General features: G+C 70.9%; 190 protein-coding genes and 5 tRNA genes (1 of these 195 only partly in view). 90 read left to right on the top strand and 105 right to left on the bottom strand.

The genetic code is table 11. From position 1 onward, the window contains the following. Positions 1–38 precede the first annotated feature (38 nt). Complete coding sequence (locus EXE48_RS18985) at positions 39–413, top strand: PIN domain-containing protein (protein ID WP_241991934.1); 375 nt, start codon at positions 39–41, stop codon at positions 411–413. Between the two features lie 54 nt (positions 414–467). Here EXE48_RS18985 and EXE48_RS02640 read toward each other — a convergent pair whose 3' ends face one another. The 7 genes from EXE48_RS02640 to EXE48_RS02605 form a co-directional block, all read right to left on the bottom strand. After that, the gene (locus EXE48_RS02640; protein WP_053772210.1) at positions 468–920 is read right to left on the bottom strand and encodes a DUF6653 family protein; all 453 of its coding nucleotides are present in this window, start codon (positions 918–920) and stop codon (positions 468–470) included. A 354-nt stretch (positions 921–1,274) separates the two neighbouring features. Next, the gene (locus EXE48_RS02630; protein ID WP_053772211.1) at positions 1,275–1,475 is read right to left on the bottom strand and encodes a hypothetical protein; all 201 of its coding nucleotides are present in this window, start codon (positions 1,473–1,475) and stop codon (positions 1,275–1,277) included. A gap of 59 nt (positions 1,476–1,534) precedes the next feature. After that, positions 1,535–1,747, bottom strand: coding sequence for a type II toxin-antitoxin system RelB family anti-toxin (gene relB / locus EXE48_RS02625; RefSeq protein ID WP_053772212.1), 213 nt, complete (start codon positions 1,745–1,747; stop codon positions 1,535–1,537). 2 nt (positions 1,748–1,749) lie between these two features. Then, positions 1,750–2,175, bottom strand: coding sequence for a DUF2178 domain-containing protein (locus EXE48_RS02620; RefSeq protein ID WP_233561587.1), 426 nt, complete (start codon positions 2,173–2,175; stop codon positions 1,750–1,752). Positions 2,176–2,356: 181 nt separating this feature from the next. Further along, positions 2,357–2,554 (bottom strand): DUF5800 family protein, encoded by a 198-nt coding sequence (locus tag EXE48_RS02615; RefSeq protein ID WP_004598428.1) that lies wholly within the window; start codon positions 2,552–2,554, stop codon positions 2,357–2,359. 100 nt (positions 2,555–2,654) lie between these two features. Further along, complete coding sequence (locus EXE48_RS02610; protein ID WP_053772214.1) at positions 2,655–2,891, bottom strand: hypothetical protein; 237 nt, start codon at positions 2,889–2,891, stop codon at positions 2,655–2,657. 118 nt (positions 2,892–3,009) lie between these two features. Then, on the bottom strand, positions 3,010–3,186 hold the full coding sequence (locus EXE48_RS02605) for a DUF5786 family protein (protein WP_053772215.1): 177 nt from the start codon (positions 3,184–3,186) through the stop codon (positions 3,010–3,012). 143 nt (positions 3,187–3,329) lie between these two features. On the opposite strand from EXE48_RS02605, the gene EXE48_RS02600 reads away from it, so the two are divergent. Both EXE48_RS02600 and EXE48_RS02595 read left to right on the top strand, forming a co-directional pair. Next, on the top strand, positions 3,330–4,319 hold the full coding sequence (locus EXE48_RS02600) for a polymer-forming cytoskeletal protein (RefSeq protein ID WP_137710696.1): 990 nt from the start codon (positions 3,330–3,332) through the stop codon (positions 4,317–4,319). A gap of 289 nt (positions 4,320–4,608) precedes the next feature. After that, on the top strand, positions 4,609–5,490 hold the full coding sequence (locus tag EXE48_RS02595) for a beta propeller repeat protein (protein ID WP_199236334.1): 882 nt from the start codon (positions 4,609–4,611) through the stop codon (positions 5,488–5,490). A 110-nt stretch (positions 5,491–5,600) separates the two neighbouring features. Here EXE48_RS02595 and EXE48_RS02590 read toward each other — a convergent pair whose 3' ends face one another. Continuing rightward, on the bottom strand, positions 5,601–6,371 hold the full coding sequence (locus EXE48_RS02590; RefSeq protein ID WP_137710694.1) for a ribonuclease H-like domain-containing protein: 771 nt from the start codon (positions 6,369–6,371) through the stop codon (positions 5,601–5,603). 146 nt (positions 6,372–6,517) lie between these two features. Here EXE48_RS02590 and EXE48_RS02585 point away from each other — a divergent pair, with 146 nt between their 5' ends. Together EXE48_RS02585 and EXE48_RS02580 are read left to right on the top strand one after the other, a co-directional pair. After that, positions 6,518–7,231: a glycerophosphodiester phosphodiesterase gene (locus tag EXE48_RS02585; protein ID WP_137704098.1), complete on the top strand. Its 714-nt coding sequence runs from the start codon at positions 6,518–6,520 to the stop codon at positions 7,229–7,231. Between the two features lie 24 nt (positions 7,232–7,255). Then, positions 7,256–7,975, top strand: a complete 720-nt coding sequence (locus EXE48_RS02580) for an SOS response-associated peptidase (protein ID WP_137710693.1) — start codon at positions 7,256–7,258, stop codon at positions 7,973–7,975. 72 nt (positions 7,976–8,047) lie between these two features. Here EXE48_RS02580 and EXE48_RS02575 read toward each other — a convergent pair whose 3' ends face one another. From EXE48_RS02575 to EXE48_RS02555, 5 genes are all read right to left on the bottom strand, one after another. After that, positions 8,048–8,902: a ZIP family metal transporter gene (locus EXE48_RS02575; protein ID WP_053772221.1), complete on the bottom strand. Its 855-nt coding sequence runs from the start codon at positions 8,900–8,902 to the stop codon at positions 8,048–8,050. A 104-nt stretch (positions 8,903–9,006) separates the two neighbouring features. Further along, positions 9,007–10,464, bottom strand: a complete 1,458-nt coding sequence (locus EXE48_RS02570; protein WP_137710692.1) for a small ribosomal subunit Rsm22 family protein — start codon at positions 10,462–10,464, stop codon at positions 9,007–9,009. Positions 10,465–10,484: 20 nt separating this feature from the next. Then, positions 10,485–11,258 carry a prephenate dehydrogenase gene (locus EXE48_RS02565; protein WP_053772223.1) on the bottom strand — a complete coding sequence of 258 codons (774 nt, stop codon included), beginning with the start codon at positions 11,256–11,258 and terminating at the stop codon, positions 10,485–10,487. Between the two features lie 79 nt (positions 11,259–11,337). Then, positions 11,338–12,657, bottom strand: a complete 1,320-nt coding sequence (locus tag EXE48_RS02560) for an MFS transporter (protein WP_137710691.1) — start codon at positions 12,655–12,657, stop codon at positions 11,338–11,340. A gap of 93 nt (positions 12,658–12,750) precedes the next feature. Continuing rightward, entirely contained in the window at positions 12,751–13,416 is a 666-nt protein-coding gene (locus tag EXE48_RS02555; RefSeq protein WP_137710690.1) for a DsbA family protein, read from the bottom strand. A 114-nt stretch (positions 13,417–13,530) separates the two neighbouring features. Here EXE48_RS02555 and EXE48_RS02550 point away from each other — a divergent pair, with 114 nt between their 5' ends. Beyond that, entirely contained in the window at positions 13,531–13,926 is a 396-nt protein-coding gene (locus EXE48_RS02550; RefSeq protein ID WP_053772226.1) for a DUF5779 family protein, read from the top strand. Between the two features lie 38 nt (positions 13,927–13,964). Here EXE48_RS02550 and EXE48_RS02545 read toward each other — a convergent pair whose 3' ends face one another. Beyond that, positions 13,965–15,581, bottom strand: a complete 1,617-nt coding sequence (locus EXE48_RS02545; protein WP_137710689.1) for a long-chain-fatty-acid--CoA ligase — start codon at positions 15,579–15,581, stop codon at positions 13,965–13,967. A gap of 99 nt (positions 15,582–15,680) precedes the next feature. Here EXE48_RS02545 and EXE48_RS02540 point away from each other — a divergent pair, with 99 nt between their 5' ends. The 4 genes from EXE48_RS02540 to EXE48_RS02525 all read left to right on the top strand — a co-directional run bounded on the left by EXE48_RS02540 (position 15,681) and on the right by EXE48_RS02525 (position 18,276). Continuing rightward, the gene (locus EXE48_RS02540; protein WP_053772228.1) at positions 15,681–15,917 is read left to right on the top strand and encodes a hypothetical protein; all 237 of its coding nucleotides are present in this window, start codon (positions 15,681–15,683) and stop codon (positions 15,915–15,917) included. Positions 15,918–16,097: 180 nt separating this feature from the next. After that, positions 16,098–16,172, top strand: a tRNA-Met gene (locus tag EXE48_RS02535). Between the two features lie 224 nt (positions 16,173–16,396). After that, complete coding sequence (locus tag EXE48_RS02530; RefSeq protein WP_053772229.1) at positions 16,397–17,008, top strand: translation initiation factor IF-2 subunit beta; 612 nt, start codon at positions 16,397–16,399, stop codon at positions 17,006–17,008. A 92-nt stretch (positions 17,009–17,100) separates the two neighbouring features. Next, positions 17,101–18,276 carry a M24 family metallopeptidase gene (locus EXE48_RS02525; protein WP_137710688.1) on the top strand — a complete coding sequence of 392 codons (1,176 nt, stop codon included), beginning with the start codon at positions 17,101–17,103 and terminating at the stop codon, positions 18,274–18,276. 10 nt (positions 18,277–18,286) lie between these two features. Here the strand turns inward: EXE48_RS02525 and EXE48_RS18635 are convergent, their stop codons facing one another. From EXE48_RS18635 to EXE48_RS02515, 3 genes are all read right to left on the bottom strand, one after another. Then, positions 18,287–18,439, bottom strand: coding sequence for a hypothetical protein (locus tag EXE48_RS18635; protein ID WP_167551912.1), 153 nt, complete (start codon positions 18,437–18,439; stop codon positions 18,287–18,289). Positions 18,440–18,526: 87 nt separating this feature from the next. Beyond that, the gene (locus EXE48_RS02520; RefSeq protein ID WP_137704092.1) at positions 18,527–20,893 is read right to left on the bottom strand and encodes an ATP-dependent DNA helicase; all 2,367 of its coding nucleotides are present in this window, start codon (positions 20,891–20,893) and stop codon (positions 18,527–18,529) included. Between the two features lie 109 nt (positions 20,894–21,002). Next, a complete protein-coding gene (locus EXE48_RS02515; RefSeq protein WP_053772232.1) occupies positions 21,003–21,659 on the bottom strand; it encodes an HAD family hydrolase in 657 nt (218 codons plus the stop codon). A 138-nt stretch (positions 21,660–21,797) separates the two neighbouring features. Here EXE48_RS02515 and EXE48_RS02510 point away from each other — a divergent pair, with 138 nt between their 5' ends. From EXE48_RS02510 to EXE48_RS02500, 3 genes are all read left to right on the top strand, one after another. Then, on the top strand, positions 21,798–22,247 hold the full coding sequence (locus EXE48_RS02510) for a TIGR00725 family protein (protein WP_053772233.1): 450 nt from the start codon (positions 21,798–21,800) through the stop codon (positions 22,245–22,247). Positions 22,248–22,511: 264 nt separating this feature from the next. After that, entirely contained in the window at positions 22,512–22,712 is a 201-nt protein-coding gene (locus EXE48_RS02505) for a hypothetical protein (protein WP_053772234.1), read from the top strand. Further along, positions 22,709–22,924 carry a DUF8015 family protein gene (locus EXE48_RS02500; RefSeq protein ID WP_053772235.1) on the top strand — a complete coding sequence of 72 codons (216 nt, stop codon included), beginning with the start codon at positions 22,709–22,711 and terminating at the stop codon, positions 22,922–22,924. Before EXE48_RS02505 ends, EXE48_RS02500 begins: the two co-directional genes overlap by 4 nt. Before the next feature lie 41 nt (positions 22,925–22,965). Here the strand turns inward: EXE48_RS02500 and dph2 are convergent, their stop codons facing one another. Both dph2 and EXE48_RS02490 read right to left on the bottom strand, forming a co-directional pair. Further along, positions 22,966–24,009 (bottom strand): diphthamide biosynthesis enzyme Dph2, encoded by a 1,044-nt coding sequence (gene dph2, locus EXE48_RS02495; RefSeq protein ID WP_053772236.1) that lies wholly within the window; start codon positions 24,007–24,009, stop codon positions 22,966–22,968. A gap of 93 nt (positions 24,010–24,102) precedes the next feature. Beyond that, the gene (locus tag EXE48_RS02490) at positions 24,103–24,804 is read right to left on the bottom strand and encodes a hypothetical protein (RefSeq protein ID WP_137710687.1); all 702 of its coding nucleotides are present in this window, start codon (positions 24,802–24,804) and stop codon (positions 24,103–24,105) included. Positions 24,805–24,909: 105 nt separating this feature from the next. Here EXE48_RS02490 and EXE48_RS02485 point away from each other — a divergent pair, with 105 nt between their 5' ends. From EXE48_RS02485 to EXE48_RS02470, 4 genes are all read left to right on the top strand, one after another. Continuing rightward, on the top strand, positions 24,910–25,569 hold the full coding sequence (locus tag EXE48_RS02485; protein ID WP_053772238.1) for an alpha/beta hydrolase: 660 nt from the start codon (positions 24,910–24,912) through the stop codon (positions 25,567–25,569). Positions 25,570–25,638: 69 nt separating this feature from the next. Next, complete coding sequence (locus EXE48_RS02480; protein WP_053772239.1) at positions 25,639–26,013, top strand: YlbF/YmcA family competence regulator; 375 nt, start codon at positions 25,639–25,641, stop codon at positions 26,011–26,013. A gap of 99 nt (positions 26,014–26,112) precedes the next feature. Beyond that, on the top strand, positions 26,113–26,811 hold the full coding sequence (locus tag EXE48_RS02475; RefSeq protein WP_137704090.1) for a nucleotide-binding protein: 699 nt from the start codon (positions 26,113–26,115) through the stop codon (positions 26,809–26,811). Positions 26,812–26,915: 104 nt separating this feature from the next. Further along, a complete protein-coding gene (locus EXE48_RS02470) occupies positions 26,916–27,536 on the top strand; it encodes an RAD55 family ATPase (RefSeq protein ID WP_137710686.1) in 621 nt (206 codons plus the stop codon). A 24-nt stretch (positions 27,537–27,560) separates the two neighbouring features. Here the strand turns inward: EXE48_RS02470 and EXE48_RS02465 are convergent, their stop codons facing one another. Together EXE48_RS02465 and EXE48_RS02460 are read right to left on the bottom strand one after the other, a co-directional pair. Further along, positions 27,561–27,821, bottom strand: coding sequence for a DUF8049 family protein (locus EXE48_RS02465; protein ID WP_053772242.1), 261 nt, complete (start codon positions 27,819–27,821; stop codon positions 27,561–27,563). Positions 27,822–27,960: 139 nt separating this feature from the next. Continuing rightward, positions 27,961–28,896, bottom strand: a complete 936-nt coding sequence (locus EXE48_RS02460; RefSeq protein ID WP_137710685.1) for an FKBP-type peptidyl-prolyl cis-trans isomerase — start codon at positions 28,894–28,896, stop codon at positions 27,961–27,963. A 175-nt stretch (positions 28,897–29,071) separates the two neighbouring features. On the opposite strand from EXE48_RS02460, the gene cyaB reads away from it, so the two are divergent. Next, positions 29,072–29,638 carry a class IV adenylate cyclase gene (cyaB, locus tag EXE48_RS02455; RefSeq protein WP_053772244.1) on the top strand — a complete coding sequence of 189 codons (567 nt, stop codon included), beginning with the start codon at positions 29,072–29,074 and terminating at the stop codon, positions 29,636–29,638. A gap of 15 nt (positions 29,639–29,653) precedes the next feature. On the opposite strand, the gene EXE48_RS02450 is transcribed toward cyaB, so the two are convergent. Then, on the bottom strand, positions 29,654–30,139 hold the full coding sequence (locus tag EXE48_RS02450) for a MaoC family dehydratase (protein ID WP_137710684.1): 486 nt from the start codon (positions 30,137–30,139) through the stop codon (positions 29,654–29,656). 87 nt (positions 30,140–30,226) lie between these two features. Between EXE48_RS02450 and EXE48_RS02445 the strand changes: the two genes are divergently transcribed. Further along, positions 30,227–31,102, top strand: coding sequence for an HpcH/HpaI aldolase/citrate lyase family protein (locus EXE48_RS02445; RefSeq protein WP_137710683.1), 876 nt, complete (start codon positions 30,227–30,229; stop codon positions 31,100–31,102). A gap of 70 nt (positions 31,103–31,172) precedes the next feature. Beyond that, positions 31,173–32,426, top strand: coding sequence for a Glu/Leu/Phe/Val family dehydrogenase (locus EXE48_RS02440; protein ID WP_053772247.1), 1,254 nt, complete (start codon positions 31,173–31,175; stop codon positions 32,424–32,426). Between the two features lie 19 nt (positions 32,427–32,445). Here the strand turns inward: EXE48_RS02440 and EXE48_RS02435 are convergent, their stop codons facing one another. The 5 genes from EXE48_RS02435 to EXE48_RS02415 all read right to left on the bottom strand — a co-directional run bounded on the left by EXE48_RS02435 (position 32,446) and on the right by EXE48_RS02415 (position 36,130). After that, entirely contained in the window at positions 32,446–33,159 is a 714-nt protein-coding gene (locus EXE48_RS02435; protein ID WP_137704087.1) for a diphthine--ammonia ligase, read from the bottom strand. 95 nt (positions 33,160–33,254) lie between these two features. After that, positions 33,255–33,824 carry a DUF7110 family protein gene (locus EXE48_RS02430; RefSeq protein ID WP_053772249.1) on the bottom strand — a complete coding sequence of 190 codons (570 nt, stop codon included), beginning with the start codon at positions 33,822–33,824 and terminating at the stop codon, positions 33,255–33,257. Between the two features lie 198 nt (positions 33,825–34,022). Continuing rightward, positions 34,023–34,367 (bottom strand): glutaredoxin family protein, encoded by a 345-nt coding sequence (locus tag EXE48_RS02425; protein WP_053772250.1) that lies wholly within the window; start codon positions 34,365–34,367, stop codon positions 34,023–34,025. 73 nt (positions 34,368–34,440) lie between these two features. Then, on the bottom strand, positions 34,441–35,073 hold the full coding sequence (gfcR, locus tag EXE48_RS02420; protein ID WP_053772251.1) for a transcriptional regulator GfcR: 633 nt from the start codon (positions 35,071–35,073) through the stop codon (positions 34,441–34,443). Beyond that, on the bottom strand, positions 35,060–36,130 hold the full coding sequence (locus EXE48_RS02415) for a glucose 1-dehydrogenase (RefSeq protein WP_053772252.1): 1,071 nt from the start codon (positions 36,128–36,130) through the stop codon (positions 35,060–35,062). The genes gfcR and EXE48_RS02415 overlap by 14 nt, the downstream gene beginning before the upstream one ends. A 107-nt stretch (positions 36,131–36,237) precedes the next feature. Here EXE48_RS02415 and EXE48_RS02410 point away from each other — a divergent pair, with 107 nt between their 5' ends. The 3 genes from EXE48_RS02410 to EXE48_RS02400 all read left to right on the top strand — a co-directional run bounded on the left by EXE48_RS02410 (position 36,238) and on the right by EXE48_RS02400 (position 37,958). After that, positions 36,238–37,071, top strand: a complete 834-nt coding sequence (locus tag EXE48_RS02410) for an NRDE family protein (protein ID WP_137710682.1) — start codon at positions 36,238–36,240, stop codon at positions 37,069–37,071. Between the two features lie 74 nt (positions 37,072–37,145). Then, positions 37,146–37,499, top strand: coding sequence for a helix-turn-helix transcriptional regulator (locus tag EXE48_RS02405; protein WP_004598213.1), 354 nt, complete (start codon positions 37,146–37,148; stop codon positions 37,497–37,499). 99 nt (positions 37,500–37,598) lie between these two features. Beyond that, positions 37,599–37,958 (top strand): hypothetical protein, encoded by a 360-nt coding sequence (locus EXE48_RS02400; RefSeq protein WP_053772254.1) that lies wholly within the window; start codon positions 37,599–37,601, stop codon positions 37,956–37,958. Between the two features lie 24 nt (positions 37,959–37,982). Here EXE48_RS02400 and EXE48_RS02395 read toward each other — a convergent pair whose 3' ends face one another. From EXE48_RS02395 to EXE48_RS02330, 13 genes are all read right to left on the bottom strand, one after another. Beyond that, entirely contained in the window at positions 37,983–39,782 is a 1,800-nt protein-coding gene (locus tag EXE48_RS02395; protein ID WP_053772255.1) for a Na(+)/H(+) antiporter subunit D, read from the bottom strand. Next, a complete protein-coding gene (locus EXE48_RS02390; RefSeq protein WP_137710681.1) occupies positions 39,779–41,941 on the bottom strand; it encodes a proton-conducting transporter transmembrane domain-containing protein in 2,163 nt (720 codons plus the stop codon). Before EXE48_RS02390 ends, EXE48_RS02395 begins: the two co-directional genes overlap by 4 nt. Continuing rightward, a complete protein-coding gene (locus tag EXE48_RS02385; protein WP_137710680.1) occupies positions 41,938–43,566 on the bottom strand; it encodes a proton-conducting transporter transmembrane domain-containing protein in 1,629 nt (542 codons plus the stop codon). Before EXE48_RS02385 ends, EXE48_RS02390 begins: the two co-directional genes overlap by 4 nt. After that, a complete protein-coding gene (locus EXE48_RS02380) occupies positions 43,559–44,071 on the bottom strand; it encodes a cation:proton antiporter subunit C (RefSeq protein ID WP_053772258.1) in 513 nt (170 codons plus the stop codon). The genes EXE48_RS02385 and EXE48_RS02380 overlap by 8 nt, the downstream gene beginning before the upstream one ends. After that, a complete protein-coding gene (locus tag EXE48_RS02375) occupies positions 44,071–44,781 on the bottom strand; it encodes an MnhB domain-containing protein (protein ID WP_137710679.1) in 711 nt (236 codons plus the stop codon). The genes EXE48_RS02380 and EXE48_RS02375 overlap by 1 nt, the downstream gene beginning before the upstream one ends. Continuing rightward, the gene (locus EXE48_RS02370) at positions 44,778–45,368 is read right to left on the bottom strand and encodes a DUF4040 domain-containing protein (RefSeq protein WP_137710678.1); all 591 of its coding nucleotides are present in this window, start codon (positions 45,366–45,368) and stop codon (positions 44,778–44,780) included. The genes EXE48_RS02375 and EXE48_RS02370 overlap by 4 nt, the downstream gene beginning before the upstream one ends. Further along, entirely contained in the window at positions 45,365–45,697 is a 333-nt protein-coding gene (mnhG, locus tag EXE48_RS02365) for a monovalent cation/H(+) antiporter subunit G (RefSeq protein WP_121562015.1), read from the bottom strand. The genes EXE48_RS02370 and mnhG overlap by 4 nt, the downstream gene beginning before the upstream one ends. After that, on the bottom strand, positions 45,694–45,999 hold the full coding sequence (locus EXE48_RS02360; RefSeq protein WP_053772262.1) for a cation:proton antiporter: 306 nt from the start codon (positions 45,997–45,999) through the stop codon (positions 45,694–45,696). The genes mnhG and EXE48_RS02360 overlap by 4 nt, the downstream gene beginning before the upstream one ends. Further along, the gene (locus tag EXE48_RS02355) at positions 45,996–47,249 is read right to left on the bottom strand and encodes a monovalent cation/H+ antiporter subunit E (RefSeq protein ID WP_137710677.1); all 1,254 of its coding nucleotides are present in this window, start codon (positions 47,247–47,249) and stop codon (positions 45,996–45,998) included. The genes EXE48_RS02360 and EXE48_RS02355 overlap by 4 nt, the downstream gene beginning before the upstream one ends. A 196-nt stretch (positions 47,250–47,445) precedes the next feature. Further along, positions 47,446–48,615: a bifunctional phosphopantothenoylcysteine decarboxylase/phosphopantothenate--cysteine ligase CoaBC gene (coaBC, locus tag EXE48_RS02350; protein ID WP_137710676.1), complete on the bottom strand. Its 1,170-nt coding sequence runs from the start codon at positions 48,613–48,615 to the stop codon at positions 47,446–47,448. Between the two features lie 589 nt (positions 48,616–49,204). Next, positions 49,205–50,359 carry a DUF63 family protein gene (locus tag EXE48_RS02340; protein ID WP_137710674.1) on the bottom strand — a complete coding sequence of 385 codons (1,155 nt, stop codon included), beginning with the start codon at positions 50,357–50,359 and terminating at the stop codon, positions 49,205–49,207. Positions 50,360–50,449: 90 nt separating this feature from the next. Further along, positions 50,450–50,899, bottom strand: coding sequence for an Lrp/AsnC family transcriptional regulator (locus tag EXE48_RS02335; protein WP_053772268.1), 450 nt, complete (start codon positions 50,897–50,899; stop codon positions 50,450–50,452). A 55-nt stretch (positions 50,900–50,954) separates the two neighbouring features. After that, the gene (locus EXE48_RS02330) at positions 50,955–51,719 is read right to left on the bottom strand and encodes a 4-phosphopantoate--beta-alanine ligase (protein ID WP_137710673.1); all 765 of its coding nucleotides are present in this window, start codon (positions 51,717–51,719) and stop codon (positions 50,955–50,957) included. A 151-nt stretch (positions 51,720–51,870) separates the two neighbouring features. On the opposite strand from EXE48_RS02330, the gene EXE48_RS02325 reads away from it, so the two are divergent. Continuing rightward, the gene (locus EXE48_RS02325; RefSeq protein ID WP_053772270.1) at positions 51,871–52,107 is read left to right on the top strand and encodes a DUF7999 family protein; all 237 of its coding nucleotides are present in this window, start codon (positions 51,871–51,873) and stop codon (positions 52,105–52,107) included. A 62-nt stretch (positions 52,108–52,169) separates the two neighbouring features. On the opposite strand, the gene EXE48_RS02320 is transcribed toward EXE48_RS02325, so the two are convergent. The 16 genes from EXE48_RS02320 to ribH all read right to left on the bottom strand — a co-directional run bounded on the left by EXE48_RS02320 (position 52,170) and on the right by ribH (position 66,745). Next, positions 52,170–53,870 carry an acyl-CoA mutase large subunit family protein gene (locus tag EXE48_RS02320; RefSeq protein ID WP_053772271.1) on the bottom strand — a complete coding sequence of 567 codons (1,701 nt, stop codon included), beginning with the start codon at positions 53,868–53,870 and terminating at the stop codon, positions 52,170–52,172. Between the two features lie 93 nt (positions 53,871–53,963). Then, positions 53,964–54,836: a universal stress protein gene (locus tag EXE48_RS02315; RefSeq protein ID WP_241991933.1), complete on the bottom strand. Its 873-nt coding sequence runs from the start codon at positions 54,834–54,836 to the stop codon at positions 53,964–53,966. 57 nt (positions 54,837–54,893) lie between these two features. Next, a complete protein-coding gene (locus EXE48_RS02310; RefSeq protein ID WP_121599050.1) occupies positions 54,894–55,334 on the bottom strand; it encodes a universal stress protein in 441 nt (146 codons plus the stop codon). Positions 55,335–55,508: 174 nt separating this feature from the next. Continuing rightward, the gene (locus EXE48_RS02305; RefSeq protein ID WP_053772273.1) at positions 55,509–57,044 is read right to left on the bottom strand and encodes a TrkH family potassium uptake protein; all 1,536 of its coding nucleotides are present in this window, start codon (positions 57,042–57,044) and stop codon (positions 55,509–55,511) included. Between the two features lie 114 nt (positions 57,045–57,158). Continuing rightward, on the bottom strand, positions 57,159–58,661 hold the full coding sequence (locus tag EXE48_RS02300) for a TrkH family potassium uptake protein (RefSeq protein WP_137710672.1): 1,503 nt from the start codon (positions 58,659–58,661) through the stop codon (positions 57,159–57,161). A gap of 5 nt (positions 58,662–58,666) precedes the next feature. Next, positions 58,667–60,004: a Trk system potassium transporter TrkA gene (gene trkA / locus EXE48_RS02295; RefSeq protein WP_053772275.1), complete on the bottom strand. Its 1,338-nt coding sequence runs from the start codon at positions 60,002–60,004 to the stop codon at positions 58,667–58,669. Positions 60,005–60,069: 65 nt separating this feature from the next. Next, on the bottom strand, positions 60,070–60,738 hold the full coding sequence (locus EXE48_RS02290; protein ID WP_394348030.1) for a mechanosensitive ion channel family protein: 669 nt from the start codon (positions 60,736–60,738) through the stop codon (positions 60,070–60,072). 208 nt (positions 60,739–60,946) lie between these two features. Beyond that, positions 60,947–61,192, bottom strand: coding sequence for a YhbY family RNA-binding protein (locus EXE48_RS02285; RefSeq protein WP_053772372.1), 246 nt, complete (start codon positions 61,190–61,192; stop codon positions 60,947–60,949). A gap of 95 nt (positions 61,193–61,287) precedes the next feature. Then, positions 61,288–61,734, bottom strand: coding sequence for an SHOCT domain-containing protein (locus EXE48_RS02280; protein WP_137710671.1), 447 nt, complete (start codon positions 61,732–61,734; stop codon positions 61,288–61,290). A gap of 77 nt (positions 61,735–61,811) precedes the next feature. After that, positions 61,812–62,318 carry a DUF5797 family protein gene (locus EXE48_RS02275; protein WP_137710670.1) on the bottom strand — a complete coding sequence of 169 codons (507 nt, stop codon included), beginning with the start codon at positions 62,316–62,318 and terminating at the stop codon, positions 61,812–61,814. Further along, positions 62,315–63,619: an Asp-tRNA(Asn)/Glu-tRNA(Gln) amidotransferase subunit GatA gene (gene gatA, locus EXE48_RS02270; protein ID WP_137710669.1), complete on the bottom strand. Its 1,305-nt coding sequence runs from the start codon at positions 63,617–63,619 to the stop codon at positions 62,315–62,317. Before gatA ends, EXE48_RS02275 begins: the two co-directional genes overlap by 4 nt. Further along, positions 63,619–63,921 carry an Asp-tRNA(Asn)/Glu-tRNA(Gln) amidotransferase subunit GatC gene (gene gatC, locus EXE48_RS02265; RefSeq protein ID WP_053772279.1) on the bottom strand — a complete coding sequence of 101 codons (303 nt, stop codon included), beginning with the start codon at positions 63,919–63,921 and terminating at the stop codon, positions 63,619–63,621. Before gatC ends, gatA begins: the two co-directional genes overlap by 1 nt. 78 nt (positions 63,922–63,999) lie before the next feature. Further along, positions 64,000–64,428 carry a DUF5788 family protein gene (locus EXE48_RS02260; protein ID WP_121599055.1) on the bottom strand — a complete coding sequence of 143 codons (429 nt, stop codon included), beginning with the start codon at positions 64,426–64,428 and terminating at the stop codon, positions 64,000–64,002. Positions 64,429–64,526: 98 nt separating this feature from the next. Next, positions 64,527–65,030, bottom strand: coding sequence for a universal stress protein (locus tag EXE48_RS02255; protein WP_121599056.1), 504 nt, complete (start codon positions 65,028–65,030; stop codon positions 64,527–64,529). Positions 65,031–65,160: 130 nt separating this feature from the next. Next, positions 65,161–66,315 (bottom strand): pyridoxal phosphate-dependent aminotransferase, encoded by a 1,155-nt coding sequence (locus EXE48_RS02250; protein ID WP_137710668.1) that lies wholly within the window; start codon positions 66,313–66,315, stop codon positions 65,161–65,163. A 25-nt stretch (positions 66,316–66,340) separates the two neighbouring features. Beyond that, positions 66,341–66,745, bottom strand: a complete 405-nt coding sequence (gene ribH, locus EXE48_RS02245) for a 6,7-dimethyl-8-ribityllumazine synthase (RefSeq protein ID WP_053772283.1) — start codon at positions 66,743–66,745, stop codon at positions 66,341–66,343. Positions 66,746–67,204: 459 nt separating this feature from the next. Here ribH and msrA point away from each other — a divergent pair, with 459 nt between their 5' ends. Next, entirely contained in the window at positions 67,205–67,744 is a 540-nt protein-coding gene (msrA, locus tag EXE48_RS02240; protein WP_053772284.1) for a peptide-methionine (S)-S-oxide reductase MsrA, read from the top strand. A 390-nt stretch (positions 67,745–68,134) separates the two neighbouring features. Continuing rightward, entirely contained in the window at positions 68,135–68,815 is a 681-nt protein-coding gene (locus EXE48_RS02235; RefSeq protein WP_137710667.1) for a metallophosphoesterase family protein, read from the top strand. 1 nt (position 68,816) lies between these two features. Here EXE48_RS02235 and EXE48_RS02230 read toward each other — a convergent pair whose 3' ends face one another. Continuing rightward, the gene (locus EXE48_RS02230; protein ID WP_137710666.1) at positions 68,817–70,973 is read right to left on the bottom strand and encodes a prolyl oligopeptidase family serine peptidase; all 2,157 of its coding nucleotides are present in this window, start codon (positions 70,971–70,973) and stop codon (positions 68,817–68,819) included. Positions 70,974–71,091: 118 nt separating this feature from the next. Next, the gene (locus EXE48_RS02225; protein ID WP_121561992.1) at positions 71,092–71,409 is read right to left on the bottom strand and encodes a hypothetical protein; all 318 of its coding nucleotides are present in this window, start codon (positions 71,407–71,409) and stop codon (positions 71,092–71,094) included. Between the two features lie 161 nt (positions 71,410–71,570). Here EXE48_RS02225 and EXE48_RS02220 point away from each other — a divergent pair, with 161 nt between their 5' ends. Then, the gene (locus EXE48_RS02220; protein ID WP_053772288.1) at positions 71,571–72,644 is read left to right on the top strand and encodes an NAD(P)/FAD-dependent oxidoreductase; all 1,074 of its coding nucleotides are present in this window, start codon (positions 71,571–71,573) and stop codon (positions 72,642–72,644) included. A gap of 573 nt (positions 72,645–73,217) precedes the next feature. On the opposite strand, the gene EXE48_RS02215 is transcribed toward EXE48_RS02220, so the two are convergent. Continuing rightward, a tRNA-Gly gene (locus EXE48_RS02215) sits at positions 73,218–73,288 on the bottom strand. 218 nt (positions 73,289–73,506) lie between these two features. Here EXE48_RS02215 and EXE48_RS02210 point away from each other — a divergent pair. Together EXE48_RS02210 and EXE48_RS02205 are read left to right on the top strand one after the other, a co-directional pair. Then, a complete protein-coding gene (locus tag EXE48_RS02210) occupies positions 73,507–74,031 on the top strand; it encodes a DoxX family protein (protein WP_053772373.1) in 525 nt (174 codons plus the stop codon). A 14-nt stretch (positions 74,032–74,045) separates the two neighbouring features. Further along, positions 74,046–74,330, top strand: a complete 285-nt coding sequence (locus EXE48_RS02205; RefSeq protein ID WP_053772289.1) for a hypothetical protein — start codon at positions 74,046–74,048, stop codon at positions 74,328–74,330. A gap of 62 nt (positions 74,331–74,392) precedes the next feature. Here EXE48_RS02205 and EXE48_RS02200 read toward each other — a convergent pair whose 3' ends face one another. The 4 genes from EXE48_RS02200 to EXE48_RS02185 form a co-directional block, all read right to left on the bottom strand. Further along, complete coding sequence (locus tag EXE48_RS02200) at positions 74,393–76,843, bottom strand: methyl-accepting chemotaxis protein (protein WP_137710665.1); 2,451 nt, start codon at positions 76,841–76,843, stop codon at positions 74,393–74,395. A gap of 60 nt (positions 76,844–76,903) precedes the next feature. Continuing rightward, positions 76,904–77,572, bottom strand: coding sequence for a class I SAM-dependent methyltransferase (locus tag EXE48_RS02195; protein WP_137710664.1), 669 nt, complete (start codon positions 77,570–77,572; stop codon positions 76,904–76,906). Positions 77,573–77,673: 101 nt separating this feature from the next. Further along, complete coding sequence (locus EXE48_RS02190) at positions 77,674–79,875, bottom strand: type II secretion system F family protein (RefSeq protein WP_137710663.1); 2,202 nt, start codon at positions 79,873–79,875, stop codon at positions 77,674–77,676. Beyond that, positions 79,872–81,569: a type II/IV secretion system ATPase subunit gene (locus EXE48_RS02185; RefSeq protein WP_053772293.1), complete on the bottom strand. Its 1,698-nt coding sequence runs from the start codon at positions 81,567–81,569 to the stop codon at positions 79,872–79,874. Before EXE48_RS02185 ends, EXE48_RS02190 begins: the two co-directional genes overlap by 4 nt. 171 nt (positions 81,570–81,740) lie before the next feature. Between EXE48_RS02185 and EXE48_RS02180 the strand changes: the two genes are divergently transcribed. Then, the gene (locus EXE48_RS02180) at positions 81,741–82,220 is read left to right on the top strand and encodes a DUF5793 family protein (RefSeq protein WP_137704066.1); all 480 of its coding nucleotides are present in this window, start codon (positions 81,741–81,743) and stop codon (positions 82,218–82,220) included. A 39-nt stretch (positions 82,221–82,259) separates the two neighbouring features. Here EXE48_RS02180 and EXE48_RS02175 read toward each other — a convergent pair whose 3' ends face one another. Continuing rightward, on the bottom strand, positions 82,260–83,093 hold the full coding sequence (locus tag EXE48_RS02175) for an SAM hydrolase/SAM-dependent halogenase family protein (RefSeq protein ID WP_053772295.1): 834 nt from the start codon (positions 83,091–83,093) through the stop codon (positions 82,260–82,262). 107 nt (positions 83,094–83,200) lie between these two features. Further along, a complete protein-coding gene (locus EXE48_RS02170) occupies positions 83,201–83,731 on the bottom strand; it encodes a nicotinamide-nucleotide adenylyltransferase (RefSeq protein WP_053772296.1) in 531 nt (176 codons plus the stop codon). A gap of 170 nt (positions 83,732–83,901) precedes the next feature. Here EXE48_RS02170 and lonB point away from each other — a divergent pair, with 170 nt between their 5' ends. The 4 genes from lonB (at position 83,902) to feoB (ending at position 89,690) form a co-directional block, all read left to right on the top strand. Further along, a complete protein-coding gene (lonB, locus tag EXE48_RS02165) occupies positions 83,902–86,178 on the top strand; it encodes an ATP-dependent protease LonB (RefSeq protein WP_053772297.1) in 2,277 nt (758 codons plus the stop codon). Between the two features lie 351 nt (positions 86,179–86,529). Beyond that, entirely contained in the window at positions 86,530–87,450 is a 921-nt protein-coding gene (locus EXE48_RS02160; RefSeq protein WP_053772298.1) for an NAD(P)/FAD-dependent oxidoreductase, read from the top strand. Between the two features lie 105 nt (positions 87,451–87,555). Beyond that, positions 87,556–87,798: a FeoA domain-containing protein gene (locus tag EXE48_RS02155; RefSeq protein ID WP_053772299.1), complete on the top strand. Its 243-nt coding sequence runs from the start codon at positions 87,556–87,558 to the stop codon at positions 87,796–87,798. After that, positions 87,795–89,690: a ferrous iron transport protein B gene (gene feoB / locus EXE48_RS02150; protein WP_053772300.1), complete on the top strand. Its 1,896-nt coding sequence runs from the start codon at positions 87,795–87,797 to the stop codon at positions 89,688–89,690. The genes EXE48_RS02155 and feoB overlap by 4 nt, the downstream gene beginning before the upstream one ends. Positions 89,691–90,009: 319 nt before the next feature. On the opposite strand, the gene EXE48_RS02140 is transcribed toward feoB, so the two are convergent. Continuing rightward, a complete protein-coding gene (locus EXE48_RS02140) occupies positions 90,010–90,189 on the bottom strand; it encodes a DUF8073 family membrane protein (protein ID WP_053772302.1) in 180 nt (59 codons plus the stop codon). A gap of 225 nt (positions 90,190–90,414) precedes the next feature. On the opposite strand from EXE48_RS02140, the gene EXE48_RS02135 reads away from it, so the two are divergent. Genes EXE48_RS02135 through EXE48_RS02125 form a run of 3 tightly spaced genes read left to right on the top strand, consistent with a single transcriptional unit; the run spans position 90,415 to position 93,083 of the window. Continuing rightward, a complete protein-coding gene (locus EXE48_RS02135; protein ID WP_053772374.1) occupies positions 90,415–91,839 on the top strand; it encodes a cytochrome ubiquinol oxidase subunit I in 1,425 nt (474 codons plus the stop codon). Next, positions 91,832–92,836 carry a cytochrome d ubiquinol oxidase subunit II gene (gene cydB, locus EXE48_RS02130; RefSeq protein ID WP_137710662.1) on the top strand — a complete coding sequence of 335 codons (1,005 nt, stop codon included), beginning with the start codon at positions 91,832–91,834 and terminating at the stop codon, positions 92,834–92,836. The genes EXE48_RS02135 and cydB overlap by 8 nt, the downstream gene beginning before the upstream one ends. Position 92,837: 1 nt before the next feature. Further along, positions 92,838–93,083, top strand: a complete 246-nt coding sequence (locus EXE48_RS02125) for a hypothetical protein (protein WP_053772304.1) — start codon at positions 92,838–92,840, stop codon at positions 93,081–93,083. Positions 93,084–93,103: 20 nt separating this feature from the next. On the opposite strand, the gene EXE48_RS02120 is transcribed toward EXE48_RS02125, so the two are convergent. After that, a complete protein-coding gene (locus EXE48_RS02120; RefSeq protein ID WP_053772305.1) occupies positions 93,104–93,343 on the bottom strand; it encodes a hypothetical protein in 240 nt (79 codons plus the stop codon). 177 nt (positions 93,344–93,520) lie between these two features. Between EXE48_RS02120 and EXE48_RS02115 the strand changes: the two genes are divergently transcribed. The 7 genes from EXE48_RS02115 to EXE48_RS02085 all read left to right on the top strand — a co-directional run bounded on the left by EXE48_RS02115 (position 93,521) and on the right by EXE48_RS02085 (position 98,510). After that, positions 93,521–94,240 (top strand): helix-turn-helix domain-containing protein, encoded by a 720-nt coding sequence (locus EXE48_RS02115; RefSeq protein ID WP_053772375.1) that lies wholly within the window; start codon positions 93,521–93,523, stop codon positions 94,238–94,240. Further along, entirely contained in the window at positions 94,237–95,169 is a 933-nt protein-coding gene (locus EXE48_RS02110; RefSeq protein WP_137710661.1) for a sulfurtransferase, read from the top strand. The genes EXE48_RS02115 and EXE48_RS02110 overlap by 4 nt, the downstream gene beginning before the upstream one ends. Positions 95,170–95,392: 223 nt before the next feature. After that, positions 95,393–95,758: a winged helix-turn-helix domain-containing protein gene (locus EXE48_RS02105; RefSeq protein ID WP_053772307.1), complete on the top strand. Its 366-nt coding sequence runs from the start codon at positions 95,393–95,395 to the stop codon at positions 95,756–95,758. Positions 95,759–95,828: 70 nt separating this feature from the next. After that, positions 95,829–96,611, top strand: a complete 783-nt coding sequence (locus EXE48_RS02100; RefSeq protein ID WP_121599070.1) for a CBS domain-containing protein — start codon at positions 95,829–95,831, stop codon at positions 96,609–96,611. 57 nt (positions 96,612–96,668) lie between these two features. After that, positions 96,669–96,911: a hypothetical protein gene (locus EXE48_RS02095; RefSeq protein ID WP_137704061.1), complete on the top strand. Its 243-nt coding sequence runs from the start codon at positions 96,669–96,671 to the stop codon at positions 96,909–96,911. 65 nt (positions 96,912–96,976) lie between these two features. Next, positions 96,977–97,879: an NOP5/NOP56 family protein gene (locus EXE48_RS02090; RefSeq protein ID WP_137704060.1), complete on the top strand. Its 903-nt coding sequence runs from the start codon at positions 96,977–96,979 to the stop codon at positions 97,877–97,879. Next, the gene (locus tag EXE48_RS02085; protein WP_137710660.1) at positions 97,872–98,510 is read left to right on the top strand and encodes a fibrillarin-like rRNA/tRNA 2'-O-methyltransferase; all 639 of its coding nucleotides are present in this window, start codon (positions 97,872–97,874) and stop codon (positions 98,508–98,510) included. Before EXE48_RS02090 ends, EXE48_RS02085 begins: the two co-directional genes overlap by 8 nt. Before the next feature lie 18 nt (positions 98,511–98,528). Here the strand turns inward: EXE48_RS02085 and EXE48_RS02080 are convergent, their stop codons facing one another. The 3 genes from EXE48_RS02080 to EXE48_RS02070 all read right to left on the bottom strand — a co-directional run bounded on the left by EXE48_RS02080 (position 98,529) and on the right by EXE48_RS02070 (position 99,588). After that, positions 98,529–98,723 carry a helix-turn-helix transcriptional regulator gene (locus tag EXE48_RS02080; protein ID WP_053772312.1) on the bottom strand — a complete coding sequence of 65 codons (195 nt, stop codon included), beginning with the start codon at positions 98,721–98,723 and terminating at the stop codon, positions 98,529–98,531. Continuing rightward, positions 98,720–99,136, bottom strand: a complete 417-nt coding sequence (locus EXE48_RS02075; RefSeq protein WP_053772313.1) for a DUF2178 domain-containing protein — start codon at positions 99,134–99,136, stop codon at positions 98,720–98,722. The genes EXE48_RS02080 and EXE48_RS02075 overlap by 4 nt, the downstream gene beginning before the upstream one ends. A 143-nt stretch (positions 99,137–99,279) precedes the next feature. Next, the gene (locus EXE48_RS02070) at positions 99,280–99,588 is read right to left on the bottom strand and encodes a hypothetical protein (protein WP_053772314.1); all 309 of its coding nucleotides are present in this window, start codon (positions 99,586–99,588) and stop codon (positions 99,280–99,282) included. A 123-nt stretch (positions 99,589–99,711) separates the two neighbouring features. Here EXE48_RS02070 and EXE48_RS02065 point away from each other — a divergent pair, with 123 nt between their 5' ends. From EXE48_RS02065 to EXE48_RS02055, 3 genes are all read left to right on the top strand, one after another. Next, positions 99,712–100,410: an endonuclease III domain-containing protein gene (locus tag EXE48_RS02065; protein ID WP_053772315.1), complete on the top strand. Its 699-nt coding sequence runs from the start codon at positions 99,712–99,714 to the stop codon at positions 100,408–100,410. Positions 100,411–100,684: 274 nt separating this feature from the next. After that, a tRNA-Leu gene (locus EXE48_RS02060) sits at positions 100,685–100,769 on the top strand. 547 nt (positions 100,770–101,316) lie between these two features. Then, positions 101,317–101,853, top strand: coding sequence for a PAS domain-containing protein (locus EXE48_RS02055; protein WP_137710659.1), 537 nt, complete (start codon positions 101,317–101,319; stop codon positions 101,851–101,853). Between the two features lie 21 nt (positions 101,854–101,874). On the opposite strand, the gene crtID is transcribed toward EXE48_RS02055, so the two are convergent. The 6 genes from crtID to purB form a co-directional block, all read right to left on the bottom strand. Then, a complete protein-coding gene (gene crtID / locus EXE48_RS02050; protein WP_137710658.1) occupies positions 101,875–103,464 on the bottom strand; it encodes a bifunctional phytoene desaturase/3,4-desaturase in 1,590 nt (529 codons plus the stop codon). 85 nt (positions 103,465–103,549) lie between these two features. After that, on the bottom strand, positions 103,550–104,227 hold the full coding sequence (locus tag EXE48_RS02045; protein WP_053772318.1) for a metal-dependent hydrolase: 678 nt from the start codon (positions 104,225–104,227) through the stop codon (positions 103,550–103,552). Next, the gene (locus EXE48_RS02040; protein ID WP_137710657.1) at positions 104,228–104,905 is read right to left on the bottom strand and encodes a hypothetical protein; all 678 of its coding nucleotides are present in this window, start codon (positions 104,903–104,905) and stop codon (positions 104,228–104,230) included. A gap of 42 nt (positions 104,906–104,947) precedes the next feature. Next, positions 104,948–105,781, bottom strand: coding sequence for a sensor domain-containing protein (locus tag EXE48_RS02035; RefSeq protein ID WP_137710656.1), 834 nt, complete (start codon positions 105,779–105,781; stop codon positions 104,948–104,950). 70 nt (positions 105,782–105,851) lie between these two features. After that, the gene (locus tag EXE48_RS02030) at positions 105,852–106,187 is read right to left on the bottom strand and encodes a zinc ribbon domain-containing protein (RefSeq protein ID WP_137710655.1); all 336 of its coding nucleotides are present in this window, start codon (positions 106,185–106,187) and stop codon (positions 105,852–105,854) included. Positions 106,188–106,231: 44 nt separating this feature from the next. Further along, positions 106,232–107,704 (bottom strand): adenylosuccinate lyase, encoded by a 1,473-nt coding sequence (purB, locus tag EXE48_RS02025; protein ID WP_121599082.1) that lies wholly within the window; start codon positions 107,702–107,704, stop codon positions 106,232–106,234. Between the two features lie 167 nt (positions 107,705–107,871). On the opposite strand from purB, the gene purN reads away from it, so the two are divergent. Next, on the top strand, positions 107,872–109,476 hold the full coding sequence (purN, locus tag EXE48_RS02020; protein WP_137710654.1) for a phosphoribosylglycinamide formyltransferase: 1,605 nt from the start codon (positions 107,872–107,874) through the stop codon (positions 109,474–109,476). 22 nt (positions 109,477–109,498) lie between these two features. On the opposite strand, the gene EXE48_RS02015 is transcribed toward purN, so the two are convergent. Then, on the bottom strand, positions 109,499–110,560 hold the full coding sequence (locus tag EXE48_RS02015; RefSeq protein ID WP_137710653.1) for a hypothetical protein: 1,062 nt from the start codon (positions 110,558–110,560) through the stop codon (positions 109,499–109,501). A 47-nt stretch (positions 110,561–110,607) separates the two neighbouring features. Then, a complete protein-coding gene (locus EXE48_RS02010; protein ID WP_137710652.1) occupies positions 110,608–111,492 on the bottom strand; it encodes an ABC transporter substrate-binding protein in 885 nt (294 codons plus the stop codon). Between the two features lie 185 nt (positions 111,493–111,677). Here EXE48_RS02010 and EXE48_RS02005 point away from each other — a divergent pair, with 185 nt between their 5' ends. Then, complete coding sequence (locus tag EXE48_RS02005) at positions 111,678–112,979, top strand: MFS transporter (RefSeq protein WP_137710701.1); 1,302 nt, start codon at positions 111,678–111,680, stop codon at positions 112,977–112,979. Between the two features lie 27 nt (positions 112,980–113,006). Here EXE48_RS02005 and EXE48_RS02000 read toward each other — a convergent pair whose 3' ends face one another. Next, the gene (locus EXE48_RS02000) at positions 113,007–114,065 is read right to left on the bottom strand and encodes a M42 family metallopeptidase (RefSeq protein WP_137710651.1); all 1,059 of its coding nucleotides are present in this window, start codon (positions 114,063–114,065) and stop codon (positions 113,007–113,009) included. A gap of 139 nt (positions 114,066–114,204) precedes the next feature. Here EXE48_RS02000 and EXE48_RS01995 point away from each other — a divergent pair, with 139 nt between their 5' ends. From EXE48_RS01995 to EXE48_RS01970, 6 genes are all read left to right on the top strand, one after another. Further along, the gene (locus EXE48_RS01995; protein WP_053772327.1) at positions 114,205–114,462 is read left to right on the top strand and encodes an MTH865 family protein; all 258 of its coding nucleotides are present in this window, start codon (positions 114,205–114,207) and stop codon (positions 114,460–114,462) included. 101 nt (positions 114,463–114,563) lie between these two features. Continuing rightward, entirely contained in the window at positions 114,564–115,295 is a 732-nt protein-coding gene (locus EXE48_RS01990) for a J domain-containing protein (RefSeq protein WP_053772328.1), read from the top strand. After that, complete coding sequence (locus EXE48_RS01985) at positions 115,292–116,089, top strand: metallophosphoesterase (protein ID WP_137710650.1); 798 nt, start codon at positions 115,292–115,294, stop codon at positions 116,087–116,089. Before EXE48_RS01990 ends, EXE48_RS01985 begins: the two co-directional genes overlap by 4 nt. A gap of 91 nt (positions 116,090–116,180) precedes the next feature. After that, positions 116,181–117,221: an NAD(P)-dependent alcohol dehydrogenase gene (locus tag EXE48_RS01980; RefSeq protein WP_137710649.1), complete on the top strand. Its 1,041-nt coding sequence runs from the start codon at positions 116,181–116,183 to the stop codon at positions 117,219–117,221. A gap of 170 nt (positions 117,222–117,391) precedes the next feature. Next, on the top strand, positions 117,392–118,546 hold the full coding sequence (locus tag EXE48_RS01975; protein ID WP_137704046.1) for a thiamine pyrophosphate-dependent dehydrogenase E1 component subunit alpha: 1,155 nt from the start codon (positions 117,392–117,394) through the stop codon (positions 118,544–118,546). Between the two features lie 100 nt (positions 118,547–118,646). After that, positions 118,647–118,829 carry a hypothetical protein gene (locus tag EXE48_RS01970; protein WP_137704045.1) on the top strand — a complete coding sequence of 61 codons (183 nt, stop codon included), beginning with the start codon at positions 118,647–118,649 and terminating at the stop codon, positions 118,827–118,829. A 22-nt stretch (positions 118,830–118,851) separates the two neighbouring features. On the opposite strand, the gene EXE48_RS01965 is transcribed toward EXE48_RS01970, so the two are convergent. Continuing rightward, complete coding sequence (locus EXE48_RS01965) at positions 118,852–120,174, bottom strand: NAD(P)/FAD-dependent oxidoreductase (RefSeq protein ID WP_137710648.1); 1,323 nt, start codon at positions 120,172–120,174, stop codon at positions 118,852–118,854. Between the two features lie 99 nt (positions 120,175–120,273). Here EXE48_RS01965 and EXE48_RS01960 point away from each other — a divergent pair, with 99 nt between their 5' ends. After that, positions 120,274–120,834, top strand: coding sequence for a DUF8100 family protein (locus tag EXE48_RS01960; protein ID WP_053772334.1), 561 nt, complete (start codon positions 120,274–120,276; stop codon positions 120,832–120,834). A gap of 419 nt (positions 120,835–121,253) precedes the next feature. Continuing rightward, the gene (locus EXE48_RS01955; RefSeq protein WP_053772335.1) at positions 121,254–122,501 is read left to right on the top strand and encodes a pyridoxal-phosphate dependent enzyme; all 1,248 of its coding nucleotides are present in this window, start codon (positions 121,254–121,256) and stop codon (positions 122,499–122,501) included. A 48-nt stretch (positions 122,502–122,549) separates the two neighbouring features. Here the strand turns inward: EXE48_RS01955 and EXE48_RS01950 are convergent, their stop codons facing one another. Then, a complete protein-coding gene (locus tag EXE48_RS01950) occupies positions 122,550–123,779 on the bottom strand; it encodes a PGF-CTERM-anchored ABC transporter substrate-binding protein (RefSeq protein ID WP_137710647.1) in 1,230 nt (409 codons plus the stop codon). A gap of 62 nt (positions 123,780–123,841) precedes the next feature. On the opposite strand from EXE48_RS01950, the gene btuC reads away from it, so the two are divergent. The 7 genes from btuC to EXE48_RS01915 all read left to right on the top strand — a co-directional run bounded on the left by btuC (position 123,842) and on the right by EXE48_RS01915 (position 129,131). Then, a complete protein-coding gene (gene btuC / locus EXE48_RS01945; RefSeq protein ID WP_137704042.1) occupies positions 123,842–125,008 on the top strand; it encodes a vitamin B12 ABC transporter permease BtuC in 1,167 nt (388 codons plus the stop codon). Between the two features lie 155 nt (positions 125,009–125,163). Next, the gene (locus EXE48_RS01940; RefSeq protein WP_369333731.1) at positions 125,164–126,333 is read left to right on the top strand and encodes an ATP-binding cassette domain-containing protein; all 1,170 of its coding nucleotides are present in this window, start codon (positions 125,164–125,166) and stop codon (positions 126,331–126,333) included. A 50-nt stretch (positions 126,334–126,383) separates the two neighbouring features. Next, the gene (locus tag EXE48_RS01935; protein ID WP_137704040.1) at positions 126,384–127,379 is read left to right on the top strand and encodes a class I SAM-dependent methyltransferase; all 996 of its coding nucleotides are present in this window, start codon (positions 126,384–126,386) and stop codon (positions 127,377–127,379) included. A gap of 87 nt (positions 127,380–127,466) precedes the next feature. Then, on the top strand, positions 127,467–127,688 hold the full coding sequence (locus EXE48_RS01930) for a hypothetical protein (RefSeq protein ID WP_053772339.1): 222 nt from the start codon (positions 127,467–127,469) through the stop codon (positions 127,686–127,688). After that, the gene (locus EXE48_RS01925) at positions 127,675–128,064 is read left to right on the top strand and encodes a peptide ABC transporter ATP-binding protein (RefSeq protein ID WP_137704039.1); all 390 of its coding nucleotides are present in this window, start codon (positions 127,675–127,677) and stop codon (positions 128,062–128,064) included. Before EXE48_RS01930 ends, EXE48_RS01925 begins: the two co-directional genes overlap by 14 nt. 581 nt (positions 128,065–128,645) lie before the next feature. Further along, positions 128,646–128,718: transfer RNA gene (locus EXE48_RS01920), tRNA-Thr, on the top strand. Positions 128,719–128,999: 281 nt separating this feature from the next. Further along, complete coding sequence (locus EXE48_RS01915; RefSeq protein ID WP_137704038.1) at positions 129,000–129,131, top strand: rubrerythrin-like domain-containing protein; 132 nt, start codon at positions 129,000–129,002, stop codon at positions 129,129–129,131. Between the two features lie 42 nt (positions 129,132–129,173). On the opposite strand, the gene EXE48_RS01910 is transcribed toward EXE48_RS01915, so the two are convergent. From EXE48_RS01910 to proS, 3 genes are all read right to left on the bottom strand, one after another. After that, complete coding sequence (locus EXE48_RS01910; RefSeq protein WP_137710646.1) at positions 129,174–130,385, bottom strand: helix-turn-helix transcriptional regulator; 1,212 nt, start codon at positions 130,383–130,385, stop codon at positions 129,174–129,176. Positions 130,386–130,481: 96 nt separating this feature from the next. Beyond that, positions 130,482–131,552 carry a hypothetical protein gene (locus EXE48_RS01905; RefSeq protein ID WP_137704036.1) on the bottom strand — a complete coding sequence of 357 codons (1,071 nt, stop codon included), beginning with the start codon at positions 131,550–131,552 and terminating at the stop codon, positions 130,482–130,484. A gap of 209 nt (positions 131,553–131,761) precedes the next feature. Next, the gene (gene proS / locus EXE48_RS01900) at positions 131,762–133,237 is read right to left on the bottom strand and encodes a proline--tRNA ligase (RefSeq protein WP_121599102.1); all 1,476 of its coding nucleotides are present in this window, start codon (positions 133,235–133,237) and stop codon (positions 131,762–131,764) included. Between the two features lie 369 nt (positions 133,238–133,606). On the opposite strand from proS, the gene EXE48_RS01895 reads away from it, so the two are divergent. Next, a complete protein-coding gene (locus EXE48_RS01895) occupies positions 133,607–134,206 on the top strand; it encodes an NUDIX hydrolase (RefSeq protein WP_053772344.1) in 600 nt (199 codons plus the stop codon). A 54-nt stretch (positions 134,207–134,260) separates the two neighbouring features. After that, positions 134,261–134,608 carry a DUF7522 family protein gene (locus EXE48_RS01890; protein WP_053772345.1) on the top strand — a complete coding sequence of 116 codons (348 nt, stop codon included), beginning with the start codon at positions 134,261–134,263 and terminating at the stop codon, positions 134,606–134,608. Between the two features lie 31 nt (positions 134,609–134,639). On the opposite strand, the gene EXE48_RS01885 is transcribed toward EXE48_RS01890, so the two are convergent. After that, positions 134,640–135,167, bottom strand: a complete 528-nt coding sequence (locus EXE48_RS01885) for a DUF371 domain-containing protein (protein WP_137704035.1) — start codon at positions 135,165–135,167, stop codon at positions 134,640–134,642. An 85-nt stretch (positions 135,168–135,252) separates the two neighbouring features. Then, positions 135,253–136,083 carry an amidohydrolase family protein gene (locus EXE48_RS01880; protein ID WP_137704034.1) on the bottom strand — a complete coding sequence of 277 codons (831 nt, stop codon included), beginning with the start codon at positions 136,081–136,083 and terminating at the stop codon, positions 135,253–135,255. Between the two features lie 139 nt (positions 136,084–136,222). On the opposite strand from EXE48_RS01880, the gene EXE48_RS01875 reads away from it, so the two are divergent. Beyond that, the gene (locus EXE48_RS01875; protein ID WP_053772348.1) at positions 136,223–136,690 is read left to right on the top strand and encodes a GNAT family N-acetyltransferase; all 468 of its coding nucleotides are present in this window, start codon (positions 136,223–136,225) and stop codon (positions 136,688–136,690) included. A 43-nt stretch (positions 136,691–136,733) separates the two neighbouring features. On the opposite strand, the gene EXE48_RS01870 is transcribed toward EXE48_RS01875, so the two are convergent. Both EXE48_RS01870 and EXE48_RS01865 read right to left on the bottom strand, forming a co-directional pair. Next, a complete protein-coding gene (locus EXE48_RS01870) occupies positions 136,734–137,921 on the bottom strand; it encodes a redox-regulated ATPase YchF (protein WP_053772349.1) in 1,188 nt (395 codons plus the stop codon). A gap of 60 nt (positions 137,922–137,981) precedes the next feature. Then, a complete protein-coding gene (locus EXE48_RS01865; RefSeq protein ID WP_053772350.1) occupies positions 137,982–139,091 on the bottom strand; it encodes an OBG GTPase family GTP-binding protein in 1,110 nt (369 codons plus the stop codon). Positions 139,092–139,270: 179 nt separating this feature from the next. On the opposite strand from EXE48_RS01865, the gene EXE48_RS01860 reads away from it, so the two are divergent. The 3 genes from EXE48_RS01860 to EXE48_RS01850 all read left to right on the top strand — a co-directional run bounded on the left by EXE48_RS01860 (position 139,271) and on the right by EXE48_RS01850 (position 141,652). Beyond that, a complete protein-coding gene (locus EXE48_RS01860) occupies positions 139,271–139,471 on the top strand; it encodes a VNG_1110C family protein (protein WP_053772351.1) in 201 nt (66 codons plus the stop codon). 144 nt (positions 139,472–139,615) lie between these two features. Beyond that, the gene (locus EXE48_RS01855; protein WP_137710645.1) at positions 139,616–140,635 is read left to right on the top strand and encodes an NADP-dependent oxidoreductase; all 1,020 of its coding nucleotides are present in this window, start codon (positions 139,616–139,618) and stop codon (positions 140,633–140,635) included. 114 nt (positions 140,636–140,749) lie between these two features. Further along, positions 140,750–141,652, top strand: coding sequence for a hypothetical protein (locus EXE48_RS01850; RefSeq protein WP_137704031.1), 903 nt, complete (start codon positions 140,750–140,752; stop codon positions 141,650–141,652). Between the two features lie 323 nt (positions 141,653–141,975). On the opposite strand, the gene EXE48_RS01845 is transcribed toward EXE48_RS01850, so the two are convergent. Then, a tRNA-Ala gene (locus EXE48_RS01845) sits at positions 141,976–142,047 on the bottom strand. An 81-nt stretch (positions 142,048–142,128) separates the two neighbouring features. After that, positions 142,129–142,689 carry an SRPBCC family protein gene (locus EXE48_RS01840; protein ID WP_053772354.1) on the bottom strand — a complete coding sequence of 187 codons (561 nt, stop codon included), beginning with the start codon at positions 142,687–142,689 and terminating at the stop codon, positions 142,129–142,131. Between the two features lie 533 nt (positions 142,690–143,222). Between EXE48_RS01840 and EXE48_RS01835 the strand changes: the two genes are divergently transcribed. Then, positions 143,223–145,307 (top strand): ABC transporter ATP-binding protein, encoded by a 2,085-nt coding sequence (locus tag EXE48_RS01835; protein WP_137710644.1) that lies wholly within the window; start codon positions 143,223–143,225, stop codon positions 145,305–145,307. A gap of 22 nt (positions 145,308–145,329) precedes the next feature. On the opposite strand, the gene gltB is transcribed toward EXE48_RS01835, so the two are convergent. The 4 genes from gltB to EXE48_RS01820 form a co-directional block, all read right to left on the bottom strand. Beyond that, on the bottom strand, positions 145,330–150,030 hold the full coding sequence (gene gltB / locus EXE48_RS01830; protein WP_137710643.1) for a glutamate synthase large subunit: 4,701 nt from the start codon (positions 150,028–150,030) through the stop codon (positions 145,330–145,332). Between the two features lie 233 nt (positions 150,031–150,263). Further along, on the bottom strand, positions 150,264–150,431 hold the full coding sequence (locus EXE48_RS18630; protein ID WP_167551913.1) for an HEWD family protein: 168 nt from the start codon (positions 150,429–150,431) through the stop codon (positions 150,264–150,266). Positions 150,432–150,539: 108 nt separating this feature from the next. Continuing rightward, entirely contained in the window at positions 150,540–152,072 is a 1,533-nt protein-coding gene (locus EXE48_RS01825) for a hypothetical protein (protein WP_241991931.1), read from the bottom strand. Between the two features lie 1,960 nt (positions 152,073–154,032). Continuing rightward, complete coding sequence (locus EXE48_RS01820; RefSeq protein ID WP_053771510.1) at positions 154,033–154,716, bottom strand: DUF6517 family protein; 684 nt, start codon at positions 154,714–154,716, stop codon at positions 154,033–154,035. A gap of 140 nt (positions 154,717–154,856) precedes the next feature. On the opposite strand from EXE48_RS01820, the gene EXE48_RS01815 reads away from it, so the two are divergent. Beyond that, on the top strand, positions 154,857–155,597 hold the full coding sequence (locus tag EXE48_RS01815) for a hypothetical protein (RefSeq protein WP_053771511.1): 741 nt from the start codon (positions 154,857–154,859) through the stop codon (positions 155,595–155,597). Between the two features lie 66 nt (positions 155,598–155,663). Here EXE48_RS01815 and EXE48_RS01810 read toward each other — a convergent pair whose 3' ends face one another. Together EXE48_RS01810 and EXE48_RS01805 are read right to left on the bottom strand one after the other, a co-directional pair. Then, entirely contained in the window at positions 155,664–156,173 is a 510-nt protein-coding gene (locus tag EXE48_RS01810) for a DUF7097 family protein (RefSeq protein ID WP_137710642.1), read from the bottom strand. A 92-nt stretch (positions 156,174–156,265) separates the two neighbouring features. Beyond that, positions 156,266–157,612 carry an alkaline phosphatase family protein gene (locus tag EXE48_RS01805; protein ID WP_137710641.1) on the bottom strand — a complete coding sequence of 449 codons (1,347 nt, stop codon included), beginning with the start codon at positions 157,610–157,612 and terminating at the stop codon, positions 156,266–156,268. 178 nt (positions 157,613–157,790) lie between these two features. Here EXE48_RS01805 and EXE48_RS01800 point away from each other — a divergent pair, with 178 nt between their 5' ends. The 9 genes from EXE48_RS01800 to EXE48_RS01760 all read left to right on the top strand — a co-directional run bounded on the left by EXE48_RS01800 (position 157,791) and on the right by EXE48_RS01760 (position 166,109). Next, on the top strand, positions 157,791–158,699 hold the full coding sequence (locus EXE48_RS01800) for a PhzF family protein (protein ID WP_137710640.1): 909 nt from the start codon (positions 157,791–157,793) through the stop codon (positions 158,697–158,699). Positions 158,700–158,760: 61 nt separating this feature from the next. Further along, on the top strand, positions 158,761–158,955 hold the full coding sequence (locus tag EXE48_RS01795) for a DUF7333 family protein (protein ID WP_053771515.1): 195 nt from the start codon (positions 158,761–158,763) through the stop codon (positions 158,953–158,955). Positions 158,956–159,051: 96 nt separating this feature from the next. Continuing rightward, the gene (locus EXE48_RS01790) at positions 159,052–160,002 is read left to right on the top strand and encodes a calcium/sodium antiporter (RefSeq protein ID WP_121599115.1); all 951 of its coding nucleotides are present in this window, start codon (positions 159,052–159,054) and stop codon (positions 160,000–160,002) included. A 96-nt stretch (positions 160,003–160,098) separates the two neighbouring features. After that, positions 160,099–161,556, top strand: coding sequence for a D-aminoacyl-tRNA deacylase (locus EXE48_RS01785; protein WP_053771517.1), 1,458 nt, complete (start codon positions 160,099–160,101; stop codon positions 161,554–161,556). A gap of 146 nt (positions 161,557–161,702) precedes the next feature. Continuing rightward, positions 161,703–162,860 (top strand): cell division protein FtsZ, encoded by a 1,158-nt coding sequence (gene ftsZ, locus EXE48_RS01780; protein WP_053771518.1) that lies wholly within the window; start codon positions 161,703–161,705, stop codon positions 162,858–162,860. A gap of 107 nt (positions 162,861–162,967) precedes the next feature. After that, positions 162,968–163,144 (top strand): protein translocase SEC61 complex subunit gamma, encoded by a 177-nt coding sequence (locus EXE48_RS01775; protein WP_006628863.1) that lies wholly within the window; start codon positions 162,968–162,970, stop codon positions 163,142–163,144. Beyond that, positions 163,144–163,596 (top strand): transcription elongation factor Spt5, encoded by a 453-nt coding sequence (locus tag EXE48_RS01770; RefSeq protein ID WP_004598345.1) that lies wholly within the window; start codon positions 163,144–163,146, stop codon positions 163,594–163,596. Before EXE48_RS01775 ends, EXE48_RS01770 begins: the two co-directional genes overlap by 1 nt. 121 nt (positions 163,597–163,717) lie before the next feature. Next, the gene (gene artA / locus EXE48_RS01765) at positions 163,718–164,680 is read left to right on the top strand and encodes an archaeosortase A (protein WP_053771519.1); all 963 of its coding nucleotides are present in this window, start codon (positions 163,718–163,720) and stop codon (positions 164,678–164,680) included. Positions 164,681–164,861: 181 nt separating this feature from the next. Beyond that, the gene (locus tag EXE48_RS01760) at positions 164,862–166,109 is read left to right on the top strand and encodes an MgtC/SapB family protein (RefSeq protein WP_053771520.1); all 1,248 of its coding nucleotides are present in this window, start codon (positions 164,862–164,864) and stop codon (positions 166,107–166,109) included. A 42-nt stretch (positions 166,110–166,151) separates the two neighbouring features. On the opposite strand, the gene EXE48_RS01755 is transcribed toward EXE48_RS01760, so the two are convergent. The 3 genes from EXE48_RS01755 to dph5 all read right to left on the bottom strand — a co-directional run bounded on the left by EXE48_RS01755 (position 166,152) and on the right by dph5 (position 167,942). Further along, positions 166,152–166,526, bottom strand: a complete 375-nt coding sequence (locus EXE48_RS01755) for a CBS domain-containing protein (protein WP_053771521.1) — start codon at positions 166,524–166,526, stop codon at positions 166,152–166,154. Positions 166,527–166,641: 115 nt separating this feature from the next. Further along, entirely contained in the window at positions 166,642–167,028 is a 387-nt protein-coding gene (locus EXE48_RS01750; RefSeq protein WP_053771522.1) for a CBS domain-containing protein, read from the bottom strand. Between the two features lie 116 nt (positions 167,029–167,144). After that, positions 167,145–167,942 (bottom strand): diphthine synthase, encoded by a 798-nt coding sequence (gene dph5, locus EXE48_RS01745; RefSeq protein ID WP_121599117.1) that lies wholly within the window; start codon positions 167,940–167,942, stop codon positions 167,145–167,147. Between the two features lie 215 nt (positions 167,943–168,157). On the opposite strand from dph5, the gene EXE48_RS01740 reads away from it, so the two are divergent. From EXE48_RS01740 to lrpA1, 3 genes are all read left to right on the top strand, one after another. Further along, complete coding sequence (locus tag EXE48_RS01740; protein WP_053771524.1) at positions 168,158–170,053, top strand: 2-oxoacid:acceptor oxidoreductase subunit alpha; 1,896 nt, start codon at positions 168,158–168,160, stop codon at positions 170,051–170,053. Positions 170,054–170,056: 3 nt separating this feature from the next. Next, positions 170,057–170,995 (top strand): thiamine pyrophosphate-dependent enzyme, encoded by a 939-nt coding sequence (locus EXE48_RS01735; protein ID WP_121599118.1) that lies wholly within the window; start codon positions 170,057–170,059, stop codon positions 170,993–170,995. Between the two features lie 83 nt (positions 170,996–171,078). After that, positions 171,079–171,507, top strand: coding sequence for an HTH-type transcriptional regulator LrpA1 (lrpA1, locus tag EXE48_RS01730; protein WP_053771526.1), 429 nt, complete (start codon positions 171,079–171,081; stop codon positions 171,505–171,507). Between the two features lie 10 nt (positions 171,508–171,517). On the opposite strand, the gene EXE48_RS01725 is transcribed toward lrpA1, so the two are convergent. Next, a complete protein-coding gene (locus EXE48_RS01725) occupies positions 171,518–171,991 on the bottom strand; it encodes a GNAT family N-acetyltransferase (protein ID WP_053771527.1) in 474 nt (157 codons plus the stop codon). Positions 171,992–172,177: 186 nt separating this feature from the next. Continuing rightward, positions 172,178–175,330, bottom strand: a complete 3,153-nt coding sequence (gene ileS, locus EXE48_RS01720; protein WP_137710639.1) for an isoleucine--tRNA ligase — start codon at positions 175,328–175,330, stop codon at positions 172,178–172,180. Positions 175,331–175,437: 107 nt separating this feature from the next. On the opposite strand from ileS, the gene EXE48_RS01715 reads away from it, so the two are divergent. Next, the gene (locus EXE48_RS01715; RefSeq protein ID WP_137704020.1) at positions 175,438–175,734 is read left to right on the top strand and encodes a hypothetical protein; all 297 of its coding nucleotides are present in this window, start codon (positions 175,438–175,440) and stop codon (positions 175,732–175,734) included. 115 nt (positions 175,735–175,849) lie between these two features. Then, positions 175,850–177,109 (top strand): carboxypeptidase regulatory-like domain-containing protein, encoded by a 1,260-nt coding sequence (locus tag EXE48_RS01710; RefSeq protein ID WP_053771530.1) that lies wholly within the window; start codon positions 175,850–175,852, stop codon positions 177,107–177,109. A gap of 63 nt (positions 177,110–177,172) precedes the next feature. Here EXE48_RS01710 and EXE48_RS01705 read toward each other — a convergent pair whose 3' ends face one another. Next, entirely contained in the window at positions 177,173–178,294 is a 1,122-nt protein-coding gene (locus tag EXE48_RS01705) for a pyridoxal phosphate-dependent aminotransferase (protein ID WP_137710638.1), read from the bottom strand. Between the two features lie 131 nt (positions 178,295–178,425). On the opposite strand from EXE48_RS01705, the gene EXE48_RS01700 reads away from it, so the two are divergent. After that, complete coding sequence (locus tag EXE48_RS01700) at positions 178,426–178,926, top strand: metal-dependent hydrolase (protein ID WP_053771532.1); 501 nt, start codon at positions 178,426–178,428, stop codon at positions 178,924–178,926. Between the two features lie 10 nt (positions 178,927–178,936). Here EXE48_RS01700 and EXE48_RS01695 read toward each other — a convergent pair whose 3' ends face one another. After that, on the bottom strand, positions 178,937–179,728 hold the full coding sequence (locus EXE48_RS01695) for a PHP domain-containing protein (RefSeq protein ID WP_053771533.1): 792 nt from the start codon (positions 179,726–179,728) through the stop codon (positions 178,937–178,939). Positions 179,729–179,848: 120 nt separating this feature from the next. Between EXE48_RS01695 and EXE48_RS01690 the strand changes: the two genes are divergently transcribed. After that, positions 179,849–180,148 carry a DUF7565 family protein gene (locus tag EXE48_RS01690; RefSeq protein ID WP_053771534.1) on the top strand — a complete coding sequence of 100 codons (300 nt, stop codon included), beginning with the start codon at positions 179,849–179,851 and terminating at the stop codon, positions 180,146–180,148. Between the two features lie 21 nt (positions 180,149–180,169). Here EXE48_RS01690 and rocF read toward each other — a convergent pair whose 3' ends face one another. Further along, on the bottom strand, positions 180,170–181,075 hold the full coding sequence (gene rocF, locus EXE48_RS01685) for an arginase (RefSeq protein ID WP_121599123.1): 906 nt from the start codon (positions 181,073–181,075) through the stop codon (positions 180,170–180,172). A 133-nt stretch (positions 181,076–181,208) separates the two neighbouring features. Here rocF and EXE48_RS01680 point away from each other — a divergent pair, with 133 nt between their 5' ends. Continuing rightward, positions 181,209–181,427, top strand: a complete 219-nt coding sequence (locus EXE48_RS01680) for a hypothetical protein (RefSeq protein WP_053771957.1) — start codon at positions 181,209–181,211, stop codon at positions 181,425–181,427. A 108-nt stretch (positions 181,428–181,535) separates the two neighbouring features. Next, the gene (locus EXE48_RS01675; RefSeq protein ID WP_053771536.1) at positions 181,536–182,069 is read left to right on the top strand and encodes an Rrf2 family transcriptional regulator; all 534 of its coding nucleotides are present in this window, start codon (positions 181,536–181,538) and stop codon (positions 182,067–182,069) included. Between the two features lie 82 nt (positions 182,070–182,151). Here the strand turns inward: EXE48_RS01675 and EXE48_RS01670 are convergent, their stop codons facing one another. Further along, positions 182,152–183,080, bottom strand: partial view of an NAD(P)/FAD-dependent oxidoreductase gene (locus EXE48_RS01670; protein WP_137710637.1) — the 3' portion only. The gene runs 253 nt beyond the window's last position; the window shows 929 of its 1,182 coding nt (coding positions 254–1,182); its start codon lies off the right edge, out of view; its stop codon occupies positions 182,152–182,154.

Raw genomic sequence — 183,080 nt, 5'->3', positions numbered from 1 at the left:
GACGAGGAGAGCGGCGACCACGACGACGAAACTCAATCATGAACACGATAGCGAAAACCGACGTCTCGGCGTACCGACACACCACTGATTCTGAGTTGCGCGACTCCCTCCGGCCCCATAGCGGTCTCCACTTTAACGTATCACTTCTTAGTAACAGGTATTCGAGGAAAAACAGGTCCGTAGCCGGGGAGGAGAGCACGCGCCTCCACGTCGAATCGCTGACGGCGGACGCGTTCGCGACCGCGAAGGACATCTTCCGGCAGCACGAGCGATCCTCGTTCGTCGACGCCTGTATCGTCGCGTACATGCAGGTCGAGGGGCTGGGCTACCGCTACGCGTTCGACGGCGACTTCGACGCCGCCGAGGACGTGTACCGCCTCGACGTCGCGGCCGACCCGTACCGGCAGGAGTGACCGAGGGGCAGCAGATGCTACTCGCTCGCGGTCGTCGACGCTGACCAACGACCGCTATCGCTCCTCCGGTCGGTCACGGGCGTCGTACCGCCGGACCAGCGCGCCAACATACCATAACTTCAGCGCCATCGAGAGCGCGCCGGCGAGGCCGGCCCGGAAGGGGCGCCGGCGGTACGCGGCGACGAACGCGTACACCGAGACGGGGACGTTGAGCAGGTTGAGCCAGTTCGGGTACGTGATGTCGAAGACGCCCGCCTTCTGTTCGCGCGTCCACCAACGTTCGGCTAACACCACGCGGGTCATCCACGCGTCGTCGTCGTCCGGCGGCGGGAAGAGGATCGGATTCGCCACAGTGAACAGGAGTGCGGCGCCCGCGAGTCGCCACTTTCGGTGATAGACAGCGAAGAGGAGCGCCGGCAGCAGGACCGTTCGACTCCAGCCGCTCTTCGGATTGGAGTGACGACGCCAGAACCGTTCTTCAAAATCGTCCGGCAGAGTGGGGGCCATGGTCGGGATTTCTCTCCGAGCGATCAAATAGTTTCCTTCGAGGCAGAGGGCGTCTTACCACATCCGGACGGGGTCGCTCACGTGGCACTGCGACCGCGGGCTCCCGATCGGCGTGGTCAGCGAGCGCGCCGACGCGGACCCGGACACGTTCAAGCGCTACTACCACAAGGCGGACCGGCACCGGAAGTCGCAGAACGTAGAGAGGAGTACACCGCGGACCTCGATATCGCCGGGACCGGCGAGGAGGACGCCGACTCATGACGACGACCGCGGTTCAGGTCCCTGTGGCCCCAAACTCTGCTGCCGCGTCCGGCGAGGCGACCGACACCGACGACGAAAGCGAGTCGACCCGGGTCAGCGACGCGCCACGATCCGCCCGGCCATGAGGCCGACGAGCCCGATCATACCCGCCATCGCGAGGTAGAGTCCCAGCCCGATCAGTTCGCCGTTCGCGCCGTTCACGCCCGCGAGGCCCAGGAACACGACGGCGATGACGGCGTGGAGCGCGAACACGCCGGACGGGACGTTCACTCCGAGATCGAATCCGATGTCCATGTCGTTTGCTTCGGCGGGCGTCGGAAAAAGTCGTCCGGTCGGACCGCGCGACGGCGGCGCTACGATCGCGGCTCGTCGGGCAGGTCGAACACGTCTTCCACGCGCGCGTCGAACTCACGTGCGATGCGCCAGGCCAGCTCCAGCGAGGGGTTGTACTCGCCCTTCTCGACGTAGAGGACCGTCTGCCGAGTCACGTCGACGCGGTCGGCCAGCTCGGCCTGCGTCAGGCCGGCCTCCTCGCGGAGCTCGCGGACGCGGGTGTCGAACTCCACGGTTACGCCTCCACGCCCCGCCGCCGCACCCAGGCCCGTGTCCCGTGAGCGACGGAGGAGACGCAGATCGCGACGGCGGCCCAGACGACCACGACGCGGGCCTGCGCGTAGGCGGTCTGTGCGATACCGTCGAGCCCGCCCGTCGCCTGTAGCGCGGACCCGACGAGGAAGACGGCGAGCGAGGCCCCGAACAGCAGCATCGCGGCGCGGCTCGCGGCGGTCCGCGTGATCGCTCGGGTGCGCTCGTCGGTCGGCGTGTACCCGACGCGGTCGGCGACCGTCCGGCTCACCGGGAAGAACGCGACGAACAGCACCGCGCCGCTGGCGATGATCGGAGCAGATTCCCGGGCCAGTCCGAGGTTGAGCGTCAGCACCGTGACGAGCATGTGAACGGCCCGTCCGATGCGGTACTTCGTGCGAGGTCGCATTCGGTTGTCACCTCTATGTGTTAGTTCGATCTAACGTTATATATTTCTTACTCCGATCGGCGAGACTGGCACCGTCGCTCGCGAGGGGCAGGTCAGATCACACAACGAGAGCGGATTCGACGAAGCGGTACCGACTCGGTGTCGTCAGAGGAAGGCCCGGCGAACGAGCAGCCGGCCTCCGCTACAGCACGTCGCCGATCCGGACCGGCTCGCCGTCCAGGTCCGGATCCTCGGCGACGATCGTCAGCACCTCGTGGTCCGTGACGTCGCGGTACGACTTCCCGGTCGCCTCCTCGATCAGCGTCTTCTCTAACTCGAACTCGGTGCCCTCGTAGACGACGTCGACCCCGCGGTCCGTGAACGTCAGGTCCGTGCTCATCGGTTCAGAGTACTCCGCGCGAGGTGATAAGGAACGCGCACCGCCGGAGGCGGTCGTCGCACGTCGGGGACACCGGTATCGACCGCGCGCCGCGCGGATCTCAGGTGGCGTCGCAGGCTGCGTCGTGGCCTGCCTCGCAGAGTCGTTCGAGCATCTCACACGCCTGTCCGTTCCCGCTCGCGCAGAGTCGACGCGCGAGCGCGACCGTCGCGGTGGAGGCCTCGTCGCCGTGGTCGGTGTCGGCAGTCTCGGACCGGTCCCCGCGTCGCCGTCGGTTCCGGCGACCGCGGCGCGTCCGGCGGCCGACCCGACCCACTCGGTTGCGGTTCCGTGCCATATGGTACCGAAGCAGCTGGAGGATCATAAATCCGAACTGGGCGTGCGAACGACACGCACACCCGCGACGACGACTCGCGCCCGCGGCCCAAGGAGCGCAGCTGAGGAGAGGTGGGGACTCAGTCGTCGTCGTCGCGCATCTCGGAGAGGCGGCCGACGAGGTCGTCGGTGTCGGCGTCGCCCTCGATGGTGACGTCGCCGTCGTGGTCGTTCTCGTGGACGTTCACCGCGTCGTCCTCGTCGGTGTCGACGTCCTGATCCGTCTGTTCGCTCTCGTCGTACGATCCGAATCCCATGGGCGAGATACCGACGGCGCACTGAAAAGCGCGGCGACAGGGGGCCGCCGCGGGAGGCGTTCACATTCCGCGCGGCGCTCGCGTCGTCCGACGCGTGTCCGACGCCCCGCACCGTTTATACGCTCGGGGCGACTGCTCCCGGTGTGTCGCTGCGAGGAGACGGCCCGATCGAGGAGCTCGCGATCCCCTCGGAGACGACCGTCGAGGAGCACGACGTCGTCGTCGACGGCGACGTGCTCGTGGGCGGGCAGTCGACCGTCGAGCTCGGCGTCCGCGGCCGCAACGTCGCGATCGGCGAGCGCGTGCGCGTGGGCGACGACATCGAGGCCGAGGGCGACTGCCGGCTCGACACTTGGTGTTCCGTCGACGGCAACGTGCTCGTCGGCGAGGACGCGTACCTCGGCGAGCGGGTCACCGTCACCGGCCGGTTGATGGTGTCGGGCGACCTCGACATCGGCGACGACGTGACGGTCGAGGAGGGGTTCGAGGCCAACGGCTGGATCGTCATCCGCAACCCGGTGCCGACGATCGTCTTCTACTTCATCGTCCTCTCGCAGCTGCTGCGCGTCGGCGAGACCGACGCCGCCGACGAACTGGCGGAGGCGCTCGCCGACGGCGACGACGTGCGGGATCCGCTGTTGGTCCCGCGGAACGCCGAGATATCCGACGACGCGTGGCGCGTGTCGACGCCGGCCACCGTCGGCGACGACTGCCGCCTCCACGGCAACCTCCGCGCGGCGTCGATCCGCGTCGGCGAGCGCAACGAGGTGTTCGGCTCGCTGCGCGCCCGCGAGGACGTCACCGTCGGCGCCGACACGATCATCCACGGCGACGTGACGACCCGCGGCGGGACCGTGACCGTCGAGAGCGGCGCGCGCGTCCTCGGTGACGTCTCCGCGGGCGATCTCGTGGTGTACGACGGCGCGGAGATCCAGGGCACCCTCCGGGCGCGCGGCGAAATGAAGCTGATCCAAGAAGCGGAGCGGGCGAGCGAAGACGACGGGGTCGAGTCCGATGTACCGGACGAGGCGGCCGCCGAAGCCCAGACCGACGCCGCGGACGCCGAGGAGGCCGCGACGGTGACCACCGACGCCGGCGCGGCGCCCGGGACGGTCGAGTCAGACGACTCCTGACCCGTTGCGCCGGACGTGTTTTACCCGCCGGGGACGCAATTCAGAATGCGGTTCTTAGCGACGAAAGCGGCGCTTTTCCCGCAGGTATTTTCGGACAGTTTATGCCGGAACCCCCGCGGCGATCGACGTTTAACGCGGTTTTATCCGATTTAATTTCACGCCAGTTCTAAACTGACACAAAACACTTACAACAGGCACCGAAAGCCCCGGGTGCGTCATGAGCCGACCTCTGACGGCGACCCGCCGCGCGACGCTGGCGGGACTGGGTACGATCGTCGCATCGGGAAGCGTGACGGGTGTCGCCGCGGCCGCGGAGAGCGACTGGACCGTCGAGGCGACCGAGACCGACAGCACGCTCCACGACGTGGTGTCGGCGAGCGCCGGCCGCTTCGCGGTCGGCGGCGGCGGCGTCCTCACCGCGCCGGCGGCCGAGGGCTGGCGGACGCTTCGCGCCGGCGGCCCGACCGGGAACGGCAGCAACCTCTACGGGGCCGCCGTCACCGACGACGGCGAGCGCGTCTGGTTCGTCGGCGCGAGCGGCGCCATCGGCGAGTACATCCCCGCGACGGACACCCTCGTGGACCACTCGGCGCCGATGGACAACACGAACAACTACAACGCCGTCGCCGTCACCGGGCGGGCCGGCGAGGCGAACGTCTACGTCGCCGGCGACTCCGGGAAGATCTACTACAGCTTCGAGAACGGCGCGGCGGGGACCTGGGACTACGTCACGCCGGGCAGCGGCTCCGCGCTCCCCGCGATCGACTTCCACGGCCCCCGAAGCGGGCACGCGGTCGACACGAACGGCCGCGTGTTCGTCACCGACGACGGCGTCACCTGGAACGCCATCGGGATCGAGGACGCCGACGTGACGTTCTACGGCCTCGACAGCGACGCGCCCGACGACGTCGCCGTCTCCGGCGGTAACGGCGCCGTGCTGACGTACGACGGCGCGAACTGGACGCCCGACGCGCTCGGCGACGCCGATCTCGTCGACGTCGAGACGGACGGCGAGGTCGGCTACGTCGTCGGGAGCGGCGGCGTCGTCCAGGAGCTCACCGCCGACGATCGGTTCGCGCTCGACACGCCGACCGGCGAGAACCTGAACGCGGTCGACGTGGACGGCGACGCCGTCGTCGTCGGCAACGGCGGGATCGTCCTGCGCCGGTAACCGCTTCGGCGGCTCCGACCGCGTCGGCGTCGACCCCGCCGGCGTCGACCGAGGCGGCGGCTCCCATCGCGACGGTCCATACCCGCCGTTCGCGACCTATCGGGTCCCTCTCAGTCGCCGTCTCCGTCCGGGGCGGTGACGAACACCTCGTCGTCCAGGCGGTCGCAGACCGTGTCGGCGAGCGTCCGAAGGTTCACGGTGTCCTCGCGGTTGTACGAGACGAGCGTCTCCAGCGCCTGGTCGCTCCCCCGCTCGTACTCGCGCCAGAGCCGGACCGCGTCCCGGCCGGAGATGTCCGGGCGGTCGCGGTCGATCCCGATCTCCCTCTCGATGGGCTTCAGCCCGCCCGAGAGGCCGATCCGCTTCGCGGGGTACATCAGGTCGAGGTGGGGGGTGTCGATCTCGATGTCGAAGGAGGTCTCCAGGAAGGGCACGTCGAAGCGCGCGCCGTTGAACGTCGCGAGCAGGCTGGCGTCCGCGAACTGCTCGCGGAGGCGCCGCGCGGTGAGGTCCTCGCCCGCGACGAGCGTCGTCGTCTCGCCGCCCTGATGGAAGCTGACGGTCGTCACGCGGTCGCGCCGCTCGTCGAGCCCGGTCGTCTCGATGTCGAAGAAGCAGGTCTCCTCGCGGAAGTTCTCGTAGAGCCGCCAGCGCTCGCCCGAGGGGAACGCCCGGTCGAAGTAGGCGGCGTCCCCGTCGTCGAGCCGCGCGAGCGCCTCCGCGATGAACGACTCGATCCGGTCGGCGGTCGTCGCGCCCACGCCCGCCACGTCGACGGCGGGGTCGAACGACTCCCACGTCGTGACCCCTCGCTCCCAGAGGCGCCGTTCGGTCGTCTCGCCCACCCCCTCGACGGGGATGAAGCTGTTCTCGATGCGCATGTCCGTCCCCGAGCGGCGCGCGGGCAAAAAGCCGACGGGAGCGGCCGCGCGGCCGACCGCGAGCGAAGAGCTAACACGCCGCGGTACCGATGCGAGCCCGTGAACGACCGATCGAACGAGGCGACCGATACGCCGAGGGGGGCCCGATGAAGCGGGCGGGCCCCGACGGCGTCGCGCTGATCGGCCACCGTGGCTGCGCCGGCCAGTACCCGGAGAACACGGTCGCGGCCGCCGAGCGCGCGGCGCCGCACGTCGACGCCGTCGAGGTCGACGTGCGCCGGTGCGCCAGCGGCGAGCTCGTCGTCTTCCACGACGCGGACCTCGACCGGCTGACCGGCGCGTCCGGGCGCGTCGCGGACACGGACTGGAAGGCGCTGCGCGAACTGACGGTGCTCGACTCCGGCGAACCGATCCCGCGGCTCGGCGAGGCGCTCGCGGCCGTCCCCGAGGGGATTGGCGTCAACGTCGAAATCAAGGAGCCGGAGACCGCGCTCGACGCGCTCGCCCTCGCGCGGCGGACCGACACCGAGGTGCTGTTCTCGTCGTTTCGCCCGGAGGCGCTGGCGTCGCTGCGCGACCGCGACCCGGCGACGGACCGCGCGCTGCTCGTCGCGGACGCGGCCCCCGAGCGCGCGGTCGAGCGGGCGACGGAACTCGGGTGCGTCGCGGTCCACCCGCCGATCGACCTCGCGACCGAACCGGGCTTCGTCGAGAGGGCGCACGAGGCGGAGCTGGCCGTGAACGGGTGGACCGCGGCCGATCGGGTGGACGCCGAGCGACTGGTCGCGGCCGGCGTCGACGGGGTCATCGCCGACCGGTGGGACCTGCTGCCGGAGGCCGACCGGTCGTCGCGGAATTAAGTGGTCTCGCGGCAAGCGATCCGTATGTGCGGCCGCTACACCCTCTTCACCCCCGCCGCCGACCTCGAAGACAGGTTCGGCGCGGCGTTCGGCGACCACGAACCCAGCTACAACTGCGCGCCCGGGCAGTCGCTCCCCGTCATCCCTGACGCGGACCCGTCGGCGGCGACGCGGATGGAGTGGGGGCTGACGCCCTCGTGGGCCGACGAGTCGTTCGACCTCATCAACGCCCGCGCGGAGACGGTGCGGGAGAAGCGGAGCTTCACGGACGCCTTCGAGCGCCGGCGCTGCCTCGTCCCCGCGGACGGCTTCTACGAGTGGGTCGGCGGCGACCGCGGGTCGGGCAAGACCCCCTACCGCGTCGCCTTCGAGGACGACCGGCCGTTCGCGATGGCCGGCATCTACGAGCGGTGGGAGCCGCCGAACGCGCCGAGCCCGGTCTGGGTCGTCTCCGGCGTCGGCGGGGGGTCGGGCGGAGGGGAGAACGAGAAGAGCGACGACGGACCGATTGAGACGTTCGCGATCGTGACGACGGAGCCGAACGACCTCGTCGCCGACCTCCACCACCGGATGGCGGTGATGCTGGAGCCGGGCGAGGAGGAGGCGTGGCTCCGGGGGGATCCGGACGAGGCCGCCGCCCTGCTCGACCCCTACCCGAGCGACGAACTGACCGCGCACCCGGTGTCGACGCGGGTGAACTCCCCCGCGGTCGACGCGCCGGAGTTGATCGAGCCGGTCGGGTGAGTCGCGTCCGCCGGAGTCGGTCCGTCGGGTACGGACGCGCCGTCCGGGGGGACGGCCTCAACGGAGGCGCGGTCAGGCCGCCAACGAGATGTCCAGGTACAACATGGTGATGACGCCGACCATGAGTCCGAGGGTCGCCACGCGCTCGTGGCCGCTTCGGTGCGTCTCGGGGATGATCTCGTCGGAGATGACGAACAGCATCGCCCCCGCGGCGAACCCCATCGCGTACGGCAACAGGGGCGCGACCGCCGCGACGGCGACGGCTCCGAGCACCGCCAGCGGAATCTCGACGACACCGGCGCGTATCCCCGCGAACGCGGCGTAGATTCGGCGGTCGAGGCCGGCGTTAATCGCCGCGACGGAGACGGCCAGCCCCTCGGGGATGTTCTGGATACCGATCGCGAGCATCAGCGACAGCGCGCTCCCGAGTTGCGCCGGATCGCCGGCGGCCGCGCCGAACCCGACGCCGACCGCGAGCCCCTCGGGCATGTTGTGTAGCGTGATGGCCAGGACGAACAGGACCACCCCGGTTACCCGGTCGTCGCTGACCGGTAGCGTCTCTCCGGGGTTCGCCGCGTCCATGCGACGAGAACCGGTCAGCAGGAAGTGGGCGTGGGGAATCAGCGCGTCCGCCCGATCCAGAAACAGAGCGCCGACCCCGACGCCGATAAGCGTCGGGATCGGGTTACCGCCGGAGTACTCCTCGACGCCGGGGATGATCAGGCTGGTGAACGCGGCGGCGAGCATGACGCCGGCGGCGAAGCCGAGCATCCCGTTGAGGGCTCGCTCGGACGGGCTCCGCCAGACGAGGACCAGCGACGCTCCGGCGAGGTTCAGCAGCGCGATGATGACGCCGCCGACGAACGCCTGTGCTACCGAGGAGGTACCGGCGATACGGACGAACGCCTCGGTGATTTCGACCGCCATCTGACAGCGATAACACGGGGGGGTTGATAAGTCTACACCGGAGACGGTCGCCCGTGGCGCCCGGTGACGAAGCTGCGCGCCCGTTCCCCACGCCCTCCGCCGGCTCAGCGGGCGACCAGGTCCACGACCGTCTCGTCGTCGACGACGACGTTGTACGCGCCCTCGTCCTCGTTCCAGAGGACGAGCCCGTTCTCGACGAAGACGACGGACCCGTAGCCGGCCTCGCGGAGGTCGCGGTTCAGCGCGGTCTCGCGGGTACAGACGAGGTAGTGGTCGGTCGCCTGGGAGCCGTCGCCGACGCGGTAGACGGCGTTGTCTCCCTCGCTCAGGTCGTGGCTGAGCTTCACCGCGAGCAGGTTCACCCGGTCGGTGACGTGCCGCTCCGACTCGGCCATGCGCGCGCACCGGTCCGCGCTCGCCTCGACGTCGACGCGCCGACGGCCGTCGGGGCGGAGGATCGAGTAAGCGAACTGTACGTCGACGTTGACGAACTCGCCCGGCTCGTCGGTCTCGCCGCGCGCCGCCGCCTCGTCGAGCCGGCGCTGGAACGGCGGGACCGCGAGGTCGGGGGCCACGTCGAACGACCAGCCCGGGTCGGTCGGGACCGCGTCGGGCCACAGGCGGAGCGCCGGCGAGTATATCTCGGCGTCCCGACCGGGGTGGCCGCCGGACGCGACGACCTCGCGCTCGACCCGGCGGAGCCCGGTCGCGGTGTTCCGGTCGGCCGGCGCGAACGCGACGACGCTGCCCTCAGGCGCGAGCGCGTCGACCGCGGCGCCCGCGACCGCAGCGGGGTCGGCGAGCTCCGAGAGGACGTTGCCGAACAGCACGAGGTCGAACGGTTCGTCGGTCGCCGGGGCGGGCTCTTCGCCCCCCTCGAGCCCGAGGAACGCCTCGGCGGTCGTCTCGTGGACCGTCGCGCGGAAGTTCCGGCCGGTCTCCTCCAGCAGCCGGTCGAGGACCTCCGTCGCCGCGCTCGGCTCGACCGCGTGGTAGTCGACGACGGCGTCGTCCGGGAGGTAGTCGTGGAGCCCGAGCGCGGGCCCGCCGACGCCGGCGCCCACGTCGAGGACGCGGAGCGCGCGGTCGAGCAGGCCGTTCTCGGTCAGGTCGTCGAGGACGTACCCGACCGTCGCGTAGTACGCCGGGAGGTGGTAAACGGCGTAGCCGAGCGCCGCGACGCGGTCGTACTCGACCTCGTTCTCGTAGAGGTAGTCCGTCTTCATCCGGCGGACGCGCTCGCGGAGCTCGGCGCCCGACTCCCCGCGGTGCCAGTTCGCGCCGTACTCGCGGACCAGCAGGTCCTCCAAGGCGAACGAGTACTCGTCCGGGAGCGATTCGGGCGCCCAGCCCGGCGGGTCGACGGGCGCCTCCTCGACGGGGACGAACGCCCCGTCCTCGCGCTCGCGGAGCCGGAGGTCGAACGCCTCCTCGCGGAGCGTCTCGCGGACGACCGCCGGGTGCGGCGTCCCCTCGATGTACTCCGCGATCTCCTCGGGGTCGATCGGTCTGACGTTGCGCAGGTAGTTCGCGTTGTTCCGGACCGCGGTTCTGTCGATCATTGGTGTCTCGTCGCGTCGTCTCACTCCAGCCGCTCTCTCCCCTCGCGGTCGCCGCGGGCGCGCTCGTACAGGGCGGCGAACGCCTCGTCGTCCGCGTCCGCGATCGCCGCCGCCGCGTCGGCCACGTCCTCGGCGCCGTCGAAGGCGCGCTGTATCTCGGCGTACACCGCGGGCGACCCCTCGGTGACGGTGTCGGCCACGTCGTCGAGCGCGGCCGACACTGGGGTGTGGAACTCCTCGCGGACCGGCTCCGCGGCGAGCCGCCACGCGAGCACCGCCGCGTGCGCGCCCGCCTGAACGGTCTCCATCGCGCCGTCGTGCTCCGCGGCGGTCGTCTCGAAGACCTCGTTGCCGCCGGCCTCGATCGACGCGGTGAACGCCTCGACCGCCGGGCCGGCCTCGTCGACGGCGACCGCGACGTTGCCCGGGACGCGCGGCGGCGCGAACAGCGGGTGGTAGCTCGCGCGTTCGAGGCCGGGAGCGTGCTCGCGCATCGCCGCGAGCGCGTCGGTCATCTCGCCGGAGACGTCGACGATCGCCCGCTCGGCGCGCGGCGCGTACGCCTCGACCGCCGCCGGCACCGCCGACATCGGCACCGCGAGGCAGACGGCGTCGTGGACGGAGTCCCCGTCGGCCTCGACCGTCCGGGCGTCGCGCCCGGCCGCGGCGTCGGCCGCGACGGTCGGGTCGCGGTCGGCGAACGCGACGCTCGCGTCGACGGGCGCGGCGTCGGCCGCGACGGTGTCGGCCGCCCAGCGCCCGATCTCACCGGCGCCGACGACGAGGAGGTCCATCGGTTACGAACATGCAGGCGGCGAGTCGGTTAAAAGGACTCGGCTCGCCGCGGCGAGGGCGCGGCCCCTCGGTCGTCGCTCACCCCTCCGCGCCGACGCGCCCGAGGGCTCCGGCGCCGGGCGCGATCGACCGGACGGCCGGGAGCAGCGCGAGCGCGATCAGGAGTTCGAGGCCGCCGACGGCCAGGAACGCGGGGGTGTACCCGAACGCGTCGGTCGCGCTCCCGCCGATCAAAAAGCCCGCGAGGAACCCGAGGGACCCGAAGACGTTGAACAGGCCCATGGCGGCGCCGCGGACCTCCGGCTCGACGAGGTCCGTGACGAGCGCCATCGTCGCCGGCGCCATCAGCGCCCCGCAGACGCCGACGAGGACCATCAGCGCGGCCGCGGCCGGGTAAACCGGAGCGACGCCGACGCCGACGGTGACGACGCCGTACGCGAGCGACCCGGCTACCACGGGTAGGAACCGTCCGATCCGGTCGGAGAGCGCGCCGAACGGCGACTGTAGCAGGGCGAACGGCACGAAAAAGAGCGCGAGCGTCGCGCCCGCGCCGGTCGCCGACAGGCCGAACGTCGCCGGGTCCTGGAAGTAGTACACGCCGACGAGCGCGAAGAACCCGGCCGTGAGCCGGTCGACGAACCCGAACGCGAGGGGGACGAGGAGCCCCGGGGTCCGGCGAGCGCGCGCGAGCACGTCGGCGAAGCCCGCCGTATCCCCGCCGTCGCCGGCCGCGCCCGCGTCGCTGCCGCGGCCGGTCGGGGCCCGGTCGTCGACCGTCGCCGACAGCAGCCCCGCCGCGGCCAGCACGGCCCCGCCGGCGTACACCGGGTAGAGCGCGCCGAGGTCGGCGAGCCAACCGCCGACGACCGAGCCGACCGCCGCGCCGAGGCCGATCGCGAGCCCGGCGGCGCCCATGTTGCGCCCGTTGCCGCCCCGTAAGTCCATCAGGAGGGTGATAGACAGCGAGAACGCCCCGATCGTCAGGGCCCCTCCGACGACGCGGACGAGGAGCGCGGCACCGAAGCCGAGCCCCAGGGCCGGCAGCGACGCGAGCGCGACGTACGACCCCGCGCCGCCGAGCGCCCCGACGACGATCAGCGGGACCCGCCGCCCGAGCGCGTCCGAGAGCGCGCCCCAGACGACCGCGAACGACACGAACGCGCCGCACTCGGCGACCAGGAACCACATCCCGGCGTCGATGCCGGCGGGCGCCCCGAGCGCGACGACGAGGTCGGGCACGCCCGGGTAGAGGAGGACCTGCGAGATCAGCACCGCGAGGACGACCGCGCCGAGCCGCCGGCGGTCGGCGGCGTCCGCGTCGCCCCCGACGGCGTCCGCGTCGACCGAGCGGTCGCCGGCGGCGGCCTCGGTCGCGGGGGAGGGTTCGGGGTCGCTCATCTACGTATAAAACGGGTCGAACTGGCAAAAGATCGACGCTCCAAGTGCCGCGTTCGCCGTTCGCCGGTGCGGCCGAACAGACCAAACGGGTGGTCAGAGCGCGTCGTCTATCGCCGCGGCAACCGTCTCGGCGGCGTACCCGCCCTGTACGGGTTCCCCATTCACGAAGATCGTCGGCGTCCCGGAGACGCCCATTGACTCGCCCTCGGATTTGTCGCTCTGGGCGGCCTCCTCGTATGCGGTGAACTCCGCGTCGGAGAGGACCGCGCAGGGGTCGGCGCCGCCCGGCATGGTGTCTACGCTGTTGCCAGCACCGTAGGCTCCCTGCGACTCGTAAGCGGCCGAGGCGAACTCGAAGAATGCCTCGTCGCCGTGACGGTCCCCCACGCCTCGGGCCGCGCTGGCGATCGGAACCGCCCACTGCTCGTCAACGGGGAGCGGGAAGTCCCAGTGCTCGTAGTGGATGTCGCCGGGCTCGATGTACTCTTCGCGGATCGTCGGGAAGTGTTCGAGCTTGTACGTCGCGCAGTGGCCGCAGGTGAAGTCCTCGAACGCCTGAACCGTCACGTCGGCGTCGGGATTCCCGAGAGTCGGTCGGTAGTCGAGGTCCGAGTTGCTCGGTTCCGTCAGGTCACAGTCGTATGCGCCGGCGTCGAAGCTCAGTCCCCCACCGCCGTCGTCACCGCCGAGACACCCCGCCGCGCCGACGACGCCGACCGACGCCGCGCTCGCGAGCAGGGACCGCCGCGTGCGTTTCATATCGTTTGCTGGGATCGGCGCGCACTTAACCGCTCCGCGACCGGGCGGCGGTCGGTGTGGGGCGAGGCCGCCCCGCTCCCGAACGCTTTTGCCGCCGCCTGTCGACCCCCACGTATGAGCGACTGGGACCTCGACCTGCGGGACGCCGAGGCGAAGATGGACGAGGCGTTCGCGGCGGCGGGCGACGTCGTCCTCGGCGTCTTGGACGGCACGACCGACCCGGAGGAATGGGTCCGCAGCGTCGACTACGGGAACACCCTGGTGTTGTCGATAGACGGCGACCTCAACGAGCTCGCCGCCCCCTTCGCGCGCGACGTGAAGGACATGGACGGGGAGCTGATGCACTTCCGGGGCTTCCTCGTCGTCACGCCGCCGGGCGTGAGCATCGACACCGACCGCCTGAGCGACTCCGGCGGCGAGGAGGCGAGCGGAGCGGACGACGCCGAGGCGAGCGGAGCGGACGACGCCGAGGCGGGCGACACGGACGAAATCGACGAAGGCGAGGACTGAGTCCGGGCCGAACGCCTCCCGACCGCGGCGAGCGACCGCTACCCCTCGCCGACCATCCGCTCCTCCTCGTCCCACTCGCGCTCGCGCAGCTCGTACTTCTGGATCTTCCCGGTCGCGGTCGTCGGGAGCTCCGCGACGAACTCCACCTCGCCGGGCGTCTTGTAGTCCGCGACGCGCTCGCGGACGAACGCCTTGAGCGCCTCGGGCGTCGCGGCCGCGTCGTTCGGGTCGCCGCCCTCCGGGACGACGAACGCCTTCGGGGTCTCGCCCCAGCGCTCGTCCGGGGCGGGGATGACGGCCACGTCGGAGACGACGTCGTGTTCGAAGAGGGTGTCCTCCAACTCGATCGAGGAGATGTTCTCCCCGCCGGAGATGATGATGTCCTTCTTGCGGTCCTGGATCGAGACGAACCCGTCCTCGTCGACGACGGCGAGGTCGCCCATGTGGTAGTACCCCTCTAACCGCTCGGAGAACGCCTGCTCGGTGGCCTCGGGCTTGTTCCAGTAGCGGTCCATCACCTGGTTACCGCGGACGACGATCTCGCCGATCGTCTCGCCGTCGGCGGCGACGTCCTCGCCGTCCTCGTCGACGACGCGCACGTCCGTGCCGAGGTAGCCGATCCCCTGGGTCTTCTTCACCGCGAAGCGGTCGTCGGCGCCCTCGTCGAAGTGGCGCTTCGCGTCGGAGGTGGTGATGAGCGGGCCCGTCTCGGTGGCGCCGTACACGTGTTTGAGATCCCACCCGAACTCCTCTTCGACGGTACGGATCGTCGCCTCCGGCGGCGCCGCGCCCGCGGTGGCGACCCGCACGTCGTTGTCGCCGGTCGTCTCGCCGCCGTGTTCGGCGTAGTGGTCGCCGAGCATGTTGAGGACGGTCGGCGCGGCACAGAAGTACGACACGTCCTCCTCGCGGATCCGCTCGAACGTCTTCGCGACGTCGACGCCGCGGGTACAGACGTGCCGGGCGCCCATCCCCGTGATCGCGTAGATGTGGCCCCAGCCGTTGACGTGGAACATCGGCAGCGTCCAGAGGTAGACGTCGTCGTCGGTGATCTCCTGGTGGATCGAGATGAGGTACGCGTGGAGCGTCTCGGCGCGGTGCGTGCGACAGACGCCCTTCGGGTCGCCGGTGGTCCCCGAGGTGTAGTTGATCGTGATCACGTCGTCCTCGTCCATCTCCGGGCGGTCGTAGGCGCCGGGGTCGGCGTCGTCGAGCGCCGCGTCGAACGACTCCCAGTCGCCCTCGACCGCGTCGGCGTCGTTCGTGAGGAACGTCTCGGTCGGCACCTCGTCGCGGATCGCCTCGACGTTCGCGGCGTACTCGGCGTCGGCGTAGATGGCGTCGACGCCCGCGTCCGAGAGCATGTACGAGAAGTCGCCCGGCGTGAGGCGGTAGTTCAGCGGCGCGTGGATCGCGCCGACCTGCATCGCGCCGTAGGCGGCCTCCAGGTGGTAGTGCGTGTTCGGGTCCAGCACGGCGACCCGGTCGCCCTTCTCGATGCCGCGAGCCTGAAGCGCGGCGGAGAATCGGTCGGCGCGGTCGCCGAGCTCCGCGTACGTGTACCGCGTCCCGTCGACCGCCAGGATCGCTTCCTCGTCGGCGTAGTGGCGGCGCGCCCGGTCTAAGAAGTCCGTCGTCAACAGCGGCTTGTTCATCGTCTATCACTATCGATGATGTGTAAAATCATTTGCGGCCGCCGCAAGGGAGCGACGGTCGCGGGAGGCTTTTCACGGTCGGCCGCGCAGCGTGTGGAGATGACCGACGAGACCGGCGGATCGCCGCTCGGCGAAGGGTACGTGATTCCGATCGCCGGGCTGCTGGCGTTCGCGTTCGCGCTGATGGCGGGGCTCACCGCGCAGCGGGCGCTCTCGGGCGACCCCGCCGACGTCGGGGTGACCGTCGGCCTGGCGCTCGTCGCGGTCCTCGCGCTCCGGATCCGCACGAAGGCCGTCGCGGCGCGGGAGGGCGACGCGGAGGAGACCGAGGCGTGACGGGCGGGAGATGAGTGAAACAAGCAGGGCAAGCGTGGGACAGGGGCGGGACAGGAGCGGGGATGGGCATCGATCACGGCGGCCGGCGCGAGGGCGCGCGACCGCCGTGGACGCGTGGACGAATCGCACACCGGCGGCGGGATCAGAACCCTTAACAGTCGCACGCGATTTTGCTACGGTAGCGGGATGGGATAGCCAGGAGATTCCGCCGGGCTCATAACCCGGAGATCGGTAGTTCAAATCTACCTCCCGCTATTTTCTGTCGACGACCGTGAACGCCGAGCGTAGCGAGGCGCGAGCGCCGTCGTCGACGAGATAGCCTCGGAGAAGGCTTGAACCAGGGAACGGAGTGGCCGTGGTTCAAATCTACCTCCCGTTACTTCTGGCCGACTGTCGGCATCCTACTGCTGGCTCCGCCCTTCGGAGTCGCGGCCACCGAACCCGGAAGCGATTTCCGTCGCGCTGCCGTTTTCACGCGTATGGATTACGAATCGAGCCTCGACCGCGCGATGGATGAGGTACCGGATCTGGGCGGCTCCGACGAGCGGCTGTCGGTTCCGGACCCGGAATGGCAGAAGGACGGGGCGTTCACCCGCCTGACGAACCTCTCCGCGATCGCCGACGCGCTGAGCCGCGAGCCCGAGCACGTCCACTCGAAGATCCAGCAGGAGCTGGGCACCGCCGGACAGTACGAGGACGGCCGCGCCCGCTACAGCGGGAACTTCCGCGAGCGCGACTTCCAGGCCGCGATCGACTCGTACATCGAGTCGTTCGTCACCTGCTCGGAGTGCGGCCTCCCGGACACGCGACTGGAGACCGAGAACCGGACGCCGATGCTCCGCTGTGAGGCCTGCGGGGCCTTCCGGCCGGTGGCGAAGCAGAACACCTCCAACACCCAGCGGCAGGAGGACGCCGTCGAGTCGGGCAACACGTACGAGCTCGAGATCGTCGGCACCGGCCGCAAGGGCGACGGCGTCGCCGAGCGCGGGGAGTACACCATCTTCGTCCCCGGCGCGCAGGAGGGCGAGACCGTGACCGCCTACATCAAGAACGTCTCCGGCAACCTCGCGTTCGCCCGCCGCGAGGACTGAACCGCCGGCTCGGCCGCCGCACCGGGGGCGTCCCCGCGGGGCCGCCGTTCCGCTACCCGACCGTTTATCGGCCCGTTCGCACATCTTGAGGCATGGCCACGAAACTCCCCGAGTCGGCCTTCGACGACCGGCTCGCCGCGGTCCGAGACCGCCTCGCGGCGACCGACGCCGACGCCGCGACGTGGGTGGGCGCGACGGCGATCGAGTACCTCACCGGCTTCCACCACATCCAGACGGAGCGGCCGGTGGTCCTCGCGGTCACCGACGACCGCGTCGAGATCACCGTGCCGCGGCTGGAGGTCGAGCGCGTCGAGCCCAACCCGCGGATCGACGCCGTCCATCACTACTTCGATTACCCCGGCGGCGAACCGGTCTCGGTCGCCGTCGAGATGCTGGACGGGCTGGGCGCGGACGCCGTCGCCGCGGACGCGGACGGGCCGCCGGGCGTGATGGGGTACGAGGGCCCCGCCTTCTCCGAGTCGCTCGACGTCGAGACGCAGTCGTGGGTCGACCGGATGCGCTGGGCGAAGTCCGACGCCGAGGTCGACCTGATCCGCGAGTCCGCGAAGTGGGCGAACCTCGGCCACCGCTACCTCGCCGACTACTCCGAGCCGGGCGCGCACCCGGCGACCGTCTCGCAGCGGGCGTCGACCGACGCCTCGCGCGCCATGCTCGACGCGCTCGGGGACAACTACGCCGTCCGCGTCCGCGGCGACGGCCCGGTCCACGCCGGCTACATCTCCGGCGAGGAGACCGCGCTCCCGCACGGCCACACGCCGAACGAGCGGCTCGCCGAGGGGGACGTGCTCGTCACCGGCGCGACGGCGAACGTCGACGGCTACCGCTCCGAGCTGGAGCGGACGATGTTCGTCGGCGACTACGACGACGAGCAGGAGCACTACTTCGAGCTGATGTTGGAGGCGCAGACGCTCGCCATCGACGCGCTGGGCCCGGGCGTGCCGGTCGCCGAGGTCGACCGGGTCGTCCGGGAGTACTTCGAGGAGCAGGGCGTGACCGACCTCGTGCAGCACCACGTCGGCCACAACATCGGCCTCGGCGCCCACGAGCCGCCGTACATCGACCGCGGCTGGGGCGAGCGGTACGACGGCGACGACGCGGTGATGGCGCCCGGACACGTCTACACCATCGAGCCCGGGCTCTACACGGACGAGTACGGCTACCGGCACTCGGACACGGTCGCGATCACCGAGTCGGGAACGGAGCGGCTCACCAACTACCCGCGCGACATCGACTCGAACGTCGTCTGAGCGCGGGCGCTCAGGCGATCCGCTCGACGGCGACCCGGTGGCCGGTGTCGGCGACGTGGTCCCGACCGAGCGCCTCCGCGTCCGTCGAGGCGTCACAGAGGCGTTCGAGGGGACACTCGCGGCAGACGACGTGGTAGCGCTCGGCTTCGAACGGGGAGTACATACCCTATATACTCTCCCCCGGAGCATAGTTACGAGCAGCGTACCACCCCGATAGCAAGTCCCTACCACGCGGCGAGGGGCGCCCGCGTCACTCGGGCGTCGCCGAGGAACGCGACTCGAACCGGTCGAGGGCGACCTCCAGCATGTCCGGGCTGACGGGCTGATACTCCTCGCGCTCGTGTTCCGGGAGGAACTCCCTGACGCCGTTCCACGAGTCGCGGGCGTAGCGCGCGTCGAGCAGGACGCGGACGCCCCGCTCGTCGGGCCCGCGGATGACGCGACCGACAGCTTGCCGGGCCTTCCGGACGGCGGGGACCGTGAGCGCCGTCTCGAACCCGGACTCGAACCGGCGGTCGTAGGCGGTGATGACCGCTCGCGTCTGCGGCCGCGCCGTGTTGATGATCGGGACGCCGCAGACGACGGCGGCCGCGAGGCGGTCGCCGCGGTAGTCGACGCCCTCGGTGAGCGTGCCGCGGAGGCTCGTCACCAGCACCTTCCCCTCGCCGGCGAAGAAGTCGTCCTTCAGCGACTCCGTCTCGCGGTCGCCGGAGGACTCGTCGAGCAGGACCGGCTTGTCGAGCCGCGCCGAGAGCGACTCGGCCATCCACGTCGCCTCGGCGTAGCTCGGGGTGCCCACGAGGACGTTCCCGTCGCGGCGCGCGACCGCGGCCGTCGCGTCGAGGTGGGCGAGCCGCGTCGGGTTCTCCTCGCCCGGCGCGCCGCGGTTCTGGTGGGTGAACTTCGGCGCGTCGACCGCGAGGCTCGCGCGGTTCTCCGCGGGGAACGAGAGGCCGTACGTCCGCTCGACGACCGGGCGACCGCGCTCCGCGAGATGGTCGAGCCCGGTCACCTCCCGGAAGAGGTCCATCGGCTCCAGCGTCGCGCTCATGAGGACGCCGCCGCCGAACTCCGCGAGGCGGTCGCCGATCGGCTCGCTCGGCAGGCAGTTGTGGAGCGCGAGCCGCGCGTTGTACGCCCGGCGCCACGAGTCGGGCGGCTCCGTCTCGTCGAACGTCCGTTCGAGCTCGATAGCCCGGAAGAAGTCGGTGTGGCCCTCGCGGTACCAGGCGTTGAGGGTGCGGCCGACGCCCGGGGCCGCGCGCTGCTTGTCCTCCTCCTCCAGCGAGTCGAGGACGCGCTTGACGACAGCCCCCACCTGCTCGGCGCGCGCCCAGACCTGCTCGCCGTACCCCTCGCGGTCCGCCCACGCCGTGATCTCGTCTTCGCCCGGCTCCTCGGGGTCGCGGAGCGGGATCGCCTCGTCGTCGAGGTCGCGCATCGACGCCCGCCAGTCCGGGCGCTCGCGGTCGAGGTGCGCGGTCACGCGGCGGTCGAGTTCGCCGCGGAGGTCGGCGTAGAACTCGCGGACGGCCTCGATCTCCTCGACGGTCACGTCCGCGTCCGCCAGTTCCCCTCGGACGAGCGCCGCGTCCTCGGACTCCGCGCCCGCCGACTCGAACGAGAGCGGCTGGACGACGCGGGTGAGCTCGTTCTCGGCGTCGCGGAGGCTCGCGTCCGCGACGGCGTCGCTGACGAGGTCGCGGACGCGCGGTTCGAGCATGTGGGCCTCGTCGCAGACGACGAAGGTGGAGTCGTCGAGGAGCGCGCCGGTGAACGTCCCGGTGGTCACGGGGTCGAACGCGTGGTAGTAGTTGCCTATCACGACCTCGACCTCCGGGACGAGCGCGCCCATCACCGAGTGGGGACAGGAGCCGTGTCCCGCGGCGAGCCGGACCAGCTCGTCGGCGTCGACGTGGCCGAGCTCGGTGACGTCGAACGGGACCGCCTCGGCGGGGTCGCCGTCGTCGGGGAGGTCCTCGAGGAAGCCGGCGTAGAACGGACAGAACTCGACGTCGTCGTACTCCTCGGTGTCCGGACGGTACGGGGTGGGCTCGCCGTCGACGGAGAGGTAGTCGGCGGCGGGCCCGTCGGCGGGCGAGCCGGCGTCGGCCCCCGAGTCCACGAGCCCGACCTGCTGGCTGCGCGCCTCGCTCACGAGGTTCGAGGTCGTCGTCGCGCCGCCGTCGCCGACGAGGTTGCGGGTTCGCTCGCGGAGCCCCTCGCAGCGCTCGTAGACGTTCTCCCGGTCGATCCCGCCGCGGTTCTCTCTCGCGTACGGGCAGACGTCCGCCTTGCCGACGAGGGTGAGCCCGGAGACCGGGTCGTACCCGTCGGGGAGGTCGTCGTTTATCGTCCGCAGGTCCGTCTCGAACTGGCGCAGCTGCTGTTTGACGCTGGTGAGGACGAAGACGCGCTCGAAGTCGGAGTCCGGGTCGCGGACGCGGTCGAGGCCCGCGGTGAGCGCGAGCATCGTCTTCCCCGTCCCGCAGGCGCCCTCGAGGGCGAGGAAGCCGCCGTCGGCGGCGGCCTCGACGGCGGCGTCGATGCCGTCTGCCTGTTCGGGGTACGGTTCGGAGTGGCCGAAGAGGTCGGCCCACGGGGGCGAATCGGTCACGAGGGCGAGTTACGCGCCATCCGAGTTAAACGCTTCATCGGCGGCACGGCGCGCGCGGTCCGCGACGCGTCGCTGTCGAGGGTGAGGGTGGCGCGGGGGCGGGGCGGCCTCACTCCACGATGTCGTGGAGGTCGGAGAGCCGCTCTATCTCCCAGGTCGGCCAGACGTTCAGCTCCCAGTCGCGGCGGTGGGGACGGCGGATGAACGCCGAGTCGATGCCGGCGTTCTCGGCGGCGCGCACGTCCGACTCGTTGTCGCCGACGAACAGGGCGTTGTCGGCGTCGAGGTCGCCGAGCGCCTGGTCGATGTAGTGGGGATTCGGCTTGCGGAGTTGGAGCGAGTGGATCGTCGGCTCGCGGCCGTACGCGGCCCCCATGCGGTCGAAGCCGTCGAAGTGGTCGACGAGGAAGTCGACGGTCGCCTGCTGGTTCGACGAGACGATCCCCATCTGGACGTCGAGGTCCTGGAGCTCGTCGAGGTCGTCGTACGGGGTCTTGCGCCCCTCGCGGGCCTCCTGCTGTTGGGCCCGCGACACCACGTCGTCGCGCGTCCGCCAGAACGACCCCGGATCGAGGTCGTACGTCTGACAGACGGTGCCGACGCTACCGGGGGTCGCACCGATGGTCATCTGCTCTACGTCGTCCGGATCGGGCTCCTCGACGCCGCACTCTTCGAACGCGTCCCGGGTCGCGTCCCGGAGCACGTCGAAGCGCGTGCGGCCCACGAGGACACCGTCGTTGTCGAACACGACGGTATCGTACGTCATAGCACCCATTCACGGTGAGGCGGGATAAGGGTTTCAGTGGCGGTCTCACCGGCGAGAATCGACGCGAGGCGGTCGCTCTGCGCCGATCGAACGGGTCCTCCGGTCGGTTTTACCCGATCGCGGAGCGTGGGTCCCCGCATGCGCGTCAGCGTCATCGGCGGGAGCTCGGTCGGTCCGGAGACCGCGGCGGTCGCGGAGGCCCTCGGCGAACGGCTCGCGGAGCGCGGCCACGTCGTCGTCTGCGGCGGGCTGGGCGGCGTCATGGAGGCGGTCTGCCGCGGGGCCCGCGCGGCCGGCGGCGAGACGATCGGGATCCTCCCGACGGACGACCGCGCGGACGCGAACCGGCACGTCACGACCCCGATCGCGACGGGGATGGGCCACGCTCGCAACGCGCTCGTCGTAATGAACGGCGACGCCGCGGTCGCGGTCGACGGCGCGGGCGGCACGCTCTCCGAGATCGGGCTCGCGCTCGCGCAGGGGCGCCCCGTGGCCGGGCTCGACACGCACGCGGTCGACGGGGTCGAAGCCGTCGACTCGCCCGCGGCGGCGGTCGAGTACGTCGAGCGGGCCGCGCGGACGGACTGACGGGGTAGGGTCGACGCCTGACCGCCGGTCGGGTGTGTTATCAGAGACGTCCGGGGCGGAACCGCGGTGTACAGCTCCGGCACCGCCGGTGGCTCCGACCGAACCGCTCGCAGTTCGCCACGCCTCGACGAGCGCACCGGCGCTCGGCGACGTCGGACCCGTCTCAGCCGTCACCGAACGTGGCTGCGGAGTCGACTCCGGGCACGTACTCTCGTAATTAGATGTAATTAAGATTTATCAGGCCGCGGCGAAACGGATCCGGCAATGAGCGACTACACCACGATCTCGCTGCGGAAGGAGTTCGTCGCGGACGTGGAGGCGTACATCGAGGACGAGCCGTTCGGCTCGGTCAAGGAGTTCGTGAAACACGTCGTCGTCCAGGAGATGGAGTCCGACGAGGGCGTCTCCGAGGCGGAGGCGAAACAGATCGCGCAAAAGCTCCGCGAGCTGGGGTACATGGAATGAGCGGGCGGCACCGGTCGGCCGGGTCGAGCGCTCTCGACGAAATCGAGCGCGCCGACCTCCTCCTGCTCGCCATCCCGCTCGCGTTCTGCGCCGCGTACGCGGCCGCGTCGCTCGTCGCCCGCGGGTACACGGTCCCCGTCGCCGGCGGCTCGCTCGCGGCCGGCGCCCTCGTGGTCGACGGGCTCTTCGTGAACCCGCCGGACGAGGCGTAGTCCGGGCTGCCAAAAAGGCCGAAAGACGCTTGCGAGCCGGCCTACCAGGTGTCGTGGAACGTGTCGAACTCGATCGAGTCGAGCGGCTTCTCGCCGATGGCGGCCTCGTACTCGCCGGGCGTCAGCATCGGCTTGTGGAAGCGCGGGCCGTCGTCCGTCGTGATCCGCGGACAGCCGGTGTTGACGAACGCGTCCATGTCGAAGTTGCGCAGGCGGTCCGGCGTCACCTCGTCCATGGTGATCAGGTAGGCGTTCTCGTTGTTGTCGACGATCTCTTGGGCCTTCTCCCAGCGGCCCTGGCCGATCTTCGTACAGAAGATGACGCCCCACTTCTCGGCGTCCATCGCCTTGTGGACCGCGGCGTATCGCTGCTTGAGGAACTGGTCGTGCTCGGCGATCGACACCGCGTTGTTGACGGGGTCGGCGATGATCACGCGCTTGTCCGGGTGCTCCATCGCGAGCCCGACCGGGTGGAACTTCCCGCCGCCGACGTACAGCACCTGCTCGGCGTCGATGTCCGCGGAGGCGTAGTTACAGCCGAGCACCTGCCCCTCCTTGGTGAGGCGGTCGTCGCCCCGGCGGGTGTGGACCTCGTAGCCGCGCTCCTCTAACCAGTCGGTCATCTCCTCGAAGCGGTTCATGTGCTGGGCCGTCGTGACGAGCCCCACGTCGGCGTCCTCCTCCGGCGGCGCCAGCTCCTCGGCCAGCGCGTCCTCCATGATCGGGAACGGGTCGACGTTCGAGAAGAGGGGGACGTAAACGATGCTGTCGGACTCCTTCATCGGCGTGTGGCCGAAGTGGACGAACACGTCCGTCCGCCGCATCAGGTACGTGTCGAGGTCGCAGGCGCCGTAGCAGGGCTGCCCGGAGAGCATGAACGTCACGTCGTCGGGCGCGACCTCGCGGAGGTCGTCGGCGACCTTCGGGCCGCGGCGCTTCAGTCCCTCGGGGAACTGTAGCCCGACCTTCGAGGCGTCGCGTTCCTCGATGGCCTCGAGGATCCGGTCGAGTTCGTAGTCCCACTCGCGGTCGTGTTTGAGGGCCATCCCCGTCTTCGTCAGGTCGCCCTCCGTGGAGCCGCTCATGTCGAGCGAATTGTGCGGCAGGACGGTTAAACGGCGCGTTCGACCCCGAGCGTCGTTCCGGGCGGTCGCGACCGTCGCTGCCCCGCCGGGAGTTCAGGGGCCGTCGCCGGCGAGCAGTCGGGCGATCCACGCCCTCGGGCCGGGGAGGACCGCGCCCGCCTCGACCGCGACCGGATCCCGGTCGACATCGAACGGCGCCCGCCCGGCGTCGTCGCGTGCGGCGTCCCGAGGGGACCAGACTAACTCGGTGTCGGACTCGCGCTCGGGCGCGTCGCCGCGGACCGTCCACCCGGGCTCGCCGCGGACGGTGAGGCGGTCGGCGGCGAGGTACCGCGCGCCCTCGCCGCCCACGACGAACGGAGTCGAGGGCGAGGCGGGCGTCAAGGGGGTGAAGACCGTGACGCCGAGGTGTCGCTCCGTCGCGTTCGGGTCGCGGTAGTCGACGACGAGCGTCTCGCCGTCGAGCCGGGCGCTGAGGTCCCTCGGCTCCGCGACGCCGTCACGGGCCGCCTCGGCCGCGACCGCGCGACGGAGGCTGTCGTTCGCCGCGAGCGCGTCCGCGCCGGCCGCGAGGTCGGCGCGCGCCCGCCAGGTGGTCGAGCCGTTCGCGTGAATCGTGACGGTCAGTTCGCTCTCGCCGGCGACCACGCGCTCGCCGCTCGGCGCGGTCCGGTCGAGGTCGCAGACGCCGCACACCGGCGTCGGCGGGGCGCGGGCGTCGACGGCCGGGACGGCGACCGCCGCGGTCGCGCACAGGAGCAGTGCGACCAGCAGTGGGAGGGCGCGGGGACGCATGCGACCGGAGCTACTCCGGGAGCCGGCAAGTATCCTGTGGCGCCCGAGGGGGCCGCGCTGCCGCGGCCGACGGACCTAACCGCCGCCCTCGCCAACCGCGCACCGATGACCGACGTTCCGCTCGAACACGTTCACGTCGCGCCGGACGGCGAGGCCGACGGCGAGCCCGCGCCCGCCGTCTTCGTCCTCCACGGCCGCGGCGCCGACGAGGAAGACTTGCTCCCCGTCGCCGCCGAGCTGCCGGGCGACCGCCACGTCGTCAGCCTCCGCGCGCCCGACCCGCTCCAGGGCGGGTACACGTGGTACGAGCTCGACCTCTCGGCGGGCGGCCTGGAGTCGAGCCAGCCGGACGCAGAGGACTTCCGCCGGAGCCTCGATCTGATCGTCGAGAGCGTCGAGGGCGCCGTGGACGCGTACGGGCTCGACGCCGACCGGATCGGCCTGGTCGGGTTCAGCCAAGGCGCGATCACGAGCCTCTCGCTCCTCCTCGAAGCGCCCGACCGCTACGCCTGGGTCGTCGCGCTCCACGGCTACCTCGCGGAGTCGCACGCCGACCTCGATCCGGCGGGGATCGACGGCAAGCCGGTCTTCGTCGGCGCGGGCGCCGGCGACCGCGTGATCCCCGAGTCGCGGACGCAGGCGGCGGTCGACCGGCTCGAAGCCGTCGGCGCCGACGTCGCTCACGGGAGCTTCCCGGGCGGGCACGGCATCGGCCCGCAGGAGCTCGAAGCGGTCGTCGAGTTCGTCGGGTCGCAGACGGCGTAGGGCACGCGGGAAACCGACTCGGAGCCCCGGCTCCGGCAGGTTCAAACCGCTCGCCCACGACGTTCCGGTATGAGCGTCGAACAGGTCTCCATCGAGGACCTCGGCCGAGAGCTCGGCGAGCGGATCGCCGAAACTCCGGAGTACGAGCGCTTCGAAGAGGCGAGAGCCGCGGTCCAGCGCGACGAGGAGGTCCAGCAGCGAATCGACGAGTTCGAGCAGCTCCGCGCGGAGTTCATGCAGGCCCGGCAGACCGGGCAGGCGACGAACGCCGAGCTCCAGCGCGTCCAGGAGGCGCAAGACGAGCTCCACTCGATGCCGGTGATGAGCGAGTACCTCGACGCGCAGGACGACCTGGAGGACACGCTGGAAGCGGTCAACGAGGCCATCTCGGAACCGCTCGCGGTCGACTTCGGCGGCGAGGCCGGCGGCTGCTGTCAGGACTGACACGCGGATCGATCCCGTCGGCGACTGCGGCGGAGAACTCACCGCACCGCGGCGCGTCGCCGACCGACTCCTTATCCCGGATCCCGACCCACAATCGCCGTGATAGCCGTCGCCGGCGGGAAGGGCGGAAGCGGAAAGACGACAACTACCCTCGGGCTCGCCCGCGCGCTCTCGCGGCGCGGCGCGCCGGTGGTCGCGGCCGACGCCGACTGGGACCTGCCGAACCTCGCGCGGTTGGCCGCGGAGACCGGCACGGAGTCGCCGGCGGCCGACGCCGGCGGCCACGTCGACGGGACGGGGGCACGGACCGTTCTCGGCGCGGTCCGCGACGCGGCTCCGCTCCGTCCGGACCGCTCGGGCCCGACAGTCCTCGCGGCGCCGGACGCGCCGCGGTCGGTCGACGCCGGCGCGACGTTCGACGCCCTCGCGGGGGCGACGCCCGACGGGGCGCCGGTACTGCTCGACAGTCCCGCGGGCGCGTCGCCGGACGTGGCCGCGCCCCTGCGGGCGGCGGACCGCGCGCTGATCGCGACGCCGCTCAGGCGCGCCGCGCTCCGCGACGCCGCGAAGACGGCGGCGATCGCCCGGCGGCTCGGCTGCCCGGCGGTCGGCGCGGTCGTGATCGGGGAGGCGAGCGTGCCCGACCGAGTGGCGAGCCTGCTCGGCTGTCCCGTCCTCGGGACGGTCCCGGACGGCGGCGGCGCCCCGCTGTCCGACCCGGCCGTCCGGAGCGCGTACGACGACCTCGCCTCGCGGCTCTGCGAGACCGCGGCGGCGAGCGGATGGCAGGTCGCGTGAGGATCGCGCCCACCGGCGACGCCGGAACGGCGGACGACGGGGTCGCGACCGGCCGAGAGGGCCGCCATCGACAGACCCAAGCCTCCACGGGCGGCAGCGATCGTATGGAGACGCTTCCGACTGGGATCTCGGTGCTGGACCGACAGTTCGGCGGGGGGCTCCCGAGCGGTAGCGTCGTTTTGTTGAAGGCGAACCCGGACAGCCAGTCCGAGCTCATCTTGGACCGGTTCGCCAGGGTCCGCCGGTGCCGCTACCTGACCACCGTCCGCTCCGCCGACGCGGTGGAGGCGTCGCTGAGCGGCGACGGCGACGAGGAGACGACCGTCGAGGCCCCGACGGAGGCCGGCGACCTCGACGAGGCCGCGGCGCTGACCGGCGACCTCCCCGAGGCCGGCACGCTGATCGTCGACTCCGTGGAGCCGCTGGAGGACGGCGCGGCGCCGGCGGCGTACGCCGAGTTCCTCGGCGACCTGCGGTCCCGGGTCGACGACGCCGGCGGTGTCGCGCTGCTCCACGCGCTCCGCGGCGGCGAGGACCCGCGGACGCGGCGGGTCACGGAGCAGGTCGCGGACGTGGTGTTCGACCTGCGCACGACCGTCGCCGGGACCGAGATCGCGAACCGCCTCGTCGTCCCCAAGTTCCGGGGCGGCGCGGCCCTCGAAGAGCCGCTGAAACTGAAGCTCACGGACACGGTCGCGGTCGACACGAGCCGCGACATCGCCTGACGCGCTCGGCCGCCCCGACGCGGATTACGGCGCCGCGGACGCGAGGACCACGAGGACGCCCGCGAGGGCCGCCGCGACCGCCCAGTTCCGCGCGGTGTCGAACGCGCCGTACGGCCCGCCCTTCCGCGAGAAGAGGTACAGCGCGTAGACGGCGAGCGGCGCCAGCGTCGGCAGCGTCGCCACGGAGACGACGCCGGTGAAACTCGACAGCAGCGCGACCGCGACCGTCGCCGCGCCCGCGACCCCGGCGACGACCGCGTCCTCGCGCGCCCGTTCGATCTCCATACTCGGTGTGGACGCGGCGGCGGCCAAAAGGGATCCGTTCGCCGGACGCCCGCTCTCCGCCGGGTCGTGCGACTCGTGCGCGCCGGGGCCGCGGCTCGGCGAGAGAAAAAACGGCCGAACCGAGGCCGGCAGAAGCGCGTTACTCCTCGTCGATCTCGTCGACGATCTCGTCGGCGTCGACGTCGACGTCCTCGAGCGCCTCCTCGATGTCGACGTCGCCGGCGCCGGCGCCGCCCATGCCGCCCATCATGCCGCCGAGACCGCCCATGCCGCCGCCCTCGATGACCTCCTCGATGACCACGCGGTCGAGGTCGAGGCGGTCCATGAGGTCCTGCGCGATCTGCTGTTTCTGGAACATCCACTGCTGGTTCATCTGCATCGCCTGCGTCGCCGTGACGTAGAGGACGTCCTTCTCGACCTCCTCGGTCTCGACGGTCTCCTCGCCGTCGTCGTCCTCGGTGACGGTCTCCTCCTCCTCGGTCTCCGCCTCGATGCGGACCTCGGGCGCCTCCTGGAGGTACATGCCGAGCATGCCGGACGCCTGCTCCTCGCGGTCGTCGATAACTTCGATGATCTCGTACTCGTACTCGAGGTCCTCGCCGGCCAGCGGGTGGTTGAAGTCGACGCGGGCGCGGCCGCCGATGATCGTCTCGAGGTGGCCCTGCTGGTTGTCGATCTGGACCTGCGCGCCGGGGTAGCGACTGTCCTCCGGGATCTTGTCGGCCTTGACCGTCTCGACCTCGTCGGGGTCGTACTCGCCGAAGGCGTCCTCGGCGGGGACGTCGACCGTGCCTTCGTCGCCGACGGTGCCGCCGATGAACGCCTCCTCGACGGAGGGGAACACGTGGCCGGCGCCGAGCGCGATGATGCGGGGCTCGAACTCGTACTCGTCGACGTCGATCTCGGCGTCCTCGGCCGTCTCCTTGTCGGTCGTGTCGATGACGCGGTCGTCGTCGGCCGTGCGGATCGTGTACGCGACGCGGACGAAGTCGCCGTCTTCGAGTCCGTCGGCGTCAGTCTCGGTCTCGGTCTCCTCGGCCTCCTCGGCCGCGTCCGCTTGCTCCTGATCGCTCATACCTGAAGGTCACCTGTTACACCCTTAAGAAGCACGGTTCGGCCCGAAGCCCGCCGGCGAACGGGAGACAGCGGCGGGTCGGCGGACGACGCGCCCCCCCAACGGCCGGCGGTGCCGTCCCGGACCGCCGCGGAGTCCCGCGCCGCTTATGAACGCCCCGGCCGCACCCTCGAGCATGTACGAGGTCGAGATCAAGGTCCCGGCCGACCTGGACGCGACGCGGGAGCGCCTCCGGGAGGCCGGCGCCGAGCGCGTCGACGCCCGCCGGCAGCGGGACACCTACTACGACGCGCCGCACCGCGAGTTCGCCGAGACCGACGAGGCGCTCCGGATCCGCCGCGAGGTCCCGCTCTCGGACGGCGCGGCGACCGACGAGGAGACGGCGACGGTCACCTACAAGGGGCCGCTCCTCGACGACGCCTCGAAGACGCGCGCCGAACACGAGACCGGCGTCGACGACGGCGAGGCCCTCGACGCGGTCCTCTCGGGGGTCGGGTTCGAGCCGGCGGCGACCGTCGAGAAGCGGCGCGAGTTCTGGTCGTACGACGGCTTCACCGTGACGCTCGACGCCGTGACGGGCCTCGACGAGTACGTCGAGATCGAGCGGGCAGTAGAGACGGAGGCCGAGGTCGACGCGGCGCGCGAGGCGGCGGTCGCGGCGCTCGACCGGCTCGGCCTCGACGCGGCCGAGCAGGTCCGGACCTCGTACCTCGGGCTGCTGTTGGCCGCGGCGGACGACTGAGGCCGAAGGACCGCGTCAGTCGTCCCCGTTTCTCCCGTCGTCCGCCGGCCGCTTCTCCGAGAGGACGGTCCGCTCGAACTCGCAGACGAGGACGTCGTCGTCCCCGTCGACGACCTTGAACGCCTCCACGCGCATCGTGACGACGCCGCGCTCGCCGTCGCTCGTCTCCCGCTTGTCGGTGACCGTCGACCGCGCGCGGATCGTGTCGCCGTGGAAGACGGGGTTCGGGTGTTCCACCTCGTTGTACGACAGGTTCGCGACGATGGTCCCGTCGGTCGTCTCCGGGATGGAGAGGCCGACCGCGAGCGACATGGTGTACAGGCCGTTCACCAGGCGCTCGCCGAACTGCGTCTCGGCGGCGAAGTCGGCGTCGAGGTGGAGCGGCTGCTGGTTCATCGTCATGTCGCAAAAGCGCTGGTTGTCCGCCTCGCTGATGGTCCGCCGCTTCGCGTGGTCTATCGTCTCGCCGACCGCGAACTCCTCGTAGTACAGTCCGGGCATGGCCGCCCGCTCGGCCGGCGCCGTGAAATCGGTACCGCTCTCGGCGCGGCCGGCGGCTTTTAGCCGTGCGCCCACGGACCTCCGCACATGCCACGCCGAAGCCTGCTGTTCTCGCCCGGCGACAGCCCCGACCTCATGCGGAAGGCGCCCGGGGCCGGCGCCGACGTGATCTGCTTCGACCTCGAAGACGCCGTCGCTCCCGGTCGGAAGGACGAGGCGAGGGCGGCGGTCCGCGACGTGCTCGCGGACCCCGCGTTCGACCCGGACGCCGAGGTCTGCGTCCGGCTGACCGCCGAGTCGCCCGCGGCCGACCTCGACGGGGTGCTGGGGACCGGCGAGGGCGAGTCGAGGGAGAGCGGACCGGACGGCGTCCGCCTCGACGCGGTGATGCTCCCGAAGGTCGAGGCCGCCGACCGGGTCGAACGCGTCGCCGCGCTGTGCGCCGAGCGCGGGCGCGACCCCGCCGTGTTCGCGCTCGTCGAGACCGCCGGCGGCGTGCTCTCGGCGCAGTCGGTCGCGGCCGCGAACGCGACCGACGCGCTCGTCTTCGGCGCCGAGGACCTCGCCGCAGACGTAGGCGCGACCCGGACCGACGAGGGGACCGAGGTGTTGTACGCCCGGGAACACGTCGTCCTCGCCGCGAGCGCGGCGGGCGTCGACGCGCTCGACACGGTGTTCACGGACTTCTCCGACGAGGCGGGGCTCCGCGAGGACGCGGCGTTCGCGCGGCGACTCGGCTACGACGGGAAGCTCGCCATCCATCCCGCGCAGGTGGGCCCGATCACCGAGGCGTTCACCCCGGACCCCGAGGACGTGGAGTGGGCCGAACGGGTCCTCGACGCGCGCGACGAGGCGGAGCGGGAGGGGAGGGCCGTCTTCCAGGTCGACGGCGAGATGATCGACGCGCCGCTCGTCGCGCAGGCGGAGCGGATCCTGGACCGCGCGCCCGACGCCGACCGGTAGCGTCCGCCCGCTGCGGGGATTTTCCGGGCCGTCCGTCACAATTAACCCCCGTCCATCAGCACGTACAGGTATGTCTTCTGAGGCGAACCCGTTCGAGAGTCTGCGAGAGCAGGTGGACGACGCCGCGGCGGTCGTCGACGCCGCCCCGGGCGTCATCGAGCGCCTGAAGAATCCGGAGCGAGTGCTGGAGACGAACCTCACGTTCGAGCGCGACGACGGCTCGCTGGAGACGGTTCGCGCCTACCGCTCGCAGTTCAACGGCGACCGCGGCCCGTACAAGGGCGGCATCCGCTATCACCCGGGCGTCACCCGCGACGAGGTGAAGGCGCTGTCCGGCTGGATGGCGTACAAGTGCGCGGTCGTCGACGTGCCCTACGGCGGCGGGAAGGGCGGGATCGCCATCGATCCGGCCGACTACTCCGAAGGGGAGTTAGAGCGCATCACCCGGGCGTTCGCGACCGAGCTGCGCCCCCTGATCGGCGAGGACCGCGACATCCCGGCGCCGGACGTCAACACCGGCCAGCGGGAGATGAACTGGATCAAAGACACCTACGAGACCTTAGAGAACACCACCGCGCCCGGCGTCATCACCGGGAAGGCGCTCGACTCCGGCGGCAGCGAGGGCCGCGTCGAGGCGACCGGCCGCTCCGTCGCGCTGTCGGTCCGCGAGGCGTTCGACTGGCTCGGTCGGGACCTCGACGGCGCGACCGTCGCCGTTCAGGGGTACGGCAACGCCGGCTCCGTCGCCGCCGCGCTGATCGACGACCTCGGCGCGAGCGTGGTCGCGGTCTCCGACTCCTCGGGCGCGGTCTCCGATCCCGACGGGTTCGACCCCCGCGACGTGAAGGCGCACAAGTCGGAGACCGGGTCGGTCACCGGCTACCCGGGTACCGACGCGCTCACGAACGACGAGCTGCTCACGCTCGACGTCGACTGCCTCGTCCCGGCCGCGCTGGAGAACGCGGTCGACGAGGACCTCGCGACGGACGTCGCCGCCGACCTGATCGTCGAGGCGGCGAACGGGCCGCTCACGCCCGGGGCCGACGACGTGCTCGCCGGGCGCGACGTCCACGTCGTCCCCGACATCCTCGCGAACGCGGGCGGCGTCACCGTCTCTTACTTCGAGTGGGTCCAGAACCGACAGCGGTTCAGCTGGACCGAGGAGCGCGTCAACGACGAGCTCGAACGAGTGATCACGGACGCCTTCGACACGTTGGTCGACACCTACGAGTCGAACGAGGTCGACACCCTCCGCACCGCGGCGTACGTCGTCGGCATCGGTCGGATCGTGGACGCGTACGACCAGGCCGGTAACTGGCCGTAGCGGTCGCCGCCCCCCGCCCTCACTCCAGCGACGCGTCCCGGATCTCGACGTGCCCCCGGTCGCCCTCCCACACCGCGTCGTAGGTGAGGGCGATGCGCCGGTCCATGTGCGGGCCGTCGACGACGTACGTCTCGAACTCGCCGCCCTCGCCCAGCGGGTGGACCCCGTACTCCTCGCGGAGCGCGAGCAGGTCGTCGAGCGCGTCCGCGTCGAAGCGCCGCCCGAGCCACGACTCGTCGAGCCCGTACGCCGCCACCTGAACGATCCGAATCTCGAAGCCGGCGTCGAACATCGCCTCCGCGAGCTCGACCGGGTCCCGCTGCCACAGCGGCGCGAACAGGTCGATCCCGAGCCGGTCGCACATCGCCTGAATCCGGTTCGTCTGGAACTCGCTCTCGACCGCGCCCGCGGTGACGCCCGCGAGGTCGATGTCGTCGTCGGCCGCGAACTCGCGGAGCGCCGCCTCCATCGGCTCCAGCTCGGCGTCGCCTTGCGCGCCCGCGTCATCAACGTCGTCCGCGCCGAAGTCGTCGGGTGACACCTCGACGAGGTCGATCCCGACGCTCTCGGCCGCGAGCGCCGCGAGCTCCGTCGCCGGCGTGTGGTACATGTACGAGTCGCCGGCGGGGTGGACGGTCAGCAGCCGCGAGACGTCGAGTCCCTCCTCCAGCGCGCGGTACAGCGCCCACGAGGAGTCCTTCCCGCCGGAGAAGAGGCTCACCCAGTTGCTCATGACTCCGGGAGGGAGTCGCGCGGATAAAGGGTCGGCGGTCGGTCCGCGCTGGGACGCGCCGCCGCGAGGCCGCGTCTCGCGGGTCTGACGCGCCGTCAGTCCGAGATGAACTCGTTGTCGCGCCAGTTGACGCCGCCGTCCCCCTCGCCGGTGCCCTGCGGGCTCTCGACGACCTCAATGCTGGCGGGGCGCGGCTCGCCCTCGACGATCCGCGTCGCCTCCAGGTCGCCGTCCTCTTCGGTGATCGCGGTCAGCGTTCCCTTCTCTGAGAGGGTCGCGATCTTGCGGAGCACGAGGAACATCGGGTACTGGAGCGCGGAGTTCTGGAGGACGGTCTCGCGGTCGCCCTTGAAGCAGGCGAACTCGACGAGCTCGGAGGGGATCTCCTCTTCCTCGTCGTCCATCCACTGCGGGCCGCCGGCGCGGGGCGGCTCCTCCTCCCAGACGCGGGTCTCCGTGACCGACGCCTTCAGCTGCGCCGTGGGGGTGTACTTGCTGATCGACTCGTCGTCGGACAGGGCCTTGATGATGAGTGTGTTGTTTCGACGCGTGATGTCGATGTCGTCGATCTCCTCCGGCAGATCGGGGTCTTCGTCGAAGTACGTCTCTACGTCTTCGAGGGGCAGTTCGAGCGTCGAATGAAGTCGGAACACGCGGCCTGTCATTGTTTGTGGGATGCAGTGGGGTCGAACCGGTGGTCACGGCGGCAGCGGCAACGGCTGCACCTGCCCTATGTAGGCACCGTAGGTTTATATGGACTGCCCTTCGAGATGTGCGGATCGGCGCGGCGATCGGACGGGGTCACCGCGACGGGCCCACCGGTATCGCCGCGGGACCGAGTCGAATGTTACGCGGAACCCGGCTCACTCGGCGCCCAGCTCCGCGGCGAGCTCGCCGCGCTCGTCCAGCTCGGCGAGCACGTCGCTCCCGCCGACGAACTCGCCGTCGACGAACGTCTGCGGGATCGTCTCCCAGCCGCTGTGGGACTCGAGCGCCTCGCGGTACTGCGGCAGCGCGGGCAGCACGTCGACGGTCTCGAACTCCTCGACGTGCTGGGAGATCAGTTCGACGGCGCGCTGCGAGTAGCCGCACTGCGGCATCAGGCGGTTCCCCTTCATGAAAAGCACAACGTCGTTGTCGGCGATGGTCGCCTCGACGCGCTCCTCGATCGCTTCCGGGTCGGCGTCCGTTCCGGGGCTGAAGGTCATGATATCTCGTACGCGTCGGCGAGTCAAATGGGTTCCGCACGGGGCGTCCGCGCGCGGGCCGCGGGCGGCGCGCCTACTCGTCGCGGTCGACGCGGACCACGTCGACGAGCGAGTACACGGGGACGCCGTCTATCTCGTCGTACCCCATCTTGTCGACCAAGACGACGCACGCGACGGGCTCGCCGCCCTGCTCGCGGATCGCGTCGATCGACTCCCGCATCGTCGTCCCCGAGGTGATGATGTCGTCGACGACGTAGCAGTCGCGGTTCCGGATCGCGGCGAAGTTCCGCGAGAAGCCGCCGCCGTGCTCGTCGATGTCCCCCTCCTCCCACTGGTGTTTCGCGGGGGCGTACGTGCCGAGGTCGGTGTCGAGCCGGTCCGCGACCGCGGTGGCGAGCGGCGCGCCCGCCTTCTCGATGCCGACCGTCAGGTCGACCGCCTCGCCCTGCTTGACGAGGAGGTCCGCCATCGCGCTCGCCGCGTAGCCGAGGCGGGTCGAGTCGCGCCCGAGCGCCGACCAGTCGACGTGGATGTCGGCGGAGGCGGTCGCGTCGGCCGCTTCCGCGCTCTCGGCGCCGCCGCCGCGCTCGACGAGCCAGCTCGCCGTCTCGCGGGAGACGTTCAGCTCGTCAGCGATCTCGCCCTTCGAGAGCCCCCGCTCCGCGAGCTCGGCCGCGCTGTCTATCAGGTCGTCAACGTTCTTCATACGCGGCGAATTCGACCGCCGTTTTAATAGTCGTGTCGTCATCCGCGAACGCGGCCTCGAAGTCGTCGAGCCCGTGGACGCCGGTCACGAGATCGCCCAAGAACTCGTCCGAGAGGTCCGAGAGCGACTCGACGGCGGACTCGAAGTGACCGTATCCGGAGTTGACGCTGCCGACCAGCGCCTTGTTGTGGAGGACGAACTCGCGGTGGAGCCGCCCGCCGTCGATCTCGAACTCCCAGTCGCCAGGGACGCCGAGCAGCGCGCCGACGCCGTTTGGCGCGAGCGCCTCGATGGTCTCGAACGCGTGCGGGGCGTACCCCGTCGCCTCGAAGACGAGGTCCATGGGCTCGTACGCGCCGGGCACCTCGGGGATCGGCGTCTCGTTGGAGTTCACATACGTCGCCCCCAGCGACTCGATGATATCGATCGTCGGGTCCGGGCGCTCGCGCCGCCCGAGGCAGTAGATCCGCTCGAACTCCTCGTCGAGGGTCGCGACGGTCAGGAGGCCGAGCGACCCGTTGCCGAGGACGAGCGCGGACTCGGGCTCCCAGCGGAACGCCGACCGGCTGGCGTACGCGTGGTCGATCGCCTTCTCCGCGATCGAGACCGGCTCGACGAGGAACCCCCACTCGGCGAGCGCGGGCGGGATCTCGACTAAGAACTCCGCGGGGCTGGTGAAGTACTCGGCCATGAACCCGTGCGCGCCGACGATGCCGCGCTCGTGGTACTCACCCTCCGGCGCCATGTCCGGCTCGCCGCGCGCGAAGTACTCGTTGGCGCCGTTCGGCGGCCGGCGGACCGTCGGAACGACCACGTCTCCGACCTCGAACGGGGTGTCGTTGGGGTCCTCGACCACGCCGACGGCCTCGTGGCCCAGCACGAGGTGGTCCTCGCCCGCGGGCGCCCCGCCGTGCCCGCCGGCGATGACCTCGTGGTCCGTCCCGTCGACGCCGACCCGCAGGGTCCGGACGAGCGCCTCACCGGGCGCGGGCTCCGGTCGCGGCTTCTCTGTCACGACCGGTTCGTCGGCTCCCTCGTAGACGGCTATCGCGTTCATGTCACGACCAAGGCGGTCAGCCACCAAAAGATTTCTTTTGTTGCGAGTAAACCTGCGCTCCGAGTCCCCCCGAGAGAGTTTTCACTCGGTCCGGCGTACGGATCGCCGTGTGTACCCTGACCCTGGCGTGGCGGACGTTCGGCGACGCCCCCGTCGCGCTCGCCGCCACCCGCGACGAGACGCTCGGTCGCCCGAGCGAGCCCCCCGCGGTTCGCGGCCGAACGAGCGGTGACGGCGGCCAGGCGGGCGACGGCGGCCGCGGAACGAACGGCGACGCCGACGGGCGCGTCCGGTACGTCGCTCCGCGCGACGCGGAGGCCGGCGGGACGTGGATCGGGGTCTCCGAGGGCGGCCTCGTCGTCGCCGTCACGAATCGGTGGCTCGACGCCGACCGCGAGGGCGACCGCTCGCGCGGGCTGCTCGTCCGCGACTGCCTGACGGCCCCCTCGGCCGAGGCGGCGGTGCGAGCGGTCGAGCGCGAGCTCGACGAGCGCGACTACGACGGCTTCAACCTCGTCCTCGCGGACGAGCGGGCGGCGTTCCTGCTGGCGTACGACGGCGCCCTCGCGGTGACCAGACTCGATCCGGGCGTCCACCTCGTCGGCAACGTCGGCGGCGTGGTCAACGGCGCGGAGCGGTTCGCGGTCCCCGAGCGGCGGCGGGCGTTCGGCGAGGAGCGCGCCGACAGCGCGAGACGGATCGCGGCCGCCCTGGTCCCGGAGCCGGGCGAGGCGGGCGCGTCGTGGCTCGACCGCGCGAGCGGCGTCCTCGCCGACCACGAGTACGGCGCCTGCCTCCACGGCGACGGGTTCGGCACTCGGTCGTTCACCCGGATCCGGACCGGCGACGAACCCGAGATGGCGTACGCCGACGGACCGCCCTGCGAGACGGCAGCGGAACCGGTGCCGCTCCCGGCCGACTTCGCGACCGGCCGCCGGTGAGACGGCCCCTGTGCGGCCGCGGGACGTGACGATCGGAAAGCCAGTTTTAAGCGATTCGGGGGGCGTGAGAGAGTATGAGCGCGTCCGAAATCGAGTCCGACCTGTCGGCGGACGAGCGCGCCGGCCTCGAACTCATCCGCGAGACCGGCGGCATCCACCAGAGCGACTTCTGGAAGGAGCTCGACGTCTCCTCGCGGAAGGGGAGCCGCATCGCCGAGTCCTTGGAGGAGGCCGGGGTCATCCAGCGAGAAGACACCGTCTACGACGGCCACAACACCTACTACTTAGAGCCCGCGCCGCGCGACCTCGACTTTTCGCTACTGATGGCCGACGACATGCTCTCCCCGTTCATCGGCGAGGAGGAGGTCGACGCGCAGGCCGACGCCTTCTCGCAGTGGATGATGAACCTCGCGTACGAGGAGTACTGAGGCCGACTCCCGGCGCGTCGTTCGCCGCGCCGCGGCCCCCTTCTCTCTGTCTCTCCGCTGCGCCGACCTTTTTAATGTCCCGCGTTAACCGGTCACTCGATGAGACGCGCCCTCCTCCCTGCGCTCGTCGTCGGCCTCCTGGTCGGGGCCGGCGTGTACCAGATCGCGCCCGACGTCGCCGCGTCGCTCGCGACCGCGGCGGTCTACGCCGGCGCCGCCTACTTCTACGTCGCGTTCGACCTCTCGCTGCTCGCGGCCGCGCCGCGGTTCGACGACCGCGCGGACCGAGCGGGGTACGGCCTCGGCCTCTTCGGCCTGAGCGCCAGTCCGATCCTTTTCAGTCACTACGCCGGCGGCGACGACGCCGCGGTCGTCGGACTCGTCGTCGCGTTCCTCGGCGCGGTCGCCTTCCTCACGCTCAGCGAGCAGGCGCGGCGGCTCGACGACGAGGCGACGTGAGCGGCCGGGGCGGCGCGCCCCGGCTCAGCCCAGCAGGAAGGCGAACAGCGCGATTCCGGCCGCGAGCGTCAGGAACAGCACGCTCCGACCGATGCCGGAGCGGATCTCGGTGTCGATCCCGGCCCGCGCGAGCGTCTCCCGCGGGCGTGTCGCGGTCCGCATCGTCGCGCCCGCGAGCGCCATCGTCGCGCGGTCGACGGCGGCCCACAGCTCGGTGACGCCCCACACCGAGCCGCGCCCGACGTAGAACGCCGCCGGGAACAGCACGCGGTCGACGTCCGGCATCCGGTGGGCCAGCCAGCCGAGCGGGCGCTTCAGCGCGAAGAAGCCGACGAACCCGGCGACCAGCAGCGCCGCGCTCTCGGTCAGGTGGCTCCGACTGTACGGCTTGAAGTACACCTCGTCGCTGAGGATGAGGTCGGTGAACGGCATCACCTCGATCAGCTGGGTGTAGAAGACGCCGAAGAAGACGCACGCCCCGGCGGCAAGCACCATGCCGACCGTCTGGAACGGCGTGGCGTCGTCGGGGGTCAGCGTCGCCGAGCCGTGGAAGAACACGTAGTAGCCCAGCTTGATGAACGACATGAACGTCCCCACGCCGCCGAGGACGAGCAGCCACCAGAGCAGCCCGCTGTCTAAGAGCAGGACGTACTCGTGGACCTCGTGGGCGGAGTCGAGCACCATCCCCTTCGAGATGAAGCCGTTGAACCCCGGCACCGCCGTAATCGAGGCGGCGCCGACGAGGTAGACGACGAAGGTGACGGGCATCACCCGCCAGAGCCCGCCCATCTCGCGGATGTCCTCGACCCCGGTCCGGTACACCACGACGCCGACCGCCATGAACAGGAGGCTCTTGTAGAGGACGTTGTTGAACAGGTGCGCGAAGCCGCCGACGACCGCGAACTCGCCGACGGCGGTCGCGAGCCCGAAGCCGGCGAGCATGTACCCGAGCTGCGCCTGAATGTGGTACGACAGCAGGCGGCGCGGGTCGTACTGGAGCAGCGCGAAGAACGCGCCGTAGACGGCCATGAACCCGCCGAGGTAGGCGAGCCACATGCCGCCCTCAGGGAACGCGCGGTACATCACGTAGGCGGCGGTCTTGGTCGTGAACACCGAGAGGAACACCGACGCCGCGACGTGCGGGCGCGGGTAGGTGTCCGGCAGCCAGCTGTGGAGGAAGATGAACCCGCAGTTGATCCCGATGCCGACCGCGGCGAGCACCGTCGCGGCCGGGTGGATCCCGGCCGTCGCCGAGAACAGGAAGATCTCACCGGCCGGCACGCTCCCGAGCATCGACACGCCGTGAACCACCACCGCCGCGAGCAGGATCGTCCCGCCGGTCCCGTGGAACAGCGCGTAGCGGTAGCCGGCCCGCACCGCCTTCCCGCCGTGCTGCCAGACGAGCAGCGTCGAGGTGACGGCCATCAGCTCCCAGAAGAAGATGAGCGTGAGCCAGTCGCCGGCGTAGATCGTCCCCACCGTCGAGGCGACGTACGTCAGCGCGAACGCGGTCACCCACGTCGGCGCCTCGCTGCCGTAGGCGTACAGCACCGCCGCCGTCGCGAGGAAGCCGACGACGACGCCCATCAGCAGCGAGAACTGGTCGACGTTGAAGAACACGACCTCGAAGCCGAGGAACTGCGTCGCGAGGTGCGCGCCGGTGCCGCCGTCGCCCAGCAGCACCGCCTGGACGAAGGTGAACGCCGTCGCCAGCGCCGCGACCGCGTGCCCCGCCCGCCGCGGCAGCGCCAGCACCGCGAGCGCCGCGAACGCGACGAGGACGTACGGCGGAATCGAGGTCAGGAGGCCGACGGGCGCGGTCACGGGCGGACCACCCCCTCGGGGAGCCGCGCGTCGACGATGAGCTCGATCAGCTCCAGGAAGCCCATCTCGTAGGGGATCACGCCGAGCAGCACCGCGAGCGTCATCGCGGCGAGGATCGGCCCGAGCGTGAACCACGTCGACTCGCGTCCGCGGAGCGCGTCGAGCCCCGCGATGTGCTCCCAGCCGCCCGGCGGCGGCCCGCCGTGGTGGCCGTCGTCGTGCGTGTCGGCGTCGTGCCCGCCGTGCGGCTCGTCGTCGTGGTCGCCGTGCGGGTCGTCGGGGTCGCGCCCCTCGTCGTTGACCCCGTCCGCGTCACCGACGTCCGCCACGTCCGCGTCCGCCGGGCTCGCGTCGCCCCGACCGGGACCGAACGGCACGTCGGCGTCGGACGGCCGCTGGTCGACCGCGTAGTCGCCGGTGTCGACGCGCTCGGCCGGCTCCGAGAAGTCGCGCTCGGTCGCCGCGAAGTCCGGCCGGACGACCCCGTCCTCGTCGGTCGGGAGGTCGTCGAGGTCGGCGTCCGGAACCTCGGAGTCGTCGACGCCGTCGGGCGCGGACGAGGGTTCGTCTGCGTCCTCCGGCGCCGGTCCCCCGGCGTCCGCGACGATGTCGTCCACGTCGCCGGCGGGCTCCGCGTCGTCGTGCTCCTCGTCCGCCTCGTCGCTTCCATCGTCCGCGTCGTCACCCGCGCGGCCGCCGTCCGTCGCCGCGACGATCGACCGCGACTCGCCGCCGAGCGGGAAGTCCACGAGGGGCTTCGCGTCGTGGGCGCCCTCCGCCTCGAAGAAGGCGGTGTAGATCACGGGCCAGAAGTACGCGACGTTGAGCACGCCGGAGAGCAGCAGCGCGCCGGCGAGGTAGTACGCGACCGGGGTGAAGTTCATCCCCATCCGCACCCCGCCGATGAGCATGTAGTACTTGCTGACGAAGCCGGCGAGCAGCGGGATCCCCGCCATCCCGAGCGAGGCAACCGTGAACGCCCCCATCGTCAGGGGCATCCGCTTGCCGATCCCAGCCATCTGCGAGATGTAGTCCGTGTGGGTGGACACGTGGATGTTGCCCGCACAGAAGAACAGGGTGAGCTTCATGAACGCGTGCGCCGGGATGTGGAGGAGCGCGCCCACGAGCCCGTACCACCCGAAGAGGCCGAGCCCGAGGATGATGTAGCTCAGCTGGCTGATAGTCGAGTAGGCGAGCCGGCGCTTCAGGTGGTCCTTGCGTAAGGCGATCAGCGAGGCCGCGGTGAGCGTGATCGCGCCGATAGTCGAGAGCACGAGGCCGGCCGTGAAGCCGAGCGGCAGCGAGAGGTCGAAGACGAGCTCCGGGCCGAACACGTCGAGGACGACGCGCGAGACGCCGAACGCGCCGGACTTGACGACCGCGACCGCGTGGAGGAGCCCGGAGACGGGCGTCGGCGCCACCATCGCCTCGGGGAGCCACTGGTGGAGCGGCATGATCCCGGCCTTCACGCCGAACCCGATCGCGAGCAGGAAGAAGGCGAGCATCGCCAGCCCGGGGTCGGCGTTCGCGAGCTCCGCGATGCCGCCCGCGGTGAAGTCGACGCTGCCCGCGAGCAGGTAGACGAGCGCGGTCCCGGCTAAGACGAGCACGCCGCCGCCGAACATCGTGTACGCGAGGTACTTGCGGCCGGCCGAGCGCGCCTCGGCCGTCTCGTCGTGCGCGACGAGCGGGTACGTCGCGATCGACAGCAGCTCGTAGAAGACGAATATCGTCACGAGGTTGCCCGCGAACGCGATGCCCATCGTCGCGGCGAGCGACACCGCGAACGCCGCGAAGTACCGGGTCTGGTTCGGCTCGTCGAGGCCGCGCATGTAGCCGATGCTATAGAAGGAGGTGATTATCCACAGCCCGCTGGCGAGGAACGCGAACAGCATGCCGAGCGCGTCCGCCCGGAGGGCGAACTCGATCGGCGCACCGACGCCGGGCAGGAACGCGCCGGCCGACCACTCGAAGGTCCGACCGTCGAGGACCGCCGGCAGCATCGAGGCGACGATGCCGAACTTCGCGAGCGACGCGACGAGCGTCCACCCCTCGCGGACGTTCGGCGAGCGGTGCGACGCGACGATGAGGAACGCCGCGACGAACGAGACGAGAACCGCCAGCAGGGGTCGTGGGTCCTGAAGTACAACGTCAGTCATGCGAACACCTCCGTGATGAACGGGCCGAACCACTCCGCGAGCGAGAAGCCGCCGAAGCCGAGGCCGACCGCCGCCACGACCGCCAGCGCGAGCGCGAGCAGCGGCGCCGTCGGCACCCGGTCGGGGACGAGCGACGACCGCGGCGCGCCCTCGACGGGCGCCGGGAGGCCGTCGGCGGTCTTCGCGACGGAGCCCTCGCCGCCGTCTGTCGCGGCGGAGTCGCCCGCGCGGCCACCGCCGGCGGCCGCGCCGTCACCGGGCACCTCGCCGTGGTCGCCCGGGAGGCCGGCGCCGGCGAAGTAGAACCGTTCGAGCAGCCGCGCGACGTACGACAGCGTGAACAGCGTGCTGACGAATATCGCCGCCGCGACCGCGATCCCGACCGCGCCGCCGCCGGCGAGGCCGGCGTCGACCGCACCAACGCCGATGTACCACTTGCCGAGGAAGCCGATCGACGGCGGGATGCCGACGAGCGCGAGGCCGAGCACGGCGAGCGCGCCGGACGTGTACGGGGCGGCGCGCGCGGCGCTCGCGAGGTCCTCGATCCGCCGGGTGCCGTAGCCGAGCGCGAGCAGCCCGATCCCGAGGAACAGGCCGAACTTCATGATCGCGTGGCCGATCAGGTGGACGATCCCGCCGAGCAGCGCCGTCTCGTTCGCCAGCGCCACCGCCGCGCCGATCATGCCGAACTGCGCGACCGAGGAGTACGCGAACATCCGCTTGAGGTTCGACTGCATCGCGGCGAGCGCGGAGCCCGCGACGATCGAGACCGTCGAGACGACGAGCAGCGCGGTCGCGATACCCCGGTTGGCCGCGAGGAAGTCGACCGTGAACACGGTGTATGTCACGCGGATGAGCGCGTACGCGCTCGTCGTCGAGACCAGCGCGGCGACAATCGTCGTGACCGAGTCCGGCGCCCGCTGGTAGGCGTCCGGCTGCCAGGAGTGGACCGGGAAGATGGCGATCTTCAGCGCCAGCCCCGTGGCGATGAACGCGTAGCTCGCGCGGACCAGCGGGTCGCCGTAGCCGGCCTGCGCGACGATCTGCGTCTGGACGTCGAGCATGTTGAGCGTCCCCGTCGCGAGGAAGACGTAGCCGACGCCGAGCAGGTACAGCGAGGCGCCGACGGTGCCGACGACGAGGTACTTCAGCGAGGCGTACGCGCTCGCCCCCGTGCGGTCGGAGGCGATGAGCGCGTACGTCGTCAGCCCGGTGATCTCCAGGAAGACGAACAGGTTGAACAGGTCCCCGGTGAGCGTCATCCCGGCGAGGCCCCCGACCAGCAGGAGGTAGGCGCTGTAGAAGGGGTTCCCGTGGGGGCCGGCGGCCCGCGCGAACGCGAGCGTCGCGACGGAGACCGCGGCCACGAGCAGCAGCACCGCGACCGACAGCCGGTCGGCGACGAGCTCGATCCCGACCGGCGGGAGGAAGCCGCCGAGCGCGTGGTCGAACGGACCGTTCAGCACCACTTCCGCGGCGATCGCGGCCGAGATTCCCGCCACGGCGGTCGTCCCGACCGCGGCGACCGGCCAGCCGACGCGGTCGTACCGCAGGCCGAGCGCCAGCGGCAGCGTCGCCGCCACGATGGGGACGACGATCGCGAGCGGGAGGAGGACGTCAGTCATCCGTCTCACCCCCCGTCTCGGGCGACTCGACCGCGCCGTCCGCCCCCGACGCACCGGGCGACCGCCGCGACGGGATCGACCCCTCCTCGCGGAGCAGTCCGCGGAGCGTGTCGGTCCGCAGCGTCCCGTACTCGTCGTAGATCCGGATACACAGCGCGAGCCCGACGGCGGTGAGGCTCACGCCCACGACGATGGCGGTGAGCACGAGGACGTGCGGGAGCGGGCTGACGTAGAGGCCGCCCTCCGGCCCGCCGGTCGGGACGATCGGGATCGACCCGCCGTCGACGTACGCCGAGGCGATGAACAGCAGGAAGATCGCCGTTTGGAACAGGTTGAGACCGATGATCTTCTTCACCAGGTTCGGGTTCGCGATCATCATGTAGAGCCCGATACACAGCAGCACCGCGAACGCGACGTACGCGTGTCTCGTCGCGAGCACCTCGACCGCGCCGGTTGCCGAGGCGAGCGTCGAGGCGGCAGCGCCGGCGCCGAGCGGGGGCGACACTAGCGCTCACCCCCGTCGGTCACGGCCGACCCCGGGGCGCCCGGGTCCGACCCCCCGTCGTCTGTCGGGGCGGTCAAGCCGGGGCTCTCGCCCTCCGCGTCGGGCGACGCCTCGGCCGCCGCGTCGCCGCCGACCTCGTCGTCGAAGGCGTCCGCGTCGGCGAACCCGCCGGCGTCGCTGAACCCCTTCGCGAGGACGAAGAACAGGCCCATGAGGACGCCGGCGACGATGGTGCCGATCCCGAGGATCTCGACGCCCTCCATCCCGTACTTGACCGGGTCCGGGATCGGGAGCAGCTCGTACTGGAGGAACGCGCCGCCGAGCGCGACCGGGACCAGCCCGATGCCGGCGAACACGAGCGCGCCGCCGACCGCGAGCGCGACGACGACGGTGTTCGCGAGCCACTGCCGGGTGGCCTCGATGCCGAACGCGAACGCGATCATGAACACGACGGCGGCCACGATGGCGCCGCCCTGGAACCCGCCGCCGGGCGAGCCGGCGCCGTGGAAGGTGACGAACAGGCCGTAGGTGAACGCGAACGGCGCGACGATCTTCACCGTCGGCATGATCACCTGGCTCTCCGTGTACGGGGTGCCCTGCCGGCTGTCCGAGTCGAGGCGGCCGTCCTCTCGGGGCGGGCGGTCGCGGCCGAACCCGCCGTCGGAGTCGGTCTCGGCGTCCCCGTCGGGACCCGCGTCTGTGCCGCTCATGCGAACACCTCCCGGTGGAGGACGATGAGGGCGGCGATCCCGGCCGCGAACACGACGACGGCCTCGCCGAACGTGTCGAAGCCGCGGAACGCCGCCAGCACGGCCATCACCGTGTTCTCGACGCCCGTCTCCGCGTACGTCTCCGCGATGTACCACTGGGTCACGTCCGGGTTCGACCAGATCGGCGCGTCCGCGGACCCGACCGCCGGGATGTCGGCCATCGTGAGCATCAGCCCGGCGAACAGCAGGCCGGCCGCGCCGGCCGCGGGCAGGTTCACGGACTCGAAGGCCGCCTCGTGGTCGATTCGGGTGGTCTTCGCCAGCGTGAGCAGCAGCAGCACGGTCGTGACGCCGGCGGAGATGGCGGCCTCCGTCATCGCCACGTCGGGGGCGCGGTAGAACGTGTACAGCGCGGCCATCCCGAGGCTGTACGCGCCGAAGATGATCACCGCCGCGAGCACGTCGCGCGCCAGCGCGGTGAACAGCGCGGTCAACACGACGAAGGCGAACAGGCTCGCCTCGACGGCGGTGACCTGCGCGACGACGGGCGCGCCGAGGGGACCGGCCGCCGCGAGCGCCCCCGTCATCGGCGGTCGTCCCCCTCGATCCACGGCACGATTCCCTCCTCGAAGGCGGCCCGGGCGATGGCGTGGGCCGCCGTCGGGTTCGTCACGAAAATGAAGAACAGCAGGAGCACCGACTTGAAGCCGGCCCCCGCCAGCCCGACGGTGAGCGCGACGGCCGCGAGCCCGAAGCCCGCGCCCAGGGTGTCGGCCTGCGAGGCGGTGTGCGCCCGCGAGTAGACGTCCGGCAGCCGGAGCACGCCCACCATCGAGACGAACGAGAAGAACAGCCCGAGCAGGGTGAGGGCCACGACCAGCCAGACGCGGGCCGTCTCCAGCGTCGCGGCGGTCACAGCACACCACCCCGCTCGACGGTGAACTTCGAGATGGCGATGGCCATCAGGAAGTTGAGCAGCGCGTACACTAAGGCGATGTCGAGGAACGTCGGCTCGCCGAGCGCCGCGCCGAGGATGGCGAGGATGACGACGGTGTTCGTCCCGAGGACGTTCACCGCCAGCACCCGGTCTTGCATCGTCGGCCCGACGACCGCGCGGTAGAGCATGCCGACCGCGAGGACGGCGAAGCCGGCGGCCGCGACGAGCAGGAAGTCGCCGAGCGTGTAGCCGGCCGCGAGCGGCGCGTCGACGAGGCTCATCGGTCGATCACCCCGTCGGCGTCGGTCGCGTCGGCCGGCGACTCGGCCTCACCGCTCGCCTCGGTCGCCTCGACCGCGCCGCCGTCCGCGGCGGCGATAGGCAGCTCCTCGGTCGCCTCGTCGCCCTGGAGGATCGCCACGTCGTCGCGCTCGCGCGGGGTCGGCAGCCGCGCCGACCGGCGCCCGTAGTAGACGAACCGGGTCCACCGTTCGAGGGAGCCGTCGAACAGCCCCTCGCGGGCCCACGGGAGGAGCGAGTGGACGTAGAGGTCGCTGTCGCGGGCCCGGACGGTGAGCGTCCCGGGCGTCAGCGTGATCGAGTTCGCGAGCGTCATCAGCGGGAGCCCGCTCCCGACGATCACGCGCATCCGGTTGAGCGTCGGGTCGATCGGGAGCCGCGGGTCGAGGATGACCCGGGCGACGACGAGGTTCGCCTTGACGATCTCGAACAGCAGCACGGGGACGTAGATCACCCCGCGGACGATCCGCATCGGCGTCCGGGGGATCGCCGGGTTCGAGTCGAGGCTCACCCGCGAGAGGGTGATCGAGACGACCGCGGCGGTGGCGACGCCGGTCACCAGGTCGAACCAGTAGGTGGGGTCTCCGAGGAGGAGGTAAAACGCCAGCGACAGGCCGAACAGCGCCACGAACCGCCCGGTCGTGGCCTCGGTCCGGAACCGCTCGCGGCGCGTCGGCCGGTCGACCGGCGCGGTCTCGACCGACAGCGGGGTGTTCGAGAGCGCGAACTCCAGCGGCTGGAGCAGCGTCGTGTTCCCGACCGGGGTGTACTCGGGGTCCAGGACGACGCGGTCGGCCCCGTTGGCCTCGGCGTACTCCGCGAGGACGCGGACGTAGTCGTCGGCGCCGAACAGGTAGTCGTCGGCGCCGAGCACCGCCGAGACGACGTCGACCTCCGAGGCGGCCTCCGCCTCCGAGTCGTCGAGGTCGGCGGTCGCCCACGACGTGACCCGTTCGAGCACGCGCTCGGCCGCGGCGGCGCGCTCGTCGCTCTCCGGGTCGCCGTTTCGCCACGAGGCGATCTCGACGAAGTGGATCGCCGAGGCGCCGTCGGCCGCGGCCGCCTCCGCGACGTGAGCGACCGTCGAGCGGAGCGTGGAACTCGGCTCGACCGGAACGATGACCGCGCCGGCCGACGCCGACTCCGCCGTCGCGTCCGCCGCCGTGGCCGCGGCGTCCGCCGGCGCGTCGCCGTCGGTGACCTGGCCGGTCGGAGGGTCGCCGTCAGCCACCCACCACACCTCCCACGGAGCCGTGCGTGACCGTCTCGTTACACATGGGTTACTCTATCCGTGTGGTTACCCTACCGCCCCAAAACAGTTTGTATCCGCGGGGACCCTGCCGGAGGCGGGCGATACGGTTCGCACGACCCGCGGCCCGCGCGAGGGCGTCGCGAGCGTTCACGCGAGCGACCGGGTCGGCCGACGTTCACGCCGACGCGTCGAGCGTCGCCGCGAGCCGGTCGGCGATGCGCCCGGCGACCGCGTCCTTCGACCCGGTCGCCTCCGCGGGCTCGGTGCCCGCCTCGCCGACGAGCAGGACGCGCGTCTCGTCGTCGCCCATCACGCTCGCGTCGTTCGCGACAACGAACGCCAGCCCGACGCGGTCGCGGATGCGCTCGGCCTCCGCGACCATCGCCGCGTCGTCGCCCGACGTCTCGGCCTTGAACCCGACGATGGGGAGGTCCGGGTACGCCTCGCGCACCGAGTCGATGAGCTTCGGCGTGGGCTCTAGGTCCAGCGACAGCGGCGACCCGGACCGGATCTTCTCGCCGACCGCGTCGGCGGTGAAGTCGGAGATGGCGGCCGCGGAGATCAGCGCGTCCGCGGTCGCCGCGGTCCGCCGACAGGCGGCCATCATCTCGTCGGCCGTCTCGACCGCGACCACGTCGGCGTACGGGACCTCGGGCCCGTCCTGGACGAGCGTCACCCGCGCGCCGCGGACGTACAGCGCCCGCGCGACCGCCCGGCCGGTCTTCCCGGACGCGCGGTTCGTCAGGATGCGGATCGGGTCGATCCGCTCCTTCGTCGCGCCCGCGGTGACGACGACGTGCGTCCCGGCGAGCGTCTGCGGCGTCGTCGCCCGCGCGACCTCGGTGACGATGTCGCCCTCGGCCGCGATCTTCGCCTTCCCCTCCTCGATCCGCGGGTCGGCGAAGCGAACGTCCCACGACTCCAGACGGTCTAAGGCGTCCAACACCCCGGGGTGGTCGTACATCGGCTCGTGCATCGCGGGCGCCATCACGACCGGCACGTCCGCGCCGAGCGCGGTCGTCGCGCACGTCGTTACGGGCGTGTCGTCGACCGCGGCCGCGACCTTCCCCGCGGTGTTGGCGGTCGCGGGCGCAAGCAGCAGCACATCGGCCCACCCCTCGCGGCCGCACAGCTCGACGTGTTCCACGTCGCCGGTGATCTCGGTGACGACGGGCTCGTCGGTGGCGAAGTCGACCGCCCACGGGTGGACGATGTCCGTCGCCGCCGGGGACATGACGGCGCGGACGCTCGCGCCGTGTCGGCGCAGTTCGTGCGCGAGTTCGACGACCTTCACCGCCGCGATGCTCCCCGAGACGCCGAGCGCGACGTTGACCCCGTCCAGCATTACCGAGACCGTTCCCCCCGCGACGGCTTATATGATGCCGTTGCGGAGCGGCGTCGAACGACCAACCCCGGCGCGTTCTCCTGAAAACTGTTAATAAACGGTCGGCGGTGGCGCGTGCCGACGAGCGCCCGCAGGGCGCGAGTCGCACGCGCGAGGGACGCGGCGAGCGAGGGCGACCGAAGGGAGCCCCGAGCGAGCCGCGAGGCTGGGGAGGCGTGAGGCTGCGGTGCGGGGCGGGACTCAAAGGGGCAGCCGGGAGGCGGGCGCAGGCGAAGTAAGCACCGCAAGGAGCGAGCAGCGCGAGCGACTGAGGAGCACAGCGAGCGTGCGCCCGCCTCCCGGCTGGGGCTTTAGAGGTGTTCGCCGCCGCTCCGTGGTCGACTATTTATAACCAAGCGGCAGGGGTTCTGGAAGTGTTCGCTATCGCTCCGTGGTCAACTGTTTATAAGCGAGCAGTCGGGGCTTTGGAGGTGTTCGCTGGCGCTCCACAGTCACCTACTTATAAACAAGCGACTGCGGCTTCGGACGTGTTCGCAACGCCACCCACGAGAATCCCTTATAAATAACAAACCGAAGCCGAATCGGTTACTTAAACGCCGAACGTCGCGCGCAGCATGTCCCGGGTGCCGGGGCCGAGCCCGACGGCCAGCACCGTGATGAGCAGCAGCAGCGTGTACCGCGGCGACTCCTCGTACATCTCGCCGTTGAACACCCAGACGACGAACGTCGCGGCGACGAGCTTCACGAGGAGGAACGGCCACGCGTCGCCGGTGACGGAGACGATCGACTCCGGCAGCAGCCGCCCGGTCCAGTCGACGATCAGGGCGTTGACGACGTGCTTCGGGACGAGGTTCGCGGTGCCAGTGAGCGCCGGCATCCAGTTGAGACCGATCACGTTCGCGACGCCGTCGATCGCGTGCCCCCAGATGATCACGATCCCCGCCGCGCCGGTGCCCTGGCGGATCGTCGCGATCCGACGCGTCGCCAGCGCCCACGTCACCGCGGTCGCGACCGTGGCGATGACGAGCGTGGGCACGAGCACCTGCGGGTAGAAGGTGACGTAGCCGGTCGTGGCCGCCAGGTACGCGAGGTAGCCGACCGCGAGCGTGAGCCCCGCAGTCCCCAGCGCGAACAGCGGCCGCGCGTAGTCGTCGACGACGCCGCGGCGTTCGAGGCTGTACGCCGTCAGCACGCACGCGAGCGTGAACAGGAACACCGTGAAGTAGATGAACGGGCTGATCAGCACCGCGCTCGCCGGGAACGCGATCAGCGGGTCGACGCCGGCGGCGGTCGCGGCGACGCCCGCGTCCTCGACCGTTCGCATCGCCCCGCCGAACAGCATGAACGGGAACAGCGCGTAGAAGAAGCGGAGCTCCGTCGCGATGTCGAGCCGGCGGAGGAGGAAGACGACGCCGATCAGCATCGCCAGCAGGATCACCACGTAGCTCACCGTCGAGAAGGTCGTGTACCCCGGCGCCGCGACGACTTCGCCGGCGCTCCGCGCCGCCTCGCACGCCGCAGTGCTGTCGAGCAGTTCCGTGCCGCCGGCGTCGCGGACCGCGCACTGCGCGCCCTCGCCGTCCGCGACCACCGGCCCCCAGAAGTAGCGCCAGAGGAACCGGTCGTAGACGACGCGGGGGAAGACGACGGATCCGACCGCCAACAGCGCCGTGACGCCGCCGACGACCGCCGCCCACGCGCGCTCCGGCGACGGGTCGAACCCGTCCGCGAGGCCTGTGCTCATGGTCACCGTTGGGGGAGGTCCCGAGTTGAGGGTTCCGGTCGCGGGCGACGCGGTCGAGCGGTCGCCCCGCGGTGCCCCCGCCGCGCCGGTCTACAGCGGCGGCCCGGCCCGCTCGTAGTCGGTGCCGAGGATGACCATCGTCTGCGAGCGCGAGAACCCCTCGGTCTCCGCGATCCGCTCGAACATCAGCTCCCGGAGCCGGTCGGTGTCGGCCGCGACGACGCGGAGGATGACGTCCCATTCGCCGGTGGTGAGGTGGATCTCGCGGACGCCGTCGATACCGCGGAGGCGTTCGAGCGCGTCCTCCTCGCGGCCCTGCTCGACGCGCAGGCCGACGAACGCGCCGACGCCGTACCCGACCGCCTTCGGGTCGATGTCGGCGTGGTACCCGCGGATGACGCCCGCCTCCTCGAGGCGGCTGACCCGGTCGTGGACGGTCGCGCTCGACATGTCGATCCGCCGCGCGACCTCCGAGAACGGGGTCCGCGCGTCCTCCTGGAGGATTCGCAGGATCGCCCGGTCCGTCTCGTCGAGTTCCATACGGGAACGTACGGGGGGCGGAGGCTTTTGCTTTCCGGCGGGAGGAACGCGCCGCCTACGAGCCGTCCGCGTCCGCGAACGACCCCTCGCGGATCGCCGCCTCCGCCGCGTCGAGCGCGGCGGCGGCGTCGAACTCGTCGACGATCCCGCGGAGCGCCTCGGGCGTCGCGTCCGCGAGGTCGCGCGCGTGTGCCGCGACGTTCGGCACGGCCCGAATCAGGTTGTCGATTATCGGCACGTCGGCCGTGCGCGGCGAGCGGCTTCCGGGGTTGAGGTCGATCACGATCTCCGTCTTCCCCATCGCGTCGAGCGCGGCGGCGCGGTCGCCGTCCTCCAAGGGCACCACGACGACGTCGGCCGCCTCGATCCCGTCGGCGTCGACGACGCCGCGAGCGTGGTCGAGCCCGGGGATCTCGCCGTCGCCGGCGAGCCCCTTCACCTCGTCGGCGCTGTGCTCGCGCAGGTGGTCGGCGATGCGCCGGACCCGCTCGTCGGTGTGATTGAACAGGTTCACCTCGAGGTCGGCGTCGACCGCCGCGGCCAGGTCGACCGTCTCGCTCGGCGCGAGGGCGGCGACGTTGCCGTTCACCGAGATCACGGGACGCTCGGCGAGCAGGAGCGTCGCGGCCGCGGCGCGCGCCGCGGCGTCGGCGCTCGGGAGCGTGCGCTCGCCGAGGAGGTAGTCGAACGCCTCGCCGCGCCCCTGCGCGATCAGCCCCTGCTTCGAGGTGATCCCCTCCTCGACGCCCGCTTCGATCCGGTGGCGCGTCACGAGCGACGCGTACCGCGGGTGGTCCTCGGGGACCTCCGTCTCCGTCATACCCGAGGGAGGCGACGGGTCGATTAAAATGGACCGTTCGCGGTCGACGCCGCCGGGCCGCTGCTACTCGCCCGCTCGCCGGCCTCGCTCGCCCCCGCCGCGCCGAACGGATGGCACAACTAAGTTTCTGGAAACCGAAACGCCGCGCGTGATGAATCGGACTGGGAAGTACACGGTCGTCAGAGCGTGTAACGACCACGGGGCGATCACGCTCCGTGAATACCCGCGCAACGGGACGCTGTACGTCGTCGAGTACGACGACCCCGACGTGGAGGCCGAGCTGTCGTCGCTCGACGCCGGCTCGGTCGTCGAGCTCGACCTCCGACGGGCGGGGCGCCGAGGGAACGCGTGGTGCGCGGAGTCCGCGCGTCCGGTCGAAACGGCGTAGTTCGCAGTTCGCGGAGCCGCGCGGCCGACCGACCCGTCCGGTTTCGTTCTCCAGTTCCGCCGTCAGGCGACGCCGATCCGCTCGCGGTACGCGCCGTGTTCCGCCTCGAACACCTCCATGATCTCGCCCATCGTCGCGTACGCCTTGACGGCCGTGACGATCTCGGGCATGACGTTCTCGCCGGCCGCGACCGCGTCGCGGAGGTCGTCGAGCGAGGCCGCGACCGCGTCGTCGTCGCGCTCGGCCTTCACCGACTCCAGCCGGTCGAGCTGCCGCTCGCGGGTCGTCTCGTCGACCTTCAGCAGGTCCGGGCGAGTGTCCTCGTCGATCTCGTAGGCGTTGACGCCGACGACCGTCTCCTCGCCGTCGTCGACGCGCTCCTGGTACTCGTAGGCCGACTCCTGGATCTCGCGGTGGAAGTACCCCTGATCGATGCCGCGGAGGACGCCGTCGCGCACGGAGCCGTCGCCCATCTCCCGGATCTCCTCGATGTAAGCCATCGCCTCAGCTTCCGTCTCGTCGGTGAGGCTCTCGACCGCGAAGGAGCCGCCGAGCGGGTCGACGATGTCGGCCGCGCCGGACTCCTCGGCGATGATCTGCTGGGTCCGGAGCGCGACGCGGACCGCCTGCTCGGAGGGGAGCGCGAGCGCCTCGTCGAAGGAGTTGGTGTGGAGGCTCTGGGTGCCGCCCAGCACGCCCGCCAGCGCCTGAATCGTGACGCGCGCGACGTTGTTCAGCGGCTGCTGGGCCGTCAGCGACTGCCCCGCGGTCTGGGTGTGGAACTTCAGCTGCTTCGAGGCGTCCGCCTCCGCGCCGTACCACTCGTCCATCACGGTCGCGTAGATGCGGCGCGCGGCGCGGAACTTCGCGACCTCCTCGAACAGCGAGTTGTGCGAATTGAAGAAGAAGGAGAGCTGCGGGGCGAACTGGTCGACGTCGAGCCCGCGGTCGAGGCACGCCTCGACGTACGCGAACCCGTCGGCGAGCGTGAACGCCAGCTCCTGGACCGCCGTCGACCCCGCCTCGCGGATGTGGTAGCCCGACACGGAGATGGGCTTGAACTTTGGCGTCTCCGCGACCGCGAACTCGATGGTGTCGGTCACCAGGTCGAGGGAGGGCTCCGGCGGGATCACCCACTCCTTCTGCGCGATGAACTCCTTGAGCATGTCGTTCTGGAGGGTCCCGCGGAGCTCCTCGCGCGGGACGCCGCGGCGGTCGGCGAGCGCGACGTACATCGCGTAGATCACCGGCGCGCTCGGGTTGATCGTGAACGAGGTCGACACCTCCGCGAGGTCGATGCCGTCGAACAGCACCTCCATGTCGCGGAGCGTGTCGACCGCGACGCCCTCCTTGCCGACCTCGCCGAGCGACATCTTGTCGTCCGAGTCGATCCCCATCAGCGAGGGCATGTCGAACGCGGTCGAGAGGCCGGTCTGCCCCTCGTCGATCAGGTAGCGGAACCGCTCGTTCGTCTCCTCGGCGGTGCCGAACCCCGCGAACTGGCGCATCGTCCACGTGCGGCCGCGGTACATCGTCGGGTAGACCCCGCGGGTGTACGGCTCCTCGCCCGGGAACCCGAGGTCCTCGTCGTAGTCGAGGTCGGCGACGTCCTCTGGGGTGTACAGGCGGTCGACCTCGCGGTTCGAGACGGTCGCGAACCGCGACTTCCGCTCCCCGTGGCGGTCGAGGGTGGGGTCGAGCGTTGCCGCCTCCCACGACTCCTTCGCCTCGCGGATCGCGGAGAGCTCCTCGTCGTCGTACATACCGCCCGTTACCCGCCGGTCGGGTATAAATATTCATTATATTTTGGAGGGCCGGCGGCGCGAGCGACCCCGGAGACGACTGCCTCACCGCGCTCAGCGACCCCCGAACAGCCGGTCGCGGAGCGACCGCGGCGTGGGACGCTCCGCGAGCAGCACCGGCACCTCGAGGGCCTCGACGGCCGCGAACGCGAGCGACCCGCGGACGATCCGGGAGAGGAGGCCGCGCTCCGTGGCGCCGACGATCACGAGGTCGTACCCCTCGCCGACGCGGCCGATCGCCGCCTCCACGTCGCCGGTCTCGACGCGCAGGTCGGCGTCCCCGAGGCCGTGCCCCTCGGCCCAGCCGGCGAGGAACTCGCGGCCCGCCGCCTCGTCGCCCTCCTCGACGACGTGTAACAGCGAGACCTCGGCGCCGACCGCCGCCCGGAGCGCGAGCGCGACCTCGGCGGAGAGGTCCGACGACGGGCCGCCGGCGGTCGGCACGAGCACGTCGGCGGGGTCGAGTCGCCGCCCGTCGAAGACGAGGAAGTCGCAGGGGAGGTCGCGGGCCAGCTCGTCCAGCGAGCCCTCGACGCGCCCGCCCGCCAACCGCGCCCCGCCGTAGCCCATCACTACGGCGTCGGCGCCGGTCGCCCGCGCGGCGTCGAACACCTCCTCGATCCCGCGGTGCGAGAGGATCGTCTTCGTCTCGACCGGCGCGTCGAACGGCGCCGCGTCGGCGACGGCCGCCGAGAGCAGCTCGGCGGAGGACCGGTCGAGCCGCTCCCGGTTCGCGGCCGCGTTCTCCAGCGAGGTCTGGTCGGGGACGGTGACGACGTGGACCGCGAGGAGGCGGGCGTCCCGGCGGTCGGCCACGGCGCCGGCGAGCGCGACGAGCGCCGCCTCGGTGCGCGGGTTCGAGAGGGCGACCATGACGACGGGGCGGTCGTCGCCGCTCCCCGTCGGCCGGTCGTCGCTGTGCGGCATCGGTCGATCCACCGCGTCAGCGCGCCGACGACCCGCTCTCGCGGGCGCGACGGCGGCTCATTCGTCCGCGTCGGCGCGGGGGAGCGCGATCACGGGCACCGGCGCGTCGGTCGCGATCTCGGCCGACAGGTCCCCGGAGAGGAGCTGGACCAAGCGGTTCCCCCCGCGCGGCTGGTAGGCGATCGCGCTCGCGTCCACCTCGTCCGCGGCGTCGAAGATCGCCTCGACCACGTCCCGGGCGTAGGCCGTGTGCTCGGCGGCGTCGGGGAACACCGTTCTGACCGCCGCGTACGACTCGGCCGCGAGCTCCTCCGACTGCTCGACGGGGGTCTTGTCCGGGACGCCGTCCCCCTTCTCGACGACGTGAAGCGCCGTCACCCGCGCGGGGTCGTAGGGGTCGAGCGCCCGCGCCGTTCGCAGCGCGTCCTCCTCGTTCGCGACCGGGAGGAGCACGTGCCCGAGCAGGTCCTGGCCGCCGGTGTCGTCGGGTCCGTCCATGCGAGGTAGTACGGCCGGCGGCGCTTAAGAAGGTGACCTCGCGTCCTCGGGCGTCGCGTCGTGCGGCTCGCCGGTGACGCACCGCGCACCCATGGAGGCGCGCCGGGGACCGCAGCGCGGTTCACGAGGTACGCCGGCTACACACCGCGCGGTCCACCCGGACGCCCCGAGAGTCTACTGCTCGTCGACGCCGGCGACGAACAGCGCGAGCACGGGGACGATCTCCAGCCGCCCGATCCACATCAGCCCGATCATCAGCAGCTTCGTCGTGTTCGGCAGGAACTCGTAGCTCCCGAACGGACCGAGCGGGCCGAGCCCCGGCCCGATGTTGCCGATCGTCGCGAGCGACGCCGCGAGCGCCTCCGTGCCGGTGAGCCGCTCGCCGATCCGCGCCGTGTCGAGCTCGATGAAGACGGCCGAGAGCGCGAACACGAGGAAGTACAGCAGGGTGAACACGAGGATCCCGCGGATCACGTCCTCGTCGACGACCTCGCCGCCGAGCCGGACCGGCCGGACCACGTCCGGGTTCGCCGTCGTGTACAGCTCGCGACGGAGCGTCTTCAGCAGGATGAGCCAGCGGATCACCTTGATCCCGCCGCCGGTCGACCCGGCGGAGCCGCCGATGAACATCGCGAACAGCAGGAGGAACTGGGTCTGGGTGTCCCACTCCGCGAAGTCCGCGGTCGCGAAGCCGGTCGAGTTCATCAGCGACGCGACCTGGAACACCCCCTGCCGGAGCGCGTTCTCCGGGACACCCTCCGTGACGCCGCCGATGTCGGTGGCCGGCGCGCCGCCGTAGAACAGCCCGACCGCGAGCACGGCCGCGAACGCGGTCACCAGCCCGAGGTAGATCCGGAACTCCGTGTTCTCGAACATCTCCCGCGGGTCGTCCCTGAGCACGTACCAGAACAGCGCGAAGTTCACCCCGGCGATCACCATGAACGGGACGAACGCCCACTGCACCACCGGCGAGAACGCGCCGATGCTCTCCGCCTCCGGCGAGAACCCGCCGGTCGGGAGCGTGGAGAACCCGTGGGCGAATGCGTTGTACAGGTCCATCTCCGGCGCGTACCCGGTGCGACCGAGCAGCGCCAGTATCGCGATCAGCGCCACGGTGAACGCGAGGTAGATGAGCCAGAGCGCGCGGGCCGTCTCGACGATCCGGGGGGTGAGCTTCTGGAGCCCCGGCCCCGGCGCCTCCGACTCCATCAGCTGGGCGCCGTTGACCGCCAGCTGCGGCAGGATCGCGATCATCAGCACGATGATCCCCATCCCGCCGAGCCACTGTGTGAGCTGCCGCCACATCAGCACCGCGTGGGAGTGCCGCTCGAAGCTGATCTCCGCCGTCGCGGTCGCGCCCGTCGTCGTGAAGCCGCTCATCGACTCGAACAGCGCGTTCACGGGGTGCGCGAGCGCGGAGGGGGTCCCGTAGCCGGCGATCACGTACGGGATCGCGCCGACGACCGCGGCAGTGAGCCACGCGAGCGAGACGACCGCCAGCGCGTCCCGGGGGCCGAGCTCCGGCTCGTCGTCGAGCCGTTCGAGCCCGGCCCCGACCGCGACAGCGACCGTCATCGACGCCGCGAACGCGAGCGCGTCCTCGCCGTAGATCAGCGCGACGACGAGGGGGACGGCCATGGACGCCGAGAGGAGCTTCACGATGCTCCCGGTGTAGCTGAGCGTCGCCCGCGCGTCGATGGTCCGTGTCACGAGTGTTCCTCGGGGGTTCCGATACCCGTCGTAGCAGGCCGGCGCGACAAGAAGCCGTCGATGGGCGGACCCGCCGCGGGCGGCGAACGGCGGACCGCAGCGGGTCAGCGCCGGTCAGGAGGTCCAGAACGCCTTCGTGAACAGCACGAGGACGGGGATGATCTCGATCCGGCCGATCCACATCAGCACGACCATCACGGCCCGCGTGCTCAGCGGGAACGTCGCGAAGGTGCCGTACGGCCCCGCGTCGCCGAACGCCGGCCCGATGTTGAGGAACGTCGTCGCCGCGGCGCTGAGCGCCTCGAACTCGGTGACTCGGACGTTTCCTCGCTCGGCGTCGACGACGATGACCACGGCGAGCAGGAAGAACAGCACGATACTGAGGAGGAGGTACGCGTAGATGTCGCGGATCGCGGCCTCGTCGATCGCCTTCCCCGAGATCCGGACCGGCCGGACGGACTCGGGATGGATCGCGGTGTAGAGGTTCCGCCGGAACGACTTCAGCGCCACCAGCCATCGCAGCGACTTGATCGAACACGTCGTCGATCCGACCATGCCGCCGATGAACATCCCCATGAACAGCATGTGCTTCGCCGCGGGCGCCCACTGCACGTAGTCGGTGCTGGCGTACCCCGTCGTCGTCACGATGGAGGCGACGTTGAAGACGGCGTGGCGTATCGTCGCCTCGGCGCCGAACGTGGTGCCAGGATCGAGGAACAGACCCACGGCGACGATCGACGCGAGCGTGCCCATCGCGCCGATGTAGAAGTGGAACTCCTCGTTGCGGAGGAGGCGCATCGGCTCGCCGTTGATTGCGAAGTAGATGAGGACGAAGCTCGTCGAGCCGATCACCATGAACGGGACCACCGCCCACTGGATCAGCGGGTGAAACGCCCCGACCGAGAGCGGCTCCGGCGAGAAGCCGGCCGTCGCGACCGAGGTGAACGCGTGCGCGACGGCGTTGTACAGGTCCATCTGCGGATCGACGGCGAGGCCGAGCAGGAAGTAGACGACGATCGCCAGCCCCGTGAGCCCGAAGTAGATCCCCCAGATCAGCTGCGCCGTCCGAGAGATCTTCGGCGTGAGCTTGTTGACGTCCTGGGTCTGTGACTCCGACTCCATCAGCTGGGCCCCGCCGACGCCGATCTCCGAGAGCACCGCGGTCGCGAGGATGAGGATGCCGAGCCCCCCGAGCCACTGGATCACCTGCCGCCACATCATGACGGACCGCGAGTGGAGTGAGAAGTCGCGCAGCACGGTCGCGCCCGTCGTCGTCAGCCCGCTCATCGACTCGAACATGGCGTTGACCGGGTGCGCGACCGTGCCGACCCCGGCCACGACGAATGGGATCGCGCCGACCGCGGCGACGAGGAACCAGATCAGCGCCACCGCGAGGAACGCCTCCCGCGGCCCGAGGTCCGCCGCCGGGTCCCGCGTCGACCGGAACGCCGCGCCGAGCGCGAGCGAGACCGCGATCGCCGCGAGGAACGGGACGGGCGACTCGCCGTAGTAGAACGCGAGGAGGAGGGGGAACGCGAGCGGGACGGGGAGGGCGGCGAGGACGTCGCCGGTGAGTCCCACGCTGGCCCGCCACCCGACGCGGATGCTGGTGCTCACGGGACTCAGGCCATCGAGGCGATGTCGCTCACGGAGTCGGCCTCCACGAGGAGGATGACGTGGTCGCCGGCCTGAAGCACCGTGTCACCGCGGGGCGTGACCAGCCGGCGGTCCCGGGTGATCGCGCCGATGACGAACCGCGCGTCGCTGTCGGCGACGATCTCCGAGATCGGCCGGCCGACGAGCCCGCACCCCTCGGTGAGTTCGAGTTCGAGGACCTCCGCCTGGTCGTTCTCCAGCACGGCGATGTTCTCCGCGACGCTCTCGTAGGTGAACCGCGTGATCTCCTCGGCGGTCACCGTGCGGGGGTTGACGGCGATGTCGATGCCGATCTCCTCGAAGACGGTGACGTAATCGGGGCTGTCGACGACGGCGATCACGCGGTCGACGCCGAGGCGCTTGGCGAGCACGGAGATGAGCAGGTTCTTCTCGTCCGAGCGGAGCGCCGTGACGACGATGTCGGCCTCGTCGACGTGCTCGCGGGTGAGGAACTCCGTGTCCGTCGCGTCGTGCTCCATGACGACGGTTTCCGGGAGGTTCTCCGCGAGCCACCGCGCGCGGTCGGGGTCCTGCTCTATCAGCCGCGGGCTGAAGTCGCGCTCCTCCAAGAGCCGGGCGGTCTGGTAGCCGATCTCGCTGCCGCCGACGACCACGATCTCGTCGGCGCGGTCGGGCGTCGCCTCCGGCGCCACGTCGGTCGCGAACGACTGGACGCTCTCGGGGCTCCCGATCACCACCGCGCGGTCGCCGACGGCGATGTCGGTGTCCCCGCGGGGGATGACCATGTCGCCGTTCCGGAACAGGCCGACGAACGTGAGCGACTCGAAGCGGTCCGCCTCCGAGACGGTCTGTCCGGCGACGGGGCTCCCCTCGGCGATCTCGAACTCGGCCATCTGGACGAGGCCGCCGGCGAACGGGTCGACGTCGACGGCCGCCGGGAGCCCGATGACGCGGACGATGTTCTCCGCGGTCAGCAGGTCTGTACACACCATGAAGTCGACGCCGAACGCCCCCTCGCTGCCCTCCCACGTGCGGAGGAAGTCGGTGCTCTTGACGCGGGCGATCGTGAACCCGTCCCCGAGCGTCTTGGCGGTGCCGCAGGCGACGAGGTTCGTCTGGTCGTCGTCGGTACAGGCGATGACCATGTCCGCGCGGTGGACCTCGGCGGTCGACTGGATCTCCGAGGACGTGCCGTCGCCCGCGATGGTGAGGACGTCGAGTTCGTACTTGAGCTGTTCCGCGCGGTCCGGGTCGACGTCCACGACGACCACCTCGTGGTCCGACGCGAGACTCGCGGCGATGCTCGTCCCGACCTCGCCGGCCCCGATGACGACCACGTACATGGGCACACCCAGTTACCGGACCCTCAAGTTCGTTACTATCGGCCCCGCCGGGCGCGGCCGCTTCCTCAGTCGTCCCCGCCGAACGACGCGGGGTCCGTCCACTCGTTGCGCCCAGAGACGGTCCGCTGCGGGAAGGGGATCGAGATCCCCTCCTCGTCGGAGCGCGCCTTGACGACCTTCACGTAGTCGGCGCGCGCCTTGACGAAGTCCGCCCGCGAGGGGTCCTCGATCCAGGTCCGCGACTGGAGCCCGACGTAGGAGTCGGCCAGCTCGGTGAGCCGGACCGACGGCGCCGGGTCTTCGAGGATGGCGCCGCTCTCCTCGGCCTCCTCGACGACGATGTCGGTCGCCTTCTCGACGTCGTCCTCGTGGACGATCCCGAAGACGCACTTCAGGCGGAGCGCCTTCTTCGCGACCGGGTTCTTCACCACGTCGCTCGTCAGGGCGTGGTTCGGCACCGTGAGCAGCTCCTTGTCGAACGTGCGGACGCGGGCGACGCGGAAGGATATGTCCTCGACGACGCCCGAGTTGCCGTTCCGCTCGGTCCGGTCGCCGATGCGGAACGGCTTGTCGGTGTAGCTGAACACGCCAGCGACGACGTTCTTGATCACGTCCCGGAGCGCGAAGCCGATCGCGAGCGTGACGCCGGCGAACAACACGAGGAACGCCAGGATCTTCTGGAGCGGGCGCCTGGCGTGCTCGTCGAGCCCCCGCCTGTCGAAGACCCGCTTCACGGGGGGGTGACGGCCGCCTCCTAGAGCAGGTACGTCGCGACGACGACGAGGAAGATGGCGGCGTCGACGACGAGTTCCGTCACCGGTCCGAGGTACGGTCGGAGCGTCCCCGCGACCGCGACGACGCCGGAGCGTCCCCGCGACCGCGACGACGCCGGAGCGTCCCCGCGACCGCAACGACGCCGGAGCGTCCCCGCGGCGGCGCTCGTCAGTGGAGCACCGCCGTGTTCCCGCGCGTCTCGATCAGGTCGGCGCCGACCGCGTCGGCGAGCTCCTCGGCGAGCTCGTCGGTCGTGGTACCCCCGCGGGCCGCGCGGAGGAACTTCACCTTCACCAGCTTCCGGTCGTCCAGCTGGTCGGCCAGCTCGTCGACGACCGAGTCGATGCCGTGCTTCCCGACCCAGACGGTGACGTCGAGGTCGTGCGCCTCCTTCCGCAGTTCCTGGTCGCTCATACGCGGTCGAGTCGGTCGCGCGCATTGAAGCTTGAGGTTCGGTCGCGCCGGGCTCGCCGCCGCGACGCCGCCCGCCGCGACGCCGTCGCCCCGCGTCACCGCTCGCGTTCGACGTCGCGCTCCCGGTCGGCGGCCCGGTTCCGCTCGGCCCACTCGGCGGCGTCTTCGGGGGTCTCGGTCTCTAACAGCCGGTCGAGCTTGCGCTCGAACTGCTCGTCGGTGAGGTCGCCGTTCGCGTAGCGGGTCCGCAGGCGCTCTAAGGCGTCAGCGGTGTCGGCGGGCTCGTCGTCGCTCTCCGCCGTCTCCCCGTGTCTGCCCCACAGCGGATCGGGGTCGTACTCCTCGAACTCGGACTCCTCGGCCTCCTCGTCGAACAGCATCGAGACGACCGGAACGATCACGATGTAGCCGAACAGCATGAACCCGAGCCACCAGTCGAACCCGAGCAGGAGGGCGGCGAGCCACGTCCCGGTGACCGTCGTGGCGGCGATGCCGCTCGCGTTGCGGCGGAGCCGGTCGCGGAGGGTCTCGTCGTCGGCCATCGCCGTGACGGTCTCCGTCGCGGTACAAAGTCGTATCGCCGACCGGCGACGACCGGACCGCCTGGGGGACGGGACGCCTACGACTCGATTTCGACGGTTATCCCGTCGCGGTCGACCGCCAGCCGGAACGTCGGCACGGTGCGGTAGACGACCTCGACGACGTTCTTGCGTTCGAGGCTGCGGAGCGCGCGCCGCACCGCGTCGACCTCGGGGTCGGCGTCGTACGCCTCCCGGAGCGCGTTGAGCACGCTGACGACGGACTGCGAGCGCTCGTCCGGGCCGGCGAGCACGTCGACCACCCGCGACTCCAGCTCGGGGACGCGGATCGTCTCCGGCACGCCGCCGCGCGCGACCGCGTCGGGCTCGACGCCGGGCTCGACATCGACGAGGTCGTTGGCCTCCGCCGTGGCGCGGATCAGGCTGTCGTCGTCGCGGTAGTAGTACTCCTTCAGGTGGGTCTCCAGGTAGCCGTGGACCTCGCTGCCGCTCTCCATCTCCCACGCGTCCTGGAGCTCGCCGTTCTTCGTCGGCTGGAGGCGGACCACGTCGGCGAGCCGGTCGCGTTCCTCGTCGGTGAGGCTCATCGCACCTCGACCGCGCTCGCGGCGCGGACGATGGCCTCCTCGCCGAACTTCGGGCCGACGAGTTGGAGCCCGACCGGGAGCCCGTCCGCCTCGCCCGCGGGCACGGAGATCGCGGGGAGGTTCGCGAGGTTGACCGGCGTCGTGTTCGCGTCCGCGAGGTACATCCGCAGCGGGTCGTCGAGGCTCTCGCCCAGCTCGAAGGGGAGGACCGGCATCGTCGGCGACGCGATCACGTCGACGTCGTCGAAGGCGTCCTCGAAGTCCCGACGGACCCACGCGCGGGCGTCCTGCGCCTTCTCGTAGTACTTGTCGTGGTAGCCGGCCGAGAGCGCGTACGTGCCGAGCAGGATCCGCCGCTTGACCTCCGCGCCGAACCCCTCCTCGCGGGTCTCCGCGAACGACTCGTTCCAGTTGCCGTCGGCGTCGCTCCGGTGGCCGTACCGGACGCCGTCGAAGCGCGCGAGGTTCGAGGAGGCCTCCGCCATCGCGATCACGTAGTAGGCCTGGACCGCGTGCTCGACGGAGGGGAGCGAGATCTCGGTCGTCTCCGCGCCCTGCGCCTCCAGGTCGTCGATCGCGGCCTCGACCGTCTCGACGACGCGCTCGTCGGCGCCCTCGAACAGCTCCGTGGGCACGCCGACCGTCAGGCCCGCCACGTCGCCGTCCGCGGCCGCGGCGTAGCTCGCGTCGGGGTCGGCGCCCTCGACCTCGCGCAGGTCGCGGGTCGTCCCGTCGTTGGGGTCGTCGCCCGCGATGACGTCGAGCGCGGCGGCCGCCTCCTCGACGGTGTCCGCGATCGGGCCGATCTGTTCGAGGGAGTTCGCGTACGCGATCAGGCCGTACCGGGAGACGAGCCCGTAGGTGGGCTTGATCCCGACGACGCCGCAGAAGGCGGCCGGACAGCGCACCGAGCCGCCGGTGTCGGAGCCGAGGGCCACGTCGGCCTCGCCCGCCGCGACCGCGGCCGCCGAGCCGCCGGAGGAGCCGCCCGGGACGCGGTCGGTGTCCACCGGGTTCCGAGTGGGGCCGAACGCGGAGGTCTCGGTCGTCGTCCCCATCCCGAACTCGTCCATGTTCGTCTTGCCGACGACCGTCGCGCCCGCCTCGGTCAGGCGGTCGACGACGGTCGCGGAGTAGGGCGGGACGTAGTCCGCCAGCATCTCCGAGCCGCAGGTCGTCCGGATCCCTTCGGTGGAGATGTTGTCCTTCACGGCGACGGTTTTGCCCGCCAGCGGGCCGTCGGCGTCCGCGTCGCCCTCGATCGTCGCCTCCGTGACGAAGGCGTTGATATCGGCCGCCATTACGACACCTTCGGGCCGACGAAGAAGCCGTCCTCCGTCTCCTCGGCGTTCGCGAGCGCCTCCTCCTGGGAGAGCCCCTCGCGGACCTCGTCCGGGCGCATCACGTTGACGAGCTCCTCCTCGCGCTCCGTCTCCGGGACCTCGTCGAGCGCGGCGAAGTACTCCAAGATGTCGCCGAACTGCGCCGCGAACTCGTCGACCTCCTCGTCGGCGAGCCGCACCCGCGCGAGATCGGCGACGTGTCTGACCTCCTCGGCGTCGACGGCGGCCTCGCCGTCGTCCGACGCTGCGGTGTCGCTCATACCCGAACGTACCACGCGGGCGGCGAGTAAGGGTTTCGGAAGGGGGCCGGCGACGCCGGGTCGGGGCGGGACCCGGAATCACCGGACCTGATCGACGAACGCGAGCCAGCGCTCGTGGCCCGCCAGCGTGTCGGCGTGGTGCTCGTCGGCGAACCCCGGCCGGCGGATGCCCTCCAAGGCGTTGAGCGCGCGGTCGATGCCGACGACCTCGTCGGCGAGCGCCTCGGCGGTCTCGCGGCCGAGGGGGTCGCTCTCCAGCCGCTCGACGCGCCGCGCCCGCTCGGCCCTGAGCGACTCGCGCGCCGCAGTCACCTTCCGGTCGAGCGCGGGCGGGACCGCGTCGACCTTCCGGGTCTCGACGATGAACGCCGACAGGTCGACGGCGCTCCCGTCTATCTCGACCTCGTCGGGCACGCTCGCGCCGACGGTCGCGCTGGGGCTGTTCACGCGGTCGAGGAGGGCCTCGCGAACGCCGTCGTCGATCGCCGTTCGCTCCGGGTCGCTCATGGGTCCGCGTGGGCGACGGAGCCGGGAAAAATCATCGGCCGCCGGTCGGATCGGTCCGCCGGCGTCCCGCGTCCGCTTCGGTCGTCCGGTCCGCCGCCTCACTCGTCCTCGTCCGCCCGCACCGTCATCACCGGCACGTCCGAGAGCCGGACGACCTTCTCCGCGACGCTGCCGAGCAGGTACCGCTCGACGCCGGTCCGGCCGTGCGTCCCCATCACCACGAGGTCGGCGTCGGCCTCGTCGGCGTAGCGCAGTATCACCGAGTGGGGCGTCCCCGACTCGACCGCAGTCGTCAGGTCGACCTCGCCGGTCGAGGCCTGGATGAGCGCCTCGGCGTGGTCGGTGAGCCCGGCCTCGACCTCCTCGGGGTCGGGCCCGTCCCCGTGCCGCCCGATGTAGCCCTCGTCGGGCGACCGCCCGCTCATCGCCTGCGGGTCGTCGTCGAGGAACGCCCCGCTCAGGCCAAGCCCGCCCTCGCGGGTGTCGATCACGTGTAACACGTCCACGCTCGCGCCGAACTGCGACGCGAGCGCCCCCACGTGCGCCGCCGCCGCCTCCGATCCGGCGCTCCCGTCGGTCGGGTACAGTATCCTGTCGTACATCGTACCACCAAGTTGAAACTTCGAGGAGCGGGGTGAAAAACGCATCGCAGCCCCCGTTCGCGGCCGATCCGCGAGTTCGTCTGGTCGGCAAGCGGGTGAGACCGCGGCGTCCGCGGGCGGGCTGGCGGGGTTACAGCAGGTCGTTCGAGACGAGGCGGTCGACCGCCTCGCGCAGTCGCTCCTCGCTCGCGGCGTAAGAGATGCGGGCGTAGCCGGGGGCGTTGAACGCGCTTCCGGGGACGCAGGCGACGGCCGCCTGCTCGATCGCCGCCTCGCACCACGCCTGGTCGTCGTCCGCGACGGGGATCATCATGTAGAACGCGCCGTCGCCGACGTCGACGTCGACGCCGTGCTCGTCGAACAGGTCCACGAGGAGGTCCCGGCGGTCGGCGAAGGCGTCGCGCATCTCTTCGACCGACGCCTCGGTGTTCTCCAAGGCCTCGATCCCCGCGCGCTGGACGAAGTTCGTGGCACAGGAGACGGAGTGGGAGTGGAGCTTCCCCGCCTCGCCGACGAACTCGTCGGTGGCGTGGAGGTAGCCGAGCCGCCAGCCGGTCATCGAGTACGCCTTCGAGAAGCCGTTGATCGTCACCGTGCGGTCGGCCATCCCGTCGAGGCTCGCGAGCGAGACGTGGTCGGCGTCGTAGACGATGCGCTCGTAGATCTCGTCCGAGATGACGGCCACGTCGTGCTCCACGGCGAGGTCGCGGACGCCCTCCAGGGCCGCCTCCGAGAACACCGCGCCCGTGGGGTTCGACGGGGTGTTGACGACGAGCAGCTCGGTGTCGTCCGAGACGGTCTCGGCGAGCTCGTCGAGGGCGGGCTCCAGCTGGAAGCCGTGCGGCGCGAGGTCGACGCGCGAGAGGTCGGCGCCGGCGAGCTTCGCCATCGCCTCGTAGGAGACCCACGCCGGGTCGAGCAGGACGACCTCGTCGCCCTCGTCGATCAGCGTCTGGAACGTCTCGTACAGCGCCTGCTTGCCGCCGGGGGTGACGATCACCTCGTCGGCGTCGGCCTCGATCCCGTTGCCGCGGAGCTTCTCCGCGATCGCCGCCTTCAGCTCGGGCACGCCGTTCGAGGAGGTGTACCCCGTGTGGCCCGCGTCGAGGGCCGCCTTCCCGGCCGCGACGACGTTCGCCGGGGTGTCGAAGTCGGGCTCGCCGACCGAGAGGTCGACGATGTCCGCGCCCTCGGCCTCCTTCTCCGCCGCCAGGTTCGATATCGCCAGCGTCGCGCTGGGCTCTACGCGTCCGATCCGCTCCGAGAAGTCGTATGCGTCGCTCATGTGTCGTGTGTGATCGTCGTGTCCGTCAGTCGAGTTCCGTCGCGAGGTCGATCGCGGCCGCGGCCGCGTCCGCCCCCTTGTCGATCCGCTCGCGCGCCTCCGCGCCGGACATCCCCGGGCCGCTCACGCCGAAGGTGACCGGCGTGTCCCGGTCGAGGCTCACGTCGGTGAGCTTCTCGGCGGTCGCGTTCGCGATGACGCGGTCGTGGTCCGTGTCGCCGGTGACGATGGCGCCGACGACCGCGACGGCGTCGACGTCGTCTCGGCGCGCCAGCCGGTCGGCGGCCAGCGGGCTGTCGTACGCGCCCGGCACGCTCAGTTCGTCGACGACGACGGCGTCGCGGTCGGCGGCCGCCTCGCGGGCGGCCTCGGCCATCGGCTCCGTGACGGAGTCGTTGAACCGCGCCACCACCAGTCCCAGCGAGACCATACGCGACGTGGAGCGGGCGACGGCAAAGGTCTACCGTTCGACCGCAGGGTTGCCGGGCGAACGCGTTCGGGACGGACTGGGGCGGTCGACTGATCGGTCATGAATCGACCTGCGGTGGCGCGTGCCTGCGAGGTCGCACCGCGGCCGAGCAGCACGCGCGAGGGAGTCGGCCGACCGCAGGGAGGCCGACGAGGCTGGGGAGGTGTGAGGTGCGGTTGCGGTGCGGTCGGGTGGGGCTCGAAGGGGCAGTCGGGAGGCGGGCGCAGGCGACGCAAGCACCACAGGGAGCGAACAGAGTGAGCGACCGAGGAGCGCAGCGAGCGTGCGTCCGCCTCCCGACTGCCCCTTCGAGGTGTTCCCCGACGAGTTAGCAGCGATCGGTTATGAATAAACGAACGAGTCGAGTCTCGGCTTTCCGGCCACGCGCCATTAATACGTCTCCGACGCCAACACGAGTCCATGACCGACACCGAGACCGCGACGGTCGGCGGCGGCTGCTTCTGGTGCGTCGAGGCGGCGTTCAAGGAACTCGACGGCGTCGAGCGCGTCACCTCCGGCTACGCCGGCGGCCACGTCGAGGACCCGAGCTATCGCGAGGTGTGTACCGGCAACACCGGCCACGCCGAGGTCGTTCAGGTCGAGTACGACCCCGAGGCGCTCTCTTACGAGGAGATCCTCGAGATCTTCTTCACCGTCCACGACCCGACCCAGCTGAACCGACAGGGGCCGGACGTGGGGAGCCAGTACCGGTCGATCGTGTTGTATCACGACGACGAGCAGCGCCGGCTCGCCGAGGAGTACATCGCGGCGCTCGACGAGGAGGGCGGCTACGACGACGACGTCGTCACCGAACTCGAGCGGCTGGAGACGTTCTACCGCGCCGAGGAGAAACACCAGGACTACTTCGAGAAGAACCCGGCCGACGCCTACTGTACGATGCACGCGCAGCCGAAGGTAGAGAAGGTCCGCGAGCGCTTCCGCGAGAAGGTGAAGGCGTAAGTGACGGGACGGAACACCGCCGAAGATCCAGTCGCTCACTTATAAATAGCTGAACGCGGACCGCCGGTGAACACCGCCGAAGCCCCAGTCGCGAGGACTCGCGCGGCTCGTTGCGCGCTTCACTCGGTCGCTCACTGCGTTCGCTCCCTCGTTCAGTGCTTACGTCGCCGTGCTTCGCCCTCGCGACTGCCCCTTCGAGTCCCACCCCGCACCGCGACCGCACCTCACGCCTCCCCAGCCTCGTCGGCCTCCCTGCGGTCGGCCGACTCCCTCGCGCGTGCTCCTCGCGGCCGCCTTCGGCGGCCACTCGCAGGCACGCGCCGGGATCCCAGTACAAGTCCTCGCGTCGCGCCACAACCTATTCCCTCTCGCCGGCCGAACCCATCTCCGATGAAGGTCGGCCTCATCTCGGACGTTCACGCGAACCTCCCGGCGCTGGAGACGGTCCTCGACGACATGCCCGCCGTCGACCGGATCTACTGCGCGGGCGACGTGGTCAGCTACAACCCGTGGCCGGCCGAGTGCGTCGAGCGCGTGCGCGAGGTCGCGGCCGCGACGGTCCGGGGGAACCACGACCGCACCGTCGAGAGCCCGCACCGGTACAGCGCCAACCGGATGGCCGAGGCCGGCCTCGAGCACGCGAAGGCGTCGCTGTCGGCCGACCAGCGCGAGTGGATCGACGCCCTCCCGCGGACGGAGACGTTCGCCGGCGACCGGTACCTGCTCGTCCACTCGCACCCCGCCGCCGAGCGCGAGGACGCCTACGTCTACCCGGAGGAGTTCCCGAACCTCGACCGGCACATGGGCGAGTACGACGGGATCGTCCTCGGCCACACCCACGTTCAGGGGTGCCGCGACGTGGCCGGCGGCTTCGTGTGCAATCCGGGCAGCGTCGGCCAGCCGCGCGACGGCGACCCGCGGGCGGGCTACGCCGTCCTCGATGCGACGGCCGACGGGAGCGACGCAGTCGAGACGCACCGCGTCGAGTACGACGTGGACCGCGTCGCGGCCGCGGTCCGGGAGGCCGGCCTCCCCGAGACGACGGCGGAGCGGCTCTACGAGGGCAGGTAGGTCAGTCCCGGTCGGCGGTCGCCGCGGCGTCCGGGCTCACGCCCAGTTGCTCGTAGCAGAACGCCCACGAGTCCGTCTGCTCGTCGACGATCATCGAGGCGGGCTTGCCGACGCCGTGCCCGGTGGCCGACTTCGTCCGCAGCAGGAACGGCCCGCCCGCGGCCTCGTTCTGGAGCCGCGCGGTCATCTTCCGCGCGTGCGAGGGGTGGACGCGCGTGTCGCTCGCGGCCGTGGTGAAGTAGACAGGCGGATACGACTCGTCGGCGTCGACGTTGTGGTACGGCGAGTACGCGCGGAGGTACTCGAACGCCTCCGGGTCCTCCGGGTGGCCGTACTCCGTCGTCCACGACTCCCCGAGCAGGAAGCGGTGGAACCGGAGCATGTCCAGCAGGGGGACCGCACACTGCGCGGCGGCCCACAGGTCCGGGCGCTGGGTGACCACCGCGCCCACCGAGAGCCCGCCGTTCGACCCGCCGGCGACCGCCAGGTGGTCAGTGTCGGTCAGCCCGGACGCGCAGAGCGCCTCCCCGGCCGCGACGAAGTCGTCGAAGGTGTGCTGTTTCTCCGCGAGCATCCCGGCCTCGTGCCACGGCTCGCCGTACTCGTACCCGCCGCGGGCGCACACCGCCGCGAACGCGCCACCGTCCGCGAGGAACGGCAGCCGGAACCGGCCGAACGACGGGGTGATACTGTTCCGGAAGCCGCCGTAGCCGTACAGCAGCGTCGGGCGCGGGCCGTCGACGGCGGCGTCCTCGCGGTAGCAGACGAACACCGGCACCTCGGCGCCGTCCGTCGAGTCGACGAACCGCTGTTCGACGACGAGGTCGTCAGGGACGGGGAGGTCGACGGAGTCGACCTCCGTCGACGCCAGTTCGTCCTTCGCGTCCGCCCCGCCGTCGAGGTCGAGCGCCCGGACCGCCGGCGGCCGGTCGAAGCCGGTGAGCCCGAAGAACGCCTCGGGCGCGTCGCGGTTCCCGGAGACCCACGTGACGGAGCAGTACGACGGCAGCGACACGTCGCGCAGGTGCGTCCCGTCGCGGTCGTGGACGGAGAGCCGCGAGTGGGCGTCGCGCTGGCGGTGGACGAGGAGGCGCTCGGGAGTCGGCGCCACCGACTGGATGATCCCCTCGCCGCCGGGGAGCAGCTCGCGGCACTCCTCGAAGGAGAGGTCGCCCTCGCGGAAGCGGTCGACCGAGCAGGCGAGCACCCGCCGCCGGGGCGCGCCGTGGTCGGTCGAGACGAACGCCGTCCCGTCGTGGAACTGGACCGACGTCTCGGCGTCGGTGTCGGTCAGGACGGGGCGGAGGTCGCCGTCGACGTGGACGTACCACTCGGTTCCCCCCACCATCTCGGAGAAGGCGACCGCGAGCAGCCCGGAGTCGGGGTCGACCGTGACCCGCGGCCAGACGTGCTGGTCGTCGTGTTCGAGCAGGAGTTCCTCCGCCTCGGGACCGTCCGCGAGCCGGAACCGGCGGATCTCCTTGTCCATCTGCGCGCCGTCGGCCGCGCCGCCGGTCGCGACGTAGACGACCCCCTCGCCGTCGGCCGTCCAGGCGAGGCCCCCCGCGTTGACGCGGCCGCGCTCGGGGAGGACCGCGACCTCCTCGACGCCCGCACCGTAGCCTCCCGAGCCCTCGGATGCCGGCGATTCAGTCGGGTCGGGCACCGACAGGACTCGCACGTCGTAGTTCTCGTCGCCGCCCTCGGTGACGCCGACCGCGACGCGCTCGCCGTCGTGCGACGGGACGTACCACGCCATCGACCGCGGCGGACGCCCCTCGTCGCGGTTCGCGGCCCAAGCGTTCGGGTCGACGAGGAGGCGGCCGTCGCCGTCGGGAGCGTCGCGGACGACGAGGCGGGCGTGGTCGGCCCCGGGCTCGCGGACCGTCGCGAAGTAGCGCCCCTCGCGGACGGCGATAGGGCCGTAGTCGGCCACCTCGACGAGGTCCTCGAAGCGCGGGCGGAGCCGGTCCCGGAGCGCGTCGTCCAGCGTCTCGTCGACGTGGGCGTTCTGGGCGTCGACCCACTGGTCGACCGCCTCGCCGTCGCCTTCGAGCCATCGGTACGGGTCGTCGACGTCGACCCCGTGGAGCGTCTCCGTGACGACCTCGCGGCGCGTCTCCGGCGGAGAGCGGGCCGGAGCGGATTCGCGTGGCATACGGATCGGTGTCGCCGGCGACGCAAAACCGCTGGGGTCGCGGCGGCCGAGGCCGCCGATCCGCTCGCGTCGCGGGGTCCGAGGCAGACGCGTCACGGCCGAGCCACGGCCGGGTCCCTCACGGCCACAGGCCCGCGACGAACAGCAGGTTCCGCGCGGCGACGGCCAGCGAGAGCGCGCCGACGCCGCCGCACATCAGGGTGGCGACGAACCGTCGCGTGCCGCCGGCGACCGCGACCGGGAGCCCGATGACGGCCATGCCGACGACCTTCGTGAGGAGCATCCCGCCGAGGAGGCCGAACCGGGAGATGAACAGGCGGCCGACTGGCGACCCCTCGACGTACTCGCTGCCCGAGAGCGCGACGTAGGTCGTGCCCACATCGGCGGCGATGCCGACGAGGAGGAGGCACACGGCGAGGGCGAGACGAGTGACCACTGACCGAGCGAACGCGGTACGCACCAATAAACCTCCGGACGGGGGGCGGAAGCCGTCACGGTCGGGCGTCGATCCACCTTCCGGCGCGGAGCGAACGGGGTTGGCCGCGGGACGCGCACAACAAGACGGTATTTAACCCGGTGGGTCGCCTACGAGCGGTAATGAGTTCGTCCGACGACGAGTACGAGATCGCGGTGGTCGGCGGCGGGCCGGCCGGGCTGACGACGGCGCTGTACGGGGCCCGACTGGGCCACGAGACGGTGCTGATCGACCGCGGCGGCGGCCGCGCGGCGATGATGGCCGACACGCACAACGTGATCGGCGTCACCGAGGACGTTTCCGGCAACGAGTTCCTCGCCACCGGGCGCGAACAGGTGGAGTCGTACGGCGGCACCTTCGAGCGCGGCTTCGTCACCGAGGTCGAGCGCACCGACGACGACCGGTTCCGACTGGAGACGAACGACGCCGAACTGGTGGCGGACCGCGTCGTCCTCGCGACCGGGTTCTCCGACGAGCGCCCGGACCCGCCGCTCCCGCGGACGGGCAAGGGGCTCCACTACTGCCTCCACTGCGACGCCTACATGTTCGCCGACGAACCGGTGTACGTGATGGGCCACGGCGAGGCCGCCGCCCACGTCGCGATGATCATGCTCAACGTCACCGACGACGTGGACGTGCTGACCCGCGGCGAGGAGCCGACGTGGAGCGAGGAGACCGCCGCGCAGCTGGAGGCGCACCCCGTCGACGTCGTCACCGAGGAGGTCGAGGGCGTCGAGAACGACCCCGACACCGGCTGGCTGGAGGCGCTGGAGTTCGCGGACGGCACGCGCCGCGAGTACCGCGGCGGCTTCGCGATGTACGGCTCCGACTACAACACCGTCCTCGCCGAGGGGCTGGGCTGCGACCTCAACGACGACGGCACCATCGCCGTCGACGACCACGGCCGCACCAGCGAGGACGGCGTGTTCGCGGTCGGCGACATCACGCCGGGCCACAACCAGGTGCCGGTCGCGATGGGCCAGGGGGCGAAGGCCGGCCTCGCGATCCACAAGGAGATCCGGGAGTTCCCGCGCTCGACCGAGGAGATCGCGCGCGACGGCCCCGTCGGCGAGGACGAGGTGCCCGCCATCCCGCCCCACCTCATGGCGACCGCCGTCGCCCACGAGGGGCACGCGGGCGGGCCGCGCGAGTCCGCCGAGGCCGAGGGGGCCGAGGCGCCGGCCACCGACGACTGATCGCCGCCGACTTTTCAGCGGAACTCGTCGAGAGAGACTCCGGACCTCTCGCAGAGCGCACTGCGCGCGGCCGATGGGATCCAAATCCCACGGAGGCGTCTCTCGGTTTGTCCGAGAGCTGCGCCGGCCGTGGCTCTCGCGGGCGGTGCGAGGTGCGAGGGACGCGAGCACCCCGATTGCGAGCGAGAGGTCGGGGGGCGCACTCACTCCTTCGTACGCCAGTCGGGATTTGAACCGGAACCAGACGTGCTCGCTCGCTGCGCGCGACTGATACGGTTCAAATCCCGCGGCAGTTTCTCTCACTACGTTCGAGAGATGCGCCGGCCGGGACTCCCGCGAGCGAGTGGGAGTACGGGCGGCGCACGAACGAAGTGAGTGCGCCGGCCGGGATTTGAACCACGGTCGCTCGCTCCGCTCGCTCTCTGATTCAAATCCCTCTGCGCATCCTGACGCACGGACTCACTCGTCGCAGTCGTTTCCGGTTCGTTGTGTCCGAGAACTGCGCCGGCCGGGACTCCCGCGAGCGAGCGAAGCGAGCGAGTGGGAGTACGGGCGGCGCACGAACGAAGTGAGTGCGCCGGCCGGGATTTGAACCCGGGCCATGAGCTTGGAAGGCTCAGGTCCTACCACTAGACCACCGGCGCTCGCGTCGGTCGATGGCGCACCTACACGTAGGCGGAACGGCTTTCATAAGCGTTCCGTGTTCTGACGGGACGAGCCGCGACCGTGACTGGCAGTAGTACTTAAAGGCCCCTGATACTGTGGACCCCTCCCAGCGCGTTAGAACGCTTTTCAGCGGCTTAGAAATCTGTTCGGCACCTATGTGGGTAGCCACCCAACGTACACCCGTGAGGTGACACCGATGTCATACCAATCGAGCAATCCGCTGGTCGGCGAGGTCGAGTTCGCGCTGGAGGGACCCTGGGCGACGTACTGGATCGCGTTCCTCCGCGTCGTCACCGGCTGGTGGTTCTTCCACGCCGGCGTGACGAAGATCATCACAGACGGGTTCGCGTACAGCTACGGCCCGGCGTACATGCAACAGATGAGCGGGACGGTCCTCGGCGGCATCCCGGTCTGGATGGGGAACAACCTCGCGTGGCTCATCGAGCCCGGTGTGCCCCTCTTCGAGACGCTCATCGGCCTCGCGCTGATGGCCGGGGCGCTCACCCGCTTCGCCGCCTTCGGCGGGGTCATCTTCATGATCCTGTTCTGGGTCGGCAACGCCGGGTTCGGCCACGGCGTCGTCAACAGCGACCTGATGGGCCTGCTGCTGTTCATGACGGTGATCGTGCTCGCGGCCGGTCGGTACTACGGCCTCGACGCGATCATCGAGGACACGGAGCTCGTCAAACAGAACCCCAAGCTGCGGTACCTGCTCGGCTAACGAGGTGACCGAAAATGACAGACATCATCGACAAGGCGGCACGGGCGTTGAGCGCGGGACTGATGCTGTTCGGCATCGCGGTCCTCGGACTGGTCGAGACGCTGGCCGGGCAGCCGTTCGCCCCGGTCCCGATGAAGAACGAGGCGGGCGACGTGGTCGCGACGCCGCTGATCGCGCCGGAGATCCGCACCGGCTTCGTGCTGGCCGGCATCGCGGTGCTCGGCCTCTACGCGGCGTACCGGCTCGTGGCGCCGCTCCCGGACGACCGAGGCGTCAGCCACGAGTCGATGGCGGACTGAATCGCGCGGGAACCGCCGACCGCGACGACACCGGCGGAACGCGCCGTCGCGGACGACGACGGTCACTCTTCTGTTGAACGCGCGCGCTCGTCGAGCGACTGCTCCGATCCGGCTCCAGTCTCTGTCTCCGAGCCGCTCGCGTCGGTGTCGGTGCCGCCGTCCGTGCTCGCGGCCGCGGCGTCCGACGCCTCCTCGTCGGCGCCGAACGAGAACGCGGTGTCGGCGTCGAGCGCCACGGCCCCGGCGTCGGCTGACGCCGCCGCGTCGCCGGCGGCGGCCTCGTCGGCGTCGACTTCGAAGTCCTCGGTCATCTCCCGCAGGTCGCGGGCGCGCTCGTGGAGGTCGTGCGCCTGCTCGGAGACCTCGCCGAGCGTGGCCGCCTGCTCCTCGGCGGCGGACGCGACGGTGGTCGCCTCGGCGGTGGTCTGCTCGCTCACGCCCGCGAGCTCGTCGACCGCGCCGGTCACCTCGTTGACCGACGCCGCCTGCGCGTCCATCGCCCCGGAGATCTCCTGGACGCCGTCGTCGGCCTCGCTCACCCGTTCGGAGACCTCTTCGAGCGCGTCCTCGGCGTCCTCGACGACGCCGACCCCGTCGTCGACCCCGTCGCGGATCGCGGCCATCTCGTCGACGCTCTCGTCGGTGCGCTCGCGGAGGCTCTCGATCAGGGCCTCGACCTCGGCGGCGGACTCCTGGGTCTCCTCGGCGAGCGACTTCACCTCCTCGGCGACGACCGCGAAGCCGGAGCCGGCCTCGCCCGCGCGGGCCGCCTCGATCGAGGCGTTGAGCGCGAGCAGGTTCGTCTGGTCGGCGATCTCCGAGATCGTCTCGACGATCTCGTCGACCTCCGCCATCTCGGACTCGAGCCGCTCGATCGTCTCCGCGGCCGACTCCGAGCGCGCCTCGATGCCGTGGAGCTCCTCGACCGCGTCGGCCGCCGCCTCGCGGCCCTCCTCGGTGAGCGCGTCGGCCTGCCGGGAGGTGGTCGCCACCTCGTCGGCGGAGGCCGCGACCTCCTCGACGGTCGCCGACATGTCCTCCATCTCGCTGGCCACCTCGGCCAGCCGCCGACTCTGCCGCTCCGCGCCGGCGGATATCTCGTCGACCGCGTCGCTCGTCTCCCGGCCGGCGGCCGCGGCCTCGTCGGTGCCGTCGGTCACCGCCTCGCTGCGGTCGGCCACCTCGACGGCGAAGGCGTCGACCTCCGCGATCGCGGCCTCCAGTTCGTCCATCGCGTCGTTGAACTCCGCGGCGATGTCGCGGAGGGCCTCGGGGTCCTCGGGGTCGGCCTCCAGCCGCGCGGTGAGGTCGCCGTCCGCGCAGGCGGCCATCGTCTCGCCGAAGTCCCCGGCGCGCGACTCCAGCCGCTCCGCGAACGCCTCGCTCTCCGCCTTCGCCGCCTCGGCGCGCTCCCGCTGCGTCTCCGCCGACTGGATCTGGTCGCGCAGCGAGTCGCGCATGGTGGCGAACGCCGCGGAGAGGTCGCCGAACTCGTCGCGCCGCTCCGTGTGGAAGTCGACGTCGAGGTCGCCGTCGGCCAGCGCCGTCGCCCGCACCCGGAGCTGGTTCAGCTCTGCGACGGTGCCGCGGCCGAGCGTCAGGCCGAGCAGCCCGAGCCCGACGATCGCGACGCCGACGATGAGGAGCAGGTTCCGACCGATCATCCCCGAGAGGGCGTACGCCTCGGAGAGCGGGACGTGGACCGCGACGTACCATTCCTCGGTCTCCAAGGGCGCGTACGCGACGAGGTACTCGCCGCCGTCGGCGAAGCTGAACGTGGCCGACGGGAGGAACCCGACGGCCCGCGTGTCGTCGAGCATCGCCGAGCGAACGTCGGTGTCGTAGCGGATCCCGGAGACGTAGTCGGCGTTGCTCGCCGCGATCCGGCCGTCGGGCTGGACGATGGTCGTGAACGCGCTCTCGGTGGGCTGACGGAAGTCCTCGGTGACGGGGGCGAGCGAGATCTCCATCACGAGGTACTCCCGCAGCGGGGTCGACGCGACGTACGCGATCCGGCGCTCGCCGTCGACCATGTAGGTGGGGCTCGTGAACACGTCGTCCGCGAACAGGAGGTCGTCGTCGAACCACGCCTGCGAGGTGACCGACTCGCCGGCCTCTCGGTCGGTGCTGGCGAGGACGGCGCTCTCGTCGCGGTCGACGAAGTGGAGGGCGGTGACCGACTCGGCGGTCCGCGAGAGGTGCGAGGAGAGGTAGCTGTCGACTTGGGCGGGGTCCTGGGAGAACGCGTGGTTGTCGGCGATCTCCGTGAGCACCGAGCGGCGGTCGCTCGCCCAGCCGTCGAGCTCCGTGGCGCTCAGCTCCGCGACGGCCGTGTAGTCCCCCTGCGCGTTCGATTCGAGCTGGTCCGTCGTCTCGGCGTACGTGACGGCCCCGACGGCCCCGATGGCGAGGACGACGACGACGAGGGCGACGAGGAACTTCGCGAGGTAACTCCGGGCGACCGCGTCGGGCGCGACCCGACGCAGGACCCGTTCGAGGAAAGTGTCAGCCATTACCATCAGGCGGTCGACAGGGACTCTTTAATCCACCCCCTGCGGTATCTCTCGTGATAATCAGCGGTCCGGCGGCGACGCCTCCGCGTAGCAGTTCCCGCTCGAAACCGTCACGTGGTGCGGTTCGAGGTCGCTTTCCGCGAGGTCGGACTCGAACTCGGACGGCGAGTAGATGTGATAGTACCGGGGGACCGTCTCGCCGCCCGGCAGCGTCCAGTCGACGGTCGTGTCGAACCCCTCCTCGCGGTCGAAGCGGTCGTGCGCCGTGCTCCACGCGCTGACGAGCGCGGTCCCGCCCGGCGCGAGGACCCGGGCCAGTTCGTTCAGGCTCTCGACGCGGGCGGCCCGGGGCGAGAGGTGGTGGAGCGTGGCGACGTAGACCGCGAGGTCGACCGCGCCGTCGCGGACCGGCAGCGCGGCCGCGTCCCCATGGACGAACGCAGTCGCGTCCAAGTACCCCCGCTCGCGGGCGCGGGCGACCGCCTCGTCGAGCAGCCCGCGGCTGAGGTCGACGCCGACGGCGGCCTCGGCGCGCGCCGCGAGCGCCTCCGTGTGCCGCCCGTTCCCGCAGCCGACGTCGAGCGCGACCGCCCCCGACCGGCCGTCGAGGAACGACTCGACCTCAGGCCAGGCGTACTCCCGCGTCTTCGAGAAGTGCGCCGCGATGCGGTCGTACGTCGCCCGCGGGTCGCCCGTCGACCCCGCGTCGCCCCCCGGATCGGAGTCCATACGTTCCCGTCGACCGCGACCGGTTTAGCTCGTGCGGCCGCGGCCGAGTCCGTCCGGAGCGACGGCGCGTCGGCGCGACCGGCCCGACCGGGACCGCCGCGTCACGCCACGCCGATCGCGGCGAACGCGACGAGCGTGAGCGCGAGCAGCACCACGACGTGTTTCACGCCGTCGCGGACCGACCCCTCCCCGAGCTGGCCGGCGACAAGCCCGGAGCAGACCGCCTGGATCGACGCGGCGTGGAAGAACAGCTGCTCGTAGACCGCCACGTCGATGTCGCCGATCCCGTCCGTGATCCCGCCCGGGCCGCTCGGCACCCCGGTCCCGGCGTCCGGGAGGCCGCCGGTCCCCGGGACGCCCGCCGCCTCGATGGCGGGGATGAACGACACCGAAAGCGCCGCGATGATGCCGAGGAACACGAGGAAGGAGATGTAGATGACGATGAGGTAGGTGAGCATCACCTGCCGGCGCTCGCGGCGGAGCGACCAGGTCGCGCGCGACTCGTCGGCGGCGATCCGGAGGACGGGTCCGACGTCGCCGCTCGCCCGGATCGCGTTGGTGACGAGCGCGACCGCCCGGGAGGTCATCGGGGACCGGACCCGGCGCTCCAGCCGGCGCAGCGCGGTCGAGACGTCCGCCCCCCAGTCGATGTCGCGGCGGGTCCGGCGCAGGTCCTCGGTCAGCGCCTCCAGGTTCGAGTCGGCGACGCGGCGGACGCTGCCGACCACGGCGGTCCCCGCCTCGTTGACGCTGGCGAGGCGGTCGAGGAAGTCCGGCACCGCGGACTCGACGCGCCGGACCCGGCGCTTGCCGGACTCGTAGGCCACCGCGTACGCCGCGAGGACGAGCGCCGTCGCGACGACGGTCGGCCCGTCGATCTGGTCGACCATCTCCACGGGGGTCCCGAGCGTGACCGGGAACGCGAAGACGAGCAGGCCGACCACCGCGACCGGGACCGCGGCGAGCGGCACCGTCCGCGGCGAGTCCAGCACCGTCTCGACCGGCGAGGCGGCCAGCCGCCGCACCCAGCGGAGTCGGTCGTAGACCCGGAGCCGCTCGCGGTTCTCGGCCCGGCGGCCGGCGCCCGCGCCGGTCGCGCTCGGCCCGTCGCCCGGGGCGCTCGCCTCCCGGCCGGCCGCCGCGCCGCCGTCGAACCGCGGGGAGCCGCCGCGGTCGCCCGGTTCGTCCGTCGCGTGGCGCACCCCGGTGACCGACGGGGTGTCGGGGTCGTCGAGCGACGACGCCGCGACGGTCTCGGTGCCGCCGACGCCCTGCGTCACGCTGTCGACGTAGACGACGAAGCCGAAGGTGGCGAGCGGCACGCCGAAGTAGACGACGACGCGGAGGAGCGGGAGCGTGTCCTGCAAGACCAGCCCGATGACGACGAGGATGGTGATGAAAAAGAGCGGGCCGGCGACGAGCGCGGTCACGTACGCCTCGGCGAACGTCGAGAGCAGCTCCAGGTACTGTTCCTGTTTGGCCTCCGCCTCCGCCTGGTAGCGCTCGTACTGGTCGTCGAGGAACGACGACACCGACTGCCCGGTGCCGAGGACGGAGGCGAGGTTCTCCGAGAAGTCCGCCAGGTCGTCGCTGGGCGTCCGCCGCGAGATGCGCTGGAGCGCGGTGAGCGCGTCGGTCCCGAAGGCGTTCATGTCGCGCACCGCGACCGACAGCTCCGTGGCGGCCTCGCCGTACACCGCCTCGTTCTGCGCCAGCGTGTCCATCACCCGCGGGAACGCCATCCCCGAGCGCGAGAGCGCGTACATGAACGCGACCGTCCGCGGCAGGGTGGCGTCTATCTCGGCGGCGCGCGCCGCGGCCCGCTGGTCGAGCAGCTGCCACCGGGCGACGTACGCGCCGAGCGCGAGCCCGGACCCCACCGTCGCGGAGACGACCGCGAGCAGGACGAACAGCCGCCCGAGCCCGAGGTCGGCGAGGCGCGCGACGACGGCGACGAACTCGACCGCGGCCGGGAGCGCCTCGCGGATCGCCGCCTCGCCGACGTCGAGCGCGGCGAGCAGCCCCGCGGCCGCGTACACCCCGATCACGCTGCCGGCGACCCCGAGGACGGCGGCGTACAACAGGGTCCGCGAGGCGTAGACGCGGTGGGTCGTGCCGGCGACGTGGGCCGCGCGCATCCGGTCGCGTTGGGCCCGCCGCCGCGCCTCGTTCTCGCCGACGTAGTCGCCGAACGCCGTCAGCGCGACGCGGGTGACGAACAGGTCCGCCCGGTCGTCGACGAGCGGGAGCGCGAGCGCGAGACAGGCCGCGACCGCGGCGGCCAGGGGGAGGTACGCGATCATCCGTCCGCGGGGTCCGCCGTCGGGTCGCCGGCGGCGCGACCCTCCTCGGCCGCGAGGTCGTCGGCGTCGACGCCGTCGGCCGCGGCGGCGCGATCGTCGAGCCGCTCCATCACGCGGTCGGGGTCGGCGTAGTACTCGTTGACGAGGGCGGTGAACGTCCGGTAGTCGTCGATGCCGAGCGCGGAGAGCAGTTCGAGGAAGCGCTCGCGCCGCCGGACCTCGCGCAGCAGCTCCGAGCGCGACCAGCCGCGCTCGTCGGCGATCTCCTCTAACAGCGAGGAGTCGTTCCGGCGGAACGTGTCGGCGTCGGGCACCCACTCGAACGCCGAGGAGTAGTCCAGCTCGCCCGTCCGCTGGTCGATGCCGCCGATCTCGCCGATCGTCTTCGCGCGGCGCACGCGCTCGTCGTCGGAGCGCGTGAGCGTCTGGACCGAGAGCATGTCGAGCGACTGGACCATCGCCCGCGGGACGTTGATCGGCTCGTTCTCCAGCCGGTTGATCACCGTCTCGATCGAGTCGGCGTGCATCGTCGAGAACGTGGTGTGGCCGGTGTTCATCGCCTGGAACAGCGTGATCGCCTCCTCGCCGCGGACCTCGCCGACGACGATGTACTCGGGGCGGTGACGCAGCGCCGAGCGCAGCAGGTCGTACATGTCGATGTCGGTCCCCTCGTACCGGCGCTCGCGGGTGACCGCCGAGAGCCAGTTGTCGTGGTACAGGGAGAGCTCTCGGGTGTCCTCGATGGTGAGCACCTTCGCGCGCGGGGGGACGAACATCGACACCGCGTTCATCGAGGTGGTCTTCCCGGATGCCGTGCCGCCCGCGAAGATGAGGCTCTTGTTGTGCTCGATACAGAGCCAGAAGTACGCCATCTGCTCGATCGAGAAGGTCCCGTACTCCACGAGGTCGACGGGCGTGAACGGGTCCTCCGCGTACTGGCGGATGGTGAACGCCGACCCCCGCGGCGTCACCTCCTCGCCGAGCGCGAGCTCCGCCCGCGACCCGTCGGGCAGCGTCGTCTCGACGATGGGGTCGCCGACGGAGACGTGGCGCCCCGACTGCTGGGCGAGCCGGATCACGTAGCTGTCGAGCGCCTCCTGGCCGAACGAGACGTTCGTCTCGACGTCCGTGTACTCGTCGTGGTAGACGAAGATGGGGAGGTCGTACCCGTCACAGGAGACGTCCTCGATGTGGCGGTCGTTGAGGAGGGGGTCGACCTTCCCGTAGCCGCGGAAGTCGCGGTAGAGGTAGTACGCGAGCGCGTGGAAGGAGTCCATCCCCACCTCGACCCCGTACCCCTCAAGGAGCGCCTCCAGCTCGGATTTAAGCGTCTCCTCGTCGGTCTTGCCGGTCCCCTCGCGGTAGAGGAGCGGGTCGCGGATGTCGTCGACGACGCGGTCGAGCAGGTCGCGCTCGAAGGCGTCGAGTTCGGGCTCGACCGCGTAGTAGCGGTGTTCGCTCTCCGCCTCGTCGTAGGTGATCACGACGTACGCGTAGGGGGCGTTCACCCAGTACCGGTCGACCTCGCGCTCGTCCTCGGGGACGACGAACGAGGCGAGCGGGCCGTCCTCGCCCGGGCGGAACGGGCGGACGTCGAGCGTCGACCCCTGGAGCAGTTCCCACGCGTGCGAGAGGCGCCGCTGGAGGTCCTCGATCCGGTCGCCGAGGTCGCTCCCGCCGGCGTCACTCGCCATGGATACGGGGCCATAGAGTCGGGGGGAAGTTAAACTACCCCCGACAATTATCACGACCGACATCGGGGGCGCGGCCCCGGGTCGGCTCCGGATTCCGGCGGCGCCGGGGCTCGGGGCCGCCCGGCCGCCCGTTACGTTGATACGGCCGGACCGCAAAGCAACCAATAGGAAATGCGGCGTGACTACTTCGATCTGACCGTCGAGGGCGTCGACGGCGGCGCCGGCTCTCGGTCGCCCCCGCTGGTGCGGATCGACTTCCACGGGCCGGAGGAACTGCTCCGCGAGCGGCTCTCCGGCGGCGAGAGCGGGGACGCCGCCGACGGCGACCTGCTCACGGCCGACCAGATCGATGTCGCCTTCCGGCTCCGCGAGCCGCTGGGCGAGGCGGACGACCCGGAGGGCGTCGTCGGCGTCACCAACCGGTACACCGGCGACTTCATCCTCGAACTCAACGAGACGGCGACGGACGTCCTCCCGTTCATCCACGCCGCGCGCGACGCGACGGACGACGGCGACGCCCGGTACCGCGTCGAGATCGACGTGGACGGCAATCGGCTCGTCGCCTACGACAAGGACACCTTCCTCGTGTACGACCCTGACGGGAACCTGCTCCGCAGCGAGAGCCTGATCCCCTCGGGCGTCGAACTGTAGCGGCCGCGACCGGCCGACGCCGGGCGAGTCACCCGGCGCTCACAGGCTGACGCTGTCCGGGACGAACCGCACCGAGTCCCCCGGCCGGAGGTCGAACGCGCCGTCGCCGCGGCCGTCGTTGACGTCGCACTCCGCGTAGCCGTGGCTCCCGACCGTGACGAGGCGCTCGCCGGGCTCGACGGCGCCGAACGTCTCCGCGACCGGCGTGAGGTCGCCGTCGACGCGGATCCAGTCGCGGCCGCGGACCAGGTCGCCGGGGACGTTGGTGATCACGTTGCCGAACCGGTCGATCGCGAGCACCTCGCCGTCGACGGCGGTCACGTCGCCTCCCTCGTCGCGCTCGACCGTCGGCTCCGGGAAGCGGATGTCCGCGGGGTCGCTCGCGGGCGACAGGTCGTCCATGCCCGCCAGCGTCTCCCCGACCGCGTCGGCGTCGGTCGACTCGCCGTCCGCCGCCTGGTCGAGCGCCGCCCGGATCCGCGCCGCGGTCGGGGCGAACACGTCGCGGCCGTGGAACGTCTCGCTCGCGGGGTCGTCGACCGCGACCGTCCACGCCTCGACGTCGGACTCGTCGGCCGCCAGCGCCCGGGCCGGCGGCATCGCCAGCCCGTTGTCCGGGGCCACGAGGACGTGCGCGCCGGCGCGGACGACGAGGGCGTCGCGGTCGGTGCCGACCCCGGGGTCGACCACGGCGCAGTGGACCGCCGGCGGGAACTCCGGGAGGACGAACCGGAGCCAGAAGGCCGCGGCGCGCGGGTCCCCGCGCGGCAGGTCGTGGGCCACGTCGATCAGTTCCGCGGCCGTGTGCCGGCGGATCACTCCCTTCATCGCGGCGGGGTACGGTGAGCCGAAGTCCGAGGTGAGCGTGATCATACCGGAGACCGCGTGCGGCGGGCGGTTAAAAGGAACGGGCGCCGGTCTCGACGGGCGCACGTCGCGGCCGGTCGAACGCCGGCGAGCCGGAGCCGCCGTCTCCCCGGCTACTGGTCCGAGGGCTCGTCGCCGTTGGAGTCGGTCTCGGCGATCCGCCGGATGCGGTCGACGCCGTCCACCTCGCGGATCACGTCGACGACGGCGTCGGGGACCAGGTCTTCCCAGTCGCGGCCGCGGATCATGCGTTCGCGGAGCTCGGTCCCCTCCAGGACGTCGCGCCGGAACATGGGGGACTGGCGCACCTCGACGCCGGCCTCCTCGAACAGGCGGACCACGAGCGGGTTGTTCGAGTACGCGACGTCGAACCGGGGTGTCATGCTCTGGACGTGGCTCACCCACACGGAGTTCCGGTCGAGGTCCTCGATGGGGACGACGTAGGTGGTGGCGTCCAGTTCCTCGACCGCCTTCGTCACCATCATCACGCGCTCGCCGGCGGTGAAGGGGTTCCGAGTGGTGTGGGAGTCGCCGGCGGAGCCGATACCCAAGACGAGTTCGTCGACCTCCTCCGCGATCTCTTCCACCATGTGCTGGTGGCCGTCGTGGAACGGCTGATACCGGCCGATGTAGAACCCCCGCATGAATCTACGTACCGTCGGCGTCATTTATAAACCCCGTGGGAACGGTCGAGCCCCCAGATCGGGAGATATACGGCTTCAAAGCGGGGTTTATTGCCCCCGGGGCGACACGGCCGGGGGGAGAAAGTATATCAGTAGCCGCCCCTTCGTTTTCGGTAGCGTTACCCGATTCTATGAGCAACGAGAAGGACACGAACGACCCGACGGCCGACGACCCCGACGAACCGCCTCGCGGCGGCGTCGACGACTCGAGTCCGGCGGGGAACGGCGAGGACGCCACGCGCGGCGACCCCGAGCCCGACGACGGTCCGGCGAACGAGCCCGGCGTCGACGAGGCCGCGGACTCCGACGGCGAGTCGGCCGCGGGCCCCGACGGCGAGGACCCCTGGGACGACGGGGTCGTCGTCGACGACGACGGGTTCGAGGGGACCGACGTCGTCGGGGAGGGTCCCGACGGCGGCCGGAACGGCGACGCCGCGGAGCCGGCCGACGACGGCGACATCGACGAGCTCGGTAGCACCGTCGAGGTCGAGGGCGCCGAGATCGAGGACGACCCGGACGAGGACGACCTCCTCGGCGGGCTCAAGATCGACACGACGGCCGAGATCGAGATCCCCGACCGGCTCGTCGACCAGGTCATCGGGCAGGAGCACGCCCGCGACGTGATCATCAAGGCGGCGAAGCAGCGCCGCCACGTGATGATGATCGGCTCGCCCGGGACCGGGAAGTCGATGCTCGCGAAGGCGATGTCCGAACTCCTCCCGAAGGAGGAGCTTCAGGACGTTTTGGTGTATCACAACCCCGACGACGGCAACAAGCCGAAGGTCCGGACGGTGCCGGCCGGCAAGGGCGACCAGATCGTCGAGGCGCACCGCGAGGAGGCGCGCAAGCGCAACCAGATGCGGTCGCTGCTGATGTGGATCATCATCGCCGTCGTGCTGGGCTACGCGCTCATCATCGTCGGCCAGATCCTCGTCGGCATCATCGCGGCCGGCGTGGTGTACCTCGTCTTCCGCTACCTCAACCGCGGGTCGGACGCGATGATCCCGAACCTGCTGGTGAACAACGGCGACACGAAGACCGCGCCGTTCCGCGACGCGACCGGCGCGCACGCCGGTGCGCTGCTCGGCGACGTGCGGCACGACCCGTTCCAGTCCGGCGGGATGGAGACGCCCAGCCACGACCGCGTCGAGGCGGGGGCCATCCACAAGGCGAACAAGGGCGTGCTGTTCATCGACGAGATCAACACGCTCGACATCCGCAGCCAGCAGCACCTCATGACGGCGATCCAGGAGGGCGAGTTCTCGATCACGGGCCAGTCCGAGCGCTCCTCGGGCGCGATGGTCCAGACCGAGCCCGTCCCGACGGACTTCGTCATGATCGCGGCCGGGAACCTCGACGCGATGGAGAACATGCACCCGGCGCTGCGCAGCCGTATCAAGGGGTACGGCTACGAGGTGTACATGGAGGACACCATCGAGGACACCCCGGAGATGCGCCGCAAGTACGTGCGGTTCATCGCCCAGGAGGTCGCGAAGGACGGCCGCCTGCCGGAGTTCTCCGCGGAGGCCGTCGAGGAGATCATCCTCGAGGCCAAGCGCCGCTCCGGCCGGAAGGGTCACCTCACGCTGAAGATGCGGAACCTCGGCGGGATGGTCCGCGTCGCGGGCGACATCGCCCGGGGCGAGGACGCCGACTACACGACCCGCGACCACGTGCTCCAGGCGAAGGGGCGCTCGCGGTCCATCGAACAGCAGCTCGCCGACGACTACATCGAGCGCCGGAAGGACTACGAGCTCCAGGTCTCCGACGGCTACGTCACCGGGCGCGTCAACGGCCTCGCCGTGATGGGCGAGGACTCCGGGATCATGCTCCCGGTGATGGCCGAGGTGACCCCGACCCAGAGCGGCGGGCAGGTGATCGCCACCGGCCAGCTCAAGGAGATGGCCGAGGAGTCGGTCCAGAACGTCTCGGCGATCATCAAGAAGTTCTCCGACGAGAACATCTCCGAGAAGGACATCCACATCCAGTTCATCCAGACGGGCCAGCAGGGCGTCGACGGCGACTCCGCGTCCATCACGGTCGCGACCGCCGTCATCTCCGCGCTGGAGGACGTCGGCGTCGACCAGTCGCTCGCGATGACCGGCTCGCTGTCGGTCCGCGGCGACGTGCTCCCCGTCGGCGGGGTCACACACAAGATCGAGGCGGCCGCGAAGGCCGGCTGCGACCGAGTGATCATCCCCGCGGCCAACGAGCAGGACGTGATGATCGAAGACGAGTACGAGGAGATGATCGAGGTCATCCCGGTCTCGCACATCAGCGAGGTCCTCGACATCGCGCTGGAGGGCGAGGCCGAGAAGGACTCGCTCGTCTCCCGGCTGAAGTCGATCACGGGCTCCGCGCTGAAGGACGGCAACGTCTCCGGGCCCTCGAACCCGAGCCCGCAGTAGACGGACTCGGGCCTCGCGGTCCGACCGCTTTCGTTCTCGTTCCGTCGAACTGCCGTACCGCGGGCGTCGCCCGCAGTTCCCCGGGCGTCGTCTCCTCGGGTCCGGTCTCGATCGCTCGCCGAGCGACGCCGTACTCGCGAGAGTATTTCGCTATTAACGCATAACTAATGCGCCCGATACAACTGAGACCTCGCAAGCGCGCGGAAACGTGCGTGCGCCAGTAACTGCGTATTCTCGATTTAGAGGCCCGAAATCACTCATCGTTGTCAGCGTCGCGGATGAGAACGAACCGCTCGACCGACGCCAAGTGCGGAACTCATAAGTTAGTATAGTGCGTACTGAACAATACAGATGTCAGGGGTAGCGATCATCGGCGGCGGACCGACCGGACTGAACGCCGCCATCTACACGGCCCGGGCGGACAGGCGAACGCTCGTGTTCGACGACGGGGGCGGGACGACCCGGGACGTGGACACGATGGAGAACGTCTACGGGTTCCCGGACGGGGTCACGGGGCCGGAACTCGTCGACCTGGGACGGGAACACGCGCGGAAGTACGGGGCCGAAATCGTCGAGGAGGAGGTCGTTCGGATCGAGCCTGACGGCGACCGGTACCGCGTCGAGACGACGGTCGACGAGTACGTCGTCGACGGGGTCATCATCGCGACGGGCGCGGACTACGAGCGGCCGGCCGTCGCGGACGTCGAGGCGTACGAGGGCCACGGCGTCTCCTACTGCGTCGAGTGCGACGCCTACTTCTACCGCGACAGCCCCGTCGCGGTCGTCGGCACCGACAACTACGCCGCGACCGAGGCGCTCATGCTGCTCGACTACACCGACGACGTCCGGATCCTCACCAACGGGTCGGCGTTCGAGGCCGACGAGGAGCTGAGAGAGCGGGTCGACGACGCCGGGATCCGGGTGGTCACCGACGATCTCGATCGGCTCGCCGGCGAGGAGGTCCTCGAAGCCGTCGTCACCCGAGAGGGCGACGAGATACCGGTCGACGGGTTGTTCGTCGCGCTCGGTACCGCCGGCGGAACCGACCTCGCGGAGATGCTCGGCGTGCCCGTCGAGGGCGACGACATCGTCACCGACCCCGACCAGTCGACGCCGGTCGACCGGGTGTACGCCGCGGGCGACGTCACCGGCGGCCACCAGCAGATCGCGACCTCCGTCGGCGAGGGCGCCCGCGCGGCCATCAACCTACTCGAAGAGCTCCGCGGGGCGGACTACATCGATTACAAGAAGCTGGACTCGCAGCCGGCCTGACCGGTCCGCCCGTCGACTCGGCTCGCGGCGGACGCGGAGGGTATTATATAAGACTACATAATGAGCAGTGCCGCCCAACACGCCCGTTGTTTTAGGTAAGCCTAAATGGTAGTCGCGCTGGCCGACGTTCCATCGGGGGAGTGGGTCGAACTGGTCGACGTGCCGGACGGCGAGCGCCGCGCTCGTTTGCTGCGGCTCGGCCTCCTAGACGGTCGCGTCGAGTGTCGCCGCCGGATCCGCAACGGCCCCGTCGTCGTTCGACGTCGCGGGACGGAGGTGGCGCTCGGGCGGTCACTGGCCCGGGAGATCACCGTAGAGCGGGCGGAGCCCGACGACGCACCGCGATGACGGCGAGCGGGGACGCGGCCCGCGGGCCCACGGCGGGCGACGTCGAGACGTCCACGGCGCTGGTCGGCGCACCCAACACGGGCAAGAGCGTGCTGTTCGGGCGTCTCACACCCGAGTACGTCGAGGTCTCGAACTATCCCGGCACCACGGTCGAGACGACCGCGGCGCCCCTCGGCTCGACCCGCCTGATCGACACGCCCGGGGTCCACGGAATCTCGTCGTTCTCAGAGGAGGAGCGGGTCACGAGGCGGATCGTCCTCCGTGCCGACGCGGTCGTGAACGTCGTCGACGCCACGCAGCTCGACCGAGACCTGTTCGTGACACTACAGCTGTTGGACATGGGGGTCCCGACCGTCGTCGCGCTGAACATGATGGACGAGGTCGAGGCCGAGGGCCTCGAGATCGACGCCGACGCGCTGGAGCGGTCCCTCGGCGTGCCCGTCGTCCCGACCGTCGCCGTCACGGGCGCGGGCGTCGACGAACTGCGCGATCGACTCCCCGAGGCGTCCGCCCCGGAGTCGACGCCGGTCGCCTCGTACTACGGCGCGCTCCCCGACGGGATCGACGCCAGTCGGGCGGAGAAGACCCTCCTCGTCGAGGGCGACGAACCGACGGCTCGCCGCGTCGGGGCTCGCGACCTCGCGGCCGACGGCGGCGCCGCACCGCTCGCCGCCGTCGGAGAACGGGAGGCGGTGTACCGCGAGCGCCGGACGCGCGTCAGGTCCATCGTCGAGACGGTCGAACGGGGTTCTCGGCGTCGTCTCGGGGAACGGCTCGGAGGCCTGTTGATGCGGCCGGTGACGGGGGTCCCGATCGCGCTCGCGCTCCTTTTCGCTGTGTTCTACGTCATGGGGGTGCTCGTCGCGCAGCGGGTCGTGGACTACGCGGAGACTGTGTTATTCGGGCGGTACTACGCCCCGGCGGTCGAGGCGGCCGTCGCGGACCTGCTCCCGGCGAGCGGGTGGGCCCGACCCGTCGAGTTCCTGCTGGTCAACGACAGCCTCGGGCTGTTGACGGTCACCGTCCGGTACACGCTCGGCGTCCTGCTCCCGCTCGTGGTCGCGTTCTACCTCGTGATCGGAACGCTCGAAGACGCCGGCGTCCTCCCGCGACTTGCCGTGGTGACGGACAGGGGACTCGACCGGATCGGGCTCAACGGCCGCGCGGTCGTCCCGCTGATCGTCGGCGTGGGGTGCGTGACGATGGCGGTCGTCTCCACCCGAGTGGTCGGGTCGCGCCGAGAGCGGCTCATCACGACGGCGCTTCTGGGGCTCGCGATTCCCTGTTCGGCACAGATCGGCGTCGTCGCGGGGTTGCTCGCCGAACTCGGGCCCGTCTGGTGGATCGGTTACCTGACGCTGCTGCTCGGGGTCCTCGGGACCGTCGGCGTCGTTCTCGACCGAACGCTGCCCGGTCGACAGGACGCGCTGATCGAGCAGCTACCGCGGCTGCGCGTCCCCCGCCCGACGAACGTCGCCCGGAAGACGGCGAACCGGGCCGGCGCGTTCCTCCGGGAGGCGGCCCCGCTGTTTGGGGTCACCGCGGCGGCGGTATCGACGCTCGATTACCTCGGCGCGCTCGACGCGATAGTCGGTGCGCTCCGGCCGCTGACTGCGGCTCTGGGCCTTCCCGCGTCGTTCGGAGAGGTGCTCGTGTTGGGGCTGATCCGCCGCGACTTCGCCGCCGCCGGGATGACGGATCTACAGCTGACGGCGTCACAGACCTTCGTCGGGCTGGTGGTCGTCACGCTGTTCGTCCCGTGTATCCTCACGATGGCGATGGTCCTCAGAGAGCGCGACGCGCGGAGCGCGATCCTCGTATGGGTCGGCTCCTGGGTCACCGCGTTCGTCGTCGGAGGCGCTGTCTCGGCCGCCTTGGGGGTGATCACGTGATCTGCCCGCGCTGCGGGTACGAGTTCGAACCGGCGAACGGGCTCTCGTGTCCGCGCTGTGGCGCCCCCGCCTCCTGCGCGGGTGTCTCGTGTGCCGAGTGCGGCGCGTGTTCGTCGCCCTTCGAGCGCCTCCGGCGACAGGTCGCGGAGCGGCTAGCCGACGCGCGGCGATCCGACGACGGTTCCGCCGGCGACGAGCCCGCGAACGAGTCCTGACGAGGGTCGGTGCGAGGCGGCGCGGGTGGCGGCCGGGCGCTCCGGGGGCCGCCGTCGACCGCGCCGGACGCTCTGCCGCCCCCGTCGCGGAGCGGGCCGCCGAGTCAGCCGACCGACTCCCAGCTCCGGTACAGCGCCACGCCGAACGCGAAGACGATCCCGCCGACCCCGACCTGTCTGCCGACCGTCCCGAAGTCGCCGTCCAGGCCGGCGACGACCGCTCTGACGGTCATCACCAACGTGACGAGGGCGACGAGTGCCAGCACCGCGTGCCGTGTCTTCATGCCTAAGCGCAGTCGCCTCGCCACCCAAAGCGATGGCTTGGCGCAGGACAACTTTCGGACCCGCGGGCGGGCCCCGCGTCGCAGCCGAGGGCGCGGCGGCGGGCGCTCCGCGGTCGGTTGTCCTGTGCCAACTCCGGGGTTATGGAGGCGGAGCGATCAGTGTCACACGGAGAGACCGACCGCGGCGCGCGTCGGAGCGACCCTCCAATCCGTATCCACTACGACATGATCGACCCAGTACTCGCAAGCCGATTCCAGTTCGCCCTGACGACGATCGTCCACATCATCTTCCCGGTGATGAGCATGGGACTGGCGCCGTTCCTGATATACTTCACCTGGAAGGACGTTCGGGGCGGCGACCCGGTGTACGAGCAGTTGCGTCGCTTCTGGACGAAGATATTCGCCATCTCGTTCGTCGTCGGGACGGTCACTGGGATCGTCTTGGAGTTCGAGTTCGGGACCAACTTCGCGGCGTTCTCGACGACAGCGGGCGAGCTGTTCGGCGGCCCGCTCGCCGTCGAGGGGATGATGGCGTTCATGCTGGAGGCGACGTTCCTCGGCATCTTCGTGTTCGGTCGCGAGCGGGTCTCCGACCGGTTGTACCTGGTGTCCAGCCTCGCCGTCGGCGTCGGCACGTGGCTGTCCGCGGTCTGGATCCTCATCGCGAACTCGTGGATGCAGATGCCGCGCGGCTACGAGCTCGTGACCGAGAACGGGCGGGAGGTCGTCCACCTCGTCGACCCGCTCGCGGCGTACCTGACTCCGCGGTTCGGCTACATGTACGTCCACATGCAAAACGCCGCCGTCGAGTCGGTCGCGCTGTTCATGGCCGGCGTCTCCGCGTACTACGTCTATCGACACCACGTCTGGGGAACGAAGTCGGAACACATCGAATTCTGGCACAAGACGCTCAAGATCGCGCTGGTCGCGCTACTAATCACGGCCCCGCTACAGGTGCTTCAGGGCGACCTGTACGCGAGGCACGTCTATGAGACGCAGCCGCAGAAGTTCGCTGCCATGGAGGCGGTCTGGGACACCGAGGCGTACGTCCCGGAGTATATCTTCGCGATCCCGACTGACCTGAGCCAGTTCACGGATCCGCGCGCGAAGGAGCTGTTCGGCCTCGGCATTCCGGGCGGGGCGTCGTGGCTCGCCAGCGGAGGCGACGCGACTGCGGAGATACGCGGGCTGAACACGTTCGAGACGGAGGCGCCCCCCGTCGCGATCGTGTTCTGGTCGTTCCGCGCGATGGTCGGGATGGGCTTCTGGTTCATCCTGCTGGCGTTCTGGGGCGGCTACCGGTGGTTCACCGGCGAACTGTTCGAAGACGGACTGCTCCATAAGGCGCTGATGGCGTCCAGCCTGCTCGGCATCGTCGCGGTCGAACTCGGGTGGGTCGTCACGGAGGTCGGCCGCCAGCCGTGGGTGATCCAGGGCGTGTTGAAGACGAGCGAGGGGGTGTCGCCCGGTCTTACCGGCGGGGAGGCGCTGCTCACGCTCGTGGGGTTCGTCGGGGTCTACACCGGCATCCTCGCGCTGTACACGTACGTCGTCGCGGGGGTTATCCGCGACGGACCACCGAGCGCGCGCGAACTGCGGTCCACCGCGGAGCGCGACGCGGGGACCGCGGAGGTGCCCGGTGATGACTAGCGCCGTCGACGCGCTCGCGGGGGGCCCGGTGTTCGGCCTGCCGCTCCCGGAGCTGTGGTTCTCGCTCGTGTTCGCCCTGCTCGGGACGTTCCTGTTCCTCGACGGCTTCGACTTCGGCGCCGGCGCGATCTTCGCGACGCTCTCCGACGACGAGGCTCGCGAGGCGGTGCTGTCGGCGATCGGGCCGTTCTGGGACGGTAACGAGGTGTGGCTTGTCGTGTTCGGCGGCGCGCTGTTCGCCGCCTTTCCGTCGGTGTACGCGGGGCTTTTCAGCCGCCACTACCTGCTGATGTTCGGCATCCTCGGCGCTCTCATCTTTCGGGGACTGGCGCCGGAGATGTACGAGCAACGCCACGACGCGCGGTGGCGGCGGTGGTGGGGGCGGTCGTTCGTCGCCGGCAGCGTCCTCGCGCCGTTCCTCCTCGGCGCGTTCGCGGGGAACTGGCTCGTCGGAACCCCCCGGTCGCTCACGCTCATCGGCGTCGTCACCGGGGTCGCCGTCACGGCGCTGACCGTCGTCTCCGGCGCCGCGTTCCTCCGGCTGAAAGCGCGAAACGCGCTGCCCGAGAGGGTTACAGATATCGGCGTCGGGGCCGTCGCGACGTACCTCATCGCGGTCGTCGCGACCCTCGGCGTCTTGGCGACTCGGCTCCCGGCCGGCGTCGACGCGGTGCTGTCGCCGCCGGTGGTCGCGCTGGTCGTCGCCTCCGTCGCACTCGGCGTCGGCTACGGCGTCGCCCTTCGGCGCGGGGCGAACCTCGCCGCGCTCGCGGCGGCCGCGGGACTGACGTACGGACTGATCGCGGTGGTCGCGGTCCTCATGTATCCGCGCATCGACCCGGCGACCGGGGCGACGGTCGGGGACGCCGTCGTCTCGACGTTACCGCTGAACCTCATGTCGATCGGCGCGGCCCTGCTGTTGCCGCTGGTCGCCGCGTACTTCGTCGTCCTGTACTCGGCGTTCAGCGGCCCGATCACGGCCGAGGAGGCGTACTGAGATGAGCGACGGATCGGAGGCGCCCGCGACGACACGTCGCTCGCCTGTCGGAACGCTACTGCTCTCGCGCGTGCTCATCACGTGGGCGGAGCTCCTCGTCGTCGGGTTCGGCGGGGCCGTCGCGGGCGGCGCCGCGTCCGGCCCGCCGCAGCTCGTCGTCTACTTCGCGACGGTCCTCGCCGCAGTCGCCGTGGTCATGTTCAACGTCGACAGGCTCGTTGCGGCTCGCGTCCGGGAGGCGACGTGATCGGACCGCCGCGTCCGACCTCAGTCCGACCGACGGTTCGACCGCCTGAGCGGTCCGACGCCGTGACGCTTGGCGACGATGCCGAACAGCAGCGCGGCGCTGGGGAGGAAGAGCAGTGCGCCCAGCGCAGTGACGGTGTCGTCGTGGGTCAGTCCGAGACCGAACCCGCCGATCCCGGCGACGAGCGCGACGAGGGCCGGGATCAGGAGACGGTTCCGGAGCGCGGTCGGCGTCTCGCGACCCGAGGGTGACTGCGCCATACGAGACAACGTAAGTACGTCGAGCCCATATCACACGCGTTGTCGAGGGACAACTCCCCGCCGAGGCGCGGGCGCTCGCTGACCGGCGACCGCGATACCGCCGGCCGTGAGACCCTCGACGACCGCAAGACCGTCGCCGCGAACCGCGCCCGCACGACCGGACCAGTTCACCGACAGATGCACGACTTCAGCTTCGAAATAACGTACGAGCCCGGCGCCGACGAGTACGTCGACCTGTTCATCGACCGCGGCTCCCTCCAGTCGAAGGCGACCTACTCGTGTCTCGACCCCGCGGAGCTGTGGAAGCTCGAATCGGTGACCGGCGAAGCGGCCGACCTCGCCGCCGTCGACGAACTGCTCTTGGACGAGTCCGTCGACCGCGAGTCGATCAGCGGTCGGGCGTGTCGCTCGACCCGTGCGACGAGCCTGCTGACCGAAGAGCAGCGGCGGCGTGTGGCGTACACGTACGTCTCCGACGTGGACTACTGCGAGTCCGTTCCCCTCATCACGGCGAAGTACGTCGACGGGGGCGTCCTCTTCGAGCAGACGCGGTCCGGCGACACGGTCCGTTGGCGCGTGCTGGTCCAGGACGACTCGAATATCGGGCTGTTGTACGACACGCTGTCCGCGAAGCTCGGCGACGGGCTGTCGTTCTCGTTCGAACACCTGACCGAGGTCGACCACTGGGAGAGCGAACTGCTCTCTCGGCCCGATATCGCGGCCGAACAGCGCGAGACCCTGCTGCTCGCCGTCGAACGCGGGTACTTCGAGACGCCGCGAGACGTGACGCTCGACGAGCTCGCGGCGGAGCTCGACGAGCCGCGTTCGACGGTGTCGTACCGGCTTCGACGCGCGACCGCGGAGCTGGCAAAGCGGTTCGCCGACCAACAGTCATGACCGCAGACACCCCACCCGACGACGATCAGCGGAGACCGGCAGCCGCGTCGCTAGAGGGCCGGTACCCGACGGACGTGCTCGTCAGCCCCGACTGGGTCGACGCCCGGATCGACCGGTTCGCCGCGGCCGACCCCGACCTGCGGCTGCTCGAAGTCGACGTCAACGCCTCGTTCTACGGGGAGGGACACGCGCCCGGCGCCGTCGGCGTCGACTGGCGCACCGAGCTCCGGTCGGCGACGGCGCACGACATCCTCTCCCCGGCAGAGATGACCGCCTTCCTCGAATCGAACGGGATCGACGAGGAGACGACCGTCGTCATTTACGGCGACAACCGGAACTGGTTCGCGGCCCACCTGTACTGGCAGCTCACCTACTACGGCCACCCGGATGTCCGGATCATGGACGGCGGCCGCGAGTACTGGACGGAACACGGCTACCCGACCACGACGGAGCCGGCCGACCCGCCCGCCGTGACGTACGGCGACGCCCCCGAAGCGCCGGCCAGACCGGGGGTGCGTGCCACGCGAACGGACGTGCGGGCAGCGCTCGACACCGACACGGAGTTCGTCGACGTGCGACTACCCGAGGAGTTTCGGGGGGAAATCACGAAGCCGCCCGGCAGCAACGAGGGGGCGATGCGGGGCGGCCACATCCCCGGGGCGACGAACGTGTTCTGGGCCGAGAACGTCCGCCCAGACGGCCTGTTCAAGTCTCGCGAGCGGCTTTCGGACGTGTACGAATCCCGGGGGATCTTCCCCGACGACGACGTCATCGTCTACTGTCGGATCGGGGAGCGATCGTCGGTGACGTGGTTCGTGCTCGAGGAACTGCTCGGCTACGAACGCGTGCGGCACTACGACGGGTCGTGGACCGAGTGGGGAAACATGATCGGCGTCCCGATAGACATCGGCGAACCGGACGACGGTTAGCCGGCTCCCCGTCCTCGGCGGCCGTCAGCCGCCGCCACCGGGGCGCGGCAAGTCACCGCCCCCGGCCGAGGAGAGAGGCCGTTGTCCTACGACAAACGGACACATTAGCTCCTGTACACACAATCTTCGGCGATGACTGGTTCTCACGCCGAACCGATGGCGAGGCGCACAGGAAGCCGGTGGGGCGGCCGGCGAAGCGAACTCGTACCGCCGGTCGGTCACGATGAGTGACGCCGGCTCGAAGCGCGACGAGTCGGGGACCGTCCGGCGGCTCCTGGACGCACTGAGCGAGGAGACGAACCGGACGATCCTGTCGGAACTCGACGAGCCGACCTCGGTCGCCGAACTCGTCGACGCGTGCGACATCCCGATGTCGACGGTGTACCGGCGCTTGGATACGCTCGAGGAGATGGACCTAGTGACCGAGCACGTCGCGATCGACGCCGAGAAGGGGCGATATCGACTGTACGAGCGCAACGTACGCCGCGTCACGATCACCGTCGACGACGACGGACGGCTCGGGACGCGGGTCGAGCGCCCGGCGGGGAACCCCGACGAGACGGTGACGTGGCGGCCGGACGGAGAGTGACGGACGTACGGCGACGGCCGGGGGACCGTCGCCCCGCCCTCTTTTATTCCGGGAGCGCCTACGGCGGACGATGAGCGGGAAACCGACGGTCGGGGAGTACATGACCCGCGAGGTGGAGACGGTGAGCCCGGACGAGACGGTGGCGACCGTCGCGCGTCGCATGGCCGACAGCGACGGCCACAACGGGTTCCCGGTCACCCAGGGCCGCACCGTGGAGGGGTTCGTCTCGGCCGGGGACCTGCTGCTCGCCGACGACGACGCCCCCGTGTTCACGGTGATGACGGAGGACCTGATCGTCGCGCACCCGGACATGAAGGTGACCGACGCCGCGCGGGTGATCCTTCGCTCGGGGATCCAGCGGCTCCCCGTCGTCGACGATGCCGACAACCTCGTCGGAATCATCTCGAACACCGACGTGGTCCGCTCGCAGATCGAGCGCGCCACGCCCGGCAAGGTCGGGAAGCTGATGCGGACCCTCTCGCAGATCCACGGCGTCGAGCTCGACGAGGAGCGCCGCGAGGTTGCGATCGCCGACCTGACGCCGACGCAGGCGCGCGTGTACGCCGACGAGTTAGAGGGCCGACAGTACGAGCTCGAACACGGGCTCGCGGAGCCGCTCGTCGTCATCGACAACGGCGGCACGCTCTACCTCGCCGACGGCCACCACCGGGCCATGGCCGCCCGCGAGGGCGGCATCGAGGCGATGGACGCGTACGTGATCGTCCCGCGGACGACGATCGACCTCGGAATGGCGAAGACGGCGGAGAAGGAGGGGCTCCGGGTCGTCGACGACATCGAGGTCGTCGACTACGCGCGCCACCCCCTCGTGGAGACGACGAAGCGGCTCCAGTGAGGCGCCGCGCGGAACCCCGTCCGTAGGCTTTTGTAAGTTGACGTAGACGTTCCGCGCATGGGATCACGCATTCGACGCGCACTCTCTCGGGCGGCGTTCGCCGCGGTCGGCGCGGCCGCCGGCGCCGCGGTCGGCGGACTGATCAGCAGACAGGCGGCCTCCAGCGGCGGCGCCCTCGGCGCGCTCGCGGGCGCGACGATCGCGGACGTGCGCTCGGACCCGGGCGGCTTCTTCGACGCGCTCCGCTCCGACGAGGACGAGGCGCTCGACGACGCAGACGGCGCGGCGACCGCCGGCTGAGTCGCTCTCCGCCGCGCGTCGGCGTTCGGGAACGCCTATACGACGGGAACGAGTAGCGACGGCCGATGACCGACACCGACGCCGACGCGGGGTGGTTCTCGCGGTCCGACGCGGGCGACGCGGCCGACGCCGCCCGCGACCGGCTCGCGAACGGCGAGGCCGACCGGCCCCGGGACTGGCCGGCCCTCGCCGTCGAGTCCGGGTTCGCCGACTCGACCGACGACTATTACGACCGGCTCCACGAGGCGAGCGTCGCGGCGGCCCGCGAGGCGGTCCGCGAGCGGGAGCGCGCCGACGACGCGCAGCTGATCCACGCGGTCCGGGCGATGGACGACGCGGAGCGCGTGGCCAACGAGCTCGCCGAACGCGCCGTCGAGTGGGCCGGGAGCCTCTTCGACGACGTGGGGTCCGGCGTCGAGGGCGCCCGAGCGATCGCGGCCCGCGAGCCGGAGAGCGAGGTCGAGCGGCGGGCGGTGTCGCTCGCGGCGCGCGCCGCCGACCTGGACGACGAGCGGGCCGAACTCGCGGCGACGATCGGCCGGATCGCGCCCGCGGTCGCGCCGAACCTCACCGAGATGGCCGGGCCGGAGCTCGCCGCGCGGCTGATCGCGCTCGCGGGCGGGCTGGAGTCGCTCGCGAAGAAGCCGTCGGGGACGGTCCAGGTGCTCGGCGCCGAGGACGCGCTGTTCGCGCACCTCTCGGGGCGGGCCCCGTCGCCGAAACACGGGATCATCTACACGCACGAGTTCGTCCGCGGCACGCGCCCGGCGGACCGCGGCTCGGCGGCGCGCGCGCTCGCCGGGAAGCTGTCGCTCGCGGCGCGGGCCGACCACTACGCCGGCGAGCGACGGGCGCAGCTTCACGAGGACCTCCGAGAGCGCATGGCGACGATCCGAGCCCGGGCAGACGAGGGCGCCGAGAGCGACGGCGACGGAGCGGCGAGCGAGGGGGAGGCCGACCATGAGTGAGCCGTCTCTTCCCGACGGCGTCGAGCGCCGCGAGATAGCCGGCGAGGAGCGGCTCGCGACCCGCGGCGAGCCGGTGTACGGCGAGCCGACGACGGACGGCTGGCGCGCGTGGGAGCCCGAGCGGTCGAAGCTCGGCGGGATGCTGGAGTTGGGACTTGAGACCGGGCTCGCGGGCGGGGAGACGGTCCTCTACCTCGGCGCCGCGAGCGGGACGACCGTCAGCCACGTCGCCGACTTCGCCGGGCCGACGTACGCGGTCGAGTTCGCACCGCGGCCGGCGCGGGACCTGCTCGACGCCGCCGAACCGCGCGACCGACTCTTCCCGCTGCTCAAGGACGCCCGGCGGCCCGAGACGTACGCGCACGTGGTCGAGGCCGACGTCGACGCGGTCGTCCAGGACGTTGCCACGCGCGGGCAGGCCGACGTGGCCGTCCGCAACGCGCGGTTCCTCGCCGACGACGGCCGGCTGCTGCTCGCGGTCAAGGCGCGCAGCGAGGACGTGACCGCGGCGCCGGAGGAGGTGTTCGAGGGCGCGCTCGACCGCCTTCGGGACGCGTACGAGGTCCTGGAGACGCGGCGGCTCGACCGGTTCCACGAGGACCACCTCGGCGTGGTGGCGACGCCGAAGTAGCCGCGCCGCGGCGGTCGGTCACTCCGCCGGTTCGAAGATGTCCTCGATCCGACAGCCGAAGTGGTCGGCGAGCTCGAAGGCGAGCTCCAGCGACGGGTCGTAGCGCTCGCGTTCGATGGCGTTGATCGTCTGGCGAGTGACGTCGACGGCGGCGGCTAGGTCGGCCTGGCTCTCGCCGGTCTCCTCGCGCCGCTCGGGGATGTCGTTTCTCATGCGGTCCGCTTGTAGTAGAAGATAGACACGCCGAACACGACGTACACTCCAAAGAGCGTCAGCATCGCGCCGTAGAACTCGCCCGGGAGCGTGACGACGCCGCTCTCGTGTAAGGCGAGTCCGCCCGGCGCGCCGAGGACGAAGAGGTACGCGAAGACGTTCAGCGTGTTCTGGCTGGCTTTGCGCTCGATAGCGTTGTCGCGCTCGTCGTACAGTTCGACCGGGCTGAACCGCTGGACCAGCCCCATACCGAGGCCGCCGGCCCAGTACAGAGCGACGCCGAGGACGAAGCGGTCGGCCGCGATGCCGATCCACAGGGCGAGAATACCGGCGCCGAGCAGTCCGTAGGCGATGCGCTTGTACCGTTTTCTGGTGGAGGGCCGAGTCGTCGCGGAGGCGGTGTGTTCGCTCATGGTGGGAGTAAAGCGAGCGAGAACCGCATGTAAAACTCGCTTTACAGTAAAAGACACTTTACGTTTGCTAATAAAACTGTCGCCGGTGAAGGTTCTGATAGGAAACGCGTCGAGGGGGTTCTAAACCGCAATTCACCGCCGTTTCACCACGACGGAGGCGAGAAGCCGGCGTCTTCGAGGATGGGCTTCCAGCGCTTCTGGACCGAGAGCCGGGAGACGTCCATCGCGTCGGCGACCGCCGACTGCGAGCGCTCCTCGCCGCGGATCAGTCCGGCGGCGTAGAGGCTGGCGGCGGCCGCGACGCGCTTCCCGCGGTCGTCGTCGGGGGCGCGCGAGAGGAACAGGTCGACCGCGGTCGAGCGCGTCTCGTCGTCGAGGTCGAGCGAGGCGCACGCCTCGTCGAGCAGTTCGATCCACGCCTCGTTGTCGACTCGGTCGCTCGCCCGGTACACGCGGCGAGGTAGTCGAGGGAGGGATATAAACGTCCGCGTCGGCGCCCCGGAGTCGCCCGCGGTCGCCGCCGTTGAGTTCCCCGCGGTCGCCGGTCTCAAGTCGCACGCGCACGTAACGCGCGTATGTCGACGCAGACGTGGGACGAGACGCGGGTCCGCGCGCTTCACGACGACCTCGTCGAGCTGTACGACCCGGTCGACCGAGTCGCCGAACACGGCGCGGACCCGACCGCGGAGCCGGGCGAGGGCGTCCGGCAACTGGTGACGACGATCCTCTCGCAGAACGTCGCCGACGAGAACACGCGACGGGCCGCCGAGGCGCTGTTCGAGCGGTACGACGACTTCGCGGCGATCGAGGCCGCCGACCACGAGGAGCTGCGCGAGACGATCCGAGTGGCCGGGCTGCCGGACCAGAAGGCCGCGCGCATCCAGCGCGCGCTGACCGCGATCCGCGAGGAGACCGGCGGCGCGTACTCGCTCGCGTTCCTCGACGCGATGGCGACCGACGACGCGAAGGCGTGGCTGACGGAGATCAAAGGCGTCGGGCCGAAGACCGCCAGCGTCGTGTTGAACTTCCACTTCGGGAAGCCGACGATGGCGGTCGACACCCACGTCGAGCGCGTCTCGAAGCGGTTCGGGCTCGTCTCGGAGTCGGCGTCGAACGAGCGCGCCCACGAGGAACTGGACGCGCAGGTGCCCGACGAGCTGATCTACCCGCTTCACGTGTTGTTGATTCGGCACGGTCGCGAGCACTGTTCGGCTCGGGGCGCGGACTGCGACAACCCGGTGTGTGAAGTCTACTGCGACTGCGAGTACTGCTGATACGTCGAGTAGGGAGCGATTCGTGACCGGTTCGAAGTGAATTCTGCTGGTCGCTCGGCGGCGACCGCTTCCCGAAGCACCGCACAGCGGCCCCACGCCTTCCCAGCCTCGTCGCTGGCTCCGGCGGCGCCAGCGACTCCCCCGCGCGTGCTCCTCGCGGCCTCCGCTTCGCTCCGGCCGCTCGCGGACACGCGCCGCCGCACGATATTGACGAATCGTATCGCCGCTGTCGGTTCGTCAGGTTCTTGACTCGGTTCCGCGTACGCTGGTTTGCGCGCGGGTTGCCGAGCCAGGCCAAAGGCGTAGCGCTTAGGACGCTATCCCGTAGGGGTCCGCCGGTTCAAATCCGGTCCCGCGCACTGAGCGAAGGAGCAAGAGCGGATTTGTAACCCAGAGGACGAGCGAAGGGAGTCCTCGCGGTTCGAATCCGGTCCCGCGCATACTGCCTCGAACGAACGTGAGAGGCATTTCGGCGCAGGTTCGGACTCCTTCGCTGTCTGAATCCGTGTTAGTAAGGTCGGTACGTCTACTTGACCGCGGCGCTCGAAGCGCGCTATCGGGAGTAGCTCGCCGCTCGGAGGCTATGCCGGCCACGTCCTCCAACCGCACCTCCTGTTGCCCGTAGTACTCGCCGTCGACCGTACAGGACCCGCCGCCGTCGGCGAAGCAGACCTCGCCGCGCTCGTCGTGACCGAGCGACGCGGGCGCGGCGACGAGTGCGGCGCTGGCGTGACGCATCGTTACTGGACCTCCGAACCGGAGACACATAACCGTCGTTTCAGCCGGCGACCAGATGAGCGGTCGGACGGGCTCGCCTCGCCGCGGCGCACCCCGACGTGGATTCCGCGTGCGGGCCGCTCGTCGCCGAAACGACACCGCCTTGTCGATCGGTCGCGAACCGGATCCGTGACGCTCCGACGCGACGTGCTCGCGGCGGTCGACGCCGACCGCGGCTCGTTCCGGCCCGCGCTCGCGGCGCTTCTCGACGAGTACGAACTCGCGCTCGGGAGGGCCCCGACGCCGGTCGATCACCCCGACGACCGGACGGAGCGCGAGGCGCGCTTCGTCGACCGACTCCGGGCGCTCGACGACGCGCCGATCGGACTCACGCTCACCGGTCCGGCGTACCGCGACACCCCGATCGTCTACGTCAACCGCTGGTTTCGCGAGTGGACCGGGTACCCGCTCAACGAGCTCCGCGGCCGGAACCCACGACTGTTTCAGGGCCCCGACGCCGACGAGGGCGCCCGCGCGGACTTCCGCGAGGCGCTGTCGACGTGGTCGGCGGTCACCGTCGAGCTCCGCAACCGCCGCCGGGACGGCGCCCCGTTCGCGAACCGGGTCGCGCTGCGGCCGCTGTTCGGCGACGCGGGAACCGTCACGCACTGGGTCGCCGCGCAGGAGCCGCGGCCGATCGAGGGGGCGGACGCGGGCGTCGAGTGAGCGAGCGCTCGTCCTCGCCGCTCACCGCAGCGTCGACGTGGGGACGACCGACGGGAACGCGCCGCTCCCGGTCGCGTCCTCGACGACCGCCTCGGCGACGTGTTCGCCGCTGAGCAGGCACATCGGCATCCCGATACCGGGGTTCGTGTACGCGCCGACGTAGTAGAGGCCGTCGACGCCGGGCGCGCGGTGCGCCGGCCGGAGCGGGCCGGTCTGGCCGAGCGTGTGCGACAGCGCCAGCGCGGTGCCACGGGGCGCGTTGAACCGCCGCCGGAAGTCGGAGACGCAGGCCGTCTCCTCGAAGACGATCCGGTCGCGGAAGTCGACGCCGGCGTGCTCGGCGAGGTCGTCGAACACCAGGTCGCGGAACCGCTCGCGCGTCTCCGGGCCGTCCTCCAGCCCGGCGGCCAGCGGCACGAGCAGGAAGACGGCCTCGTGGCCCTCGGGCGCCGCCTCCGGGTCCGTCTTCGACGGGACGTGGACGTAGTACGCGGGGTCGTCGGGCCACGCCGGGTCGTCGAAGATGGCGTCGAAGTGCGGGCGCCAGTCGGTCGGGAACACGAGCGTGTGGTGGTCTAAGTCCACCTCGCCCTCGACGCCGATGTACGAGAGGTACGCCGAGGGCGCGTACGTCCGCGACTCCCAGTACGACTCGCGGTCGACGGTCCCGGCGGGGAGGAGCTCGCGCTCGACGTGGGGCGGGGCGGCGTTCGCCACGACGCGGTCGAAGCGGGCCGAGCGGAGCGACGCGCCCGACTCGCGGGGCGCCGACTCCACGGTGAACTTCGGGACCGACGCCGGGACCGACGGCTCGATCGCGGTCACCGGCTCGCTCGTCCGGATCGAGACGCCGAGCTCCCCGGCGAGGTCGGCCATCGCGTCCACGACGCTCGCGATCCCCCCGACCGGGTGGTAGACGCCGAGGTTCATGTCGACGTGGCTCATCAGCGTGTAGATCGCCGGCGTGTTGTACGGCGAGCCGCCGAGGAAGACGAGCTTGTACTCCGCGATCTGGCGGAGCTTCTCGCTGTCGAAGTAGTCGCCGACGTAGTCGTCCATCCCCCGGAGCTTCGGGAGCGCGCGGCCGGACCGGAGCACGTCGGCGTCGACCATGTCGCGGAGCCGCGAGCGGCTCGGGTAGACGAACCGGTCCATGCCCAGCTCGTACGCCTCCGCCGCGTCCGCGAGGTAGTCGTCCAGGACCTCCCCCGCGCCCGACTCGTAGGACTCGAACAGCGCCTTCTGCCCCTCGCGGTCGGCGGGCATCGACGCGCGGTCGCCGTCCTTCCAGATCACCTCGTACAGCGGATCGAGTTCGATCAGTTCGTAGTAGTCGTCGGTCGAGCGCCCGAAGTGCTCGAAGAAGCGGTCGAACACCTCCGGCATGAGGTACCACGAGGGCCCGGTGTCGATCCGGAACCCGTCGCGCTCGATCCGCCCGGCGTACCCGCCGGGGTGGTCGTTCCGCTCGAAGAGCGTCACGTCCGCACCCGCGTCGGCGAGGTGGCTGGCCGCGGCGAGCCCGCCGAAGCCGGCGCCGACGACCGCGATCGACTCCCCGGCGAGCGGCTCGCCCGCGTCCGACCGCCCCGCGTCCGGTTGGGGTGACATTACGTCGTGATAGGCGGCCGACCACGTTTACCCTGCGGTCATACCATGTTAGGGGCGTCGCCGTCGGTCGGATTTCGCGCGTCCGTCAGGGGTCGTCGCCGACGCCGTCGCCCTGGAGGCGCCGGGCGCCGAGCGCGAACAGGCCCAGCCCGATCAGGTAGAGCCGCCACCCGCTGTTCGCGACCGGGAACCGGCGGTCGACCGGCTCCGCGACGTCGAGGTCGGGGTCGCGCGGCTGGACCGGGTTGTCGACGTGGACCGACTCGCTGGTGCCGCCCGCGCCCGCGTCGACGGTCCGGCTCCCCGTCTCCGGGTCGATCCGCACGTCGACGAACGTCTGGACGACCCCGTCGGCCGTCGAGTAGAGGATCTGGCCGTCCAGCTGGAAGAAGCGGTCGCGGAGCGGCCAGAGGGCGTTGACCCCGTCGAGGTGGGTCCAGTCGATCGCGACGTGCGCGAAGACGTGGACGAAGAGGGCGACCCACGCGACGGCGACCCACCGCGGCGAGAGCCGCTCGCGAACCAGCGACCGCTCTCGGACGCGCGTGTCGTAGTACAGCGCCAGTGCGCCGACGCCGGGGAGGACGAAGTTGTGCCCGACGGTGCGGTGCGCGCCCTCCATGACGACGCCGAGGAAGCTGTCCGCCTCCGGGAGGACGAGGACGACCAGCAGGACCGCGAGCGCCCGCCGGTCGTAGTACGCGCCGAGCAGCCCGGCCGCGAGCAGCAGCGCGAACCCGGCGTGGACGACCGTCGAGGGCATTCAGCGGGGCACCTCCGGGGCGTCCGTCGCCTCGCCGCCACGCCGGAAGCGGACCGCGAGCGTCGCGGCCGCCGCGGCGGCGACGACCAGCTGCCACCCGCCGTCGACGAACCGGAACTCGCGGTCCGCGGCCGGGTCGAGGCCGGGGCGCCCGTCGGGGTTGACCCACGAGGCGACCGGGTCCGCGACCGCGCCGCCGGCGGTCCGGAGCGGCAGGACGCCGGACCCGTCGCCGCAGAGCGCGAGGAACGTCTGGACGACTCCCTCCTGCGTCGAGAACACGAGCCGCCCGCGGACGACGTATCGCGCGTCCTCCAGCGGGTACAGGAGCGCCGCCCCCTCGCCGGCGAACAGCGCGGACCCGATGCCGGCGACGACGAGCGACGCGAGCGCGACCCACGCGACACGCACGCCGCGGCGACCGAACCGGTCGCGGAGCGCCGACGCCGGGCGCAGCGACGCGTCCCAGTAGACCGCGGCGCCGACGAGCAGCGGCGCCCAGACGGCGTGGAGGAGGGCGTTCGTCGCGCCCGGGACGACGAGGCTCGCGGCCGCGTCGAGGGAGGGGACGAGCGCGGCCGCGACGACGACCGCGACCGTCCGCCGGTCGAACGCGCCGCCCAGCAGCGCGGCCGCGAGCAGCGCCCCGACGGCCGCGCTCACGAGCGTCGGAGCCATACCCGTCCTGACGCTCGGAGGCGAATAAGCGCTCCGGGCGGGTCAGCCGCGGTCGTCCGGGTCCGGGTCGGGGTCGGCCGGGTCGGCGTCGAACTGGAAGCCGTCGGCGTCCGGCTCGCCGTCGCTGTCGGCGCCGCGGTCGTCGCTCCCGTCGGGGTCGTCAGCCACCTCGCGGTCGCCGTCGCGCTCGACCGTGACCCGGTCGCCGTCGTCCCCGCCGTCCGACTCGTCGCTCTCCCCGAGCAGCGCGACGGCCATCAGCCGGGCGCCGCCCGCGATCAGGTTCGTCAGGTGGAGGCCGACGAGCAGGCCGACGACCCCGACGCCCGTCGCGAGGGCGGCCTCCGGGGCCGTGTCGATCGCCCACACCGCCGGCTCGCCGTTCACCTCGCCGAACTGCGGCGCGTAGGGGTATCGAACCGGGGCGCCGACGAGCGCGAGCGACCGCGCGAGGACGACGAGCGGCGCGAGCGCCAGCACCGTGACCCAGAACTTCAGCGAGACGAACCCGAGCCCCCGCCAGGTCGACGGCGCCGACAGGTACGCCCCGACGGTCGCGACCGCACCGGCGGAGCCGTCGGTCGCCGGGGCCTGGAGGTCGTCCGGCGCGACCAGGTCGGTTCCGAGCAGGCGGTTCGCCAGCCACCGTTCGAGCCCGGCGGCGATCCGCGAGGCGACGACGGCCCCGATCAGGACGCCGACCCCGACGAGGACGACAGAGAAGACGAGCCCGAACGCGAGCGCGAACGTGACGAACCCCGAGTAGACGACCCAGAGCGGGACCGCGATCAGCAGGTACAGCAGGCGGCGATACGTGCGGCCGTCGGCGACGACGCCGACGACCGGGAGGGCTGCCAGCGGTCGGAGGGAGACCATATCCCGACTGGTTCGCCGCCCGACAAAAATCGATCGCTCGACGGCGGTCGGCCCGCCGCGGGGAGCCGGCTCAGCCGAGGAAGAAGTCGATCGCGTTGCCGGACGACTGGCCCTTGTACAGCTCGGAGTAGCCGCACTCCGCGCAGGAGACGACCACGAACCGTCGGTTCTGGACGTCGAACATCTTGGTGAGTCCCGTGCCGCTGGTGGCTATCTCGTCCGTCTCGGTCTCGGTGCCGCCGCACTTCGGGCAGCCGTCCTCGCCGCCGCCGAGTGACTGCGGCCGGTCGTCGGTCGCCGCCTCGCCGCGGCCGGCGGGCGACCCGCCGTCATCGCGCTCGCTCTCGTCCGTCGATTCGTTGCCGCCGAAGACGGAGTACTCCGTGTTGTCGGTTTCGGAGGGCATCGGTCCCTCCTGCTCGGCCGAGGAGTAAACGTCTTGTGCCGTCGCTAAGCGGACCCGTCGTCATCGTCCTCTCCGTCGCCGAGTTCGTCCGCGAGCGCGTCGGCGACGCCCGTGTAGCCGGCCGGCGTGAGCGCGTTCAGCTCCGCGCGGACCGACTCGTCGACGTCGAGGTCGTCGAACAGCTCGCGGAAGTCGTCGAGCGTCACCGACCGGCCGCGCGAGAGCGCCTTCACGCGCTCGTAGGCCTCGGTGTCGCCCTCGCGGCGGAGGATCGTCTGGACCGCCTCGCCGATCACTTCGGGGGTCGCGTCCAGTTCCTCGCGCATCACAGCCTCGTTCGGGACGACCTTCCCGAGCCCGTCGGCCGCCTTCGAGTAGCCGATCAGGCAGTGCGCGAGCGCGGCGCCGACGTTGCGCTTGACGGTGGAGTCGGAGAGGTCGCGCTGGAGCCGGGAGGCGGTCACGTAGTCGGCGAGGAAGGTGAGGTCCGAGTTCGCCTTCGAGAGGTTCCCCTCGCTGTTCTCGAAGTCGATCGGGTTCACCTTGTGCGGCATCGTCGACGAGCCCGTCTCGCCCTCGACGGCCTCCTGGCCGAGGTAGCGGTCGGAGACGTACAGCCAGGCGTCGAGGTCTAAATCGAGGAGGACGTTGTTGACGCCACGGAGCGCGTCGAACAGCGCCGCGAGGTCGTCGCAGGGGTTCACCTGCGTCGCGAGCGCGGTGTGCTCCAAGTCGAGCCCGCGCACGAACGACGCGGAGAACGCCCGCCAGTCGACGTCGGGGTAGGCGGCGTCGTGGGCCGCGAAGGTGCCCGAGGCGCCGGCGAGCTTCCCCGAGAGGTCGCCGTTCGCGACGACGACCCGCCCGAGCGCGCGGCCCAGCCGCGCCGCGTACACGGCCATCTCCTTGCCGAAGGTGGTCGGCGTCGCGGGCTGGCCGTGGGTGCGCGCCAGCATCGGGGTGTCGCGGTGCTCGCGGGCCAGTTCGGCGAGGGCGTCGCGCACCTCGCGGACGGCGGGGACGATCACCTCGCTCACCGCGTCCTCGACGAGGAGCCGGTGCGCGAGGTTGTTCACGTCCTCGCTGGTGAGCCCGAAGTGGATCCACGGGTACAGCGGCTCGGCGTCGTCGAGGGGCGCGTCGGGGGCCTCCGCGACCTCGGCCAGCCGGACGCGGAGGAAGTACTCGACCGCCTTCACGTCGTGGTTGGTCGCGTCGTACCCCTCGGCGCCCTCGGTCTCTAGGGCCTTGATCAGGCGCGCGTCCTCCGCCGAAAACCCCTCGTACAGCTCCCGGAGCGCCGCCTCGGTCGCCTCGTCGAAGCCGATCGGCGTCGCCGAGAGCGCGCCCAGCGCGACCAGGTACTCGACCTCGACGCGGGTCCGGGCGCGCATCAGCGCGGCCTCGCTCGCGTACGGAGACAGCGGCGCCGTTCGGCCGGCGTAGCGGCCGTCGAGCGGCGAGACGGCCGCGAGCGGGTCCGACCGTGACAGCCCCGAGATGGCATCGTCGGTCATGCCCGCGACTGCCCCCGGAGCCAGCAAAAGCGTGTCGATAGGGTGTCGCACAGACGTGGATCCGAATCCGCCTCGAACCGCCCCAAAACCACTCTCCGATCCCCGATCGTGTACACACACGCGGCGCGGACCGCAATCGATATACCCGATCGGTCGGACGTTCGCGTATGAAGATCGCGGGACTCGCGAGCAACCGGGGACGGAACCTCAGACACATCGCCGACGCCGCGCCCGGCGGGGCGGAGCTGTCGGTCGTCCTGACGAACCGCGAGCAGGCGCCCGTGTTGGGCGCCGCGACCGAGCGCCGGATCCCGACCGAGGTCGTCGAGCGCGAGGAGGGGGAGTCGCGCGCATCACACGAGCGCCGGATCGTCGAGCGGCTCTCGGACTACGACGTGGACCTCGTCTGCCTGGACGGCTACATGCGCGTGCTCACCGACGAGTTCCTCGACGCCCTCCCGACGACGCTGAACGTTCACCCGTCGCTGCTCCCGTCGTTCCCCGGGACGGACGCCCACGAGCAGGTCCTCGACGCCGGCGTCCGGACGACCGGCTGTACGGTCCACATCGTCACCGAGGAGGTCGACGCCGGCCCCGTCGTCACTCAGGAGCCGATCCCGGTGTACGAGGACGACGACGCCGACTCGCTGAAGGCGCGCGTCCTCCGCGAGGCCGAGTTCACGGCGTACCCGCGGGCGGTCCGCTGGTTCGCCGAGGACCGCGTGACCGTCGAGCGGGACGCCGACGGCGAGCCGGTCGGCGTCGCGGTCGACGGCGACGTGGGCGGCGACTTCCCGGAGCGGCGGTTCGTCTCCGAGGAGCGGTCCGCGTCGCTGCGCTACGGCGAGAACCCGCACCAGGACGCCGCCCTCTACGTCGACGACGGCTGCGAGGAGGCGAGCGTCGTCGAGGCCGACCAGCTGAACCCCGGCGCGAAGGGGATGGGGTACAACAACTACAACGACGCCGACGCCGCGCTCGACCTCGTCAAGGAGTTCGCCGACCCCGCGGCCGCGGTGATCAAGCACACGAACCCCGCGGGCTGTGCGGTCGGCTCGGACCTCGCCGACGCCTACGACCGCGCGCTGCGCACCGACGCGAAGTCGGCGTTCGGCGGCATCGTCGCGCTGAACCGCGAGTGCGACGCCGACACCGCGACCGCCGCCGCCGACTCGTTCAAGGAGGTCGTCGTCGCGCCCGGCTACACCGACAGCGCGCTCGACGTGCTCCGCGACAAGAAGAACCTCCGCGTGCTCGACGTGGGGCCCCTCGGCGAGGGCGACGAGCGCTTCTCCGAGCGGTTCACGGAGAAGCCCATCGTCGGCGGGCGCCTCGTCCAGGAGCGCGACCGACAGTCGCCGACCGCCGACGACCTGGAGGTCGTCACCGAGCGCGAGCCGACCGACGAGCAGGTCGAGACGATGCTGTTCGCGTGGAAGACGCTGAAACACGTGAAGTCGAACGGCATCCTCTTCGCGACCGGCACGGAGACGGTCGGCGTCGGCATGGGGCAGGTCTCCCGCGTCGACGCCGTGACGCTCGCGGCGATGAAGGCCGAGAAGGACGCCGAGGGCAAGTCCGCCGAGGGGGCCGTGATGGCCTCGGACGCCTTCTTCCCGTTCCCGGACGCTATCGAGGAGGCGGCCGACGCGGGCATCGAGGCCGTCATCCAGCCCGGCGGCTCGGTCAACGACGAGGACGTGATCGCCGCGGCCGACGAGCGCGACATGGCGATGGCGTTCACCGGCTCGCGCTGCTTCCGGCACGATTAGCCTTCGCCGACGCCGAGCCGGCTTAGCTCCGTGGACCGCCGTCGGGGTACCAAACGGCCTGCCCCGGCGTGTGGTGGTGCCAGTAGTCGTCCTCGCGAACCAGTCGCGCGTCGCGCCACCGGAACCGAGCGTTTGCGACGTACGAGAACGGGTCGGGCGTCTCGACCGGAGTCAGAAGCGAGCGCTGACAGGCGGTGAAGCCGCGGCGCGTGCGGTCGCTGGTGGACTCGAACCCGTGGTCGACCGCGTCGTCGCCCCGGTCCTCCTCGCGTCGAACGGTCAGTCCGTCGGTCTCGCCCGTCGGCGGCGCGGTCGCGTGCAACGGCTCGTCGAACGACGCCGCGATCCGGACCCCGTCGGCGGCGTAGCGGTCGTCGCCGCCGTCGACGGCGCTCCCGCCGCGGATCGTCGCCCGGATCGTCACCGCCACGCGCGCACGGTCGGGGCCGGGAGCGACGCGGACCGCGTCTCGACGCGTGAACCGGGCGACGCCGTTGCGGCCGTGGACGTAGGCGGGGGCCAGCGCGCGCCCCCGCTCGCCGAAGCCGTCGGGGTACCCCGGCAGCTCCGCGTCGACGTCGCAGCCGGGCCGGGGCGGGTTCAGGACGGCGTCGAGCGCGTCGCCGAGCCCGGCCGGCACGTCGACGCCCTCGAACAGGTGCGTGGCGAGGGCGTCCCCGAACGGGACCGCGGCGGCCACGCGCGTGGTCGGGCCCCAGCTCTCGCTGGCGAGGCCGTACGGTCGCCCGTCGCGGGCGCAGACGTCGGCGAGCGTCGCCTGGGCGTCCCGGCCGACGACCGCGACCGGCGTGGCGCCGCGGAGCGCGGCGAGCGCCGCGTCCGCGTTCGCGTCCGCCGCGGGGAAGACCGCGACGCGGCCGCCGGTCGGGTCCTCGACCGTGAGCGGGTCCGATCCGTCCGGCAGCCGCACGCCGTCGCCGACGTACAGCGGGCCGACGTCGTCGAGGTCGGTCCGTGTCGGCGGCGAAGGCGAGCCGCCGAAACGGGCGTTACAGCCGGCGACGCCGCCGGCGAGTCCGGTCGCGACCGTCGCGAGGAGGGAGCGACGCGAGCGGGGAGGCATGCGCGCTCGTGTACTCCGCCGTGGCACCTCAATCCTCTGGCTCCACGCTACTCCGACCAGTCGCTCGGCACGTACTGGTCGAACTCGGGGTCGGCCGAGCGGGCGAGCGGGCGGAACGCCCGCTCGCCGTCGACCCGGAAATCCTCGATCCGCGACTGTCCGGGCCCGGTGAGGTAGCCGACGTAGGACATGGCGAGCGCGTACGCCGCGTCGTGTCGCGCGGGGTTGACCGGGATGACGGCGTACTCGTTCCGGAGGAGCGGCGGCGGGTCGTCGATGCCGCGGTCGACGTGCCGCGCCAGGGCGCCGTCGCCGCTCACGGCGAGGAAGGTGCCGCGGTCGACGAGCGTGTACGCGCCCGACTGCCGGGCGGCGATCAGCGTGTCGCCCATCCCCTGACCGGTTTCGAGGTACCACTCGCCGCCGGGGTCGACGCCCGCCTCGTCCCAGATCCGTCGCTCGCGGATGTGGGTCCCCGAGCGGTCGCCGCGCGAGAGGAACGTCGCTCCCGCGTCGGCGACGGCCTCGAACGCCGCCACCGGATCGCCTCCCGCGGCGCCCGCGGGGTCGTCGGGCGGCCCGACGACCAGGAAGTCGTTGACCATCACCCGCCGTCGGTTGATCCCGTGTCCCCCCCGGAGGAACTCGTCTTCCAGCGGGCGGGCGTGGACGAGCACGGCGTCGCAGTCGCCGTCCCGGGCGGTCCGCAGCGATGCGCCCGTCCCGCGCACGACCGACTCCACCCGCGCCCCGAACCGGTCGGCGTACCCCCGGTTCAGGACGGGGAGCAGCCCGCTGTCGTACGCCGTCGTGGCGGCCGCGAGCGTCACCGTGCCGCGGTCGGCGGGGCGCTCCTCGGCCCGGGTCGTACAGCCGGCCAGCGAGGCGGCACCGCCGAGGCCGAGCGCCCGCAGGTACTGTCGACGGCGCATGCGTAATGTAGTCGGAATCGTACACACTTCGGTAAGAAGTAATCGGTCGTTGTTTCTATTCGGGAACGCGGTTCGCCCAGATGCGGTCGACCTCCGTCGTCCCGTCGAACCGACAACCCCACGCGGACCGCCGGATCGACGGCGCTTTTTTCTCGGGATCCCCTTGGCTCGGATCGGAGACGACCGTGGCGAACTTCGGCAACTCGGTACGGCTGCTCGGGGACCGCGAGTTCGCGGCGCTCGCCGGGACCGCGTTCGCGCGCAGTCAGGCGTACTCGACGATCCTCATCGCCCTCGCTCTGTACGCCGACCTCTTCGGGACCACCGGGTTCATCGAGGGGCTGTTCGGGACCGCGTTCGCGATCGTTCAGCTGGTCATCGTCCTCCCGCTGGGGCGGAAGGTCGACACCGGGAACGCGAAGCGGTGGCTGCTCGGGGGCTTCCTGATCAACGTCGCCGTCTTCGTCGGCTTCGCGCTGGTCGACAGCTCCGTCCACATCGTCCTCGTGCGGATGGTCCAGGGCCTCGGCGCGAGCGTCCTCTGGATCACGGGCGCGACGGTGATCGGCGAGATCAGCCCGGACGACGAGCAGGGGCGGTGGCTGGGCTCGTACAACCAGTTCGCCTCCTTCTCGTCGCTCGCGGGCGACCTCGTCGGCGGCTACCTCCTGTACGCCTACGGGTTCTCCGAGACGTACCTCGTCTTGACGCTCGTCACGCTCGCGGCGTTCGCCCTGGTGTTCGCGTTCCTGCGCGACAACCCCGGCGGGCGGAAGGATCCCGAGGACGCGGGCGGGATCGAGACGTTCCGGTCGCTGCTCGGGCTCCCGATGCTGCGCGCCTTGGTCTTCTTCCGGTTCACGTTCAGCGTCGGGAAGATGGCGGTGATCATCTTCCTCCCAATCTACGCGCGGACGACGTTCGGCATCTCGGCGTTCGCCATCGGCTGGATCATGGCGGGCGGGAAGCTGACGAAGGCGCTCACGCAGGGGTTCGTCGGCGACCTCACCGACCGCTACGAGCGCACGTACCTGTTCGTCGCCGTCGGCGCGCTCCTGTACGGCGTCGGCACCGCGACCATCCCGCTCGCGGCGTACTTCGAGGGGACCCTCTCGCCCGTCACCGTCTCGTACCTCGGCGACTCGCAGACGCTCGGCGGGGCCTTCTTCGCGCTGTTCGGCGCCTACTCGCTCCTCGGGATCGCCGACTCGATACGCCTCCCGGCCAGCATGTCGCTGTTCGTCAGCGAGGGCGAGGCGTACGACTCCGTCGCCAGCGCGATGAGCCTCCGGTCCGTCTCGTGGAAGGTCGGCCAGGTCGTCGGGCCGGTGCTGGTCGGCGTCACGATGGACGGGACGAGCACGGAAGCCGGGTTCCTCCTCGCGGCCGGGTTCATCGCGTTCGCGACGGTCGGCTTCGCGTGGCAGGCGCGGGGCGCCCACCGCGCGGCCAGCGACCCGGGCCCGGCCGTCCCGAGCGACGACTGACCCGCGCCGGCGCGGCGCACGACGCGCTTACAGCGTGTAGTCGTGTTCGCCGGTCTCGGTCTCTAAGAAAGCCGTCAGCAGGTCTATCGTCGCCTCGACGTCGCCGCCGTCCGCGGTCTCGGTGACGGTGTGGAGGTACCGCGTCGGGATCGAGAGGGCCCCGACGGGCTTCGCGCCCGCCGTGTTCTGGAACCCCGCGGTGTCGGTGCCGCCCGCGGGCAGCACCTCGTGCTGGTGGTCGATCCCCTCGCCTTCGGCCACCTCGGTGAGCCGGGCGTGGACCTTCGGGCTGGTGATCACCGAGGAGTCCTTCAGCTTCACCGCCGTCCCCTCGCCGAGTTCCGTGACGGCGTCAGCGGGGTCGCCGACCTGCGGCACGTCGTTGGCGACGGTCACGTCCAGGGCGACCGCGAGGTCCGGGTCGATGTCGACGCCGAGCGCCCGCGCCCCCCGGAGGCCGACCTCCTCCTGGACCGTCGCCGCGAAGTGGATCGTCACGTCGGGGTCCTCGATGCGCCGGGCGGCCTCCAGCATCGCGAACACACAGATCCGGTCGTCGAGCGCCTTCCCCGTGACCCGGTCGCCCATCCGCGTCGTGGTCTGGTCGAGGGTGACGAGGTCGCCGACGCTCACCGCTTCCTCCACCGCCTCGGCCTCGCGCCCGAGGTCGATGAACACGTCCTTCACTTCGTCGTCCTTCCCCTTCTGCTCCTCCGTGAGCGTGTGCGGTGGGACCGAGCCGATGACGCCCGTCAGGTCCTCGTCGCCGTGGACGGTGACGCGCTGCGCGCGCAGGACGCGGGCGTCGAACCCGCCGAGCGGGTCCACCTGGACGAACCCCTCGTCGGTGACGTGGCGGACCATGAACCCGATCTCGTCCATGTGGGCGGCGACGGCGACCGAGTAGTCCGAGTCGCCCTCGACCGTGCCGACGACGTTGCCCATCGCGTCCGTCCGGACGCGGTCGACGCTCTCGGCGAACTCGCGGCGGACGACCTCGCGGACGTCGTCCTCGTAGCCGGGGACGCCGCGGGCCTCGGTCAGCTCTCGGAGCAGGTCGAAGTCGAAGTCGAACTCGCGTGGCATGTCGGCACGTGGCCGCGCCAGCGACAAAGGTCCGCAGGATCCGGCACGACCGTCGCCCTTCGGGGGCGAGTATTCAACCGTAAATATGTTTATCGTTGTTCCGCAACCCTTTTGCGGGCGCTCGCGGGATTGGACGTGTATGAGCGACGTGAAAGCGGAACTCCGCGAACAGTTCTTAGAGGCCTTCGGCGGCGCCGACTTCCCCGTCCAGAACCAGATGGACCTCGTCCCGGCGCTGCCGGACGGCCCGGCGACGAAGTTCGAGGCCGGCGACGTGAGCTTCACCGCGATGGAGATGGCCGCGAAGCTCGGCAGCGAACAGGAGTTCCCCTACGACACCGCCGAGGAGCTCGTCGACGACATCCTCGACGGGCTCGAGTCGAAGGGGATGATCTGAGTCGGCCGGTCCCGCGAAACGCCTCTTCTCGCCGCACCGCTCCCGTCCCGTAGCCCCCGCTCCGGCGGGAGGTTGATTACCGCGGAGCCGCTACGGCGGGTGTGTTCGCCGATCTCACGACGCTGGTGCCGCGGTGGGTCCTCTGGGGGGTCGGCCTCGGGGCCGTCGCCACCGCGCTCGTCGCGCTCGCGTTCTACCTCGGGGACCGGTTCGTGCCGGCCCCGGCCGCGGCGACGGGTCGCCGCGGCGCCGCGGGCGACGAGCGCCGCCGCCGCGAGATCCGGACGTACCTGGAGGCGGCGGGCGAGCGCTTCGCCGAGGATCACGCGATCGACGAGGTGACGGTCCCCTTCTACCTCCCCGAGCGCGGCGTCGCCATCACCTTCGACGCGCACGACTACTTCCGGCTGGAGGGCGAGGGCGTCTACACAGTCCTCTGCGAGCACGAGATGCCGGGCCGCGGGCTCGGTCGCCGGCTCCCGTTCGACGTCGACGAGCCCGACTGGGCGACCGGCGAGTCCGCCGGGTCAAGCGCGGGGCACGCCGGGCGCTTCGGCGGCGACCGGTTCGGTCCCGCGACCGGGACCGCCGGCCGGCCCGACCCCGTCGGCGACGCCTTCGACGAGCTGGGCCTCGACCGCGACGCCGACCTCGACGCGGTGAAGGGCGCCTACCGCGAGCGCGTCAAGGAGACCCATCCCGACCAGGGCGGCGACGAGGAGTCGTTCCGCCGCGTCCGCGAGGCGTACGCGACCGCCCGCAACCACGCCGACGGCGGGCCGGCGGACCGCGGCGGCGCGCGCCGCGAGCCCTCGGCCGGGTACGGCCGGTGACCGACCGCCGCCCCGACGCCGCGGGCCCGACCGCGTTCGCCGACGCCGCGTTCGCGGAGCGAGCGGTCTACCTCCGCGCCCACGACGCGCTCGTCCTCGCCGACCTCCACGTCGGCCGCGGCGAGGCCTCGGCCGTCTCGCTCCCGCTGGGCGAGCGAGCGGACCTCGCCGACCGCCTCGACGCGCTCCTCGACCGGTTCGACCCCGAGACGGTCGTCGTCGCGGGCGACGCGGTCCACACCTTCGACCGGGTGACAGACAGGGCCCGCGGGACCCTGAACGCGCTCCGCGACCGCTGCGAGGCGAGCGGTGCGACCTTCGAACTCGTCGCCGGCAACCACGACGCCGCGCTCGCCGACGCCTGGGACGGGCCGGTCAGCGAGGAGCTAGTCCTGAACGGCGACGACTCCGACGGCGACCCCGCCGGCCCGCCGCGGACCGTCGTCCGGCACGGCCACGAGGCGCCCGCGGCCGGGCGCGCGTCGGCGCCCGCCGACCGCTACGTGATCGGCCACGTCCACCCGACGATCGAGATCGAGGGCGACCGGCGCCCCTGTTTCCTCAGCGGCGCCGGGACCTACCACGGCGCCGACCTCCTCGTGTTGCCCGCGTTCACGCGCTTGGCGGCGGGTGTTCCGGTCAACGACGCGGTCCGGACCGGGCTCGACTCCCCGCTCGTCACCGACGCGGCCGCGCTCGCGCCGGTCGTGTACGACCCCGACGCCGGCGCCGCCGACGGCGCAGAGAGCGCGCTTCGGTTCCCGCCGCTGGGCGAGTTCGACCGGTTGTTGTGACCGCCCTGCCGGGTGGGTCGACGCGCGGCACCGCCGCGCCCGCGAGGTCTGCGACGAACGTTTATGTGAATTCCGCGTGAGTTTCTCACGCATGGAAGCCGCGAGACTCCACGAGTACACGGACGACATGAGCGAGGGACTGACGATCGACGAGGTCGACCGCCCGACTGCGAGCGGTCCGGACGACGTGATCGTCGAGGTCGAGGGGGCGGGGTGGTGTCAGACTGACAACCACATCATCGAGGGGATGTGGGCCGAGTACGTCCCGCAGGAACTGCCCATGACCCTCGGACACGAGAACGCCGGCACCGTGGTCGAGACGGGGGACAACGTCGACCTCGTCTCGCCGGGCGACCCGGTGATCTGCCACCCGGTCCAGACCTGCGGCACGTGTCGGCCCTGCCGGCTCGGCGAGACGATGTACTGCGAGAACGACGCGTTCAACGGGCTCACGACCGACGGCGGCTTCGCCGAGTACCTCCACACCAGCGAGCGCTCGGTGATCCCGCTGCCGTCGGGCGTCGAACCGATCGACATCGCCCCGCACGCCGACGCGGGGATCACCGCGTACCACGCCGCGAAGAAGGCCGTCGCGGCCCTCAATCCCGGCGACCACGCCGTCGTCATCGGCGTCGGCGGGCTCGGCCACATCGGCCTCCAGTGCCTCGACGCGATGAGCGCGGCCCGGATCACCGCGGTCGACCTCAAGGAGTCGGCGCTGAACCTCGCGGACGGCTACGGCGCCGACCACCTGATCAACCCGAGCGAGGAGGACGTGGCGGCCGAAATCGAGGGTATCACGGACGGAACCGGTGCGGCGCAGGTGCTCGACTTCGTCGGCGAGGACGTGACGACCGCCTACGCCCCCGAGATCACCGCCGCCGGCGGCGACCACCACATCATCGGGTACGGCGGCCACGTCCACGAGCCGGCGCAGGCGCTGGTGAACGGCGAGTTCTCCTTCGTCGGCAACATCGTCGGCCGGTACGCCGAGCTCCAGGAGCTCGTCGCGCTCGTCGAGCAGGGCGACGTCGACCTCCACACCAGCCGGTACGACCTCGGCGAGATCAACGCGGTCGCCGAGAAGCTCGAACACCGGGAGATCGACGGGCGCGCCGTCATCACGCCCTGAGCCGGTCGGCGGTCCCACGCCGCTCATCGTCGCCCTCGTGTTCGCGCTGCCGACGCTCGCCGGAACGCTGATCGGTCCGCCGGTGATCTTCGTCCGTCGGCGGCACGCGGGCGGGTAATGCGCCGCCGCGACCGCTAACTCCTTGTGACCACGGGCCACACCGATCGCGCATGGACGAGAACGGCGCCGGCGCGTCGGACGGGGGCGACGCGACCGACCCCCTCGCAGGCGAGGACCTCTACCGCGTGCTCGGGCCGGACGGGAGTCCACTCCCCGACGCGTCGGTCCCGGACCTGTCGGACGAGCGGTTCCGCGAGATCTACCGCGACCTGGTGGTCACGCGCCGCTTCGACGAGCGCGCGGTGAGCCTCCAGCGTCAGGGCCGCATCGGGACGTACGCGCCCTGCGCGGGCCAGGAGGGATCGGCGGTCGGCTCGACGCACGCGCTCGCGGCCGACGACCTGATCAGCTACCAGTACCGCGAGCACGGCGCGGTCGTCGTCCGCGACCTCCTCGCCGAGTACCTCCCCTACTGGATGGGCCACGAGTCCGGGACGGAAGCGATCGCGGCGGGCAACGTCTTCCCGCTGAACATCGGCATCGCGGCGCACCTCCCGCACGCGGTCGGCGCCGCGTGGGCGTTCGACCACCGCGGCGAGGACCGCGTCGTCGCCTGCCACTTCGGCGACGGCGCGACCAGCGAGGGCGACTTCCACGAGGCGCTGAACTTCGCGGGCGTGTTCGACACGCCGACGCTGTTCTGCTGTCACAACAACGGCTGGGCCATCTCGATCCCCGAGTCGCGACAGACCGCGAGCGACACGTTCGCGGCGAAGGCGACCGCCTACGGCTTCGACGGCGTCCGCGTCGACGGGATGGACCCGCTCGCGAGCTACGCGGTCACGCGGGAGGCCGCCGAGCGCGCGCGAGGCGAGACGGACGGCGCCGGCGGGGACGAGCCGCGCCCCGTCCTCATCGAATTCGTCGAGTACCGCTTCGGCGCGCACACGACCGCCGACGACCCGGGCGCATACCGCGACCCCGACGACGTGGACCCGTGGCGTGCGCTCGACCCGCTCGACCGCACGGAGGCGTTCCTGCGCGAGACCGGGCGGATCGGCGACGAGGGGGTCGCGGCGATACGCGACGAGGCCGACGAGGTCGTCGCCGACGCCATCGACTTCGCGGAGTCGATCGAGGCCGACCCGCGCGACATGTTCGACCACGCGTCCGCCGAGCTCCCGCCCGAGATCCGCCGCCAGCGCGACGAGCTGCTCGCCGCCGTCGAGGAGCACGGCGAGGGGGCGTTCTCGCGCGAGGAGTGACGCCGGCGGCGACCCGGTCGCTTCGACGAGGGGCGCACGGTCGGTCGGCTGGGTCCCGCGATCGCCACCGCTATCGGGCCCTCGCCCCCTGCGAGTCGGCATGGACGACTCGACCCTCCGGCGCCGCCTGAACGCCGTCCTCCTCCTGTTGGCGGCGAACGCGCTGCTGCTGTTCGGGATCGGACTCCGGAACAACACCCGGTGGACGATCGGCGTGGCCGTGCTCGCGGCGATCGTCGGCCTCGGGCGCCGCGCGGACGACGACGCCGGCGACGGCTCGTAACCTCTCGACGGGGTTCGCCGGCCTACAGGTACTCGGTCGCCGCGCTCGCCGCCTTCCGACCGCTTTCGAGCGCGCCCTGGATCGACGACCACTCTGTGTAGTCGCCGGCGAGCGTCACCGGCCCCTCGGGGTCGTCGACGCCGGGGAGGTCGGCGTGGACGCCCGGCGGCTGCGCGAACTGCGCGAACCGGATCCGGTGGACGTCGAGCGTCTCTACCCCCTCGAACTCGCGGTCCGGGAACCACGCCTCCAGCGCGTCGCGGACGTCCGCGCGGAGGGCCCGGTCGTCGCGCTCCAAGGACTCCTCGCCGAGGAACGTCGCGGCGACCAGCGCGCGGTCGCCCGGGGCGTACTCGGGCGCGACCTCCGACATCGGGACCACGGCGTTCGGCGACTCGCCCGCGGCGTTGAGCAGGATCCGTTTCCCCGTCTCGAACGACTCGCCCGCGGGGAGCGCGTACCAGCCGGTCGTGTTCGGCACACCTTCGGTCGGGACCGACTCGACGTCGGTGAGCCGCCGCGCCTCGGGCGGCGAGGTCGCGACGACGACCGCGTCCGCCTCGCGGGTCGATCCGTCCGCGAGCTCGACGGTGGCGCCCTCGGCGTCGGCCGCACCGCTCCGGAACGGGATCCGGCCCTGTCCGGCGGTCCGGACCGCCTCCACGTCCTCGCCGGTCCGGATCTCGACGCCCGCCTCGCGGGCGCGGTCGGCGAGCGCGGCGGGGAGCGCGGCCATCCCCTCTGCGGGGACGCCGATCGACCCGCGGCCCATCGCGCGGAACGTGTACTCGAAGACGTGCTTCGAGGTCGACAGCGTGCGGTCGAGGGTGATCCCGCCGTAGAACGGCTCGACGAAGTTCTCGACGTAGTCGTCGGCGAACCCCCAGTCGCGGAGGTACTCGCGGATCGGCGCGTCCGGGCCGGCGAAGAACTCGGCCTCGTCGCGGTTCGCGAGGTCGTACCGGAGCGCGAGCGTCCGGAGCTTGTCGGAGAACGAGACCTCGTCGTTCAACAGGGAGGGGACCGCGGACCGCGGGTCGCGGAGCGGGTCGCCGAGGACCGAGCGCGAGCCAGGCCGACAGATCGTCGCGCCGGGCGCGAAGGTGCGTAAGTCGAGGGCGTCGAGCCCGTCCGCGCCGAGTTCGCGGTCGACGCCGGGATAGCTGGAGAAGAGCACCTGAAAGCCGCGGTCGAGCGTGAACCCGTCGACCGTCTCGGTTCGGACTCGGCCGCCGACCCCGGGCCGTCGCTCGTACAGCGTCACGTCCGCGCCCGCCTCGGCGAGCCGCCTCGCCGCGACCAGCCCCGCCAGTCCGCCGCCGACGACCGTGGCGTCTCCGTTCATGCTTCGAATATCGGGTCGCGGGTTTATAAGCGGCGGCGGGATCGGATCGCGGACGTCGCGGTGACCACGCTTGTTGTCGGGGGCGCGCGAGTCCCACGCGTGGACCGCGTCGCGGTCGGTCGGTGGCTGTCCCTCGCCCTCGTCCCGCTCGGCGTCTGGCTGTCGGTCGGCGGTCCGGGCGCGAGCGGCGCGCTCGGCGCGCCGGTCGCCCTGTTCGGGCTGGTCGGGTTCGGGCTGTCGGGCTGGCTGTTCGACCCGGACGCCGCTCCGTCGAGGAGTGCCATCGACGGGCGGGCCGCGGACCTCTTCCAGGTCGGCGCCGCGCTCCTGGCGTTTGCGTTTCTCACCGTCGTCTTGGGACGATTCGAATCTCCCTCGGCCGTTATCGCTTCGCTCCGGTCTCCGGGGCCGCTCGCGCTCGTCGCCATCGTCGCCGGGACATTTCTCGGCGGCGGGCTGGCGGCTCTGACGCACCGGTGGGGCCGGCTTCGAGCCGTGAGTCAGACGGGTCGGTTCCGAGCGATCGGCGGTGCCGCCACGTTCGGGACCTACCTCGCGCTCCTCGTCGCGGCGCCCTCGGCTGCGTTCCTGTACGCCGCGGTGTACGCGCTCAGTCGGTTGATCGCGCTCTTCCGACTGCCGCCCTCCTCGCAGTGGTGACATTCTGGAGCCGGTGAGCGGTCCGGATTCGACCGTGTCGCGGCGTCGGACTCAGGAGATCATAACCCGACGGCCGACGCGAGCGCCCACGAAGCCCCAGCCGGGAGGCGGGCGCACGCTCGCTGCGCGCTTCAGTCGCTCACTTCGTTCGCTCCTTCCAGTGCTTGCGTCGCCTGCGCCCGCCTCCCGGCTGCCCCTTCGAGTCCCACCCCGCACGGCACCGCACCTCACGCCTCCCCAGCCTCGCGGCTCGGTCGGGGCTCCCTGCGGTCGCCCCTCACTCACCGCGTCCCTCGCGCGTGCGACTCGTGCCCTACGGCCGCTCGTCGGCACGCACCACCGCGTTGTCGTGGTGTCAGTCTGCCGGCAGCCCGTCTCGGAGTGCGAAGCGATTAGTCGCCGCCGCCGCAAGGTTCGCTATGGCTGACTTCGAGACCACGCCGGCGTTTCGCGGGCTGGAGAGTCGGGCGTCGGGACGCGTCCACGAGACCGCCGACGCGGCCGCGATCGACGACGACGAGCGGGCGCGCGGCCTCGACCCTGTCTACGACTACGACGCGGTCGACCCGGACGACCTGTTCGACCCCGCGGCGCGGGGCGGCAGCGGCGACGCCCGGGCCGCGCCCGCGACCGCGAGGGGCCACTGGCGCTTCGACGCGCTGCTCCCGTTCCCGGCCGCGGACGCGCTCACCGCGGGCGAGGGCGCCACGCCGCTCGTGGCGACCGACCGGCTCGCCGGCGAGCTCGACGTCGACGCGGTGTACGTCAAAGACGAGGGGCGAAACCCGACGGGGACCGTCCTCGACCGCGGGCTCTCGCTCGCGATGACGGCGGTCGCGAGGCGGGCGGCCGACGGCGCCGACGTGGAGCCGCTCGTCTGCGCGAGTCCCGGCAACGCCGGGCAGTCGATGGCGGCGTACGCGGGCCGGGCGGACCTGCGCTCGTACGCGTTCGTCCCCTCGCGCTGCGCGTTCTCGAACAAGTCGATGACGAACGTCCACGGCGGCGAGATGCGCGTGGTCGGCGGGCGCTTCCCGGACGCCGCCGAGGCGGTCGACGAGCAGCTGGAGACCGAGTACACCGACCTCGGCGAGTTCGTCACCCCCTACCGCCACGAGGGCGCCAAGACGGTCGCGTTCGAGCTCGTCGCCGACCTCGGCGACGCCCCCGACGTCGTCGTCGTCCCGACCGGCTCCGGCGAGGTCGTCACCGGCGTGTACAAGGGGTTCGACGAGCTCGACCGGATCGGCGCGATCGACGGGACGCCGAAGGTCGTCGCGGCGCAGGCGGCGGGCTGCGCCCCGATCGCGGCCGCCGTCGAGCGGGGCCTCGACGAGCCCGAGCCGTGGGGGACGCCCGACACCATCTGCGGTGAACTGGAGATCGCGGACCCCGCCGGCGGCGCCGCGGCCGTCGCGGCGGTCACCGAGAGCGGCGGGACCGCGGTCGGCGTCGACGACGACGACATCCTCGCGAGCGCGGTCGCCGTGGCGCAGAACGAGGTCGTCGAGATGGGCGCCACGGGCGGCGCGGCCCCCGCCGGCGCGTGGGCGCTCGCCGAGGAGGGCTTCTTCGACGGCGACGAGACCGTCGTGCTGCTCAACAGCGACGCCGGGCTGAAGACGCCCGACGTGCTCCGCAGCCACCTGATGGGACAGGGGATCTAGACGGACCCGTCGGTCAGCGCTCGGTGCGGCTCGCGCGCTCCTCGCCCGTCACTCGCCCCGCGCGAGCAGGCCGGTCGCGAGCAGCGCGAGCGCGGCCACGACGGCGCCGAACCCGGGCGACTCCGCGCCCGTGTCGCCGGCGCTCTCCCCGTCGCCGCCGTCGGTCCCGTCCGAATCTCCGGTCGTCGAACCGTCCAACGCGTCGCCGTCCCCGGAGCCGTCGCCCGAGGAATCGCCGCCGTCGGAGCCGTCCCCGTCAGACGAGCCGCCCTCGGCGCCGTCCGTCGACTCGCTGCCGTCGCTCCGTAGCTCGACCACGGCGTTCGACAGCGTCGTCGTCGACTCGATCACGCTGCGCGGCGCCGGCTGGTTGAGGTGGTTCACGTTCATCACCACGTAGCTGTCCTCGGCGCCCGCGGTCGTGCTGGCGTACGGCTCCTGGTCGAGGATCGCGGCCTCGGAGTCGGTGACGATGATCAGCTCGGGGTCCGTCTCTAGGATTACCTCGTCGGAGAGTTGCGGGTACGCCTCGTACTCCGCGGCGGCGTTGTCGGTCCCGCCCGCGGTCATGATCGCGTCGATGAAGGTGTTGTTCGCCGCCACGTAGCCGCCGCCGAGGGGGTAGAGGGCGGTCGGCCGGTCGACGCCGCTGGTCCGCTCCTCGGCCGCCTCCACCGCGTCGTACATCTCCGCGTTGGTCTCGCTCGCGGCCTCGCACGCGCCCACGAGTCGACCGATCGTCTCCGTCTTCTCGGCGATGTCGCCGATGCTCGTCGCCGCCGGGAAGTGGTAGACGGTCAGCCCCTGCTCGCGGAGCGGCTCCACGTCGGCCGCCGAGGAGTTCGGCGCCAACACGAGGTCGGGCTCGGTGTCGACGACGCGCTCGACGCTCGCGCCGAACGAGGCGGAAACGTTCGCCCGCTCCTCGGCGCCGTCGAGGTAGAAGGCGAACTGGCTCACGCCGACGACGCGGTCCTGCGCGCCGATCTCCCACAGCGTCTGCGCCGCAGACGGGGAGATCGTCGTGATCCGGTCGGGGCGCTCCTCTAAGGTTATCGTCTCGCCGGTGGCGTCGGTCGCGTTGTACGGGAAGCCGCAGGCGCCGTCGGTCTGCGCGGCCCCCGCGCCCGTCGCCGCCGCGCCGACCGCCGGCTGCGCGCCCGCGGTGGGCCCGTCGGTCGATATCGTCGACTGTGCGCCCGCCGCCGTCCCGGCGACGCCGCCGATCAGGGCGGTCGTCACCAGCACGGCTATCGCGATCGCGAAGCTGTCTCGCATCGCGTCCATGACCGGACTCGTCCAATAAGTATTTACCTACTACAAGTTGTGTTGGAGTACGCATGCGACCATGGGTTCGGTCGGCGTACTGGTCGGCGGCGGTAGCCGCGCTCCTCGCGGTCGCCGTCGTGGTCAGCGCCGCGATCGGTCCCGTCTCCGTCCCGCCCGAGACCGTCGTGAAGTCGGTGCTGAACGCGCTCGCGGTGCCCGCGGGGATCGAGACGAGCGCCAGCGGCGTCGGTCCGCTGCCGGTCCCCGGCGTCGGACCGCTGACGCTCCCGGGCGTCGACCTCGCGTTCGCGTCCCCGTTCGCGTTCCCCGTCGACTCGGTCCACCAGCAGATCGTCGTGGGCGTGCGGCTGCCGCGGATCCTGCTGGCCGCGCTCGTCGGGTTCGCGCTCGCGGCCGCCGGCACGGTGATGCAGGGCTTCTTCCGCAACCCGATGGCCGACCCCTCGATAATCGGCGTCTCCTCGGGCGCGGCGGTCGGCGCGGTCGCGTACATCGTCTTCCCCGCCGCGCTCTCGGCGACGGTCGCCGTCCCCCTCTTCGGGCCGGTCGAGGTCGCGCTCTCGCGCGGCGCCGGGACGAGCCTCTTCGCGTTCGTCGGCGCGCTCGCCGCCGCCTTCGGCGTGTACGCCATCGCGACCCGGGGCGGCCGGACGCCCGTCGCCACCCTCCTCCTGGCCGGCGTCGCGGTCCAGACGTTCCTCGGCGCGGTCGTCTCGTACCTCCAGCTCCAGGCCGGCGAGTCGCTCCGCCAGATCGTCGCGTGGCTGATGGGCCACCTCTCCGGCGCGGCGTGGAGCGAGGTCGCCGTCACCGCCGTCGTCGTGCCGCCGCTGTTCGCCGTGCTGCTCGCGTACGCCCGCGACCTCAACGTCCTCCTGCTCGGCGAGGAGGAGGCCCGAGGGCTCGGCATCGCCGTCGAGCGGACCAAGCGCGTGCTGCTCGCCGCCTCGGCGCTGGTCACGGCCGCGGGCGTCGCGTTCGCCGGCGTGATCGGGTTCGTCGGCCTCATCGTCCCGCACATGCTCCGGCTCGTCGTCGGCCCCGACCACCGGGTGCTGCTCCCGACCGCGGCGCTTTCCGGCGGCACCTTCCTCGTCGCGGCCGACACGCTCGCGCGCTCCGCCCCCGCCGAGTACCCGGTCGGGATCATCACCGCCGCGGTCGGCGCGCCCTTCTTCGTCTACCTGCTCGTGACCCGTGAGGTGACGGAGCTGTGAGCGCGGACCGCCACGCGGACGCCGAGGCGGCGGACGGCGAGGAATCCGTCGCCGAGACGGCCGAGGCCCGACCCGCCGCCGCGCGCGACGGGTCGGCGTCGCTCGCGGGACCGGGGTCGCTCCCGGACACCGCTCGGTCGTTCGGCGACGACCCGCTGCTGTCGGTCGCGGACGTTGCCGTCTCGTTCGGCGACCTCGACGTCGTCTCCGGGGTCGACCTCCGCGTCGAGCCGGGGTCGCTCGTCGGCCTCGTCGGCCCCAACGGCGCCGGCAAGACGACGGTGTTGCGCGCGGTGACCGGGGCCGTCGAGCCGGACGCCGGGACCGTCGAGATCGGCGGCGACCCGGCGGCGTCGCTGTCGGCCAAGGCGGTCGGGCGCCGGGTCGCGAGCGTCCCGCAGGCGACGAACCTCGCGTTCGACTTCCGCGTGCGCCACGTCGTCGAGATGGGGCGGACCCCGCACCTCGGGCGCTTCGACGCGCACGGCGTCGCGGACGACGAGGCGGTCGACGCCGCGATGGCCGCGGCCGACGTCGAGCGGTTCGCGGACCGCTCGATCACCGAGGTCTCCGGCGGCGAGCGCCAGCGCGTCCTGCTCGCCCGGGCCCTGGCGCAGGCGGCCCCGCTCCTCCTCCTGGACGAGCCGACCGCCAGCCTCGACGTGAACCACGCGGTCGAGACGCTGGAACTGGTCCGCGCGTTCGTCGACGACGGCGACCGGGGGGCGATCGCCGCGATCCACGACCTCGACGCCGCGGCCCGGTACTGCGACGAGGTCGTCGTCCTCGCGAACGGCGGCGTCCGGGCCGCCGGCCCGCCTGAGGACGTGCTCTCGGCGTCGACCGTCGGCGCCGCCTTCGACGCCGAGGCGTTCGTCGGCCGCGACCCGGCGACCGGCGCGCCCGCGGTGACGGCGTTCCCCCACAGCGACGTCGAGCCCCGGCGCGTCCACGTGATCGGCACGGGGCGCCCGGCGGCGCGCGCCGTCGCCCGGCTGGCGGCCGCGGGCCACGAAGCCTCCGTCGGTGTCGTTCCGGCGGGGGACGCCGCCGCCGGCGCCGCCGCGGACGCGGGCGCGACCGCCGTGACGGCGCCGCCGTTCGAGGCCCCGTCCGCGGCGGCGGTCGCGGCGGCGCGGAGTCTCGCGGCCGACGCGGACGCGACGCTCGTCGTCGGGTCGGAGGGCCTGGGTGCCCCCGACGCGCCGCGCGGCCCGAACGCCGAGGTGGCCGCGGCCGCCGACCGGGTCGTCTCGGTCGCCGCCGACGCGAGCGGCGCGGAACTGCTCGACGCGGTCGCGGCCGCGACCGCGGACGGGGAGTGAGCCGTCCGCGAAGCGTCACCGTTTATTCGCTCGCCCGCGTCTCGCCGACGATGAGCGTCCCCTGCGTGGCCGTCGACCGCGAGCGCGGCGAGACCGTCCGGAGCCGGCTCGCCGACGCCGACGCCCTCGACGGCGACCACCAGATCGCCGTCGACGGCGACACGATCTACATCCCCGTCGCGGACCGCGATCGGGTCCCGGCCGACCTCGCGGCCCACGTCGTGGAGCGCGACGCGGCGGCCCGGGACCGGCCCACGACGCCCGCGGAGATCCTCGGCTACGAGCCCTCGATCGAGCGGCTGGGCGACATCGTCATCGTCGACGAGGACGACGACGACCGCGCCCGCGAGATCGCGGACGCGGTCATGGCCGCCGACCTCCCCTGCGACACGGTCCTCAACCGCGCGTCGCCGATCGAGGGCGAACTGCGGGTCCGTCAGTGGGACGTGCTGGCCGGGAACGGCACCGAGACGGTCCACCGCGAGTACGGCCACGAGTTCGCGCTCGACGTCGCGGAAGTGTACTTCTCGCCGCGGCTCGCGACCGAGCGGCACCGCGTGGTCGAGCAGGTGGAGTCCGGCGAGTCGGCGGTCGACATGTTCGCCGGCGTGGGACCGTACGCCGTCCCCATGGCCGCCCGCGGCGCCGACGTGGTCGCGTGCGACCTCAACGAGCGCGCCGTCGAGTACCTCCGGGAGAACGCCGAGCGCAACGGCGTCGCCGACCGGGTGACGGCCGTCGCGGGCGACGTCCGCGAGATCGCCGAGTCGTGCGCCGACACCGCCGACCGGCTCGTGATGAACCTCCCGCACTCCGCGGACGAGTTCCTCGACACCGCCGTCGCGCTCGCGGGCGACGACTGCGTGATCCACTACTACGACATCCAACACGAGGACGAGCCGTTCGGCCCGGGCCGGCGCGCGATCGAGGCGGCCGCCGGCGACGCCTACGCCGTCGACGTCGAGACCGAACGGGTCGTCCGGTCGTACGCGCCACACGAACAGAACGTCTGTCTCGACGTCCGGCTGACCCGCGTCGACGGCTGACCGCGCCGGTCGGTCCCGCCCCGGTACCGACGGCACAGACACGTCAGGCCGCTCACTTATGAGTGACACTCACTACCGTGAACGTGTATGAGCGACGCCGAAGACCCCGCGGAGCGCATCGACGAGACGACCACCTGGCCGGACTTAGCGATCGGGCTGTACGACCGGCTCACGGGCCGAAACGCCGAAATACACTATCAGTTCGAGGATATGACCGTCGAGGTGCCGAGCGGGACCGGCGACGACGCCGAGCACGCCGAGTGGCGCGTCGACGGCGGCGTCCGGGTCACCACGCGTGAGCGGGAGTGAGTCCGGGCGGCGCCTCTCGGTCGAGACCGAGGACCTGACGCTCTCGGTCGACGGGGTCGACGCCGCGGTCCGCGCGACCGGCCGCCGGCTGTTCGTCGAGGTCGACAGCGTCGGCGACGCCCTCCGCGTCGCCCGGCGGCTCCCGGCGGAGTCCGTCTCGACCCTCGCGACCGCGGAGCTGGTCCGGGGCGGTCTCACCGCCGAGGTCAGGGTCCGCGGTCGGACGGTCGCGGTCGCGGGCGCCGACGCGCGGCCGGGGCCGCTCTCGCACCGCCTCGGCGTCGCGCCCGCGGAACTGCGGCTCGCTGGCGTCGTCGGCGCCGGGTACGCCGGGCTCTCCGCGGAGGTCCGTCGCGCGCGGCGGCTGTTCGCGTAACGCGAATCAACACCCGCGCGAGCGCGTCGGGCGGTCCCGTCGCTCGCGAGGGAGCGTCGAGACAGCGAGAACGCCGCGTCGCCCTGAGGGGGGTCGGGGCGACGCGGCCGGGGCCCGTCACATGACAAGCGGTCGCGGCGGCGGTCGGCGGACCAGAGGCGATTCTGCGCTTGGCGCGTCGGAGACGCGTTTCACACGGTAGCCGCGACGGGACGCTGCTGGGGATGACGGCCGCGTCGAGTCGCCGTGGGGCCGGCGACCGACGTGACTATCGCCGCCCGGTACGGGCTTCGACCGGGCACGCACCGCCGAGGGATTCGATCCCCGCCGTCTCGGCACGCGGGCGGTGTCATCACGTCTGAATTCAAAACCGAACACGCATTTAGTCTTTTTCCTTATACACTTGTGAACTATTTCGCTTGCTTGTGAGTATCGAGATAGAATACGACCCAACACGAGACGATTGTCAGATTGCTACCGAGACAATTCGCCGATTCGGTCGCGGGAGTCGGCGCGTCGGATCGCCGCCCCGTCCCCGTTTCGGAACCCTTATTTTTCCGTCCGGGAATTGTCGAATGCGCGCCGGAGTAGCTCAGCTGGCAGAGCGATTCCTTCGTAAGGAATAGGTCGAGGGTTCAAATCCCTCCTCCGGCTCTTCTGACGGAACGGAGTGGAGTCGAAGAGCCGCGGGTGAGATTTGAGCTAGGGAGTGAAGCGAAGCGGAACGACCGTGGTTCACAGTCCCTCCTCCGACTCTTGTGACGGTGCGACGCCGAACCGGTGAGCGACGGGACTCCCGACCGCTGACGTGAGCGCGGTTCTCGGAGCCGATCAAGCCGTTCCGATCGTTCGGTCACCGGCTCCCGGAAAACTATTTATATTCTAAAAATAATATTAGGTGTGTGGTTATTTATCACGGAGGCTTATCGGCGTATATGCGACCAGAATACGACTGCAACGGCGAAGAAATGTACGAGTGTTTCAAATGCGGCCGGCGGACCGGCTCGCCCGGCGAGTGCGAGTGCGGGGGCGAACTGCTTCACATCGGTCGCTCGCGGGACCTGTGAGCGTGGCCGAACCGGGCCGTCTCCGGGCAGTCGACGGCGCGGTCAGTCGCCGGTAGGGTCGCCCTCGGTGCCCGCGTCCTCTCCCTCGCCGCCGTTCCCGCCGTCCTCGTCGGCTCCGCCCGCGTCCCCCTCCGGATCGTAGTCCGGCAGCGAGAGGACGTTCTCGCGGCCCAGACGGAAGCCGTCGAGGTCGCCCTCGTCGCGCAGCCCCGTCACCACCTGGCTCGTCTTCGCGGCGGTCCAGTCCAACCGCTCGGCCACCTGCTTCTGTTTCATCCGGCCTCCCTCCGACTCGATCAGCCGGAGCACCTGCTCCTCGTTGCTCAACAGGTCGCCGTCGACGGGCCGCGGCTCGTCCGAGTCCGGCTCCGACGCGTCGCCGTCGTCGTCGCCGGCCGTCGGCTCCGCCGTCGAGTCGCTCGCGGCCGCCGCGCTCTTCGGGGCGCCCGAGCCGTCCGCCGGCGCGTCGCCGGTCGCCTCGGTCTCGGCGTCTCCGCCCCCCGCGGGCGCCGCGGGCTCGGCGTCTCGACGACGGTAGGCGACGGCGGCGCCGGCGACGACGAGCGCCCCGAAGAGCGCGGCGACACCGGCGGTCGGGACCCCCGAGAGCGGCCCCGCGGGCGCGACGGAGATCCGCGGCTGGCCGGCGGAGAAGTCGACCGGCCCGTTCCAGACCACGGACCGCTCCCGCACCTCGCTCGGCTCGGGCGTCGTCTCGCCGAGGCGGTACCCCTCCGGCCACGAGACGATGAGCGACGAGGAGTCGTCGAGGAACAGCCCGTCGACGGCGTCGCCGACGCGGAGCCGGTCGCCGTCGACGGCCGCGAAGTTCGTCCACTCGAACCGGTAGGTCAACACGCCGTACGCCTGCGGGAGCTCGCGCCGCTCGGCGGTCACGGTCGCGTTCGACACGGTCATGTTGCGGCCCGTCGCCGTCTCGGCGGTCTCCGCGGTCGAGGCCATCCGGTCGCGGAACCGGGTCGTGTACGCTTCCGTGTCGTTCTCCACGTCCACGCGGAGCTGTTCGAACGCCCGCTCCTCCTCGTCGGTGCCGAGCCGGATCCGGTACTCGACGGTCCACCGCGCGTCCCCGTCCGGCTGGACGGCGACCTCCATCGACACGTCGTCCGGTTCGACGTCCATCTGAGCGAACCCGCCCTCGAACGGGACCGCGCCGGCGCCGCCCGCGCTGAGCGCGAGGCCGACGGCTCCGAGGAGGGCGATGACTGCGAGGAGGATCGGCGCTCGCTGCACGCCGTGAGCGACAGACCGTGTGAATAAATTCCTTCTCATCCCCGACCGGCGACGTTCCCAGAACCGAGCGCTCTCACCCGTCGCGCTGCGCCCCGCTCACGCATCGCGGCCCGGGTGGGCGTCGACGACGCCTCGCGGGGACGTCACCGACGGTTCGTCGCCGTCCTGCTCGGATTCGTCGTCGCTCGACTCGTCTCCTTCGGATCCGCGGTCGTCGGACCCGCCCGCCCCAGGTCCGCCGCCGGACCCGTTTCCGTCGGACTCGTCCGGGGGGCCGCCGGGGGCTGCCCCCGGCTCGTCGTCGGCCTCGTCCCCGTCTCTGGGGTCGGACCCGTTCGGGGCGCCGTCCTCGCCGTTCCCGTCCGGCGGTCCTCGGCGTTCGCTTCCGTCGTCCGCGTCCGACTCGCCGTCCTCGCGGTCCTCCTCGTTCGGGGGTCCGGCTTCGTCGTCCTCGCCGGGCCCCCTGTCGTCCGGCGGGCCCCCGGCTTCGGGCCCGCGGTCCTCCGGCGGCCCGCGTCCGGTCCCGTTTCCGGGCGGCCCGCGTCCGGACGCGACCGGTCCGCCAACGCCGTCGCCGGCCACGCCGCGGGCGATGGCGGCGACCTCGGGGCCGCTGAGCGCGCTCGCGCGCTCGCGCAGCGCCGTCAGTCGATCGCCGTCCACGCCCGCCTCGCTGCGGACGGCGGCCGGGAGCTCGGCGGCCGCGCTCGCGCTCCGGTTCAGCCCGCGAGAGAGCGTCTCGATCCGCGCGGTCGTCGTCGCCATCCGCGCGGCGTACTCCCCCTGACTCAACTCGCCGGCCGCGCGGCGCTCGCGCAGCGCCTCCTGCCGCTGCTCCAGCTCCGCGAGGCGCGCTTCGGTCCGGTTCAGTCGCTCCGCCACGACGGCGGCGCGGCTCTCGTTGCTCGCCGCCTCGCGGAGCCCGACCGCGAAGGCGCGCGACTCAACCTCGCCTTCGATCTCGGCGCCCTGGACGCCGACGACGCCGGCGAGCTGCTCGCCGGGACTCAGGTCGAGCGTCGCGTTCTCGGCGCCCGAGTCCGCACCGCTCCCGTTCGGCGCGTCGGTCTGTGCGGTCACCGCTCCCGCCGGCGCGGCGGCGGCGGCCCCCGCGATCACCGCGGCGGCGACGGCCGCGACGACGAGGCCGGCAATCCATCGGTTCATCACCAGCGGGTACGCACTCCGTCCGTATATACCCGGAACTCCGTTAAGTCGGATCAACGCGGATTAATCGCCCGACGTGAGGGAGGCAGTGCGGTCCAGGGGAACAGTCGCGTCGCCGAGGGAGCGATCCCGCAGGGGGCGCGCGGTCCGGACCGATCGCCGTCACCGCGCGAACCCGGTAGCGCAGGCGGCGTCGGCACCGCCGCGGCTCAGTACGTCTTCGCGAAGTAGGCGGTCCGCTCGGCGTCGGCGTCGCACATCGCGCACGTCTCGTCGTGCCCCTCGTCGGCGAGGGGGTCGTCGTCCTCGAACGGCACCATCACGATCTCGGCGGCCATCGGCTCCTTGATCGGCTCCTCACAGGCCTCGTCGCCGCACCACGGGGCCTTCACGTAGCCGCCGTGCTGGCCGAGCGTGCCGAGGATGTCGGCGCGGTCGTCGGCCTCGCGCACGCCGTCGTCGAGGGTCTCCTCGGCGGTCGCGTACAGCTTGGCGTATACCTCGTCAAACTGGTCGCGGACGGTCTCGGCGACCCCGTCGCGGTCGACCTCGACGCTCTCGCCGTCGGGCCGGTGGACCAGGGTGAGCTCCTCGTCGTCGACCTCGTGGGGGCCGATCTCGATCCGGAGCGGGATCCCGTTGAGCTCGTGTTCGTTGAACTTGAACCCGGGGTTGCGCTCGTCGCGGTCGTCGAGTTCGACCCGGATCCCCGCGTCGTCGAGGTCGTCGGCCACGCCCTCCGCGTACGCCAGCACGTCGTCTTTCGTGTCCTCCTGCCAGATGGGGACGACGACGACCTGGGTGGGGGCGACGGTGTGGGGCAGGACGAGCCCCTGCTCGTCGGAGTGGGTCATGATCAGCGCGCCCAGCGCGCGCCACGAGAGCCCCCACGAGGTGGTGTGGGCGGTGCGCTCCTCCTCGTCCTCGTCCGAGTAGGTGATGTCGAACGCCTCCGCGAACGACTGCCCGAGGTGGTGGGAGGTGCCCGCCTGGACCGACTTCCCGTCGGGCATCAGCGCCTCGACGGTCGTCGTCGTGTCGGCGCCGGGGAACTTGTCGTGGTCCGGCTTCTGTCCCTTCAGGACCGGCAGCGCGAGCAGGTCCTCGTAGACGGACTCGTACTGGTCGAGCCGCGTCATCGTCTCGTCCCACGCGTCCTCGCGGGTCGCGTGCGCGGTGTGACCTTCCTGCCAGAGGAACTCCTTCGTGCGGAAGAACGGCTTCGTCTCTGTCGCCTCCCACCGCACGACCGAGCACCACTGGTTCACGCGCAGCGGGAGGTCGCGGTGGCTCCGGACCCACTGGCTGATGTACGGCGTGATGATCGACTCGGAGGTGGGGCGGACCGCCAGCCGCTCTTCGAGCTCTTTGTTCCCCGCCTCGTCGACCCACGCCACCTCGGGGTCGAACCCCTCGACGATGTCCTTCTCGCGTTCGAGGTACGACTCGGGGATGAACAGCGGGAAGTAGGCGTTCTGAACGCCCGTCTCCTTGAACTTCGCGTCGAGGAAGCCCTGGAGGCGCTCCCAGACGGCGTACGCTCGCGGGCGGGTGACGATGAACCCGCTCATCCCCTCGGGGCCGTAGTCCGCGAGCCCCGCCTTCCGTACGACCTCGGCGTACCACTCGCCGGTGTTGTGCGTCTTGGACTCGGTGATTCCGAGCTCCTGGTCGTCGTCGCTCATTACTCTCGAAAGCGGGTGTCTCGGGCTTAAAAGGTCCGAACCCGACCGCCGTCGCCCGCCCTCGCGGCGCGTCGGTACGGAGGCCTTTCGTCCCGGCGCGTCGCCAAATTCGGGTAAACTCGGGACGAGAGTCGTCGGGGTACATGGTCGCTTCGCCCCTCCCACGGGTACGATGTTCCCGACGAAGCGGACCGTCCTGCTCGCGGCGCTGATCGTCGTGCTGTCGGCGTTCGCGGCGACGCTCGTCAGTCAGATCTCGGCGGTCTGAGCCGCGCTCGCGCCCGCTCCGGCCCGCTCCAGTCCGCCGTTCCGTCCGGTACGGTCGGAATCCGCGGAAACGTTATCCGCCTCGCGTGGCCTATCACTCCCATGGACCTGTCGGGGCTGCGCCGACACACGCCGCAGTCGCTCGCCGGCCGGCGGGAGGCGGCGGTGCTGGCGCCGGTGATCGCGCGGGACGGCGACGCCAACCTCCTCTTTACCAAGCGCGCCGCGCACCTCGGCGAACACCCCGGGCAGATGAGCTTCCCCGGGGGCGGCCGCGAGCCGATCGACCGGACGCTGACCGACACCGCGCTGCGCGAGGCCGACGAGGAGGTCGGCATGCGACCGACGGAGGTCGACGTCGTCGGGCGCCTCGACGACACCCGCACGTCGAGCAAGTACGCGGTCCGCCCGTTCGTCGGCGTCGCCCCCGATCGCCAGTACGTCCCGGACGAGTCGGAGGTCGCCGAGGTGGCGGTCCTCCCGGTCGACGCGCTCACCGACCCGGCGAACTACGAGTCGGAGCGCCGCGTCGGCCACCCGGAGTACGGCGACCACCGCGTCCACTTCTTCCACGTCGACGGCTACACCGTCTGGGGCGTGACGGGCCGGATGGTCGTCCAACTGCTCGAACGGACGACCGACTGGCGCGCGCCCGCGGAGCCGGACCGGGTCGTCGGGGCGGACGCAGAGCTGCCGATATGAGGTCCGACGGACCCGTATGGGCAGTTTTACCAGGTTAGCGCGAAATCTACTGCTATGTCCGACCTCGCCGAACGCCTCCGCGCGGTCGACGGCGCGGAGGCCCGGGTGATAGCTCACCTCGGGTCCCTCGATTTCACCGTCGAATACGTCAGGGACGACCTCGCGTCCCGGTACACCGATCAGGACTTGGAGTCCGCGTACCGGCTGATAATGGCGAACCAGGTCACCGGCGACGACTTCAAGGAACTGATCGACGAGTCGTTCGAGGCCCAGACGCTGTTCTTCGAGAAGGTCGTCGTGTTCGTGTTCCCCTCGGCCCGCTACGAGGCCGTCTTCGCCTCGTTCGACCGGACCGAGCCGTTCCCCGTCCTCGACATCATCGACGCCGCCGATCAGTCCTGACCCCCCGCGGCCCCCGACTCGTATCGGCCGCTTACTCCGTCGGCTCGACCGCCAGCCGCAGCGCCGCGGGCGCGCCGTCGGCGAGCGCGGCGACCAGGTCGCGGTCGAGGTCGGCCGCGGCGCCGTCCCCGTGGACGAGGACCGTCCGCTCGTCGTCGGTGTAATCGCTCGTGCGTCCGACCATGGAGCGCTCGTCGAGCAGGGCGAGCCCGGGGTCGCCGCGACCGACGATCCGGTCGACGTGGGCGGGGTCGGCGAGGTCGACCGCCTCGGCGCCCGGCTCCCCGACCGCGACGGCGGCCGTGATCGTCGCGTCCGCGTCCCGGCAAGCCTCGCGGAACTCGGCCGAGAAGTCCCGCGGGGCCCGGTCCGCCTCGACGCCGACGATACAGTCGCCCGCCGGCGTGAGCCAGTCGTCGGTCGTGAACTCGAACGTGCTCGCGTGCTCGGCGGTGACGTGCTCGTGGCCGACCGCGCGCACGACCTCGACGTACGGGTCGTCGGCGGCCGCGTCGGCGTCGCGCGCGACGGGCTCGCTCCGGGCGTCTGCGTCGCTCATGTCCGTCGGTCGGCGGCGGCGCGACAAGTGCGCGTCGCTTCGGCGGCGGGGATCGACCCGCGGGCGGCGGCGGGGGGCCGTCGGGTCACACGTCGGCGCCCTCGGCGAGCGCCGGGACGAGGCGGGCGGGGTTCTTCGCCAGCACGCGCCGCATCAGGTCCTCGGAGACGTCGAGCGTGAGCACTTCCATCACGCCGACGTTCGGGTGGACGTCCGGCGCGCCGGAGCCGAAGAGGACGCGGTCGGGGTGTTCTAAGACGCCGCGCTCGAGCACCTCGCGGTACCGCACGGCGCTCGTGTCGACGTACAGCCGGTCGTACTCGTCGAGCAGGTCAAGGGTCTCGCTCATCAGGTCGGCGTCGAGCGGGTACCCGCCGAAGCTCCCCAAAACGACGGGGAGGTCGTAGCCGAGCAGCTCCGTCTCGACCGCTTCCGGCGGGAACTGCCGGCCCGCGTGGACGAACAGGGGGAGGTCGGCGTCCTCGAGGCGGGTCAGCACGTCCTCGTTGGGGAGGCCGTCGACGTGGGGCGCCAGCGTGAAGCCGTGAAAGCGGTCGTCGTAGGAGTACTGCTCGACGTCGTCGGGGCGGGTGTGGTGGTCGTCGCGCTCGGCGCGCAGGTTCCGGACGGCCGACACCGGCCCGGTCCCGGGGTCGCGGGGGCCGTTGAGGCGGGCGAACGCGACGAACGGGCGGTCGATAGAGAGGCGGGCGACGGCGTTGTTCGCGCGGAGGTAGCTCCGCCCGGCGGCGCGTTGCCCGGGGCTCGCGACCGCGCGGACGATCCCGGCCTGGAGCATCTCGCGTTCCAGCCGCTCCGGCGAGATGTCCCGCCCGTGGGTGGCGACCGACGACTCGTCGGGGTCGAGGGTCGCGCGGGTGTCGACGATCCGGAAGTCGTGTTCGAGCCCGAGCATGGCCGCTCTCTATCGGTTCGTCTCGGGCGACCCGCATGTGCCTGTCGGTCGCACGGCGGACGCCCCCTCGCGTTCCCGGACGCGACGGCGACCCACACCGGACGAACGCTGAAGTGGCCGTCCGCCGTCGCGGATCGACATGGAACTCGTGGCGGCGGGCGAGGACGACCTCGACGCCCTCGTCGAGCGGTGGTACGACCTCGCGACGGCGATGGAGGCGCACTCGGAGCTGAACGAAATCGCCTACGAGGACGCGGAAGCGGTCCCGGACGACGGCTTCCGCGCGCACCTCGACGACCCCTCCGTGACCGACTACCTCGTGGTCGTCGACGGCGAGACGGTCGGGTTCGTCACCCTCGAAGCGGGCGAGCGACCATCCCGGGAGCGGGGGCGGTACCTCGACGTGGTGAACCTCGAAATCGACCCGGGCCGCCGGAACGAGGGACACGGCAGCGCGGTCCTCGAGCGGGTGGAGGCGATGGCCCGCGAGGACGACCGCGACTACCTCACCGTCTCCTGCGAGTGGGGCAACGACGGCGCGCGGCGGTTCTACCGCGACGCGGGCTTCGAGCCGAAACAGGTGACGTACGCGCGCCCGCTGGAGTGATCGCCGGACGACGCCCGCGGCCGGCGGGCGTCGCTCCGACCGATCAGGGGCCGGCCGTCGAGACGATCTTCACCACGTCGCCCTCGGTCAGCTCGTGGCCCTCGCCGATCCGGCGCGAGGCGCGCGCGTCGACCGCGTGGAGGTACCCCTCGCCGATGTCGGAGTGGACCGCGTACGCGAGGTCGCGCGGCGTCGAGCCCGCGGGCAGCAGGAAGGCGTCCGGGAGGACGTTGCCCGTCCCGTCCGTCCACTTGCCGGCGTCCTGGACCGGGTAGGCCGTGATCCGGTCGAGCAGGTCGTAGACGGCCGCGTTCAGCGCGGTCTGGACGCCCGTCCCCCCGTGAGCCGACATCGACTCGCGGAGCGCGTCGAGGCCGGCGCGCTGGTCGTCGGAGACCTCGCCGGTGATGGCGAACTCCTCGTCGCCGGGGTCGTAGTCGACGACGCCCGCCTCTGCGGCGCGGCGCAGGGCCAGTTCGCCGTCGGCGGTCGCCGGGATCACGGGCTTGTCGGTCCCCTCGCGGATGCGCTCGACGGCGCCGTCGGGCGCCGCGTCCACCTTGTTCGCGACGACGACGATGGGCTTGGTGCGGCGGCGGACCGCCCGCGCGAGCGCCTCGCGGTCGTCGTCGGTCCACGCCTTCGGGTCGTCCGGGTACTCCAGCCCGCGCAGGACCGCGGTCACGTCGCGCTCGGTCGCGCCGAACCCCGTGAGCATGTCCGACAGCGCGGCTTCGAGGTCGAAGTCCGGGGCGCGGGACTGCCGCTCGACGCCCTCCCAGTTGCGGTCGACGATGCCGGCGAGCCACAGGTCCATCTCCTCCTCGACGAAGTCAACGTCGTCGAGGGGGTCGTGGCTCCCGACCTCGACCGGCTCGCCCTCGGCGTTCGTCGCGCCGGAGGCGTCGACGACGTTCAACACCACGTCCGCGTTCGTCAGCTCGTCGAGGAACTGGTTGCCGAGCCCCTTGCCCTCGTGGGCGCCGGGGACGAGGCCGGCGACGTCGAGGAGTTCGATCGGGACGTACCGCTTCCCGTCGCGGCAGTTCTCCGCCCCGCAGCGCTCCTCGCGGTCGAGACAGGGGCACTCGGTTCGGACGTAGGTCACGCCTCGGTTCGGGTCGACCGTCGTGAACGGGTAGTTCGCGACGTCGACGTCGGCCATCGTGGCGGCGGTGTAGAAGGTGGACTTGCCGGCGTTCGGCTTGCCCGCGAGCGCGACCGTGAGCATACCCGACGGTCGCGGCCCCGCGAAAAGCGCCTTTCGGTCGGGCGGGGCGAGCGCGCGGGGCTACTTCCGCGCGACGATCCGGAGCACGTCCTCGTCGGCCAGTTCGTGCCCCTTCCCGACCTGCTGGTCGTCGTGTTTCGCGCTCTCGCCGGTCACGCGCGCGAACTTGAACCGCTCGTCGAACTCGCCGCCGAGCTTCTCGCAGGCGTCGCCGACGGTGTCGCCCTCGAACAGGATGAGCGGCTCCTCGTAGTCGACGCCGCGGCCCGGCTTGTCCATGTAGATCCGGATGACGCCCAGCTCCTCCCAGAGGCGCTCCTTCAGCCCGTCGAGGCCGAGCCCCTCCTGCGCGGAGATAAACACCACGTCGTCGGGGTCGAGGTCGCGCTCGCGCAGCTCCTCTTTCACGGTCGGGAGGTAGCTCTTGTCGATGAGGTCCGCCTTGTTGACCGAGACCATCGAGGGGAGGTACTCGCGGTTGTCCATCACGGCGTCGACCAGCTCGTCGATGGTGAGGTCGTGGGGGATCGTCACCTTCGCGTTGACGTAGCCGTACTCGCGGAGGACCTGCTTGACCGTCTCCTCGTCGAGGCTCACCTCGTCGCTCATCGTCACGCCGAGCCCGTCCTTGTGCGTCTTCCGGATGTTGATGTTCGGGGGCTCGGTGTCGAGTCGGATGTTCGTGTTGTACAGCTCCTCGCGGAGCCGGTCGTACTGCTCGATCTCGAAGACCGAGAGCATGAACACGACCAGGTCCGCGGTCCGGACGACCGAGAGCACCTCCTTCCCGCCGCCGCGGCCGCCGGCGGCGCCCTCGATCAGGCCCGGCACGTCGAGGATCTGGATGTTCGCGCCGCGGTACTGCAGCATGCCGGGGTTGACGTCGAGGGTCGTGAACTCGTACGAGCCGACCTCGCTGTCGGCGTTGGTGAGGGCGTTGATGAGGGTGGACTTGCCGACGCTCGGGAACCCGACCAGGGCGACGGTGGCGTCGCCGTGCTTCTCGACCGCGTAGCCGTGGCCGCCGCCGGCGGAGGACTGGTTCTCCAGCTTCTCTTTCTTCTCCGCGAGCTTCGCCTTCAGCCGCCCGATGTGGGCCTCCGTGGCCTTGTTGTAGGGCGTGTTGGCGATCTCCTCGCGGAGGTCTTCGATCTCCTCCTCCAGTCCCATTACCCGTTCCTCGGCCGGTCGGCTCGTTAAAGGTGTTCCTTCGGATTGCCAGTCCTCGACCGAGGATCGGATCGACCGCGAACGCCGCGCGAACCGCCGGTTCGCCGCCGAACGAGTGGTTGGCCCGCCGATACTTCGACACGGTTATATCGGAGACGAGTAACCCATTCACACGCCGAATGCCAGATCCGTCGAGCCTTCGCGACAGTACGCAGATCGTCCTCCCGCGCCGCGCGCTCGACGGGCACCGGGAGTGTCTCGAATCCCGCTTCACCGTCACCGTCGTGGAGGGCTCCGACCAGTACCGGATCATCGGGAGCCCGGTCGAGATCAAGGCCGCCAGCAACTACCTCGCGCGCAACGGCGTCGCGGTCGCGTGAATCGCCCGGCGGTCGCTCGCGGATATTCTTGAGCGACGGCCCGCCGCCGCGCCCCTTCGACCGCCGCGCCGGCTGCGAGTTCCGGATCCCCACGACCGCTGCTGGGGTCCAAACCCTATTGCGTTCCATCCGCCAACGAGGACCGTGATGGACACCAACCGCGAGTGGCTTCTCGCCGAGCGGCCGACCGGCGAGCCCGACGAGGACAGCTTCGAACTGCGCGAGACCGACGTTCCCGACCCCGACCCGGGCGAGCTCCTCGTCCGCGTCCGGTTCCTCTCCGTCGACCCGTACATGCGCGGCCGGATGCGCGACGCCGAGTCGTACGCCGAGCCGTGGGACGTGGGCGACGCGCTCAAGGGCGGCGTCGTCGGCGAAGTGGTCGAAAGCGAGGGCGACGCGTACGACGCGGGCGACCTCGTGACCGGCGAGGGGCGCTGGGCCGACTACGCGACGCTCGACGCCGCCGACGTCGCGCCGGTCGACCCGACCGTCGCCGACCCGGAGGCGTACCTCGGCGTCCTCGGGATGCCCGGCCGGACCGCCTACTTCGGCCTCCTCGACGTGGGCGAGCCGAAGCCCGGCGACACCGTCGTCGTCTCCGGCGCGGCCGGCGCCGTCGGCTCCGTCGTCGGCCAGATCGCGAAGCTGAACGGCTGTCGGGTGGTCGGCTTCGCCGGCAGCGACGAGAAGACCGACTGGCTCACCGACGACCTCGGCTTCGACGCCGCGATCAACTACAAGGCGACGGACGACTACCGGGCCGCGCTCGACGAGGCGGCGCCGGACGGCGTCGACGTGTACTTCGACAACGTCGGCGGGTCCATCACCGACGCCGTGTTCACGAAGCTGAACCTCGACGCGCGCGTCGCTGTCTGCGGTCAGATCGCCCACTACAACGACGAGACGGTCCCGACCGGGCCGCGGAAGCTCCCGCAGCTCATCTCCGTGCGCGCGACGGTCCGGGGCCTGCTCGTCGGCGACTTCGCGACCCGGTTCGGCGAGGCGAGCGAGCGCCTCGCGGGGTGGGTCGCGAGCGGCGACCTCGAACACCGCGAGACGGTCGTGGAGGGATTGGAGAACGCGCCCGACGCCTTCCTCGGCCTGTTCTCCGGCGAGAACATCGGGAAGCAGGTGGTGCGGGTGTCGGCGGCGGAGCAGTAGTCGCGGCCCGCTCGACCCCGTTACGCGGGAAACGCGGCCCGGCCCCGCGGCGGTCGTCACCGCCGCGAAGGAACCGTCGGCAGGGCTATACGACGCTGAGATGTATCGGCGCGTATGAAATTACTCCGCTGGGCCGCGGTCGCGCTCGTCGGGGCCGTCGTCGTCGTCGCCGCCGCGTACGCGGTCTTCGCGGGCGTCCTGATCGGGTCCGACGTGGCGTCGTACTCCTCGGACGGCGTCACCGTGTCGGACCTCGCGTACGAGGACGCCTTGGACCGAGCCGACGCGGCCGGGTACGAGGTCGAGCGCGTCGGATCGAGCGGCTTCCACCCGGCGGGGATCGCCGAGCTCGACGCCGACCTCGGCCCGGAGTACGAGGCGTTCAGGGTCACGTTCGACCACTCGGAGGCGACGCGGCTGTGGGCCACCTTCTACGCCGACGAGGGCGTCACCGTCGTGACCGTCTTCGCGGACGGCAACCGCGGCGAGTTCACCGTCGACGACCTCCCGCCGGAGGAGTGGCTCGTCGATCGGCTCACGACCCTGTTCGAGATGGACGAGGCGACCGCGGCGGGGGACGTCGAGGAACTACAAGCGAACGTCCGTGACGCCGAGCCCGACGAGCTCGGGGCGGGCGCCCCGGAGATCAGGATCGAGGAGCCGGTCGCGTTCCGCGCGACGTACGACGAGCTGACCGCTCGCGCGACGACGGTCACCGAGCGTTCCGTCCCGGGCTCCGGTCAGCACACCCGCGAGTACTACGCGGGCGGAGCGCGGTTGGGAGCGATCGACTTCGTCCTCTCGCGGGCGACCGTCACGCACGAGGTCGACGGGTACACCTACCGGGTCCACCTCGATTACCACGGCGGGATCGAGGTCGACGCGCAGACGCGCGCCTCCCGGTCATTCGAGGAAGCCGACGTTCGCGCGACCTTCCGACGGATGTTCGAGGAGATGGGGATCCCGCCGGAGACGGCCGACCACCTACGGCTGGAGTACCGGGGGAGCGTGTGGTGAACGAGAAGGCGCCTGCTTCGTTCAGTACGTGCGACTGGTAGGTTCAGATCCCTGCCCGGTACATATTCGCGCCGCTCGCGACGTTGCTCGCGGCGCAAAAACATGGACTCGCGGGGGTCCCGCGAGCGAACGCAGTGAGCGAGTGGGGCCACGCGAGGGAACGACTAAGCGAACGAAGTGAGCGCAGGAGTGGACTCGCGGGGATTTGAACCAGAACCAGACGTGCTCGCTCGCGTCGCTCGCTGCGCGCGACTGGTAGGGTTCAAATCCCCCGCTCGGCACATGTTCACGCCGCTCGCGACGTTGCTCGCGGCGAAAAAACATGGACTCGCGGGGATTTGAACCCCGGGCCTTCCCCGTGCCAGGGGGATGATCTACCACTGATCTACGAGCCCGCGAACGCATCCGTTCGTTCCCCGCTGGATATATTAAGGCCTTCGACTCGCCGACGCGAGGCGGACCCGATCCGGAGCGCGTCAGATCCGGTCGGAGTCGACGTACACGTCGAGGTCCACGTCCCGTCTCGACCCCTCCAAGTCCTGAACGGCGCGTTCGACGACGCGCTCGGCCTCGTCTCTGATCAGCGGGATCGCCTTCTTCAACACCCAGTCGAACGAGACGAGCCGCGGCAGGTCGAGCGCGTCGGAGCTGGCGGAGCCCGGATCGAACTCGACTTCGAGCGCGACCTCGCAGGGGGCGTCGTCGCTTCGATCGGCGTCGTCGCTCGTGTCGTCGCCCGCGTCGTCGCTGGTCGCGGGCGTCACCCGCCAGCAGCCGCCGGCGTCGATGTCTTTCGTGATCTCCCAGTCGATGCGGGCGGGCGGGTCGACGCCGGTCACCTCCGAACGAGCGGTGTAGGAGATCTTCCACCACGCGAACGTGAGCGCGTACCGGGTCCCGGGCCCGCCGTCGCCGGTGACCGTGCGGACCTCGCGGAGGTACTCCGAGTAGTTCGCGTACTGCGGGAAGTCCAGCAGGAACTCGTACACCTCCTCGGGATCGGCGTACACCTCCGTTCGCACGACGAGTTCGTCCACGTACCCGGGTTCGCGCGGCGCTTATTAAACGGTCCGGCGACGGTACGTGTTCGGCGTTTCCGCAGTGATCGGTGTCGGATCCTCACCCGCTCGGTGGTACTCGAGCGACCTCGGGATGACGGAGTACTCCTCCAAAGCCCCAGTCTCTCGCTCGTACGGATTTGGCTTCCCTGCGGCGAACACCGCCAAAGCCCCAGCCGCGAGGACTCGCGCGGCTTGCTGCGCTCCTCGCTCACTCCGTTCGCTGTGGTGCTTACTGCGCCGTGCTTCGTCCTCGCGGCTGCCCCTTTGAGTCCCACCCCGCACCGCGACCGCACCTCACGCCTCCCCAGCCTCGTCGGGCGCCATCGCTTCGCTCGGCGCCCGACTCCCTCGCGCGTGCTCCTCGCGTCCGTCGGACGCTCGGAGGCACGCGCCACCGCTCCCAGAAAGGAATTCTTGAACCGCGAGGAGGCGAAAGGGCGCGATCAGCGGAACCCGGAACGGGCCGCCGAAGCCGCCGGATACATGCGGGTCGCGGCGCTCGTACGCCCATGGCTGCCGACGAGCGCAACGCCTTCGAAGTGTACCGCGACCGGGTTGATCGCCCCCTCGGACGGCTGTTCCGCGAGTACGGGGCCTCCGAGGCCCACTGGCTCGCGGTCGGGATGGTCGCCAACATCGTCGCCCGGGTGGCGGGGCTGATCCCGCCGGTCGTCCTCGGCGTCGCGATCGACGCCGTCTTCACCGGCACCGGCCCCTACACGCTCCCGATCGTTCCGGACGCGTGGCTCCCCACCAAAGACGGCGCGCAGTTCCGCCTCTCCGTGCTGCTCATCTTCGGGTCGTTCGTCGTGACGGGCGTGTTCACGTACGTCTACGGCATCGCGGCGAACAACTTCGCGCACCGCGTGATGCACGCGGTCCGCACCGACTCCTTCGACCAGATGCAGCGGCTCGACATGACCTTCTTCGACGACAAACAGACCGGCGAGGTCATGTCCGTCCTCAACAACGACGCCTCGAACCTAGAGGTCTTCCTGGACAACGCCCTCCAGAACTCCGCCCGCCTCGGCGTGATGCTGGTCGGGATCGCGGGCGTCCTCGTCTACTACAACTACGAGCTAGCGGTCGTCACCCTCGCCGCGATCCCGCTCATGCTCCTCTTCACGGTGTGGTTCATGCGCGCTGTCGAGCCGCGGTACACCGCCCAGCGGTCCGTCGTCGGCGACCTCAACACCGCCCTCGAGAACGCGCTGTCGGGCGTCGAGCTGGTGAAGACCTCCAACACGGAGGCCCACGAGAGCGATCGCGTGGAGGACGCCTCGTTCTCGTACTTTCGGCGGACGATGTCGATCCTCCGGCTCAACTACGTCTACCGCCCCGGGATGGAACTGCTCGCCGGGCTCGCCTTCGCCGCCACCTTCGCGGTCGGCGGCTACTGGCTCGCGAACGGCCCGCCGGGCCCGTTCTCCACGGAGCTGACCGTCGGGACGTTCGTTACCTTCGTCCTCCTCACGCAGCAGTTCGTCGCCCCGCTCGCCGAGGTCTCGAACATCATCGACCAGTACGAGAACGCGAAGGCCTCCTGCGAGCGCGTGTTCGGGCTGCGCGACATCCCGGTCCGCATCGAGGACGCCGACGACGCGGTCGAACTCGGCGGCGGTGCCGAAAGCGACGGCGGGGCCCGAAACGACGGCGGCGTGACGCCGGCCGGCGACACCGACCGCGGCGGCGTCGCGGGCGCGGTCGAGTACGACGACGTCTCCTTCGCGTACCCCGAGAACGCCCTCGTCGACCCCGCGGACGCCGAGGAGGAGGTCCTCAGCGGCGTCTCCTTCGCCGCCGACCCGGGCGACACCGTCGCCCTCGTCGGCCCGACCGGCGCCGGGAAGTCGACGCTGCTCAAGCTCCTCCTCCGGCTGTACGACGTGACCGACGGCGCGATCCGCGTCGACGGCCACGACGTGCGCGACGTGACCGTCGAGAGCCTCCGCTCGTCCGTGGGCTACGTCGCGCAGGACACCACGCTGTTCGACGGCACCATCGCCGAGAACATCCGCTACGGCCGGTTCACGCGGATCGAGGAGGCGGGCGCCGAGGGCCTCGACGAGGACGAGGTCCGAGAGCGCGTGGTCGAGGCCGCGAAGGCCGCGGAGGCCCACGAGTTCATCTCGTCGCTGCCGAACGGCTACGAGACGCGGATCGGCGAGCGCGGCGTGAAGCTCTCCGGCGGCCAGCGCCAGCGACTCGCCATCGCGCGGGTCGTCCTCCAAGACCCCGCGATACTCATCCTCGACGAGGCGACCTCCGCCGTCGACACCGAGACCGAGATGCTGATCCAGCGCTCGCTCGACCGGCTCGCCGCCGACCGCACCACCTTCGTCATCGCGCACCGCCTCTCGACGGTCACCGACGCCGACACCGCGCTCGTGTTGGAGGACGGCGGGGTCGTCGAGCGCGGCACCCACGAGGAACTGCTCGCCGCGGACGGGCTCTACGCGAAGCTCTGGGGCGTTCAGGCCGGCGAGATAGACGAACTGCCGGAGGAGTTCGTCGAGCGCGCCCGCGAGCGCCACGTCGACCGCGCGGTCGAGCGGGCGACCGAGAGCGAGGTCGACCCGGAGACGCTGGAGTAGCGGGCGGCGCTCGTTTCGCGGCTCAGTCGTCGCTCGACACCTGGCCGGTCGCGTCGGCGTCGGCGCCCGGCACGGCGGCGGCGGGCGCGGGCGGCTCGTCGCGCACGTCGACGCCCGTGCCCTCCGCGATGACCTCCGCGTACGCGTCGGGGAAGACGCGGACGAAGTCGTCGAGCGCGGCCTCCCAGTCGTCGAGGAGGTCGGCCGCGCGCTCGCTGTCGGTGTACGCGCGGTGGTTCTCGACGAGCCGGCGGAGCATACGCTCGTCCGACCCCTCCAGCGTCTCGGAGACCGACACCATCCCGCGGTTGACGCGGTCGTCGAGGCGGTCGTCGGGGTCGTACACGTAGGCGATGCCGCCGGACATCCCGGCCGCGAAGTTGCGGCCCGTGTCGCCGAGGACGGCGACGACGCCGCCGGTCATGTACTCGCAGCCGTGGTCGCCCACGCCCTCGACGACCGCTTTCACGCCCGAGTTGCGGACGCCGAAGCGCTCGCCGGCGACGCCGTTGACGTACATCTCGCCGTCGGTGGCGCCGTACAGACAGACGTTGCCGGCGACGACGTTCTCGGTCGGGTCGTACGCCGCCTCGGCGGGCGTGTCGATCACGAGCCGCCCGCCGGAGAGCCCCTTGCCGACGTAGTCGTTGGCGGCGCCCGACAGCTCCATCGTGATCCCCGGCGCGAGGAACGCGCCGAAGCTCTGCCCGGCCTCGCCGTCGAACCGGCAGGAGATGGTGTCGTCCGGGAGCCCCTCGCCGCCGTGTTCGGAGACGACGCGGTTCGAGAGCGTGGCGCCGACCGCGCGGTCGACGTTGCGCACGTCGCGGGTGAGCGCGACCGGCGCGCCGTCCTCGATGGCGGGTGCGGCCTCCTCGATGAGGTCCCAGTCGAGCAGGTCGTCGATACCGCCGTGGGCCTGCTCGCGGACCTTGGTGCGGGACTCGCCCGCGGGCTCGGCGATGACCGCCGAGAGGTCGAGGTGCTTCGCCTTCTCGTGGTCGGTGTCGCGCTGGGCGAGCAGCTCGGGGCGGCCGATGAACTCCTCAAGCTCCGTGTACCCCTGCTCGGCCATGATCTCGCGCAGCTCCTGCGCGATGAACGTCATGTAGTTGATGACGTGGTCCGGCTGGCCGGGGAACCGCTGGCGGAGGTCCTCCCGCTGGGTGGCGACCCCGACCGGGCAGGTGTTCTCGTGGCACTGCCGGGCCATCACGCAGCCCGCGGTGACGAGCGACGCGGTGCCGAAGACGTACTCCTCGGCGCCGAGGGCGGCCGCGACCGCGACGTCGCGGCCGGTCCGCAGCCCGCCGTCCGCGGAGACGCGAATGCGGTCACGGAGCCCGGTGGCGCGGAGCATCTGGTTCGCCTCCGCGAGCCCGAGCTCCCACGGCAGGCCGGCGTTCTTGATCGAGGTCTTCGGCGAGGCGCCGGTGCCGCCGTCGTGGCCGGAGACGTGGACCACGTCGGCGTTCGCCTTCGCGACGCCGGCCGCGATGGTCCCGATGCCGGCCTCCGAGACCAGCTTCACGTTGACGTCGGCCTCGGGGCTCGCGGCCTTCAGGTCGAAGATGAGCTGCTTGAGGTCCTCGATCGAGTAGATGTCGTGCTGGGGCGGCGGCGAGATGAGCCCGACGCCCGGCGTGGAACACCGGACGTGCGCGATCATCTCGTTTACCTTCTTGCCCGGGAGGTGGCCGCCCTCGCCGGGCTTCGAGCCCTGCGCCATCTTGATCTGGAGCTCATCGGCGCTCGCGAGGTACTCGGAGGTGACGCCGAAGCGGCCGGAGGCGACCTGCTTGACGGTACACTCCTTCTCGGTGTCGAACCGCTCGGGCGGCTCGCCGCCCTCGCCGGTGTTCGACTTCGCGCCCAGCCGGTTCATCGCGATGGCGTTGTTCTCGTGGGCCTCCGGCGAGATGCTCCCGAGGCTCATCGCGGCCGTCGAGAAGCGCTCGACGATCGACTCGACGGGCTCGACCTCCTCGACCGGGACGGGGTCGCGGTCGGAGTCGAACTCCAAGAGCCCGCGCAGCGACTGGAGCTCCTCGGTCTGGTCGTTCACCAGCTCCGCGAACTCTTGGTACTGCTCGTAGTCGCCGCCGCGGACGGCCTGCTGGAGGGTGCCGACCGTCTGGGGGTTCCAGCCGTGTTTCACGCCGGACGAGCGGTGCTCGTACTCGCCGATCGTCTCCAGTTCGGGGTCGGCGCCGAACGCCATCGCGTGGCGCGTGCGCAGGTCGTCTTCGATCTGCTCGATCCCGATCCCCTCGGTGCGGATCTCGGTCCCCTCGAAGTACTCGGCGACGAACTCGGAGTCGAGCCCGACCGCCTCGAAGATCTGGGCGCCCTGGTACGACTCCATCGTCGAGATGCCCATCTTCGCCATCGTCTTGAGGAGGCCGTCCTCCAGCGCGTGGCGGTACGCGGCGAGCGCCTCGTCCTCGTCGGCGCCGTCCGGCCCGGCGACCACGTCGGCGATGGAGGCGTACGCGAGGTACGGGTCGACGGCGTCGGCGCCGTAGCCGACGAGCGTCGCGAGGTGGTGGACCTCGTGGGGCTCGGCGGACTCGACGACCACGCCCGCGCGGTTGCGGAGCCCCTTGCGGACGAGGTGGTGATGGACCGCGCCGGTCGCGAGCAGGCTCGGCACCGCCAGGCGGTCCGGGCCCACCGCGCGGTCCGAGAGGACGACCACGTCGGCGCCGTCCTCGATGGCGGCCGCGGCGTCCTCGCGGACCCGGTTGACGGCGTCGACGAGCGACCCGTCGCGGTCGTAGGTGACGTCGACGACGACGGAAGTGAACTCGGGGCCGTCGGCGGCCACGTCCGCGTCGCCCGGGCTCCGCTCGCCCGGCCCCGGCAGGTCGCGGAGGGCGGTCGTCTCGGCGTCGGTCAGGACCGGTGACTCGGCGACGATCTGCTCGGCGTGCTCCGGCGTCTCGTCGAGGAGGTTGCGCTGATTGCCGATGCGCGTCTCGAGCGAGGTGACGAGCTCCTCCCGGATGTAGTCGATCGGCGGGTTCGACACCTGCGCGAACAGCTGCTTGAAGTAGGTGAACAGCGGGCGGTCAACGTCGGCGAGGACCGAGAGCGGGGTGTCGTCGCCCATGGAACCGACCGGGTCCTTCCCGTCCTTCGCCATCGGCTCGACGAGGTGGTTCAGCGAGTCGGTCGTGTAGCCGAACGCGGCCTGGTGGGCGCGGACGGTGGGTTCCGCGTCCACGTCGTCGGCGTCGTCGCCCTCGTCGACCGAGTCCGCGCCGATCCCGGCCGCGGCGTCGTCCTCCTCGGTGAGCGCGTCGAGGTCGACTTGGCCGTCCTCGACCCACTCGCCGTACTTCTCGTCGGTGAGCGCCTCGAACACCTCGTCGTCGGGGACGATCCGGCCCGCCTCGGGGTCGGCGACGAAGATTTCACCGGGCTGGAGGCGGCCCCGACGGCGCACGTCCGCGGGCTCGGTCGGGAGCGCGCCGACCTCGCTGCCGACGACGAGGCGGTCGTCCGTCGTCACCTCGTAGCGACACGGGCGGAGCCCGTTGCGGTCCAAGACGCCGGCGACGCGTTCGCCGTCGAAGCCGATGACGAGGGCGGGACCGTCCCACGGCTCGACGAGGGAGGCGTGGTAGTCGTAGAAGTCCGCGCGGTCGTCGTCCATCAGGTCGTCGCCGCGGAACGCCTCCGGGATCAGCATCCGGAGCGCGTGCGGAAGGTCGCGGTCGGTATGGAGGAGTAGTTCGAGCGCGTTGTCGACGCTCGCGGTGTCCGACTGGTTCGGGTCGTCGATCACCGGCTTGATCGTGTCGAGTTCGGCCCCGAACGCCGGGTGTTCGAGGTCGTTCTCGCGGGCCCGCATCCAGTTGACGTTGCCGCGGATCGTGTTGAACTCGCCGTTGTGGACGATGTTGCGGTACGGGTGCGCGAGGTGCCACGCGCCGAGCGTGTTCGTCGAGAACCGCGCGTGGACCAAGGCGACGTGGCTCGCGAAGCGCTCGTCCGCCAAGTCGGGGTAGTAGTCAGCGAGCTGCGAGCCCTTCAGCAGGCCCTTGTAGACGACGCGCTGGCGGTCGAGCGAGCAGACGTAGAAGCGCCCCGCGCCGTCGACCTCCGAGACGGCGTTCTCGATCTCGCGGCGGGCCGCGTACAGCGCGCGGTCGAACCCGAGCAAGTCCGGGTCGGCGTCGTCGGGGCGGTTCCCCTCGCTAGTGAACCGCTGGGCGAGCCCCGCGCCCTCGACGGGCGCGACGAACACCTGCGACACCTCGGGCTCGGAGTCGAGCGCCGTGGCGCCGAGGTCGGCGTTGTCGGTGGGCACCGAGCGCCACGCGAGCACCTCCAGCCCGTAGACGGCGCACACCTCGGCGATGACGTCGTGGATCTCCGCCTGGACGCCCGGCTCCGGCGGCATGAACACGGAGCCGACAGCGTACTCCTCGGGGAGGTCGGCGTCGACGACGTCGCGGAAGAACTCGTCCGGCCGCGCGACCATGATCCCCGCGCCGTCGCCGGTGTTCTCCTCGGCGCCGGTCGTCCCGCGGTGTTCGAGGTTTTCGAGCAGTTCGACCGCGTCCGCGACGGTGTCGTGCGACGGCGCACCGTCGAGGTCGACGACCCCGCCGATGCCGCAGTTCGACCGGTCGTCCGTCGGCGCCGCGAGCCCCCCCTCGTGACCCGAGGGCTCCGAGTCGCGTACGCCCCGGGTGGTACTACGTGACTTGGTCATACGTCTCCCTACGGATGAATAGTTAAAGGTATGACCCTGATAGGGGTAGGATCCATCGTACACACATTAGGGAATATAAGGTAATTATTCATCACGGGTGGTGAACAGATGACACACCACCAGAACCAGACAGAACCATCGGGTTTTCAGTCCGATAATTGACGGAATACCCCATAACACACCGCGAACGTTTCACTCTATCCGAGCAGAGTGGTGAAACGTCCAGCTCGAAATTACTCTCGAAGAGGGACGAACGAGCCGTTGATGTCCCACTCGTGGATACAGTAGACGTTACCGGGGTCGTCCGCGATCCGCCACCCCTCCACCTCGTCGTCCCATCGCTCCTCGCGCCCGCAGAGTTCGCACGCGCGCTCCTTCGGCGGTGTGATGGTCACGCCCATGACCGAACGGAAGACATCAGCGAGCAAAAACGTACCGACGGTCGGCCACCACGGAACTGTATCGCGACGCGATCCGACGGGCCATCCGAACGACGGTTACACCCGCACTCACCCCACGCCCCCGCGGCGCCGAGCGAGCAGCGACGCCCCGGCCACCGCCGCGAGCGACGCGGCGGGCCCGAACCCGGGGAGGTCGTACGCGGTCGATCGGATCGGCGCGTCGTCGTAGCCCAGATCGCTCGCATCGGCCTCGTCCGAAGGCGGTTCGCCCGACACAGACGATTCCCGGAACTCGCCCGAGTCGCCGGGGGCGGCCGATGTCGCGCCGCCGCCATCACCGGTCTCGGTGTCGCTCGACGGTCCGTTCTCGCCGTCGCCCGGCCGTCCGTTCTCGGGGCGGGAGTTCGCCGCCGCGGAACCGGCTGGCCCGGGTTCGAGCCCGCCAGGTCCGGAAAGCTCCGCCGGTCCCGCGGCCGGCGGGATCTCGGACGCTCCGGGGGCGATCGAGACGCCGACGCCCGGCGGCCGCGACGGCCGGCCGAGATCCGAGCCGGTCGGTCCGTCGGGTCCGTTGTTACCGCCGGCATCGGTGGCGGCAGCGTCGTCGGACCCGACGGAGCCGCCCGGACCGTCAGCCGAACCAGTGCCGGGGGACCCACCGGTGATCGAACTGCTACCGGCCGAGCCGCCACCGGTTGAGCCACCATCGGCCGAACCGCTACCTGCCGAACCGCCGCCGGCCGAGCCACCATCGGTCGAGGCGCCGCTCGTGTCTGAGGTGGTCGGCGCACCGGGCTGACCCGACGACCCCGTCGCGACCGACGCGGTCGTCTGGGTGGAATCGGCGGTCGATTCGGCGCTCGTTTCCTCCGCAGCCGGATCTGCGACGTAGGTCAGCCCGGTCGTCACGCGGTGCCTGTCGTCCGCCGCGGTCCGGCGGAGTCGATCGTCGTCCACCCGAAAGGCGGCCTCGAACGTCTCCCCGGGGTCGGGGATCGTCTCGGTTCCGAACGCGCGGTCGCCGGCGACGACGAGGTACAGGCCGTTCCGGCCGAGGTGGACTGCGGACTCGTTCGGCGTGTGACCGATCCCGCCCCCGTCAGACCCGTTACTTGCGTCCGTGGCCGTCGGTTGGACCCCGAATTCGAGGCCGTCGAGTCGGTCGAGATCCGCGCCACGCTCCAGTGATCCGTTCGCGGTCGTCGCGAGGCCCGTGAGCCCCGTCGCGTTCACCGCGTACACGACGGTGTCGTTCGCAGTTGCGGTCGTCGCCTCGGTGAGCGTTCCGTCGGCGATCGCCTCCCGGACCGCGGTCGCGTTCTCGAAGTCGCCGCGGTCGACCGCCTGCGTCGTGTACGCCGTTAGGTTGTTCGTCGATCGGGGTTCCACGGTGACCGTGGCGGTGTCGTTGGCGACCTCGGTGCCGTGTTCCGACCGGAGTGTGAGGTCGTACGTCCCGGGAGTGAGCGACCCGGAGTCCCCGTTGACCGACTCGACGCCGATACCGGTGCCTGCCGTGACGAAGTCCGACCGGGATTCAGTCGACGCGTATGTGTTAATCGTGACGGGTGTCGGGCCTGTCTTGTTGGTTGTCAGGTTGAGTGTTGTAGAAGAATTACCATCCGTACTAGAAAATGTCATATCTAATTTTGGTACACTATGAGACAGAGAGATCCGCATTGGACTTCCATAGTTTGACTCTTCAGTAATATTCTTCAGAGTAACGCGTTTTCTGTCCTCTCCAATAATTTCAAACTTCTCTGAATTCCCTCTATCTGAGTGGACGTAGTATGTGCCAGTAGAGAGCGTTGACGTATTATATCCGACTTGTTGGGAATTGTTCAACTGTGTTCCTATGGATACAATCCGAGAGTTTCCGTCCTTCCCTACTTTATGAAGCTCAACAGACCTCGGATTTGATGTGGAATTAAACAGAACTGTTTGTCCGGAGTATACGGGCGTGTTTATAGACTGATTGCGGTTGATTTGGACGGTATCTGTATTTGACCCAGTTGTGTGAACAGACTCAATGATAATTACTCCCCCATCGGCGACGCCATCAGAGACAAACTGTTGATTAAGATCAGAGTTCCGAAGCGGTTCCGCCTTTTTTACAGATACCCAGTTACCAGCACTATGTCCTAGTGCTAATTGAATGGACGCAGCATATCGGTTGCTACGGAAAATTCCACTTTGTGAGGCTGTGGTATTGAAATTGAGAGGGATATCCTCACTCCATCCCGTTAGAACTCTTGAGCGAGCAATAACTTGATCATGAAGGATATGACCAGTTGAATTGACAGGGTGTAGTGAAATTATGTATGGAGTCTCATCGTTGATCGTGTCTGAGACCTTAGCTCTGGAGATAACGATGGTCTCTGTTTGTGGTTCATTATATGATGAATTATTGAAATTTATATAGGAATTAACTACTCGACCACTAGCGGATGAAAGAGCTAATTCGGTTACCTTAGTGGGTAAATAATCTCCAATGTCATAATCTGAAGTATCAATCGAAGAGTTAGCTATGAGATATCCAGTGACATTTCCACCAGGGTTGGACAGATCAACAGAAATAGAATCTTCGCTCATAAGAACCTCTTTACGAAGATCTTGAACACCGATTATTTCGTTATGTTCTCGTTTTGTGATGAATAGGGTTGAATTTGTGTTCCCGCTGAGATTATCAACAGTTACACCGACAGCCGTCCGGAAGTCCCGATGGAGTTGTGTTGACCCGGTCGCTTGATTGTGAATTCGGATATTACCATCTATTATTTGAAATGAGCTTGTACTCTTTTGTTCGGTAAGGTTGGTAGATGAGAAATCAGTCTTGTTAGTGACTGTGATTGGATATCTTATGTTTCTCGAAAGTTGTGCCTCATCTGTGTTAATTCCAGATATTTGGACAGAGTCAATATGTATTGAGCGACTCGATCTATTCGGCCGTATCGTAGCGGCTAGGAGAGTCGTATCTTCAGTATTTAATTGTGAGGTATTAATTACGGATCCGTTTTGGATACCATTGATTGACATTGAGACTGAAGAAGTGTCTACTCCATTTGACTCAATACTAGCTAAATCCACATACAGTCTTATTTTTTCGGGAGTGTTTGATGTATTCAAAACTAGAATTTCAACATTATTTATTTTTTGCCCAGACTGACCTATTCGGATAGATTCCGGGTCACCAGTGCTGTTTAAAGTGGGTTTATGATTATTTGCTTGAGCATCAACGATGCTCGTTCCCAGTAGTACGATAACAGAACCGATCACGAAGCAAACGACAATACCGGTCCACAGCCATCGAAGCGATCGCGTCCGGATCATAGCCAACGAACCGCGGATGCCAGAGCGGTCGCTCCCGGGGCAGCACGGCGTCAGTGGTCGCCCAGCCTCCGCAAAGCGGCTCTTGTCGCACCGCGGGATCTCTTACTCGAACCGATCGCTTATAAGTGGCTTACGAAGGTGAAAGCTTCCGCTCGAAGAAATAATCGAAAGACAGCGGCGTCGCGAGAGGGCTGCTTCGTAGAAATTCACGGGCGATGTATCCAAGGCCAGACAGAACGGGAAACGAGGACTGGGCGGTCGCCGAAGCGGGTCAGTGTTCGACCGCCTCCATCATCGCGAGCAGCTGTTCGGACTGCTCGACCTCGACCGGGTGGAGTCCCACCAGCGCGATCACGTCCTCGCTGTCCGCGTCGGCCGCCTGGTGTTGGATCGTCGTGAGGTAGAGGAGGACGGGGATGTCCTCGACCGACCCGCTCTGGCCGTTCGAGCCCTCGACGTCCGCGCTAACGGTCGTTTCGAAGACGGAGATGGTCGCCTCCTGATCGAGGATCGTCCGCGTCTCCTCGCCCCGCGCCTCGATGTCGTCCGTCTGGATGTCGGCGTTGCCGCCGCCGACGTCCTGCTGGTTGACCTGGTTGAGGAGCCGGCGGATGAGCTCGGCGCCCTCCACTCGGACGAGCGGATTGACCGACTGGCCGGCGACCGACGCGTTCGGGGTGCTCGCCACGAACAACGCCGACTGGGTCGTCGGGTTGACGTACCGGGCGACCCACGTCGTCGCCGTCACCCGCGCGTTCACGCCCGTGACGTTGAACTCGCGGTCGATGCTGAACGACTCCGGCTCCTGACCGTTGTATCCGGAGTCACTGTACGCGCTCTCCGGGACGCGCGCCGGTTCCGCGTCGAACTCGTAGCTCCCGTCCTCGCCGGCGCATCCCGCGACCGCGACCGACGCCGAGGCAGCCATCGCGGCGAGCAGTCCACGTCGTTTCATATATACGGGTAGGTCCACAAAGTTCTTTAACACTATCGGCGAGGGTATCGGCCGCGAGAACGTCGGGGTCGAAGGCACAAAGTTCACGTCGGGGCGTGCGCGACGTGAGGCAAATGGAACGCCGAGGACAAACCGGGCTGGTGGAAGCGCTCTTCTTAGACGTTGTTCGCCTCCACGAGACGTGGATGGAGGTGGTCTTTCCCCGACAGCTCGACCCGAGCGCCGTCCTGGGAAAGTGGAAGCCCGAGACGACGGTTCAGTCGGTCGGCTACTACCTCTGGGCGGTGCTCGGCGCGCCGCTCGTCGCGGTCGCGTACCCGCTGTTGCTCGTCGGGTTCGCCACGCGCTACTACGCGGCGAAGCTCGACTCGGCGGTCACCCGGATCGGCGTCGCCGGTGCGGTGCTCGTCGCCGCCGTCGTCTGGGGGACGCTGACCGTCATCACCCACCTCCAACTCCCGTTCGACGCGGTGATCGCGGTCGGCGCCGCGAGCGCGGTAGCGGTCGTCTCGGCCGCGCTCGCCGCCGGCTTCTCGAAGCTGGGCGGACGGTTCGTCAGCGTCCTACTTGCGTACCCGTTCGCCATGACGGCGCTGTTCCTGCCGCCGGTCGTCGCCGCGCTCGTCACGCCGACGCTGGAGGAACTGATCTTACCGCCGAGCTACGACCTCGCGCGGTGGATCCTCGACACGTTCCTCTCGGTGGGCGGCATAAACGAGATGCTTCGAGGCGCGTTCGACCTGGAGACGTTCGGCGAGCAGTGGGGGCTCCCCGGGCTGGGCTACGTGCTGATGTGGATCGGGATCTCGGTGCCGCTCGGGTGGTTCCTCGGCCTGCTCGTCGCGCTGGCGAACCTGATCCGGCCGGCCGACGACGCCTGATCGGGTCGGGGGTCGCCTGAATCGGAGCGACCGTCAGTCGGCTGAACCGGATCGGTCGTCGATCGATCAGTTCTCGGGTTCGTATCCCTCGCTGGCCGCCTCGAACGACGACGCCGAGCGCTCGGTCTCCCGGCGTCGCTCGCGCTCGGCGATCGCCTCGGGGTCCGGGCTCGCGTCGTCGTCGATCCGAGCGATCGAGTTGTGGACCTTGGCGTGACACCAGCGACACAGGCCGACCGTGATCTCGTGGGAGCCGTCGCCGCCGTACGAGAGGTGGTGTTCCTCGACGAGCGGCCGGGAGTCGTCGTGGGCCAGGCGCACGTCCGCCAGCCCGCACCGGGCGCAGGTCTTCGCGTCGGTCGTCGACCGGTAGTGCGGGCACGCGCGCCACGCGCCGTCGGCGCCGACGTGGCAGTCGTAGCCGTCGGCGCGGCGGGCCGCCGCGAACTCGGGGTCGTCTCCGGACCGCGTCAGCGCGAAGCGACACCGACCGTCGTCGGTGAGGTGGTCGCAGACGCCGGCGACCGCGTAGGGGTCGTCGACGCCGACGGGAGTCCCGTCGGGGGTGCGCTCCATACCGGCAGGTAGGGGCGGACTCACTTCAATTCGGTCGCCTGAAGGCGGGAACGGAGCAGCGAGGGAGACGCGGCGGCCGGGGTGCCGACGGCTCAGACGAGGCTGGCGCCGTCGAAGTCGGTGCGGCCGTATTCCACGTCGAGGAGTCGGAGGAGGGTCGGGGCGACGTCGAGGAGGTCCGCGTCCTCGACCGTCGCGTCCGGGTGGTCGACGAACAGCGCGGCGTCGTCGAAGGCGTGCATCCCGGACCGTGGACCGTCGGGATCGAACACCTCGTCGTGCGGGCGGAACCCGGACTTGAGGTCGAACCCGTCGTTCGGGAGGACGACGAGGTCGGGCGCGATGGCGGCGTGATCGCCGCGGAACACCGTCTCGCGGTCGACGACGCGGTCGGCGACGGGGTCGCCGTCGGGGCCGGTCCACGACTCCAGCGCCTCGCGCAGTTCGGCGCGCGTCTCCTCGTACTCGGACTCGGGGACGACGCCGTTCGGCTCGCGGCCCTCCACGTTGAGGTAGAAGCGGCCGGGGACGAGCGAGTACGCGCGGGCGTCGTCGGTGACGTCGGCGAGCGCCTCGTGGTCGTCGCCGTCGTAGGAGAGCCACCCCTCGCGTTCGAGCCACTCGTTACAGTAGACGTCGTACCGGAGGCGGCGGAACCCGTGCGTGGAGCCGACGACGAGGGTGACGTCGTCCGGGAGCGCCTCGCGGATCGAGCCGACGTGCTCGTCGAGCGCGGCGTGGAAGGCAAGCAGCTCCTCGCGGTACGTCCCGCCGTCCTCGTAGTCGCCCCAGAGGAAGTGGTTGACGCGGTCGGGGGCGGTGAAGACGCCGACGAAGAGGTCCCAGTCGTCCCGCTCGACGTAGCGCTCGAAGGCCGCGGCGCGCGCGTCGAGGGTCTGGCGGGCGTGCTCTATGAACGCCGTCTTGTCCGGCTTGTGGCCGAGCTTCGCGTTGACCGACAGCCGATAGTCGCTGCCGGTCAGGTACTCGCGGAGCTCCTCGGGGGTGGCCGCCGCGTCGAGGTCGGGCGAGAGGTAGCCGGAGACCATCCGCTGGACGGTCCGCTGCGGCGGGAACGTGACGGGGACGTTCATCACGGTCGCGTCGAGGTCCGCCTCGGTCGCTCGGTCCCACACCCGGGGTGCCTGGACGTCGCGCCCCATCGGCACGTAGGTGTCGTAGGACCCCACCTCGCGGTCCTGAAAGCCGTACACACCCGTCTCGCCAGGGTTTTTCCCCGTCGTCAGGCTCGGCCAGCACGCGCTCGACTCCGCCGGCACGATGCTGTCGATCCGTCCCCCACCGCCCTCGTCCGCGATCGCCGACAGCGCCGGGAACGTCTCCGGGTTGTCGGCGACGAGCCGGTACGAGAGGCCGTCGATCCCGATGAACGCCACCCGCGGCGTGTCGCTCCCTCGCAGCCGGTCGAAGAGACCCATACACACTCATCCGCGGTCGAGGGCAAAAGGATTGACATCGGACGCGCCGCGAACCGCGGTTCGACGCCCCCGAGACGCGGGGGTCGTCGGCGCCCGAAGGGCGGCTCGTCTGTTCGTGAGGCCCGGACCGCCGACCGGCTCGGGTGGGTTTTTGTCCGTGACTCGCGGAGGACCCGGCATGGAACACAGACGCGCGATGCTCGTCGACGCGTTCGCCGCGGAGCCGCTGGCCGGGAACGCCGCCGGCGTCGTCCCCGACGCCGAGGGGCTGAGCGACGGCCAGCTGGCCGCGGTCGCCGCCGAGCTCGGCGCCTCGGAGACCGCGTTCCTGACCGACGGCGACGGCGCGGCCGACGACCGGCTCCGCTACTTCTCGCCGACCACGGAGGTCGACCTCTGCGGCCACGCCACGATAGCGACCTACGGCGCCCTGTTCGCCGAGGGGGCGATCGACGGCGGCGAGCGTACGCTCCGCACGAACGTCGGCGACCTCACCGTCTCGGTCGACGACGACGGCACCGTCTGGATGCGACAGCAGGCGCCGAGCGTCGAGGTCGTCGACGTCGACCTCGACCGGGTGGCGGCCGCGCTCGGCGTCGACCCCGCCGCGCTGCGCGACGTCGGCGCGGACCTCCCCGTCGCGGTCGCGTCGACCGGCCTGCCGTTCCTCGTCGTCCCGGTGAACTTCTTGGAGCGGCTGGGCGAGGCGGATCCGGACGACGACGCGGTCGAAGCGCTCTCGGAGGCGTTCGACGTCGCGGGCGTGTACGCGTTCTCCTTCGACGCGCTCGACGCGGACTCGACGCTCCACGGCCGGGCGTTCGTCCCGTCGCTCGGCATCCCGGAGGACCCGGTCACGGGGACCGCGAGCGGCGCGGTCGGGGGATACCTCCGCCACGTCGACGCCTTCGACGGGGACGAGCCCGACGAGCTCCGGTTCGAACAGGGGCACTTCCTCGACCGGCCCGGGCACGTCCGCGTTCGCGTGGAGGCGGACGGGGTCCGCGTCGGCGGGCGGGCGACGGTCGCGCTCGACGGGGAGATCCGGATCCCCGACGACGAGGACGACGAGATCATCGAGGCCTGATGCGCCGGAACGCGGGCGTCCGAGACAGAACGTTTAGGATCGCTCGCGACGTACGGCGGGTATGAAGTTCGACCTTCCACGCGCGGCAGCGGTCCTCGTACTGATCGTCGCGGTCGGCGCCGGCGGCCTCATCGGCGCGAACATGATGCCGCTCCGGACGACGCTGATGATGGTCGTCCCGTCGATGCTCGTCTTCGGGGCGCTCGCGTTCGCGATCGGCGTGAAACACGGCGAGTTCCGGGCCGGACACGCCTGACCCGGGGCGGGCGGCGAACGGCGATCGACCGGTGACGACGCCCCCGAGCGACCGGGGATCACGACCCTTTTGAAACGCCGTTGCGAACCGGGAGCCGTGCTGCCCGGGTCGCCACTCCTCGAACTGCTGTTGATCGTCGGCGGCGTCGCCCTCCTGTACGCCGGCGCCGAACTGCTCGTCACCGGCGCGCGGGACCTCGCGCTCGCCGTTGGGCTGAAGGCGTCGACCGTCGGCGTCACGGTCGTGGCGTTCGCGACGACCGCCCCGGAGCTGTTCGTCTCGCTGCTCGGCGCCGTCACGGTGTCGACCGACATCGGGCTCGGCGCCATCGTCGGCTCGAACATCGCGAACATCGGGCTCGTACTGGGCGTCTCCGCGCTCATCCGCCCGCTCGACGTCTCCGACACCGTGTTCCGCCGAGACGTTCCGTTCATGGTGTTGGCAGCGCTGCTACTCGTCGCGCTCGGCTGGGACGGCCGGATCGGCCTGGTCGACGGCTCGGTGCTGCTCGCAACGCTCGCCGCGTTCACGGCCGCGGTCCTGCGGCGCGTTCAGGCGAACCAGTCGGCGATCTCCGACAGCGAGCGCGACGGCATGCCGGACGCGGAGGTGCGCGACGCCGCGGCGGTCGTCGGAGGGATCACCGCGCTCGTCCTCGGCTCTCGGTGGCTGATCGACGGCAGCGAGTCGCTGCTGGCGGCCGCCGGGTTCTCCGACATCTTCATCGGGCTCACGGTGCTGGCGCTGGGGACGTCGCTGCCGGAGCTGGCCGCCAGCGTCGTGGCCGCGGTGCGCGGACAGGCAGAGTTCAGCGTCGGCAACGTCGTCGGGTCGAACATCTACAACATCCTCGCGGTCATCGGGATCGTCGCGGTGGTGACGCCCGTCGGCGTCGCCCCCGGCGTCCGCGGCTTCGAGTTCCCCGCGCTGCTCGCGTTCACGGCCGGAATCGTCGCGATAATGGCGTACCGCGAGCGGATCACCCGACTCGACGGCGCCGTGCTCACCGTCGGGTACGGGGTCTTCGTGTACCTGTTACTTCCGTAGCACGGCGTGCCCGGTTCCGGTCGGGGCGTCCGCGGCGGGGCGGCTTCCGAGGTCGGAACCGACGGGTATTCGGTCGCGGGCGGCCGAGCCGGTGCCGTGATAGCGATCGTCGTCAGCCGGGCCGACAGCGCCTCGGCGCACATCGGGGAGCGGCTGCTGGAGGTCGGCGACTGGACGGCGCGCGAGGACGGCTCGCGCCCCGACGCCGACGGGGGCGGGACCTACTACCGGACGGAGGGGTTCGAGCTCCGCGAGTTCGACGACCTCCACATCCGGCTGTCCGACCCGACCGCGGCCTTCGACTGTGACCCCGCGTTCCTCGCGTTCGTCTCCAGGCACTCGGGCGAGACCGGGCGACTCCTCACCGCGCACGTCACCGGGAACTTCGGCGGCGCCGAGTACGGCGGCGAGCCGGAGTCGCTGGCGCGGGCCGCGCCGGGCGCCGAGAAGCGCGTCGTGGAGGCGCTCGCCCGGCGCGCGCCCGACGGGTACGAGGTCGGCATCGAGTGTACCCACCACGGCCCGACCGACGTCGCCGTCCCGTCGCTGTTCGTCGAACTGGGGTCCGACGGACCGCAGTGGGAGGACCCGGACGCGGCCCGGGCGGTCGCGCGGGCGGTCCTCGACCTGCGGGGGACCGGCGCGGACCTGACTGCGGACGGCGACCCCGCGGCGACCGACGCGGGCGACGCCGGGAACTGGCCCCGCCACGTCGTCGGCTTCGGCGGGGGCCACTACGCGCCGCGGTTCACCCGGATCGTTCGCGAGACCGAGTGGGCCGTGGGGCACGTCGGCGCCGACTGGGCGCTCGGAGAGCTCGGCGCGCCCGACGCCAACCGCCGCGTGATCGAGGCCGCGTTCGAGCGGAGCCGCGCCGAGCGGGCCGTGATCGACGGCGACCGCCCCGCCCTCGCGGCGGTGATCGAGGACCTCGGGTACGGGGTGGTGAGCGAGACGTGGGTCCGCGAGGTCGGCGACGCGCCGCTCGCGCTCGTCGAACGGCTGGAGGCCGAGATGGGGTCCGTCGACGACGGCCTGCGGTTCGGCGCGGTCGGCGGCGACGCGCTCGACCCCGACTCGGAAGCGGTCGACGGCGATGCCGACGCGGTCGGCGACGCGGTCCGCGTCCGGGACCTCCCGGCGGACCTGCTCGCGCGGGCCCAGGGGCTCGACGCGGACGCGGCGCGCGCGACGGTCGAGCGCGTCGCCGTCGCGTTCGACACGGAGCAGGGCGGCACGCGGGCGGCCGGGCGCGTCGCGTTCGCGACGGCCCCGGAGGCGCCGGGCTACGCGGACCTGATCGAGGGGCTGGTCGACGTGCTTGAAACGGGGTACGACGCGGTCGAGGTGTCGCCGGAGGGGGGCGCGGTGGTCGCCCGGGAGACGGCGTTCGACCCGGCGCTGGCAGCCGAGCGAGGCGTCCCGGAGGGGCCGGCGTTCGGGCGGTTGGCCGACGGAGAGGCCGTCGAGGTCGACGGGGAGACCGTCGGGCCGGACGAGGTGTCGCGGACGCGCGCGGACCGGTTCCCGATCGACGGCGACGCGCTCGACTGATTTATAAGAATCGTCGCGTTCGGCGAGCGCGGGCACGGCGCCCATACTTTCGCCGGTCGACGGCGGACGCCGGTGATTTCGGCGTCCGACTCGCGTCAGACGAACGGGCAAAAATAAATACGTCCGGGTCGCAACCTCACCACATAATGGACTCCATCGTTGAGGACGCCATCGACGAAGCCGAAGAGGCCCCCGCAGACGACGCCGGGGGAGCCGGCGAGAGCGCCGCCGGGGGGAGCGCCGGCGCGCCGCCGCAGACGGGGACGATGACCGACGACGAGCTACAGGACGTCCTCCAGGATCTCCAGACGAACATCACGGTCGTCGGCTGCGGGGGGGCCGGCGGCAACACGGTCAACCGCATGACCGAGGAGGGGATCCACGGCGCGAAGCTGGTCGCCGCCAACACCGACGTCCAGCACCTCGTCAACATCGAGGCCGACACGAAGATCCTGATGGGCCAGCAGAAGACGCAGGGCCGCGGCGCCGGCTCCCTCCCGCAGGTGGGCGAGGAGGCGGCCATCGAGTCCCAAGAGGAGATCCAGGACGCCATCGACGGCTCCGACATGGTGTTCGTCACCGCCGGGCTCGGCGGCGGCACCGGGACCGGCTCGGCGCCGGTCGTCGCGAAGGCGGCCCGCGAGTCCGGGGCGCTCACCATCGCCATCGTCACGACGCCGTTCACCGCCGAGGGCGAGGTCCGCCGGACGAACGCCGAGGCCGGCCTCGAACGCCTCCGCGACGTGAGCGACACGGTCATCGTCGTCCCCAACGACCGCCTGCTCGACGCGGTCGGGAAGCTCCCCGTCCGGCAGGCGTTCAAGGTGTCCGACGAGGTGCTGATGCGCTCGGTGAAGGGGATCACGGAGCTCATCACGATGCCCGGGCTCGTCAACCTCGACTTCGCCGACGTCCGCACCGTGATGGAGAAGGGCGGCGTCGCGATGATCGGCCTCGGCGAGTCCGACTCCGACTCGAAGGCGCAGGACTCGGTGAAGTCCGCGCTGCGCTCGCCGCTCTTGGACGTGGACATCTCCGGCGCGAACTCCGCGCTCGTGAACGTCACCGGGGGCACCGACATGTCCATCGAGGAGGCCGAGGGGGTCGTCGAGGAGATCTACGACCGGATCGACCCCGACGCGCGGATCATCTGGGGGACCTCGGTCGACGACGAGCTTGAGGGCGAGATGCGGACGATGATCGTCGTCACCGGCGTCGAGTCGCCGCAGATCTACGGCAGCAACGGCGAGCCGCCGGAGGGCGGCGCGCCGAGCGACGTCGAGGACATCGACTACGTGGAGTGACGGACGCCGAGCGGGCGGGTCGGTGGCCGCGCGCCGGGACGGCGCCGTCGCCGCTTCGGGGGCGCATCAAAAGGTAAAAACCGTCTCGTCTCGAATCCGCAGGTAACATGGACGTTCCGTACGACCTCAACAGCTACATTCGGGTGCTGAAGCTGGCGAGCACGCCGAGCACCGACGAGTTCCTCCAGGTGTCGAAGATCGCCGGCGCCGGGATCCTGCTCATCGGGTTCATCGGCTTCCTGATGTTCGCGATCATGAGCCTCCTCCCGGGGGTCGGCGCGTAATGCCGATCTACTCGGTCAAGACCACGGCGAGCCAAGAGCGGACGGTCGCCGACATGATCGCCGAGAAGGAGGCGCCGGAGATCCAGGCCGTCATCGCCCCCGACCAGCTCACGAGCTACGTGATGGTCGAGGCGACCGACGGGACCGCCTTCGGGCGGATCCTCGACGAGATCCCGCACGCCCGCGGCGTCATTCAGGGCGGCGACGGCCCCGCCGAGAGCCCCTTCTCCGAGGTCGAGCACTTCCTCTCGCCGACCCCGGACGTGGAGGGGATCGGCGAGGGCGACATCGTCGAGCTGATCGCGGGCCCGTTCAAGGGCGAGAAGGCGCGCGTCCAGCGGATCGACGAGGGGAAAGACCAGGTGACCGTCGAGCTGTACGAGGCGACCGTGCCGATTCCGGTGACGGTCCGCGGCGACCAGATCCGCGTGCTCGACAGCGAGGAGCGGTAGCTCCCTCCTCGCGCCGGCGGCGCGGAAACGGGGCGACGCGGTACGCGTGACGGCGTCGGTCTGACGGCGATCTCGCGCGCAACGACAAGGGCTTTATTCGACGACGACCGACCGGACGGATATGCTCGGCCACGGCGTGCCGGCGGTGTTGAGCGTGATCCCCGACACGTTCACGTTCGCGTGGGTCGTCGCGATCCTCTTCGCGACCTCGTGGGCGCTCGACAGCCGCGGACTCGCCGCGGGGCGCGTCCTCGCGGCCGCGACGTGGGCGCTGTTCGGGCTCTTCTGGCTGTCGACGGTGCCGTACTTCGCGTTCGAGCACCAGAGCTACGTCGAGTCGATCCTCGCCCTGGTCGGCTTCCCCGCCAGCGTGTACGCGGGGTACCTCCTCTACGACGGGCGGGCATCGCTTTTCACCCTCACCCGGGCCATCGCGATCATGTTGTTCATCTACCTGCCGTTCGAGACCATTCCGGCGTTCACCGTCGCCGGGGTCGCGGTCCCGGAGCCCCGTCGGGTCCTCATCGAGGTCGTGGCGTCACAGACCGGCGCGCTCATCGACCTCCTCGGCTACGCGCCGGAGGCGGTGGCGAGCAACGAGGGGTACGACGCGGCGTACTCGTGGACGCTCGACGACGGCCACACGGTCGTCATCCACATCGTGCTGGCGTGTACGGGGCTCGGGAGCATGGCCATCTTCGGCGGGCTCGTGGCCGCCGTCGAGGCGCCGCTCACGAGGAAGCTCCGCGCGCTCGCGGTGTCTATCCCGCTCATCTACGGGCTGAACATCCTCCGGACGACGTTCATCTCGGTCGTGTCCGGCAACCAGTACATGCACTGGTACCCGGACCTCGTGATGACGATGTTCGGCGCGACCGACCCGTACCGGGTCTCCTTCCTCATCTCCGACCGGATCATGAGCCAGCTGTTGGCGGTCGTGGCGCTCATCGCGATCACCTTCCTCGCGGTGCGCGAGCTGCCCGAGCTGGCGGTCATCCTAGAGGACGTGCTCTACCTCATCACCGGCGAGGAACACGACCTGACGGAGGCGCTCGACCTCCCGCGAGAGCCGACGAACCGGTAGCCCGGCGGCCTCTCGACGGTTCCGGCGGGGCGGTCGGGTCCCGGAGAACTGCCGGGGATAAATAGAACTATATAGCAAGCTATAGACGTTGGCGACGGGTACGGGCGAGCATGACTGCGGCGACGCGCGGCGGATCCCCCGGTCCGCGTCGAGGGACGCGGTCGCCACGGGGTGAGCGGCGGTGATCGGCGGCGTCGACCCGTTCGTCTACCTGGAGACGAACGTCGCGAAGCTGGTGTTGGCGACCGCGCTCGGCATGTTCCTCGGGTTGGAGCGGGAGTGGTCACAGAAGTCGGCGGGGATCCGGACGTTCGCGCTGATCAGCCTCGCGGCGGCGGTGTTCTCGCTCGTCGGCGAACCGGGGCTCCTCGCCGTCGGCGGGGTGCTGGTGGTTGCCAGCGCGGTGCTGCTGGCGGTGCGAAGCTTCGTCGAGGCCGACGTCGACGGGCTCTCGCTGACCACGTCGGCGTCGATGCTCGTCGCGTACGGCGTCGGCGTCCTCGTCGCGGCGGGGCTGTTCATCGAGTCGGTGACGGTAGCGGTGCTGTCGTCGCTACTCCTGGTGTTGAAACGCGAACTCCACGCGTTCGCGTGGGGACTCTCCAGAGAGGAGGTGCGCAGCGCCGTGGAGTTCACCATCCTCGCGTTCGTCGTCTTCCCGCTCCTCCCCGCGGAGACGGTCGACCCGTGGGGGGCGGTCCAGCCGCGGCTGGTCTGGTCGCTGGTGGTCGCGGTCAGCGCCATCGGGTTCGTCAACTACGTCCTCGTCAAGCGGTACCAGGGCCGCGGCTACGCGGTGACGGGCTTCTTCGGCGGGCTCGTCAACTCGACGGCGGTCGTCGCCGAGATGGCCGAGCGGGCTAAGGGGCGCGCGGCCATCGGCGACGTCGCGGTGGGCTCCATCCTCCTCGCGAACGCGGCGATGGCGTTCCGGAACGCCGCCGTAGTGGCAGTCTTCGTCCCCGAGGCGGCGCTCGTCGTCGGCGTCCCGCTCGGCGCGATCACCGTCGCGGGGGTCGGCGTCGCCGTGCGGCGGAGCGACTGGCGGACGACGATTGAGGCCGAGCTGGCCTCGCCGTTCAGCCTCGGGAACGCGCTCACGTTCGGCGCGCTCTTCCTGATCGTGCTGCTCGTCTCCGCTGTCGCCGAGGAGTCGTTCGGCGCGAGCGGCTTCATCGTCACCTCCTTCCTCGCCGGCCTGGTGTCGTCGGGGACCTCGACGGCCACGGCGGTCTCGCTGCTCGGGACCGGACAGATCGGGGTCGAGACCGCGGTCGCGGGCGTGATCGCCGGCACCGCCGCCAGCGTCCTCATCAAGACCGTCTTCGCGGCGAGCATCGCTCGGGAACTCGTCCGTCCGGTGTTCTTCTGGAACCTCCTGCTGATCGCCGTGGGGGTACTCGCCGGAATCCCGGTGTTGCTGTTTTAAAACGCCTCGGCGGACCCGCTCCGGCGCGGGTCGGGGCGCGCCTCACGAGAGGTGTTCGGCGATGTCCGTCGACGAGACCATGCCGACGTAGTCGTCGTCGACGACCGGGAGGTGTTTGACGCCGTACATCGTCATCATCGCGGCCACCTCCTGCATCATGAGGTCGGGCGTCACCGTCTCGACGTCCTCGGTCATCACGTCGCGGACCGTCGTCGCCTCGGGGTCGCGCCCGTCGGCGACCGCCCCGACGACGTCGCTCTGCGTGACGATACAACCGCCGCCGGTGGTCACGACGAGGGCGCTGATGCCGCCGTCGCGCATCCGCTGAGCCGCCTCTCGAATCGGAACGTTCGCTCCGATCGTCTCCAGGGGCGTCGACATCACGTCCGCGACGCGGGTTCTGTCGTCGAGATCCATGCCACGACGTGTGATACCGCGTGTCATTACTCTTCCGGAACCCACAACGCGGGGCGGGCGCGACCCCGTTCGGGACGGCAGAAGAGCGGCGGAACGCGACGCTCGGAGGGGGCCGTCAGCGCGCCTTCGAGAGGTGTGCCGTGAGGTCCGTCGTCGACACCATCCCTATCGGTCTGCCGTCCCCGTCGGTCACCGGGAGGTGGGTGTATCCGTGCGCGGTCGGCGCCGCCAGCTCCGCGACGGTGTCCTCGCGGCCCACCGTGACGACGTCGGTCGTCATGAACGCTTCGACCGGCGTCCGGTCTTTCGGGTCGTTGTCGCGGACGAGCCCCACGAAGTCCGTCGCGGTGATCAGCCCGGCCAGCCGTCCGTCGGGCTCCACGACGAGGATCGAACTGACGCCGGTGTCGCGCATCCGCTTCGCCGCGTCGGCCGCTGGGGCGCCGCGTTCGATCGTGGTGAGGTCGGTCGACATGAGCCGATCGACGAGTACGTCGTTCATGTCTCGTGGTAACGCTGGGCACGGTTATCAATTATCCGGTCGGAGGGCCTGTTCGCGTCGAGCGACACGGGTTCGGGCCCGGCGAGGGACGGAGACGTCCCGGACCGCCCGACGGCTCACTCCTCGACGAGGGCGTCCGGAGCGTCCGCGAGGCCGACCAGCGCGTCCGCTTCGACGTGGTGGAGGTCGCCCGGGATCACGAGCAGGTGGAGCGGGTCGCCGAACTGGCGGTCGGCGAGCGCGCTCAGGCGGTCGGCGGCGACGACCGCGTCTGGCGACCCGGCGCGGGCGACGGCGACAGCGAGCTCGTCGGCCCACCCCTCGGCGAGCAGTTCCGCGGCCGCGTCGGCCGTCATGTACTCCTCGTGGTCCGGGTCGGGGCCGCTCGGGCCGGTCCCGACCTTGATGTCGAGGTAGACGACGGTGTGGAGCCCGCGCTCGCGGTTCGCCTCGACGGTCTCGACCACGCTCGCGGGCACGTCGTCGCCGCCGTGCGCGTACGGGAACGGCAGCGTCGTCGCCTTCCCGAACCGGTAGTTCTGGAGCCCCGTCAGGCTCGACGCCGCGGACTGGGCGGTGACGCCGTGGACCACCCGCGTGTCGATGCCGCGCTCCTCGGCGCGGAGCCGGAGGTCGGTGTGGGTGGTCGAGATCATCGTGTCGCCGGCCGTGAGGAAGGCGGCGTCGCCGTCCGCGGCCGCCTCCAGGATCGGCTCCGGATCCCGTTCCACGCCGGCGCGGTCGCGGACGGCGATGTCGACGTCGTGGTACGCCTCCAGGTCGGCGACGTCGGCGCCGATCAGCCGACTGGTGTAGAACTCCGCGAAGACCCGGTCAGCCGCCCGCAGCGCCTCGCGCCCCTCGACGGTGACGGAGCGCTCGTCGTAGAGGCCGAGCCCGATGAAGGTGAGCATGGGTGCGTTCGGCGCGCGGCGGCCTAAAAAGACGCGGAAGGGTCGGCAGCGACGAAACCGAGGGCGGGCGCTCGGATCGGCCCGGCGGACGGGCGACGAGCGCCCGAGCGCCCCTTATAGACCTTCATGATAGTCCCTTGGGATTCCATAGCAAGCCCTAAGAGGGAACCAGCACAACGTTCCGCTACGAGGCCCAATCGGGCTCACATACCACTATGACTGACGACGAACTCATCTGGCGGATATCGGGGGGATCCGGTGACGGGATCGCTTCCACCAGCCAGAACTTCGCGAAGGCCTTGATGCGATCGGGGCTCAACGTCTTCACGCATCGGCACTACCCGTCGCGGATCCGCGGCGGCCACACCTATACCGAGGTCCGCGCGTCGGCGGACCCCGTCGAATCCCGGGGCGACGGCTACAACTTCCTGCTGGCACTCGGCGACTCCTTCGCCCGTAACCCGCAGGAGGAGGCCGTCTACGGCAACGAGGAGATCAAGCCGCTCTCGGAGAACCTAGACGAACTCCGCGAGGGTGGGGTCATCGTCTACGACGAGGGACTCCTCGACGCCTCCGAGATCCCGAACTTCGAGGAGCGCGCCGAGGAGAACGACTGGCACGTGTACCCGCTCGACCTCCGCGGGCTCGCCCGCGACATGGGTCGCGAGGTCATGCGCAACACCGCCGGCGTCGGCGCGACCTGCGCGCTGACCGGCATGGAACTCGACCACGTCGAGGACCTGATGCGCGACGCGATGCCGGAGAAGATCCTCGAACCGAACCTGGAGATCCTCGAGACCGCGTACGACCAGGTCCGCGAGGAGTACGACGTGGACGCCCCGGACGTGTCGGTGCCGACGGGCGAACACGACGAGACCCAGCTGCTCATGTCCGGGTCGGACGCCATCTCCTACGGCGCCATCGACGAGGGCTGCCGGTTCATCGCCGGCTACCCGATGACGCCGTGGACCGAGGTGTTCACCATCATGACGCAGAACCTGCCGAAGCTCGGCGGGATCTCCGAGCAGGTGGAAGACGAGATCGCCGCGGCCGCGCTCGCGGTCGGGGCCTCGCACGCCGGCGTCAAGGCGATGTCCGGCTCCTCCGGCGGCGGGTTCGCGCTGATGTCCGAGCCGCTCGGGCTAGCGGAGATGACGGAGACGCCCGTCGTCCTCGTCGAGGCCATGCGCGCCGGCCCCTCGACCGGGATGCCGACGAAGCCGGAGCAGTCCGACCTCGAACACGTCCTCTACACCTCGCAGGGCGACTCCCAGCGCGTCGTCCTGGCCCCAGGGACCGTCGAGGAGGCGTACGAGCAGTCGCGCATCGCCTTCCGGCTCGCCTACGAGTACCAGATCCCGACGATCCTGCTGTACGACCAGAAGCTCGGCGGCGAGCTGACGAACGTCCCCAAGAGCCACTTCGACCGCGATCCGAACCCGGACCTCGGGAAGACGCTCTCGGAGGACGCGCTCGCGGACGAGCCGCACTCCGGCGACGGGAAGTTCCACCGCTTCCAGCACGACGTCGACGACGGCGTCTCGCCGCGGTCGGTGCCCGGGCAGAAGGGCGGTCGCTTCCTCGCGACCGGCAACGAGCACGACCCGACCGGCCACATCAGCGAGTCCCCGGACAACCGGGTCGCGCAGATCGACCGGCGGACCCAGAAGCTGGAGGCGATCCGCGCCGACCTCGACGGGGAGGACACCGGCTCGTACGCCGGGCCCGAGGACGCCGAGTACGGCATCCTCACGTTCGGCAGCCAGCAGGGCACCGTCGAGGAGGCCGTCGGTCGGCTCAACGAGGCCGGCCACTCGGTGAAGTCGTACGGGGTCTCCGACATGCTCCCGTTCCCGACCGAGCAGGTCGAGGCGTTCGTCGAGAGCGTCGACGAGGTCCTCGTCGTCGAGATGACGGCGTCCGGACAGTTCCGCGGGCTCGTCCAGAAGAACCTCGGCCGCTACGGCGAGAAGCTGTCGAGCCTGTTGAAGTACAACGGGAACCCGTTCGAGCCGGCGGAGGTCGTCGACGGGTTCGAGGCCGCGATCGTCGAGGGCGACGGCGACGCGTCCGGCCACCAGACCACGTTCGTCCCAGCCGCAGGTGACTAACCAATGAGCACGTTTTCAGCGATCGGAGAGGAGCGGGAGATCGACCGCGACGAGTACACCCCCGGCGTGGAGCCGCAGCCGACGTGGTGTCCGGGCTGCGGTGACTTCAGCGTCCTGAAGGCGCTCAAGCAGGCGCTGCCGGAGGTCGGGCGCACGCCCGAGGAGACCCTGCTGTGTACCGGGATCGGCTGTTCGGGCAAGCTGAACAGCTACCTCGACACGTACGGGTTCCACACGATCCACGGGCGCTCGCTGCCCGTGGCCCGCGCCGCGAAGCTCGCGAACCCCGACCTCGAAGTGATCGCCGCCGGCGGCGACGGCGACGGCTACGGGATCGGCGGGAACCACTTCGTCCACACGGCCCGGGAGAACCACGACATGACGTACATCGTGTTCAACAACGAGATCTTCGGGCTCACGAAGGGGCAGACCTCCCCGACCAGCCCGAAGGGCCACAAGTCGAAGACGCAGCCCCACGGGAGCGCCAAGGAACCGATCAAGCCGCTCTCGATGTCGCTCAACGCCGGCGCCTCCTACGTCGCCCGGACGGCCGCGGTCAACCCGAACCAGGCGAAGGAGATCCTCATCGAGGCGATCGAACACGACGGGTTCGCGCACGTCGACTTCCTCACCCAGTGTCCGACCTGGAACAAGGACGCGCGCCAGTACGTCCCGTACATCGACGTCAACGACTCCGACGACTACGAGTTCGACAAGACGGACCGCGTCGAGGCCCAGGAGATGATGCGCACGACCGAGGAGGCCCTCTACGACGGCGAGGTCCTCACCGGCCGCTTCTACGTCGACGAGGACCGTCCGTCCTACGGCCAGGAGAAGCGCGAAATCGGCGAGATGCCCGAGGAGCCGCTCGCCGAGCGCTACTGGGACGACGACTACGAGTGGGAGCGCTCCCACGACATGTTCCTCGACAAACACGCCTGAGCGGGGCCGTCGGTCGTTGACGGCGCGGTGAATCCGTTTTTTGATTCGCAAGGTATTTTTTCATTGGTGACAAACGGAGTGGTATGAGTACGGTATCGACGGAAGAGCGAATCCTCTCCGTGTTAGAGGAGGACGCGCAGGCGTCCTGCGGAGAGATCGCCGAACGGGCCGACGTCTCGAAGCCGACGGTGCGGAAGTACATCGACCGCCTCGAAGAGCGGGGCGTGATCGTCGGCTACTCCGCGGAGGTCGACCCGAAGAAGCTCTCGTCGCAGTCGATCGCCATGGTCGGGATGGACGTCGACTCCGGACAGTACGTGGAGGCGACGCGCGAACTGAAGTCGCTCGACGAGGTCCAGGCGCTGTACACCTCCTCGGGCGACCACATGCTGATGGCCGAGGTCCGCGCCGGCGACGGCGACGAGCTCGGCGAGGTCATCTCCGAGAAGCTGCTCGGCGTCGAGGGCGTCACCGCGGCCCACCCCTCCTTCCTGCAGGAGCGACTGAAGTAGGCCGGCGGCCTCAGACGAGCGTCCGCGGGGCCGCGACCACCACGTCCTCGTCGCCGACGGGGCTCCGGCGGGTCCCGCGCGCCTCGAAGCCGTGTGCGACGAAGAACTCCGTCGCGCTCGGTCTGTCCGCCGGCACCGTCGCCCGGAGCGTCTCGACGCCGCGGTCGGCGAGCGCGCCGCCGACGCGCGACAGCAGCTCCCCGGCGATCCCCTCCCCCGCGCGGTTCGGGTGGACCCACAGCGCCAGTAGCTCCGCTTCGGCGCCGTCCGGGTCCGGGTGCGCGATGGCGAGGCCGACGGGGCCCTCCTCATCGTGTTCCATCAGGAACGACCACTCGGCCTCGGCGGCGGCCTCGCGGACGCCGGCGGCGGAGACGTCGAGCAGCGGTGCGCCGATGTCGTCGAACACCGTCTCCTCCCGGGCCCGCGAGACCGCGGTGCGAAGGGCCTCGGCGTCGTCGGCCCGAGCCGCCCGAACATCCATGTTCAACCGTGAGTAAAGAACGCACCTATAGGTTTCGGGGTGCGAATTGTTCCCACAGTAATTCGCGTCGCGGAGGCGACGCCCCGGCGGTGCCGTTGTCGTCGGTTCGAGCCAGCGAGCGCGGGCGCCGAGGGCTTCGAAACCGAGCACTCGGACGCTCGAAGCGGCGTCTTCGGTCGGGGAGGCCTACGCGACCGGGTCGACGCCGATGGTGAGCGTGACGTCCTCGACCTCCCACTCCTCGACGAGGCCGTCCTCGGCGTCCGCCGCGTCGGTCGGGTCGTCGAACCAAGCGTCGGCGCGCACTTCGCCGGCGATGAGGTCGGCGTGGTCGTCCACGAAGCCGGCCACGCGGTCGTCGTCGACGCCGACGCCGACGCGGATCCGCGCCTCCACGTCCAGGTCGAGCTCCTTGCGCATCTCCTGGATCCGGCGGATCACGTCGCGGGCGTACCCCTCGGACTCGATGTCGGGGGTCAGCGAGGTGTCGACGTAGACGGTGCCGCCCTCGAAGTCGGCGCCGGAGACGTGCTCCGGGGGCTCAGCGACGTACTCAACCATCTCGTCGTCGAGGTCGACGGGCTGGCCGTCGACGGTCACCTCGCCGCTCTCGACCGCCGCGCGGTCGGCGCCCTGGACCGCCTCCATCACCTTCTGGGCGTCGCCGCCGAACGCGGGTCCGATGGCCGCCATCTGCGGCTCCGCGGTCTCGACGAGCTCGTCGAAGGCGTCCGTGACGAGCACCTCGCGGGCGTTGACGCGGTCGGCGATCAGCGCTTCGAGCCGGTCGACCGCGGCCGCGACGGTCTCGTCGGCCGTCTCGACGACGACGCGCGGGACGGGCCAGCGGAGCTTCCGGCCGGCCTGCTGGCGCGCGTTCGCTGCCGCCTCCTCCACGTCGCGGAAGACCGCCACGTCGCGTTCGAGGTCCGGGTCGCGCAGGTCGGCGTCCGGCTCGGGATACGACAGCGCGTGGACGGTCGTCGCCGCGCCGTCGAGCCGCTGGTACATCCGCTCGGTCAGGTACGGCGCGATCGGCGCGAGCAGGCGGATCACCTCGTCGAGGACGGTCGCGAGCGTGGCGTAGGCGCCGCGCTTCGAGGCGGAGTCGGCCTCCTCCCACATGCGGTCGCGGACCGCCTTCACGTAGAACCGCGACACGTCCTGCGTGACGAACTCGATGACGGCGTTGACCGCGTCGCTGATCTGGTAGTCGTCCCAGGCCTCGGCGACCTCGGCCTCCACGGACTGGAGCCGCGAGAGCACCCACTCGTCGACGAGCTCGAGCTCGCCGTCGGAGAGGTCCGCGTCGGCGGGGTCGTAGCCGTCGAGCTCCATGTACTCCAGCGGGAACCGGAACACGTTCCAGAGGATGTTGAGCTTGCCCTGAATCTCGCCGAGCCCGTCCCACTCGAACGCGAGGTCGACCCCCTGCTGGTCGTGGCTGAGCAGGTAGGTCCGGAGCGGGTCGCGTCCGGCCCGGTCGATCGCCTCCTCCGGCGTGACGATGTTGCCGACCGACTTCGACATCTTCCGGCCGTCCTCGTCGTTGGCGAAGCCGTGCATCAGCACCTCGTCGTACGGGATCTCGCCGACCGCGGCGGTGCCCATGCCGAGCTGCGACCAGAACCAGCCGCGGGTCTGGTCGTGCGCCTCGATGATGAGGTCGGCGGGCCACAGCTCGTCGTGCGCGGCCTCGTCGCTCGGGTAGCCCAGCGTCCCCCACGAAGCGACGGAGGAGTCGAGCCACACGTCGAACACGTCCTCGACGCGGCGGTACGTCGTCCCGTCCTCGACGATAGTGAGGTCGTCGACGGAGGGGCGGTGGAGGTCGATCGACTCGGGGTCGATGTCCTCCTCGACGCGCTCGGCGAGCTCCTCGCGGGTGCCGATCACGATCATGTCCTCGTCGAGGTCGCCGGCGTCGGCGTCCTCCGGCACCCAGATGGGGATCGGGATCCCCCAGTAGCGCTGGCGGGAGACGTTCCAGTCGGGCGCGTCCTCGATGAAGTCGCGGAACCGGTTGTCGCGGGCCCAGTCGGGGTGCCACTCCGAGTCCTCCATGTTGTCGAGGAGGTCGTCTTTGACGTCCGTGATCGAGATGAACCACTGGTCGGTGACCAGCTGAACGATCCCGGTGTCACACCGCCAGCAGTGGCCGTAGCTGTGGTCGACGGTGCCGTGCGCGAGCATATGTCCGTCGGCGACGAGGTCGTCGACGATGTCGTCGTTGGCGTCGCGCACGAACTGGCCGGCGTACTCGCCGGCCGCCTCGGTGAACTCGCCGTTCGGCTTCACGGGGCAGTGGATGTCGAGCCCGAGCTCCGTGCCGCGCTGGAAGTCCTCCTCCCCGTGGCCGGGCGCGGAGTGGACCAGTCCGGTCCGGTCGGCCTCCACGTAGTCGGCGGCGTACACCCGACCGGCGCCCTCGAAGTCGGGGTACTCGGCGACGCGGTCGGCGAGCGGGTGGTCGTACGCCCAGCCGACGAGCTCGTCGCCCGTCAGCTCGGCCTCGATCTCGTAGTCCTCGTAGCGCCCCTCGCCGAGCACGTCCTCGACGCAGTCGGCGGCGACGTAGATGAGCTCGCTCTCGCCGCCCTTCTCCGCGCGGACGGCGTTGTAGGTGAGATCCTCGTCGACGGCGACGAAGGTGTTCGCGGGGATGGTCCACGGCGTCGTCGTCCAGATGACGAGGCTCCCCTCGCGGTCGGCGAGCGGGAACTTCACGTAGACGGAGGGGTCCTCGACGTCCTCGTACTCCACCTCGTTGTTTGCGAGGCCGGTCTCGCAGCGCGGGCACTGCGAGATGGACCGCTTCCCCTGCTCGACGAGGCCGTTGTCGGCGACCTCGGAGAACGCCCACCAGGCGGCCTCCATGTACTCCGGCGAGATGGTCTCGTACGGGTCGTCCCAGTCCATCCACGCGCCGATGGATTTGAAGTCCTCGTCCATCGCCGCCCGGTTCTCCAGGGCGAACTCCTTACACTTCTCGATGAACGCCTCCATCCCGTACTCCTCGATGTCCCGCTTGTTCTCGAAGCCGAGCTCCTCCTCGACTTTGACCTCGATCGGGAGCCCGTGCATGTCGTAGCCGGGGCGGTCGGTGACGCGGTGGCCGGTCATCCGCTTGTACCGGATGACGGCGTCCTTCAGCGTCTTGTTCCAGGCCGTCCCGAGGTGCATCTGCCCGGAGGTGTACGGCGGGCCGTCCACGAAGAAGAACGGCGGGTCGTCGGCGTGCGCCTCCTTCGCCGCCTCGTAGGCGTCGTGGTCGTCCCAGTACTCGTCGACCGCGGACTCGACGTCCGCGGGCGCGTACTGGTCGTCGATCTGCTCCATACGCGTTGGTCTGCGCGCGCGTATTTGAATACGGCGGAGTCGTGGGAACGGTTCAGCGGCGGCGAGGCGGGACAAGACACTTCTCCCGGGAGGCGGACGCAGCGAACATGGAGACGCCGCGACTCGTCCGCGAGGACCTCGGGTACGCGCTCCTCGGCGGCCCGGCACTGGCCGCCGCCGCGTACTTGGCCGGCGCGTGGCTCGCCGGCACCGGCGCCGGCGTCGCCGCCGCAGTCGCGGCGTACGCCCTCGGCTGGGCGCTCGCGGCGCGGGGGTCCGGGTCGGCGTCGGAGCGGTCGGCGTCCGAGCGATCGACCGCGAACGCGGACGACGGCTCGGACCGGCGCGAGCGGGAGGCCGAGGCGGGGAAGAGCGGCTACGGCGGCGGTGGCGGCGGCGGGTAGCGGAGGCGGTTTTCCGGCCCCACTGACCGTCAGATCGGCCGGGAATGCGGGATTCAGGCCCGCTTACGGCAAGTAATCGGGTCATACCTATACTGACCGACCGCGTACGCCGCGTATGAACGTCGCACGTTCGACGCTGGTCACCGCGGCAGTACTGTTCGTCGCGGTGACCGCGACCGGCGGCGCGTTCGCCGTCGACCCGGTGACGCTCACCGTCTCCGTGACCGATCGGGACGGCGACGCCGTCGCCGGTGCGACGGTCGAGGCGACGTGGGAGACCGACGCCGGTGAGACGGGGACCGCGTCCGGGACGACGGCGAGCAACGGGAACGTCCTCCTCGACGTCCCGGAGGGCGCCGGCGTCGAGTTGGACGTCGACGACGACGCTTACGTCCGGAACCGTCCGCTCCGGGTCGAGAACGCCAGCGAGACGACCGTGGACCTCGGGGTCTCACGGAGCGGCACCGCGACCGTGACCGTCGTCGACGGGGAGAACCGGTCGCAGCCGGACGCGACCGTCCGGGTCCGCGAAGGCGGGCGGACGATCGACCGGGGCGAGACCGAGGCGGACGGGCGGTACGAGACGGCGCGCCTCGAACGCGGCGACTACGAGGTCGTCGTCGTGAAGCCCGGGTACCTAGAGGCGTCCGTCCCCGTGACCGTGGGGGACGGCGGCGAGGCCCGGGTCGCCGTCGAGCGAGGCGCCACGACGCTCGACGTGCGGGTCTTCGACGACCACTTCGACCCGCCGGTCCCGATCGAGACGGGGGCGGTGCGGGCCTCCTCCTCGGTGTTCGACGGGCGGGTGAGCGTGACCGACGGGACCGCATCGCTCACCGTACCGGTGAACGCCGTCTACACGGTCGCGGTCGTCAAGAACGGATACGACGCCACGTCCGAGCGGGTCAGGGTGGAGGAGTCGGCGGTGAGCGTGAACGCCACCGCGCAGCGCAGCGCCGCACTCGTCGCCGAGCCCGCGAACGACCGCGTCCTCGTCGGGGAGACGACGCGCGTGACCGTGCGGAACGCCTACGACGAGCCGGTCGGTGGTGCGACCGTCGAACTCGACGGCGAGGCCGTCGGGGAGACCGACGACCGCGGCGAGTTCGAAGTGACGATCCGGACCGCCGGTGACCGGACGCTCGTCGCGCGGGACGGCGACACCGTCTCCGAACCGGTGACGGTCGTGGGCGTCGACGAGTCGGCGACGGACCGCGACGACGGGAGCGCCGACGACGCGGACGGCGACGCGTCCGACGGCGACTCGTCGAGCGGCGACGGGACCACCGACGACGAGAACCCCGGATTCGGCGTCGTCGCGGCCGCGGTCGCTCTCCTCGCGCTGTCCGTCGCGGGCCGGACCCGCGGCCGGTGAGGGCGTCGCGGCGGCCGTCGGGAGCGACCGGCTGACGAGCGCCCGCCGGCCCGCCGGGGTTCCTCAGCGGGAGTCCGGGGCCCCGTCCGCGAAGTAGTCCGCGAGCCGCTCGGCCGCCTCGGTCGCGCGCGGCGTCACCAGCGCGAACCGGATCCACTCGTCGCGGGCGGTGCCGAACGCCTCGCCCGGCATGCCGGCGACGCCCGCCTCGTCGACCAGGCGCTTGACGTTCGCCATCGTGCCGGGGAACCCCTCGAAGCGCGCGAGGACGTAGAAGGCACCCTCCGGGCGGCTGTACTCGGCGCCGGCCGCGTCGAGGGCGTCGGTGAAGGCCGCGACACGGTCGGCGAGCAGCTCGCGCGACTCGGCGTAGTAGTCGTCCGGGGTCTCGGCGAGCGCGTGGTAGACCGCGTACTGGGAGGGACGGGCCCCGGTGACGTTCACGAGCATGTGACGGGTCTTCGCGTCGCCGACGTGCGCCTCGGGGAACACGCCGTAGCCGACCCGGAGCCCCGTGATCGCCATCGACTTCGAGAAGCCGCTGGTGACGATCACGCGCTCGGAGTCGAGGGTTAGGGCCGACTCGAAGGAGCCGGCGAGGTCGAACTGACCGTACACCTCGTCGGCGACGACCACGGCGTCGACCGCCTCGGCGACCGCGACGACCTCGCGGACCGCGTCGAGGTCGTAGACGGCGCCGGTCGGGTTGTTCGGGGTGTTCAAGACGATCAGCGCGGTGTCCTCGCTCGCGGCTTCGCGGACCGCGTCGACGTCGAGGCGCCCGTCGCGGGCGGTGGGCACGAGCGTCGGCTCGCCGCCGAGCAGGTGGGTCTTCCCCGGGTAGTACGGGTACACCGGGTCCATCAGGAGCGCCTCGTCGCCGGCGCCGCGGTCGAGCGCGCGCGCCATCGCGAGGTAGTTCGCCTCGCCGGTGCCGTTGGTGACGACCACGCGCTCGGGGTCCACGTCGCGGCGCTCGGCGATCGCCTCGCGGAGCTCGCGGAGCCCGTCGCTCGGCGGGTACTGGAAGTCGGCGGGCGGCAGGTCGGCGTACTCGCGGAGCGCCTCCCGGAGCGCGGCGGGCGGCTCCCAGTCGGGGTTACCGCTCACCATGTCGATGACGTCGCCGTCGGCGCCCGCGGCGTACCGCATCACGTGGAAGAACTTCGGCTCCTCGTACTCCATACGGTCGGGTCGGACGCGGTCGCCGTGGCTCTTTCGACCCGAACGCCGGGGCCGCCGACGGGGGAGGCGCGGCGTCCCACCGAGTCACCGCGATCCGGTGGTTTGACCTGCCGACCCGCACACGGGGAGACATGAACAAACGTGGCCACGTGCTCAACGGCCTGCTGCTCGCCCTCGGGCTCGGCTTCATCCTCGAACCGGGGCTCGACGCGGCGACCGCGACGACCGTCGCCGAGATCACCGTTCCCGTCGTGTTGGGGGCGCTGTTCCCCGACGTCGACACCGCCTTCGGGCGCCACCGGAAGACGCTCCACAGCCTCCCCGTGCTGGCGGTGTTCCTCGCGTACCCGATCTTCTTCGGGAACCTCCAGTACGTCTGGATCGGCGTGTTGACTCACTACGTCCTCGACGTGGTCGGGAGCCGCCGGGGTATCGCGCTGTTCCACCCCCTCTCGGACCGGGAGTTCGGATTCCCGAGCGGCGTGACGACGAGCAGCAAGTACGCCGACCTCGTCACGGTGGTCATCACCGCGATCGAGCTGGCGGGCTTCTGGGCGATCCACACCTACGTCGTCAGCCTCGATCTGGACCTGTCCGCCGCGTCGGAGGCCGCGGCCGGATTCGGACTGTGAGCGCGACGCGCTACTCGTAGACGCTCACGTCGTCGAACCGCCCCTCGTAGGCGACGTTCGACGGCAGGGTAGGCTCGTTTCCGGAGAGGAACATCCGGTCGAGCTTCGCCCACGTGTTCTCGTAGCCGAGGTGTGCGAACTCGACGAGCCCCCGGAGCCGGTGGCCGACGCCGCCGCGGTGGATCACCGTCCGCGGGCGGCGCTCGCGGAACGCCTCGGCGACCGCCGCGGCGTCGTCGAGGTCGCCCCCGAAGGCGGTCCACGCCTCGCCGACCGTGCCGGGGAGGTGGGCGTACGACGAGCCGAAGCCGGCGCAGCCGGTCTCCGACGCGGTCCGGCGGGCGCGGGCGTTCTGGTGGGGGAGGAGCTTCGTGTTGTACGTCTCGACGGCGTCGATCCGGGCGGCGTGCGCGTCCACCTCGGGCCGCGTGAGCGAGATGGTGGCGAACCCGGGGTGCGGGACGAGGACGGCCGCGTCCTGGCGCTCGAACTCGGCCATGGCGCCCTCGAAGGTGATGTAGTCGGGGACCGGGTCGGAGAGCCCGAGCGCGAGGAGGTGCCGCCGGTTCCCCCAGTCGCCGGTGAACACCTCGCGGGCGGGGACGACGGTCAGCTCGTCGTCGCTGTAACGGGCCGCGCGCTCGCGGACCGTCGGGAGCCGCGTGAAGTGCGGCGCGTACACGAGCGCGTCGATCCCGCGGGCCTTCGCGCGGGCGACGACCTCGTCGTCGAGCACCTTGACGTGGGCGTCGACGCGCGTTTGCGATCGGGTCACGGTCGCACGGTCGTCGCGCCCGCGCAAAGGCGTATCGTTCGACGACGACGGTGCCGCGGCCGCGGGTCGGACCGCGCGGCGGCGGCCCGTCCCGGCGTCTCGCCGAGTTGGGAAACCGTTAATCCCCCTCGGGCGAGTGTTCCCGGTATGGCTCCTCGCTGGACGTGCGGCATCGGCGACTGCGACGCCGCCTTCGACGACGTGGAGGCGGCGATCGTCCACCAGACGAACGACCACCAGCGCCACGAGTGCAAGGTGTGCGGCACGATCGTTCCGGACGGCTACTTCGCGATCCGCCACGCGTTCGACGAGCACACCCGCGCCGAGTTCGTCCGCGCGTACGACGCCGACTCCGCGGCGGTCCGGCGCCGCGAGGAGATCAAAGGCGAGATCGAGGCCGCCGCGGACCTCCAGCGCGTCGTCGAGGAACTCGACCGGAACGTCTGAGGCGGATCTGTCGTCCCCGAGCTACAGCACCCGCTTCCCGAACGCGCTCGCCGCGAGCTCCGTCGCCAGCTCCGCCGTCTCGTTGTGCTGGTCCAGCGTCGGGTTCACCTCGACGATCTCCATCGAGCGGAGCGCGTCCGTCTCGTCGACGATCTCCATCGCGCTGTGCGCCTCGCGGTAGGTGACGCCCCCGCGGACGGGCGTCCCGACGCCGGGCGCGGCGTTCGGGTCGAGCCAGTCGAGATCGAGGCTGACGTGGATCCCGTCGACGCCGGCCGAGGCGACGTCGAGCGCCTCCTCCGTGACCTCGGTTATCCCCCGCTCGTCGATGTCGGACATCGTGTACGCGGCGAAGTCGCGCTCGCGGATGAGCTCCGCCTCCGCGCCGTCGACCGACCGCAGCCCGACGAGGGCGACGTTCTCCGGCGAGAGCCCCGGCGCGGTCGCCCACTCGGCGTCCGCGAACTCGCCGATCCCGAGGGCGGCCGCCAGCGGCATCCCGTGGACGTTGCCCGACGGCGTCGTCGCGGGCGTGTTGAGGTCGGCGTGCGCGTCGAACCACACGGCGCCGATGTCCGCGTCGCGCGCGGAGCCGGCGAGGCTCCCGATGGCGATCGAGTGGTCGCCGCCGAGCGCGAGCGGCACGTCGCCGGCGTCGAGCGTCGCGGCGACCTCGTCGCCGAGCTCCCGGCACACGTCGGCGGTCTCGCGGAGGAACTTCGCCTCCCCGACGCTGGGCGCGTCCGCGTCCGGGTCGCGCTCCTCCGCCCGCGGGACGGGGAGGTCGCCCGCGTCGACCGCCTCGACGCCGGCGCCGGCGAGCTGGTCCGCGAGCCCGCCGTACCGGATCGCCGACGGTCCCATGTCGACCCCGCGTCGGTTCGCCCCGTAGTCGGTCGGCGCGCCGATAATCCTGACCGTGGTCATACCGGGTACGCGACGCCGCGGCGCTTGAATGGTGGGGATCGACGCGGCTGCGGCCCGCGAGGGCGGCGGAGAGCGCCCGGTTCGCCTCGCCGGATCGGACACCGTTTTGCGCCCGGGCCGCCACGGGGCGGTCATGGGCAGTTCCGATCCCTACTCGGTCGAGCCCGGCGACATCGAGCCGATCGGCGCGACCATCGCGGTCGCGTTCACCGGCGCGGCGATCGGGCTCGTCGGCGCCGCGGTGTCGTTCGTCGCCGTCGACTTCGGGCTCGCGCTGATCGGCGTCGGCGTGGTCGTCGCGCTGTCGAGCCCGCTCGCGTACGTGCGCATGAAGCGGCTGCGCGGGGAGTAGCCCCGGAACGCGCAGCGCCGGCTGTACCCGGCCGTCGAGGCGGTTTCACACGATCATTTATAAGCGAATTCCATCGCATTTAAGCGGGGGCGTCGTGTATTCGAGACCATGTCATCGATCGAGCTCACGTCGAGCCAGAAGAGCATCCTCACGGCCCTCATCAACCTGTACGGGGAACAGGAAGACGCCGTCAAAGGCGAGGCGATCGCCGAGGAAGTCGACCGCAATCCCGGGACGATCCGGAACCAGATGCAGAGCCTCAAGGCCCTCCAACTCGTCGAGGGCGTCCCCGGTCCGAAGGGCGGCTACAAGCCCACCTCGAACGCCTACGAGGCGCTCGACATCCAGCGCATGGACGAGCCGGCCGACGTCCCGATCTCCCACGAGGGCGAGCAGGTCGAGGGGACCAACGTCGACGGGATCGACCTCTCCAGCGTCCACCACCCCGAGCTGTGCCGCGCCGAGATCCACGTCCAGGGCTCGGTCCGCGACTTCCACGAGGGGGACAGCGTCACCGTCGGCCCGACGCCGCTCTCGAAGCTCGTCATCGACGGCACCGTCGACGGCAAAGACGACACCGCGAACATTCTCATCCTGCGGATCGACGACATGCGGGCGCCCGACGAGCCGGCCGAACACTGATCTAGAAGCGGGACTCGTCTACCGGTTCGAAAAATCCTCGGAGAGCGCGGACTGATTTGCCGACGAAAGGCGTCGCCCGCGCTTACATGTCGCCGAACGCGCTGACGCCGCGGCTCGCGGAGGAGACCTTGGCGATCCAGCGCGTGGCGATGGCCTTCTTCAGCAGCTTCGCGGGCTTGCCGCCGAACGTCTTGATCGGCATGCCCACCACGTCGTGGGCGACCGCCTCCTCGCCGACGGAGACGACGGTGCCCTTGTCCTCGTGGGTCCACGAGCGGAGCGGCGCGCCCCGGGCGGCGCGCGCGAGGTTGGCGCCGGCGACCTCGGCGGCCTGCCAGGCGGCCTGCGCGGTCGGCGGGGCCACGTCGTCCTCGCCCTGCTCGACGAGGGCGGTGTCGCCGATGGCGAACACGCGGTCGTCGCTGGTGGCGAAGTCGGAACCGGCGTGGACGCGGTTCGAGCGGTCGTCCTTGTCGACCTCGACGTGCTCCAACTCGGGCTGGCCCGTAATTCCGCCGGTCCAGATCAGCACGTCGTAGCCCAGCTCCTCGGGCTCTTCGTCCTCGCCGCCGCCGAGGTAGACAGCCTCCTCGTCGGCCTCCGAGATGAAGTCGCCGGTGAGGATGTTGATGTCGGCGTCCTCGAGCCGCTGGCGGAGCGCGCCCTGGATCTGCGGGTCGTTACCGGGGAAGACCTCGTCGAGCCCCTCGACGAGCTTGATATCGAGCGGCGCGCGGTGCTTGTCGCGGTACTCGGCGATCTCGCCGGCCGTCTGGATGCCGGAGAGGCCGGCGCCGCCGACGATGACCTGCGCGGGGTCGGAGCGGGTCGCGTCCGCGGCCGCCTCGCGCACGTCCTCGTGGATCGCCTTCGCGTCGTCGAGTCCCTTCAGCTGGCGGGCGTTCTCCTTCAAGCCCTCGATGCCGAAGAACGCGGTCGTGGAGCCGACCGCGAGGAGGAGGTAGTCGTAGTCGACGGTCGTGCCGTCGTCGGTCTCGACGACGCGCTCGT

Origin of the sequence: Halorubrum sp. ASP1, from assembly GCF_005435135.1 — an archaeon.
GTDB lineage: Archaea > Halobacteriota > Halobacteria > Halobacteriales > Haloferacaceae > Halorubrum > Halorubrum tropicale.
The sequence above is the reverse complement of the archived record's forward strand: the minus strand, read 5'-3'. Positions and strand labels throughout refer to the sequence as shown.

Bases quoted from the DNA above. Each gene is read 5' to 3' on its own strand.
- cydB (WP_137710662.1), top strand. From the start codon at position 91,832: ATGACTAGCGCCGTCGACGCGCTCGCGGGGGGCCCGGTGTTCGGCCTG.
- dph2 (WP_053772236.1), bottom strand. From the start codon at position 24,009: ATGAGCGGCTCCACGGAGGGCGACCTGACGAAGACGGGGATGGCCCTC.
- EXE48_RS02160 (WP_053772298.1), top strand. From the start codon at position 86,530: ATGTCAGGGGTAGCGATCATCGGCGGCGGACCGACCGGACTGAACGCC.
- EXE48_RS02370 (WP_137710678.1), bottom strand. From the start codon at position 45,368: ATGACGGGGGCGCTCGCGGCGGCCGGTCCCCTCGGCGCGCCCGTCGTC.
- EXE48_RS01935 (WP_137704040.1), top strand. From the start codon at position 126,384: ATGAGCGTCCCCTGCGTGGCCGTCGACCGCGAGCGCGGCGAGACCGTC.
- EXE48_RS01875 (WP_053772348.1), top strand. From the start codon at position 136,223: ATGGAACTCGTGGCGGCGGGCGAGGACGACCTCGACGCCCTCGTCGAG.
- EXE48_RS02555 (WP_137710690.1), bottom strand. From the start codon at position 13,416: ATGAAACGCACGCGGCGGTCCCTGCTCGCGAGCGCGGCGTCGGTCGGC.
- EXE48_RS01870 (WP_053772349.1), bottom strand. From the start codon at position 137,921: ATGCTCACGGTCGCGCTCGCGGGCAAGCCGAACGCCGGCAAGTCCACC.
- EXE48_RS01975 (WP_137704046.1), top strand. From the start codon at position 117,392: ATGGACGAGAACGGCGCCGGCGCGTCGGACGGGGGCGACGCGACCGAC.
- purB (WP_121599082.1), bottom strand. From the start codon at position 107,704: ATGACCGACGATGCCATCTCGGGGCTGTCACGGTCGGACCCGCTCGCG.
- EXE48_RS02255 (WP_121599056.1), bottom strand. From the start codon at position 65,030: ATGTACGACAGGATACTGTACCCGACCGACGGGAGCGCCGGATCGGAG.
- EXE48_RS02440 (WP_053772247.1), top strand. From the start codon at position 31,173: ATGTCTTCTGAGGCGAACCCGTTCGAGAGTCTGCGAGAGCAGGTGGAC.
- EXE48_RS01825 (WP_241991931.1), bottom strand. From the start codon at position 152,072: ATGACATTTTCTAGTACGGATGGTAATTCTTCTACAACACTCAACCTG.
- EXE48_RS01810 (WP_137710642.1), bottom strand. From the start codon at position 156,173: ATGGAGCGCACCCCCGACGGGACTCCCGTCGGCGTCGACGACCCCTAC.
- EXE48_RS01860 (WP_053772351.1), top strand. From the start codon at position 139,271: ATGCCAGATCCGTCGAGCCTTCGCGACAGTACGCAGATCGTCCTCCCG.
- EXE48_RS02515 (WP_053772232.1), bottom strand. From the start codon at position 21,659: ATGACGTACGATACCGTCGTGTTCGACAACGACGGTGTCCTCGTGGGC.
- EXE48_RS01970 (WP_137704045.1), top strand. From the start codon at position 118,647: ATGGACGACTCGACCCTCCGGCGCCGCCTGAACGCCGTCCTCCTCCTG.
- EXE48_RS02385 (WP_137710680.1), bottom strand. From the start codon at position 43,566: ATGACTGACGTCCTCCTCCCGCTCGCGATCGTCGTCCCCATCGTGGCG.
- EXE48_RS01915 (WP_137704038.1), top strand. From the start codon at position 129,000: ATGCGACCAGAATACGACTGCAACGGCGAAGAAATGTACGAGTGTTTC.
- EXE48_RS01835 (WP_137710644.1), top strand. From the start codon at position 143,223: ATGGCTGCCGACGAGCGCAACGCCTTCGAAGTGTACCGCGACCGGGTT.
- EXE48_RS02320 (WP_053772271.1), bottom strand. From the start codon at position 53,870: ATGTACGACGACGAGGAGCTCTCCGCGATCCGCGAGGCGAAGGAGTCG.
- EXE48_RS02065 (WP_053772315.1), top strand. From the start codon at position 99,712: ATGTCGACGCAGACGTGGGACGAGACGCGGGTCCGCGCGCTTCACGAC.
- EXE48_RS02080 (WP_053772312.1), bottom strand. From the start codon at position 98,723: ATGAGAAACGACATCCCCGAGCGGCGCGAGGAGACCGGCGAGAGCCAG.
- gatA (WP_137710669.1), bottom strand. From the start codon at position 63,619: ATGGCGGCCGATATCAACGCCTTCGTCACGGAGGCGACGATCGAGGGC.
- EXE48_RS01795 (WP_053771515.1), top strand. From the start codon at position 158,761: ATGAAGTTCGACCTTCCACGCGCGGCAGCGGTCCTCGTACTGATCGTC.
- EXE48_RS02090 (WP_137704060.1), top strand. From the start codon at position 96,977: ATGACCGACACCGACGCCGACGCGGGGTGGTTCTCGCGGTCCGACGCG.
- cyaB (WP_053772244.1), top strand. From the start codon at position 29,072: ATGTACGAGGTCGAGATCAAGGTCCCGGCCGACCTGGACGCGACGCGG.
- EXE48_RS02525 (WP_137710688.1), top strand. From the start codon at position 17,101: ATGGCCACGAAACTCCCCGAGTCGGCCTTCGACGACCGGCTCGCCGCG.
- EXE48_RS01950 (WP_137710647.1), bottom strand. From the start codon at position 123,779: ATGCGAGACAGCTTCGCGATCGCGATAGCCGTGCTGGTGACGACCGCC.
- EXE48_RS02275 (WP_137710670.1), bottom strand. From the start codon at position 62,318: ATGAGCCTCACCGACGAGGAACGCGACCGGCTCGCCGACGTGGTCCGC.
- EXE48_RS02185 (WP_053772293.1), bottom strand. From the start codon at position 81,569: ATGGCGAGTGACGCCGGCGGGAGCGACCTCGGCGACCGGATCGAGGAC.
- EXE48_RS02175 (WP_053772295.1), bottom strand. From the start codon at position 83,093: ATGATCACGCTCACCTCGGACTTCGGCTCACCGTACCCCGCCGCGATG.
- EXE48_RS02235 (WP_137710667.1), top strand. From the start codon at position 68,135: ATGAAGGTCGGCCTCATCTCGGACGTTCACGCGAACCTCCCGGCGCTG.
- EXE48_RS02260 (WP_121599055.1), bottom strand. From the start codon at position 64,428: ATGAGCGACCCGGAGCGAACGGCGATCGACGACGGCGTTCGCGAGGCC.
- proS (WP_121599102.1), bottom strand. From the start codon at position 133,237: ATGAGCGACGACGACCAGGAGCTCGGAATCACCGAGTCCAAGACGCAC.
- EXE48_RS02170 (WP_053772296.1), bottom strand. From the start codon at position 83,731: ATGCGGGGGTTCTACATCGGCCGGTATCAGCCGTTCCACGACGGCCAC.
- EXE48_RS02115 (WP_053772375.1), top strand. From the start codon at position 93,521: ATGCACGACTTCAGCTTCGAAATAACGTACGAGCCCGGCGCCGACGAG.
- EXE48_RS02110 (WP_137710661.1), top strand. From the start codon at position 94,237: ATGACCGCAGACACCCCACCCGACGACGATCAGCGGAGACCGGCAGCC.
- dph5 (WP_121599117.1), bottom strand. From the start codon at position 167,942: ATGCTCACCTTCATCGGGCTCGGCCTCTACGACGAGCGCTCCGTCACC.
- EXE48_RS18985 (WP_241991934.1), top strand. From the start codon at position 39: ATGAACACGATAGCGAAAACCGACGTCTCGGCGTACCGACACACCACT.
- EXE48_RS02405 (WP_004598213.1), top strand. From the start codon at position 37,146: ATGAGCGCGTCCGAAATCGAGTCCGACCTGTCGGCGGACGAGCGCGCC.
- EXE48_RS02085 (WP_137710660.1), top strand. From the start codon at position 97,872: ATGAGTGAGCCGTCTCTTCCCGACGGCGTCGAGCGCCGCGAGATAGCC.
- EXE48_RS02445 (WP_137710683.1), top strand. From the start codon at position 30,227: ATGCCACGCCGAAGCCTGCTGTTCTCGCCCGGCGACAGCCCCGACCTC.
- EXE48_RS01725 (WP_053771527.1), bottom strand. From the start codon at position 171,991: ATGGATGTTCGGGCGGCTCGGGCCGACGACGCCGAGGCCCTTCGCACC.
- EXE48_RS01715 (WP_137704020.1), top strand. From the start codon at position 175,438: ATGGAGACGCCGCGACTCGTCCGCGAGGACCTCGGGTACGCGCTCCTC.
- lrpA1 (WP_053771526.1), top strand. From the start codon at position 171,079: ATGAGTACGGTATCGACGGAAGAGCGAATCCTCTCCGTGTTAGAGGAG.
- EXE48_RS02590 (WP_137710694.1), bottom strand. From the start codon at position 6,371: ATGCGCATCGAGAACAGCTTCATCCCCGTCGAGGGGGTGGGCGAGACG.
- EXE48_RS02565 (WP_053772223.1), bottom strand. From the start codon at position 11,258: ATGGACCTCCTCGTCGTCGGCGCCGGTGAGATCGGGCGCTGGGCGGCC.
- EXE48_RS02100 (WP_121599070.1), top strand. From the start codon at position 95,829: ATGAGCGGGAAACCGACGGTCGGGGAGTACATGACCCGCGAGGTGGAG.
- EXE48_RS01820 (WP_053771510.1), bottom strand. From the start codon at position 154,716: ATGAAACGACGTGGACTGCTCGCCGCGATGGCTGCCTCGGCGTCGGTC.
- ileS (WP_137710639.1), bottom strand. From the start codon at position 175,330: ATGGAGCAGATCGACGACCAGTACGCGCCCGCGGACGTCGAGTCCGCG.
- EXE48_RS01710 (WP_053771530.1), top strand. From the start codon at position 175,850: ATGAACGTCGCACGTTCGACGCTGGTCACCGCGGCAGTACTGTTCGTC.
- EXE48_RS01680 (WP_053771957.1), top strand. From the start codon at position 181,209: ATGGGCAGTTCCGATCCCTACTCGGTCGAGCCCGGCGACATCGAGCCG.
- EXE48_RS02095 (WP_137704061.1), top strand. From the start codon at position 96,669: ATGGGATCACGCATTCGACGCGCACTCTCTCGGGCGGCGTTCGCCGCG.
- EXE48_RS02575 (WP_053772221.1), bottom strand. From the start codon at position 8,902: ATGGCGGTCGAAATCACCGAGGCGTTCGTCCGTATCGCCGGTACCTCC.
- EXE48_RS18630 (WP_167551913.1), bottom strand. From the start codon at position 150,431: ATGGGCGTGACCATCACACCGCCGAAGGAGCGCGCGTGCGAACTCTGC.
- EXE48_RS02615 (WP_004598428.1), bottom strand. From the start codon at position 2,554: ATGAGCACGGACCTGACGTTCACGGACCGCGGGGTCGACGTCGTCTAC.
- EXE48_RS02390 (WP_137710681.1), bottom strand. From the start codon at position 41,941: ATGACTGACGTTGTACTTCAGGACCCACGACCCCTGCTGGCGGTTCTC.
- EXE48_RS02585 (WP_137704098.1), top strand. From the start codon at position 6,518: ATGAAGCGGGCGGGCCCCGACGGCGTCGCGCTGATCGGCCACCGTGGC.
- EXE48_RS01895 (WP_053772344.1), top strand. From the start codon at position 133,607: ATGGACCTGTCGGGGCTGCGCCGACACACGCCGCAGTCGCTCGCCGGC.
- EXE48_RS02250 (WP_137710668.1), bottom strand. From the start codon at position 66,315: ATGAGCGACGCATACGACTTCTCGGAGCGGATCGGACGCGTAGAGCCC.
- EXE48_RS02435 (WP_137704087.1), bottom strand. From the start codon at position 33,159: ATGAGCAACTGGGTGAGCCTCTTCTCCGGCGGGAAGGACTCCTCGTGG.
- EXE48_RS02450 (WP_137710684.1), bottom strand. From the start codon at position 30,139: ATGCCCGGACTGTACTACGAGGAGTTCGCGGTCGGCGAGACGATAGAC.
- EXE48_RS02155 (WP_053772299.1), top strand. From the start codon at position 87,556: ATGGTAGTCGCGCTGGCCGACGTTCCATCGGGGGAGTGGGTCGAACTG.
- EXE48_RS02340 (WP_137710674.1), bottom strand. From the start codon at position 50,359: ATGAGCACAGGCCTCGCGGACGGGTTCGACCCGTCGCCGGAGCGCGCG.
- EXE48_RS01735 (WP_121599118.1), top strand. From the start codon at position 170,057: ATGAGCACGTTTTCAGCGATCGGAGAGGAGCGGGAGATCGACCGCGAC.
- lonB (WP_053772297.1), top strand. From the start codon at position 83,902: ATGAGCAACGAGAAGGACACGAACGACCCGACGGCCGACGACCCCGAC.
- EXE48_RS02125 (WP_053772304.1), top strand. From the start codon at position 92,838: ATGAGCGACGGATCGGAGGCGCCCGCGACGACACGTCGCTCGCCTGTC.
- crtID (WP_137710658.1), bottom strand. From the start codon at position 103,464: ATGTCACCCCAACCGGACGCGGGGCGGTCGGACGCGGGCGAGCCGCTC.
- EXE48_RS02000 (WP_137710651.1), bottom strand. From the start codon at position 114,065: ATGCCACGCGAGTTCGACTTCGACTTCGACCTGCTCCGAGAGCTGACC.
- EXE48_RS01965 (WP_137710648.1), bottom strand. From the start codon at position 120,174: ATGAACGGAGACGCCACGGTCGTCGGCGGCGGACTGGCGGGGCTGGTC.
- EXE48_RS02550 (WP_053772226.1), top strand. From the start codon at position 13,531: ATGAGCGACTGGGACCTCGACCTGCGGGACGCCGAGGCGAAGATGGAC.
- EXE48_RS01885 (WP_137704035.1), bottom strand. From the start codon at position 135,167: ATGAGCGACGCAGACGCCCGGAGCGAGCCCGTCGCGCGCGACGCCGAC.
- EXE48_RS02330 (WP_137710673.1), bottom strand. From the start codon at position 51,719: ATGACGGAGACGGAGGTCCCCGAGGACCACCCGCGGTACGCGTCGCTC.
- EXE48_RS02400 (WP_053772254.1), top strand. From the start codon at position 37,599: ATGAGACGCGCCCTCCTCCCTGCGCTCGTCGTCGGCCTCCTGGTCGGG.
- EXE48_RS02335 (WP_053772268.1), bottom strand. From the start codon at position 50,899: ATGGAACTCGACGAGACGGACCGGGCGATCCTGCGAATCCTCCAGGAG.
- EXE48_RS01750 (WP_053771522.1), bottom strand. From the start codon at position 167,028: ATGAACGACGTACTCGTCGATCGGCTCATGTCGACCGACCTCACCACG.
- EXE48_RS01700 (WP_053771532.1), top strand. From the start codon at position 178,426: ATGAACAAACGTGGCCACGTGCTCAACGGCCTGCTGCTCGCCCTCGGG.
- EXE48_RS02195 (WP_137710664.1), bottom strand. From the start codon at position 77,572: ATGGACTCCGATCCGGGGGGCGACGCGGGGTCGACGGGCGACCCGCGG.
- EXE48_RS02510 (WP_053772233.1), top strand. From the start codon at position 21,798: ATGCGCGTCAGCGTCATCGGCGGGAGCTCGGTCGGTCCGGAGACCGCG.
- EXE48_RS01755 (WP_053771521.1), bottom strand. From the start codon at position 166,526: ATGGATCTCGACGACAGAACCCGCGTCGCGGACGTGATGTCGACGCCC.
- EXE48_RS01675 (WP_053771536.1), top strand. From the start codon at position 181,536: ATGTCATCGATCGAGCTCACGTCGAGCCAGAAGAGCATCCTCACGGCC.
- EXE48_RS01880 (WP_137704034.1), bottom strand. From the start codon at position 136,083: ATGCTCGGGCTCGAACACGACTTCCGGATCGTCGACACCCGCGCGACC.
- EXE48_RS02230 (WP_137710666.1), bottom strand. From the start codon at position 70,973: ATGCCACGCGAATCCGCTCCGGCCCGCTCTCCGCCGGAGACGCGCCGC.
- ftsZ (WP_053771518.1), top strand. From the start codon at position 161,703: ATGGACTCCATCGTTGAGGACGCCATCGACGAAGCCGAAGAGGCCCCC.
- EXE48_RS01800 (WP_137710640.1), top strand. From the start codon at position 157,791: ATGGAACACAGACGCGCGATGCTCGTCGACGCGTTCGCCGCGGAGCCG.
- EXE48_RS02620 (WP_233561587.1), bottom strand. From the start codon at position 2,175: ATGCGACCTCGCACGAAGTACCGCATCGGACGGGCCGTTCACATGCTC.
- EXE48_RS02530 (WP_053772229.1), top strand. From the start codon at position 16,397: ATGGATTACGAATCGAGCCTCGACCGCGCGATGGATGAGGTACCGGAT.
- EXE48_RS02120 (WP_053772305.1), bottom strand. From the start codon at position 93,343: ATGGCGCAGTCACCCTCGGGTCGCGAGACGCCGACCGCGCTCCGGAAC.
- EXE48_RS02205 (WP_053772289.1), top strand. From the start codon at position 74,046: ATGACAGACATCATCGACAAGGCGGCACGGGCGTTGAGCGCGGGACTG.
- EXE48_RS01740 (WP_053771524.1), top strand. From the start codon at position 168,158: ATGACTGACGACGAACTCATCTGGCGGATATCGGGGGGATCCGGTGAC.
- EXE48_RS02505 (WP_053772234.1), top strand. From the start codon at position 22,512: ATGAGCGACTACACCACGATCTCGCTGCGGAAGGAGTTCGTCGCGGAC.
- gatC (WP_053772279.1), bottom strand. From the start codon at position 63,921: ATGAGCGACACCGCAGCGTCGGACGACGGCGAGGCCGCCGTCGACGCC.
- EXE48_RS02010 (WP_137710652.1), bottom strand. From the start codon at position 111,492: ATGCGCCGTCGACAGTACCTGCGGGCGCTCGGCCTCGGCGGTGCCGCC.
- EXE48_RS02140 (WP_053772302.1), bottom strand. From the start codon at position 90,189: ATGAAGACACGGCACGCGGTGCTGGCACTCGTCGCCCTCGTCACGTTG.
- EXE48_RS01690 (WP_053771534.1), top strand. From the start codon at position 179,849: ATGGCTCCTCGCTGGACGTGCGGCATCGGCGACTGCGACGCCGCCTTC.
- EXE48_RS02500 (WP_053772235.1), top strand. From the start codon at position 22,709: ATGAGCGGGCGGCACCGGTCGGCCGGGTCGAGCGCTCTCGACGAAATC.
- EXE48_RS02425 (WP_053772250.1), bottom strand. From the start codon at position 34,367: ATGACCTTCAGCCCCGGAACGGACGCCGACCCGGAAGCGATCGAGGAG.
- EXE48_RS02220 (WP_053772288.1), top strand. From the start codon at position 71,571: ATGAGTTCGTCCGACGACGAGTACGAGATCGCGGTGGTCGGCGGCGGG.
- EXE48_RS02465 (WP_053772242.1), bottom strand. From the start codon at position 27,821: ATGGAGATCGAACGGGCGCGCGAGGACGCGGTCGTCGCCGGGGTCGCG.
- coaBC (WP_137710676.1), bottom strand. From the start codon at position 48,615: ATGCTGGACGGGGTCAACGTCGCGCTCGGCGTCTCGGGGAGCATCGCG.
- EXE48_RS01865 (WP_053772350.1), bottom strand. From the start codon at position 139,091: ATGGGACTGGAGGAGGAGATCGAAGACCTCCGCGAGGAGATCGCCAAC.
- EXE48_RS01980 (WP_137710649.1), top strand. From the start codon at position 116,181: ATGGAAGCCGCGAGACTCCACGAGTACACGGACGACATGAGCGAGGGA.
- EXE48_RS02075 (WP_053772313.1), bottom strand. From the start codon at position 99,136: ATGAGCGAACACACCGCCTCCGCGACGACTCGGCCCTCCACCAGAAAA.
- EXE48_RS02490 (WP_137710687.1), bottom strand. From the start codon at position 24,804: ATGCGTCCCCGCGCCCTCCCACTGCTGGTCGCACTGCTCCTGTGCGCG.
- EXE48_RS01955 (WP_053772335.1), top strand. From the start codon at position 121,254: ATGGCTGACTTCGAGACCACGCCGGCGTTTCGCGGGCTGGAGAGTCGG.
- purN (WP_137710654.1), top strand. From the start codon at position 107,872: ATGAAGATCGCGGGACTCGCGAGCAACCGGGGACGGAACCTCAGACAC.
- EXE48_RS02630 (WP_053772211.1), bottom strand. From the start codon at position 1,475: ATGGACATCGGATTCGATCTCGGAGTGAACGTCCCGTCCGGCGTGTTC.
- EXE48_RS02545 (WP_137710689.1), bottom strand. From the start codon at position 15,581: ATGAACAAGCCGCTGTTGACGACGGACTTCTTAGACCGGGCGCGCCGC.
- EXE48_RS02605 (WP_053772215.1), bottom strand. From the start codon at position 3,186: ATGGGATTCGGATCGTACGACGAGAGCGAACAGACGGATCAGGACGTC.
- EXE48_RS01995 (WP_053772327.1), top strand. From the start codon at position 114,205: ATGAGCGACGTGAAAGCGGAACTCCGCGAACAGTTCTTAGAGGCCTTC.
- ribH (WP_053772283.1), bottom strand. From the start codon at position 66,745: ATGGTCTCGCTGGGACTGGTGGTGGCGCGGTTCAACGACTCCGTCACG.
- gfcR (WP_053772251.1), bottom strand. From the start codon at position 35,073: ATGAAGAACGTTGACGACCTGATAGACAGCGCGGCCGAGCTCGCGGAG.
- EXE48_RS02470 (WP_137710686.1), top strand. From the start codon at position 26,916: ATGGAGACGCTTCCGACTGGGATCTCGGTGCTGGACCGACAGTTCGGC.
- EXE48_RS02135 (WP_053772374.1), top strand. From the start codon at position 90,415: ATGATCGACCCAGTACTCGCAAGCCGATTCCAGTTCGCCCTGACGACG.
- EXE48_RS01775 (WP_006628863.1), top strand. From the start codon at position 162,968: ATGGACGTTCCGTACGACCTCAACAGCTACATTCGGGTGCTGAAGCTG.
- EXE48_RS02480 (WP_053772239.1), top strand. From the start codon at position 25,639: ATGAGCGTCGAACAGGTCTCCATCGAGGACCTCGGCCGAGAGCTCGGC.
- EXE48_RS01850 (WP_137704031.1), top strand. From the start codon at position 140,750: ATGAAATTACTCCGCTGGGCCGCGGTCGCGCTCGTCGGGGCCGTCGTC.
- EXE48_RS02580 (WP_137710693.1), top strand. From the start codon at position 7,256: ATGTGCGGCCGCTACACCCTCTTCACCCCCGCCGCCGACCTCGAAGAC.
- EXE48_RS02560 (WP_137710691.1), bottom strand. From the start codon at position 12,657: ATGAGCGACCCCGAACCCTCCCCCGCGACCGAGGCCGCCGCCGGCGAC.
- EXE48_RS01905 (WP_137704036.1), bottom strand. From the start codon at position 131,552: ATGAACCGATGGATTGCCGGCCTCGTCGTCGCGGCCGTCGCCGCCGCG.
- EXE48_RS01805 (WP_137710641.1), bottom strand. From the start codon at position 157,612: ATGGGTCTCTTCGACCGGCTGCGAGGGAGCGACACGCCGCGGGTGGCG.
- EXE48_RS02040 (WP_137710657.1), bottom strand. From the start codon at position 104,905: ATGGCTCCGACGCTCGTGAGCGCGGCCGTCGGGGCGCTGCTCGCGGCC.
- EXE48_RS01890 (WP_053772345.1), top strand. From the start codon at position 134,261: ATGTCCGACCTCGCCGAACGCCTCCGCGCGGTCGACGGCGCGGAGGCC.
- btuC (WP_137704042.1), top strand. From the start codon at position 123,842: ATGCGACCATGGGTTCGGTCGGCGTACTGGTCGGCGGCGGTAGCCGCG.
- EXE48_RS02540 (WP_053772228.1), top strand. From the start codon at position 15,681: ATGACCGACGAGACCGGCGGATCGCCGCTCGGCGAAGGGTACGTGATT.
- EXE48_RS02315 (WP_241991933.1), bottom strand. From the start codon at position 54,836: ATGCCGCACAGCGACGACCGGCCGACGGGGAGCGGCGACGACCGCCCC.
- EXE48_RS02310 (WP_121599050.1), bottom strand. From the start codon at position 55,334: ATGGACGGACCCGACGACACCGGCGGCCAGGACCTGCTCGGGCACGTG.
- feoB (WP_053772300.1), top strand. From the start codon at position 87,795: ATGACGGCGAGCGGGGACGCGGCCCGCGGGCCCACGGCGGGCGACGTC.
- EXE48_RS01770 (WP_004598345.1), top strand. From the start codon at position 163,144: ATGCCGATCTACTCGGTCAAGACCACGGCGAGCCAAGAGCGGACGGTC.
- EXE48_RS02285 (WP_053772372.1), bottom strand. From the start codon at position 61,192: ATGAGCGACCAGGAACTGCGGAAGGAGGCGCACGACCTCGACGTCACC.
- EXE48_RS02430 (WP_053772249.1), bottom strand. From the start codon at position 33,824: ATGACAGGCCGCGTGTTCCGACTTCATTCGACGCTCGAACTGCCCCTC.
- EXE48_RS02325 (WP_053772270.1), top strand. From the start codon at position 51,871: ATGAATCGGACTGGGAAGTACACGGTCGTCAGAGCGTGTAACGACCAC.
- EXE48_RS02460 (WP_137710685.1), bottom strand. From the start codon at position 28,896: ATGAGCGATCAGGAGCAAGCGGACGCGGCCGAGGAGGCCGAGGAGACC.
- EXE48_RS02360 (WP_053772262.1), bottom strand. From the start codon at position 45,999: ATGAGCCTCGTCGACGCGCCGCTCGCGGCCGGCTACACGCTCGGCGAC.
- trkA (WP_053772275.1), bottom strand. From the start codon at position 60,004: ATGTACGTGGTCGTCATCGGGGCCGGCGAGGTCGGGACGAGCATCGCC.
- EXE48_RS02045 (WP_053772318.1), bottom strand. From the start codon at position 104,227: ATGCCCTCGACGGTCGTCCACGCCGGGTTCGCGCTGCTGCTCGCGGCC.
- EXE48_RS02415 (WP_053772252.1), bottom strand. From the start codon at position 36,130: ATGAACGCGATAGCCGTCTACGAGGGAGCCGACGAACCGGTCGTGACA.
- EXE48_RS01705 (WP_137710638.1), bottom strand. From the start codon at position 178,294: ATGGAGTACGAGGAGCCGAAGTTCTTCCACGTGATGCGGTACGCCGCG.
- artA (WP_053771519.1), top strand. From the start codon at position 163,718: ATGCTCGGCCACGGCGTGCCGGCGGTGTTGAGCGTGATCCCCGACACG.
- EXE48_RS02610 (WP_053772214.1), bottom strand. From the start codon at position 2,891: ATGGCACGGAACCGCAACCGAGTGGGTCGGGTCGGCCGCCGGACGCGC.
- EXE48_RS02280 (WP_137710671.1), bottom strand. From the start codon at position 61,734: ATGGCCGACGACGAGACCCTCCGCGACCGGCTCCGCCGCAACGCGAGC.
- EXE48_RS02375 (WP_137710679.1), bottom strand. From the start codon at position 44,781: ATGAGCGGCACAGACGCGGGTCCCGACGGGGACGCCGAGACCGACTCC.
- EXE48_RS02210 (WP_053772373.1), top strand. From the start codon at position 73,507: ATGTCATACCAATCGAGCAATCCGCTGGTCGGCGAGGTCGAGTTCGCG.
- msrA (WP_053772284.1), top strand. From the start codon at position 67,205: ATGACCGACACCGAGACCGCGACGGTCGGCGGCGGCTGCTTCTGGTGC.
- EXE48_RS02105 (WP_053772307.1), top strand. From the start codon at position 95,393: ATGAGTGACGCCGGCTCGAAGCGCGACGAGTCGGGGACCGTCCGGCGG.
- EXE48_RS02485 (WP_053772238.1), top strand. From the start codon at position 24,910: ATGACCGACGTTCCGCTCGAACACGTTCACGTCGCGCCGGACGGCGAG.
- EXE48_RS02180 (WP_137704066.1), top strand. From the start codon at position 81,741: ATGCGGCGTGACTACTTCGATCTGACCGTCGAGGGCGTCGACGGCGGC.
- EXE48_RS02640 (WP_053772210.1), bottom strand. From the start codon at position 920: ATGGCCCCCACTCTGCCGGACGATTTTGAAGAACGGTTCTGGCGTCGT.
- EXE48_RS02030 (WP_137710655.1), bottom strand. From the start codon at position 106,187: ATGCCCTCCGAAACCGACAACACGGAGTACTCCGTCTTCGGCGGCAAC.
- rocF (WP_121599123.1), bottom strand. From the start codon at position 181,075: ATGACCACGGTCAGGATTATCGGCGCGCCGACCGACTACGGGGCGAAC.
- EXE48_RS02200 (WP_137710665.1), bottom strand. From the start codon at position 76,843: ATGGCTGACACTTTCCTCGAACGGGTCCTGCGTCGGGTCGCGCCCGAC.
- EXE48_RS02570 (WP_137710692.1), bottom strand. From the start codon at position 10,464: ATGATCGACAGAACCGCGGTCCGGAACAACGCGAACTACCTGCGCAAC.
- EXE48_RS18635 (WP_167551912.1), bottom strand. From the start codon at position 18,439: ATGTACTCCCCGTTCGAAGCCGAGCGCTACCACGTCGTCTGCCGCGAG.
- EXE48_RS01930 (WP_053772339.1), top strand. From the start codon at position 127,467: ATGAGCGACGCCGAAGACCCCGCGGAGCGCATCGACGAGACGACCACC.
- EXE48_RS02190 (WP_137710663.1), bottom strand. From the start codon at position 79,875: ATGATCGCGTACCTCCCCCTGGCCGCCGCGGTCGCGGCCTGTCTCGCG.
- EXE48_RS02015 (WP_137710653.1), bottom strand. From the start codon at position 110,560: ATGCCTCCCCGCTCGCGTCGCTCCCTCCTCGCGACGGTCGCGACCGGA.
- EXE48_RS02035 (WP_137710656.1), bottom strand. From the start codon at position 105,781: ATGGTCTCCCTCCGACCGCTGGCAGCCCTCCCGGTCGTCGGCGTCGTC.
- gltB (WP_137710643.1), bottom strand. From the start codon at position 150,030: ATGACCAAGTCACGTAGTACCACCCGGGGCGTACGCGACTCGGAGCCC.